At 54.8% G+C, this 227898-nt stretch carries 226 protein-coding genes, 5 tRNA genes, 2 pseudogenes and 1 riboswitch (1 of these 234 only partly in view); of the genes and pseudogenes, 119 read left to right on the top strand and 114 right to left on the bottom strand.

Features of this window, described 5'->3' with window-relative positions:
• Both Yoon_RS05750 and Yoon_RS05755 read right to left on the bottom strand, forming a co-directional pair.
• A partial coding sequence (locus Yoon_RS05750) for a TRAP transporter fused permease subunit (RefSeq protein ID WP_238111001.1) occupies positions 1–1765 on the bottom strand: 1765 nt, incomplete at its 3' end.
• A 55-nt stretch (positions 1766–1820) separates the two neighbouring features.
• Positions 1821–2822 carry a TAXI family TRAP transporter solute-binding subunit gene (locus tag Yoon_RS05755; protein ID WP_238111002.1) on the bottom strand — a complete coding sequence of 334 codons (1002 nt, stop codon included), beginning with the start codon at positions 2820–2822 and terminating at the stop codon, positions 1821–1823.
• A 277-nt stretch (positions 2823–3099) separates the two neighbouring features.
• On the opposite strand from Yoon_RS05755, the gene Yoon_RS05760 reads away from it, so the two are divergent.
• Both Yoon_RS05760 and Yoon_RS05765 read left to right on the top strand, forming a co-directional pair.
• A complete protein-coding gene (locus Yoon_RS05760) occupies positions 3100–3423 on the top strand; it encodes a 2Fe-2S iron-sulfur cluster-binding protein (protein WP_238111003.1) in 324 nt (107 codons plus the stop codon).
• Complete coding sequence (locus Yoon_RS05765) at positions 3423–4115, top strand: VCBS repeat-containing protein (RefSeq protein ID WP_238111004.1); 693 nt, start codon at positions 3423–3425, stop codon at positions 4113–4115. Before Yoon_RS05760 ends, Yoon_RS05765 begins: the two co-directional genes overlap by 1 nt.
• On the opposite strand, the gene cobS is transcribed toward Yoon_RS05765, so the two are convergent.
• Entirely contained in the window at positions 4112–4864 is a 753-nt protein-coding gene (gene cobS, locus Yoon_RS05770) for an adenosylcobinamide-GDP ribazoletransferase (protein ID WP_238111005.1), read from the bottom strand. The two genes, Yoon_RS05765 and cobS, sit on opposite strands and share 4 nt — an antisense overlap.
• Before the next feature lie 77 nt (positions 4865–4941).
• Between cobS and cobT the strand changes: the two genes are divergently transcribed.
• On the top strand, positions 4942–5952 hold the full coding sequence (gene cobT, locus Yoon_RS05775; RefSeq protein ID WP_238111007.1) for a nicotinate-nucleotide--dimethylbenzimidazole phosphoribosyltransferase: 1011 nt from the start codon (positions 4942–4944) through the stop codon (positions 5950–5952).
• Here the strand turns inward: cobT and Yoon_RS05780 are convergent.
• Complete coding sequence (locus Yoon_RS05780) at positions 5949–7832, bottom strand: monovalent cation:proton antiporter-2 (CPA2) family protein (RefSeq protein WP_238111009.1); 1884 nt, start codon at positions 7830–7832, stop codon at positions 5949–5951. The genes cobT and Yoon_RS05780 overlap by 4 nt on opposite strands.
• A gap of 186 nt (positions 7833–8018) precedes the next feature.
• Between Yoon_RS05780 and Yoon_RS05785 the strand changes: the two genes are divergently transcribed.
• Positions 8019–9626 carry a tetratricopeptide repeat-containing sulfotransferase family protein gene (locus tag Yoon_RS05785; protein WP_238111011.1) on the top strand — a complete coding sequence of 536 codons (1608 nt, stop codon included), beginning with the start codon at positions 8019–8021 and terminating at the stop codon, positions 9624–9626.
• On the opposite strand, the gene Yoon_RS05790 is transcribed toward Yoon_RS05785, so the two are convergent.
• Both Yoon_RS05790 and Yoon_RS05795 read right to left on the bottom strand, forming a co-directional pair.
• Positions 9623–12241 carry a hypothetical protein gene (locus Yoon_RS05790; RefSeq protein ID WP_238111012.1) on the bottom strand — a complete coding sequence of 873 codons (2619 nt, stop codon included), beginning with the start codon at positions 12239–12241 and terminating at the stop codon, positions 9623–9625. The genes Yoon_RS05785 and Yoon_RS05790 overlap by 4 nt on opposite strands.
• 109 nt (positions 12242–12350) lie before the next feature.
• Positions 12351–13643 carry an O-acetylhomoserine aminocarboxypropyltransferase/cysteine synthase family protein gene (locus tag Yoon_RS05795; protein WP_238111019.1) on the bottom strand — a complete coding sequence of 431 codons (1293 nt, stop codon included), beginning with the start codon at positions 13641–13643 and terminating at the stop codon, positions 12351–12353.
• 86 nt (positions 13644–13729) lie between these two features.
• On the opposite strand from Yoon_RS05795, the gene Yoon_RS05800 reads away from it, so the two are divergent.
• Positions 13730–14146, top strand: coding sequence for a VOC family protein (locus Yoon_RS05800; protein WP_238111021.1), 417 nt, complete (start codon positions 13730–13732; stop codon positions 14144–14146).
• A gap of 116 nt (positions 14147–14262) precedes the next feature.
• Here the strand turns inward: Yoon_RS05800 and Yoon_RS05805 are convergent, their stop codons facing one another.
• From Yoon_RS05805 to lipB, 5 genes are all read right to left on the bottom strand, one after another.
• Positions 14263–14877, bottom strand: a complete 615-nt coding sequence (locus Yoon_RS05805) for a ferric reductase-like transmembrane domain-containing protein (protein WP_238111024.1) — start codon at positions 14875–14877, stop codon at positions 14263–14265.
• 5 nt (positions 14878–14882) lie between these two features.
• Positions 14883–15347, bottom strand: coding sequence for a twin-arginine translocation pathway signal (locus Yoon_RS05810; protein WP_238111722.1), 465 nt, complete (start codon positions 15345–15347; stop codon positions 14883–14885).
• 465 nt (positions 15348–15812) lie between these two features.
• Positions 15813–16814, bottom strand: coding sequence for a hypothetical protein (locus Yoon_RS05815; protein ID WP_238111025.1), 1002 nt, complete (start codon positions 16812–16814; stop codon positions 15813–15815).
• Between the two features lie 113 nt (positions 16815–16927).
• Positions 16928–18868 (bottom strand): TonB-dependent receptor, encoded by a 1941-nt coding sequence (locus tag Yoon_RS05820; protein ID WP_238111028.1) that lies wholly within the window; start codon positions 18866–18868, stop codon positions 16928–16930.
• 138 nt (positions 18869–19006) lie between these two features.
• Positions 19007–19678: a lipoyl(octanoyl) transferase LipB gene (lipB, locus tag Yoon_RS05825; RefSeq protein WP_370642148.1), complete on the bottom strand. Its 672-nt coding sequence runs from the start codon at positions 19676–19678 to the stop codon at positions 19007–19009.
• Positions 19679–19790: 112 nt separating this feature from the next.
• On the opposite strand from lipB, the gene Yoon_RS05830 reads away from it, so the two are divergent.
• The 3 genes from Yoon_RS05830 (at position 19791) to Yoon_RS05840 (ending at position 20821) form a co-directional block, all read left to right on the top strand.
• Positions 19791–19877 (top strand) — tRNA-Leu (locus Yoon_RS05830).
• Positions 19878–19969: 92 nt separating this feature from the next.
• Positions 19970–20311, top strand: coding sequence for a hypothetical protein (locus Yoon_RS05835; RefSeq protein ID WP_238111032.1), 342 nt, complete (start codon positions 19970–19972; stop codon positions 20309–20311).
• A gap of 315 nt (positions 20312–20626) precedes the next feature.
• Positions 20627–20821, top strand: coding sequence for a hypothetical protein (locus tag Yoon_RS05840; RefSeq protein WP_238111034.1), 195 nt, complete (start codon positions 20627–20629; stop codon positions 20819–20821).
• Between the two features lie 539 nt (positions 20822–21360).
• On the opposite strand, the gene Yoon_RS05845 is transcribed toward Yoon_RS05840, so the two are convergent.
• The 6 genes from Yoon_RS05845 to Yoon_RS05870 all read right to left on the bottom strand — a co-directional run bounded on the left by Yoon_RS05845 (position 21361) and on the right by Yoon_RS05870 (position 29308).
• Complete coding sequence (locus tag Yoon_RS05845; RefSeq protein ID WP_238111036.1) at positions 21361–21570, bottom strand: hypothetical protein; 210 nt, start codon at positions 21568–21570, stop codon at positions 21361–21363.
• A gap of 698 nt (positions 21571–22268) precedes the next feature.
• Entirely contained in the window at positions 22269–23906 is a 1638-nt protein-coding gene (locus Yoon_RS05850; protein WP_238111038.1) for an ABC transporter ATP-binding protein, read from the bottom strand.
• Positions 23896–24717, bottom strand: a complete 822-nt coding sequence (locus tag Yoon_RS05855) for an ABC transporter permease (protein WP_238111723.1) — start codon at positions 24715–24717, stop codon at positions 23896–23898. Before Yoon_RS05855 ends, Yoon_RS05850 begins: the two co-directional genes overlap by 11 nt.
• Positions 24718–24732: 15 nt before the next feature.
• A complete protein-coding gene (locus Yoon_RS05860; RefSeq protein WP_238111039.1) occupies positions 24733–25689 on the bottom strand; it encodes an ABC transporter permease in 957 nt (318 codons plus the stop codon).
• 1 nt (position 25690) lies between these two features.
• On the bottom strand, positions 25691–27274 hold the full coding sequence (locus tag Yoon_RS05865; RefSeq protein ID WP_238111041.1) for an ABC transporter substrate-binding protein: 1584 nt from the start codon (positions 27272–27274) through the stop codon (positions 25691–25693).
• A gap of 30 nt (positions 27275–27304) precedes the next feature.
• The gene (locus Yoon_RS05870; RefSeq protein ID WP_238111048.1) at positions 27305–29308 is read right to left on the bottom strand and encodes a CocE/NonD family hydrolase; all 2004 of its coding nucleotides are present in this window, start codon (positions 29306–29308) and stop codon (positions 27305–27307) included.
• A gap of 98 nt (positions 29309–29406) precedes the next feature.
• Here Yoon_RS05870 and Yoon_RS05875 point away from each other — a divergent pair, with 98 nt between their 5' ends.
• Positions 29407–30261, top strand: a complete 855-nt coding sequence (locus tag Yoon_RS05875) for a helix-turn-helix transcriptional regulator (RefSeq protein WP_238111049.1) — start codon at positions 29407–29409, stop codon at positions 30259–30261.
• Here the strand turns inward: Yoon_RS05875 and Yoon_RS05880 are convergent.
• Together Yoon_RS05880 and Yoon_RS05885 are read right to left on the bottom strand one after the other, a co-directional pair.
• A complete protein-coding gene (locus Yoon_RS05880; RefSeq protein ID WP_238111050.1) occupies positions 30233–30451 on the bottom strand; it encodes a hypothetical protein in 219 nt (72 codons plus the stop codon). The genes Yoon_RS05875 and Yoon_RS05880 overlap by 29 nt on opposite strands.
• Positions 30452–30547: 96 nt before the next feature.
• Positions 30548–30631 (bottom strand) — tRNA-Tyr (locus Yoon_RS05885).
• 132 nt (positions 30632–30763) lie between these two features.
• On the opposite strand from Yoon_RS05885, the gene rlmB reads away from it, so the two are divergent.
• From rlmB to Yoon_RS05900, 3 genes are all read left to right on the top strand, one after another.
• The gene (gene rlmB / locus Yoon_RS05890) at positions 30764–31540 is read left to right on the top strand and encodes a 23S rRNA (guanosine(2251)-2'-O)-methyltransferase RlmB (RefSeq protein WP_238111053.1); all 777 of its coding nucleotides are present in this window, start codon (positions 30764–30766) and stop codon (positions 31538–31540) included.
• Between the two features lie 8 nt (positions 31541–31548).
• Complete coding sequence (locus Yoon_RS05895; protein ID WP_238111054.1) at positions 31549–31857, top strand: hypothetical protein; 309 nt, start codon at positions 31549–31551, stop codon at positions 31855–31857.
• Positions 31858–32020: 163 nt separating this feature from the next.
• Complete coding sequence (locus Yoon_RS05900; RefSeq protein ID WP_238111056.1) at positions 32021–32440, top strand: CoA-binding protein; 420 nt, start codon at positions 32021–32023, stop codon at positions 32438–32440.
• On the opposite strand, the gene Yoon_RS05905 is transcribed toward Yoon_RS05900, so the two are convergent.
• Positions 32437–32742 carry a phosphoribosyl-ATP diphosphatase gene (locus tag Yoon_RS05905; protein WP_238111058.1) on the bottom strand — a complete coding sequence of 102 codons (306 nt, stop codon included), beginning with the start codon at positions 32740–32742 and terminating at the stop codon, positions 32437–32439. The genes Yoon_RS05900 and Yoon_RS05905 overlap by 4 nt on opposite strands.
• Positions 32739–33497 carry an imidazole glycerol phosphate synthase subunit HisF gene (gene hisF, locus Yoon_RS05910; RefSeq protein ID WP_238111061.1) on the bottom strand — a complete coding sequence of 253 codons (759 nt, stop codon included), beginning with the start codon at positions 33495–33497 and terminating at the stop codon, positions 32739–32741. The genes Yoon_RS05905 and hisF overlap by 4 nt, the downstream gene beginning before the upstream one ends.
• Positions 33498–33599: 102 nt before the next feature.
• Here hisF and Yoon_RS05915 point away from each other — a divergent pair, with 102 nt between their 5' ends.
• Positions 33600–34043, top strand: a complete 444-nt coding sequence (locus Yoon_RS05915) for a DUF302 domain-containing protein (RefSeq protein WP_238111065.1) — start codon at positions 33600–33602, stop codon at positions 34041–34043.
• A gap of 8 nt (positions 34044–34051) precedes the next feature.
• On the opposite strand, the gene Yoon_RS05920 is transcribed toward Yoon_RS05915, so the two are convergent.
• The 3 genes from Yoon_RS05920 to Yoon_RS05930 form a co-directional block, all read right to left on the bottom strand.
• Positions 34052–34510, bottom strand: coding sequence for a DUF2867 domain-containing protein (locus Yoon_RS05920; RefSeq protein WP_238111067.1), 459 nt, complete (start codon positions 34508–34510; stop codon positions 34052–34054).
• Positions 34511–34585: 75 nt separating this feature from the next.
• Complete coding sequence (gene hisA, locus Yoon_RS05925; RefSeq protein WP_238111069.1) at positions 34586–35305, bottom strand: 1-(5-phosphoribosyl)-5-[(5-phosphoribosylamino)methylideneamino]imidazole-4-carboxamide isomerase; 720 nt, start codon at positions 35303–35305, stop codon at positions 34586–34588.
• Positions 35306–35558: 253 nt separating this feature from the next.
• Positions 35559–36428 (bottom strand): LysR family transcriptional regulator, encoded by an 870-nt coding sequence (locus Yoon_RS05930; protein ID WP_238111070.1) that lies wholly within the window; start codon positions 36426–36428, stop codon positions 35559–35561.
• A 156-nt stretch (positions 36429–36584) separates the two neighbouring features.
• On the opposite strand from Yoon_RS05930, the gene Yoon_RS05935 reads away from it, so the two are divergent.
• The 3 genes from Yoon_RS05935 to Yoon_RS05945 all read left to right on the top strand — a co-directional run bounded on the left by Yoon_RS05935 (position 36585) and on the right by Yoon_RS05945 (position 38198).
• A complete protein-coding gene (locus tag Yoon_RS05935; protein ID WP_238111072.1) occupies positions 36585–36953 on the top strand; it encodes a group 1 truncated hemoglobin in 369 nt (122 codons plus the stop codon).
• Positions 36954–37025: 72 nt separating this feature from the next.
• The gene (locus Yoon_RS05940; RefSeq protein ID WP_238111073.1) at positions 37026–37538 is read left to right on the top strand and encodes a GFA family protein; all 513 of its coding nucleotides are present in this window, start codon (positions 37026–37028) and stop codon (positions 37536–37538) included.
• 270 nt (positions 37539–37808) lie between these two features.
• The gene (locus tag Yoon_RS05945) at positions 37809–38198 is read left to right on the top strand and encodes a DUF2147 domain-containing protein (RefSeq protein WP_238111074.1); all 390 of its coding nucleotides are present in this window, start codon (positions 37809–37811) and stop codon (positions 38196–38198) included.
• 89 nt (positions 38199–38287) lie between these two features.
• Here the strand turns inward: Yoon_RS05945 and Yoon_RS05950 are convergent, their stop codons facing one another.
• The 4 genes from Yoon_RS05950 to Yoon_RS05965 form a co-directional block, all read right to left on the bottom strand.
• On the bottom strand, positions 38288–39151 hold the full coding sequence (locus Yoon_RS05950; RefSeq protein ID WP_238111076.1) for a hypothetical protein: 864 nt from the start codon (positions 39149–39151) through the stop codon (positions 38288–38290).
• Positions 39152–39197: 46 nt separating this feature from the next.
• Positions 39198–39671, bottom strand: coding sequence for a lytic transglycosylase domain-containing protein (locus Yoon_RS05955; protein WP_238111077.1), 474 nt, complete (start codon positions 39669–39671; stop codon positions 39198–39200).
• Positions 39672–39687: 16 nt separating this feature from the next.
• Positions 39688–40326, bottom strand: coding sequence for an imidazole glycerol phosphate synthase subunit HisH (gene hisH, locus Yoon_RS05960; RefSeq protein WP_238111080.1), 639 nt, complete (start codon positions 40324–40326; stop codon positions 39688–39690).
• Positions 40327–40391: 65 nt separating this feature from the next.
• Positions 40392–40988, bottom strand: a complete 597-nt coding sequence (locus Yoon_RS05965; RefSeq protein ID WP_238111081.1) for a TetR/AcrR family transcriptional regulator — start codon at positions 40986–40988, stop codon at positions 40392–40394.
• A gap of 78 nt (positions 40989–41066) precedes the next feature.
• Here Yoon_RS05965 and Yoon_RS05970 point away from each other — a divergent pair, with 78 nt between their 5' ends.
• A complete protein-coding gene (locus tag Yoon_RS05970; protein ID WP_238111082.1) occupies positions 41067–41687 on the top strand; it encodes a DUF2306 domain-containing protein in 621 nt (206 codons plus the stop codon).
• A gap of 3 nt (positions 41688–41690) precedes the next feature.
• On the opposite strand, the gene hisB is transcribed toward Yoon_RS05970, so the two are convergent.
• Complete coding sequence (gene hisB / locus Yoon_RS05975) at positions 41691–42278, bottom strand: imidazoleglycerol-phosphate dehydratase HisB (RefSeq protein ID WP_238111083.1); 588 nt, start codon at positions 42276–42278, stop codon at positions 41691–41693.
• 148 nt (positions 42279–42426) lie between these two features.
• Between hisB and Yoon_RS05980 the strand changes: the two genes are divergently transcribed.
• Entirely contained in the window at positions 42427–43107 is a 681-nt protein-coding gene (locus Yoon_RS05980) for an imidazoleglycerol-phosphate dehydratase (protein WP_238111085.1), read from the top strand.
• A 69-nt stretch (positions 43108–43176) separates the two neighbouring features.
• On the opposite strand, the gene Yoon_RS05985 is transcribed toward Yoon_RS05980, so the two are convergent.
• From Yoon_RS05985 to Yoon_RS05995, 3 genes are all read right to left on the bottom strand, one after another.
• Positions 43177–43251, bottom strand: a tRNA-Gly gene (locus Yoon_RS05985).
• 137 nt (positions 43252–43388) lie between these two features.
• Positions 43389–43463 (bottom strand) — tRNA-Gly (locus tag Yoon_RS05990).
• 100 nt (positions 43464–43563) lie between these two features.
• The gene (locus Yoon_RS05995) at positions 43564–44022 is read right to left on the bottom strand and encodes an Lrp/AsnC family transcriptional regulator (protein ID WP_238111086.1); all 459 of its coding nucleotides are present in this window, start codon (positions 44020–44022) and stop codon (positions 43564–43566) included.
• 115 nt (positions 44023–44137) lie between these two features.
• Here Yoon_RS05995 and doeA point away from each other — a divergent pair, with 115 nt between their 5' ends.
• The 3 genes from doeA to Yoon_RS06010 are packed head-to-tail and all read left to right on the top strand — an operon-like array spanning position 44138 to position 47700.
• The gene (gene doeA, locus Yoon_RS06000; RefSeq protein ID WP_238111087.1) at positions 44138–45313 is read left to right on the top strand and encodes an ectoine hydrolase DoeA; all 1176 of its coding nucleotides are present in this window, start codon (positions 44138–44140) and stop codon (positions 45311–45313) included.
• A 3-nt stretch (positions 45314–45316) separates the two neighbouring features.
• Positions 45317–46336, top strand: coding sequence for a N(2)-acetyl-L-2,4-diaminobutanoate deacetylase DoeB (gene doeB, locus Yoon_RS06005; protein WP_238111089.1), 1020 nt, complete (start codon positions 45317–45319; stop codon positions 46334–46336).
• Positions 46330–47700 (top strand): aspartate aminotransferase family protein, encoded by a 1371-nt coding sequence (locus tag Yoon_RS06010; RefSeq protein WP_238111090.1) that lies wholly within the window; start codon positions 46330–46332, stop codon positions 47698–47700. Before doeB ends, Yoon_RS06010 begins: the two co-directional genes overlap by 7 nt.
• On the opposite strand, the gene Yoon_RS06015 is transcribed toward Yoon_RS06010, so the two are convergent.
• From Yoon_RS06015 to Yoon_RS06030, 4 genes are all read right to left on the bottom strand, one after another.
• On the bottom strand, positions 47681–48079 hold the full coding sequence (locus Yoon_RS06015; RefSeq protein ID WP_238111091.1) for a VOC family protein: 399 nt from the start codon (positions 48077–48079) through the stop codon (positions 47681–47683). The genes Yoon_RS06010 and Yoon_RS06015 overlap by 20 nt on opposite strands.
• 12 nt (positions 48080–48091) lie before the next feature.
• Positions 48092–48592, bottom strand: coding sequence for a hypothetical protein (locus Yoon_RS06020; protein ID WP_238111092.1), 501 nt, complete (start codon positions 48590–48592; stop codon positions 48092–48094).
• The gene (locus tag Yoon_RS06025) at positions 48585–52028 is read right to left on the bottom strand and encodes a pyruvate carboxylase (RefSeq protein ID WP_238111093.1); all 3444 of its coding nucleotides are present in this window, start codon (positions 52026–52028) and stop codon (positions 48585–48587) included. Before Yoon_RS06025 ends, Yoon_RS06020 begins: the two co-directional genes overlap by 8 nt.
• 79 nt (positions 52029–52107) lie before the next feature.
• Entirely contained in the window at positions 52108–53238 is a 1131-nt protein-coding gene (locus Yoon_RS06030; RefSeq protein ID WP_238111095.1) for an alpha-hydroxy acid oxidase, read from the bottom strand.
• A gap of 173 nt (positions 53239–53411) precedes the next feature.
• On the opposite strand from Yoon_RS06030, the gene Yoon_RS06035 reads away from it, so the two are divergent.
• The gene (locus Yoon_RS06035) at positions 53412–55817 is read left to right on the top strand and encodes an ATP-dependent helicase (RefSeq protein WP_238111097.1); all 2406 of its coding nucleotides are present in this window, start codon (positions 53412–53414) and stop codon (positions 55815–55817) included.
• Here Yoon_RS06035 and Yoon_RS06040 read toward each other — a convergent pair.
• Positions 55814–56413, bottom strand: coding sequence for a LysE family translocator (locus tag Yoon_RS06040; protein ID WP_238111100.1), 600 nt, complete (start codon positions 56411–56413; stop codon positions 55814–55816). The genes Yoon_RS06035 and Yoon_RS06040 overlap by 4 nt on opposite strands.
• Positions 56414–56488: 75 nt before the next feature.
• On the opposite strand from Yoon_RS06040, the gene Yoon_RS06045 reads away from it, so the two are divergent.
• Entirely contained in the window at positions 56489–56938 is a 450-nt protein-coding gene (locus Yoon_RS06045; protein ID WP_238111101.1) for an Lrp/AsnC family transcriptional regulator, read from the top strand.
• 330 nt (positions 56939–57268) lie between these two features.
• On the opposite strand, the gene Yoon_RS06050 is transcribed toward Yoon_RS06045, so the two are convergent.
• Complete coding sequence (locus tag Yoon_RS06050; RefSeq protein WP_238111102.1) at positions 57269–57484, bottom strand: DUF1127 domain-containing protein; 216 nt, start codon at positions 57482–57484, stop codon at positions 57269–57271.
• 255 nt (positions 57485–57739) lie between these two features.
• Between Yoon_RS06050 and Yoon_RS06055 the strand changes: the two genes are divergently transcribed.
• The 9 genes from Yoon_RS06055 (at position 57740) to mraY (ending at position 67482) form a co-directional block, all read left to right on the top strand.
• The gene (locus Yoon_RS06055; RefSeq protein WP_238111103.1) at positions 57740–58813 is read left to right on the top strand and encodes an Mrp/NBP35 family ATP-binding protein; all 1074 of its coding nucleotides are present in this window, start codon (positions 57740–57742) and stop codon (positions 58811–58813) included.
• The gene (locus tag Yoon_RS06060) at positions 58810–59295 is read left to right on the top strand and encodes a GNAT family N-acetyltransferase (protein WP_238111105.1); all 486 of its coding nucleotides are present in this window, start codon (positions 58810–58812) and stop codon (positions 59293–59295) included. The genes Yoon_RS06055 and Yoon_RS06060 overlap by 4 nt, the downstream gene beginning before the upstream one ends.
• A 615-nt stretch (positions 59296–59910) precedes the next feature.
• Positions 59911–60405: a division/cell wall cluster transcriptional repressor MraZ gene (locus tag Yoon_RS06065; protein ID WP_370642126.1), complete on the top strand. Its 495-nt coding sequence runs from the start codon at positions 59911–59913 to the stop codon at positions 60403–60405.
• 9 nt (positions 60406–60414) lie between these two features.
• Entirely contained in the window at positions 60415–61395 is a 981-nt protein-coding gene (gene rsmH / locus Yoon_RS06070; protein ID WP_238111109.1) for a 16S rRNA (cytosine(1402)-N(4))-methyltransferase RsmH, read from the top strand.
• A complete protein-coding gene (locus Yoon_RS06075; RefSeq protein ID WP_113777166.1) occupies positions 61396–61755 on the top strand; it encodes a cell division protein FtsL in 360 nt (119 codons plus the stop codon).
• Entirely contained in the window at positions 61752–63536 is a 1785-nt protein-coding gene (locus Yoon_RS06080) for a penicillin-binding protein 2 (protein ID WP_238111111.1), read from the top strand. The genes Yoon_RS06075 and Yoon_RS06080 overlap by 4 nt, the downstream gene beginning before the upstream one ends.
• A 12-nt stretch (positions 63537–63548) precedes the next feature.
• Positions 63549–65033: a UDP-N-acetylmuramoyl-L-alanyl-D-glutamate--2,6-diaminopimelate ligase gene (locus Yoon_RS06085; RefSeq protein WP_238111113.1), complete on the top strand. Its 1485-nt coding sequence runs from the start codon at positions 63549–63551 to the stop codon at positions 65031–65033.
• On the top strand, positions 65030–66391 hold the full coding sequence (locus tag Yoon_RS06090; protein ID WP_238111115.1) for a UDP-N-acetylmuramoyl-tripeptide--D-alanyl-D-alanine ligase: 1362 nt from the start codon (positions 65030–65032) through the stop codon (positions 66389–66391). The genes Yoon_RS06085 and Yoon_RS06090 overlap by 4 nt, the downstream gene beginning before the upstream one ends.
• A gap of 8 nt (positions 66392–66399) precedes the next feature.
• Complete coding sequence (gene mraY / locus Yoon_RS06095; RefSeq protein WP_238111117.1) at positions 66400–67482, top strand: phospho-N-acetylmuramoyl-pentapeptide-transferase; 1083 nt, start codon at positions 66400–66402, stop codon at positions 67480–67482.
• A gap of 170 nt (positions 67483–67652) precedes the next feature.
• Here the strand turns inward: mraY and Yoon_RS06100 are convergent, their stop codons facing one another.
• Positions 67653–68402 carry a GNAT family N-acetyltransferase gene (locus Yoon_RS06100; protein ID WP_238111119.1) on the bottom strand — a complete coding sequence of 250 codons (750 nt, stop codon included), beginning with the start codon at positions 68400–68402 and terminating at the stop codon, positions 67653–67655.
• A gap of 147 nt (positions 68403–68549) precedes the next feature.
• A complete protein-coding gene (locus Yoon_RS06105) occupies positions 68550–69059 on the bottom strand; it encodes a MarR family winged helix-turn-helix transcriptional regulator (RefSeq protein ID WP_238111123.1) in 510 nt (169 codons plus the stop codon).
• Between the two features lie 97 nt (positions 69060–69156).
• Between Yoon_RS06105 and Yoon_RS06110 the strand changes: the two genes are divergently transcribed.
• Entirely contained in the window at positions 69157–70314 is a 1158-nt protein-coding gene (locus Yoon_RS06110; RefSeq protein ID WP_238111124.1) for a YHYH protein, read from the top strand.
• Positions 70315–70583: 269 nt separating this feature from the next.
• On the opposite strand, the gene Yoon_RS06115 is transcribed toward Yoon_RS06110, so the two are convergent.
• The 3 genes from Yoon_RS06115 to Yoon_RS06125 all read right to left on the bottom strand — a co-directional run bounded on the left by Yoon_RS06115 (position 70584) and on the right by Yoon_RS06125 (position 73720).
• A complete protein-coding gene (locus tag Yoon_RS06115; RefSeq protein ID WP_238111125.1) occupies positions 70584–72401 on the bottom strand; it encodes a M3 family oligoendopeptidase in 1818 nt (605 codons plus the stop codon).
• 72 nt (positions 72402–72473) lie between these two features.
• On the bottom strand, positions 72474–73427 hold the full coding sequence (locus tag Yoon_RS06120; RefSeq protein ID WP_238111127.1) for an alpha/beta hydrolase: 954 nt from the start codon (positions 73425–73427) through the stop codon (positions 72474–72476).
• 2 nt (positions 73428–73429) lie between these two features.
• Positions 73430–73720, bottom strand: a complete 291-nt coding sequence (locus Yoon_RS06125) for an SCP2 sterol-binding domain-containing protein (RefSeq protein ID WP_238111128.1) — start codon at positions 73718–73720, stop codon at positions 73430–73432.
• 74 nt (positions 73721–73794) lie between these two features.
• Here Yoon_RS06125 and Yoon_RS06130 point away from each other — a divergent pair, with 74 nt between their 5' ends.
• From Yoon_RS06130 to Yoon_RS06160, 7 genes are all read left to right on the top strand, one after another.
• The gene (locus tag Yoon_RS06130) at positions 73795–74355 is read left to right on the top strand and encodes a hypothetical protein (protein ID WP_238111129.1); all 561 of its coding nucleotides are present in this window, start codon (positions 73795–73797) and stop codon (positions 74353–74355) included.
• Positions 74356–74382: 27 nt separating this feature from the next.
• The gene (locus tag Yoon_RS06135; RefSeq protein WP_238111130.1) at positions 74383–77106 is read left to right on the top strand and encodes a helicase-related protein; all 2724 of its coding nucleotides are present in this window, start codon (positions 74383–74385) and stop codon (positions 77104–77106) included.
• Positions 77103–77492 (top strand): RNA-binding S4 domain-containing protein, encoded by a 390-nt coding sequence (locus tag Yoon_RS06140; RefSeq protein WP_238111131.1) that lies wholly within the window; start codon positions 77103–77105, stop codon positions 77490–77492. Before Yoon_RS06135 ends, Yoon_RS06140 begins: the two co-directional genes overlap by 4 nt.
• A 49-nt stretch (positions 77493–77541) precedes the next feature.
• A complete protein-coding gene (gene fdxA / locus Yoon_RS06145) occupies positions 77542–77877 on the top strand; it encodes a ferredoxin FdxA (RefSeq protein WP_113777155.1) in 336 nt (111 codons plus the stop codon).
• Between the two features lie 212 nt (positions 77878–78089).
• Positions 78090–78596 carry a CarD family transcriptional regulator gene (locus Yoon_RS06150; RefSeq protein ID WP_113777154.1) on the top strand — a complete coding sequence of 169 codons (507 nt, stop codon included), beginning with the start codon at positions 78090–78092 and terminating at the stop codon, positions 78594–78596.
• Positions 78597–78779: 183 nt separating this feature from the next.
• Positions 78780–79406 (top strand): outer membrane protein, encoded by a 627-nt coding sequence (locus Yoon_RS06155; RefSeq protein ID WP_238111134.1) that lies wholly within the window; start codon positions 78780–78782, stop codon positions 79404–79406.
• 185 nt (positions 79407–79591) lie between these two features.
• On the top strand, positions 79592–80218 hold the full coding sequence (locus Yoon_RS06160; RefSeq protein ID WP_238111136.1) for an outer membrane protein: 627 nt from the start codon (positions 79592–79594) through the stop codon (positions 80216–80218).
• A 41-nt stretch (positions 80219–80259) separates the two neighbouring features.
• Here the strand turns inward: Yoon_RS06160 and Yoon_RS06165 are convergent, their stop codons facing one another.
• On the bottom strand, positions 80260–80955 hold the full coding sequence (locus Yoon_RS06165; RefSeq protein WP_238111138.1) for a hypothetical protein: 696 nt from the start codon (positions 80953–80955) through the stop codon (positions 80260–80262).
• A gap of 38 nt (positions 80956–80993) precedes the next feature.
• The gene (gene purD, locus Yoon_RS06170; protein WP_238111140.1) at positions 80994–82256 is read right to left on the bottom strand and encodes a phosphoribosylamine--glycine ligase; all 1263 of its coding nucleotides are present in this window, start codon (positions 82254–82256) and stop codon (positions 80994–80996) included.
• A gap of 134 nt (positions 82257–82390) precedes the next feature.
• Between purD and Yoon_RS06175 the strand changes: the two genes are divergently transcribed.
• Both Yoon_RS06175 and xseA read left to right on the top strand, forming a co-directional pair.
• Entirely contained in the window at positions 82391–82981 is a 591-nt protein-coding gene (locus Yoon_RS06175; protein ID WP_238111141.1) for a hypothetical protein, read from the top strand.
• Entirely contained in the window at positions 82981–84390 is a 1410-nt protein-coding gene (gene xseA / locus Yoon_RS06180) for an exodeoxyribonuclease VII large subunit (protein ID WP_238111143.1), read from the top strand. Before Yoon_RS06175 ends, xseA begins: the two co-directional genes overlap by 1 nt.
• Positions 84391–84776: 386 nt before the next feature.
• Here the strand turns inward: xseA and Yoon_RS06185 are convergent, their stop codons facing one another.
• Both Yoon_RS06185 and Yoon_RS06190 read right to left on the bottom strand, forming a co-directional pair.
• A complete protein-coding gene (locus Yoon_RS06185; RefSeq protein ID WP_238111145.1) occupies positions 84777–85166 on the bottom strand; it encodes a hypothetical protein in 390 nt (129 codons plus the stop codon).
• Entirely contained in the window at positions 85159–86148 is a 990-nt protein-coding gene (locus Yoon_RS06190) for an alkane 1-monooxygenase (RefSeq protein WP_238111146.1), read from the bottom strand. Before Yoon_RS06190 ends, Yoon_RS06185 begins: the two co-directional genes overlap by 8 nt.
• Before the next feature lie 149 nt (positions 86149–86297).
• Between Yoon_RS06190 and Yoon_RS06195 the strand changes: the two genes are divergently transcribed.
• The 5 genes from Yoon_RS06195 to Yoon_RS06215 all read left to right on the top strand — a co-directional run bounded on the left by Yoon_RS06195 (position 86298) and on the right by Yoon_RS06215 (position 91466).
• Complete coding sequence (locus tag Yoon_RS06195) at positions 86298–87983, top strand: NAD(P)H-dependent oxidoreductase subunit E (RefSeq protein ID WP_238111148.1); 1686 nt, start codon at positions 86298–86300, stop codon at positions 87981–87983.
• A 66-nt stretch (positions 87984–88049) separates the two neighbouring features.
• Positions 88050–89105, top strand: coding sequence for a signal recognition particle-docking protein FtsY (gene ftsY, locus Yoon_RS06200; protein WP_238111151.1), 1056 nt, complete (start codon positions 88050–88052; stop codon positions 89103–89105).
• On the top strand, positions 89102–89935 hold the full coding sequence (locus tag Yoon_RS06205; protein WP_238111152.1) for a hypothetical protein: 834 nt from the start codon (positions 89102–89104) through the stop codon (positions 89933–89935). Before ftsY ends, Yoon_RS06205 begins: the two co-directional genes overlap by 4 nt.
• The gene (locus Yoon_RS06210) at positions 89932–90843 is read left to right on the top strand and encodes a DMT family transporter (protein ID WP_238111154.1); all 912 of its coding nucleotides are present in this window, start codon (positions 89932–89934) and stop codon (positions 90841–90843) included. Before Yoon_RS06205 ends, Yoon_RS06210 begins: the two co-directional genes overlap by 4 nt.
• Positions 90844–90854: 11 nt before the next feature.
• The gene (locus tag Yoon_RS06215; RefSeq protein ID WP_238111157.1) at positions 90855–91466 is read left to right on the top strand and encodes an inner membrane-spanning protein YciB; all 612 of its coding nucleotides are present in this window, start codon (positions 90855–90857) and stop codon (positions 91464–91466) included.
• Here Yoon_RS06215 and Yoon_RS06220 read toward each other — a convergent pair.
• On the bottom strand, positions 91463–91786 hold the full coding sequence (locus Yoon_RS06220; RefSeq protein WP_238111161.1) for a PilZ domain-containing protein: 324 nt from the start codon (positions 91784–91786) through the stop codon (positions 91463–91465). The two genes, Yoon_RS06215 and Yoon_RS06220, sit on opposite strands and share 4 nt — an antisense overlap.
• A 46-nt stretch (positions 91787–91832) precedes the next feature.
• Positions 91833–92690 (bottom strand): alpha/beta fold hydrolase, encoded by an 858-nt coding sequence (locus Yoon_RS06225; protein WP_238111162.1) that lies wholly within the window; start codon positions 92688–92690, stop codon positions 91833–91835.
• Positions 92691–92822: 132 nt separating this feature from the next.
• Positions 92823–92900, top strand: a riboswitch (SAM riboswitch).
• A 56-nt stretch (positions 92901–92956) separates the two neighbouring features.
• On the opposite strand from Yoon_RS06225, the gene metZ reads away from it, so the two are divergent.
• Both metZ and folE2 read left to right on the top strand, forming a co-directional pair.
• Complete coding sequence (metZ, locus tag Yoon_RS06230) at positions 92957–94132, top strand: O-succinylhomoserine sulfhydrylase (RefSeq protein WP_238111724.1); 1176 nt, start codon at positions 92957–92959, stop codon at positions 94130–94132.
• Between the two features lie 263 nt (positions 94133–94395).
• Positions 94396–95499, top strand: a complete 1104-nt coding sequence (gene folE2, locus Yoon_RS06235; RefSeq protein ID WP_238111725.1) for a GTP cyclohydrolase FolE2 — start codon at positions 94396–94398, stop codon at positions 95497–95499.
• Positions 95500–96119: 620 nt separating this feature from the next.
• Here the strand turns inward: folE2 and Yoon_RS06240 are convergent.
• Both Yoon_RS06240 and Yoon_RS06245 read right to left on the bottom strand, forming a co-directional pair.
• Positions 96120–96575, bottom strand: a complete 456-nt coding sequence (locus tag Yoon_RS06240) for an SRPBCC domain-containing protein (RefSeq protein WP_238111163.1) — start codon at positions 96573–96575, stop codon at positions 96120–96122.
• Entirely contained in the window at positions 96576–96887 is a 312-nt protein-coding gene (locus Yoon_RS06245) for a helix-turn-helix transcriptional regulator (RefSeq protein ID WP_238111165.1), read from the bottom strand.
• Positions 96888–97019: 132 nt separating this feature from the next.
• Here Yoon_RS06245 and Yoon_RS06250 point away from each other — a divergent pair, with 132 nt between their 5' ends.
• The 5 genes from Yoon_RS06250 (at position 97020) to Yoon_RS06270 (ending at position 100318) form a co-directional block, all read left to right on the top strand.
• Positions 97020–97640 (top strand): ATP-dependent Clp protease proteolytic subunit, encoded by a 621-nt coding sequence (locus Yoon_RS06250; RefSeq protein ID WP_238111167.1) that lies wholly within the window; start codon positions 97020–97022, stop codon positions 97638–97640.
• A gap of 124 nt (positions 97641–97764) precedes the next feature.
• Complete coding sequence (gene clpX, locus Yoon_RS06255; protein WP_113777138.1) at positions 97765–99033, top strand: ATP-dependent Clp protease ATP-binding subunit ClpX; 1269 nt, start codon at positions 97765–97767, stop codon at positions 99031–99033.
• 4 nt (positions 99034–99037) lie between these two features.
• Entirely contained in the window at positions 99038–99418 is a 381-nt protein-coding gene (locus tag Yoon_RS06260; RefSeq protein WP_238111172.1) for a Rid family hydrolase, read from the top strand.
• Positions 99419–99469: 51 nt separating this feature from the next.
• Positions 99470–99853, top strand: coding sequence for an NADH:ubiquinone oxidoreductase subunit NDUFA12 (locus tag Yoon_RS06265; protein WP_238111175.1), 384 nt, complete (start codon positions 99470–99472; stop codon positions 99851–99853).
• Between the two features lie 12 nt (positions 99854–99865).
• On the top strand, positions 99866–100318 hold the full coding sequence (locus tag Yoon_RS06270; protein WP_238111177.1) for a DUF2155 domain-containing protein: 453 nt from the start codon (positions 99866–99868) through the stop codon (positions 100316–100318).
• On the opposite strand, the gene aat is transcribed toward Yoon_RS06270, so the two are convergent.
• The 9 genes from aat to Yoon_RS06315 form a co-directional block, all read right to left on the bottom strand.
• Positions 100282–100920 (bottom strand): leucyl/phenylalanyl-tRNA--protein transferase, encoded by a 639-nt coding sequence (gene aat, locus Yoon_RS06275; protein WP_238111179.1) that lies wholly within the window; start codon positions 100918–100920, stop codon positions 100282–100284. The genes Yoon_RS06270 and aat overlap by 37 nt on opposite strands.
• A 48-nt stretch (positions 100921–100968) precedes the next feature.
• On the bottom strand, positions 100969–102318 hold the full coding sequence (gene accC / locus Yoon_RS06280) for an acetyl-CoA carboxylase biotin carboxylase subunit (RefSeq protein ID WP_238111181.1): 1350 nt from the start codon (positions 102316–102318) through the stop codon (positions 100969–100971).
• Positions 102319–102327: 9 nt separating this feature from the next.
• Positions 102328–102822 carry an acetyl-CoA carboxylase biotin carboxyl carrier protein gene (gene accB / locus Yoon_RS06285; RefSeq protein WP_238111182.1) on the bottom strand — a complete coding sequence of 165 codons (495 nt, stop codon included), beginning with the start codon at positions 102820–102822 and terminating at the stop codon, positions 102328–102330.
• 119 nt (positions 102823–102941) lie between these two features.
• Entirely contained in the window at positions 102942–103301 is a 360-nt protein-coding gene (locus Yoon_RS06290; protein ID WP_238111183.1) for a hypothetical protein, read from the bottom strand.
• Positions 103302–103421: 120 nt separating this feature from the next.
• A complete protein-coding gene (locus Yoon_RS06295) occupies positions 103422–104171 on the bottom strand; it encodes an ABC transporter ATP-binding protein (protein WP_238111184.1) in 750 nt (249 codons plus the stop codon).
• A 78-nt stretch (positions 104172–104249) separates the two neighbouring features.
• Entirely contained in the window at positions 104250–105008 is a 759-nt protein-coding gene (locus tag Yoon_RS06300) for an ABC transporter ATP-binding protein (RefSeq protein ID WP_238111185.1), read from the bottom strand.
• Positions 105009–105020: 12 nt separating this feature from the next.
• Complete coding sequence (locus Yoon_RS06305; protein WP_238111186.1) at positions 105021–106220, bottom strand: branched-chain amino acid ABC transporter permease; 1200 nt, start codon at positions 106218–106220, stop codon at positions 105021–105023.
• Between the two features lie 4 nt (positions 106221–106224).
• Complete coding sequence (locus Yoon_RS06310; RefSeq protein ID WP_238111187.1) at positions 106225–107256, bottom strand: branched-chain amino acid ABC transporter permease; 1032 nt, start codon at positions 107254–107256, stop codon at positions 106225–106227.
• Between the two features lie 126 nt (positions 107257–107382).
• Complete coding sequence (locus Yoon_RS06315) at positions 107383–108729, bottom strand: substrate-binding protein (protein WP_238111188.1); 1347 nt, start codon at positions 108727–108729, stop codon at positions 107383–107385.
• A gap of 221 nt (positions 108730–108950) precedes the next feature.
• On the opposite strand from Yoon_RS06315, the gene Yoon_RS06320 reads away from it, so the two are divergent.
• From Yoon_RS06320 to Yoon_RS06340, 5 genes are all read left to right on the top strand, one after another.
• Positions 108951–110255 carry an XRE family transcriptional regulator gene (locus Yoon_RS06320; RefSeq protein WP_238111195.1) on the top strand — a complete coding sequence of 435 codons (1305 nt, stop codon included), beginning with the start codon at positions 108951–108953 and terminating at the stop codon, positions 110253–110255.
• 81 nt (positions 110256–110336) lie between these two features.
• Positions 110337–110705: a response regulator transcription factor gene (locus Yoon_RS06325; RefSeq protein WP_238111196.1), complete on the top strand. Its 369-nt coding sequence runs from the start codon at positions 110337–110339 to the stop codon at positions 110703–110705.
• Positions 110702–110971, top strand: coding sequence for a hypothetical protein (locus Yoon_RS06330; protein WP_238111197.1), 270 nt, complete (start codon positions 110702–110704; stop codon positions 110969–110971). Before Yoon_RS06325 ends, Yoon_RS06330 begins: the two co-directional genes overlap by 4 nt.
• A gap of 8 nt (positions 110972–110979) precedes the next feature.
• On the top strand, positions 110980–113646 hold the full coding sequence (locus Yoon_RS06335; protein ID WP_238111199.1) for an ATP-binding protein: 2667 nt from the start codon (positions 110980–110982) through the stop codon (positions 113644–113646).
• Between the two features lie 73 nt (positions 113647–113719).
• A complete protein-coding gene (locus Yoon_RS06340) occupies positions 113720–114784 on the top strand; it encodes a FliM/FliN family flagellar motor C-terminal domain-containing protein (protein ID WP_238111200.1) in 1065 nt (354 codons plus the stop codon).
• On the opposite strand, the gene Yoon_RS06345 is transcribed toward Yoon_RS06340, so the two are convergent.
• The 3 genes from Yoon_RS06345 to Yoon_RS06355 are packed head-to-tail and all read right to left on the bottom strand — an operon-like array spanning position 114781 to position 116073.
• On the bottom strand, positions 114781–115206 hold the full coding sequence (locus tag Yoon_RS06345; protein ID WP_238111201.1) for a TIGR01244 family sulfur transferase: 426 nt from the start codon (positions 115204–115206) through the stop codon (positions 114781–114783). The two genes, Yoon_RS06340 and Yoon_RS06345, sit on opposite strands and share 4 nt — an antisense overlap.
• A gap of 10 nt (positions 115207–115216) precedes the next feature.
• A complete protein-coding gene (locus Yoon_RS06350) occupies positions 115217–115648 on the bottom strand; it encodes a DUF6691 family protein (RefSeq protein WP_238111204.1) in 432 nt (143 codons plus the stop codon).
• Positions 115648–116073, bottom strand: coding sequence for a YeeE/YedE family protein (locus tag Yoon_RS06355; RefSeq protein WP_238111205.1), 426 nt, complete (start codon positions 116071–116073; stop codon positions 115648–115650). The genes Yoon_RS06350 and Yoon_RS06355 overlap by 1 nt, the downstream gene beginning before the upstream one ends.
• Before the next feature lie 188 nt (positions 116074–116261).
• Between Yoon_RS06355 and Yoon_RS06360 the strand changes: the two genes are divergently transcribed.
• Positions 116262–116576: a helix-turn-helix transcriptional regulator gene (locus Yoon_RS06360; protein ID WP_238111207.1), complete on the top strand. Its 315-nt coding sequence runs from the start codon at positions 116262–116264 to the stop codon at positions 116574–116576.
• Here the strand turns inward: Yoon_RS06360 and Yoon_RS06365 are convergent.
• Positions 116573–116788 (bottom strand): hypothetical protein, encoded by a 216-nt coding sequence (locus tag Yoon_RS06365; RefSeq protein ID WP_238111208.1) that lies wholly within the window; start codon positions 116786–116788, stop codon positions 116573–116575. The two genes, Yoon_RS06360 and Yoon_RS06365, sit on opposite strands and share 4 nt — an antisense overlap.
• Positions 116789–116899: 111 nt before the next feature.
• Between Yoon_RS06365 and Yoon_RS06370 the strand changes: the two genes are divergently transcribed.
• Complete coding sequence (locus tag Yoon_RS06370; protein WP_238111209.1) at positions 116900–117157, top strand: DUF2312 domain-containing protein; 258 nt, start codon at positions 116900–116902, stop codon at positions 117155–117157.
• 3 nt (positions 117158–117160) lie between these two features.
• On the opposite strand, the gene Yoon_RS06375 is transcribed toward Yoon_RS06370, so the two are convergent.
• Positions 117161–118042, bottom strand: a complete 882-nt coding sequence (locus tag Yoon_RS06375) for a hypothetical protein (protein WP_238111210.1) — start codon at positions 118040–118042, stop codon at positions 117161–117163.
• 80 nt (positions 118043–118122) lie between these two features.
• On the opposite strand from Yoon_RS06375, the gene Yoon_RS06380 reads away from it, so the two are divergent.
• The 4 genes from Yoon_RS06380 (at position 118123) to Yoon_RS06395 (ending at position 121006) form a co-directional block, all read left to right on the top strand.
• The gene (locus Yoon_RS06380; RefSeq protein WP_238111211.1) at positions 118123–119778 is read left to right on the top strand and encodes an iron ABC transporter permease; all 1656 of its coding nucleotides are present in this window, start codon (positions 118123–118125) and stop codon (positions 119776–119778) included.
• Positions 119779–119891: 113 nt separating this feature from the next.
• Positions 119892–119967 (top strand) — tRNA-Thr (locus Yoon_RS06385).
• A 318-nt stretch (positions 119968–120285) separates the two neighbouring features.
• The gene (locus tag Yoon_RS06390) at positions 120286–120561 is read left to right on the top strand and encodes a hypothetical protein (RefSeq protein WP_238111212.1); all 276 of its coding nucleotides are present in this window, start codon (positions 120286–120288) and stop codon (positions 120559–120561) included.
• On the top strand, positions 120551–121006 hold the full coding sequence (locus tag Yoon_RS06395) for a hypothetical protein (RefSeq protein WP_238111213.1): 456 nt from the start codon (positions 120551–120553) through the stop codon (positions 121004–121006). Before Yoon_RS06390 ends, Yoon_RS06395 begins: the two co-directional genes overlap by 11 nt.
• Here the strand turns inward: Yoon_RS06395 and Yoon_RS06400 are convergent.
• Complete coding sequence (locus Yoon_RS06400; RefSeq protein ID WP_238111215.1) at positions 120983–121303, bottom strand: hypothetical protein; 321 nt, start codon at positions 121301–121303, stop codon at positions 120983–120985. The two genes, Yoon_RS06395 and Yoon_RS06400, sit on opposite strands and share 24 nt — an antisense overlap.
• Positions 121304–121862: 559 nt before the next feature.
• On the opposite strand from Yoon_RS06400, the gene Yoon_RS06405 reads away from it, so the two are divergent.
• Both Yoon_RS06405 and Yoon_RS06410 read left to right on the top strand, forming a co-directional pair.
• Positions 121863–122222: a helix-turn-helix domain-containing protein gene (locus Yoon_RS06405; protein WP_238111217.1), complete on the top strand. Its 360-nt coding sequence runs from the start codon at positions 121863–121865 to the stop codon at positions 122220–122222.
• On the top strand, positions 122179–123498 hold the full coding sequence (locus tag Yoon_RS06410; RefSeq protein WP_238111218.1) for an AAA family ATPase: 1320 nt from the start codon (positions 122179–122181) through the stop codon (positions 123496–123498). The genes Yoon_RS06405 and Yoon_RS06410 overlap by 44 nt, the downstream gene beginning before the upstream one ends.
• Here Yoon_RS06410 and Yoon_RS06415 read toward each other — a convergent pair.
• A complete protein-coding gene (locus Yoon_RS06415; protein ID WP_238111219.1) occupies positions 123470–123991 on the bottom strand; it encodes a hypothetical protein in 522 nt (173 codons plus the stop codon). The two genes, Yoon_RS06410 and Yoon_RS06415, sit on opposite strands and share 29 nt — an antisense overlap.
• A 372-nt stretch (positions 123992–124363) precedes the next feature.
• Between Yoon_RS06415 and Yoon_RS06420 the strand changes: the two genes are divergently transcribed.
• From Yoon_RS06420 to Yoon_RS18000, 3 genes are read left to right on the top strand one after another with little or no spacing between them, the layout of a single operon-like run.
• The gene (locus Yoon_RS06420) at positions 124364–125575 is read left to right on the top strand and encodes a hypothetical protein (protein ID WP_238111220.1); all 1212 of its coding nucleotides are present in this window, start codon (positions 124364–124366) and stop codon (positions 125573–125575) included.
• Complete coding sequence (locus Yoon_RS06425; protein WP_238111221.1) at positions 125572–126018, top strand: hypothetical protein; 447 nt, start codon at positions 125572–125574, stop codon at positions 126016–126018. Before Yoon_RS06420 ends, Yoon_RS06425 begins: the two co-directional genes overlap by 4 nt.
• Positions 126015–127868, top strand: coding sequence for a DUF3732 domain-containing protein (locus Yoon_RS18000; protein ID WP_238111224.1), 1854 nt, complete (start codon positions 126015–126017; stop codon positions 127866–127868). The genes Yoon_RS06425 and Yoon_RS18000 overlap by 4 nt, the downstream gene beginning before the upstream one ends.
• A 258-nt stretch (positions 127869–128126) precedes the next feature.
• Here Yoon_RS18000 and Yoon_RS06435 read toward each other — a convergent pair whose 3' ends face one another.
• Both Yoon_RS06435 and Yoon_RS06440 read right to left on the bottom strand, forming a co-directional pair.
• Complete coding sequence (locus Yoon_RS06435; protein WP_238111226.1) at positions 128127–128867, bottom strand: outer membrane protein; 741 nt, start codon at positions 128865–128867, stop codon at positions 128127–128129.
• Positions 128868–129070: 203 nt separating this feature from the next.
• Positions 129071–129361 (bottom strand): annotated as a pseudogene (locus tag Yoon_RS06440) (transposase domain-containing protein); the annotation flags it as partial.
• A gap of 48 nt (positions 129362–129409) precedes the next feature.
• Here Yoon_RS06440 and Yoon_RS06445 point away from each other — a divergent pair.
• The 6 genes from Yoon_RS06445 to Yoon_RS06470 all read left to right on the top strand — a co-directional run bounded on the left by Yoon_RS06445 (position 129410) and on the right by Yoon_RS06470 (position 134797).
• Positions 129410–129658 carry a hypothetical protein gene (locus Yoon_RS06445; protein WP_238111228.1) on the top strand — a complete coding sequence of 83 codons (249 nt, stop codon included), beginning with the start codon at positions 129410–129412 and terminating at the stop codon, positions 129656–129658.
• A 240-nt stretch (positions 129659–129898) separates the two neighbouring features.
• Positions 129899–130366 carry a hypothetical protein gene (locus Yoon_RS06450; RefSeq protein WP_238111231.1) on the top strand — a complete coding sequence of 156 codons (468 nt, stop codon included), beginning with the start codon at positions 129899–129901 and terminating at the stop codon, positions 130364–130366.
• A gap of 92 nt (positions 130367–130458) precedes the next feature.
• Positions 130459–131376, top strand: coding sequence for an Lpg1974 family pore-forming outer membrane protein (locus Yoon_RS06455; protein ID WP_238111232.1), 918 nt, complete (start codon positions 130459–130461; stop codon positions 131374–131376).
• A 73-nt stretch (positions 131377–131449) separates the two neighbouring features.
• The gene (locus Yoon_RS06460) at positions 131450–132751 is read left to right on the top strand and encodes a cytochrome P450 (protein WP_238111233.1); all 1302 of its coding nucleotides are present in this window, start codon (positions 131450–131452) and stop codon (positions 132749–132751) included.
• Between the two features lie 17 nt (positions 132752–132768).
• Entirely contained in the window at positions 132769–133947 is a 1179-nt protein-coding gene (locus Yoon_RS06465) for a glycosyltransferase (RefSeq protein ID WP_238111234.1), read from the top strand.
• Positions 133928–134797: an alpha/beta fold hydrolase gene (locus Yoon_RS06470; protein WP_238111237.1), complete on the top strand. Its 870-nt coding sequence runs from the start codon at positions 133928–133930 to the stop codon at positions 134795–134797. The genes Yoon_RS06465 and Yoon_RS06470 overlap by 20 nt, the downstream gene beginning before the upstream one ends.
• Before the next feature lie 641 nt (positions 134798–135438).
• On the opposite strand, the gene uxuA is transcribed toward Yoon_RS06470, so the two are convergent.
• The 5 genes from uxuA to Yoon_RS06495 all read right to left on the bottom strand — a co-directional run bounded on the left by uxuA (position 135439) and on the right by Yoon_RS06495 (position 141080).
• Positions 135439–136638, bottom strand: coding sequence for a mannonate dehydratase (gene uxuA / locus Yoon_RS06475; protein ID WP_238111238.1), 1200 nt, complete (start codon positions 136636–136638; stop codon positions 135439–135441).
• Complete coding sequence (locus Yoon_RS06480; RefSeq protein ID WP_238111240.1) at positions 136635–137735, bottom strand: ABC transporter ATP-binding protein; 1101 nt, start codon at positions 137733–137735, stop codon at positions 136635–136637. The genes uxuA and Yoon_RS06480 overlap by 4 nt, the downstream gene beginning before the upstream one ends.
• The gene (locus tag Yoon_RS06485; RefSeq protein WP_238111241.1) at positions 137735–138796 is read right to left on the bottom strand and encodes a carbohydrate ABC transporter permease; all 1062 of its coding nucleotides are present in this window, start codon (positions 138794–138796) and stop codon (positions 137735–137737) included. The genes Yoon_RS06480 and Yoon_RS06485 overlap by 1 nt, the downstream gene beginning before the upstream one ends.
• Positions 138789–139733, bottom strand: coding sequence for a carbohydrate ABC transporter permease (locus tag Yoon_RS06490; protein ID WP_238111243.1), 945 nt, complete (start codon positions 139731–139733; stop codon positions 138789–138791). Before Yoon_RS06490 ends, Yoon_RS06485 begins: the two co-directional genes overlap by 8 nt.
• An 84-nt stretch (positions 139734–139817) precedes the next feature.
• A complete protein-coding gene (locus Yoon_RS06495) occupies positions 139818–141080 on the bottom strand; it encodes an ABC transporter substrate-binding protein (protein WP_238111246.1) in 1263 nt (420 codons plus the stop codon).
• Between the two features lie 313 nt (positions 141081–141393).
• On the opposite strand from Yoon_RS06495, the gene Yoon_RS06500 reads away from it, so the two are divergent.
• From Yoon_RS06500 to Yoon_RS06510, 3 genes are read left to right on the top strand one after another with little or no spacing between them, the layout of a single operon-like run.
• Positions 141394–142122 (top strand): GntR family transcriptional regulator, encoded by a 729-nt coding sequence (locus Yoon_RS06500; protein WP_238111248.1) that lies wholly within the window; start codon positions 141394–141396, stop codon positions 142120–142122.
• Positions 142123–142131: 9 nt separating this feature from the next.
• Positions 142132–143517, top strand: coding sequence for a glucuronate isomerase (uxaC, locus tag Yoon_RS06505; RefSeq protein WP_238111251.1), 1386 nt, complete (start codon positions 142132–142134; stop codon positions 143515–143517).
• Positions 143518–143520: 3 nt separating this feature from the next.
• Complete coding sequence (locus tag Yoon_RS06510; RefSeq protein WP_238111253.1) at positions 143521–144813, top strand: mannitol dehydrogenase family protein; 1293 nt, start codon at positions 143521–143523, stop codon at positions 144811–144813.
• Here Yoon_RS06510 and Yoon_RS06515 read toward each other — a convergent pair.
• A complete protein-coding gene (locus tag Yoon_RS06515) occupies positions 144802–145719 on the bottom strand; it encodes an alpha/beta hydrolase (RefSeq protein ID WP_238111254.1) in 918 nt (305 codons plus the stop codon). The genes Yoon_RS06510 and Yoon_RS06515 overlap by 12 nt on opposite strands.
• Positions 145720–145844: 125 nt before the next feature.
• Between Yoon_RS06515 and Yoon_RS06520 the strand changes: the two genes are divergently transcribed.
• A complete protein-coding gene (locus Yoon_RS06520; RefSeq protein WP_238111257.1) occupies positions 145845–148214 on the top strand; it encodes a TIM-barrel domain-containing protein in 2370 nt (789 codons plus the stop codon).
• Between the two features lie 39 nt (positions 148215–148253).
• On the opposite strand, the gene Yoon_RS06525 is transcribed toward Yoon_RS06520, so the two are convergent.
• Positions 148254–149543 carry an MFS transporter gene (locus Yoon_RS06525; RefSeq protein ID WP_370642149.1) on the bottom strand — a complete coding sequence of 430 codons (1290 nt, stop codon included), beginning with the start codon at positions 149541–149543 and terminating at the stop codon, positions 148254–148256.
• A 427-nt stretch (positions 149544–149970) separates the two neighbouring features.
• Here Yoon_RS06525 and Yoon_RS06530 point away from each other — a divergent pair, with 427 nt between their 5' ends.
• A complete protein-coding gene (locus Yoon_RS06530) occupies positions 149971–150168 on the top strand; it encodes a hypothetical protein (protein ID WP_238111261.1) in 198 nt (65 codons plus the stop codon).
• On the opposite strand, the gene Yoon_RS06535 is transcribed toward Yoon_RS06530, so the two are convergent.
• The gene (locus Yoon_RS06535; RefSeq protein WP_238111262.1) at positions 150165–150767 is read right to left on the bottom strand and encodes a glutathione S-transferase family protein; all 603 of its coding nucleotides are present in this window, start codon (positions 150765–150767) and stop codon (positions 150165–150167) included. The genes Yoon_RS06530 and Yoon_RS06535 overlap by 4 nt on opposite strands.
• 7 nt (positions 150768–150774) lie before the next feature.
• Positions 150775–151570, bottom strand: a pseudogene (locus tag Yoon_RS18005) (3-keto-5-aminohexanoate cleavage protein).
• A 50-nt stretch (positions 151571–151620) separates the two neighbouring features.
• Here Yoon_RS18005 and Yoon_RS06550 point away from each other — a divergent pair.
• From Yoon_RS06550 to Yoon_RS06595, 10 genes are all read left to right on the top strand, one after another.
• A complete protein-coding gene (locus tag Yoon_RS06550) occupies positions 151621–152679 on the top strand; it encodes a hypothetical protein (protein ID WP_238111269.1) in 1059 nt (352 codons plus the stop codon).
• Positions 152680–152787: 108 nt separating this feature from the next.
• On the top strand, positions 152788–153762 hold the full coding sequence (locus Yoon_RS06555) for an NAD-dependent epimerase/dehydratase family protein (protein WP_238111270.1): 975 nt from the start codon (positions 152788–152790) through the stop codon (positions 153760–153762).
• Positions 153755–154879, top strand: a complete 1125-nt coding sequence (locus tag Yoon_RS06560) for a hypothetical protein (RefSeq protein ID WP_238111272.1) — start codon at positions 153755–153757, stop codon at positions 154877–154879. The genes Yoon_RS06555 and Yoon_RS06560 overlap by 8 nt, the downstream gene beginning before the upstream one ends.
• 160 nt (positions 154880–155039) lie before the next feature.
• Positions 155040–155411 carry a PqqD family peptide modification chaperone gene (locus Yoon_RS06565; protein WP_238111275.1) on the top strand — a complete coding sequence of 124 codons (372 nt, stop codon included), beginning with the start codon at positions 155040–155042 and terminating at the stop codon, positions 155409–155411.
• A 7-nt stretch (positions 155412–155418) separates the two neighbouring features.
• Entirely contained in the window at positions 155419–156480 is a 1062-nt protein-coding gene (locus Yoon_RS06570; RefSeq protein ID WP_238111276.1) for a hypothetical protein, read from the top strand.
• Entirely contained in the window at positions 156477–157229 is a 753-nt protein-coding gene (locus Yoon_RS06575; RefSeq protein ID WP_238111279.1) for a glycosyltransferase family A protein, read from the top strand. The genes Yoon_RS06570 and Yoon_RS06575 overlap by 4 nt, the downstream gene beginning before the upstream one ends.
• Entirely contained in the window at positions 157226–157894 is a 669-nt protein-coding gene (locus tag Yoon_RS06580) for a glycosyltransferase family A protein (protein ID WP_238111281.1), read from the top strand. The genes Yoon_RS06575 and Yoon_RS06580 overlap by 4 nt, the downstream gene beginning before the upstream one ends.
• Positions 157891–159351 (top strand): nucleotidyltransferase family protein, encoded by a 1461-nt coding sequence (locus tag Yoon_RS06585; RefSeq protein ID WP_238111284.1) that lies wholly within the window; start codon positions 157891–157893, stop codon positions 159349–159351. The genes Yoon_RS06580 and Yoon_RS06585 overlap by 4 nt, the downstream gene beginning before the upstream one ends.
• Positions 159352–159681: 330 nt before the next feature.
• Positions 159682–161742: a hypothetical protein gene (locus tag Yoon_RS06590; RefSeq protein WP_238111286.1), complete on the top strand. Its 2061-nt coding sequence runs from the start codon at positions 159682–159684 to the stop codon at positions 161740–161742.
• Between the two features lie 136 nt (positions 161743–161878).
• The gene (locus Yoon_RS06595; protein ID WP_238111288.1) at positions 161879–163039 is read left to right on the top strand and encodes a rhamnan synthesis F family protein; all 1161 of its coding nucleotides are present in this window, start codon (positions 161879–161881) and stop codon (positions 163037–163039) included.
• Here the strand turns inward: Yoon_RS06595 and rfbA are convergent.
• The 4 genes from rfbA to rfbC are packed head-to-tail and all read right to left on the bottom strand — an operon-like array spanning position 163036 to position 166377.
• Positions 163036–163905, bottom strand: coding sequence for a glucose-1-phosphate thymidylyltransferase RfbA (gene rfbA / locus Yoon_RS06600; RefSeq protein WP_238111289.1), 870 nt, complete (start codon positions 163903–163905; stop codon positions 163036–163038). The two genes, Yoon_RS06595 and rfbA, sit on opposite strands and share 4 nt — an antisense overlap.
• A complete protein-coding gene (gene rfbD, locus Yoon_RS06605) occupies positions 163902–164768 on the bottom strand; it encodes a dTDP-4-dehydrorhamnose reductase (protein WP_238111291.1) in 867 nt (288 codons plus the stop codon). The genes rfbA and rfbD overlap by 4 nt, the downstream gene beginning before the upstream one ends.
• The gene (gene rfbB, locus Yoon_RS06610; protein WP_238111292.1) at positions 164765–165814 is read right to left on the bottom strand and encodes a dTDP-glucose 4,6-dehydratase; all 1050 of its coding nucleotides are present in this window, start codon (positions 165812–165814) and stop codon (positions 164765–164767) included. The genes rfbD and rfbB overlap by 4 nt, the downstream gene beginning before the upstream one ends.
• Positions 165811–166377, bottom strand: a complete 567-nt coding sequence (rfbC, locus tag Yoon_RS06615) for a dTDP-4-dehydrorhamnose 3,5-epimerase (RefSeq protein ID WP_238111294.1) — start codon at positions 166375–166377, stop codon at positions 165811–165813. Before rfbC ends, rfbB begins: the two co-directional genes overlap by 4 nt.
• Positions 166378–166588: 211 nt before the next feature.
• Between rfbC and Yoon_RS06620 the strand changes: the two genes are divergently transcribed.
• Complete coding sequence (locus tag Yoon_RS06620) at positions 166589–167860, top strand: rhamnan synthesis F family protein (protein WP_238111296.1); 1272 nt, start codon at positions 166589–166591, stop codon at positions 167858–167860.
• Positions 167861–167867: 7 nt separating this feature from the next.
• On the opposite strand, the gene Yoon_RS06625 is transcribed toward Yoon_RS06620, so the two are convergent.
• A complete protein-coding gene (locus Yoon_RS06625) occupies positions 167868–169001 on the bottom strand; it encodes a hypothetical protein (RefSeq protein ID WP_238111298.1) in 1134 nt (377 codons plus the stop codon).
• A 234-nt stretch (positions 169002–169235) separates the two neighbouring features.
• On the opposite strand from Yoon_RS06625, the gene Yoon_RS06630 reads away from it, so the two are divergent.
• The 3 genes from Yoon_RS06630 (at position 169236) to pbpC (ending at position 177345) form a co-directional block, all read left to right on the top strand.
• Positions 169236–169901 carry an SOS response-associated peptidase gene (locus Yoon_RS06630; RefSeq protein WP_238111299.1) on the top strand — a complete coding sequence of 222 codons (666 nt, stop codon included), beginning with the start codon at positions 169236–169238 and terminating at the stop codon, positions 169899–169901.
• An 83-nt stretch (positions 169902–169984) separates the two neighbouring features.
• Entirely contained in the window at positions 169985–175327 is a 5343-nt protein-coding gene (locus Yoon_RS06635; protein WP_238111300.1) for an MG2 domain-containing protein, read from the top strand.
• A complete protein-coding gene (gene pbpC / locus Yoon_RS06640) occupies positions 175327–177345 on the top strand; it encodes a penicillin-binding protein 1C (protein WP_238111306.1) in 2019 nt (672 codons plus the stop codon). The genes Yoon_RS06635 and pbpC overlap by 1 nt, the downstream gene beginning before the upstream one ends.
• Here pbpC and Yoon_RS06645 read toward each other — a convergent pair.
• Together Yoon_RS06645 and Yoon_RS06650 are read right to left on the bottom strand one after the other, a co-directional pair.
• Complete coding sequence (locus Yoon_RS06645; protein ID WP_238111308.1) at positions 177342–178298, bottom strand: glycosyltransferase family 2 protein; 957 nt, start codon at positions 178296–178298, stop codon at positions 177342–177344. The two genes, pbpC and Yoon_RS06645, sit on opposite strands and share 4 nt — an antisense overlap.
• Entirely contained in the window at positions 178295–178843 is a 549-nt protein-coding gene (locus tag Yoon_RS06650) for a pseudouridine synthase (protein ID WP_238111310.1), read from the bottom strand. The genes Yoon_RS06645 and Yoon_RS06650 overlap by 4 nt, the downstream gene beginning before the upstream one ends.
• Positions 178844–179031: 188 nt before the next feature.
• Between Yoon_RS06650 and Yoon_RS06655 the strand changes: the two genes are divergently transcribed.
• Both Yoon_RS06655 and Yoon_RS06660 read left to right on the top strand, forming a co-directional pair.
• Positions 179032–180309 (top strand): DUF3422 family protein, encoded by a 1278-nt coding sequence (locus tag Yoon_RS06655; protein WP_238111312.1) that lies wholly within the window; start codon positions 179032–179034, stop codon positions 180307–180309.
• Positions 180310–180369: 60 nt separating this feature from the next.
• Positions 180370–181677 (top strand): cytochrome-c peroxidase, encoded by a 1308-nt coding sequence (locus Yoon_RS06660; RefSeq protein WP_238111313.1) that lies wholly within the window; start codon positions 180370–180372, stop codon positions 181675–181677.
• Here Yoon_RS06660 and Yoon_RS06665 read toward each other — a convergent pair.
• Entirely contained in the window at positions 181674–182915 is a 1242-nt protein-coding gene (locus tag Yoon_RS06665; RefSeq protein WP_238111314.1) for an ROK family protein, read from the bottom strand. The genes Yoon_RS06660 and Yoon_RS06665 overlap by 4 nt on opposite strands.
• 193 nt (positions 182916–183108) lie before the next feature.
• Here Yoon_RS06665 and xylB point away from each other — a divergent pair, with 193 nt between their 5' ends.
• The 8 genes from xylB to Yoon_RS06705 all read left to right on the top strand — a co-directional run bounded on the left by xylB (position 183109) and on the right by Yoon_RS06705 (position 192119).
• Positions 183109–184548, top strand: coding sequence for a xylulokinase (gene xylB, locus Yoon_RS06670; protein WP_238111316.1), 1440 nt, complete (start codon positions 183109–183111; stop codon positions 184546–184548).
• Entirely contained in the window at positions 184545–185846 is a 1302-nt protein-coding gene (gene xylA / locus Yoon_RS06675; protein ID WP_238111318.1) for a xylose isomerase, read from the top strand. The genes xylB and xylA overlap by 4 nt, the downstream gene beginning before the upstream one ends.
• A 73-nt stretch (positions 185847–185919) precedes the next feature.
• Positions 185920–186873 (top strand): hypothetical protein, encoded by a 954-nt coding sequence (locus tag Yoon_RS06680; protein ID WP_238111320.1) that lies wholly within the window; start codon positions 185920–185922, stop codon positions 186871–186873.
• Entirely contained in the window at positions 186870–188084 is a 1215-nt protein-coding gene (locus Yoon_RS06685; RefSeq protein WP_238111323.1) for a hypothetical protein, read from the top strand. Before Yoon_RS06680 ends, Yoon_RS06685 begins: the two co-directional genes overlap by 4 nt.
• Positions 188081–189268 (top strand): glycerate kinase, encoded by a 1188-nt coding sequence (locus tag Yoon_RS06690; protein WP_238111325.1) that lies wholly within the window; start codon positions 188081–188083, stop codon positions 189266–189268. The genes Yoon_RS06685 and Yoon_RS06690 overlap by 4 nt, the downstream gene beginning before the upstream one ends.
• 30 nt (positions 189269–189298) lie before the next feature.
• Positions 189299–190204 carry an endonuclease/exonuclease/phosphatase family protein gene (locus Yoon_RS06695; RefSeq protein ID WP_238111329.1) on the top strand — a complete coding sequence of 302 codons (906 nt, stop codon included), beginning with the start codon at positions 189299–189301 and terminating at the stop codon, positions 190202–190204.
• A 98-nt stretch (positions 190205–190302) separates the two neighbouring features.
• Positions 190303–191298 (top strand): tRNA dihydrouridine(20/20a) synthase DusA, encoded by a 996-nt coding sequence (dusA, locus tag Yoon_RS06700; RefSeq protein WP_238111330.1) that lies wholly within the window; start codon positions 190303–190305, stop codon positions 191296–191298.
• Between the two features lie 2 nt (positions 191299–191300).
• A complete protein-coding gene (locus Yoon_RS06705) occupies positions 191301–192119 on the top strand; it encodes a sulfite exporter TauE/SafE family protein (RefSeq protein WP_238111331.1) in 819 nt (272 codons plus the stop codon).
• A gap of 2 nt (positions 192120–192121) precedes the next feature.
• Here the strand turns inward: Yoon_RS06705 and Yoon_RS06710 are convergent, their stop codons facing one another.
• Genes Yoon_RS06710 through Yoon_RS06720 form a run of 3 tightly spaced genes read right to left on the bottom strand, consistent with a single transcriptional unit; the run spans position 192122 to position 194958 of the window.
• On the bottom strand, positions 192122–193150 hold the full coding sequence (locus tag Yoon_RS06710) for a hypothetical protein (RefSeq protein WP_238111332.1): 1029 nt from the start codon (positions 193148–193150) through the stop codon (positions 192122–192124).
• Between the two features lie 55 nt (positions 193151–193205).
• Positions 193206–193877, bottom strand: a complete 672-nt coding sequence (locus tag Yoon_RS06715; protein WP_238111333.1) for a YafY family protein — start codon at positions 193875–193877, stop codon at positions 193206–193208.
• A 4-nt stretch (positions 193878–193881) separates the two neighbouring features.
• Positions 193882–194958: a hypothetical protein gene (locus tag Yoon_RS06720; RefSeq protein ID WP_238111335.1), complete on the bottom strand. Its 1077-nt coding sequence runs from the start codon at positions 194956–194958 to the stop codon at positions 193882–193884.
• Positions 194959–195227: 269 nt separating this feature from the next.
• Between Yoon_RS06720 and Yoon_RS06725 the strand changes: the two genes are divergently transcribed.
• From Yoon_RS06725 to Yoon_RS06740, 4 genes are read left to right on the top strand one after another with little or no spacing between them, the layout of a single operon-like run.
• A complete protein-coding gene (locus Yoon_RS06725; protein ID WP_238111336.1) occupies positions 195228–195440 on the top strand; it encodes a twin-arginine translocase TatA/TatE family subunit in 213 nt (70 codons plus the stop codon).
• 23 nt (positions 195441–195463) lie between these two features.
• On the top strand, positions 195464–195889 hold the full coding sequence (gene tatB, locus Yoon_RS06730; protein ID WP_238111337.1) for a Sec-independent protein translocase protein TatB: 426 nt from the start codon (positions 195464–195466) through the stop codon (positions 195887–195889).
• The gene (gene tatC / locus Yoon_RS06735; RefSeq protein ID WP_238111338.1) at positions 195886–196761 is read left to right on the top strand and encodes a twin-arginine translocase subunit TatC; all 876 of its coding nucleotides are present in this window, start codon (positions 195886–195888) and stop codon (positions 196759–196761) included. The genes tatB and tatC overlap by 4 nt, the downstream gene beginning before the upstream one ends.
• A gap of 37 nt (positions 196762–196798) precedes the next feature.
• Complete coding sequence (locus Yoon_RS06740; protein WP_255698741.1) at positions 196799–197596, top strand: ATP-binding protein; 798 nt, start codon at positions 196799–196801, stop codon at positions 197594–197596.
• Positions 197597–197632: 36 nt separating this feature from the next.
• On the opposite strand, the gene Yoon_RS06745 is transcribed toward Yoon_RS06740, so the two are convergent.
• From Yoon_RS06745 to surE, 3 genes are read right to left on the bottom strand one after another with little or no spacing between them, the layout of a single operon-like run.
• Positions 197633–198793 carry a M23 family metallopeptidase gene (locus tag Yoon_RS06745; RefSeq protein WP_238111340.1) on the bottom strand — a complete coding sequence of 387 codons (1161 nt, stop codon included), beginning with the start codon at positions 198791–198793 and terminating at the stop codon, positions 197633–197635.
• 59 nt (positions 198794–198852) lie between these two features.
• Positions 198853–199494 (bottom strand): protein-L-isoaspartate(D-aspartate) O-methyltransferase, encoded by a 642-nt coding sequence (locus Yoon_RS06750; RefSeq protein ID WP_238111341.1) that lies wholly within the window; start codon positions 199492–199494, stop codon positions 198853–198855.
• Positions 199491–200276 (bottom strand): 5'/3'-nucleotidase SurE, encoded by a 786-nt coding sequence (gene surE, locus Yoon_RS06755; RefSeq protein WP_238111342.1) that lies wholly within the window; start codon positions 200274–200276, stop codon positions 199491–199493. Before surE ends, Yoon_RS06750 begins: the two co-directional genes overlap by 4 nt.
• A 147-nt stretch (positions 200277–200423) precedes the next feature.
• On the opposite strand from surE, the gene Yoon_RS06760 reads away from it, so the two are divergent.
• Positions 200424–200888 (top strand): hypothetical protein, encoded by a 465-nt coding sequence (locus Yoon_RS06760; protein WP_238111344.1) that lies wholly within the window; start codon positions 200424–200426, stop codon positions 200886–200888.
• Between the two features lie 58 nt (positions 200889–200946).
• On the opposite strand, the gene Yoon_RS06765 is transcribed toward Yoon_RS06760, so the two are convergent.
• The 12 genes from Yoon_RS06765 to pyrC form a co-directional block, all read right to left on the bottom strand.
• Positions 200947–201588: an SDR family oxidoreductase gene (locus Yoon_RS06765; protein ID WP_238111346.1), complete on the bottom strand. Its 642-nt coding sequence runs from the start codon at positions 201586–201588 to the stop codon at positions 200947–200949.
• Positions 201589–201626: 38 nt separating this feature from the next.
• Complete coding sequence (locus Yoon_RS06770; protein WP_238111347.1) at positions 201627–201887, bottom strand: pilus assembly protein PilP; 261 nt, start codon at positions 201885–201887, stop codon at positions 201627–201629.
• Between the two features lie 105 nt (positions 201888–201992).
• Positions 201993–202397, bottom strand: a complete 405-nt coding sequence (gene arsC, locus Yoon_RS06775; RefSeq protein WP_238111348.1) for an arsenate reductase (glutaredoxin) — start codon at positions 202395–202397, stop codon at positions 201993–201995.
• A gap of 3 nt (positions 202398–202400) precedes the next feature.
• On the bottom strand, positions 202401–203864 hold the full coding sequence (purF, locus tag Yoon_RS06780; protein WP_113776085.1) for an amidophosphoribosyltransferase: 1464 nt from the start codon (positions 203862–203864) through the stop codon (positions 202401–202403).
• 206 nt (positions 203865–204070) lie between these two features.
• Positions 204071–204634, bottom strand: a complete 564-nt coding sequence (locus tag Yoon_RS06785) for a CvpA family protein (RefSeq protein ID WP_238111349.1) — start codon at positions 204632–204634, stop codon at positions 204071–204073.
• A 21-nt stretch (positions 204635–204655) separates the two neighbouring features.
• Positions 204656–206020 (bottom strand): DNA repair protein RadA, encoded by a 1365-nt coding sequence (gene radA / locus Yoon_RS06790; RefSeq protein WP_238111350.1) that lies wholly within the window; start codon positions 206018–206020, stop codon positions 204656–204658.
• A gap of 78 nt (positions 206021–206098) precedes the next feature.
• Positions 206099–206779: an aquaporin Z gene (gene aqpZ, locus Yoon_RS06795; protein ID WP_238111351.1), complete on the bottom strand. Its 681-nt coding sequence runs from the start codon at positions 206777–206779 to the stop codon at positions 206099–206101.
• 76 nt (positions 206780–206855) lie between these two features.
• Positions 206856–207296 carry a paraquat-inducible protein A gene (locus tag Yoon_RS06800; RefSeq protein ID WP_238111352.1) on the bottom strand — a complete coding sequence of 147 codons (441 nt, stop codon included), beginning with the start codon at positions 207294–207296 and terminating at the stop codon, positions 206856–206858.
• Positions 207297–208334 (bottom strand): alanine racemase, encoded by a 1038-nt coding sequence (gene alr / locus Yoon_RS06805; RefSeq protein ID WP_238111355.1) that lies wholly within the window; start codon positions 208332–208334, stop codon positions 207297–207299.
• Positions 208335–208897: 563 nt separating this feature from the next.
• Positions 208898–210385, bottom strand: coding sequence for a replicative DNA helicase (locus tag Yoon_RS06810; protein WP_238111356.1), 1488 nt, complete (start codon positions 210383–210385; stop codon positions 208898–208900).
• A gap of 190 nt (positions 210386–210575) precedes the next feature.
• Complete coding sequence (locus Yoon_RS06815) at positions 210576–211244, bottom strand: orotate phosphoribosyltransferase (RefSeq protein ID WP_238111357.1); 669 nt, start codon at positions 211242–211244, stop codon at positions 210576–210578.
• A 57-nt stretch (positions 211245–211301) separates the two neighbouring features.
• Positions 211302–212354: a dihydroorotase gene (gene pyrC, locus Yoon_RS06820; protein ID WP_238111358.1), complete on the bottom strand. Its 1053-nt coding sequence runs from the start codon at positions 212352–212354 to the stop codon at positions 211302–211304.
• 118 nt (positions 212355–212472) lie between these two features.
• Between pyrC and Yoon_RS06825 the strand changes: the two genes are divergently transcribed.
• Together Yoon_RS06825 and Yoon_RS06830 are read left to right on the top strand one after the other, a co-directional pair.
• Positions 212473–212757: a hypothetical protein gene (locus Yoon_RS06825; protein ID WP_238111359.1), complete on the top strand. Its 285-nt coding sequence runs from the start codon at positions 212473–212475 to the stop codon at positions 212755–212757.
• Positions 212758–212861: 104 nt separating this feature from the next.
• Positions 212862–213083, top strand: a complete 222-nt coding sequence (locus Yoon_RS06830; RefSeq protein ID WP_238111360.1) for a DUF1127 domain-containing protein — start codon at positions 212862–212864, stop codon at positions 213081–213083.
• On the opposite strand, the gene Yoon_RS06835 is transcribed toward Yoon_RS06830, so the two are convergent.
• The gene (locus Yoon_RS06835; protein ID WP_238111361.1) at positions 213080–214009 is read right to left on the bottom strand and encodes a phosphoadenosine phosphosulfate reductase; all 930 of its coding nucleotides are present in this window, start codon (positions 214007–214009) and stop codon (positions 213080–213082) included. The two genes, Yoon_RS06830 and Yoon_RS06835, sit on opposite strands and share 4 nt — an antisense overlap.
• Before the next feature lie 260 nt (positions 214010–214269).
• On the opposite strand from Yoon_RS06835, the gene Yoon_RS06840 reads away from it, so the two are divergent.
• From Yoon_RS06840 to Yoon_RS06855, 4 genes are all read left to right on the top strand, one after another.
• Positions 214270–214740 (top strand): DUF1203 domain-containing protein, encoded by a 471-nt coding sequence (locus Yoon_RS06840; protein ID WP_238111362.1) that lies wholly within the window; start codon positions 214270–214272, stop codon positions 214738–214740.
• Positions 214737–215711 (top strand): XdhC family protein, encoded by a 975-nt coding sequence (locus Yoon_RS06845; protein ID WP_238111364.1) that lies wholly within the window; start codon positions 214737–214739, stop codon positions 215709–215711. The genes Yoon_RS06840 and Yoon_RS06845 overlap by 4 nt, the downstream gene beginning before the upstream one ends.
• 66 nt (positions 215712–215777) lie before the next feature.
• Positions 215778–216263, top strand: a complete 486-nt coding sequence (locus Yoon_RS06850; protein WP_238111365.1) for a (2Fe-2S)-binding protein — start codon at positions 215778–215780, stop codon at positions 216261–216263.
• Between the two features lie 9 nt (positions 216264–216272).
• On the top strand, positions 216273–217058 hold the full coding sequence (locus Yoon_RS06855) for a xanthine dehydrogenase family protein subunit M (protein WP_238111366.1): 786 nt from the start codon (positions 216273–216275) through the stop codon (positions 217056–217058).
• Here Yoon_RS06855 and Yoon_RS06860 read toward each other — a convergent pair.
• Together Yoon_RS06860 and infC are read right to left on the bottom strand one after the other, a co-directional pair.
• Positions 217055–218026: a hypothetical protein gene (locus Yoon_RS06860; RefSeq protein WP_238111367.1), complete on the bottom strand. Its 972-nt coding sequence runs from the start codon at positions 218024–218026 to the stop codon at positions 217055–217057. The two genes, Yoon_RS06855 and Yoon_RS06860, sit on opposite strands and share 4 nt — an antisense overlap.
• Positions 218027–218136: 110 nt before the next feature.
• On the bottom strand, positions 218137–218682 hold the full coding sequence (gene infC, locus Yoon_RS06865) for a translation initiation factor IF-3 (RefSeq protein WP_113776069.1): 546 nt from the start codon (positions 218680–218682) through the stop codon (positions 218137–218139).
• A 190-nt stretch (positions 218683–218872) separates the two neighbouring features.
• Between infC and Yoon_RS06870 the strand changes: the two genes are divergently transcribed.
• Positions 218873–219634: a hypothetical protein gene (locus Yoon_RS06870; protein WP_238111368.1), complete on the top strand. Its 762-nt coding sequence runs from the start codon at positions 218873–218875 to the stop codon at positions 219632–219634.
• Positions 219635–219708: 74 nt separating this feature from the next.
• Here Yoon_RS06870 and Yoon_RS06875 read toward each other — a convergent pair whose 3' ends face one another.
• The 6 genes from Yoon_RS06875 to cysG all read right to left on the bottom strand — a co-directional run bounded on the left by Yoon_RS06875 (position 219709) and on the right by cysG (position 225103).
• Complete coding sequence (locus Yoon_RS06875; protein WP_238111369.1) at positions 219709–220557, bottom strand: ferredoxin--NADP reductase; 849 nt, start codon at positions 220555–220557, stop codon at positions 219709–219711.
• A gap of 69 nt (positions 220558–220626) precedes the next feature.
• Positions 220627–221034, bottom strand: coding sequence for a DUF934 domain-containing protein (locus tag Yoon_RS06880; RefSeq protein WP_238111370.1), 408 nt, complete (start codon positions 221032–221034; stop codon positions 220627–220629).
• Complete coding sequence (locus Yoon_RS06885) at positions 221031–221750, bottom strand: phosphoadenylyl-sulfate reductase (RefSeq protein WP_238111372.1); 720 nt, start codon at positions 221748–221750, stop codon at positions 221031–221033. Before Yoon_RS06885 ends, Yoon_RS06880 begins: the two co-directional genes overlap by 4 nt.
• Positions 221740–223410, bottom strand: coding sequence for a nitrite/sulfite reductase (locus Yoon_RS06890; protein ID WP_238111374.1), 1671 nt, complete (start codon positions 223408–223410; stop codon positions 221740–221742). The genes Yoon_RS06885 and Yoon_RS06890 overlap by 11 nt, the downstream gene beginning before the upstream one ends.
• 2 nt (positions 223411–223412) lie before the next feature.
• Positions 223413–223712 (bottom strand): DUF2849 domain-containing protein, encoded by a 300-nt coding sequence (locus Yoon_RS06895; protein ID WP_238111375.1) that lies wholly within the window; start codon positions 223710–223712, stop codon positions 223413–223415.
• A complete protein-coding gene (gene cysG / locus Yoon_RS06900) occupies positions 223712–225103 on the bottom strand; it encodes a siroheme synthase CysG (RefSeq protein ID WP_238111376.1) in 1392 nt (463 codons plus the stop codon). The genes Yoon_RS06895 and cysG overlap by 1 nt, the downstream gene beginning before the upstream one ends.
• A 135-nt stretch (positions 225104–225238) precedes the next feature.
• On the opposite strand from cysG, the gene Yoon_RS06905 reads away from it, so the two are divergent.
• Positions 225239–225700 carry an Lrp/AsnC family transcriptional regulator gene (locus tag Yoon_RS06905; RefSeq protein ID WP_238111377.1) on the top strand — a complete coding sequence of 154 codons (462 nt, stop codon included), beginning with the start codon at positions 225239–225241 and terminating at the stop codon, positions 225698–225700.
• A gap of 45 nt (positions 225701–225745) precedes the next feature.
• On the opposite strand, the gene Yoon_RS06910 is transcribed toward Yoon_RS06905, so the two are convergent.
• On the bottom strand, positions 225746–226852 hold the full coding sequence (locus tag Yoon_RS06910; protein WP_238111378.1) for a TauD/TfdA family dioxygenase: 1107 nt from the start codon (positions 226850–226852) through the stop codon (positions 225746–225748).
• A 280-nt stretch (positions 226853–227132) separates the two neighbouring features.
• Here Yoon_RS06910 and Yoon_RS06915 point away from each other — a divergent pair, with 280 nt between their 5' ends.
• Positions 227133–227898, top strand: partial view of an outer membrane protein gene (locus Yoon_RS06915; RefSeq protein ID WP_238111379.1) — the 5' end (the start) only. Its footprint extends 1082 nt past the window's final position; only the first 766 of its 1848 coding nucleotides appear in the window; its start codon is at positions 227133–227135; its stop codon lies off the right edge, out of view.

The raw sequence follows: 227898 nt of genomic DNA on the forward strand, positions 1-227898 counted from the left end.
CTGGCGCCTTTGCGATGGCCGCAGCGGTAAATGCCGCAAGCGCCACAGGTGGCGTAACATTACTGTCTTGCGAGAGCCAAAAGATGATCATATGCGCGGACAAAAGCGCGGCTACGGCCACCTCTTGTGGCACAACCAAATCGCGCAGCGGGGCTGCGACCTCAAGCGGGAGGGTCTTGATGATTGCGCTGGCCTCAGCACTGGTAAGTGGTCCGGCAAGCACTGATGGATCAGGTATGCCAAACATCAAAATTGCGTTTGCGGCGTCCCCCATTGTGCCTGCGGCCAGCGCTTCGATCACAAAACGGTCGCTGATCATCCCGGCCAACGCGGGCGCCGACAGCGTGGCAAGCACGATATAAGCCGCGGTCACTGGCAGCCCCATGCCTAGCACGAGGCTCGCGATGGCCACCAAAACGATGGCGATCAACAGGTTCCCACCGGCCCAATTAGAAATCATTAGGCTGAAGGTATTGCCGATCCCTGCGGTGGCAATCACGTTTACAACCAGACCCACCGCGCAAAGCAGAACGGCCGTCATGATCATGCCTTTTGTGCCCATGATCATGGCTTCTGCTACGGCTTTTGGCCCCATCCGGTTTTCAGTGAGCCAGCTTGAGCCGATGACAGCCAAAATACCAAAAACAGCAGCATAGGCAGGGGTGAACCCCGCGACCAACATGCCGATCAAACCGCCAATCGGGATGACAAAGCTCGCGCCACCTTTCTTGAAGGCTGTTCCCAGCGTTTCGCCGTCGTTTTCCATCGGCTTAAGGCCCAAACGGCGTGCCTCAATCCGCACAAAGAATGTGACAGAGAGAAAATACAAAAGCGCCGGAAGTGCCGCCGCTGCGACGATGGTTTCATAGGGGATTTGCGTAAAGCTGGCCATCACAAAGGCACCGGCCCCCATGATCGGGGGCATCAACTGGCCCCCGGTGGATGATGCGGCTTCGACGCCGCCTGCGAATTTGGATGGAAAGCCCGCCTTTTTCATCAGCGGAATGGTGATGACCCCGGTTGATGCCGTATTCGCCACAGCGGACCCTGAAATCGTACCGGTCAGCCCCGAGGCGATGACCGCTACAATGCCGGGTCCACCCACAAGGCGACCTGCAATGGCCCGCGCGATATTGATCACGAAGTCACCCGCGCCTGACCGCAAAAGGAACGCGCCAAAGATGATAAATAGGAAAACATAGGTCGATGAAATACGTGCAATCGTGCCGAACATCGCGTCATCGCCATAGATGGAACGAAACGCGATGGATTCCCATGACAGACCGGGGAATGAAAACACACCGCCGATATATTTGCCCCAAAACCCAACGTAGGTCAGCGCGATAATAATTAGGATCGGGATTACCCAACCGGTCAACCGCCGGGTCAATTCAATCGCGCCGATCACACATAGGCCGGCTGCGACCCAGTCCAAGGTCACAAATTTCACGCCACGATCATAAACGCCTTGTTCGGCGTAGGGCAGGTAGATTGCAGAGGCCGCGATTAGCAGACCAAAGCAAAGGTCGAACGTAAATAACCCCTTGCTGCGCGTTTTGCCCGCCAACATCGGGTGAAGCACAGCCGCGAGAAACGCAAACCCGGCAAAGTGATAGGCATTGCGCTGTGTCTCAGAGATGATCGGATCAAAGGCCACATAGATGTGGCCAAAAGCGATCAAGAAACACAGGACGGAGAGCGCGATATTGGGCGTGCCAGTAAAGGCGCGCTGCGCCAGACCCTCGGCGGGGCGTTCATCGGACATGGGATTTCCTTAGGTACAATAATGGCCCGCCGTTTCCAGCGGGCCAAAAGAGAGTTTACTCTGCGATCAGGCGATCAGGGATTTCGACCCCAACCTCTTGGTAGTACCGCACGGCGCCAGCGTGCAGCGGCACGGGCAGACCGGCGATGGCTGATTCGATTGCCATCACTTTGGTTGCAGGGTGAATTGCCTGCAGGAAGGGCAGGTTTTCATAGATCGCTTTGGTGATCTGATAGACGTTTTCTTCTGGCAGATCAGCATGTGTTGCCAAGAAGTTAGGCTGTGCGATTGTGTTCACGTCTGCTTCTTGCCCCGGGTAAGTGCCGGCTGGAATCAGATAAGGTGTCCACAATGCGCGGCCCGCGTCAGCGGCAGCCAATTCTTCTTCTGTGAATGACAGCATGGTGACGCTGTCACCCGCGGCGGCCATCAACTGGCTGACAGCACCTGTTGGCACACCAGCGGGCGTCCCGATACCCTTGACTTGGCCGTTTTGCAGGGCTTCTGCCGATGGGCCGTAGCCGCCATAGACCAATTCATATTCGGTCGTGATATCGACGCCCAGACCTGACAAAAGTGCCGCGTTTGATCCGATTGTACCAGAGTTCTGACGGCCAAGCGCCATGGCTTCGCCAGTCAATGCAACCATATCGGACATTGTGCCGGTGTTTACGGCGTCTGACGCGATGACAAATTGTTCTACGTTTTGCCACAGCATGGTGACCGAACGCAGGTGCTCTTGTGGGCCTGCTTCTTCAAGAGGGCCTGTGCCGGATGCAGCGTAATATCCATAAAGGCCCTGAAGAATCGCGAACTGCGCTTCGCCTTCACGGATCAAACGGACGTTTTCGCCAGAGCCAGCAGAGCTGATCGCGGACATGCCGATTTTTTCGCTTGGCTCAAGTTTAACTTTGACCAATGTCGAAAGCGCAACGCCAACAGGGTAGTAGGTTCCCCCGGTTGAAGCGGTTGCAAGAATATAACTGGCCTCTTCGGCCTGAACTGATGATGCGGTAAAAACAAAACCTGCCGCAACTGCGGCTTTAAACAATGACATGATGTTCTCTCCCAGATTATGTGTCGCGGCCAACTGCGGACCGCGTCCTCCGCTAAGAAACTATGTCGCCACGACGGGGGCAAGTTGTTTATACCAAATTCATAAATTCTTAGTGATCGTAATGGCTTCATGTTAGATTTAGATGCGGAGTGTGCGGGAAACCGCACGCGCCAGATGATCATGTTTTAGGTATCGGGCCTTTGATTTGCGCTGGCACCACAACACGAGCTGAATTACAATGGCCTAAAGTTCGGAAATGCACGAAGGACGACGCAAAATGACAAAAATTACCTATGTGGAATATGGCGGCAAAGAGCACATCGTAGATGTGGCAAACGGGCTGAGCGTTATGGAAGGCGCACGCGATAATGGCATTCCCGGCATAGAGGCTGACTGCGGCGGGGCCTGCGCCTGCTCAACTTGTCACGTTTATGTGGATGATGCGTGGGTCGAGAAATTGCCGGCCAAGGATGGCATGGAAGAAGACATGCTTGATTTCGCCTATGAACCAGACCCCGTAAAATCACGTCTGACCTGCCAGATTAAGGTGACCGACGCATTAGACGGCCTGCGCGTCCAAATGCCAGAAAAGCAAATCTGATGCGGTTTTGTGCGGTTGCCTTGGCGCTTTGGCCTGTTTGCACAAATGCGCAATCGATCACTGCGGCTGAATTCACGGACCCGACAACCCGCTATGCCCATGGAATTTTGGGCGATGCGGTTGAGTGGGGCGGTCTGCAGTTTACGGCAGATGGCGCGACCTACCAAATTACTCTGCCAGAGACCCATGTCTTTGAAGATATCGCACCGCGTTTGTGGGATATGACGGGTGATGGGGTACCTGAAATCGTTGTGATCGAAACGGAAATCGCGCGTGGTGCCGCGCTCGCGATTTATGGGGCGAACGGTAAAATTGCGCAGACGCCGTATATTGGCCGCACGCACCGCTGGCTTGCGCCGATTGGTGCAACGGATTTGGATGGTGATGGCGCGATAGAGGTCGCTTATATCGACCGCCCACATCTGGCAAGAACGTTGCGCATTTGGCGGTTCGAAGATGGCGGATTGACCCATGTGCATGACCTGCCGGGCCTGACCAATCACCGCATTGGCGAGGATAACATCGCTGGTGGCTTGCGCGATTGTGGACAGGGCCCAGAAATGATCACGGCTAACGCCAATTGGACCCGTATCATCGCCACGACCTATGTGGGCGGGCGCAGCCAATCGCACGATATCGGACCGCATGTTGACCGCAGCTCTTTTGCCAGTGCCTTGGCCTGCGAATCTTAGGTCAGTATCACCAAAAGCAGTGTAATTTCGGTGATCTGTTGGGTTGCCCCTAGAATATCGCCAGTTTGCCCGCCGATCTTGGCGCGGGCGATGAGCCCGCAAGCCAGTACAACAAAAGGTGCTACGACTATCATCGCGAATTGCCCCAACACTGCGGCAATCAGCGCCGCAATGGCGACGGCGGCCCATGCGGTCGCAGCAGTCGGGCGGCCGACGCTTTTGCTGAGCCCGGCGTCGCGCGCATTCTTCATTGCGGCCATCAGTATAACCATCCCACCACGACTAAGCACCGCAATGGCCATCAGCCCAGCCCAGTAGATATCAAGCGCGATCATAGCGCTCAGCCCCAGCCAGCGGATCAATAAGGAAAGCGCCAGTGCGAGCACACCATAGGTTCCGATATGGCTGTCTTTCATGATCTCAAGCCTGCGCGCGCGATCCCAACCACCCCAAAGCCCGTCGGCACTATCTGCTAATCCGTCCTCGTGCATGGCGCCGGTGATGATAATATTCACGCCGATTACCAGCGCGGCCACCATCCCAATTGGCAGACCAATCCAAGTGAAAACCGAGACCGCAGCGGCCAGAATAATACCGATCAATGCGCCTGCCAGCGGATAGGCCCATGCCGCCGCAGCGCCGCGTGCGACGGCGCGCGTTTGTGACATAGGGACCGGCAGCCGGGTCAAAAGACCAATGGCGGCAGGCAAATCCGCAAATTCAATCAATTTTTGGTCGCGATTGTTCATTCAGATGCCCTTTTGTCGTCTTTTCATTGGCGGTACGTGCGTTAGATAAGGGCGACAGTTCACATATCGAGGTTCCGATGCAAGCGCCCTTCACCACACTTTCCGAATTTCGCGACATTTTGGGCAAGGCCCCGCAGGCAGATGCTGCGGCGACATCCGCAGCCCATGACCGCAATGGGCAATTGACCAAACCGCCGGGGGCGCTGGGACGGCTAGAGGATTTGGCGATTTGGTATGCGGGTTGGCGCGGTAACCCTAAGCCACAGATAGACGCGCCGCAGGTGATTATCTTTGCAGGCAATCATGGCGTTTGCGCACAAGGGGTCTCGGCGTTTCCGTCCGAAGTCACCGCGCAGATGGTGGCGAACTTTGAACACGGGGGTGCCGCGATCAACCAGCTTTCTAAGGCGTTTGGCGCCAGCATGCAGGTTCACGCGCTGTCATTGGACATACCCACGGCTGATTTCACCCAAAGCCCGGCAATGACTGAGGCCGAAGTCGTCACCGCCCTGCAAATCGGCTGGATGGCGGTTGACCCAGCCAGCGATCTTTTGGTGACGGGTGAGATGGGCATCGGCAATACAACATCAGCGGCGGCGGTTGCTGCGGCTGTGTTGGGCGGCGCAGCTGCTGATTGGACAGGGCGCGGCACCGGTGTTGATGATGCAGGTCTTGCCCGTAAAACTGAGGTCGTTGTCAAAGCGCTTGCCTTGCATAATATGGAGACTCCTCTCGATGCATTGCGCTGTGTCGGTGGTCGCGAATTGGCCGCGATGGCGGGTGCAATCGCAGCCGCGCGCCATCACCGTATCCCTGTTATTCTTGACGGATTCATTTGCTGTGCCGCAGCAGCGGTATTGGCAAAAACATGTGACGGCGCACTTGATCACGCGGTCGCAGGGCACCAAAGCGCCGAAGGCGCTCATGCGGATTTGTTGCGCGCACTTGGAAAAACACCTTTGCTGAACCTTGGCTTGCGCCTTGGCGAAGGGTCAGGGGCTGCGTTGGCCATTGGCGTGTTGAAAGGTGCAATTGCCTGCCATTCCGGCATGGTCACATTCGCCGAAGCCGGTGTAAGCGGCGGCTAGTCTTCTTTGTTCTCTTTGTTTTCGTTGTTCTGTTGGCGCGTGGCCAAAGCAGTCTCAAGGCCAGCGTTCAGCTCGCGCGAACGGGCCACGTATTCAGGCAGGTCTGCGACCGGCACGCCGGGTTTCCAGAGGCTCGCAAGTTCACGCATTGTGGTGCGGTCGTGGTGGTAGAAGGTCTGCTCAGCCTCTGCCGCCTCAAATTCGCTGAGCCCAAGGTTTTCAAGCGCGTAGCGCCCTGCGCGCAGTGAGCTGTCAAACATTTCGCGCACGATATCATTCGCCCCCGCATCATAAAGTTCGTACACATGCACGCGGTCGCGTGCACGTGCTACGATATGTAGATCGGGCCGTGCTTTGCGGGCGTAGGCGACCAATTTGGTTGCCGAAGCTTTGTTATCGATGGCAACGACTAGCACGCGGGCTTGATCAAACCCGGCAGCGCTGAGCAAATCGGGGCGGGTCGGATCACCAAAGAACCCGCGAAACCCAAATTTGCGCATCATTTGCACGGTTTGCAGATTGCTGTCGATCACCACAGTCTTGAAGCCTGCGCTTTGCACCAAACGGTTCACAATTTGGCCAAACCGCCCGATCCCGGCAATGATCACGGCGCCTTGTTCGTCGACCTCATCATGTTGCGGGTCGTCGGGGTCGGTCATCGTGCGGCTAAGCAGATCATAGACGATGAACAACAGCGGTGTGATCAGCATCGACAGTGCAATCACCAGCAGCAACTGCCCGGCCAACCCATCAGACATCACCCCTTGCTGCGATGAAAATGAGACGAGCACAAAACCAAATTCACCTGCTTGCGCGAGCCCTAGGGTAAACAGCCATTGGTCTTTGCCCTTCAGTTTGAACAAGCGTCCAAGCCCGTAAAGGATGATCCCTTTAATCGCCATCACTCCAAGGGTCAGCGTCAGAATATACATCGGTTCTGCAAAAAAGAGACTAAAGTTGATCCCAGCCCCGACGGTGATGAAAAACAGACCCAAGAGCAGCCCTTTGAACGGTTCAAGGTCGCTTTCCAACTCGTGCCGGAATTCAGAGTTGGCGAGCACCACACCTGCCAAGAACGTCCCCAAAGCAGGCGATAACCCAACCATCCCCATCAACACCGCGATGGAGACGACCAACAGCAAAGCCAAAGCCGTGTACATTTCGCGCAACCGCGCATGGTGAATATAGCGAAACACGGGGCGCGTCAGGAAAACCCCGGCCAGAATAATCGCAGCAACAGCGCCAATGGTCACCAATGTCACGCCCCAACCGGGAAGCCCTTCGACAAGGCTGATCGCGCCATGGCTATCATGTGCATCGTCGGTCACGATATGCATGGATCCATCCGGCGCAAACGTCATGACTGCGGGCGCAGCCAGCAACGGCAAAAGCGCCAACATAGGGATCACGGCGATATCTTGGGTCAAAAGCACTGAAAATGTTGACCGCCCGCCGCCCGTTTGCATCAGCTTCTTCTCGGTTAGCGTTTGCAAGACGATCGCGGTTGATGACAGTGCAAAGACCATCCCAATCGCAAGCGAGGTAGCCCAATCATAACCAAGCGCCATGCTTACGCCCATCACGGCCAGCATTGTCAAAACAACCTGCAACCCGCCCAATCCGATCAGCCGTTTACGCATATCCCATAGGGTGCGCGGTTCTAATTCTAACCCGATCAAAAACAGCATCATCACGACGCCAAACTCGGCAAAATGCTGGATATCTTGCGATTCAGTCCCGACCAACCCGGTCACCGGGCCAATCACGATCCCCGCAAGCAAATAGCCGAGGACTGATCCCAGTCCCAGCCGCGCGGCAAGTGGCACCGCAATGACGGCGGCACCTAAGTAGATCGTGGCCTGAAGAAGAAAGCTTTCCATGCATTCAGATATGGCGATACGCGTTAGAATGCGCAACGCGAGATGTCGTTACGTAGAAAATTTTGGGGGATGCAGGGGGGATATCGGCGCTAAAATACGCAGCTGACGTTGGTTTCTTTCGCGCGCCGCGATAGTATGCGGTAAGGCCGTCGCGCACGTCGCAAGGCAAAGGCGAAAGGGTGTGTTTTGAAACAGACAAATCAGCTGCCCTTGGGCCGTGACATGCAGATTAAATCCCTATTGTCGCGCGGGATGAATGCGCAGCGTGCAGGGGATCGTTTGGGGGCTGAGCAGGCCTATAAGTCAGTCTTGCAGCGCAATCCAAAACAACCAGATGCGCTGAACCTTATGGGATTGCTTGCACTTGAAGGCGGCAACACCGCTGCGGCTACGAAATGTTTGCGCAATGCGGTGAAATACGCGCCGCGCCAGCCAATGTATTTGCTAAACCTCGCCAATGCGCAGCTTTTGGATAGCAAGCTAGAACTGGCAAGATCAAGCATTCAAAAATCGATCCGCTTGCAGTCTGATATTGCGAAGCCTTGGGTTGTTCTGGGGCGGATCGAATTGGCTTTGGGGCAGCAGCATCGCGCGCTAGATGCATTTGAAAAGGCGCTCCGGCTTGAACCCGAAAGCATCGTTTTGGCGATGGAACGGGCGGATGTGCTTGTCGCATTAGGCCGCATGGATGAGGCCGCAAAGGTATACCGAACAGCTATTGCCGCTGATGTGCGCAAAGTGGTAGCGATGATCAGCCTAGGTTACACATCGGTATTTGCCCCAGATGATCCGATCCCCGCGCAGATGGTGGCGCTTTTAGAGACAGAGGATTTGCCGCCCAAGGCGCGACGCGCGTTGCGCTATGCTACGGGTAAGGCCTTGGTTGACCAAAAGAAATATGACGCAGGGTTTGCACAGTTTCTTGCGAGTAAACAAGAAGATGCTGAACGTTTTCCGCTGGATCAACATTTGGCGGTATTTGAGAACATAAAAGAAAAGTTCAGCGCAGCGTTTATCCAATCCATGCGTGGGCTTGGTCATCCGACGTCTCGGCCTGTGTTCATTGTTGGCATGCCACGTTCGGGCACGACATTGGTCGAACAAATCTTGGCCAGCCATGGGCAAATTGCCGGGGCGGGGGAATTGCCGGACATACGTATCTTGGCACGAGAGCTTGGGTTTAGCGATGAAGATACAGATCAGTTTTATCGCAATCTAGCGTCCCTATCTGAAAAGCAGATACGCAAATTGTCGGCGCGGTACCTTGCGACACTGAAACGACATAGCCGTGATGCGGTCTATGTCGTTGACAAGATGCCCCATAACTTCGAACTGCTGGGGTTCATCGCAATTCTTTTTCCAAACGCGAAAATCATTCACTGCAAACGCGACCCGATGGATACTTGCGTGTCGTGCTTTACCCAACTGTTTACCGATGAACACGGGTATAATCAGGATTTGACCACGTTGGGACGCTACTACCAGGCTTACGACGATTTGATGGCGCATTGGCGCGCGGTGCTACCCGGACGCATTTACGATTGCCACTACGAGAAGATCATCGAAGATCAAGCCGCAGCATCACGCGCTCTGATCGACCGGATCGGGGTGCCGTGGGACGATGCCTGTCTGACGTTCCACACAACCGAACGATTGGTCCACACCCCGTCGCGGTGGCAAGTGCGCCAGCCAATTTACAAAACCTCGCTGCGACGCTGGCAAAAATTTGCAGATCATTTGCAGCCATTGCAGGTTGCCTTGGGGCCGCTTGCGTCGGATGACATTGCCAACTAGTCGCCGGGCACTTCGAGCACGACAGTGCGGCCACGTTTTACGTAGTTTAGCGCCCCATCCCCGATCGCGGTGACTTGACCGCCATCAAGATCACTACCCACTTCGACATGTACGTAACGCCCATTGCCGAGCCGGACGAGCGCACGTGGCGCATTGGGGCGTCCGTAAATCCCAATAAGGTTTAAATCACGCAACCGGATTGCATCCTCTTGTGTTGCGGCCACGGCCACGCCGCCGGGCACGGGGGCGTAGTTTTGTGGCGCAACTGTTGCCGCAGCTGCCGGTGCTGCGGCGGGCGCTGGCTGTGCGGCCTGGCGTTCGCGTGCGGCGGCAACGACGGTTGCGAAATTGCGTGGGCGGGCGGTTGGACGTAGCGATGTGCCCACGGCTTGCGGGGTCATTTCGATGAAGGGCTGGTTGCCGTCATCAGCAATGATCCCCTCCAGGATAGCCGTGATATCAGGTGTGCTTGGGTCAGCGATTGGGGCCGGCGGTACCAAACCATCGGGGCGTGTGCGTGGACGGGCGGTTCCCTCTGGCGGCGCAAAGGCCGCGAAATTTGTCGGCTCAGATTGCAGCCCATCGAGCCCAACCGCACCTGCCGTGGCCGTGCTGTCGTCTGCTTCTTCTGACTGTGTTGCAATGTCGTCGGGCCGCGTTGGTGGTACGATCTCAGGGCTGCCTAAGATGACGACGACACCCTCAGGCACATCTGACAGCACAGCCATGCGCGCCAATTGGTCTTCGGTCAGCTCTGGGCGTTCCCGCAGCGTGAGATCCGGAAGCCCGGCATAAACAATGGCCCCTTCTGGGGTCACGGTACCTTCGGTGGTTGGGACGATGCGGCCGTTTTCATCAATGTTAAAAACAACATCGGCGGCGGGCGGGTTTGCAGGCGCAAGGAAACTGAGCTCCGGCGCCAAGCTATCACCACTGAGCCCTTCTGGCTGGGCCGGACGCGCACCAGCGGTGATGAGCGCGGGCAGGGTGACCGCAACCTCTTGCGGGACGCGGGGGGTGTCAAACAGGCGCGGGGCGCGTTGCCAGACACCTGTTGCTTCATATGCGGCCTGCGCTTCGGCGGGGCTAAGCACTTGACCGCGCGGTTCGGCTGCTGCGAGCGGTACGCGCGGCGTTTCTTGCTGTGCAGATGCGGTATCAAGCTGCGGCGGGATGCCGATGCTGGCCGCAACGACTTTGGCAGGCGCGTCAGGGATGGCAGGGGCAGCGGGTGCGGCGGGGACAGCAACCGACGCCGGGCCCGTCGCGGGTGGCGCCATACGTAAGATATTGATCACGGGTACAACGGGCGCGACATCTGCGGTTGCCACAGGCTCAATTACGTTGGGGGCTTCTTCGACTGTGGTCTCGGTGGTGATGGTTACCGTTTGCGGGTCAATAGGCGCATCAGGCGCAGTCCCGCCCGATTGGGACCACGCAAAGACCGCAGCAGCTGCGACGCTCGCGGCCAGTCCAAGCGCCACAATCGGCGTTTTCTTACGGGTTTGCGGTTGTGGGGTGGATTGCGGTTTTGTTGCGGTCAGCGAAGCCGCGGCGGGTGCCGCGGATATCGTTGGTGCGATTGCCGTCAGAACAGGTTTTGTCGCGACCTTGGCCACAGGGTGAAATTCCGCGATGATCAAGTCCATGCCGCTGATGTCAGCGTAAACCGGATTTTGTGCGACGACAGGACGAGTATCCGCGGCAGGTGCGACCGTTTCTTCGAGGGCCTTGTCTTCGGGCGCGTCTTCGACAACGACCTCAGGGGCGCGCGGCGGGTGGTATTCTGGCGTAATGCGGTCCACCCAAAGAATCGTTTCGGGTGGTTCGCAGGCAACAGCAACGTCTACGACCGGGGGGGCAGGCGGTGCTGCGACTGGCGATGCGTATTCGGGAAGAATGCGGTCGATCCAGACAGTGACCGGATCGGGAACCACGGGGGCATCGGCGGTTTCTATGGTCGGAGAGGCAGGTTCTACATTAGCTTGGCGCACTGGTTCCGGCGGCAGATCAAGAGCTGTTTCAGCCTCTGCGATCTCTTCGGGCAGCGTGTCCATGATTAATAGGCGCGATTTCACACGCGTCCCCACCTTCATCACGGGCAATTGGTCGCGTTCTACGGTGACGTCAGGCCCAAGAATTTGCGCAGCTTCAGATGTCGCGCCAAAGAAAACTTCTTTTTGGAAGGTGAACGGTTCCGGCACGGCAACAAAGGCAACCGGGTTAAATCGATGCGCACTGGCAAAGGTTTGGGCCTCTTGCAGCGTATCACGAGCAACAGCAGCGATATGGGTGCGCCCGCCAGAACGTTCATAATCGATCACCAGTTCATTGAGATCATAAGGCGTCGCCCCGTCCAACGCGGCGTGAATATCGTCTAAATTGGTTTGCGTGCTATCAAGCGCCAGATATTTGATCTGATCCATCGGGATGATCAGCTTTGTTGCCAAGCCTTCGGGCGCAATTTTAAGCGCCTTTGCCCGTAATTCCGCCAATGTTTTATCAAGGTCACTATCGTCGACAGGAACGGTTCCCACCCGATTCCAGCCGCGTTTTGCGCGGTGCAAGAGCTCGATTCCCTCGAACGATAGCGATAGGGCGAAGTTTGTGGTCATTGGCCGGGTCTAGCATGTTGATGTTGGCGGCAAAATGCGTTTTGCCTTGCCGCCAAACACTATAGCAACAACCCGCCCACGCCAAGGGCGCGGACGGGTTTGTGATAGGTTAGCTTGTCGCTTTTGTGAGCGCCTGATCAAGATCGGCAATCAGGTCTTTGGCGTCCTCGATCCCGATGGACAGCCGCACGATGCTTGGCCCTGCGCCTGCCGCTTCTTGCTGTTCGAGGGTGAGCTGACGGTGCGTGGTGCTGGCCGAATGGATAATCAAGCTGCGTGTGTCACCTAAGTTCGCCACATGGCTAAAGATTTCAAGGCTATCAACCAGTTTCACACAGGCATCATAGCCGCCTTTGACAGCGATGGTGAACAGGGCGCCGGCACCTTTGGGGCAGATTTTTGGGACCAAATCCGCATAGGGGGATCCGGGCAGGCCAGCATATGTCACATAGTCAACGCGCGGGTCATCATCGAGCCATTGCGCCAATTTTTGTGCATTTTCTACATGGCGGTCCATTCGTAAGGACAGCGTCTCAATCCCCATCAATGTGTAGTGCGCAGCTTGCGGGTTCATGGTCATACCCAGATCACGCAGCCCAATCGCGATTGAGTGGAAAGTAAAGGCCATTGGCCCCAAAGCTTCTGCAAAGGTGAGCCCGTGATAGGCGGGTTCGGGTTGGCTGAGAGATGGGAATTTATCATTCGCCGTCCAGTCAAATTTGCCTGAATCCACAACGCAGCCGCCTGTCACAGTGCCGTTGCCGGTCAGGTATTTTGTGGTCGAATGCACGACCAATGTTGCGCCATGCGCGATGGGGTTGCACAGATAGGGGGTGGCCGTGGTGTTATCCACGATCAGCGGTATGCCAGCCGCATCCGTGATCGCTGAAATCGCGTCAAGGTCGCTGATATGGCCACCGGGGTTGGCGATTGCTTCGCAAAAGACGGCGCGCGTGTCATCGTCAATCGCCGCAGCAACAGCGTCATGATCATCAAAATCGACAAATTTCGCGGACCAACCAAAGCGTTTGATCGTCTGGCTGAACTGGGTGATCGTCCCGCCGTAAAGACGGCTAGAGGCGACAACATTGCGCCCCGGTCCCATCAACGGAAACAGCGCCATGATTTGGGCCGCGTGACCGGATGAGCAGCAAACAGCGCCTGCGCCACCTTCGAGTGCTGCAATACGTGTTTGCAACGCGGCCACCGTGGGGTTGGTCAGACGAGAATAGATATAGCCGACTTCTTCGAGGTTAAACAGTTTCGCCGCATGATCAGCATCACGAAACACATAGGCGGTTGTCTGGTAGATCGGCACCTGACGCGCGCCTGTTGCTGGATCAGGCTCTGCGCCTGCGTGGATTTGAAGCGTGTCGAACCCCAGTTTTGGACCGTCAGTCATGTCTCTCTCCCTTTGATAACGCGCTGCGTTTTGTGTAGGCAGACATTAACCGCCCAGCGGGGCGCGTCAATCACAGGAGCCACCAGATGCCAGTTCCCTTTCATTTTGCATTTCATGTCACTGATCTTGATGTGGCGCGGGATTTTTATACCGGTGCGCTCGGCGCGGTTGAGGGGCGGTCGGCCCCAACTTGGGTTGATTTCGATTTTTTCGGACATCAACTGAGCCTGCATCTCGGAGAGCCATTCCCAAACGCGCCGACTGGTAAAGTCGGGGACCACATGGTGCCGATGCCGCATTTCGGTGTGGTGCTGCCGCTTGAGGACTGGAATGCGCTGGCCGCACGGCTCGAGGCGCGCAAAACAGATTTCATCATCGCACCATCCGTGCGGTTCCAAGGCAAACCCGGCGAGCAATGGACGATGTTTTTCCTGGACCCATCCGGCAACCCGATTGAGGTCAAAGGGTTCGCAAGAGAAAGCGGCGTGTTCGCGCACGGGTGAGGGCTTGGCCAAATGTCTTTTTATATGGCGACTTGTAGGGGAACAAAGTTATCGCGCGACGCTTTTCCCTGAGTGTCCACTAAGGTTTGCATGCTGTTTTGGGTGACATAGTCAGCTCATCGCCGTTTTGCGTTCACCCAGCATTGTAAATAGGCAATAGCCATCAGCGTGGCCATGCCGACAGACGCGCAGAGCACGGCTTTGGATACTATTTCCATTGTCCCTTCGATCAGCATCGCGTGCGAGATGCTTCCGCTGACAACCACGACGGCAAAGGCTGTGTGCGCCTGACGCCAGACGCGCCGTCGGAAACGGTTACGCAATATAACCGTGCACGTCGCCGCAAAGACGCCCCACATCGCAACGACACCCCAGATAGCAAACCACGTTGGGGACCGAAAAAGAAGGGCATCAATGACATCAGGGGGGCTGGTGATCCATAACGCCGCGACATGCACCACAACTGCCGCAGTCAAACCACCGCCAAGCCAGCGGTGGATGCGACGGCTACGATACGGCGAAATTCCAGGCAATTTTTGTGCAGCAAGCAGTGGCTGCAACAGCAAAAGCGCGAGGGCAAGAATGCCCGCGAACCCGGCAGCAATGTAAACCGGCCCACGCCATTGAAGTTGCGGGCTCATCGCAGCAAAGGTAATCGGCACAATCAATACGCCCACCAAGAGCAGCCAGACAAGTGTGTTGCGTGAAACCGTGGAGTTAGAAATCCACATAGGGATCAGACCGGTTGCAGCACGAAGTTTGCAGTAAGGCTCGTATCAGCTGAACTTGCCATGACGGGACGCAAAAAAACGGTTTCAAATTCATCACCGTCATATGCAAGGTGCGCATGTGCCTGCCCAAAAGCAGGTACAATCTGTGGCATTTCAAGACGAAAAACCCCATTCGCATCGGTCAATGTTGCGCCGTGACTGTTGGGATCACGTTCATGCCCTTCGGTCGTATGGGCCCAGACTTGGATGCGCTGACCAGCAAGGGGGGCGCCGTCGCCTGCACGTCGCACGGTGCCGCGCATCCAAAAGCCACCACCACCGATGCGCTCAACGATAGGTGCTCCGGGGCGGTAATTATTTGAGCCGCCCCGCATCGTCGGTGTCGCATCAAATGCTTGTGCATTTGCAGGACTGATCACGCCCGACGCAGCGGTTGCCGCAGCAATGGTCAGCAATGATCGGCGCGTCATAAAGTTTTTTTGCACGTTAACACTCCTTTTGGATCACAGGTTACGTCAAATATGTGTTGAACAGCCGCTCCGTTCTCAAGCCGGTGTTGCCATAGCTTCGTCTATCGTGGCGCACTGTCGTTAAGAAAACCGTGGTGAGCGGCTTCGCCAATATCGACCTCAGCGATGATATCAGTAACTTTGTGGGTACAGCCTAGTAGGCTATGTTTCCAGTAACAATTTAGTGCTGATCGACGCCCCTATTGTACCTATTGGAATGGTTAGCACAGGACCTGATTGCGCTTCTGAGAAGTCCTTCCACGTTAAAGCCGACATTGGCGCAAGCTAAAGCATCATGCACTTCGGGCTCATCGCTGACCTTAGCTGCACGCCACCGCGGAATACCAAATATGTGGTGGTAAAAGTATAAAACAGCCAAAGCCGAAACGCAGTTGGTTGTATCGGGGACGAGGTAATTGGACGTAGTCAGCGCATCCAAAACCCTGCGGACTTAATTTTGTTGCGCAGCGCTTTTTCATGGCGGGGCAGGTTGTTTTGGTCGAACATGGCGCGCACCTTTTGGCCGCGTCCTTGAAAGATCATGCGTTTGAACGGGTCGTATTGTTTCAGCACTTTTTTGATTTTATTCGGTGCCGCGACGGTTTCGAGCGCTTTGATCGCCGCGTCGCTTTCGCGGGCATAAAACAACGGCAGCACCCGGTAGTGGCAGCTTAAGTCGCCATCAAGCCCATCCAGCGCTGGGCCGGGCCGCCCGCCGCCAAAGGAATGGATCACCAGTGGCAGCACGATTTGATCCAGCCAAGGGTCGAGCGGTTGGATGACCAGCTCTGCCGGGGGATCGTCGCGTACGGATAGGGCAAATTTCGTAAACCGTTCCCCAAAGGAAACCGGATCGGCACCGTAAAACCAGCCTGCGTTGAAATAAAGATAGCGTTCCCAGAATTCATCTGGTTGCGACAGATCCAGACTGCTTTCAAAATCTAAATCAAACCGATCATAAAGCGATTTCCAGATGGCGGTGTAGCCCGGCCAATAGAGCTCTTCTACGGGCCAGGTTCCGGTGCGTTTCATGGACGCGGACGGACGCGCAAAATCAAAGGGCAGGGTGGTCATGTCGCCCGTGATGATCGTGTCGCTGTCAAAAAAGACGAAAGGTTCGCCAGCAGGCAAAGCGGCCAAGCATTCGATCTTATTGCCGTGCGGGTAGCTGCTGCCGAAATGCTGGGATTCAAATGGTTGGATCACGGCACCCATCGCAATAAGCGCGTCTTTGACGTCGCCCGGCATCCGCGGATCATTGTCCCAGCGCGGGCCGGGCTGCGGTTCCGCGACGATCAGCTTGCCAGCGAATGTGGGTGAGAAATGGCGCAAGGATGCCGTAAATAACAGGGCTTCATAAGCGAGCCGCCCAGATTGTCCGATAATCACGATGTTAAACTGCGCGTCACTGTCGTGATGGGGGGCCATGGGTGATTTGCTTTCCGGTCTGTACTGGTCAGCTATCTACACCTTTCGCCCTGAGCGAAGCAACTATCGCGCAAACGCTGTGCGGCCCCGTTGTGATACGGGACCGCGTTGTTTTAGAATTTGAGTGACGCTGTTAGGCTAATCGTGCGACCCGGTTCTGTCAGCGCGACTACCCGTGTGGACAGATCTAGGCCATCGGAACTGCGCGATGCATATGTGGCATCAAACAGGTTTTGAACGTCAAAGCGCACTGTGAGATTATCCATCGCAGCCGGGTTATAGCTGGCATAGACATTCACGACCTCATAGGCTGGCAGCTCTTCGACGGTGTCTTTGTTGACAAGTGCAATTTGCGCTGTGCCCCCGAGTGTTAATGCATCCGTCACATCATATGCAGCTTCCAACCCGAAAATATGCCCGACAGGTCGACCTAAGTAATAGGCGGTGGTTGCGATGGTCTCATCGTCGACCTCAACATCAGCATAGGTGTAGTTCAACGTGGCAAAGCCCCAGCCTGCTTGGTAGCTGACAGACCCGTTGAACCCGCGTGATGTGAGATCGTTTGTTGCGCCACGGTCCCCAGAAGAAGGCAATACCGCGTTGATATCGCTGATTTCGGTGTTGAACACGGCCGCTTTTGCAGCCCATGGGCCGTTCTCGTAGCGCACCCCAATGCGAGCCGCATTTGCGCGTGACGCAGTCAGCCCGTCATATGTCCAATCTGTCCCATAGTTAACAAGCGCAGCTTCGCCGAGCTCGTACCCGCCCCAACTTGAGGCGACCCCGGCATTCAGCGTCCAGTTGCCGTTGACGACATAATCAACCGATCCGTTGACGCTTGCACCATCGTCTTCGAAGGTTGACCCGTCCGCTGCGTCAAAGGATGCGAAATCGTAGCGCATACCGTAAGACGCAGACAGGCGATTGGTAAAGTCTTGGCGTGCTTGAACAAACAATCCGACATTTGACAATTCTTCGCTGCCGCTCGAGGTGCGTGGATCGACGGTGTTGTCATAGCCTTCGGCTGTTTCGTGAAAAAAGTCGAACCCGGCGGTGATGGTTCCGTTGTTCACTTGGAATTCGTTTTTCGCAACACCGCTCAGGCTCGTGTTGACGCCATAAAGCGAGCCAACATCCATAGCTTGCTCGTTATAGCTCAATTGGAGGTAGGGTGAAAACACTCCTGACGGGCTCTCGTCTTCATATGTCAGCGTATAGGATGTGCGTTGCGACAGGGCTTCGTAAAGTTCAGAATCGCGGCCAATGACCTCGGCGAAATCGGGGCGGATGAACCCACTTTGTGACGCGCGCAAACCGTCGTCGGTGGTTTCTGACGCAGAGAAGCTCAGGCGTTTTCCGTCTTCAGTCGTATAGGCGAGCTTTGCCATAAAGTCAGTCAAGTCGGCACCTGTCCCAAGGATGGTGTCGCCATCGCCGTCTTCATAATCGTCGCCACTGGCACGTGTTCCGCTGACAAGATATTCAAATCCGCCTTGCTGACCAAAAAGCGTCAGCGTGTTACGGAACCCCAGCCCATTGTCACCGTAGGTTAGGGTGTTCATGCCGCCAAATGGATCATCACCCTCCAATAGGTCGCGCGCGTCTTTGGTCGTATAGTTGATTGAACCTGCAAGGGCGTTGGGGCCTTGGTCGGCGGGCGCAAGACCTGCGCTGACCTCGACCGATTGCAGCAGGGCAGGGTCAATAAGCACGTTGCCTGTATGGTGGAACGCGGATTTGTTTTGTCGCGCGCCATCGATGGTGATGGAAAGCAGGCTTTCTTCGATCCCGTTGACGAACACCTTTTGGGCAATGGCCGCGCCGCCGCTGGCTGTAACTGACGATTCACCGGCAAAGACGTCGGCAATCGTTGCCGCATTGCGGTCTGTGATTTCTTCTGCCGTAATCTGGTCGTTCCCGAGCGTCGCTTGGGCTTCAAGCGATTCAATGCGAAGCGTGTCCAAATTGGTAATGGTGGCGTCTTGCGCATAGCTGACAGAGGCAGCCGTGCACATCAGGAGAGAAAGCGCTGTGCGCCGTGGTGCGATGGTCATTTTGTAATCCTTGGCAAGTATTAGTTGCTTGCTAAGGTCACGTGACGCATTTGGCTTGCTGATGCGTCGGTGCATCTGCCCGCGCGTCCGCATTGTAAAGTGGTCGCAGCCCCAAAAGGCGACGATGTGGCACAACAGCTACATGACTGATTCAAACGTTTGGCGCAGTGCGACATCCAGATCGTTCATCGTCACGGGTAAGCCAAGATCAACAAGACTTGTGACCCCGTGATCCCTGATCCCGCAGGGGACGATGCCGCCAAAGTGGGTCAGGTCTGGATCGACATTAATCGACATGCCGTGAAATGACACCCACCTGCGTAGCCGAATACCGAGGGCTGCGATTTTCTCTTCGCGCATCGTGCCGTCGATATTGCGTGGTTTTTCAGGGCGCTCGACCCAGACACCGACCCGGCCTTCGCGGATTTCGCCCTTGACGTTGAACGTGTCCAGCGTCGCGATTACCCAGTTTTCAAGGTCTTTGACAAATTGGCGCACATCGCGCCCACGCTTTGTTACGTCCAGCATCACATAGACTACACGCTGCCCTGGACCATGATAGGTGTATTCGCCGCCACGCCGAGCTTCAAACACAGGAAACCGATTTGGATCAATAAGATCGGCAGCTTTCGCCGACGTACCCGCCGTATAAAGCGGCGGGTGCTCTAACAGCCAAATACATTCATCGGCCTCACCGCGCGCAATAGCACCCACCCGATTTTCCATGAAATCCAGCGCCGCTTCATAGTCGGTTAGCCCGTCAGATATGATCCACTCAACCATCGTGTCTTGTCTCCTGTCCTGCCTGATATGGCGGTCACAGCGGAAAATGTCACCCCCGGTTTCGGATGGCAGCGGAATGTGACGTTTTGCACTTGGCAAGCGGGGAACGCTGCACTAGAAGCGCCCCAGCTAATGACTTGCGGTCGTGGCGGAATTGGTAGACGCGCAGCGTTGAGGTCGCTGTGAGGTAACACTCGTGGGGGTTCGAGTCCCCCCGACCGCACCAGAACCGCCTCTTGAAGGTGTTGTTTTTCAAGCATATCATCACATTAGAGCCCCTCCTGAGACACAAATTGGGACACATTGGGGACACTTCGCATGGTTTTAGTGATGAAGCTCAAATACGTTGATACTCTTTCAGGGGACCGCAAGCGGTTCCGTAGACGATACCCGAAAGCCGTCGCTGAGGTGCTTGGGGAGTCTGTTTTTCAGGTGGCGATGAAGGCCCGTGGCGGTGCCGATCTGTTCACCGAGCATGCAAAACTTCTTTCTGAATATGAGAAGATAGTGGCGAAGGCCAAACGCAAGGCTTCTCAAGGGGGGCAACTCACACCGATTGAACATTGGCGAGAAGCTGTTGCTGAGGCCGAGGCTTTGGTTAGAGGTATCAGCGGCGTAAGAGTGAAGACGAAGCGCGTCAGGTGCTTGCTGATGAGCTGATACATCGTGGTGCTGACCCTGTTCTTTATCGCGCTGTGGTCGAGCCTGAAGCGGATGAACCAGCGGTTACAATGCTGGATGCGAAGGAGATGTACCGTAAGGAACGCATGGGCGGGGCAACTGGACGCAACCAACTAAACCGTTTGGAGCGTGTTTGCAGGCGTATTGAGGGTTCGCTGGGAGCGCTTAACAAGATCGCTTTGGTGGACTTGAAGCGAGAACAAGCAAGGAAACTCAGAGATGATATGCTAGAAGGATGGCGCACCCCTAACGCCCGTTGAGATTTTGCGTATCCTAAAAGGACAAGGCGCGTTTTTGCGGGCAGAGCATGAAGCCCGGCGGGTTCTTAATCATGAGCTAGTGCATTGGATTGCCTTTGCCCACCACAAGCCCGGCAGCATTCCTGAATATAAGGCGCATGGCACTGATGCAAAGCCAGCCACAGGAGAAGCCGCGCAGGCCCGCGCACGCGGCGCAATGATCGCCTGGGCAATGCAGAATGGGGCATGATGTTGGAGGCGGAGGGATGCAAGTGTAGCGAATGGCTGTAAAGAGCCCATTTTGCATAGTTTCTGGAGTGCAGCGAATGTCGAGACTATAAATTTGGTAAATTCTCACTAAGATGACGGTGTCATCCGTTTCCAGTGCGATTTTTCTGGGCTCAACGGATGCGAAGTTTGGCAGTTCGTATGGGCCACCTCAGGATTCATCTCGCCCCCTTAGTCGTCGACATGCGTTCCTTCAATCGTGAAATTGCCTGTGTCGCCTCAGAGTGAAAATGTCGTGTTCGATCCGAATAGGGGTTCTCGGGACTCATTTCCAAAGCCGCCTTGAACTTATTAGCCGCTGCGAGATGATCTGAATTGTCTGCTGCGGGCTCTGCTTCGCTAAGTAGGATAGAGAACTTTTCTTGGGTCTCTTCTGCATCAACTAGAACCTACTCAAATTCGGCGTCTGAAAATGATGGCTCCTTTAAAAATGGTATGTACGTGTAAACTGGGCTATCGCACTTAGGTTTTTCTGAAATCTCAGCAATCAATCGGCCCAGTTCAGTCCTCGCTCGTTTTCCCGTCCCAGCTGTCACGGCAGTGCTCAATATGCTGTGTGAGCCGATCTGTCTCGTTCTCACGGCAAACAAGATCTATCGCATCTGACACGCACTGCTTTGCCAAACGGGGCATCCCATTCTTTTGGAACCATTCCTGTGCTGCGGCAGATTCCGTGTTGCGGATTGCGCGCACTTTGAAGCTGTTTTCCATCAATGTTGCTCCTGGGATCGGCTTGTTTAGAAGACCAACCTGAGAACGCATCATAAGAGAGGACACCGTGCCAAGCGGGATGCCAGCGTAAGAACGCGGCGACGTTCGACGTATTCTCTCATAAGCCGTGATCACTGATGCGTTGTTCGTCTCAATAATCCGATCCAGCTAGCTATCCAATTGCTTGTCCGTCTGGTCGATCTCACGCTTGAGATCATCTCTTTTGGCATTTGCATGTGCAAGTGGCTGGTTCCGTGCGTCCTTGAGCATCTGTGTGACGAGTGCCACGATGCTCTTTGACGGGTCGGTGAAGCGCTGCAAAGGCCTCATTACTGCCCTTGCCTGAAGTTCGTTCTAACGACCACAATGCGGGACAGCCCAGAATTGTGCACCTGCAGCTATTACTGATGCAGCATTTCTTCGCATGCGCGGCACTTGTTTCGTCGCATCGCAGCCTAGGTCTCGGGCGCTGCCGTTCAGCACATAGATTGTCTCTAAACTGGAGCCGCCCTTTCGCTGTTTTGTAGCACAAAAAACAGAGTGCAGGAGGGACTGGCCATTTGTAATCACGTTTCAGCGGCGGTTTACCGAAAATACTATTGCTTTCAGTCTTAAACCCCGTTTTTGCAAGCATCTTGCGCAAACATATTACTTTTGGGATCAACCTATAGCGTCGCTGTACCCGCTCTCATGTGCTATCAGTTTCCGGCGCTCTCTATTTTGCGGGTTGAGATGACATTTTCCAACCAACCTAGTTTCATCTCGGGCACCGAAGACAGCAACAGATCCGTGTAGTCGTCAAAGGGTGGTGTCAGAACTTCGGATTTTGGACCGTAGCGTGCGAGTTTGCCAAGGTGCATGACCGCAATGGAGTCCGCGATGGCTTTGACCGTCGCAAGGTCATGTGTGATGAAGAAATAAGCGACGTTTTCGCGGGCTTGCAAGTCGAGCAAAAGCTTCAAAATGCCATCCGCCACTAAGGGGTCCAATGCGCTGGTCACCTCGTCACAGATGATCACTTTGGGCTGAGCAGCAAGCGCGCGGGCAATGCAGACCCGCTGCTTTTGCCCGCCGGACAACTCAGCCGGGTAGCGATCTGCCATTTCTGCGGGCAGTTCGATCTTTTCCAATAGCTCAGCAATCTTGTCTTTCAGCGCCTTACCTTTGATGCCGAAATAGAATTCTATCGGCCTTCCGATAATGGTACCGACCGATTGGCGCGGGTTCATCGCTGTATCGGCCATCTGATAGATCATTTGAATGTCGCGTAGATCATCCAATGGTCGGGCGTCTTGTGATTGCGTGAGCGGCCGACCTTCGAAAGTGATCTGACCAGATTGAGGAGGCAATAGGCCGGTCAAGACCCTTGCCAACGTAGATTTTCCCGATCCGCTTTCGCCCACGACCGCAAGCGTTTGTCCGGCGTAGATATCGACAGAGACATCATTCAGGACGATGTGGTTTTTGCTGTATCCGGCTACGATGTTTTCCATCCGAATGATCGGTTCGGCCGTCGCTTTCTGTTCCTCATGTTGAATCGACCGCACAGAGATGAGCGACCGGGTGTAGTCTTCTTGAGGGGCTTCGATGATCTGCTTGGTCGCGCCATGCTCGACCTTCTTACCGTTGCGCAGCACCATGATCTCGTCAGCCACTTGTGCCACGACGGCAAGGTCATGAGTGATGTACAGTGCCGCGACCCCTGTGAGACGGATGGCGTTCTTGATCGCTGCCAAGACGTCTATCTGGGTGGTCACATCAAGGGCCGTGGTCGGTTCGTCAAAGACGATTAAGTCAGGTTGCGGGCATAGTGCCATAGCCGTCATGACGCGCTGCAACTGTCCGCCTGAAACCTGATGCGGATACCGGGATCCGATGTTTTCAGGGTCCGGCAGGCTAAGTGCTGCAAAAAGCTCTTTTGCGCGCGCTTCGGCTTCAGGCCGTGTTGCCAACCCGTGCTCCAACGTGGCCTCAATGACTTGATCGATGAGCCGATGCGCAGGATTAAACCCAGCAGCAGCGGATTGTGAAACATAACAAACCTCATGGCCACGCATGCCGTTCAAACCTGCGCGATTTAAAGTCAGAATATCACGACCATTGATGTAGACCTCACCGCCGGTGATCTCGATGCCACCGCGGCCGTAAGCCAGTGAAGACAAGCCGATTGTCGATTTTCCAGCGCCCGATTCACCGATCAGACCAAGGACTTTGCCCTTCTCCAACGTTGTTGAAACGCCATGGACAATGGTGATGTCACGTTTGGGTTTGCCAGGTTCACGGACCGTCACTCCGATTTTCAGGTCACGGATATCTAGGAAGGTCTCAGTTGCCACCCCGGCCTCCTTTCAGGTCAGTTGCTCGGTTCAAAATCCAATCCGCGATCAAATTGACGGATATCGCGAGCACCGCAATCGCGCCCGCTGGGATCAAAGCAGCGGGGATGCCAAAAATGATGCCATCCTTATTTTCTTTTACCATGCCGCCCCAATCAGCCTCGGGTGGTTGAATACCCAGACCAAGGAAGGACAGCGCCGACAAGAACAATACCATGAAGATAAACCTCAGGCCGAGTTCGGCGATCAAAGTCGACATTGCATTGGGCAATATTTCACGCGTGATGATCCACATGCGCCCTTCACCGCGCAGTTTTGCGGCTTCGACGAAATCCATCACATTCACATCGACGGCAACTGCGCGTGCCAAACGAAACACGCGCGTCGCGTCCAATATGCCCATGACAAGGATCAAGGTCAGGATGCTTGCTGGCAGGACTGACAACACGACCAACGCGAAAATCAACGTTGGAATCGACATCAGTAAATCAACGCTGCGCGACAGGGCTTGATCGGTCCACCCCCCTGCGACTGCTGCGGTCATGCCCAGCATCGCCCCCAAGGTAAATGAAACGATGGTGGCGAGCGCCGCAATCGTCAGCGTGGTCCGCGCACCGTAGATCATGCGCGAAAGTAGGTCTCGCCCAAGGTTATCGGTGCCAAGCCAGTGATCCGATGACATCGGGTCCCAAACGCCGCCGACAATATCAGCCATGCCATATGGGGCGATGAGAGGGGCAAAAACTGCTGCAAACGCAAAAAGGCTGGTCGAGATGATACCGATCCATGCACTTATGGGAATTGTTCTCAGGTCCATCACGCTCTCCTATTTGGGATGCCGCAAGCGCGGGTTGGACAAAACGGATACCACATCGGCAATCAAATTCAGCCCGATGTAAATCGCTGCAAAGATGATCCCGCAGGCCTGCACCACAGGTACATCGCGTTTTGAGACATGGTCGACCAAATATTGGCCCATGCCAGGATAGACGAAAATTACCTCAACCACGACGACGCCAACGATGAGGTATGCCATGTTCAACATCACGACATTGACGACAGGCGAGATTGCGTTGGGCAGTGCATGTTTGCGAATGATTTTGAACGTGCTCAATCCCTTTAACTCAGCCGTCTCAATATAAGCGGATTGCATCACGTTCAAAATCGCAGCGCGCGTCATTCGCATCATATGTGCAAGGACAACCAAAGTCAGCGTCAGCGCAGGTAAAACGACGGCCATCAGGCGGTCACCAAAAGCCATGCCTTCATAGACGGTGGCGACAGTTGGGAACCATCCCAGTTTGACGCCAAAGACGAGGATAAGGAGATAGCCAATGAAAAATTCTGGCAATGAAATAGAGGCCAAAGTGGTCGCTGATATCAGCTTGTCGGGCCAGCGATCCTTGAACCGCACAGCCAGCAGTCCAAGCAAAATTGCGATTGGAACCGAGATCACAGCGGCTACGGCGGCCAGAAACAGCGTATTGCCAAGGCGTTGTGCGACGGCGGATGAAATGTCGGTTCCACTGGTCAAGGCCGTGCCTAGGTCGCCTGTCGCGATGCCGCCCAACCAGCTGAAATAGCGCGTCACGGCGGGTTCGCTCAGGCCGAGTTCAGCGCGCAAATTGGCAAGGCTTTCAGGTGTCGCGGACTGGCCAAGAATGGACTGCGCGACGTCACCCGGCAAAATCTCGGTACCAGCAAAGATCAGGGCCGAGACTGCCAAAAGAAGCAGAAACCCCAGCGCGATGCGCTGGGAAATCAATTTCAATGCGAGGCCCATATCAGCCTGCTACCCACATTTTCATGGGAGCATAGAAGTTCATCAGATCGAAGCCTTTGCTTGGCCCCCAACCTGCAACCTTGTCAGATGTCGCATCAATGAAGTTGTTAAACATCGGACAGATCAAGCCGCCTTCTTCGCTAACAATGGTGCCCATATCAGCATACATCCCCGTGCGCTTGGCCGTGTCTAGTTCGCCGCGTGCAGCGATCAAAAGCTGGTCAAACTGTTCGTTGAAGAACCGTGTGTCATTCCAGTCGGCGGTGGACAGGTAGGCTGTGGAATACATCGCATCTTGCGTTGCACGGCCGCCCCAATAGCTGGTGCAGAAGGGCTGCTTGTTCCAGACCTCAGACCAGTAGCCATCACTTGGTTCACGGCTGATATCAAGCGTGATCCCAGCTGCTGCTGCACTTTGCTGGAACAGTTGCGCCGCATCTGGCGCGCCGGGGAACGAGTTGTCAGATGTGCGTAGCAAGACGCTGCCTTCGTGCCCGGAGGCATTGAAGTGAAATGCAGCTTTGTCGGGATCATAGCTGCGCTGTTCCATCTCGGAGAAAAGCGGATAGCTTGTGTTGATCGGCGTGTCATTCCCGATGGAGCCGTTTCCAAAGAGGATCTTATCAACCATCTCCTCTCGGTTCATCGCGTATTTCAACGCCAAGCGCAGGTCTTTGTTGTCAAACGGTGCCGTGTTGGCGTGCATGATAAAGACGTAGTGCCCCGCGCTAGGCACAGAATGCACAGTGACGCCATTCATACGTGCAACAAGCGATGCGACTTTTGGCGGAATGCGGCTACACATATCAACCTGACCAGATTGCAGCGCCGCAACGCGGGCGGTGTCGTCGTTAATCACGGTTATCTCAATCGTGCTGGCATGGCCCAGATCAGGGTTCCAGTAATCAGGGTTCTTCTCAGCCACAAAACGCACGCCGGGCTCTGCACTGACGATTGTATAAGGGCCTGTACCAATTGCGGCGGCAGGATCTTCTTTGCCACCACCGGGTTGGATCATCAGGTGATAGTCGGTCAGCAAGTAGGGAAGGTCGGCGTTGGGACCATCTAGCTCGATGATGAACGCATTTCCATCAGTGCGCATCGCGCTGATGCTGCCCAGAAGACCCAATGCGCCGGAGGAAGAATCCTCGCCGGCATGGCGCTCAATTGTGGCCATAACATCATCGGCCGTTAGAGTCTTTCCGTTCGAGAAAGTTACTCCATCGCGGATCTGGAAAGTCCAAGTTTTCGCATCTGCAGAAGCCTCAAATGCAGTAGCCAGTTTCATTTCTAAGCCACCCTCGGCATCCAGCTCTACCAACGGTTCACCCCAAAGCCGGTTGACTTGCGTCGCCGTAGAGTTTGCTGCCAATGCTGGATCAAGACTGTCCGTCGAGGCTCCACCATCGATGGCGACCTTGATCGTGCCGCCCTTGATCGCCCCTTGCGCCATAACTGCACTGCCCAACAAGCTACTTGCCGTCGCAGCAGTGAGACCCAATGCGCCAGCACGGCCCATAAAGCTGCGGCGATCCAAACGATGCTTTGCGACCTGTTTGCTTAAATATTTCAGTTCATCATTCATTTTTGATACCTCTTATCTGTCAGTCTTGGTTCATTGGTTGTTGCTTGGATCACGACACACACGGTCGTGAAATTCACGTTCAAAGACACAGTGTTCTCCCTCTCGCGCGGTTAGGTGCGCGGTCACGTAATACGCTTCCGCATCGCAGTGCATTTCCATCGAAACACGGGTCGAGACCGCGAAATCTCCGCGTGCCATCGACCGGTCCCAGTCGATTTTGACCCTAGCAGTCGTGACGTCATCATGATCAACAATCCAGACCTCTTGGACCACACTTGCGACACGAAGGCCGTGTTCAATAAATTCAACCTCGCCATGATCGCCGAAGATCGTCAGGCGATCTTGGCCACCATCTGTTTCCCAAAGCTTCCGTTCCTCGCCATCCTTGACCGTCTTTGTGATGGCTTCCACGGGAGCTGGGCCAACAGGTGGCGTCCACGAAAGCCCCTCACTGCTTTGTAAGGTCGGGAGGTGTAGGTTACCTGCGGAAATCGACAGCGTGACGTCCCCGCGTTCGGGCCAAATGAAGGGCCAATAAGACGGAGAAATTGCCAACCGCAGCCGATGGCCTTCAGGGACCACATAGGCAGCCTGATCCAACTGAAGGGTTATGTCATAGACCTGTTCTGGCTCCAGAGCGCTACTGGTTTCAAACCCATCACGGTAACGTAAGTTCAACAGTCCAAAAGTAATAAGCGTCGAGGCTCCATCGGGGGCCACATCACACAACCGAACGACCATTTGCCCGAAGGTCTGGTTTGCCGAAATTGACAATCGCGCCTCAGTCGCCCCAAGTATCGTCATAGATTTCGAGAGCGAGTCAGTTTCAAAACAAGCTGACAGCGCATCATCGTTTCGTTGATCTTCAGGCAGTTCTCCCGGGCCAAAGCCGAACGGGAAATACTCACCAAATGCGCGGCCACAGGTTGATCGCGTCTCAACAGAGGTCGGCGAGGTCATGGTATCCTTACCCAGCGACCCATCACCCAACTGATAGGTTTTCGTCGCAATCTGCGGAGCAGGCCATTCAGGCAATCCGATCCACTTCCCCGGCCGCTCTTCATAACTGCCTTGCGGCGCGATACCGTCCATCACATAGACGCGACAATCGGGGTCCGCCTCGACGCCGTTGGGCACCCCTTTTAACCAGTGATCCCACCAGCGCAGTGCCTCGTTCACGAAATCCATACGTGGTTCAGGAGCGGCTATATGCGGGTATTTGTGGTTCCACGGCCCTATTATCGCTTTGACGGGCCCAGAAGTATCTCCCTCCAATAATTTGGTCGGCGTATTCCGATAACCGTCATGCCATCCTGCGATACTCAACACCGGCGCTTCAATCTGGGTGAAGTCTTCACAAACGGAGCCATGCTTCCAGTAATCATCCCGCGCCGCATGGGTTAGCCAATCGCTGATAAGGAAAGGTGTGTTTTCCAGCCGCTCAAGCCAAGTGTCACGCCAGCTTTCGCCGACAAGCTTGGGGTCCGGCGGCATGGAGAACCATGACATTGCGGTTGCAGCCCACCCGATATTCTCAGTCAGCTGACAGCCGCCTTTGTAGTGAATGTCATCGGCGTAGCGGTCGACGCTAGAGCAGAGCGTAATAACGGCTTTCAACGCGTCCGGGCGTCGTGCGGCAACCTGCAAGCCATTAAAGCCGCCCCATGAAATCCCCATGATGCCAACCGCGCCAGAGCACCATGGCTGTGCGGCGATCCACGCGATTGTATCCTCAACATCGCAAAGCTCTTGTTCGGAATATTCATCATCAAACAGTCCCTCAGACTCGCCCGCACCGCGTAAATCAACGCGCAGGCACACATAATCATGTTGCGCGAATTGCGCATGTGTCGTGGCATCCCTTGCTGCGGTTCCATCACGCTTACGGTATGGCAATATTTCTAAAATAGCGGGGAGAGGTGTCGCTGCGACGCCGCGCGGCATCCAGACGCGCGCAGACAAAGTGACCCCATCGCGGGTCTCGATCCGCATGTCGTCAAACACGTCGATGTAATTTGTGGTGTCGTGTGTCATTTGTCCCCGTTCTTGAACTCTGCGGGATTCGAAGATCTATTGCCATAGAGCGAAATTAAGTTACTTTAAGCCAATTTAAGCATGAGAGTACAATTGACATGCCATCCCTCCAAGACCGGACGAACATTCCCATAAATCTGCGGTTTTTGTGCCAACACCGTAAATCAGCGTCGGCTGTTGCCCGCGCCGTCAATGTAAACCGACAACAGTTTGAAAAATACCTGTCAGGTAGGTCTTTTCCGTCAGGCAATGTTCGACATCGTTTGGCAATGCATTTCAAAATCCCCATTGATGCGCTTACCGATGACCCCATCGCACTAAACTTAAGCTTTCGCGACACCATAGGCGAGGCTGTCGCCACGACGCATCAACTGCCACATAACAGTGTCGATGAACTCAGTGTTTTAAGAAAATACCTTGGAGCCTACCAAACGTTCTTCTTAACCCCGGCGTGGCCAGACCGCATTCACGTGGGTCTGGTGTTCGTAAGCGAAGCCGATCAGAGAATAAACACTGTCTTTTTCAACCGCGCGCGCGACCCTGAAACGCAGGCGTTGCATCGCTCGCGTTTGGACGGGACCATTATCCTGCGAGGCGAGCGTCTGTTTTTGATGGAGAAAACCAGAGGGACCGAGGACCGATTTTCCGAAACCATCTTGTTTCCGTCCCACAGACATAGCGGAAAATACCTGACAGGCATGTCATTCGGCGTCACATGGCGCCCGCACCGAATGCCTTTTGCCAGCCGAACCATCTGGCGACGGATGAGTGCATCCGACAGCGTCCGCGCCGGCATTTCAAATTGCGGAATTTACCATCCAACAGCGCGGCCCATTGATCCAATTGTCAAAAACTTTTTTTCCTCCGATTTACGTGCCTACACGATGACCCAGCCGCTTGGAAGTACGGCAAAAGATACCCTCTCTAATCTCGCTGCATTTCGGGGTCCTTGATTTCCCGAAGCAAGACGTCGTGCTCGTTGCGAAGTTCCTTAAGTTTTTCGAAGGCTATTTCGAAGTCAGAACCAAGGGGCGCACGCCACTTCTTTCGCCCAACCGCCCGCTGAAATTCGAGCGGCACTTTGCGCTGATAGAAGTATCTGCCGTGCTCAACGAGCATGAATTTTGGTTTGGTTTGGGTCATGTCGGTACCGAAAATGTGGGTTTGGGTACCGAAATTTGGCACTCATAGCGCTGACTTTAGCGTAAAAACGCATAAAAATCAACGCTATGGAGTGAATGGTGGGCGACCCTGGAATCGAACCAGGCGTGAGTCGCCTCGAGGGAGTTACAGTCCCCTGCCACACCTTGCGGCCTGTCGCCCACTGTGGGGCTGATTACCTGTGGCCCTATGCCCCGTCAACCGCAAAAGTGACGGATTTTGCGACAAGTCTTCACAGAGTTCACTTTGTCGGGTATCGCCCCTTTGAAACAAGTCAGAATTAGGAAAACCGAGATGAAAAAGCCAAAGTGGGTGATTGCGAAAGAGCAGGGCAAGCGCGCTGCCGCAAATGAAACCGTTTGGCTTTTTGGCCTGCATGCTGTGCGCGATGCGCTCGAGAATCCCAAGCGCGTAAAGCTGCGGCTCGTGGTGACGCGCAATGCGCTCGAGCGGCTCGGCGAAGCCGTCGGCAAGAGCGGGATGGAGCCCGAGATTTCGGATCCCCGCAAATTCGCAGCCCCACTGGATCCGCAGTCGGTGCACCAAGGGGCCGCACTCGAGGTGAAAGCGCTTGATTGGGGATCGCTTGAGGATATCGCGCTTGGCGATGGGCCACAGCCGCCGCGTATTGTTCTTTTGGACCGTGTAACTGACCCACATAACGTTGGTGCTATTTTGCGGTCCGCCGAAGTATTTGGGGCGCGCGCCGTCATCGCCATGCAGCGCCATGCGGCCCCAGAAACGGGTGCCTTGGCCAAGACCGCAAGCGGCGCACTCGAACGTCAGCCCTATTTACGGGTCCGCAATTTGGCCGATGCAATCACGGCCTTGCAGGGCATGGGATATCTTGTGCTGGGGTTGGATGGCGAAGCTGAAACGACCGTTGAAGCGGCGGTCGCGGGTAAACGGGACCGCGCTGTTGCGCTGGTAATGGGGGCCGAAGGTCCTGGTTTACGCGAAAAGACGCGCGAAACATGCGATCAGTTGGTGCGTATTGATGCGGCAGCGGAATTTGGTTCGTTGAACGTGTCGAATGCTGCGGCTGTCGCGCTATATGCGGCGAAAGCCTAGGTCGGAAGATGCCGGCAAATAAGATCGCGACCTGCTGCTATTGTGGCACCCGTGCAGTATTGCGCCTGCGAGGCAAGCATCGGCATGAACTCAGTTGTGCAAACTGCGGCGCGCCGTTGCGTGCGTTAAAGAACTTGCCGCGAGAGCAGGTCAGCGCAGCAGCGCCGTCGCCTGCACGCCCTGACAAGCGTGTCACGACCGATAAACGCCGGAAGAAACCCAAAAAAGCGATGCCGTTCAGACGCAAGATGTTTGCAAAGATGTGCGATGAGCTAGAGGATGTGATTGAGGACGCCTTTGAGGAGTTATTTGATTAAGGCCTGTGATCACGTTTTGCTGATCTGCCCTTTTTGATGCTGATTTGGGGCATATGTTGATAGGTGAAGGCGCGCAATGGAACAGGCGTGCCCCTTATCACTGTCCCTCGTTCCAAACTTTGCGCCCGGTTTTTCCGGGCGCTTTTTTCGAGAGAGAGAAATAATGGACTATCCTGACGATTTTATCCACGCGGTGCTCACACGTACGAAAGTAATCGCTTTGGTGGGGGCCTCTGCAAACGCTGCACGCCCAAGTCACCGTGTGGGTGAGTTTCTTTTGACCAATGGCTACCGGGTGATCGGTGTGAACCCCGGCCTTGCCGGACAAAAGCTGTTTGGCGAAACGGTCTATGCCGATCTGGCGTCTATTCCGGACGAAGTTGATATGGTTGATATCTTTCGCAACAGAGACGCGGTGCCCGGTATTGTGGATGCTGCGCTTGCCCGTTGGCCTGATCTGCAAACAATCTGGATGCAGCTTGAAATCACCCATGACGCGGCGGCTCAAAAGGCACAGGCGCGCGGTGTTGATGTGATCCAAGATCGCTGCCCAAAGATTGAAATCGCGCGGCTTGGCCTTTAACGGGCCGCTTTTTCGGCGATCCCAGAGGTGCCTTGCCGGCGCGCTAATTCCGCGACCACATCGTCAAGGCTGACATCATTCGCAGCAAGCATCACCAGCAGGTGAAAGATGACATCTGCGGCTTCTGATGTCAGCTTTTCTTTGTCGCCTTTGATGGCTTCGATAATGGCTTCGATTGCTTCTTCGCCAAATTTCTCGGCGCACTTTTCAGGGCCTTTCGCAAAAAGTTTCGCGGTCCAGCTGGTTTCCGGGTCCGCACCTTTGCGCGATGCGATCAGCGTGTAAAGATCATCTAATGTCATGGGCGTACCGGAATTCCCGCTGCGGCCATATGGGCTTTGGCTTCGGCGATTGTATAGGTACCAAAGTGAAAGATAGACGCTGCGAGCACAGCGCTGGCCCCGCCCATCGTCACGCCTTCAACAAGGTGATTTAGCGTGCCAACCCCGCCAGAGGCGATAACAGGCACATCCACAGCATCGGAAATCGCGCGGGTCAGTGGCAGGTTAAAGCCCGCTTTGGTCCCGTCGCGGTCCATCGAGGTAAGCAGGATTTCACCCGCACCTTTTTCGACGACAGTGCGTGCGAATTCAACGGCATCAATGCCAGTAGGTTTGCGGCCACCGTGGGTAAAGATTTCCCATTTCCCGGGGGCTACGGTTTTGGCATCAATCGCCACGACAATACATTGGCTGCCGAAGCGCATCGCGGCCTCGGCCACAACATTAGGGTCAGCCACAGCGGCAGAGTTAAAACTGACCTTATCCGCCCCTGCGAGCAGCAGATCACGCACGTCATGATGCGTGCGCACCCCGCCGCCAATCGTTAACGGCATAAAACATTGTTCCGCCGTGCGCGTGGCCAGGTCAAACATGGTTCCGCGGTTTTCATGGGTGGCTTTGATGTCAAGAAACACCAATTCATCCGCGCCCGCGGCATTATAGGCAATCGCCTGTTCGACAGGGTCGCCCGCATCAATCAGGTCAACAAAATTCACGCCTTTCACAGTACGCCCTTCGGCGACATCAAGGCAGGGGATGATCCGTGTTTTCAACATGCTGTGATCATTAGGTGGAATTTGCAGAAATGAAAAGAGCGACGTGTTAGCAACCAAAAGCGTAGGTCGTATGATCAGCAACCACCATTTGGGAGAAGATAAATGATAAAAATACTTGCCACAGCCCTGATCGGGCTTTCCACATCTGCAATGGCCGAGGATATGATGAAAGCGTCACCGCTCACTGTCGCTGAAACAATTGATGCGCTTGAAGCCGCCGTGAACGGTGCTGGCGCGACCGTGTTTGCGCGGGTCGACCATGCTGCGGGTGCCGAATCCGTTGGCAAGTCATTGCCTGACGCGGAATTGTTGATTTTTGGAAACCCGGCTTTGGGCACGCTTGCAATGGAACAAGACATTCGCGCAGGCGCGGTTTTGCCATTGCGTGTTTTGGCATACGCGGACGCTGACGGCGTGACGCAATTGCAGTGGACCCCCGCAGAAGATCTGTTTGCAGGGCTAGATATTCCCGCCGATGCAGAGGTGATTACCCGCGTGAACGGCGCGCTGAATATGCTGACAAGCAAGGCCGTGAGCGGCGAATAAACTTATGACTATGCGCCGGTTGCAGCGGCTATCCGGCGCATAGCCCCGCGCACGATCAGAATGTGAAACGGCATCACGACAGCGAGATAAATCCGCCCCATTAGGTTGTTGCGATGCACCCACGTGGCCATGTGGATCATTCCATCTTTGCGCAAAATCGCGATGCGAAAGTTCAGATGATGATCGTCGGTGCCAATGATCATTTCATCAGCTGTATCGACATGTATCGGAAAGATTGCACCGCTGCCAACCGGGCTCGTTTCGGTCTTCAATCCCAAAGGTTTGACGATTATGTTCCGCAACCTCAGCAACGCTCCAGCCCAGCCGGGCATCGATAGGCCGATACGGGCGGCTTCTTGGGGTGTAAGCGCGGATTGTACCGCGTAGCCGTCGATAAAATCTTCGGGCAGTACAAGCGCCCAGAGCTGTGACGATTTTGGAAGTGTTGTTTTTACGATCGTTGACATGATCCGGGTCCCCTGCGTGGATAGGGAGATCCAATAGGATATTACCCGAATATAAAAGTGCCGAGATGCCGCAGGTTAGTCCGCAAGTGCTGCCAATGCGTCAGCCAAATCGAGCGCCCCGTCATAAAGCGCACGCCCCGAAATCGCCCCTGAAATCACGCCAGTCGCCTTCAAAGCCGTCAAATCGGCCATCGAAGATACGCCCCCGGACGCGATCACCGGGATGTTCACCGCGCGCGCAAGATCGGCGGTTGCGTCAATATTTGGCCCTTTCATCGCGCCATCGCGCATGATGTCAGTATAGATAATCGCGGCAATGCCTGCGTCCTCGAATGATTTGGCGAGATCGGTCACCATCACATCGGTTTCTTCGGCCCAGCCCCGCGTGGCGACGCGCCCCTTGCGCGCGTCAAGCCCAACAGCGACCTGACCGGGGAATGCTTTGGCCGCTTCACGTACCAAATCAGGGTTTTCAACCGCGACGGTCCCAAGAATGACCCGTGCGAGGCCCTTGTCCAACCAACGCTCAATCGTGGCCATGTCGCGGATACCGCCGCCCAATTGGGCAGGCACAGGGCAGGCTTTGAGGATCGCTTCAACCGGGGCGGCGTTCACAGGTTCACCCGCAAATGCACCGTTCAGATCGACCAAATGCAACCATTCGCACCCTGCCTCAACAAAGGCACGCGCCTGTGCCGCCGGATCATCATTGAACACCGTGGTCTGGTCCATATCCCCATGCACAAGCCGCACGGCGTTCCCATCTTTGAGGTCAATAGCAGGATAGAGGATCATCACAGCGGCCTTTCATATCTATTGGCGCGTTTATGCATGGCGGTTGGGGAAATGCAACGTGGGTGCGGGATGAACGGTCCAACAAAATGCCTCCAAACACGAAATGCGGCCCTTGGCGCGAGAGGTAGCGAAGGGAATAAGAGCACCCAAACTCTCCGTTGCTGCACTTTGATTGAATGGACCCATCAGAGAAGAGGCCGAACTATGCGTGCGAAAATCACTGACTTTTTTGTCGATTTGTGGCGTTCGTGATTTACTGGCTACCCTCAAAGATCGGCGCAATCTGCTTGATCTCTTTCCTTATGTGTTCACAAAACAAGGATACCCGCTTGGTGTCACGCAGATCTCGATGGTAGAGACACCACAGACCAAGATCGTGTTTCTTTTCAGGTGCGCGAAACCGGGTGAGGGCCGGATCGCTATCCCCCATGAAGCAGGGCAAATAACCAACGCCTAGCCCCTCGCGCAGAGCCGCGGCAGTGACCGATGTTTCGTCAACGCAAAACGCATGATCTGCTGCTGGGTAGGCGTCTTTTGTCCAGTTTCTGTGGTAGTCGCAGCAATCAACACCGATCCACCGTTCGACCGCCTTCCCTTGCCTCACCTCTTCGCAATATCTAATCGATCCGTAAACCGCAGAGGAAACAGTGGCGAGCCGCGTCCCGATCAGCGTTTCTGCGGGCGCATTGGTTTGGCGAAGGGCGATGTCTGCGTCTCTTTCCGAGAGGCGCACTGAATCATTTGTGACGTCTACCCGAAGGATAATCTTTGGATGGGCTTCGCTGAATCGGGCAAAAATGGGCATGAGGAGAGAAGACGCCATATTTGCGATTGCCGAGACCTTAAGTTCGCCGGAGGCTACATCGCTTTGACCCGCACTTGCTGTTTCAAATGCCAGCAACTCTTGCTCCATCCTGAGAGCCGATGCGCGCAGGTCTTTTCCCGTCCCTGTCAGGACATACCCATGCGCGCTGCGTTCAACTAATGGCGCAGCAAGATTACTTTCCATCGCATGAATGCGCCGCGAGATGGTCGAGTGTTGCACTCCCAATCGCTTGGCTGCGGCCCCAAAAGAACCTTCCCGTGCAAACGCGAGAAATATGCGCGCGTCATCCCAATTCATTGCGCACTCTCCTCGTGCATTCCTGCAAATCGCATTTTCAAACTTCGCGAGTTTTCAAAACACTGGGTGAATGCTTGGCTGATCGCAACAAAAAAGGTTTTTCGTCGTGCTTGGGCCCTCGAAAGCCCGACACTATTTTAAAAAAGGGGGGTTGAGATGACCGTTTCACTATACGACAGGCTTGGCGGCTATGATGCACTTGCGATGTTTGCAACACAGGTTGTTGAAAGAGCGCAGAAGCACGATGAACTGGCGCGGTTTTGGCTCAACCGAAATGAGGATACAAATGCCCGCGACCTGCAATCACTCATTGATTTTCTCGTCAACTCCACCGGCGGGCAGATGTATTACCGGGGGCGCGACATGGCGCTTGCACACAAGGGCATGGGAATCACATCGAACGATTGGAAGTGCTTTATCGGTATTGTCGTCGGCGTTGCGGGTGAAATGGGTGTCGGCGAAGCCGAAGGCAGTGAGGTCATGAGATTTTTGGATACTTTGAAAGATGATATCGTTTCTGCATAGTTCCTGAGATTTGGCCCTTTTGAGGCCAGTCCCCCATTTAACGTTCGACCAGATTTAAGAAGGAACAATGACATGACTGAAACAATCGGACCGTTCGTAGGTGGCTGTGCGTGTGGCCATGTGCGCTATGAAATGGCGTCTGAGCCGATGATCGTTCACGGGTGTCATTGCCGCTGGTGCCAACGCGAAAGCGGCGCATCTTTTGCTGTCAACGCGTTGATTGAGTCCGACCGCGTTACGGTGACGAAGGGCGAAGTTTCCGAGATCATGACGCCATCGCAAAGCGGTCTTGGCCAAAGGTTTGCACGGTGCCCAAGTTGCCATGTGACCCTCTGGACGAACTATCTCAGCATGCGCGGTGGTTTGGGAGAGGTCGTGCGGTTTGTCCGTGTGGGCACGCTTGATAACCCGGATCCTTTTTCGCCGGACGTCCATATTTTCACATCGACGAAGCAGCCGTGGGTCATTCTGCCTCCTGATGTGCCCGCCTTTGAAGAATATTTCACGATCAGGGACATTTGGTCGCCGGAAAGCCTTACCCGGCGGGCGATCTTGCACAAGATAACGGGCACGACCGCTCCATGAAGTAACGAACGATCGCTCAGAATAGCAAAAGCAGACGTTAGCAGTTGAAATTCGAACGGCCGTAAAGTCCCGCACTATTGGCCTTCCTTGGGGCCGCCGCAGTGTTCGGACTGGGGCAGTATGACATAGTGCGACCCGTTGGCCCAAATCACAAGAACCGACGTACCACATCAAACACACCCGACGTTTCACGCCAAGCAACCTAACGTCACGCTTGATCGGAAACATAGATCAAAGGCATGGTTTGGGCAGTTCTAGGGAGGAATGAACATGAAAACTCGGATTATCGCGATCTTCGCGGCGATGACATTTGGCGCGCAGGCACATGCCCAAGATGCGGCCTTTGGGACTTGGCAGACAGAGGTTGACGACGGCACGTTTGCCTATGTCACAGTTGCCCCATGCGGCGAGACGATTTGCGGCACGCTTGCGCGCACATTTAACAGCGAAGGCGAATATCAGTCAGAAAACATCGGTCGGCAAATCGTGACCAATATGGTGCCGCAAGGCGGCGGCGAATATGAGGGCCAAGTCTGGCGCCCTTCAAACAACAAAACCTATATCGGTAAAATGGAAGTTTCAGGCGATGCGCTGCGTTTGCGCGGTTGTGTGGCTGGCGGGTTGATCTGTGCCAGCCAAAATTGGGTGCGCGTTCAGTAGCATGTTGTCTACTCTTAGGCCCTTGCGTTGCGCAGGGGCCTTTCCCATATGAGTGAACACCTAAAGCGTTCCTGTTGTGGTGATCTGATTTAGGCGCGGTGTCCGATTATTTTGGCGCGCATGACGCTATAAACGAGCCCAATTTCAAGCAGCTTGATCACAGGGTGCGACAGGTAAAAGTTCTTTGGTTGGTCAAAGAAGGATGTGTTTGGCGCGGGCCAATATGAATTTAAGTCAAAGATACGCGCAAAGCTGTAGGACGATACAAACGAGATAACCACAAGCCACAACGCGGTATTTGATCTTAGCCAAAGTGCGAGTGCAATTGCGACAGGCATCGCGAGGTTTCTGATGTCAGACATAAGAAACCGCACCGGATCATCCCTTCGGGCTGCCAGCGGGTGCAAGAGGTCGAAAACCAACTCGCTTATCGGATTGAGCGCCAAGATCGTGAACCAGATGGTGATCAGCCAATAGAGCGCGGTCATCCAGATTTCGCGGGGTGATTGTGAATTCTCTACCGTGCTGGCTGGACGAAAAACACCTTGTATACGTGCGTGGATGAGTTCGAGGCTGGATAGTACCGCAAGTGCCACCCAAGCCAGCTGTACCCACCCCGGGGCGATCCAGCGAACTCCCCCGTAATAGCTTCCCTTCAGAACGAAAAGGTCTTGCGTACTACCATGAAATATAACGGGCGCCACAACACCTGCCGCCATCACACAAAAAAGCGGAAGGGTGGTGTAGCGATGGTTGTGGAAGGCCCACAATAGCCCTGCGGCAAGACCGGAAAGCAACAAACCGGCGATGAAAGTCTGCGTAGATGGGATGCCAGCACCCCAAAAACCGTATTCAAGTATGACTTGTGCTTGTCGCCAAACAGCCAAAAGCGCAAGAATTCCAACCCATAGAGAAAGAACGTATGTTGCGCCCCAAAACGGATTATATTTCATCTTTTGTTTGTCCGTTCGTATCTGTTGCGCGGCAATGACGGTGAATTTAGCCTTCCCGCAGGCCCGTTTCGACCAGCATACCACGATCGCGCGCTTCGTAATAGTAGCCGCGCGCGTACCAGCTGACAGCTGTGGCTTCATCGCCGTAAGACAGCAGCCAAGCCCCGCGCAGGTATTTGCCTGCGTACATCAAGTTGGTTTCCGCATCTAGCAGGCTTTCGGGTGATCCCTGGTGCCCCATCGTGCGTGCGGTTTGCGGCAGGATTTGCATCAGCCCGTAATAGGGCCCATTGCGGGCGGCGGGGTTATGGGTGCTTTCACGGACGATCACACGGTGGAGCAATGTGACCGGAATATCGTGGATGTCGGCGTATTTGTTGATCAGGGCGCGCAGTTCAGGGGTTTCATTCGGGTAAAGTGGAATGTCACGCGCTGTTTGCTCCGTGTCCCGACGGTTCCGGCGCCCGCAGCCCGCCAATGTGCTGGCGGTTGCGATGATCATTGTGCGGCGTGTCAGCATCACTGTCTCCAATCGGTTATGGCGCCCAGGTTAGGAAGTTTCCGATCATACGCAAACCCGCCTCTTGGCTTTTTTCAGGGTGGAATTGCATCCCGATCACATTGTCTTTTCCAATAATCGCAGTGACATCGCCCCCGTAATCCACATGGGCCAGCCGCTCAGCGGGGTTTGTCACCTGCATTGCATAGGAATGCACAAAATAGGCGTGATCACCTGTCGCGATCCCGTCAAGTACTGGGTGCGGGGTATCGATCACCAGATCGTTCCAGCCCATATGCGGTACCTTTAGTGTTGGATCAGTCGGCGTGATTTTGCGAATGTCACCCGCGATCCAGTCAAAGCCGGGGGTTTCTTCATATTCGTGCCCTGTGCTGGCCATGAGCTGCATTCCCACGCAAATCCCCAGAAAGGGACGCGCTTTGACGGTGACTGCTTCGATGACCGCCTCGGCCAATGCAGAGCGCGCAAACAGCTCTTCGCGGCAATGTGGGAATGCCCCGTCGCCGGGCAGCACGATGCGGTCCGCACGCGCCACCACATCAGGATCCGAGGTCACGATGATTTTGCCGCCATCGACCTCGCGGGCCATGCGTTCAAACGCCTTTTCCGCTGAATGCAGATTGCCGCTGTCATAGTCTATCAATGCGGTCAGCATGGCCGGTCCTTTTTGTACCAATCTTTGCCTGCGTGAGTAGGGGCTTTTACGTGTATTGCCAAGACTTAGCGCGTCACCATCCGGTCAAAGGCTGCCATCACCTGCTCAAAGGCTTGTTGTTGCGGCAGTGCGTGCAGTTCGCGCAGAAAGTTACCAGAGAGATACAGCGTCGCATAACCGTGGATCAGTGACCAAACCTGCGCCTCAAGGATTGGCGCGGGCAGGTCATCGCGTACAAAAGGGGCGCAAGCCTGACGCAAAACTTCGTAGGCAAGATCATCATCCAATTCGACCGATACTTTGCGGTGCTCGTGTTTTTCAAAGCCAAACATCAGTCGAAACAGGGCGGGCTGAGCCGCGGCAAAATCAAGATAACCGCGACAAATACCTTTCAGCTGCGCAAGATCATCTGCGGCACCCGCTGACGCAGCAAGCATCGCATCGCGAAACAGCGAAAGGCCATGATGTGCGATTGCCCCCTTTAACCCAACCAGCCCGTCGAAATGATGGGCGGGGGCCGCGTGCGAGACACCAGCGCGCGCCGCGCATTTGCGCAGGGTCAGCCCTTGCAATCCGTCGGATTGCAGAATGTCGATCCCCGCCTGAATGAGCGCCGCACGCAAGGCGCCATGGTGGTGTGGTTTTGTCGGGGAATGGTCCATGGGGATTATTTGCACTTGCAATTTGACGCTGTCAAGTTATGTGATATTGACAGTGTCAAGTTTGGTATAGGAAGTGATATGCCCAATTTCATTACGAAGGCCGGGGTCGGCTTGTTCGGGTTCTTTTGTTTGGCGGTGGGGCTCGTGTCGGCACGCCTGCTCTGGCCAGGTGTTGCCAGTGGTATGCCGCATATTGCTTATCACTATGACGCGCGGGCGATCGCGCTGTTCGGGCATATTGGGTTCGCGGTGGTGGCACTTATGCTGATGCCGTTTCAATTCAACGCACGACTGCGTGGCGCACGCCCTAAGTTGCACCGTTATATGGGGCGCAGCTATGTTGTCGCCTGCGTGATTGGAGGGATCAGCGGGCTTAGGTTGGCGATTGGCACTGAGGCGGGGCCTGTCGCGATGTTTGGGTTTGGGCTGTTGGCCGTAATCTGGGTTTACGCAACCCTACAGGCATATCAGACAGCCCGCGCGCGCGATATTGTGCGCCATCGCCAATGGATGATCAGATCTGGCGCGCTGACGTTCGCGGCTGTGACGCTGCGATTATACCTTGGGGTTGGGTTTGCGACCGGTGCCGATTTCGCAGAGTTTTACCCGATGGTCGCTTGGGCCTGTTGGGTGCCCAACCTGATCATCGCCGAATGGTGGTTGTTGGGCGATACCGCACGCAACCGCGCGGTATCTTGAACTTTACAGCGCGCCCTTGGTCGATGGGATCGCGTCGGTTTTGCGCGGGTCGGTTTCCGCGGCTTCGCGCAGGGCGCGGGCGACGGCTTTGAACGCTGCCTCGGCGATGTGGTGGGCGTTAAACCCGTGCAGTTTGTCGATGTGCAGGGTGATCCCGCCGTGCGTAGACAACGCCTGAAAGAATTCGCGCACCAGTTCGGTGTCAAACGTGCCAATCTTGCCAAAGGGCAGATCAAGATTACAGATCAGATAGGGGCGGGCAGACAGATCAAGCGCGCATCGCACCTGTGCATCATCCATCGCGAGGTGGCAGCTGCCATACCGGTTTATGCCGCGTTTGTCGCCCAACGCATCCGAGAGCGCTTGGCCCAACGCGATCCCCACATCCTCGACGGTGTGGTGATCATCGATGTGCAGATCGCCGGACGCGCGGATCGTCATATCAATCAAAGCATGGCGCGACAGTTGGTCCAGCATATGGTCAAAAAAGCCAACGCCGGTCTGATTGTCATAGACCCCGGTCCCATCAAGATTCACCGTGACCGAAATATCCGTTTCGGCGGTTTTGCGTGTGATTGTGGCTGTCCGCATGCTGCGCGTCCTTTTGTGGTGGTGCATGTTCTATAGGGGCAACTGGGGCAGGGGCCAAGCCTGAGACAGAAATCTTACGGGTTTTCAGCAAAATTTAAGGAATCGAATCCTAGAGTGGGTGCAATCATTCATTTATCAGGAGAATCCGATGAAGGCCTTAATCTTACGCAGCAACGCTGATGCCGCTGTCGCCACCGCCCGTGTATTGATCGAAAAAGGATTTCAAGTTCTTTGTGTTGAAAGCCATAAAGTTGCCTATGCGTTGGTACGGCTTGATACGATTGATCTCTTGGTCATGGATGAAACCATTAATGGCCAACTGACCCACTCGCTGGCTCTCTCGGGTGAACGACGCAATCCTTACATCAGCACAATTCTACTGACGGAGCGGATCGGGTCGCAGACAGATGATCTTTATGACCTTATTCCTTGCCTGCATGCATTGGTTGGGCAGCGCACGCCCGCAGCTTTGCTTGGACAACTGGCCGTCGCATCGGTCAGCAATAAAGACGCTATCGCTGCGCGTGTCGCACATAATGAAATGCAAGATGCAGCCGAAGAAGCACCCGTGGATCTCACTTGGGACGGGTTTGATGTGAACGAGCCACCGATTGCCGCGGCCGCAATTGATCGCGTCGCAGACTACGAAGTTGACGATGTTGCGGTCATTGCACCGGCTTTGGATGATTTCGATGATGAAGTCGTAAACATGCTGGAAGATATGCCAAAATTTGGTCCCGTCTATCCGCTTAAGCGTACGCCAGCACATATCGCAAAGGTCAGCATTATTGGTGAAGGTGGCCCAGCTGTCGCGACCAGCCTGCAATAGCGCATTGCGTCAAAGTTTCCAGAACGACGAAAGGCCACCCAATCGGGTGGCCTTTTGCGTCTGACTAACTGGAGCGGGCGAAGAGATTCGAACTCTCGACCCTAACCTTGGCAAGGTTATGCTCTACCCCTGAGCTACGCCCGCATCCGTTAGTGAGCAGTGATTTACAAACAGTTTACGCGCGGCGCAAGGGTTGAATGCAGAAAAGTTTTACAGAATGCGTAAAGGGGCAGGGGGTAATAACAAACAAGGCCCCTCGTCGCCGAGAGGCCTTGTTTTGTTGGAGCGGGCGAAGAGATTCGAACTCTCGACCCTAACCTTGGCAAGGTTATGCTCTACCCCTGAGCTACGCCCGCACTCCGTTCGTGGGCGTGATCTATAAAGCAATTCACCAAGGCGCAAGGGAAAAAGGCAATGCGCGTCGAATTTTTGACGAATTGGCGCGGCGTCGCTTGGTTAATCAAGCGGCAGTTCAAACGAAGCTTTGATCCTGTCCATGACAACAGTGGTCTTAAAGCCCTTAATGTCCGTGTTGTTGTAAAGAAAATCGCGGGTGAAGGATTCGTAGTCTTCCATATCTTTCGCGGTTACGATCAAAACAAAGTCGGTTTCGCCGGTGACGTAGTATGCGCTTTGCACGGTGGCGCACGCGCGTACGGATTTTTTGAAACGGTCAATGATATCAGAACGCTCACGCTCAAGTTCGACCGAGACGAGCATTGTCAGCGGGCGTCCTGTCGCGGCGGTCGAGACAACCGCAATATCGTTTTCGATTACTTTTTGGTCGCGCATCCGGTTCAAACGCCGCTGCACCGACGTGGGCGAGAGGCCAACCCGCTCTGACAACTCTGCGCTGGTGAGTTGGTTATCACGCTGCACATGATGCAGAATTTTTTTATCGATGGCGTCAATCATGGCGTATTTCTTAATCAATTTCAAAATGATGCGCGAATTCTGCGTCCTTATCTAAAAATTGCAGAAAAAATGCAGGTCATAAAGCTAAAATTGCGTATCGAATCTGGAGATTTCTATGAATACTTTGCCCTTTGGTGCGGATGAATATGCCACACGATTGCACAAGGTGCGTTGCGAAATGGCAGCGCGTGGGATGGACGCGCTATTTGTGACGGATCCATCCAACATGGCGTGGCTGACTGGGTATGATGGTTGGTCGTTTTATGTGCATCAAGGTGTTCTACTGCTGCTTGAGGGCGATCCGATTTGGTGGGGGCGCGCAATGGATGCGGCAGGGGCCCTGCGCACAACCTACCTTAAGGCCGATGATATCATCGGATACGACGATACATATGTGCAAAACCCTGACAAACATCCGATGTCTGCGCTTGCGCAGGTGATGGTTGCGCGCGGCCTGTCTGGCGGCCGGATCGGTGTCGAAATGGACAATTACTATTTCACAGCGGCTGCTTATCACGCGCTGCACGCGGGATTGGGGCAGGGGGGTTTGGTCGATGCGACTGCGCTGGTGAACTGGCAACGCGCTGTGAAATCAGAAACTGAGCTCAGCTATATGCGCGCGGCGGCGCGAATTGTCGAAAAGATGCACGCGGTGATCCGGGAGAAGGCTGAGCCGGGGATGCGTAAAAATGATTTGATCGCAGATATTTACCACACTGCCATCACCGGTGTGGATGACTATTGGGGCGATTATCCGGCGATTGTGCCAATGGCCCCATCAGGCGCGGATGCGACCGCCCCGCATCTGACGTGGGATAACAGCCCTTTGAAAACAGGCGAAAGCACGTTTTTTGAGATTTCAGGCACCTACCGTCGCTACCATTGCCCGCAGTCGCGGACGCTATTCTTGGGCAAAGTGCCGCAGAAATATTTAGATGCCCAAGCCGCCGTGCAAGAGGCTACCGCTGTCGGGCTTGAGGCGGCGCGTCCGGGCGCATTGTGCGAGGATGTGGCAAATGCGTTTAACAGCCGCCTCAAAAAGCTTGGCTATGAAAAAGACAGCCGCTGCGGCTATGCAATCGGCTTGTCTTATCCCCCAGATTGGGGAGAGCGCACGATGTCGTTCCGTGCTGGCGATAAAACGGTTCTTGAAGCCGGGATGACCTTTCATTTTATGCCTGCGCTTTGGCTCGATGATGGCGGTTTGGAAACCACAGAATCGATTTTAATCACGGCTGGCGGGGCAGAATGCCTGTGTGCGACGCCAAGCGAACTTGTGGTCAAAGGGTAATTTATGCGCGACAATCCAATTACCCCGACCGTCGATCTTGACGCTGATGGTGTCCAACACGGGTTTCTTCGTCTGCCTTATAGCCGCAATGAAAGCGCGTGGGGCTCTATCCAAATCCCGGTGAGCGTGATTAAAAACGGTGCCGGACCCTGCGCGCTTTTGACGGGCGGCAATCACGGTGATGAATACGAAGGGCCGATTGCCTTGTTGGGCTTGGCGCAAACGTTACGTGCCGAAGACGTGACGGGGACGGTGATCATTGTCCCCTTCATGAATCACCCCGCATTTTTGGCAGGGACACGCGTGTCGCCCGTTGACGATGTGAACCTCAATCGCGCATTTCCGGGTGCGCCCGATGGCACACCAACGGCCAAGATCGCGGATTATTTCCAACGCACGCTGTTACCGATGGCGGATATTGTGTTGGATTTCCATTCGGGCGGCAAGACGCTGAACTTCTTGCCTTTTGCAGCGTCACATATCTTGGACGATGCCGAACAAATGGCCCGCTGCCGTGCTGCGCGCGATGCGTTTAACGCGCCGTTTAGCGTTGAAATGCGCGAGATTGACGGGTTGGGTATGTATGACGACGCGGCCGAAACACTGGGCAAAACATTTGTGACCACAGAATTGGGCGGCGGAGGGACTGCGACCCCTGAAACGGTTGGCATCGCGCGGAAAGGGATCCGTAACGTGCTGATCCACGCAGGTATTTTGCAAGGCGACATGGATCTTTCACCATCGCGTATTCTTACGCAGCCCAGCGATGACTGCTTTCATTTTGCGGATACGGGCGGGCTGATCGAATTTAACGCGACGCTTGGCGAAACGGTGTCCAAGCACGATGACATCGCGCATATTTGGCCCGCGCATTATACCGGGCATCCACCACGCACGATCAAGGCACAGATGGATGGCATCCTGACCGCGCGCCACCACCCCGGACTGGTATTGCCCGGCGATTGCATCGCGGTGCTGGCCATTGAAACAACGACTGACCTCACAAAGGAAGACCAATGTTAAAGAACGATCCGCTCGAGCAGTGGGACCGCGAGAATTTCTTTCATCCTTCGACCCATTTGGCCATGCATGCACGTGGTGAAACGCCTACGCGTGTCATCACCGGGGCGAAGGGTGTGCATATCCAAGACCGTGACGGCAATCAGCTGTTGGATGCATTCGCCGGGCTTTACTGTGTGAATGTGGGCTATGGGCATCCCGAAATCGCCGATGCGATTGCCAAACAAGCGCAAGAATTGGCCTATTATCATTCCTATGTTGGCCACGGTACCGAGGCGTCTATCACGCTGTCCAAAATGATCATGGACCGCGCGCCGGATCATATGTCGAAGGTTTATTTTGGCCAATCCGGGTCTGATGCGAATGAAACCAACATCAAATTAATCTGGTATTACAACAACATCCTTGGGCGGCCTGAGAAAAAGAAGATCATTTCGCGCTGGCGTGGTTATCATGGTTCTGGCCTGATGACTGGCTCTTTGACGGGGTTAGAGCTGTTTCACAAAAAGTTCGATTTGCCGCTGGCGCAGGTGATCCACACGGATGCGCCTTATTACTTTCGCCGCGAAGATCAAAGCATGTCCGAAGAACAGTTTTCAGCCCATTGTGCCGCGCAGCTTGAGGCGCAAATTTTGCGTGAAGGTGCAGATACGATTGCCGCCTTTATCGGGGAACCCGTCTTGGGCACCGGTGGGATCGTACCGCCGCCCGCAGGCTATTGGGCAGCTATTCAGGCGGTGTTGGACAAATATGACATCTTGCTGGTCGCGGACGAAGTCGTGACAGGCTTTGGCCGTTTAGGCACGATGTTCGGCTCTGATCATTATGGGCTAAAGCCTGATTTGATCACCATCGCTAAGGGACTGACATCAGCCTACGCGCCGCTGTCGGGGTCGATTGTGTCTGACAAAATGTGGAAAGTGCTGGAACAAGGCACCGATGAAAACGGTCCGATTGGTCACGGTTGGACCTATTCGGCGCATCCGATTTGCGCGGCCGCTGGGGTTGCGAATCTCAAGCTGCTTGATGATTTGGATTTGGTTACAAATGCGGGCCGCATGGGGGCCTATTTGAACAGCGCCATGCAAGACGCATTATCAGGCCATGCCAATCTAGGCGAGGTGCGCGGCGAAGGTCTGCTTTGCGCGGTGGAACTGGTCAAGGATCAACATAGCAAGCAAGGCTTTGATGCGGCTGATAAAATCTGTCCGCAAATCGCGGCGGCAATGTTAGAGCAGGGCGTAATCGCACGCGCGATGCCGCAAGGTGACATCATCGGGTTTGCACCACCGTTTTGCATTACAGAGGCCGAGATCGACAAGGTTGTTGATGCCACGAAAAAAGCGATTACGCAGGTTCTGGGTTAAACTGAATCAAATCCCAGCGATTGCCAAAGGGATCACAAAATACAGCCACGCGGCCATAGGGTTCGTCGCGTGGTTGTTCTTCGAAGTGCACTGAATTGGCCAGCATCGCCGCATGGTCACGATCAAAATCATCGGTTTGCAGGAACAGCCAAACGCGCCCGCCGCCTTGATTGCCGATGGCCGCAACTTGTTGGTCGCCAACCGCACGTGCAAGCAAGAACGCCGTGTCGGCCCCGGTTGGCGCGACCCGTACCCAGCGTTTTCCGTCGCCTAGGTCAGTGTCTTCCAATAGATCGAAGCCCATTTTTCCGACGTAGAACGCGATTGCACGCTCATAGTCTGGCACGAGCAGCGAAAGTAAGGCCAGCTTTTGCGCCATGTCAGGTGTCCCTTATTCCCATCCCGGCGGAAGCAAGGTTTCGCTAAGTTTGACGCCCAAAGCTTGCGCGACACTGGGGGTCTCTCTTATCCGAAAGTTACCGAAATGCAGCGCTGTTTCCGGTGCGGTGTAGTTCCAGTCAATGATCATTGTCGGTTCGACGGTGACCCGATCAAAGAAAAACACGGGATAATCTCGGTTTGTCGGCTGAATTTCGGCAGTGACTTCACCTGCGGGTGAAAGCTGAAATTTTTTGACCAAATAGTCTGCAAGGCATGGCGCCGCTCCGCCGCGATCAACTGAAATCAATATTGATGCTTCCAACCCGGTATGCACTTGGCCATCATCAGAAAACGCGTTGCGCAGGACAACTTGCCAACTATCACGGACGGCATCAGGGTTTACGATCCTTTGTGCTGTCTCAGGGCAGATATCAGTGGCCGCGTGTGCCGCCGGGGCCGTCATAATGACCGCCCCAAGCGATAGCCCAAGCACAAGCTTGCGCTTACTCAAACTCCACCAACAAATCTTTGGCGTCGATCTGGCTGCCGGGCTGCACGTTGACCGCTTTGATCACCGCGTCGCGTTCCGCGTGGATACCTGTTTCCATCTTCATTGCTTCGATGGTCAGTAGCAGGTCGCCTTCTTTGACTTCGTTGCCTGCAACGGCAGCAACAGTCGCCACAACACCCGGCATTGGCGCGCCAATGTGGTTCGCGTTGCCTGATTCGGCTTTGGGCCGTGTGACCTTATCAGCGGCGGCCAGACGGTTCATCACGCGGATAGCGCGGGGCTGACCGTTGAGTTCAAAGAACACTTTGACTTCGCCGTCTTCGCTCATCTCGGACACGGCCTGCATCCGAATTTCAAGTGTCTTGCCAGGATCGATTTCCGCTGCGATTTCTTCGCCGGGCTGCATGCCATAGAAGAATGTGCGCGTCGGTAGGGTGCGGACAGGCCCATAGATTTCGTGGCGCGTCGTGTAATCGGTAAAGACCTTTGGATACATCAGGTAGCCGTTCAGATCTTCGTCGTCGATGATTACATCTTCAAAAGTGGCCTGCAGCTCAGCCTTTGTCGCGGCAAGATCAACAGGTGGTAGCGATTTGCCCGGACGATCAGTGAAGGGTGTTTCACCCTTGAGCACCTTTTCTTGGATCGCTTTTGGCCAGCCACCGGGCGGCTGACCAAGGCTGCCGCGCATCATGTCAACGACGCTGTCAGGGAAGACCACATCGGTGTTGGGGTCTTCGACTTGGGCGCGCGTCAGGTTTTGGCTGACCATCATCAAGGCCATATCACCCACAACTTTGGACGATGGGGTGACTTTGACAATATCACCAAACATTTGGTTCACATCAGCATAGGTCTGTGCGACCTCGTGCCAGCGCTCTTCTAGGCCAAGACTGCGTGCTTGTGCCTTGAGGTTGGTGAACTGGCCGCCGGGCATTTCGTGCAAATATACCTCTGAGGCCGGGGCCTGAAGACCTGATTCAAATGCGGTGTAATGTCCGCGTACCTGTTCAAAGTAGTTGCTGATTTCGCGGATGGAGCCGATATCAAGACCGGTGTCACGCGCGTCGCCGCGCAAGGCTTCGACGATTGAACCCAAAGTTGGTTGCGATGTGTTGCCGGAAAACGAATCCATCGCGGCGTCAACACAGTCAACGCCCGCAGCCGTAGCCGCCAGTATCGTCGCGATTGACGCACCAGATGTGTCATGCGTGTGGAAGTGGATTGGCAGTCCAACCTCTTCTTTAAGCGCTGCAATCAGGGTTTTTGCAGCGGCTGGTTTCATCAACCCCGCCATGTCTTTTAAGCCAAGAACATGTGCGCCAGCCGCTTCGAGTTCGCGGGCCATGCCAACATAGTATTTCAGGTCGTATTTCGCACGGTCCGGGTCACGCACATCGCCTGTGTAGCAAATTGTGCCTTCGATCACTTTGCCGGCCTTGCCGACGGCGTCCATCGCGACGCGCATGTTTTCAACCCAGTTCAGGCTGTCAAAGACGCGGAACACATCGACACCGGATGTGGCGGCTTGGGCGACAAAGCTTTGCACCACGTTGTCAGGGTAATTCGTGTACCCGACACCGTTAGACGCGCGTAAAAGCATTTGCGTCATGATGTTCGGCATCACCGCGCGGATGTCGCGCAAACGCTGCCAAGGGCATTCTTGCAAGAACCGGTAGGCCACATCAAATGTCGCGCCACCCCAGCATTCAACACTGAATAGCTGGTTCATATTGGCGGCATAGGCGGGGGCTGCGTTGATCATATCAATCGAACGCATCCGCGTCGCCAGCAAGGATTGGTGCCCGTCACGCATAGTCGTGTCGGTGATCAGCAATTGCTTTTGGTCACGCATCCAATCGGCGACCGCTTCGGGGCCGAAATCGTCAAGGATGTTGCGTGTTCCGGGGGTTACATCTGTCGTTGGTTTTACGGGGGGCTTCGGCGGTTTTACGTCAGCCGCAGGGCGTGGGCGCCCGGCCGTTTCAGGATGCCCGTTCACGGTGATATCCGCGATATAGGTCAGAATTTTCGTGGCCCGGTCACGCCGTTTGCTAAAGTTGAACAGATCCGGCGTCTCATCAATGAATTTCGTGTGGTATTCATTGCTGAGGAAAGTTGGGTGCTTGAGCAGGTTTTCAACAAACGCAATGTTCGTGGATACGCCGCGAATACGGAATTCGCGAAGGGCACGGTCCATGCGGGCAATCGCCATTTCAGGGGTGGGCGCGCGCGCGGTCACTTTGGTCAGTAGGCTGTCATAGTAGCGGGTGATCACAGCGCCAGAATAGGCTGTCCCGCCGTCAAGCCGGATGCCCGGGCCTGTCGCCGAACGGTACATCTGAATACGGCCGTAATCGGGGATAAAGTTGTTTTGCGGGTCTTCGGTCGTGACCCGGCACTGCAATGCGTGACCATCCAATTTGACGTCGTATTGCGACGCGCAACCTGTGGCCTCGACCAGTGATTTGCCTTCAGCGACAAGGATTTGCGCACGCACAATATCGATGCCGGTGACTTCTTCGGTGACGGTGTGCTCGACCTGCACGCGTGGATTCACTTCGATAAAGTAGAATTCGCCGTTATCCATATCCATCAAGAATTCAACGGTGCCGGCGCATTCGTAGTTCACATGCTGACAGATCTTTTTGCCCAAATTACAAAGCTGTTCGCGCTGCGTGCCGGACAAATACGGCGCAGGGGCGCGTTCGACCACTTTTTGGTTGCGGCGCTGCACCGAACAATCGCGTTCCCACAGGTGATAAATTTGACCGTGGCTGTCGCCCATGATCTGCACTTCGACGTGGCGGGCCTTGATGATCATCTTTTCAAGATAACCTTCGCCGTTGCCAAATGCGGCCTCTGCTTCGCGCCGACCTTCACGCACTTTTTCTTCAAGCTCGCCTTCGTTCATAATCGGGCGCATTCCGCGACCACCGCCGCCCCATGACGCCTTGAGCATCAGCGGGTAACCGACCTTTGCGGCTTGTTTCTTGATCTTGTCCATATCATCGCCCAGCACTTCGGTGGCGGGGATGACGGGAACACCAGCTTCAATTGCGACATTGCGCGCGCTGGCTTTATCGCCGAGCTGGCGCATCGTGGCTGCTTTGGGGCCAATGAATGTGATGCCGTTATTGGTGCAGGCGTCTACGAAATCGGGGTTTTCCGACAAAAGCCCATAGCCGGGGTGGATTGCGTCTGCGCCAGCCATTTTGGCGACGCGGATGATTTCGTCGATGGAAAGATAGGCAGCGACCGGGCCCATGCCTTCGCCGATGCGGTAGGCCTCATCGGCCTTGAAACGGTGGAGACCAAGTTTATCTTCTTCGGCATAGACCGCGACGGTCTTTTTGCCCATTTCATTTGCAGCCCGCATGATACGGATCGCGATTTCACCGCGGTTTGCAATTAAAATCTTGTTAAACTCGACCATTTCTCTTCCCTTCGCAGTTGCAGCATTGTCGGATGCTGGTGCAGAATTGTCCAGCCCGCATGTGCGCAATCGCCGCAGCCTATAGCGCGGTCTGGCGTACTTCGGCAAGGCTGCGCGCACCAATTTGGCCCATGTTGCTGATCATGTCTTGACGCAAGATGTCCAATACATGGGCGGCACCCGCTTCGCCAAGCGCAGCCAAACCGTAGTGAAACGCACGTCCAAGCATGACGAAATCAGCGCCCAAGGCGATGGCGCGCAGCACATCCAGCCCGCCTTCAACACCGCTATCAAAGATCAACGGCAGGGTGGTCGCCGCGCGAATGCCGGGCAGCAGATCAATGGTCGCAGCGCAACCATCAAACTGGCGCCCAGCATGGTTGCTGACCCAGAGCGCATCAACACCTTCGTCCGAAAGCCTTGCTGCGTCATCTGGGTTTGTGACACCTTTGACGATCAAATCCCCGTCCCAATGATCGCGCAACCAGGTCAAATAGTCCCAATCAGGCGAAGTGCGCAGAAGATAGCCAATATGCTGGGTCGAGGGCAGGGCGGTTTTGATATTTGAATAACTTTCCATCAACCGCAGCCGGGGCATGCCCGTTTTGCGGATGCCGTTCAGCCAGGCAGGACATTGCGCCGCCTGCCATGCAAGCCGTGGTGTCAGCTTGGGCGGATTGGTCATGCCGCCACGGGTTTGCCGTTCGCGACGCGAGGCAACAGGCACGTCAACTGTAAGCACAAGCGTATGAAAACCCGATGCTTTTGCGCGATTAAGGATGTCTTTGCGAATTTCAGGATCGCGCGGGGGGTACAGCTGAAACCAACCTTGATCACCGGCATGGGGTCCGACGTCTTCGGGCAGTTGGCTGGCCACAGTCGATAGCGTGTAGGGGATCTGCGCGGCAGCGGCGGTGCGCGCAAGCATCTGTTCCGCGCCCGGCCACACCAGCCCAGACATGCCCACGGGGGCAATACCAATCGGCAACGGATAGCTGCGCCCCAAAAAATCAGTACTTAGGTCCGGGTCAAATTCGCCGTGCAAAATCGACGGTTTAAGCAACACCTGATTAAGCGCCGTGCGGTTGCGTAGTTTGGTCGCCTCGACCCCGGTGGCGCTGTCCAAATATTCCCATACAAAATGCGGAATACGTTTGCGCGCGCGTGTCTTGAGGTCTGAAATCGCGGGGTATTTTGTGTGTAAGTCCATACGAATAGGCTACCGTAGCTTTCGGCGACTTGAAAGACGGTTTCGCGCGTTGTGCTGCAGCTACAGTTACATCGCGTCGTGCCATCCCCTCAATGTGCCGGATGATACGAATTGATCGGAACATTATAAGAACAAGGCTTTTCCTGCGTGACATTTCCCGATATGAAAACACAATGAATGATTTTTCCGAAGAAGACGCCTTTGAGGCCGCTGCAGTTCCGCTCAGCCAGCGTGCAATGGCGCGGCCTGCGATGCCTGATTTTGACCTCTCAGGGCTGAACCCCGCGCAGCGCGAAGCCGTTGAAACGGTGGACGGGCCAGTGTTGATGCTGGCCGGGGCGGGCACCGGAAAAACCAAGGCGCTGACGACGCGGATTGCATATTTGCTTGCGACAGGAAGTGCGCAGCCACACGAAATATTGGCGGTGACTTTCACCAACAAAGCCGCGCGCGAGATGAAATTGCGGATCGGGGCACTGATCGGCGACGCCCAAGAGGGGATGCGCTGGCTTGGCACTTTCCATTCGGTCTGCGTCAAACAGTTGCGCCGTCACGCGGAATTGGTCGGGCTGAAATCTGGGTTTGCGATCCTCGACACTGACGATCAAATTCGTTTGATGAAACAGCTGATCGAGGCTGCGGGAATTGACACCAAACGCTGGCCACCACGTATGTTGGCAGGCATTATCGACGCGTGGAAAAACAAGGCTTGGACGCCAGACAAGGTTCCGACCAGCGATAGCGCTGCGTTTGATCACCAAGGTGTGCCGCTATACCGTGCCTATCAAAAGCGTCTGCTTGAACTGAATGCCGTCGATTTTGGCGACATCTTGTTGCATATGGTCACGATTTTTCAGACCCACCCGGATATTTTGCAGAAATATCAACGCTGGTTCCGCTACATCTTGGTGGACGAATACCAAGATACCAATGTGGCCCAATACCTCTGGCTGCGGCTTTTGGCGCAGGGGCATAAGAATATTTGCTGCGTGGGCGATGATGACCAGTCGATCTATGGCTGGCGTGGGGCTGAGGTCGGCAATATCTTGCGGTTCGAAACTGATTTTCCGGGCGCGCATGTTGTGCGGCTCGAGGAAAACTACCGCTCTACCCCGCATATTTTGGCGGCTGCTTCTGGCGTGATTGCTGGGAATAAGGATCGTCTTGGCAAGACGCTTTTCACATCACGGACCGATGGCGAAAAGGTTCGTTTGACCGGATATTGGGACGGCGACGAAGAGGCGCGCTGTATCGGCGAAGAGATTGAGGCGATGCAGCGTGGCACGCGTGGGAATGCACCAGTTGGCCTTGATGGCATGGCGATCCTTGTGCGTGCCTCGCATCAAATGCGCGCGTTTGAGGATCGGTTCTTGTCAATCGGCTTGCCGTACCGCGTGATCGGTGGCCCGCGGTTTTATGAGCGGATGGAGATCAGGGATGCGATGGCTTATTTCCGGCTTGCCGTTAGCCATGATGATGATCTTGCATTTGAACGGGTCGTGAATACGCCCAAACGGGGGCTTGGTGAAAAGGCCGTGCAGACAATCCAACGTACCGCCCGCGAGAATAGCGTATCGCTGGTCGAAGGGGCGCGGATCGTTTGTCAAAATCGACTGTTGGGCGGTAAGGGGTTGAAAGAACTATCGAAATTTGTCGCAGACTTAGACCGTTGGCGAGACATCGTTTATGCGACAAGCATGCCACCAATTGATGACGATGCTGTTTTGGACGACGGGTTCATCGCGGTCACCCCCGCCTATGACCACATCGCATTGGCCGAGATGATTTTGGACGAAAGCGGCTATACGGGCTATTGGCAAAACGACAAAACGCCCGAAGCGCCGGGGCGGCTTGAAAACCTGAAGGAACTGGTCAAAGCGCTAGAGAATTTCGACAACCTGCAAGGGTTCTTGGAACACGTCAGCTTGATCATGGAAAATGAAACCGAAGAGCAGGGCGAGAAGGTCAGCATCATGACGTTGCACGCGGCTAAGGGGCTTGAATTTCCTGTTGTTTTCTTACCCGGTTGGGAAGAGGGGTTGTTCCCGTCGCAACGGTCGATGGATGAAAGCGGGCTGAAGGGATTAGAGGAAGAACGCCGGCTTGCCTATGTGGGTATCACACGGGCCGAAGAAATTTGCGCGATCTCATTTGCGTCGAACCGACGGGTTTACGGCCAATGGCAATCGCAATTGCCGTCGCGCTTTGTCGATGAATTGCCCCCCAAACATGTCGACGTGTTGACCCCATCGGGGCTGAACAGCGGGGTGGGTATGGTTGGCTCTGATTTGCATGAAAAAGCCCATTCTGCGGATGTGTATAATTCACCGGGTTGGAAACGGTTGCAGGCGCGGGGGCAAAAACCGAACGCGCTGCGTGCGCAAAGCGTCACGATTGATGCGACCGCCGAAAGCGCCTTTACCCAAGGGGACCGGGTGTTTCATCAAAAGTTCGGCTATGGCCATGTTGACGGGATTGACGGCGATAAGCTGGTCATCGCCTTCGACAAAGCGGGTACAAAACATGTTGTGGCGCGGTTTATCGTCAGCGCTGATGCGGCTGATGATGTGCCATTCTAGTGCGAAAGAATCGGATAGAGCGACGCGACGAGTAACAGCGCCATGGTCACATTGAAAATCCGTAGCCGTCGTGCGCTGCCTAGCCAGCGTCGGACCTGTACGCCAGTCCAAGCCCAAATTGACACGGACGGCAGGTTCACTGCCGCAAAAACACAAGCAACAATCACAGTGCCATAAAGCACCCCGTTATCCTGCGGCGCATAGCCGCTGATCGCGGTAATCGCCATCGACCAAGCTTTGGGGTTCACCCATTGAAACGCCGCTGCTTGTAAAAAAGTAAAGGGTTTGCCTCCGGCGGCCTTTTCATCTGGCGGGGCCGCATTTGCGATTTTCCATGCCAGCCATAGCATATAGGCGACGCTTAACACCTTAAGAACCGTGTTTAGCGCTGGAAAACGGTCGAAAAGCTGCAAAAGAACCAGCCCTACGACCAAAACCATAAAGGCGTGCCCCAATGATATCCCAAACATATGCGGCAATGTTCGGCGCAGCCCATAGTTTGCGCCCGATGCCATCAACATCAGGTTATTGGGGCCGGGGGTGACGGATGTCACAAAAGCAAAGCCAATCAGCGCTGTCAGTATGTCTATTTCCATAGCGCAATGATATAGCGCTACTTAAGCAATGAAATTTCTTTTTGTATGTTTATTCGTAGGTATGGGCAATAATTGATGGAATTGGACGATACTAACCGCAATATATTGCGTGCTCTTTCTGGCGATGGTCGGATCAGTAATTTGCAGCTTGCCGATCAGGTGGGGCTATCGCCTTCTGCTTGTTTGCGGCGCGTACAAGACTTGGAACGCCGAGGGGTCATTCAGGGTTACCGCGCGCGGCTGGATCCGGCGCAAACCGGGCGCGCCTATGTTGTATATGTTGCTGTCGGATTGGCCGAACATACGAAAGCCGCGCAAGAGGGGTTTGAGCGGGCGATGGCACGTGCCGATCAAGTGGCCGAATGTCACAATGTTGCGGGGGCGTTTGAATATATGCTGCGTGTCGAAGTTGCTGACCTGCGGGCCTACAAGGCGTTTCATACCGATATTTTGGGTACTGTTCCGCATGTGCGCGCGATCACGAGCTATATGGTGATGGGCTCGCCCAAAGATACACGCGCATAAGGCGCGGCCGATCGCCTTTGGACATAAAAAAACGGCCATGCCCGGGAGGAGGTGGGCATGACCGTCTCTATGATCAGCGCCTGCCTGCTCTGGGAGGAGAAGAGCGAGGCGCTTCCTCGCAGGTGTTGCTCGGGAGGAGGTGAGCGCGACCTGCGGTATGATCGGTTCCGCCGGGAGGAGGTGGCGGTTCCGAAACTGGTGTAAAGTGGCGACATCCGGGAGGAGGTGAATGTCGCCACCTTAAATGAGACCCAAACTCTGGGAGGAGGTAGAGAATGGGTCTTACAGATCTGCCTTTTCAGGGAGGAAGCGGCAGACCCGATCCGTAAATTAGTTACCGTATGCTGCTTCGAGAGCGATACGTTTGATTTCAGAGCGGCTGATGGCCAAGTCGGCCAGCTCGCGGTTTGAAAGCGCTTGCAGTTCGTTCACTGTAGATGTGTAAACTTTGTAAGCGGTGAATTTTTGCGCGATGTCGCTGCGGAATGCGTTGAAACGTGCACCAAATGATGCGCCTGCGAACTGTGTTTGTACTTGATAAGCCATGATTTCGTCTCGTCTGTCTTGTTTACGTCTTTGCGACCCATGCCGCTTTGTTGTCCTCTTTATGAAGGATTATGCTGCAGCTGCACAATGGTTGATTGGGCAATGCTGTCATGCAGAAAATGCATAAGTATTGCTGACCTAGCGTCATTTTTCTGTCACATGTGCAGGGTGCTGCTCGCCTGGGCTTGTGGTTTGCTTAAAACGTGCCAGAAGTTGTCTATAAAGTGGACGGTTTGAAAAAAAACGGGGTCAAACATGGCGATTACGCATGATGAAATTTTAGGCGAATTGGCGCGACTGGTTTTGCCGGATGGTGAAAACCTTGTGTCACGCGACATGATCCGCGCACTAAACGTCGAATCGGGCGATGTGCGTTTTGTGATCGAAGCCAAAACGCCAGAGGATGCTGCTAAGATGGAGCCGATCCGCAAGGCGGCAGAAGAATTGGTGCGCGCGCTGGATGGGGTGCAGTCTGCCTCAGTCATCTTAACCGCACATGGCCCAGCCCCCAAGGCGCCAGAGGCCCCTTCGCTCAAGGTTGGTCGCCACCCAACCCCGCAGGCGGGCCCTGCGTCCGTGCCGGGTGTGAACCGCATTCTTGCGATTGGGTCGGGGAAGGGGGGCGTTGGCAAATCAACCGTATCATCGAACCTTGCGGTCGCCTTGGCCCGTGAGGGACGCCGCGTCGGCCTGTTGGATGCGGATATCTATGGCCCCAGCCAGCCACGTATGATGGGCGTAAATAAGCGCCCCGCCAGTCCCGATGGTAAAACCATCATTCCTTTGCAGGCGCACGGCGTCACCGTCATGTCGATTGGCCTGATGGTTGACCCTGATAAGGCGGTCGTCTGGCGCGGGCCGATGTTGATGGGGGCCTTGCAGCAAATGCTGGGTCAGGTCGAATGGGGCGAATTGGATGTTTTGATTATCGATCTGCCACCCGGCACTGGCGATGTGCAGCTCACGCTGTGCCAGAAAACCAACCTGACGGGGGCCGTTGTTGTCTCGACACCGCAGGATGTCGCCTTGATCGATGCGCGTAAAGCGATCGACATGTTTAACACGTTGAAGACACCTGTTCTGGGCCTGATCGAAAACATGTCGACCTTTCATTGCCCGAGTTGCGGTCACGAATCGCATATCTTTGGGCATGGTGGTGTGGCTGCCGAAGCGGATAAGATGGGTGTGCCGTTGCTGGGTGCGCTGCCCATCGATCTAGATACGCGGCTTGCGGGTGATGAGGGCACCCCAATTGCCGCAGGTGATACGCCAATGGCGGACGCCTACCGGACATTGGCACGCCGCTTTATTGAGGGCGGCATGGCATGATCACATTACGTCGCGCAACCTGCGATGATTGGGGCGCGATCTGGCCGTTGCTGCGCGATGTGTTTCGCGCGGGCGCGACCTATGCGGTTGATCCGCATATCACCGAAGATGCTGCGCGTAGCTATTGGATGGGGGCGGCGGCAACCTATGTCGCTGAAACCGCCGAGGGTATTGTTGGCACCTACTATATAAAGACGAACCAGCCCGGCGGCGGCGCGCATATCTGTAATTGCGGATATATTGTCGGCGAAGCCGCGCGCGGGCAGGGGCTTGCCCGTAAGATGTGTGCGCATAGCCAAGATGCGGCCCGTGATATGGGGTACACGGCGATGCAATTTAACTTTGTGCTCGACAGCAATACATACGCGCTCAAACTTTGGCGCGATATGGGGTTTGCGACCCTCGGGACAATTCCAGATGCATTTGCGCATCCCGATAAGGGCATGGTCGCAGCCCACATCATGTACAAGTCGCTGATCTAGCCATCGGCGCTGTGGCCGGGGTGTCACAGGTAAGCGGCCATTATCTGGAACCTCTGGGAATGTCTGGAATCGAACTCAGATTCGGTTCAGATATAGTAAGGTTCGGCCAAAACTGTCCTGTACTGGGCCATTTTTGAAGAAAACTCAAAAAAAATTATAGAATTTTTTACCGGATACCATTTTGTGCGGCACTACCATATGTGGTGCCCTGTTTTACGCATTCCGCTACAATTTCTGAAGTTTTGGCGCATACTTCGCCTGCGTTGAGATCTGCAATAGGCGGATATCCCCACGGAGTACCATGAATTCCCAAAAAACTATTGATCGGATCGCAATGACCTGTCAAAACAAGTGTACGGAAACGGCGAACACATAATTAATCGGGGCAAAAGAACCCCAACCGGCACAAGCAGGTTTCATACAGGCTTCGTCTTTTTCGAAAACAGATCCGGCGCGTGAGCGAGCAGACATCCCCCAGGTGGCACGCGCAGTCGGACTTTTCCCCCAACGAGGGGAGGACGGCGGATCGCGCAGTGGCAGTTGCACGATCCGCCGTTTCTACATCCAAGGCCGCATGTCGCGGCGCGCGTAGCAGGTTAAGAGGACCAAGGGACAGTGGGTCTAAGTTTCACAGGCGAACACACCCAAAAGGTGGACAGTAAGGGACGCATGTCGATCCCCGCTGATTTTCGTCGTGTGCTTGAATCTGGCGATCCAGAATGGACCACAGGCCTGTTCCCGCGCATGTACCTTTTGTACGGCGATCACCTGAAAAATCAGTTGCACGGCTATACCGTCGCCGAATTCACAGCCCTTGTGGATCAGATCAATGCGTTACCACGCGGATCCGCTAAGAAGAAAAAACTGTCACGTCTGATCATTGGGCAATCCATTAAGTTGGACGTTGATAAAGACGGCCGCACAGTTATGCCGATCAAACAGCGTCAAAAGCTGGGCCTGACAGATGGCGAATTAAAGTTCAGCGGTCTTGGCGATCACTTTGAGATTTGGAAAGCCGAAACATACGCAGCCGAAATTGCGGATGATATGACCGATTGGCTTGATGCGCAGGGCGACGATTTTGATCCGCTGAGCTTGCTTGATGAATAGGGGTGCATGATGTCTGATCCCGCGAACGGCAAGCCACACATCCCTGTCCTTATTCGACCGCTCATCGCAGCGGTTTCGCCCGTTTCTGGCGTCTGGCTAGACGGCACATTTGGGGCGGGGGGGTATACCCGCGAATTGCTGGCCGCTGGTGCAGGTCAGGTGATCGGTGTGGATCGCGACCCGCTTGCGTTTGAAATGGCTGCTGACTGGGCGGGCGCTTACGGCGACCGGATTAAGATGCAATTGGGCACGTTTTCTAAGCTGGACGAATATGCATCGGACCTTGACGGTGTTGTGCTGGACCTTGGGGTTAGCTCGATGCAGCTTGATTTGGCCGAACGTGGATTCTCGTTCATGCGTGACGGCCCGCTTGATATGCGCATGTCGCAAGATGGGCCTTCAGCGGCTGATCTGTGCAACACAGCGGACGAAGTTGAACTTGCTGATATCATTTACCTTTACGGCGAAGAACGCGCATCGCGCCGCATTGCGCGCGCGATTGTTGCGGCGCGCCCGCTGACAACGACATTGGAACTGACCAAAGTTGTCGAAGGATGCTTGCCGCGCGCAAAGCCAAATCAATCGCACCCTGCGACCCGCACGTTTCAAGCGCTGCGGATTGCCGTGAACAACGAATACGGCGAATTGGCCGAAGGGTTGATGGCAGCGGAACGCGCGTTGAAACCCGGTGGTCAGTTGGCTGTCGTGACCTTTCATTCTGTCGAAGACCGCATGGTCAAGCGGTTCTTGCAGGCGCGGTCCGGCAATACGGCCAACGCCAATCGCTATGCGCCCGAAACCGCACAGATCACGCCTGCGTTTCGGATTGAAAAGCGCAAGGCGATCGGCCCTGATGCACAAGAGCTGGAAGAAAACCCAAGGTCGCGGTCAGCCAAATTACGCGTGGCGATCCGCACGGATGCGCCAGCGCAAGATATCGATCCGGCTGATTTGGGCATGCCGATGAAAAAGCAAAGAGGGGGGCGGTAGATGCGCGGATTCCTTTTTATTATGGCGGCTTTCGCGGTGATGGGGCTGGCGTTTTGGGCTTATCAGGAAAACTATAAAACGCAGGCCACCATGCGCGAAACCCGTGACCTACACGCGCAGATTGGGGCCGCGCATGAACGCTTGGGCATGTTGCGTGCGGAATGGGCTTATCTGAACCGCCCAGACCGGCTTGCGGATTTGGCCGAGCTGAATTTTGACCGCTTGGGTCTACTGCCCATCATGCCAGAGGCCTTTGGCCGCGTCGATCAGATCATCTATCCGCTGCCGCCCATCGCGCCGATCACGAATTCGGTGACGCTTTCAAGTGGTGCCTTTGTGCCAGAGGATGACGCGCTATGACCCGTACGCCGCTGCGCCCACTAGCACGGATCCTTAAAGCCCGCGCATCTGGTGAAAACCCTGACGCGATTGAGGCCGAGATTCGCGCCAAGCGTCACGCGGAAATGCACGATAGAGCCCGTCAACGCGCTGAGGGGCGGCTGTTGGTGCTGGGGCTCGCGTTTTTTTGTGCCTTTGTGACTATCGGCGCACGGATGGGAACGCTTGCCTCCTCTGTTCCGATGGAGCCGCGTGCGGCCACTGTCGGCAACCCGATTATTGGGCAACGTTCTGATATCGTGGATCGCAACGGGCGGATGCTGGCGACAAACCTTGCGACCCATTCGCTTTATGCGCATCCGCGCGATATGATTGATCCCGAACATGCCGCCACTGGGCTTGCCGCAATTTTCCCGGAACTTGACGCGGATGAATTGCTAGAGGATTTCACAGGCGAGCGGCGTTTTTTGTGGATCAGACGCCAGATCAGCCCTGAACAGATGCAAGCCGTGCATGACATCGGCAGCCCCGGCCTGCTCTTTGGGCCGCGTGAAATGCGTCTTTACCCCAATGGGCCAATTGCGGCGCATATCTTGGGCGGGGCCAGCTATGGGCGTGAAGGCGTGGCTAGTGCCGAGGTTATCGGGGTTGCAGGTGTAGAACGACAGTTCGACGGGTTCTTACGTGATCCCGCGAACGAAGGCGCGCCGTTGGAATTGTCGATTGATCTGACGGTGCAAGCCGCCTCTGAAGAGGTGCTTGCGGGCGGCATGTCGATCATGAGCGCAAAGGGCGCGACCTCTATCTTGATGGATGTCCACACGGGCGAGATTATTTCGATGGTGTCGCTGCCTGACTTCGACCCCAACAACCGCCCGCGTGTGCTGACCACGGGCGATCAATCTGACAGCCCACTGTTTAACCGCGCGGTGCAGGGTGTCTACGAATTGGGGTCAACGTTTAAGATTTTTGCAGTCGCGCAGGCGATGGAGTTGGGGCTGGTCAACGCGAATACGATGATCGACACGCAAGGGCCGCTCACGTGGGGGCGGTTCCGAATCCGTGATTTTCACGACTATGGGCCAGAACTGTCGACCACGGACGTCATCGTTGAATCCTCGAACGTCGGGACCGCCCGTATTGCCATGCAAATCGGTGCAGATCGTCAGCGCGCATTCCTAAATACGCTGGGTTTCTTGCAGCCAACGCCAGTCGAGATGGTCGAAGCCCCGACAGGCAAGCCATTGTTGCCGGCCAATTGGTCAGAGCTTTCTGCGATGACGATTTCTTATGGGCACGGGCTGTCAACTTCGCCGCTGCATTTGGCGACGGCCTATGCGTCCATTGCAAACGGCGGGTTGCGGGTCGAACCAACATTGCTGCGGGTCGACAACCCACAGCCGGGCCCACGTGTTATGTCGGATGCTGTCGCGCAAACGGCTGTCCATATGCTGCGCCAAGTTGTTGTACGCGGTACCGCGTCGTTCGGTGAGGTCGCAGGCTATGAGGTCGCGGGGAAAACCGGTACCGCTGATAAAGCGCGCGAAAACGGCGGCGGCTATTACGATGACAAGGTTATCGCGACCTTTGCATCCGTGTTCCCTGCAAGCGATCCGCAATATGTATTGATTGTGACCTTGGACGAGCCGACAATCTACACATTGGGCGAAGACCGCCGCACCGCAGGGTGGACTGCTGTGCCGGTTGCTGCTGAAATGATCCGCCGTGTCGCACCGCTTTTGGGCCTGCGCCCGCACGTGGACAGCGCACAGCCTGTCGGTGTAACACTCACCTCAAATTAATCGAGGCAAACAATGAAAACACTGGCGGAACTGGGGCTGACGGCGCAAGGCGGTCGCGAGGCCCAGATCAAAGGGCTGACCGTGGACAGCCGCAACGTATCCCCCGGTGATCTTTTTGCGGCTTTGCCCGGCGCCACTGTGCATGGTGGCAATTTCATCGCCAAAGCAGTGGATATGGGCGCCGCCGCGGTTCTGACTGATGCCAAAGGCGCACAGATTGCCGCAGACGTGCTGGCTGATGCGGGCATTGCTGTTATCGTCGCACAAGACCCACGCCAAGCGCTGGCGCAAACCGCATCACTTTGGTTTGGCGCGCACCCGCAAACGGTTGTTGCCGTCACCGGGACCAACGGCAAAACGTCCGTTTCGACATTCTGCCGTCAAATCTGGGAGGAAATGGACCTTGCAGGCGTGAATATCGGGACCACTGGCGTCGAAGGGGCTTGGACCCATCCGCTGCGCCATACCACGCCAGAACCGATCACCTTGCACCGTGTTATGGCGCAGGCGACGCAAAATGGCGTGACCCATGTCGCGATGGAGGCTTCCAGCCACGGGTTGGACCAGCGCCGTCTTGATGGCGTGGTCTTAGCGGCAGCCGGGTTCACAAACTTCACCCAAGACCACCTAGACTATCACGAAACCTTTGATGCGTATTTTGACGCGAAAATGGGTCTGTTTACCCGCGTTTTGGCCGATGATGGTGTGGCGGTGGTTAATCTTGATGACCCAAAAGGCATGCTGGTTGCGCAGATTTGCGCGGAGCGTGGCCAGGAAGTAATTGGTGTCGGACGCAATGATGCCGCGCGTTTGCGGCTGATGGGGCAACGCTTTGACGCGACAGGCCAAGATGTTTTGTTTGAATGGCAAGGCAAGCCACATCATTTGCGGCTTGCGCTGATCGGTGGGTTTCAGGCGGATAATGTGTTGCTGGCTGCAGGGCTGGTCATTGCGGCGGGTGCGGAACCTCAGGACGTGTTTGATGCGCTTGCGCATCTGGGCACCGTACATGGGCGGATGGAGCTTGCCGCGACCCGCGAAAATGGGGCTGCCGTGTTTGTGGATTACGCCCATACGCCGGACGCTGTGAAAACTGCGCTGACCGCGATGCGCCCCCATGTAATGGGGCGGATTATCGCGATTGTCGGCGCTGGCGGGGACCGGGATACGGGCAAGCGACCGTTGATGGGGGCTGCGGCGGCGCAGCACGCGGATATCGTGATCGTTTCTGACGATAACCCCCGCTCCGAAGATCCGGCCGCGATCCGTGCCGCTGTATTGGGAGGGGCCGTTGCCGAGGATGGGGCTGAGGTATCCGAAGTCGGTGACCGGGCCGAGGCGATTTTACGTGCTGTTGATATGCTGCGCCCCGGCGACGCGCTACTTATTGCGGGCAAGGGGCATGAAACGGGTCAGACCATTGGTGATACGGTGCTGCCATTTGATGATGTCGAACAGGCAAGCATGGCGGTCGCCGTATTGGATGGCCGGATATGACAGCGCTTTGGACCGGTGAAGATGTGGTCGCGGCGATTGGCAGCCAAGGGCCAGATGGTTGGGATGCGTGTGGCGTAAGTACTGATGCTGATACCGCCAAACCGGGGGATCTGTTTGTCGCGCTGAACGGTGCGGTCAAAACAGCCTTTGCAAACGGGGCAGTTGCGGCAATTGTCAGCGCCATCGATAAAGACATTACCCAGCCGCAGCTTTTGGTCGCTGATCCGCGCGCCGCGCTTGCTGATCTGGCCCGCGCCGCCCGGTTTCGCAGCCGCGCGAAAATTGTGGCTGTTAGCGGATCTGCCGGCAAAACTGCGACGGTTGGGATGTTGCACGAGATGTTGGCCGGACAGGGGCGCTGTCATGCGCCGCTTGCGCTAGGGCACAATGTACCACTTGCCCTTGCAACATTGCCGCAAGATGCGGATTTTGCAGTATTCAAAATCGCTGATGATCAGTCAGAAATTATCGAAAAATTTCCGCGGTCAATACAACCGCATGTGGCGCTGTTCACAAGCGCGGACATATCTCCTGCTGGAACGGAGGCGATTGCTGCCGGGCTCGGGGAGGACGGTGTAGCGATATGTTATGCAGGTGACTTATCCACTGAAAAACTGCCTGCCAGTATGGGGCAAACGCAGGTGATCAGTTTTGGGTCTCCAGGGAATGATTGGACATTGCGGCAGGTTCGGCTTGGGGCGGATGTCACGGTTGTGATGGCTAGGGGCATGGGGCAGGATTACCTGTTTAAACTGGGCGTGCCGGGGCGGCAATTCGCGCTTTATGCGCTTGGGGCTTTGGCTGCGGTGACTGCCATTGGCGCCGATCCGGTGACTGCCACGCTTGATCTTGCGCGATGGTCGCCGCCCGCCGGGCGCGGCAGTATCGAACACATCGTGCTTGATCCGGCCCGCGACGGCGAAACGTTACGCCTTATCAACGACGCGGCCAATGCGAACCCAGCGACGATGGACACCGCGTTTGAAGTCATCGCGACAAGCACGCCCAGCGACAACGTCGGACGCAATGTCAAAGGGCGGCGCGTCGCGATTTTAGGTGATATGGGCGGGGTCAATACGCAAGCTGCAGTGTTACACCACGATTTGGCGGCAAATGGGCATTTACAAAAACTCGACCAAGTTCACTGCATTGGTCCACAGATCTACCCGCTTTGGCGTGCGTTGCCGCAGCATCAACGCGGTCAATGGGCGCAAACGGCGTCTGACCTTGCCCCGCAAGTGTCAAAGCTGGTGGATGCGGGCGATGTTGTCTTGGTAAAAGGCACGGCGAGTAGTAAAACGACGCTGGTCGTTGACGCCATCCGCAAACTCGGGCATCGCCGCCCGCAAGAAGAATAGGATATTTTATGCTTTATTGGCTTACGTCACTTTCAGATGGCGGCGATTTTTTTAACTTGTTCCGCTACATCACATTCCGCGCAGGCGGCGCGCTGATGACGGCCTTGCTGTTTGGGTTCATCTTTGGGCCGCCGCTGATCAATGTGTTGCGGCGCAAACAGGGCAAAGGCCAACCGATCCGTGACGACGGCCCAGAAGGGCATTTTGTCAAGGCAGGCACGCCAACCATGGGCGGGCTACTCATTGTGGGGGCGTTGACCTTTTCGACCCTGCTATGGGCGCGGCTGGATAATCCGTTTGTCTGGATGGTGCTTTTTGTAACCCTGTCGTTTGCGGCGATTGGGTTCGCGGATGACTATGCCAAAGTGTCCAAGCAAAACACGGCTGGTGTTTCAGGCAAGGTGCGGATTTTACTTGGTATTCTTATCGCAGCTATCGCGGGTTACTGGGCGGCGGCCTATCACCCCGACGATTTGACCAATCAGCTTGCTTTACCCGTCTTTAAAGACACGTTGATCAATTTGGGTATTCTGTTTGTGCCATTTTGCGTGATCGTGATCGTCGGGGCGGCGAATGCAGTGAACCTGACTGATGGGCTAGATGGGCTTGCGATTATGCCAGTGATGATCGCCGCGGCGACATTTGGAATCATCGCCTATGCGGTGGGCCGGACTGATTTCACCGAATATCTTGACGTACACTACGTGCCACAAACCGGTGAAATCCTCGTGTTTTCTGCGGGGCTGATCGGGGGCGGGTTAGGGTTCTTGTGGTATAATGCGCCGCCGGCTGCCGTGTTTATGGGCGACACTGGCTCACTGGCCTTGGGCGGTGCACTTGGCGCGATTGCGGTTGCGACAAAACACGAGATCGTGCTGGCCATCGTTGGTGGGTTGTTCGTCGCCGAAGCGCTGAGCGTGATTATCCAAGTGCTATATTTCAAGCGCACCGGAAAACGCGTGTTCCTGATGGCTCCGATCCATCACCACTACGAGAAAAAAGGCTGGGCCGAGCCACAAATCGTGATCCGCTTCTGGATCATCTCGCTTATCCTCGCGATGATCGGACTGGCAACGCTGAAGGTGCGGTAACAGAAACGGAGATGACGGTCAGATGGTGTTGACCTTCATCTTATTCGATCGCGCAGAACCCAAAGGCGGGCAGAGCCGACCTTCGAGCAATGCGCAGCGAACGGCTGCATTGAGCCCATATTTCCGAATGCTGCACGGTGCACGAATGTCAGCTTCAGATGGCGCAGGCGTCATACGGCGAATGAAATCAGTTGATGCTCTGAAACAAAGCCAGCCTTCTCAAGGGTCGCCTTCGACGCCGTGTTGTTGGCCCCACATCCGCAAATCGGACGTAAACCAGATTGCTCAGCTTTATTGGCGATTTCGCTGACAATGTGTGTGCCCAATCCTCTGCGACGAAGGTTTGGGGCGACCATCATGCCAATATCCACCGCATTGCTATCTTCAATGAAGCGGTTGGACACCCCACAACCAACGATCTCTCCGTCTACTCTGACTGTCCAAAGCTTATCCTTGCTGGCTAAAGCCGCGATCTCACCTTGGCTTTCAAAGAAGTCTTCATTGATCTCCCAAAGTGGTTCGACATCGGTTGGTATTGCAGCGCTTATCTCGGCGTTATTGAACGTTATATGAGTGCCGGATTCTCGATTTCTGAACAGAAACCCTCCCACAGAACCCTGCCATCCAAGCTTATGACAAGATTGCACAAAGGCACGATCAAAAGACTTGACCAGCGCCGTTGAGAAGCCGTGTTGGTCATGTAGAGAACGCAATAGCCTCGTTGAGTTTTCAGGTTTAGGACTGAAGTACTCGACCAAGCTAGTTCCATTTATGACGCCATACGAGCCATCGTCATTTGTCCAAAATCCCCCCAAACTAACCATTTCTTCTAAGAAGAATTCCTGGGGTTCTTCGAGAGACTTGAGGTATTGCTGCCGTAGCTGCGGTGATGGATCGGGTGAATGCGTGAATCCTGACATGTGTGCGGTTTTAGCCGACGGGGCATCACAGCAACAACAACAATTGGTGCAACCGCAGCGGATTCACACTTTGTCCCCCTAGGCGGACCTCGATGCATCGCGCAGCTAATGTCCGCAGTGAGCCCAGTAATGCAGTTGCTGCTTTATTTACAAATTTCCGCTTCGATGAAGGTGAGCGACCCGCGTGATCTGGCGTTTCGGCGACGGATTGGGATTCACCATTGGGGCCCTTCCACCTAAAGCATCTCGCAAGTTGCCGCTTTGCGCAAAGAGCTGATCAGCGTTCTCGGCGCCGATTGCATCAACAACGATCTGGTCAACCTCTTGCCAGATCGCGACAACCTCATCCAGAAGTTGCTCTCCTTTTTCGGTCAGCGATAAGATGGCGGTGCGCTTGTCTTTTGGGTCTCTGCGTAGCTGTATATAGCCATTGTTTATCAGTCGCTTGGTCATCTGGCTCATGCTGGCTGGGGTGATGTTGAACTCGGATGACAGCTGCCGTTGGGATGCCTCTCCTATACGCCCCAGCGCATGAATAAAACGCGCTTGGCCAGCGTGAAGGCCAAGCGGCTTTAGCAACACGCGCAAACGGTCCTCCAAAAGATGTGTACTGTGCATGAGCAAATGAAATCTTGCCCCTTGTTTTACAATCTGCATAAAGTTAGGACCCTAATTAGTTTGATTGGCATCCTTGTACCCACAACTTCCTTGCTGATGCAATCAATCAGGTGTGACTAAAAAAGGAGACTTGAAAATGTCTACAACCCCAGAACCACACAAGCGGGCGACATCCAACCGCTGCATCTTAATACTGAGCGCACTCAGCGGTTTGATGTTTGCAAGCAGCGCGTACGCACATGCCGATGAGCATTCTGTGCACGAGAATGCATTGGTGAGCCCCAGTGAGATCGTCGATTGCACGCTCGAAAACGGCGATGCTGCGAAATGCGCAAGCTACGTTGTGAAATACCTGCCCGATGACCTTGAGATCGGTCCGTTTTGTCCTGCGACCTTGGACGATGCGGGGGGCATTTGGCATTGGGACGGCGACGAAGCCGGGCTCTACCGGATCGATGGTGGTTTTCTGCGGATGCTAGACGCACAAGGGTACACATTCTTCAACGAAGATGGTGACGTCTATTCCTTTGACATCCGTACCGAAGGCCCGACAGAGACCAACGAATGCATCCAGGCCACCGTCGATCCTGAGGTCGAGATGACGGTCCTCATTCCTGCGAACCCCGTCATGGCAGATGAACCGACTAAGCTTGGCACCGTCGCGAAAGTCGGGATCGGGCTGGATGGCGTTCCGATCTTTGCCGATGCTCCCTCGGTGCTGGATACCGGACATATGCCCGCGCTTGACACCTGTGGTGGCCATGTCGACCCCGGCGGTTGGTATCACTGGCATGCAACGGCCACGGATCTGAACGCGGTCTATGAAAACGAAGGTGTCGATGCAGAGTGCGTGAATGTCGAGCAAGACCAGACAGCGCAGTTTGGGTATGCCTTCGACGGGTTTGCGATGTATGGCACATTGAACCACGATGGTTCGGTTCCCGACGATCTTGATGAATGTGGCGGCCATATCGGCCTGACCGAAGAAGGTGGAGAACCTGTCTATCATTACCATTCAGGTGCAACCTTCCCCAATCTGCCAACCTGTCTGGTCGGGGTGTTTGCGGATGACAACTTCGCGACCAACGCAGCTGGTGGTATTGGATCCGCCAACGTTGGCGGCGGCGCCCCCGACTTTGACGCGATTGCCGAAACGTTGGGAGTGGATGCCGACCTGCTAAGGCAAACCATGGAAGACGCCGGCGGACGGGACGCGGACCTGAACGCGGTTGCGGATCTGCTTGGTATCTCCGTTGACGACTTGCAGTCAGCGCTTCCGGGGCCCAATCGATAGGCAGCCAGTGTACATCGACATCCGTCTACCAAACCCTCCTCGGTCTGGTGGACGGCACCAATCTTTGGACACCTACAATATGCGGCCAACGGTAAGAAGGCCAAAGCAGGCATGCAAAGTAAATTGAGCCCGGCCCAACTTAGCCGAGCAGGTCATTGAACTTATAGGTGCGAATGACCGCTTTTGCCGCGTAGCAAGCGTTGTATCAATTAATAACGAACACCTGATTTTGATTAGAGCGGCGCAGTTTCCTGCGCCGCTCTAATCTCTTAGTCTTCCATCGCTTCTAGCTCGTCGATGAAGCCTTCGATCATCGATAGGCCTTTGTCCCAGAACTTCGGATCTGAGGCGTCAAGGCCGAAGGGGGCCAGCAGGTCTTTGTGGTGTTTGGACCCTCCTGCGCGCAGCATGTCGAAATATTTGGTTTGAAAGTCCGGATCGCCTTCGGCGTAGACCGCGTAAAGCGCGTTCACCAGACCGTCGCCGAACGCATAGGCGTAGACGTAGAAAGGGGAATGCACGAAATGCGGGATGTAGGACCAGAAGGTCTCATAGCCAGGTGCAAAGTCGAATACCTCGCCCAGCGATTCCGCCTGCACCGACATCCACAGCGCGTTGATGTCATCTGGCGTCAGTTCGCCTTCGGCGCGGGCCGCATGCAGTTTACATTCAAAATCATAAAACGCGATCTGGCGCACGACCGTGTTGATCATGTCCTCGACCTTACCTGCGAGCAGGACTTTGCGCTCTTCTTTGGTTTTGGCCCCATCCAGCAGTTTTTGGAACGTCAGCATCTCACCAAAGACAGAGGCCGTTTCGGCCAATGTTAGCGGGGTCGATGACAGCAGCTCACCCTGTTCAGCGGCAAGCACCTGATGCACGCCGTGGCCCAATTCATGTGCCAATGTCATCACGTCGCGTGGTTTGCCCAGATAGTTGAGCATCACATAAGGGTGCACGGGTGTCACGGTCGGGTGCGCAAATGCGCCGGGGGCTTTGCCGGGTTTGACGGCGGCGTCAATCCAGCCTTTGTCAAAGAACGGCTCTGCGATTTCGGCCATTTTGGGGTCAAAATCGGCGTAGGCGGTCATGACGGTCTCGCGGGCTTCGTCCCAATCGACGGTGCGCGTCGTTTCCATCGGCAGGGGCGCGTTGCGGTCCCAGGTCTGCATCCGCTCTAGCCCAAGCCATTTTGCCTTAAGCGCATAGTAGCGGTGCGACAAGCGTGGGTAGGCGGCAACAACGGCGTTTCGCAGGGCCTCGACCACTTCGGGTTCTACGTGGTTCGACAGGTGCCGCCCGGCCTGTGGGCTTGGCATTTTGCGCCAGCGGTCTTCGATCTCTTTTTCTTTGGCAAGCGTGTTGTGGACGCGCGCAAAGGTCTTGATGTTGTCTTGGAACACGGCGGCCAGCGCATGGGTTGCGGCCTCGCGCTTGGTACGGTCCTGCTCGGTCAAAAGGTTTAGCGTGGCCTCAAGGTTGAGGGTTTCGCCGTCCACGTCAAATTCAAGCCCGGCCATGGTTTCATCAAACAGACGGTTCCATGCTGCGGCGCCAACGGTAGATTGATCGTGCAAGAATTGCTCCAGCTCGTCTGACAATTGGTGCGGTTTCATTGCACGCATGCGGTCAAAGACTGGTTTATAGCGTGCCAGATCAGCGTTGGCAGCCAAGAGCCCTGTCAGATGGTCATCGTCCAGACGGTTGAATTCCAACCCGTAAAACACCAAAGGCGTGGTCGCGTTGGTGATTTTATCTTGGCAATCGGCCAAAAATTTCGCGCGGTCGCTATCTGTGGTGATCTGGTAATACCGCAGCCCGGCAAAGGACATGATCCGCCCGGCAATCACATCAATTTGTTCATAGCGCTGCACGGCTTTCAGCAGCCCTGCTGCGTCAAGCGTCGCAAGCTTGCCTGCGTAATCCGCCGCAAATGCTGCACATTCTGTATCCAACCACGCCAAATCTCGGGTCAATTCGGGGGCGTCTGGGCTGGCGTAAAGATCGGTCAAATCCCATTCAGGCAGGTCGCCAAAACCTTGGCCGCCTTGGGCGTTCGCATCAAATACGGGGGTGGGGATGTTCATGTTATACCTCATTGTTTGGGCATAACATAGGTGCGCAAAGGGGCAGTTGAAAGCCCCCCGCGCGGGACTTGTCTAGGCGATGACTTTGGCGTTTGATGCCGCTTCGAAATGGGCCGCGGCTGCGTCAAACATCTCTGTCTGTACTGCGCTGTCCATCAGCATCTCGTGCTGACCGCCTGCGATCAGGCGCAATTCGCCTTTTGGCCAGCGCGCCATGCGTGCGCGAATACGGGTTGGATCAACGATAGCCTCATTACTGCCCAGAAATGTCAGACAGGGAATGTTTCGTGGCGATGGCTGTTGATTGAGACGATGCATTTCACGCAATGACGTGTTCAGCCAGCGCAGCGACGGCCCACCAAGCGCAAGGTCAGGATAGCTGCGCAGTTGATCGCCCAATGTTTCAAACATTGCCCGATCATTGGTCAGCGCGTTGCCTTCAAATGCCGCGCGCAGCACGTAGGGTTGTTCAAACTGGCCCGGCGCCAGTGTTTCGTCAAACCCGAGCTGACGGCTCACCGCTGAAAGCCCCCAAGCAATCGGCCGCAGCGCGACAGACATCTGAATGCCCCACATCGGCGCAGAGAACATCGCGGCCTGCACATCAAGCCCTTCATTCAAGGCGCGCAACCCAATGCAACCGCCCATCGAATGGCCGATCAAGAAATAGGGTTTGGGCAGGTTTTGCGCTTTTGCATAGGCAATGACCGCCGCGACATCATACTGAAAGTCGCGAAAACTGCCAACATGGCCAATTGCGCGGTTCGGCGTCATCCGGTCCGAAATGCCTTGCCCGCGCCAATCGACAACAACAGAGGCAAAGCCACGATCATGCAGCGCCTTGGCGGTTACGCCGTATTTTTCAATAAATTCCGTGCGCCCCGGAAAGATAAGCACCGTTCCTTGCGCATTTGATTTGTTCCAATGGCCCACGCGAATGCGCAGCCCATCAGAAGTTTTCAGCCAATGGGCGGCACCACCTGCGGGTCCATGTGCAATGTCGTCAAAAAGCGGTGCCGTTTCCATGTTTATCCTAATACGCTCGCGAGCTTCATTGCTTGGCCCATGTCGCCGTCAACCGACAGCTTGCCGGTCATAAAGGCGGTTGTTGGGTTCAGCTCTCCCTCGAGGATCGCTTTAAATGTTTCGGTGTCGGCGGTCAGTGACACGTCTGCATCGTCTTCACTTGCACGTGCTCCGCCTGCATCAATGATGATGCCGCCTTCGCCTTCGATCACAAACTTCGCAGTGCCATCAAAGTCTGCGCCGTCCATTTTTGCGTTCAGGGCAGCTACGGCCTCGGTCACAACATCGCTCATATTTTTTCGTCCTTCTTGGTTGATGTGGCGGCCGACCTCTGGTGTTGGCCGCGTTCTGCGTTACATTGGTCTTTATGGTTACGCTGACACATCGCATCAAACGTATCGTTACGGCACTTTCTTTGGCAGTCGGGTTTTCCTTACCTGCGCTGGCCCAAGAAACGACGCTGGACGAATTATATCAAGACCTGCTCGCCGCAGATGCAGGCGCATATGCAGCGATTGAGGATGAAATATTCGCGACCTGGGACAAAAGCCGCTCACCAGCGATGGATTTGCTTTTGCAGCGGGGGGCAGATGCGCTTTTGGATGGTAATCCGCAGGCGGCACTAGAGCATTATACCGCGCTGATCGATCATGCGCCGCATTTTGCAGGTGGCTATTTTGGACGTGCATCTGCCTATTATATATTGGGACTTACCGGGCCTGCGTTGAACGATATTGCGCGGGTTTTGCAAATCGATCCGCGCCAATTCCGCGCAATTGATGGATTGGCCGTGATTATGGAGGATCTTCAGCGCCCCGAGGATGCGTTAGAGCTATATCAGATGATTCTTGCGATCAATCCGCAGTCGGTTCCGGCCATGGATGCGGTCGCACGCTTGCAGTTGCAACTTGAAGGTGAGGCGCTGTAAGGCGCCCAGCACGATTTAAGGACCCTCATGACAAGCGCGCGCATCACGGCTGTTTTAGGCCCAACGAATACCGGCAAAACGCATTATGCGATCCAGCGGATGTTATCGCACCGCACGGGCATCATTGGTTTGCCGCTGCGTCTGCTTGCGCGCGAGGTTTATGACCGGATTGTCGCGGTGCGCGGCCCCGGTGTTGTCGCGCTGATTACGGGCGAAGAGCGAATCGTTCCGCCACGTGCTGCTTATTGGGTCTGCACCGTAGAAGCGATGCCCGAGGGCATGGGGGCCGATTTTCTGGCCATCGATGAAATTCAGCTTTGCGCCGCCCCCGAACGCGGCCATGTGTTTACCGACCGATTGCTGCATGCACGGGGCTTGCATGAAACCTTGTTTTTAGGTGCCGATACAATGCGCGGCGCGATTGCTGCGATGGTGCCAGAGGCGCAATTTATGTACCGCGATCGCATGTCACAGTTGACCTACACGGGTTCGAAAAAGATAAGTCGTATGCCTGCACGCGCTGCAATCGTCGGGTTTTCTGTTGAAAATGTCTATGCAATTGCCGAATTGCTCCGCCGCACCAAAGGAGGGGCGGCGGTCGTGATGGGCGCGCTGAGCCCGCGCACACGCAATGCGCAGGTCGAAATGTACCAAAATGGCGATGTTGATTATCTTGTGGCGACAGATGCCATCGGGATGGGGCTGAACCTTGATATTTCGCACGTCGCGTTTTCGTCGCTGATCAAATTTGACGGGCACCGGATGCGGCATCTGCAGCCGCAAGAGTTGGCGCAGATTGCGGGCCGGGCAGGGCGGCATATTGAAAACGGCACCTTTGGGGTCACAGGCGAAGCCCCGCCGTTAGACGAAGAAGTCGCCGAAGCCATCACCGAACACCAATTTGCCCCAGTAAATAAATTACACTGGCGGAACAGCCGGTTACAGTTCGGATCGGTCAAGCGATTGATCGCGACGCTTGAAGAACGCACCGATGATCGGTGGTTGACCCGCGTGCGCGAAAGCGATGATCTTAAGGCGCTCAAAGCGCTCAGCGGTGATACCGAAGTCGCGGCACGTGCTAGCGATGGCCCATCGGTCAAACTGCTATGGGAAGTCTGTCGCGTGCCTGATTTCAGGGGCATTTCCGCAGGCGAACACGCCAGTCTTTTGACCCATATCTATAATGATCTGCACCAGCTTGGGCATGTGTCCGCCAATTGGTTTGGTCTGCAAGTGCGCCGCATTGACCGCGTGGACGGTGACATTGATACCCTATCGAAACGGCTGGCTTACATCCGTACTTGGACCTATGTTGCGCAGCGCAACGGTTGGTTGCGTGACGAAAACCATTGGCGTGACGAGACGCGCGCTGTAGAAGACCGACTATCAGACGCGCTGCATGGCGCGCTCACACAAAGATTTGTGGACCGGCGGACAAGCATTTTGCTTCGGCGGCTCAAACAGAAGGAGAGCCTTTTGGCTGACGTAAACGACAAAGGTGAAGTAACCGTAGAAGGCGAATTCGTCGGACGGTTAGAAGGTTTCCAGTTCCGTATGGACAAGGCCGGAAGCCCCGATGAGGCCAAGACATTGCGTCAGGCATCTGTGCAGGCGCTGGTGCCGCAGTTCCATCTGCTGGCAGATCGGTTTTACAACGCGCCGGATCCTGAGATTGATTTCACCGAACAAGGTGGGTTGATGTGGGGCGATCAGGCCGTTGGGAAATTGGTTGCCGGGTCTGATCCGTTTAAGCCGGGTGTGGCAGCCTTTGTTGATGATGAAGCTGGCGAAGATGTGGCCGCAAAGGTGCAGCGCCGCTTGCAGCATTTCATTGACCGCAAGATCGCGGCTGGCTTCGAAGGCCTGCTTGCGCTGAAAAACGATGAGACTCTGACTGGTGCGGCAAAAGGGTTCGCCTACCGGATGGCCGAAGGGTTCGGCATTATACCGCGTGGCGAAGTTGCCGACGAAGTCAAAGCATTGGATCAGGACGCGCGCGGCGCGTTGCGCAAACACGGTGTGCGTTTTGGTCAGTTCACGATCTTTCAGCCGCTTTTGCTGAAACCCGCCGCAACCCGTTTGCGTTTGGTGTTGTGGTCACTGTCCAAGGGCCTTCAGGAATTCCCCGAAGCCCCACCACCGGGCCTGGTCACCGTGCCTGCGGCAAAAGACGCGGTGCCGGGGTTCTATGCGATGTCGGGTTACCGCGCAGCCGGTGAGCGCGCAATTCGCATCGATATGCTTGAACGGCTGGCAGATATGTTGCGCGACAAAGACAGCCGCGGTGGTTTCGAAGCCAATCCCGATATGTTGTCGATCACGGGGATGACGCTTGAACAATTTGCGGATTTGATGGCCGGGCTTGGCTATAAGGCTGAAAAAAGTGAGCGCGAAAAAGTAAAGGCGACGCCGGTTGCCACCGATGACGCGCCAAATGCCGAAGCCGCGCCGACACATGCAGAGCCCCCAGAGGTAGAGCCTGTTGCCGATGCAGAAGCGGCCCCTGCCGAAGAAGCAGCGCCTGAAATGGAAGTGTTCTATACCTTCACTTGGGGTGGCCGTGCCGCACGGGCTGCGCGCCCGCAAGGTGATCGGCCGCGGGGCAAACCAAAAGGGAAGCCAAAGGGCAAAGGCAAACCGCAAGGCGGTGGCAACAAGCCACAAACATTTGCGGCCAAGCCCAAGCGCGAAAAGCAGATTGATCCCGATAACCCGTTTGCCGCCGCATTGGCTGGGTTCAAAAAGGATTGACCGAAGCGCCCCGGCAAACGATCCGGCTGGATAAATGGCTCTGGCAGGCGCGGTTTTTCAAATCGCGCAGCCTTGCTGCCGGGGTGGTCACATCTGGCAAGGTGCGCATCGACGGAACCCCCGTAAGCAAGCCCGCGCGTGGCGTTGGGGCAGGGGATGTGCTGACCTTCACACAAGCGGATGCCACGAAGGTTGTGCGAATCCTTGACCTAGGAACGCGTCGGGGGCCCGCACCCGAAGCGCAGGCATTATACGATGATATGTCGCCCGCCGTAGAACGCCGTCCCTATAATCCGGGCGGCGACAGAAAAGGTCGCCCAACAAAGAAGCAACGCAGGGATATGATGACGCATCGTGCTACCGATACATCTTTCGACCTTGAATGACCGCGCAGTCTATTCTAGCAAGACCTTTGTTAGATAATCGGATGCCACTATGACCTACATCGTCAACGACAATTGTATCGCCTGCAAATACACAGACTGTGTCGAAGTCTGCCCCGTAGATTGTTTCTACGAGGGTGAAAATATGTTGGTGATTCACCCTGACGAATGCATCGACTGTGGGGTCTGCGAACCCGAATGCCCGGCTGACGCGATCCGGCCCGACACAGAGCCGGACATGGAAAAATGGGTTGAACTGAACCGCAAATATGCAGAACTGTGGCCAGTGATTATCACCAAGAAAGATCCGCTGCCGGAAGCCGATGATATGGACGGCAAATCTGGCAAGCTTGAGCTGCTGTCCGAAGCCCCGGGCGAGGGTGGCTGATTCGGCGCGATTGCGCCGCGACGGCCCTGTTTTTAAAAGCGAAATATATGCTGCATTGCGGCGCTTTTAGAGTTGGCGTTTTTGTGATATAGTGGGCTCAATGATAAGAACACGTTGATCCAAAGTGAAACAGGCAATGCCCGACGGTGACCTTTGTCGCCGCCGGATTTTTTGTCGTCTATAGGTTTTTGGGTCGTCTTGAAAGGACAACCATGAGTAAGAAGAAAAGCGAATTTAGCCCAGAGCAATTTGTTGTTTATCCGGCGCACGGCGTTGGCAAAATTGTGTCTGTCGAAACCCAAGAAGTTGCGGGTTTTGAGCTAGAGATGTTTGTAATTGCGTTTGAAAAAGACAAAATGACACTGCGCGTACCAACGCATAAAGCCACTGACGTTGGTATGCGTGCGCTCGCGACACCTGATGTCGTGGCCCAAGCGATCAAGACGCTAAAAGGCAAAGCTAAAGTCAAAAAGGCAATGTGGTCCCGCCGCGCGCAAGAATATGAGCAAAAGATCAACTCAGGCGATTTGATCGCGATTGCAGAGGTTGTGCGCGACTTGCACCGCCAAGACGACCAACGCGAGCAAAGCTATTCCGAGCGCCAGCTTTATGAAGCTGCACTTGAACGTCTGACACGCGAATTTGCGGTTGTAGCAGGTAGTGAAGAATCTGTTGCCGGTGACGAAATCACATCTGTCTTGGTTGGCCGCGCGGCCTAAGCAAACCCCGCTTCAAGATATTTTAAGCCGCACCCACATAACGGGCGCGGCTTTTTTCTTTGTTATGAGGTGCTTGTGATTGCCGGCAACAGTGCGCCTATCTTCGCGTCATAGACCTTGATTGCGAAACAATTTCCGTGTCAGAGTCCGCATATCACCAACATTTTATTATGGAGATACGATATGAAGATTTTTATACCAGTAATATTAGCAGGTTCCTTTGTTGCGCAGAGCGCCTTTGCAGGTGGGCTATCCGACCCAATTATTCCAGTTGTCCCTCCAGCACCGCCCATGGTTGTGCCCCTTGATTGGTATGCGGGTGTGCAGGCTGGGAATCTAACAGGGGATTTGGCGAATGAGTTTGTGACAACAAACACGCCTAGTTTTGATATAGACGGCCCGATTTACGGGGTGCATGCCGGCGTGCAACGCGCGTTTGGCGGCATGATGCTTGGTGCTGAAATTGACTATAATACCTCTGGCAGCGATCTTGCCGACGATGAAGAATTTGTCGAATCTGAGCTGTCCACATTGGCGCATCTTAAGCTGCGTGCAGGCGCAAACATTGGCAATGCATTTGTTTATGGCACCGCTGGCTTGGCCTATGCAGATATGAGCATTACCGCCTTTGGCCTGACCACCGAAATGACTGATACAGCTCCGTTTTACGGTATTGGGGCTGATATGATGGTGTCTGATACCATCTCAATCGGCGCTGAGTATTTGATCCATAGCTTTGAAGATATGGATGACACCGGGTATGATGTTGAGTTCAACACAGCGATGGTGCGCGCCTCCTATCACTTCTAGGCTGCGCTTAATCTTTTGAATGCCAATGCCACGCCTTTTACCGGGCGTGGCTTTTCTTTGTTTTTGATCATTTTAGCCAGACCGGCGACAGTACGCCTATCTGAATCCAATAATTGTTGAGCGTGAAACAATATTTGTGCAAAATGAGAGTCATAACGCTATTATACAACCTGAGGGGATTCGGAATGAATGTTTTCAAGACTGTATTATTGACGAGTTGTATTGTTGCAGCCCAGGTTTCTGCCGGTGGGCTCTCTGACCCGGTTATCCCGGTGCCACCGCCGCTTCCACCGGTAGCTGTGCCGCTTGATTGGTATGCTGGTGTACAGGTGGGCGTTGTGTCTGGGGATGTTACACCTGACCTACAGACGACGGTACTACCAGAAACGGATTTCGAAGGCCCGATCTACGGGGTGCATGCGGGGGTGCAGCGTGACTTCGGGTCGATGCGGCTGGGTGCTGAAATCGACTACAACACCACGTCAGTTGATCTGGAGGATAGCGGCACCGACGTCGTGATCGAGATGGACACCTTGGCCCATCTAAAGCTGCGCGCGGGTACAATGGCGGGCAATGTGTTCATCTATGGGACTGCCGGTATCGCCTATGCAGAGGTGTATATCGAGCCCATTGGCCCGCCTTATGATTTGGCGGATACAGCACCATTTTACGGTGTTGGCGCGGATATGATGGTCACCCAACGCATCTCGGTTGGGGGTGAATTTTTGGTGCATAGCTTTGAAGATATGGACGACAGCGGGATTGACGTCGATTTCAACACGGCAATGTTGCGTGCATCGTTCCACTTTTAACGTTCACGCATTGGCCTTGGAGGCCGGTGTCCGTATGACATTTAGACGATAGGTGCTGCAACAAGTCCGGGTGTGACTTGCCGATCTTGGTGAACATAAGACACGAATTGAGACGTGTGACTGTTTAGAATGTCTATGGCGGTCTGGCGATCAGCAACGTTTTCGTATTTGCGGTTACCGGAATGAATATAGCGAATTTCGGCTTGCATAGCTTCAAAGTAGTCACACCAAACGGCGTAGCGGTCCGCGATGGGACAGGCGTCAAATATCTGTAGCTTGTTGACCGTATCGTAGCCCTTTCTCGGCCCTTTGCGACCTAGATCGTCGCTTGCGCTGACCCGCGTTGATATGCGTTCCCTAAGCGTGTCAGAGGTCAGAACCAGAATATCGACGCTGGTGATTTTCGTAGCAAACAGCCCTTTGGCCACAAGCGGATGGTGGTTCACATTGGGTGCATAGTTTGGGTCAGCTGCTTGCGTGTCATTGGCGATATCAAGATGAAACAGGTCGCGGGTCTGCAATGCTTTGCGTTCTTTGGTGCGAAACATAGCCTCGTAGACCGGGGTCATTCCATAAAAATGACCCGGATTTGTTATCAGGTGGCGCATATATTCGGATTTGCCGGCGCTGCTAAAGCCACATACGACGTGGATACCTGTGCACTTGTGGCGGTTTGACAGTCCAGCTGGCGCGAAGAGCGCGCGGGCTTTTGTAGCCGTTTTTATTAACTTGATCATCACACATTACACTTGTTAAAAATACGCCAGCAGAGGGGCTAAAGAGCGCGCCAGCCGATATCTGACCGATAAAATCCTTTATCCCAGTCGATTGATTGCGCCATTGCATAGGCGTTTTTATGGGCTTCGGCTAAGGTCGCACCACGTGCTGTGATGTTCAAGACCCGCCCGCCGATCGCGGTGATTTTCCCATCTTTTTCGGCAGTGCCCGCGTGAAACACCATGTTGAAACTATCTTCGGGCAGCGTCTCCAGCCCTTTGATCACGGTGCCTTTTTCATATGACCCCGGATACCCTTTGGCGGCCATAACTACTGACAATGCATGATCATCGGCCCAGTTTACCGCAACCTCAGAAAGCCGCTCTTGTGCGCAAGCTTCCAATAGGTCAAGGATTTGCCCGCCAAGCCGCATCATCAGGCATTGGCATTCAGGATCACCAAAACGCACGTTGTATTCGACCAACCGCGGCTGCCCGTCTTTGATCATCAGCCCCACAAACAACACGCCCTGAAACGGTGTGCCGCGTTTGGCCATTTCGTCCATCGTGGGCTGAATGATTTCATCGAGCGCTTTTTGGGTAACGACGTCGGTCATCACCGGGGCAGGAGAATAGGCGCCCATCCCGCCAGTGTTCGGGCCTGTGTCACCATCAAAGGCGCGCTTGTGATCTTGGGCCGTGCCGACAGGCAAAATCGTCTTGCCATCACAAAGCACAAAGAAGGACGCTTCTTCGCCTTCCATGAATTCTTCGATCACCACCTCAGCGCCAGCTTCGCCAAAGCTGCCGTCAAACATATCGTCGATAGCGGCGAGCGCTTCGTCTTCTGTCATCGCTACGATCACGCCTTTGCCCGCGGCCAGACCATCGGCCTTGACCACGATTGGGGCACCTTGGGCGCGGATATAGGCGCGGGCAGCGTCACCGTCTGTGAAATGCGCATAGGCTGCGGTGGGCGCGCCCGCTGCATCGCAAATGGCTTTGGTGAATGATTTTGACGCTTCAAGCTGCGCAGCCGCTTTGCTGGGGCCAAAGACCAAAATTCCGGCGGTGCGTAGGCGATCTGCGACACCCGCAGCAAGCGGGGCTTCGGGGCCGACGATAACAAAGCTGATCGCGTTTTCTTCGGCAAATGTCGCAACGGCACCGCCATCAAGGATGTTGATATCGGCGCATTCTGCGATTTGGGCGATCCCGGCGTTGCCCGGTGCCACGATTAGGCGGTCACATTTCGGATTCTGTTTTACAGCCCATGCCAAACTATGTTCGCGCCCGCCGCTACCCAAGATCAGAATATTCATTTGCTGCCCCATATGCCATGTTTGAGCTGGTTTTAGGGCTGCATGCGACCGATCACAAGTGCGCAGCGATTTGGGCTTGGCCTTTTGCGTTGATCCGCGTTATTTTTGACCGCAAGGCGTACGAAAGGCGACACATGAACAGGGAAAAACGTGATCGCAAGCTTTGGCATCGGCTTGAGGGCTATAGTTTTCATGAGCGCCCTTTGACGCGGTCCCTCATTGAACAGCTGCGCGACGCCACCGGCTATGATGTCGATGTGTGTTACACCGTGATCGAGGAATATCGGCGTTTTATGTATTTGATCGGATCAACGGGCGAAGATCTGACGCCTTCGCCAATTGTTGATCAAGTCTGGCAGCTGCATATCGCGGATGAAAAGGCGTATTTTCGTGATTTCTGTCCACGGATCATCGGCCGCACGATCCACCGCGCCGAAGACCTCCCGCCGCTTGCAGATGATCCGGCGTATGAGCACACGCTTGACTATTATGCCCAAGAATTCGGCCGCGCGCAGGTGCAATATTGGCCAGATCCCGACGATGGAATGATGCGGTTTTCGCAGTTCTTGATGTGGGTGATTGGGTTTGCGGCCTTTGCTTTGGCGATGATATTTTCATCCTATGTGTTTGCGTTTTTTGGCGCGATGGTCATATCAATCAGTGGGTTTTTACAATGGAAGTATTCGTCGCTACCTGTACAATTACCAACCTCCAAGGATGACTGATGGATCTGTTTGACGATGGACCGGCGGATAATACACCTGAATTTTCGGTATCCGAACTTTCGGGTGCCGTTAAAAAGGCAATTGAGGGCGGGTTTTCGCATGTGCGGGTGCGCGGCGAGGTGGGTCGCGTGTCGCGCCCCGGTTCGGGGCATATTTATCTTGATCTCAAAGATGATCGGTCGGTGCTTTCAGGGGTTATCTGGAAAGGCCGCGCGCAGGGCTTGGCACATCGCCCTGAAGAGGGCATGGAAGTTGTCGCCACTGGTAAGCTGACCACTTTTCCCGGCCAGTCCAAATACCAGATGATCATCGAAGACATCGCGCCAGCGGGCGCGGGTGCGCTGATGGCAATGCTCGAAAAACGCAAAGCAGCCTTGGCCGCTGAGGGTTTGTTTGCCCCTGAACGCAAACAAACCTTGCCTTATTTGCCGGGTATTATCGGGGTGATCACGTCGCCGTCCGGCGCGGTTATTCGCGATATTTTGCACCGTTTGCGCGACCGGTTTCCACGCAAAGTACTTGTCTGGCCTGTAGCTGTGCAGGGGCAGCGCTGCGCACCTGATGTCGCCGCTGCGATTGCCGGGTTTAATCAGTTGACCCCGGGAGGTGCCTTGCCACGCCCGGAATTGCTGATTGTGGCGCGCGGCGGTGGATCGCTCGAAGACCTTTGGGGCTTTAACGAAGAAATCGTCGCGCGTGCGGCGGCGGCGTCCGACATTCCGTTGATTTCGGCAGTTGGCCATGAAACCGACACGACGCTGATTGATTTTGTCTCAGATATGCGCGCGCCAACCCCAACAGCCGCAGCAGAGTTAGCGGTGCCCGTGCGGATAGAGCTGTTAGCATGGGCCGATCAACAAGCCGCGCGGTTGAACCGAGCGCTGACCACTGGCGTTTCGCAACGCCAACAGCGCGTCCGCGATTTGGGGCGCGCGCTGCCGCGCAAAGACAGTTTGCTGAATGTGCCGACGCAACGGTTGGACCATCTTGGTGACAGATTGCCTGCCGCGCTCAAAACAGCGGCATCCAAGAAACGTCTGCAATTGTCCGAGGCGTCGCTTCGCCCGGCAATTTTGAGCCGCCGCATCGCCGAAGATCGCCGGCGCCTGTCAACGCTTTGCGCACGGCTTACACCTGTGTTGCTCGAAGATCGGATCACGCGGCAATCCGAACGGCTTGCTATAACGATGACGCGCCTGTCAGACCGCGCAACGCGCCAGCAGACAGAACGTACCGCACGTCTGGCAACGCTAGTCCGGATGCATGAAACATTGGGCTATAAGGCAACCTTGGCGCGGGGCTACGCGGTAGTGCATGGCACGGATGGGCTTGTCACGCGCGCGGCTGATGCCAAAGGCCCCCTAGACATTGAATTCACCGATGGCCGCGTCAGCACCATCGCAAAGTAGACGTGCCCGCATGAGGGCGTTATGGGCGATGGTCCAATCCATCAGGTAGCGCGCCGGTGTTTGGACTTGTTCAGCGAAAGTGTTGGCCATGCGGTTCATCCGCGCGGTCCGTGATCAACCCTTTGGCATCTAATGCCAGCTACCTACGGCTACCTTTGTGATTGTTATCATGGTGAAGGTCGCTGTGTAATGGGCCAATATTGCGTATGTTTTTAATAAGCTTATTGGCTAAGTGTTGTGCTGTGGTGATCGAGACAGCGATCGGCCAACATGGCTGATGTTTGATTGCAGCAGCTGCGCCCGCGCGCTTCACTTTCAAGACGGTTGCGATTTTGCTTTGATCGACAAGAATCGCATCACGCAGGTCATGACCTGAGGCGCGGGCATCATGACGATAGATCGTTGCAGATCAACGGATCATCGCGGCCTTCCATTTCGCGGATCACCGTAAACGGCGCGCGCGTTGTATATACCCCGCGCATCCCAGCGGGTTCATCATAGACCGTCCAGCATTTTGGTTCAGGGTCGTGGTCATAACGAAAACAGATATCGCCTTTGCTTTCATACCAGACACCATGCTGGCAAATGCCTGCTGCCGACGACCACATCACCCGGCGCCCTGACAGATAGCGCTCGATCCCCGTGCTGCCATCATGGATGTAAAGATAGGTGATCGTCCGCCCTGTGACATGTTCGTCAAAGCGGGCAGCATCCATGGTGCTTTGTGCCTGTGCGGCACTGCCAAAAACGCAGCACAAAAGAAATAGTCTAAGCATTTGCATATCTTTCAACCAACGGGTCCATCATACGCCGCCAAAGCGGGGGCACCAAGGCAATTGCACCCATAATGGGCAGAGGTTTGGGCAGCATGGGGGCGTCCGTTGGCACGGCTAGTGCGGGGAAATGACGTGAGGGGTGTGCGTGGTGGTCCGAATGATGTGTCGCATTTAGCATCATCGCAGAGGTGAACCAACGCGGGCTGTTCCAACTGTGCTGCGGTCCGACCGGTTCAGGCTTGCCAATGTCTTGGTTGGCACGCATCAACCCGTAGTGCTGCACGTAGTCCGACATCAGAAGTTGCATCTGCGCATAGGCGCAAAGCCCGACATAAAGCAGCAGAGCTTTGGGGCTGATCACGAGCGCGAGTATCATAAACCCAAACGCGCCAAGGACATAGGTGACGTAAGGATTGCGCCATGCGGGCCGCGGGCGGGCCGCTTCGGCCTTGTAACCCATCATGAATGACCCGACCCATGCGCGCCGCGCAAAGCGGTAGAAATCTTCGCCAAGGCGTGATGTGTTCGGATCATCCATCGTCGCCACATGGCGGTGATGCACCAAGACATGCGCCGAGGTATGATGCCCAAAGAGCATAGAGATATAGACCCACATGCCCAAATGATGCAGGGCGCGGCTGCCGCGGTGGATCAGCTCGTGTGCATTCGCGTTACTGATTTGCCCCATGAACAGGCCGGTTGCCAAAAACAGCCCGATATTTTCGAACGTGCTATGCTGGCCATTTGCAAGGACAAGAACAGTCGCTACCAAAAGCAGAAAATGCAGCCCGGCAAGGGCAATAGAAAGCCCCGTGCCCGCCGGAAATTCGCTGGCGACCCGTTCAGATTTTACCGTGGCATCAACTAACCGCGCAAATCCGGTCAGGTAGATCAGGGCGATGAGTATCCAGGAACCACCGAAACTCAGCGCGATCCCAATAAGCGCGCCAGGAAGCAAAGAAATGATCGTGAATTGGCGCATTTGCGGGGTCATTTTCAATCGGTAGCACGCAGAGTGAATTGCGTCACGCCGAAAACTATTGGCTCCGAAATTGTCCGCGAAATGTCGCTTTTGCATGGTCGTTGGCGCGACTGCCGGATATGGTCGCGACATCTATCAGGGGCAGTGACATGACGCAGACCACGCAAAGCGGCGTTTGGAAATCGGGTAATGGCAAGGGACGTCATACCCCCAAGGGCCGGCAGTTGGATGATCTGGCTTGGGCGCAAGTACAAGACCTGCTTGGCGATCAACCGCGTCGCCGTGATCTCCTGATCGAATTTTTGCATCTGATCCAAGATGCCTATGGCCACTTATCTGCCGCGCATATGCGTGCCTTGGCCGAAGATCTGCGGATAGCGCAGGCCGAAGTCTATGAGGTCGCCAGTTTTTACGCGCATTTTGATTTGGTCAAAGAAGGTGAGGTTCCTCCGCCCGCGCTGACTATTCGCGTTTGCGATAGCCTATCGTGTGAATTGGCCGGCGCGCAGCAATTGCAAGCGGCCCTGACCGATGGGATGGATCCCGCGCAAGTGCGTGTGGTGCGTGCGCCCTGCATGGGGCGCTGCGATACGGCGCCTGTGTTGGAAATCGGTCACCATCATATTGATCACGCCACCGTCGCTAAGGTGGCCCAAGCAATCAAGGATGATAATACCCACGCCCACATGCCCGTGTACGAAACCTACGCCGATTATGTGTCTGCGGGGGGATATAACACGCTGAAAACATTGCGCGCGGATGGGAACTGGGAGGACGTGCAAGAAAAGGTGCTAACCTCTGGCCTGCGTGGGTTGGGTGGTGCTGGTTTCCCGTCGGGCAAAAAATGGGGCTTTGTACGCGCCAACCCCGGACCACGTTATTTGGCCGTGAACGGTGACGAGGGCGAACCGGGGACGCTCAAAGACCGGTATCATTTGGAACGGACACCGCATCTGATGCTTGAGGGGATGCTAATCGCCGCATGGGCCGTCGAAGCTGAGACCTGTTTTATCTATATGCGCGATGAGTATCCGGCGGTGCTTAAAATTCTACGCCGTGAGATTGCGGCGCTGGAACAAGCTGGCATCGTGGAACCTGGTTATATCGATCTGCGCCGTGGCGCGGGGGCCTATATTTGCGGCGAAGAAAGCGCGATGATCGAAAGCATCGAAGGCAAACGCGGCATTCCACGCCACCGTCCCCCATTTGTGGCGCAGGTTGGCATCTTTGGGCGGCCAACGCTGGTACACAATATTGAAACTTTGCATTGGGTGGCACGTATCTGCCGCGACGGGCCGCAGGTGCTCAACAAAGTTTCAAAGAATGGGCGCACTGGGCTGCGATCCTATTCTGTGTCTGGCCGTGTGGTGTCGCCGGGGGTACATCTTTTGCCTGCCGGATCAACGATCACTGATGTGATCGAAGCCGCAGGGGGGATGATCGAAGGGCACGTGTTCAAAGCCTACCAACCGGGCGGGCCGTCATCGGGTCTTTTGCCAGCGTCCTTAAATGACGTACCGCTTGATTTTGATACCTTACAGCCGCACGGAACGTTCATTGGATCAGCCGCAGTTGTTGTATTGTCAGACCAAGATAGCGCACGCGATGCAGCGCTAAACATGCTCCGGTTCTTTGAGGATGAAAGCTGCGGTCAATGTACTCCCTGCCGGGCGGGCTGCGAAAAGGCGGTCAAATTGATGCAGGCGGACCAGTGGGATCAGACATTGCTAGCTGAGCTTTGCACGACAATGGCGGATGCGTCTATCTGCGGTCTGGGGCAGGCTGCCCCAAATCCGATCAAACTGGTAATGCAGCATTTTAGCGACGAAATCTGACCGGGTCTTTTCAATTAGCCGCCAAGCGATTAGGTCATAACAATAGGTTACCAAAGGCGCGGGCGTATGTCGTTCTTCAAAAAGCTCAAAAACCGACTGACGGGTTCATCGTCAAAGATTGACGAGGGCTTAGATGCCATCGTGAGCGAGGGCAGTGAAGCCAGCATTACCCAGTCACCAGAGCCGACAATAAATGCGCCAGTCACGCCCCCTGCCGAGCCAACCGCCCAAGAGCCTAAAAAGTCTGGTATATTGGGCCGTATGTTCGGGGGCGAAGAAACCGTTGCTCGGCGTACGCTTGATGATGACATGCTCGAACAACTCGAAGAGCTGTTGATCACAGCGGATATGGGTGTTGATACCGCCCTGCGGGTCACGGCGAACATGGCCGAGGGGCGGTTGGGTAAGAAGCTATCCGTGCCAGAGATCAAGCAATTGATGGTGGATGAGATTACCCGCATTATGGACCCCGTCGCGCGCCCGATGCCGCTTTACGCCAAAAAACCGCAGGTCGTGCTGGTTGTTGGGGTGAATGGCGCGGGGAAAACCACGACCATCGGGAAACTCGCCAGCCAGTTTCAGGCGGCGGGTAAAAAGGTTGTGATCGCGGCAGGGGATACGTTTCGGGCTGCGGCTGTTGAACAGCTGCAAGTTTGGGGTGACCGCGCAGGCGTGCCTGTGCTGACAGCGCCCGAAGGGTCCGATCCGGCAAGCCTTGCCTTTGACGCCATGACACAAGCCGAAGCCGATGGCGCGGATTTGTTGATGATCGACACGGCTGGACGTTTGCAAAACCGCGCTGACCTGATGGAAGAACTGGCTAAAATCGTGCGGGTCATCCGTAAAAAAGACCCCGACGCGCCGCATAATACGCTTTTGGTATTGGATGCGACGACGGGGCAAAACGCCGTACAACAGGTCAAAGTCTTTCAACAATTGGCGGATGTGTCGGGGCTGGTCATGACCAAACTCGATGGCACCGCCAAAGGCGGGGTGCTGGTTGCATTGGCGGATCAATTTGGCCTGCCTATTCACGCGATTGGCGTGGGCGAACAAATCGACGATCTTGCGCCATTTGATCCGCAAGAATTCTCAGCAGCTTTGGTAGGTACCGAACTATGAAATATCTGATTGCAGCAGTTTGCTTAACCGCATCGCCCGCATTTGCATATGACCGCATGACGACGCAGGCCTGCCAAGATAGCTGGAATATGTTTGTTGGCGCAATGGCCCCATTCGAGGTGAACGGCGAAGCCCCATTACCAAGTGATGTGCGCGTTGGGCCGGGCGGCTGGTGTACGATTGATACATCTGACGACGGTTGGGACAGCACCGATGTGTCTAGGGTCGGGTTTCAGATTGAGGGCGCCGACGCATATCTAGATGGCTCAGGTATCCCCGCAGCAATCGCGATGCGGTTCGAAGGTTTGATACTAGGCGCGCGGCGCTATAATGCCGAAGCCCATGTGCGCCATTTGCCGGAAGCGGGCATGCTGGTGGTTGAAGACGTGACACTGCGCCATGAGGACGGCAGCGGCATTTCCGTCAGCTATGTGTTGCAAGGCGCGTATTTCAGCGATGTTGCGGGCATGCAGACAAGCCTTGCGGGGCTGCGTATGACCGAACTGCACGGGCAGGCCGCAATCAACCAATTCCTATTGGATGATCTTGATGTCGACCTATCCGAAGTGAACCGCGTGAGCATGGGCGAGGCTTTGCGTGATGTATCGCGGTTTCAGGTCGATACGGCGACCCGGCAGGCGTTTTTGCGGATGGTTTCGGACCGCGAAGGGGAACTTCTGGTAGATATCACATCTGAACGCGGGTTTGGCTGGATACAGGCCGTTGTGCCTTTCTTAGACATTTCAGGGGATGCTGACCTCGCGTCGGCGCTGGGCATTGCAATGTCAGGTGTGTCGATCGCGCTCGAATGGAAACAGGGCGACATTTGAACCCTTTATCCGAATGGTTGGTCGCGATCGCTGGCACGCCTGAGGGCGCACGGTTAGCTACCATTCTCGCCTTGGTGTCAGCGCTCGCTCATGCGGTGTTTGGCGCGTTGCAAAAGGGGCGGTTTGACCCGTGGCTAACACGCGGCGCGATTGACGGCTGGTTGGCGGTTCTTTCTGCGCCGGTTGCGTTTTTCCTTGTGCCACTGCCCAATATGAAAACGGCGATTATCCTTGTGGGCGCGGTGATTGTTCATTTCGCCTATAAGGTTACGATGGCCAAAGCCTATCAAAAGGCGGCCTATACAGTGGTCTACCCGGTCGTGCGCGGCACGGGGCCGTTGGTTACAGTTTTTGCCGCGTCATTGTTTTTTGGCGAACATTTTAACGCAGTGCAATGGGTGGGTGTCGCGTGCCTGTCGGGCGGTATTCTATTGCTTGCATTGCGCAACCTGTCAGAAGAAACCATCGATTTGGCTGCGCTGAAATCAGGGCTGGCTTGGGCGGTGTTATGTGGGGTTTTGGTGGCCGTTTACACCACCTATGATGCCTACGGTATTCGCCAGTCACCTGATCCGTTTACGTTTTTAGCATGGTTCTTTCTGGTCACATCGCTGGATATGCCCGTGCTTGCCCTGTTGCGGTACCGCGCGATGACGGACCGCATTGATATAGGGCCATTGATGTGGCGCGGGTTTGCGGGGGCGGTGATTGCTTGGATCAGTTTTGGCGGGGTGATGATGGCGACGCGGCTTGATAAAGTCGGCGAGGCCGCCGTCTTGCGCGAAACATCAACGGTTTTCGCGGCCCTTATCGGATGGTTTATCTTGGGTGAAAAAGTCGGGCCGCGCCGCTTGTTTTTGATGGCACTGGTTGCACTGGGCGCCGTGATCGTAGAAGTGGGAGCCTAAGGGAGACACCAATGGCCGAAAAACAGATCAACCCAATCTTAAAGCAAGTTCTTGAACTAGGGCCGACGCTTGCGTTTTTTTTGATCTACGTGAAGATCAAGGACGAGACCTATCTTTTTGGTGGGACCGAATATTCTGGCTTTATCGTGGCCGCGTTGGTGTTCATTCCGATACTTTTGGTCGCGATGGCCCTTCTTTGGCACCAAACTGGCAAGCTGAGCCGGATGCAGGTATTTACGGCCTTTATGGTCATCTTCTTTGGCGGGTTGACCGCTTATTTCAATGATGAACGTTTCTTTAAGATGAAGACGACCATTGTTTACGGGTTTATGGCTGGGATTTTGGGTGTCGGGTTGCTGCGTGGCCAAAGTTATTTGCAATATGTCATGGAAGAATTTCTGCCGATGGAACGCGAAGGTTGGATGATTTTTACCAAGCGCGTGACAGGCATGTTCATCGCGCTGGCCGTCGCAAACGAAGTCATTTGGCGCACCCAATCCACTGATCTTTGGGTAAAACTGGAAACATTTGCCTTCCCCGTCGCGCTATTTTTGTTCATTTGGGTGCAGATCATCGGGCTACAAAAGTACCTGATTGTTGAACCCGAAGACGCGCAAGACTAGCGCATTTCAACAAAGCCGACAGCGCTGCGGTGCGCACCAACCCGCCCATCGCGGCGATAGCGCATCGTGTCCACGATATCGTCGTGCAGCCTTGGGCGAAAGATGATCCCGATCTGGTCGCTTGCGGCCCAGACAACGATGGCATTCACCGGGCGACCCAGCACGCTAAACGATACCTTGCTGCCGCGGTGCATCGGCCGCACACGTTCGATCCGCGCGCCGTCATTGTTTACGTCCGCGATCCGACCTTGCACGACGCCGACGGGCGTGCGCATTTCCACGGGAAATTCTGTGCGGTAGCGATGGGCGCGATGTTGCATTGGGGCACCTAAGACAGGGAGGTTGTCTTAATCTAGCCCATTGTAATTAAGGAATCGTTGCCTCGCCCAAGTGGCGGCGCGCCAGTCTTTGCGGCTTCGCGTCAATGAGCGCTTGCAAGTAAGGCAGGGGCGTCGCATGTGGGCGCTGCAAAAGTGCTTGGTAGACGGCGCAGACGTCGTGACGTAGGTAGCCCGACCAATGGCAAATACGCACGTTGGGGCGCGTCATTTCAAAACCGGCGGTTTCCAGTCCTGTCAATGTCGCATCGTGGTCGATGACCATATCGAGCAAATTTTGGTAACGTAGCCGCCCGAAAGACATGGTGCGCCCCCAGTGCGGCAGCGCGAGCCAGAGCAACAGATCGTACAGAAAATTCGCCTTTGAGCGTACATTGACGATTTCGGCGGTTTGGCCTGCTGGGGTCTGTTGGGATTTGCGTAGTTCGCACTCGAAGGCTGCGGGTGTAATCAAGATCACCCGCCCAACATCGCCCTTGTTCAGGTGTTCGAGCGCACAAAGTGCCACGCGCGCGCCCAGCGAGTGGGCGACGATATGGATTGGCCGTGTCGGCGCAAGCTGTCTGATCTGGCGGATCAGCACGCCTAGGTCGTTTGCGGCACGCGCGGCATTGCGATGCGCACGCCATATAGATCCGCGCGCGCGCCACGCAAATCCGATTGCCAGTGTCCCTTCACGACATAGGCCAAGCTGACGGGGCAAAGACGTTGTACGTTTGCCGGTTGGCTGGGGGGCAAAGGAGAAGAGCTGGCGGTGAGGGTCAGCTTCCGGCAGATCGGGGTCGTACTTGTAGCCATGCAGCATAATCACGACGGGGCCATCTGTTGATAGGCGATCAAGTGCGGATTTGACCGCAATGTCAGTTGGTCGTTGATCCTGTGTCACTGCGAAATGCATTCGACCCAAACCCAAATGTTACATAGGCCCAGCTTTGCTGTATAATTTTTACAGCTATATGACGGCGCGAATACGATTGTGTAACGATCCGCTTCTTGACCTGTGCGGGTGCGGGGCCTATGCAGTCGCTGTGGCGATTTGTTACCGGATTGCGGGCCACGTTAAATATTCTGCTAAAAGGGGATTGCGGGTTTATGCCCCCGATACCTTTGCCGGTGTCGGGGTTTTTTAATGCGCATATGCGCGAGGATATGATGATGACGACTTGGAGCAAACGGACCAAAGCAGTACATGCGGGCACACGGCGCAGCCAATACGGTGAAGTCAGCGAAGCCATTTTCATGACCCAAGGCTTTGTTTATGACACTGCAGAAGATGCCGAAGCGCGCTTTGTCGCCTTGGGCGATGACGAATTTATTTATGCGCGCTATGGCAATCCGACGGTTGCGATGTTCGAAGAGCGGATCGCGGCGCTTGAAGGGGCCGAAGACGCCTTTGCGACCGCCTCCGGTATGGCGGCTGTGAATGGCGCGCTCATGTCGATGCTGCGCGCAGGCGACCATGTGGTGTCTGCCAAGGCACTGTTCGGGTCATGCCTTTATATTCTTGAAGAAATTTTGACACGCTACGGGGTAGAGGTCACATTTGTTGACGGCTGCGATTTGGCCGCTTGGGAAAGCGCGATCCGCCCGGATACAAAGGCTGTGTTCTTCGAAAGCGTATCCAACCCCACGCTCGAAGTCGTTGATATCAAAGCCGTCGCCGGGCTGGCCCATGCCGTTGGTGCCAAAGTCGTTATCGATAACGTCTTTGCGACGCCGGTATTCTCTGACGCGATTGCGCAAGGCGCCGATGTGGTGGTCTATTCGGCGACCAAGCACATCGACGGGCAGGGGCGTGCCTTGGGTGGCGTGATCCTCAGCACCAAAGAATTCATTCGCGGCACGCTTGAACCCTACATGAAGCATACAGGCGGCTCCATGTCGCCCTTTACGGCGTGGCTGATGGTTAAGGGGCTGGAAACCTTGGAACTGCGTGTGCGTGCACAAGCGGATGCGGCACTAAAGATCGCAACCGCGCTTGAGGCTGACGGCAATCTGACCAATGTGATCTACCCCGGTTTGGCCAGTCACGCACAAAACGCGCTGGCGCAGGCGCAAATGGGGTCCGGCAGCACGGTGCTGTCCATTGACGCAGGCAGCAAAGACGCGGCTTTTGCGCTGCTTAATAAGCTTGAGATATTCACGATCTCGAACAACCTTGGCGACGCCAAATCAATCAGCACCCATCCGGCGACCACGACGCATCAGCGGCTATCCGATGAGGTCAAAGCCGATCTGGGCATCACTCCGGGCCTGATCCGGCTAAGCATCGGGCTTGAAGATGCAGATGATCTGTTGGGGGATTTGCGCGCCGCGATTGCAGGCTGACCAGAGGCCGCAGACTAGGACAGGGGGCGCGCCGACCGCTGCGCCCCTTTGCCTGCATTCGGCGCAAACTGCGCTAAGGCGAAGTGCTGCTGTTGTCACACGAATGCTGTGTTATGGTCGGTGCTGAACACGCGATATGCGAATAGGGCGAACCCATGACTGATCCGAATTTAGATGTGCTGCGTATCTTTCAAGAGATGGTCAACAAGAGTGGGGGCGCACCGGCACTTCCCGGCGCGACATCCGCACAAGGAGAGTCTGAAATGAATGTACACCTGCCTGATATGGCTGAGATGCCAACCCGCCACGAGGCCGAAGCGGCATTGGCAGTGTTGCGCCGCTGGGCTGCGGACGTGACCGCCGAAGAGGTTGCTACGCTTGATCCGCTGGTGTCGCGTCTGATCCCGGGGCAAGAGGTGTCAAACTACCCGGCCCTTGCGCGCGCCTACCCGGATGCGTTTGAGGTGGATGAAAGCTACCGTGCGACAATGCCCGATTTGCAAAACGGCCCATCGAGCCTGATCAAAGGGGCCAAGCAGCAAATCCAACATGTTGGAATTTCGAATTTTCGCTTGCCGATCCGGTTCCAAGTCCGCGACGGTGGTGATCTGACGTTGGAAACGTCAGTCACAGGGACCGTATCGCTAGACGCGGAAAAGAAGGGTATCAATATGTCCCGGATCATGCGTACTTTCTATAAACACGCCCAAGAGACCTTTAGCTTTGAGGTGATAGAACGCGCGTTAGACGCCTATAAAGCTGATCTGGATAGTTTTGACGCACGTATCCAAATGCGTTTTTCCTTTCCAATGCAGGTAGAAAGCCTGCGGTCTGGGCTGTCAGGCTATCAATATTACGACATTGCGCTTGAATTGGTGGAAACCGGTGGGGTGCGTAAAAAGATCATGCATCTCGATTATGTCTATTCGTCGACTTGTCCGTGTTCGCTTGAATTGTCCGAACATGCACGCCAGTTCCGGGGACAGTTGGCCACGCCGCATTCGCAGCGATCCGTGGCGCGGATTTCGGTGTTGCTCGCGCCTGAAAGCGATTGTCTTTGGTTCGAGGACCTGATCGAGGCGGCGCGCGCCGCCGTCCCGACAGAGACACAAGTGATGGTCAAGCGCGAGGACGAACAAGCCTTTGCCGAACTCAACGCCGCCAATCCGATATTTGTCGAAGATGCGGTGCGCCTGTTTACCGAAAGTATGCAAGCGGACGCGCGGATTACAGATTTCCGGGTAATCGCCAGCCACCAAGAAAGCCTGCACAGCCATGACGCGGTATCCGTGCTGACCGAAGGCGAAACATTTGCCAGCGAAAGCCTTGACCCGAAACTGTTCGGCACGTTGTTTCATGTGGGGTGATCGTTCGGGCTTCTATCGTAATGTTGTGCCCTTTCCTTACTTTGGTAGGCCACGCACAGTTTGGAAATGGGCGGCAACGATTGGGTCGATAGAATTTAGGTTTGTTAGGTGATGATTCCCAATAGAGAGCAATTGACCCAGCAAAAACGTTTGGTGCGTAGTCTTGCATTTCTTGGTCTTCTTCTTGCAGGCGTGATAATTTTGCCAAATGTGGTGATACGGCAAACCGAAACGGTAACGATCTTGTCCAATGATGTGGCGCGATCATGCAGATCTGATCGGAGGTTTCTGGGGCCAAGGCGTCATAGGTCGAGCGGGCCGTCGGCAGGGTCTTCATGGCTCTACTATTGCGGCCTCGTTGTTTCTGATCACGGCAGTTTTGAATTGCCTGAGACTACTTGGATTCCTTGGGTCGGCCCCAATAGGGAAGAGCTGTATGACCTCCTAACAGCCGGTTGCCAGTACCGTATAGTAGTTTCAGGCCCGGGAACGGCGCTGAAACCCGGTGGCGGGCTATCGACCCAAAACCGTGTCCTGCGAAGCGCTGTTCCTGTTGGTGAGTGCAGCTAATTCTGGTTTAAAGGTGGCGTTCCACACTTATTTAGCGAAGAAGGCACCGCTCATGCGATCACTTTCACCGCCCCACAAAAACACCCCAGTACCATATCCCAACCCGTCACATAGCTGGTGCTGACCGCATCGGCGAGCGGGCCGAGGATGTCGAAGCCGCCGTGGCTGAGGTCGACTTGGGTGCCGTCATTGGTGCTTTTGAAGTTGACAGAGACCACTGTCGCTTCGGCTTCGGTTTTGCCCGGGTGCCACGTGAACGACAGATACGCGCCGGGATCATAGGCGATGATTTCGCCCCAGATGCAGGTTTCGCCGGTCTGTTTGGTTTCAATAATCCTGCCGCCTTTGTGCGGTTCAATCTCGATTTGACGCGGGGTTTTGCCGTCGCTGGCGGATACGGAATGGGTCCCACCGGGCCACCAGCTGTCGATTCCATCGGTGAAAAGGGCAAAGGCTTCACCGGGGTTCAATGGCACATTGACGATTTTGTGGATTGGATCGTTCATTTATTGTCCTTTTGCTTTTTCGTGGGCCGCGCGGGCAAAAGCGCTGAGCGCATCATCCCACAAGCTATCCAGATATTTGCGCAATGCGTCGACGCCGTCAGGGGCGATCGCATAAAGCCTGCGGTTTCCCGATGGCGTGACCGTCAAGAGCCCCGCATCTGATAGTACACGCAGATGTTGGCTGACAGCAGGGCGGCTAATCTCCATGCCGTTTGCGATGGCACCGACAGCCAATGGGCCCGCGCGCAGGCGGTCGATAATGACACGGCGGGTGGGGTCGGCGAGGGCGGTGATTGCATGTTGGTAGGTCATGACTTACGGTAAGTCATTGCTTACGATTCGTCAAACGTTTCGTGCAACCCTTGAAGCCCCTGTCGCGTGTCACTAAGACTCTGTCAGGACTTTTGAATTAGGACAGAGCTGTCCAAGAGTGAGGCACTACATATGCAAGACCCCGTCGAGACCTACATGAACCTTGTCCCAATGGTCGTTGAACAGACCGCCCGGGGTGAACGCGCCTATGATATTTTTTCGCGCCTGCTGAAAGAACGGATCATTTTTGTGAATGGCCCCGTGCATGACGGCATGAGCCAGTTGATCGTGGCGCAGCTGTTGCACCTTGAATCGGAAAACCCGAAAAAAGAAATCAGCATGTATATCAACAGCCCCGGTGGCGTTGTGACATCCGGCCTGTCGATTTATGATACGATGCAATACATCAAACCCAAGGTTAGCACGCTGGTGATCGGGCAGGCGGCGTCAATGGGATCGCTTTTGCTGACGGCCGGGTATCAGGGCATGCGATTCTCTTTGCCCAATAGCCGTGTGATGGTTCACCAGCCATCAGGCGGGTACCAAGGCCAAGCAACGGACATCATGATCCACGCGGCTGAAACCCAAAAGCTGAAAACACGGTTGAACGAAATCTACGTCAAACACACCGGAAACACGCTGAAAAAAGTCGAAGCTGGCCTTGAGCGCGACAACTTTATGTCGCCTGAAGAGGCGAAAGATTGGGGCTTGATTGATGAAATCGTCGAGAACCGCGAAAAAGCTGAAGATTAAGCACAATGCAAACGTGACCCATTCCGGGACATTTTGACATTGTGGACCTTGCCGGGCTGCCCTAAACTTGCGATAGGGCAGCCCGACTTTATGTTTGACGGGCCAATAGGCCAAGGGGTTTGAGATGGCGACAACGACCGGAAACGACAGCAAAAACACGCTTTACTGTAGCTTCTGTGGCAAAAGCCAACATGAGGTGCGCAAGCTGATTGCGGGCCCAACAGTATTCATCTGCGATGAATGTGTTGAATTATGTATGGATATTATCCGCGAGGAAACCAAAACCGCAGGGCTTAAGGCTGGCGATGGTGTTCCAACCCCAACTGAGATTTGTACGGTTCTGGATGATTATGTCATCGGCCAAATGCATGCCAAGCGCGTGCTGTCGGTGGCGGTGCATAACCACTACAAGCGCCTGAACCACGCTGATAAATCCGATATTGAGCTGGCGAAATCCAACATCATGCTGATCGGCCCAACGGGCTGTGGTAAGACGTTGCTAGCACAGACTTTGGCGCGGATTTTGGATGTGCCGTTTACCATGGCAGATGCCACCACATTGACCGAAGCAGGTTATGTCGGTGAAGACGTTGAAAACATTATCCTAAAGCTGCTGCAGGCCTCTGAATATAACGTGGAACGTGCGCAGCGCGGCATCGTTTATATTGACGAAGTTGATAAGATTACCCGCAAGTCTGACAACCCATCGATCACCCGTGATGTTTCGGGTGAGGGGGTGCAGCAGGCGCTTTTGAAAATCATGGAAGGCACAGTTGCCTCTGTCCCACCACAAGGGGGGCGGAAGCACCCGCAGCAGGAATTCCTTCAGGTTGACACGACCAACATCCTGTTCATCTGTGGCGGCGCGTTTGCCGGGCTCGACAAGATCATCGCGCAGCGCGGTAAAGGCACCAGCATGGGCTTTGGTGCGGATGTGCAAGACGTTGATGTGCGCGGTGTCGGCGAGGTGTTCCAAGATCTCGAACCCGAAGATTTGTTGAAATTTGGTCTGATTCCTGAATTTGTGGGCCGTTTGCCTGTGATCGCGACGCTGACCGATCTCGACGCGGACGCGCTGATCATCATTCTGACTCAGCCTAAGAACGCATTGGTCAAACAATACCAGCGCCTGTTTGAACTTGAAGACACCAAGCTGACGTTTACGGATGACGCGCTTTCCGCGATTGCAGCGCGCGCTATTGAACGCAAAACAGGTGCCCGTGGTCTGCGGTCGATCATGGAAGACATCTTGCTTGATACGATGTTTGATTTGCCCGGCATGGACACTGTGACCGAGGTTGTCGTGAACGAAGAGGCGGTCACATCCGATGTGGCCCCGCTGATGATCCACGACGAGGGCAAGAAAGCCAAAGAAACAGCATCGGCCAGCTAGTTAGATGAAACGGATCAGATCGGGCGGCATTTTCGAAGATAAAGTCGGATATTGCCGCGCGGTTGTCGCCGATGGGTGGGTGCATGTGGCAGGCACCGTGGCTCCCGGCGATGATGTAGCACCTGACATTGTCGCGCAATGCCGTGCAGCACTTGCTGTGATCGAAGACGCGCTGACGACCGCTGGAGCAAGTTTCGCCGACGCTGTGCGTGTGACTTATATGGTCCCGAAACCCGATGAGTTTTCGGCCTGTTGGCCGGTTCTGGCGCAGACATTTGGCGCCAATCCGCCCGCAGCCACGATGATTTCATGCGCGCTTGTCGATCCGAAATACAAGATTGAGATTGAGCTGACCGCATATCGCGCGGCGCTCAAAGCAGACTAGACCTTTCCGCCAAAATCAGGCATGGAAGGGTAACGCAAACGGAGACGTGACATGAGCCTGGGTCATAATATCAAACGCATCTTTACCTGGTGGGACGGTCAGTCTTTTGGCACGCAGATTTGGTCCAATCGCAATGGCACCAAAGTCGGCGAAGACGCGCAGGGCAATATCTTTTATCGCAACGCTGACGATAGCCGCCGTTGGGTGATCTATAACGGCGAAAACGAAGCATCGCGCGTAGCCCCAGAATGGCACGGCTGGCTGCACCACACATGGGACGACGCCCCAACCGAGGTGGAGATCGTGCATAAGCCATGGGAACAGCCGCATCAGGAAAACCTGACAGGCACCGCTGCGGCCTATGCGCCCGCAGGGTCTATCCGCAAAGCGGCCCCCGCGGATCGCAGCGATTACGAGGCGTGGACGCCAGAATAGGGCGTTTGCATCATGTGGAAGCTCCTTTCATTTACATTGTTGGCGGCGTTGTCGACGCCAGCGGCTGTGCTTGCGCAGGATGATGGGCTCGACCTTTCTGGTCTCTTGCAGGACGAAGACGCGGAGGCTGAAACACTTGCACCCGTGCAAACTCAAAACAGTGAGGTCGCAGTCACGGCCAGCGCGGGCGTTGTCCGCGTGTTGGACAAACTGACAGGCGACCATGTCGATCTGACATTACAATCAGGGGAAACGGGGGGCCTTGGGTTCTTGCAGGTCACCCTCAACGAATGCCGCTACCCTGTAGAAAACCCTGCGGGGGATGCATTTATCAGTCTCGAAATCCGCTACCGTACAGATGCGGAACCAGTGTTTTTGGGGTGGATGATTGCCTCTTCGCCTGCGCTGAACGCAATGGACCACCAGCGTTACGACGTCTGGGCGTTACGCTGTATCACGTCCTGAGCGGGTGGAACTTTATCAAATGAACTAAACGACGCCGGATGTGTCAGCGCATTGGCAAGCTGCGCATGATACGCTGCGCGGGTGATCTCTACCGCGCCAAGGCTGGCAAGATGTTCGGTGATGAACTGGGTGTCGCACAGCGTGAACCCACCCGTGCGCAACCGGTCAACCAAATAGGCAAGTGCAACTTTGGACGCATCTGTGGCATGGCTGAACATGCTTTCCCCAAAAAAAGCAGCGCCAAGTGCGACGCCATACGCTCCGCCAACAAGCACGCTATCTTGCCAGACCTCGACCGAATGCGCATGGCCTTGTGCGTGCAGGGTCGTATAAAGATCAAAGATCGTATCGTTGATCCATGTCTCGTCACGGTCGGCGCAGCCTTGGACCACTTCGGTAAATGCAGTGTCAAAACTGACTTCAAAAGTGCCCCGGCGCAGCGTTTTCGCAAGGCTGCGTGAGATCCGAAACCCATCAAGTGGTAGCACCCCCCGCATTTTGGGGTCGACCCAAAACAGCGCCGGATCATCCCGGCTTTCGGACATGGGAAACACGCCTTGGGCATAGGCCGATAGCAATAATTCTGCGGATAACTCTTGCATCAGTCTACCACGAAAAACGCGGCCCGCATTGCAGACCGCGTTTTCAATCTAGCCGTTAAGGTTTTCTTCGAGCCAATGCTCGAGCCAGTGAATGTTATATTCTCCGGTCTGCACCGCCTCTTCGGCCAATAGCGCATGGAACAGGGGCACTGTTGTGTCCACCCCATCGACAATCAGTTCGCCCAAGGCACGGGCAAGCCGCGCCAAAGCTTCGGGGCGATCGCGGCCATGCACGATCAATTTGCCGATCAAACTGTCGTAATAGGGCGGAATACGGTAGCCGTCATAAAGCGCGCTATCCATCCGCACACCCAGCCCACCGGGGGCATGGTATTGCGTGATCGTGCCGGGGCATGGCGCAAAGTTCGGAAGTTTTTCCGCGTTGATCCGCACCTCAATAGAGTGACCATTGATGTCCAAATCATCTTGGGTGAAGGACATCGGCAGGCCAGACGCCACTTGAAGTTGCTCACGGACGAGATCGACGCCAAAGATGGCCTCTGTCACCGGGTGTTCGACCTGCAAACGCGTGTTCATCTCTATGAAATAGAACTCATCGTTCTCAAAAAGAAATTCGATGGTCCCCGCGCCGATATAGTTGATCTTGGCGACAGCATCGGCACAGACTTTACCGATTTTGGCACGTAGCTCTGGGGTGATGCAGGGGCCGGGGGCTTCTTCGAGCACCTTTTGGTGGCGCCGTTGCAAAGAACAATCACGTTCGCCCAAATGCACCGCGTTGCCTTTGCCATCACCAAAGACTTGGATTTCAATATGGCGCGGTGTGGTCAGATATTTTTCAATATAGACTTCATCGTTGCCAAAGGCAGCTTTGCCCTCAGCACGCGCTGAATGAAATGCCTGCTCCATGTCAGCGGCTGTTTGCGCCACTTTCATGCCGCGCCCGCCGCCACCGGCTGTGGCCTTGATGATGACCGGATAGCCGATTTCAGCGCCGATGCGCTGCGCGTCTTCCAGCGTAGGCACACCGCCATCAGAACCGGGCACGCAAGGAACGCCAAGCGCCTTCATCGTGTCCTTAGCGGTGATTTTATCACCCATGGTGCGGATGTGTTCGGCTGTCGGGCCAATAAAGGTCAACCCGTGATCTTCGAGCGCCTGCACAAAGGCGGCATTTTCTGACAGGAACCCATAGCCGGGATGGATCGCTTGCGCCCCCGTGATTTCACAGGCGGAAATGATCGCCGGGAACGACAGGTAACTTTGTGCCGATGATGGGGGGCCGATGCAGATGGCTTCATCCGCCATGCGCACATGCATTGCGTCGGAATCGGCTGTGGAATGCACCGCGACGGATTTCACGCCCATTTCGCGGCACGCGCGCACGACGCGCAGTGCAATTTCACCGCGGTTGGCAATAAGGATTTTGTCGAACATGGGCGGCCCCTATTCGATTATCACAAGAGGGGCGCCAAATTCGACGGCGCCGCCGTCTTCGACCAAGATACGTTTGATCGTGCCAGAGCGTGGCGCGGGGATGTGGTTCATTGTTTTCATCGCTTCGATGATGAGCAATGTATCGCCTTCGTTGACTGTTGCGCCGACGGCGGCAAACGGGGCGGCTCCGGGCTCAGCGGCCATGTAGACGGTCCCAACCATAGGCGATGTCACTGCGCCGGGGTGGCTTGCTGGATCAGCTGAAGGTTCTGGTGCTGAAACGGCGGCTGGGGCAACGGTTGTAGCTGCGGCCAGTGCTGGTGCGGGCGCTGCGACTGCGGCCTGCACAACTGTTTGGGTCTGGCGGCTGACGCGCACATTCAAACTATCGTTTTCACCATAATCGCGTTTAACCTGCAATTCGGTCAAATCGTTTTCGCGTAATAGCTCTGCAAGAGCCTGAATAAAGCTGACATCGCTGTCGTGAGAGGTTTGTTTGCTCATCGTTTCCTCGGCCGTTGCCCTTAATTCGCTGGGTTTTGCGACGTTACGTCACAATGCGTAAGGGTTCTTATAGGGCAAGCCAGCCGGGGGGGGAAGCGTAGCAATTTGAAAATGCTATGTTACGCGATTTTTGATGCCTCTGGCGCGTTCGCTGCCTCCTCCTGTACCGCAAAGTCGCGCGCGGCAGTTTCAGGTGCGGGTTTGGTCGGCGCGTCGTCGTCATCATAGGGCAGCATCGGCACGCCATACGGGCGCAACACCCGTTCCGGCTCTTGCAGGGTGGATTCTTTTTCAGAAAAACCGGTGCCTGCTAACTTGGCGTTCACGATTGGTGCGATAAACGGTTTCTGAGAGAGCGTGGTTGCCGACCGTTCAAGCGCGGCTATTGTCGGAACCTTTGTATCGACGGGCTGCGGGATTGGCGTGACAGGGGCGACTGTCGCGACAGTTTTTGGGGTATTGAGTGGGGTAATGTCCATAGCAGTGACCTCGCATTTGCCAAAACGGCTTGCGCATAGAATCGCGCCTGGAGATTACCAAAGACTTAACAAAGGCACGTCAGATGCTTGAAAACTGGTTCAAACATCTGACGAATTTTCTTAGATTGCGAGGTATTGTGCCCGCAATTCGTCGTTCTCAAGAACTTCTTCGGCAGAGCCGTCGAACACAACGGTACCCGTGTCCAAGATCACCGCGCGGTCCGCGAGCTTCAGCGCGGCGACAGCGTTTTGTTCAACAATCACGGTTGTGATGCCCTGATCACGAATGATGCCCAACGTCTTGGCAATTTCTTGCACGATGACGGGGGCCAGACCCTCGTATGGCTCGTCAAGTAACAACACCTTAATGTCGCGGGCAAGCGCACGCGCGATTGCCAGCATTTGCTGTTCACCACCAGAAAGCGTCACGCCTTCTTGCTTGCGGCGTTCGCCGAGGCGCGGGAACAATTCGTAAATGCGTTCCAGTGACCAACCCTTTGGCGGTGCAATTTGTGCAAGCTGCAGGTTTTCTTCCACGGTCAGGCCAGGGATGATACGCCGATCCTCGGGAACCAATGCGATCCCTTCTGCGGCGGCTTGGTGGCTTTTCATTTCGTGCAGTGGCTTATGATCAAGCCAGATTTCGCCGTGGGTGAGGGCAGGATCATCAAGCCGCGCGATGGTGCGCAGCGTTGATGTCTTGCCAGCGCCGTTACGCCCCAGCAGCGCGAGGATTTCACCCTCATGGATGTTGAAGCTAACGTTTTGCACGATGTAACTTTCACCGTAGTAAGCTTCGATTTCCCAAACGCTGAGGAATGCTGGGTGCGTCGCGGCGTTGTTCGCATTTTTATTGAAAGGTTTATTCATGGTATTCTCCGGGGTGCCAAGCTTTTAAGAAAAGCCGGTGGCCAATTCCGCTAACGAAATTGGCCGCTGGATGAAGGATTAGACCTGCGCTTCGCCAAGATAGGCTTCGCGCACTTTTGGGTGGCCTTTGATGTTTTCCGGGATGTCTTCGACAAGGGGGGTGCCCTGCGCCAAAACAGTGATCCGTTCGGCCAAAGAGAACACAACGTTCATATCGTGTTCAATAATGGCCATGGTGATTCCACGTTTGGTCCTGATTTCTTTGAGCAAGGCGATCGTGTTCTCTGTATCGGCCCGCGCCATCCCCGCTGTTGGTTCATCAAGAAGCAACAGTTTGGGGTCTTGGACCAGACACATCGCCATTTCCAGGCGCCGTTTGTCACCACGCGACAGGCTTGATGTCACCATGTCGCGTTTTTCCAACATGTTCACATCGGCCAACATTTCTTCGGCTTGGGCACGAATGCCTTTTTCCGCAAAAATGCTTTCCACCGCATGCATCCGAAATGCACCATCACGTTTGGCAAAACAGGGGATCATTACGTTTTCGAACACGGTTAGATCGGTGAAGATTTCGGGTGTTTGGAACACCCGGCTAATCCCCATCTGGTTAATCTCATGCGGCTTACGCCCCAAGACCGATTGCCCGTCAAACATCACTGAACCGCTATCGGGGATCAGTTTGCCAACCAAGACGTTCAGCAGCGTGGATTTGCCCGCGCCGTTTGGCCCGATGATCGCGTGCACCGTGTTTTCTTCAACGCTTAGGTTCACGTCACCGAGCGCTTGCAGGCCACCAAACCGTTTGTTGATGCCTTTGACTTCAAGGATTCCCATATCCGTTTCTCCTTATTCGGCAGGTTTGGTGGCGCCGGGATTGGCGTCATCGGTTTTCTTGCGGCGCAAAGCAGCGGCGATTTTCTGTCCACCTTGGACAAGCCCACCAGGCAAGAAGATCACAACAAGCATGAACACGATCCCAAGGGTCAGGTGCCAGCCTTTGCCCACGAATGGGTAAATGATGGTGACCACAAAGTTTTCGAGCCCATCTGGCAAGAAACCGAACCATTCGTGCAGCACTTGGCTGTTGATCTTTGAGAAGATGTTTTCAAAGTATTTGATCATCCCTGCGCCAAGAACAGGCCCAATCAACGTGCCTGCACCGCCAAGGATCGTCATCAACACTACCTCACCAGACGCGGTCCACTGCATCCGTTCAGCACCAGCCAGCGGATCCATAGAGGCCATCAGCCCACCCGCAAGACCAGCATACATGCCAGAGATAACAAACGCCGCAAGTGTATAGGGACGCGCGTTCAGACCGGTATAGCTCATCCGGGTTTGGTTCGACTTAATCGCACGTAGCATCAGCCCAAACGGTGACCGGAAGATCCGGATCGCCATGTAGAAAGACAACACGAGGATCAAAGCGGCCAGATAGTAGCCAACGTTGAATGTGAATGCCCAGGCACCGACCGTCATCTCGTAGGATGCGCGCATTTCAAGCCCGAACAGGGCAGGGACCGGGATGTTCCCGCTGGCCGTTTGTGCAGCCCCTAAAATCCGTGGATCATCAAGCGCCAGTTGCAGACCCGTTTCACCACCGGTGATTGGTGTCAGAACCGAATAGGCTAACGCAAATGACATCTGCGCAAAGGCCAACGTCAGGATCGAGAAGTAGATCCCAGAACGACGCAGCGAGATATACCCGATGACCAGCGAGAACAGACCCGCGATGATGACGCTAAGGACGATCGCTGGAAGTACGTTCATGCTGAGCAGCTTGAACATCCAGACCGCAGAGTATGAACCCACACCCAAGAAAGCAGCGTGCCCAAATGAGAGGTATCCGGTCAAGCCGAACAGGATGTTAAACCCGATCGCAAAGATACCAAAGATCACAAAACGTTGCATCAGATCAGGGTAGCCTGCGTTAAACTGGGCCATCTCTGACCCCGCAGGAAACGGGTTCAGGATGATGGGTGCAAATAGTGTCAGGCCAATGACAATAAGAAGCAGCCGAAAGTCTTTCTTTTCGAGACCAAGCATTGGCTTATTCCTCCATCACGCCTTTGCGACCCATCAGGCCACGCGGACGTGTTAATAGAATGATAATTGCGACCAGGTAGATGATAACCTGGTTGATTCCTGGCAGGTTGCTAACCGCCCAAGCAGTTGAGGCGAAGCTTTCGAGAATACCCAAAAGGAACCCAGCTGCGACCGCACCGGGGAGTGACCCCATGCCGCCAACAACAACAACCACAAAGCTTAGCACCAGAAAGTCCATGCCCATATGGTAGTTTGGTGGGTTGATCGGGACGTACATAACGCCCGCGAGGCCTGCAACGGCAGCCGCTATACCAAACATGATGGTAAACCGCTTATCAATGTCGATACCCAGCAGCCCAACTGTTTCACGGTCGGCCATGCCCGCACGAACAACCATCCCGAAGGTGGTGAACCGTAAAAAGGCAAAGACGGCGCCGATGATCACAAGTGAGAAGAAGAAGTAAACGAGACGCCAGTATGGGTAGATGATGGCGTTTGCGTCAAATCCAAGCAACACCCCGAAGTCATAGCTGCCTTTAAAGGCGCTTGGTGCAGGGGTTGGGATTGGGTTCGCACCGTAGTAATATTTGACGACCTCTTGGATCACGATGGCAAGGCCAAAGGTCACAAGGATCTGATCCGCATGTGGGCGCTTATAGAAGTGCTTAATCAGCCCGCGTTCCATGATGAAACCGATACCGATCATCACGGGGATCGCAAAGATGATCGACAGCGGCACCGCCCAGTCGATAATCGCATCGCCTGTGGCGACACCGAACCAATCATGGACATAGGGGACATCGACTTGCAGGGGGTTCCCCAAAAAGTCGGTCCGTGTCTCATCCACAACTTTGTGGCTGAGGCTTAAGAATTTGCTAAGAGTTACGGCACAGAATGAGCCGAGCATGAAGAGCGCGCCATGCGCGAAGTTGACAACGCCAAGCGTCCCAAAAATAAGCGTGAGCCCAAGCGCAATAAGCGCGTAAGCTGACCCTTTATCGAGCCCGTTAAGGATTTGCAGTATGAACTGGTCCATGAGGTGACCTCTGATCGGTTAAATGTTGGCGGGATACCAAAAGACATACCGCTGCCCGTGGGGCGCAGTTTCCTGTCGATGTGACAGGCCACCACGTGATGTGGTGACCTGAAATTTTTTGGTGGTTTACGCGCCTGGGTTACAAGTACCCAATGCGCCGCCTTGGAACTGCGGGTGGTTCGGGTCATATGTGACCTGATCCGCAGGGGTGACTTCAACGATTTCAAGCAAATCGAATTCGTTTTCAGGGTTTTCTTTACCCTTCACAACCAGCACGTCTTTGAAGCACTGGTGGTCGTCGCCACGATAAAGTGTCTTACCGTTGCCCAAACCATCGAATTCATAGTCTTCGAGAGCTTCTGCAACCGCACATGGGTTGAACGAGCCAGCCCGTGTAACCGCATCCGCATAAAGCAGCGTTTGCACGTAAGTTGTGTGCGCAGCCTGCGATGGTGGGAAGCCGTATTTTGTGCCGAATGACTGAACGAATGCTTTAGAGCCTTCGTCTTGCAGCGACCAGTGCCAGTTGGTTGAACCAAAGATGCCTTTAACGTTAGCACCCGCACCACGCGCCATGAGGCGAGAGTACAGTGGAACAACGATTTCAAAGTCCTGGCCGTTGGCTTGTGCTTCACGCAGACCAAACTGAACAGCGTTGGTCAAAGAGTTCACCATGTTTCCGCCGTAGTGGTTCAGAACCAGAACGTCGGCACCAGAGTTCAGAACTGGCGCGATATAAGATGAGAAGTCAGTCTGTGTCAGCGGTGTTTTCACAGCGTTCACAGTTTCCCAACCGATTGCTTCCGTTGAAGAGCGGATCGCTTCTTCAGTCGTGTAGCCCCAGTTATAGTCAGCTGTCAGGTGGTATGCCTTACGGTCATTGCCGTAGTTCGCAGCCAAAACAGGCGCAAGTGCCGCACCGGTCATGTAAGAGTTAAAGAAGTGACGGAAACCATTGGCCCGCTTATCTTTACCTGTTGTGTCGTTCGAGTGGGTCAGACCCGCCATGAAGATCACACCAGCTTCTTGGCAAAGCGCTTGTACAGCAACAGCCACACCAGATGATGATCCACCGGTGATCATGATCGCGCCGTCTTTTTCGATCATCGAACGGGCAGATGCACGCGCAGCGTCAGACTTTGTCTGAGTATCACCAGTCACATACTTTACTTCGCGGCCCAGAATGCCTGTACCGTCCAGAACTTGTGATGAGAATGTTGGCAGCATGCCGCCATCACCGCCGCCGTTCAGGTGCTCAACAGCAAGCTCATACGCGCGCAGTTCGTCTGCGCCCTCGTCTGCGTATGGGCCTGTTTGTGGCACGTTGAAGCCAAGGACGACTTCGCTGTCGCCTGGCGCGTTTGTAAAGCCAGCATGTGAATCCGCGCGTAGATACGTCGGAAGCGCAAGACCAGCACCGGCAATTGCACCGGTTTTCAGCACGCCGCGACGCGAGAAATTCGATTTTGACATTAGTTTCCTCCCTAAAGGTTTTGTGCTGCTTGGTCCGCGAGGGACCTTACAGCTTGTACGTGTACGTACCCTCCCATTGTTGGGGGTGGGCGGTGTTCAAGCAACAAACCATTGGGACGACTTGCTTAATTTGTAAAATTCTGTACAAATTTTTTTGCGAGAGTGTAAACCCGTTATCCTGCAGGTGCAGAAAGCAATTGAAAGCATTAAGGTAATTCCCCATGCCCACCCAACGACTGACCGGAGCCCGCATCCGCGAAAAGCGGCTTGAACAAGGTCTGCGCCAAGCCTCCGTAGCCGAAGCCGTTGGGATTTCTCCCTCTTATCTGAACCTGATTGAACACAATCGCCGCAGAATCGGCGGTAAGCTTTTAACGGATATTGCCCGTCTTTTGGGCGTTGATGCATCATTGTTGACAGATGGGGCCGACCGGAACTTACTGGACCAGATGCGCAGCGCAGCTGCCACATTTGAAACCGAAGCCGAGATCGCACGCACCGATGAGTTTGCGGCCCGCTTTCCGGGGTGGAGCGCTTTGATCGTAGCCCAAGCCCGCCGGATCGCCACACTTGACGAACATATGGCTGCACTCACGGATCGGATTGCCCATGATCCGCAGCTCGCCAATTCTCTACACGAAGTGATTTCGGCGGTGACGTCGATCCGGTCATCGGCGTCGATCTTGGTGACCCAAGAGGAGCTAGACGCAGATTGGCAGCGCCGATTTCACGAAAATATACATAAGGATAGTTTGCGTTTGGCCACAAGCAGCGAGGCTTTGGTGGCCTATCTTGAAACTCCTGAAACAGAGCTCGATATCGCGCAATCGCCTTTTGAACAGGTCGAAAGCGCCTTAGCGCGGACGGGGTATCATCTCTCTGCTCTTGAGGCTGGGACGGCCGATACAACAGAGGTTGCCCGTAACACGGGGCTGATTGGCCCGGCGGGACAGATATTTGTCGATTACGCTGCGCAATATATGGCGGATGCGCGGGCTTTGCCTTTAACCGTTTTTAGCGATGCGTGCCGCGCACTTGATTACGATCCAGCACAGCTGGCCCGAAAATTCAGCGTCGATTTTGCCGTGGTTCTGCGCAGGTTATCGACCCTGCCTGCTGACGGGGGGCATCCTGCGATGGGGCTTGCGATTGCAGATGTCTCCGGCGCGCTGACCTTTCTCAAGTCGGTGCCGGGGTTTAATTATTCACGCCGCAACGGGGCTTGCCCGCTATGGCCGATTTTTGGTGCACTGAGCCGACCCACGCAGCCGGTTCGCGCCGAAGTATCGTTGCCTGATGCCGCACAAACACGCTTTATGTGCTATGCGATTGCGATGCCCCAAGGCGCGCAGCAATTTGATGTCACACCTGTCTTGCAAAGTACGATGCTTGTGGTCGCCGACCCGCCCGAAAGCAGAGCAGATGCAATCGCGGTCGGTGGTTCTTGTCGGATTTGCCCGCGTCCTGATTGTGCTAGCCGCCGTGAACCTGCGATAATTGGTATCAATACCGCAGCGGGGCTTTGACTTCGCCCCATAATCCCCCGATACTCGGTACTAGGGAGGCTGCCTTTTCGGGGGGAGTAAGACAATTGGGGAGTTGATGAGATGGGCAAACGTGTCCTTCTGATCGAGGATGAGCCGAATATTCTTGAGGCGATCAGTTTTATTTTGTCCCGCGACGGCTGGACAGTGCACACCCATGAAGATGGGGAAACGGCAATGCAAAAGGTCATCGGGTTTCCGCCCGATATGATCATTCTTGATGTGATGCTGCCGGGACGCAGCGGATTCGATATCTTGCGTGAACTCCGCGAGACCGAAACCACAAAAGACATCCCCATCATGATGTTGACCGCACGTGGACAAGAAAAGGACCGCGACTTGGCAATGCGCCTTGGTGCCAATCATTTCATGACCAAACCGTTTTCAAACGCAGATGTGCGCGACAATGTACGCAGTTTGATTGACGCATGAGCAACGGCCTAAAGTCCAAGATATTTCTTGAACAAGCGGGTTACCGTCAACGGCGATTGCGCGATGCGCTGCGGTTTTGGCCTATATTTGGCTGTATTTTGTTGGTCATACCATTGTTATGGGCGTCTGAGCCAGCCGATCATGCGCTCGACACGAATGCGCTGATCTATATCTTTGGTGTGTGGGTCCTATTGATTGCAGTAACCGCTATCATGGCGCGCAGGCTGCGCGTCGACGATGCACCCGATCCTGACTTCAAACCCTGAGCGCGCAGATGCTAGGGGTTAATACCGTCATCGCAATCTCACTGTGCTATGTGGCAATCTTGTTTATGGTTGCCTTCTTGGCTGAACGGCGGGCAACGCGGGGAAATGCGACTTGGCTGCATTCGCCGCTGATCTACACGCTTTCGCTCAGTATTTATTGTACGGCTTGGACCTTTTATGGCGCGGTCGGCTATGCGGCGCGGTCCGGTCTGGAATTCGTGACGATCTATCTTGGACCAACGCTGATGATGATTGGCTGGTGGTGGATTTTGCGCAAGCTCGTCCGTATTGGGCGCGCTCAGCGGATCACGTCCATTGCGGACCTTGTGTCGTCGCGCTTTGGGAAATCAACCAGTCTCGGGGTGATTGTCACCGTCATTTCTGTCGTTGCGGCAACGCCTTACATCGCACTTCAACTGCAATCTGTGACCCTGTCATTTGCGGTATTTGCACAGTCAGACGGGCAACTTTGGCAAGATGCTGATTTAAATGCGACAGCGATGTGGGTGGCCGTAGGTCTGTTTGTATTCACCGTGATCTTTGGCACGCGAAACCTTGATGCCAACGAACGCCACCATGGGATTGTCATGGCAATCGCGGTAGAAGCGGTGGTGAAACTGATCGCGCTGTTGGCAGTCGGGGTCTTTGTTGTTTGGGGGGTCGCGGGCGGCCCAGCTGAAATGATGACGCGGATTGATAACTCTGACGTAGTTCTTTGGGATCAAAATGGGGGGCGTTGGGTCAGCCTGTTATTTTTGTCGGGCGCGGCGCTATTGTGTTTGCCGCGCATGTTCCAGGTCTTGGTGGTTGAAAACGCAGACGAACGACATCTTGCCATCGCAAGCTGGGCCTTTCCGACCTACCTGCTGTTAATGAGCCTGTTCGTCGTCCCTATCGCAGTAGTTGGATTGGACCTTCTGCCCGCAGGTAGCAACCCCGATCTTTTCGTGCTGACGGTGCCCCTGCAAGAGGGCAAGCAAGGGCTTGCAATGCTGTCATTTCTGGGTGGGTTTTCGTCCGCGACCTCGATGGTGATGGTCGCCACAATTGCGCTCGCAACGATGGTGTCCAACCACATCGTTGTGCCGATGTGGCTTTCGATGCGCCCTAGCCAACAGGCGGTGATGTCGGGTGATATACGTCATGTTATCTTGCTCGCGCGGCGGCTGTCGATCGCAGGTGTGCTGTTCTTGGGGTTGGTCTATTATCGCGTGTCGGGTGGCGGCACGGCGCTTGCCGCAATCGGTTTGGTTTCCTTCTCGGGGGCAGTACAAATCCTGCCTGCCATGCTGGGCGGCGTATTTTGGCGTGGGGCCAGTCGGTTGGGGGCCGCGGCAGGGCTTTTGACAGGGCTCGCTTTCTGGCTATGGACGCTGTTTTTGCCGAGTTTCGGTGCTGAATCCCTCATCGGCCAAACAGTGATGGAGCAGGGGCCATACGGGCTGTCTTGGTTGCGTCCGCAGGCCATGTTTGGGATCGTGGGGCTCGACCCGCTTGTGCATGGGTTGCTCTGGTCGATGCTGTTGAATGCGGGAATGTTTATCCTTGTGTCGCTGGTGACATTTCCAACCCCGCTTGAACGCTTGCAAGGCGCGCAATTCGTGAATGTCTTTGAACATTCGGCAGCTGCGCCCGCATGGACCACCGCTGCCGCCGGTGCCGAAGACCTGCTGATTATGGCGCAGCGTATTATGGGCAGCGAACAGGCGCAGGCGATCTTTGAGCGCGAAGCCGCGCGGCAAGGGAAAAACGGGTTTCTGCCAGAGGTGACCCCCAATTTCGTCGAGCTGCTCGAGAGAGAGCTTGCGGGGAGCGTCGGCGCGGCGACCGCCCATGCGATGGTGGGCCAACTCATCGGTGGTAGCGGCGTATCTGTCGAAGATCTGATTGCCGTCGCCGACGAAGCCGCTCAGATTTTGGAGTATTCCAACCGGCTTGAAGCCAAATCATCAGAGCAAGAACAGACCGCGCGCGCGTTACGCGACGCCAACGATAAATTGACGGCACTTTCCATCCAAAAGGACGCGTTTCTAAGCCAGATTAGCCATGAATTGCGCACCCCTATGACGTCGATCCGGTCATTCTCTGATATTTTGCGTGATGGTGATATCCCACTGTCCGATCAGAAACGATATTCCGGGATTATCCATGATGAGGCGATCCGTTTGACGGGGCTGCTGGATGATCTGCTTGACCTTTCGGTGCTTGAGAACGGGCAAGTCATGCTGCACGTGAATACCGGCAATTTAGGCGTGCTCATCGAACGTGCGATCGGCGCGGCAAGTGGGCTGGAAGATACGCTTGAAATAGTCTGCGCACCGGAACTGGCCCAAATGACGGTGACCACGGATCTTGACCGTTTGGTGCAGGTCTTCATTAACCTGATCGCAAATGCGCGCAAATACTGTGATGCAGAGCACCAGCGGCTGAAGATATCTGTGTTGGTGCGAGAGGGTACGTATTTGATCGATTTTGTCGACAATGGCAGCGGGATTGCGATTGAAAATCAACAGCTTATCTTTGAAAAATTCTCTCGAGTTGCAGATGGATCAAAGGCCGGCGGGGCCGGGCTGGGACTTGCGATTTGTCGGGAAATTATGCGCCGTTTGGGCGGCGATATCACCTACTTGCCCGGGCAATATGGCACTGCATTTCGGGTGACACTGCCCAAGTAAAAACCTGCAGCGTGTTAGGGTTACCGTAACCAATGGTTGGTTAATCTGGCACCGGGTATTCTGTGGCAGGCGTATGACTGAAAGCACACATTCATCGATTTTGCGCCGCATGGCGGGGCAAAATGAACAAGCAAAGGGCAACAGCCCCGTCACATCGTCGCGCGCGGTGCGATTGGCGCTGACCAAGGCCGCGAATGACACGGTCGGATTGGTGCTGACGATTGGTGGGGTCGCGGATCAAATCTTGCCGCTTGATGAAATGTTGGCTGATCTGGAAGATGGGCTGCTGCTTATCGGGTTGACACGTGACGGTCAGCTGGTTGGCCTGGCTGCGCTTGATATGGAATTGCGTGCGGCCGTGGTTGAAATGCAAACGATGGGGCGGCTCAGCGCACAAAAGCCGGAAAACCGCGCGCCAACCGGCACTGATAAAATCATGTGTGACCCTGTGTTGGCAGCGTTTCTTGCGGCGTTGCCGCAGGCGTTGGCGGGGACATCTTTTGGTGGTTGGGTGGATGATATCCAACTGGATGATCAGATTGATAGCAAACGTTGGGCGGGGCTGAACCTGCGCGACTGTCCCTACCGTGTCGTGCGCATGACGACCGATCTAGGTGTCGCGGAACGCAAGGCGGATATTGTCATCGCGCTGCCCGTCATTACCGTCACCCAAGAACCAGAGCTTACGCCGCCTGCTTGCGTCAATTGGTCCACGACGTTTCAGGCCAGTGTTAACGCCGCACCAGCACGTCTGGAGGCGCATTTGCATCGGTTTCAGATGCCTATAGGTGCTGCGCAGTCACTGACCGTCGGGCAGATTGTGCCTTTGCCGGGGTGCACAGTGAACTCAGTGCGTTTGCTTGCACCCGATGGAAAGACGATTGCGCAAGCGAAGCTAGGCCAAGTCGGCGGGATGCGTGCATTGCGGATCGAAGAGGAAATGATGCCAGAGTTAGCAGAGCTTGACGGGGCGCCGATGGCCCCTCCGCCAGCCTTAGGCATGGGGGATCTGATGGATGCAGCACCGGAAGATATTGCAGAGGAACCGGTGCCGCCCATGTCAGATGATACGCCAGACCTCGATTTGGATTTCCCGATGGCCCCAGCCGAAGGGTTTCCAGCGCTCGAGGATAATTAGCCAGCGGCGAGCGTGTTCAGCTGCGCGCGCATCCCGGCCAAATCATAGCCAGCGGCAGCGGTGGCGGCGATGATATCATCGGTCGCCATTGTCGCTGCTTGACCCAATGACCAAACGATTGACGACCGGGTGCCAGAGGCGCAATAGGCCAGCGTCGGTCCCGCAGAGGCTGTCATTGCTGCATTTTGGCTTTCGACCATTTCCATGTTCAACCCTTGATGGGTAACCGGATTGACAACAAACGTCAGCCCGGCCGCAAGGGCCGCGGCTTCGATTGCGTTTGCCTGATGGCTGGGCGGCACTTCGGCATCGGGGCGGTTGCAGATGATGGTCGTGAACCCGGCCGCCGCAATGGCCGGGATGTCCGCGACATCAATTTGTGGCGAAACCGCGTAGGTCGGGCTGATCTGTCTAATATCCATAGAGTGCCTTTTAGCTTGCCGTTGCCATTTGGTCCAGACGTGTCCGCACGCGCGGCGCGATCAGCATGCCCAGCAGCATCGCGGCCATGAACGTTAGCCCACCGATTCCACCATAGCTGAGCGATGCAACGGCGGGCCCGGGGCACAGACCTGCTAACCCCCAGCCAGCGCCAAACAACGTTGACCCGATCACCAAATTGCGACCGATCTTTGGGTCGGGTGGGGATGGAAAGCTTTCGGCGAAAACGGGTTTGCGCGTTTTTGTGAGCTGCCATGCGATCGCCATTGGCACAATCGCACCACCCATCACAAAGGCCAGCGTCGGATCCCAAGCGCCAAAAATATCAAGCCATCCCTGCACCTTATTGGTGTTCGTCATGCCCGAGATCAGCAATCCAACCCCAAAGGTCGCGCCGACAATGAATGAAACCAAAACCCGCATTAGATAACCCCCAAGACATGTTTAAAGATCACAACGCTAAGCCCGCCCGCGCCGATATAAAAACCGGTCGCGACGATCCCGCGCAGCGATAACCGCGAAATTCCGCAAACTCCGTGGCCAGATGTGCAGCCATTCGCCAGCCGCGTCCCAACGCCGACTAGCAGACCAGCGGCGATAAGCACGACAAGGTTGCCCGTTACATTGGTCTGTGCACCGCCCATCAAAAGCGCGACGATGCCCGGCACAATGAACAACCCGGCCACCATGGCTGCGCGTTCTTGCCAGTCGCTTTTGCCGCTACCGTCAACAAGCCCCCCTATGATTCCCGAGGCCCCCATAATCCGCGCGTTAAACAAAAGAAAAATGGCGCCTGCAATCCCAATGATTGCGCCCCCAATCAGCCCATAAATCCAGTCGATATGCATGTCGTCTTCCTGTCAGGTTAGCCCTAATCGCACTGAACATTGGTTGATCGCGGCTTGATTTTCGCACGCCAACGACAAATATGTCTTTACATTAGGGGGTATTCAAATTCTCTACTGCGATCAATATATCGGCTTTCCAAAGCATTTCAATATTGGAATGTTAAAAAAATTATGGTAGTACTGATCACATGACTGAAGCGATTGAAATGATTGTAGATCAAATGGACGCAGCTGCAGCAGATGCGGCCGATTTGCTCAAGGCGCTCTCAAACCCGGGGCGTTTACGTATTCTTTGCGCACTGGTTCCGGGCGAACAAAGTGTCGGCGCGCTCGAAGAACAATTGGGCGCAAGCCAATCCTATGTGTCCGGGCAACTATTGCGTTTGCGCGGTGAGGGGCTTGTTGCTTGTGAACGTGACGGGCGCAGCATGCGCTACCGTCTGGCTGATCCGCGTGTACGACCGATTCTGGAACGTGTGTACGAGGTCTTCTGCCCGATCTAGCCGAGCATAACCCCGACGACGACAGCCATTAGCCCAATCATCGAGACAAACATCGCACCTAAATTGATCGGCAGAATTTTTGAAACGCGGGCGCGCAGGTCTTCGTCGGACAGGTTCGCGCGTTTTGCTTTGGTCACGGCGACGATGCTGTAAACAATCCCAACAAGCCCAATGACAGATAAGACCGCCCCGATCCAAACAACGATTTCCATGACCTGCCTCCTTGCATTTCTGCCCGACTAACGCGCGCAGCTATGCCATGCAAGGGTTGCAGCGGTGCGGGGCAGGGGCTAGGACATGAAAAACCTTTCAGGAGAGCAGACATGAACGATCAAGTCACAGAGTCAGTGTCCAATGTCGCAGGCGACGAGTTGCGCCAATTTATCGAGCGTTATGAACGCCTTGAGGCAGAAAAGAAGGACATCGCCGAAGCCCAAAAAGAAGTCATGGCAGAGGCCAAAGGGCGCGGGTATGACACCAAGGTGTTGCGCAAGATTGTCGCGATCCGCAAACGCGACGCAAATGACATCGCCGAAGAAGAAGCCGTGATGGATATGTATATGTCGGCGATGGGTATGTAGGCTTTAGGTGAATGGCAAAACCAGTGTGACACCCTCCATCGCGGAAATTTCCGTGATATCGGCCTCATAGGTTTCTGTCATTGCCTGTACGAGCCCGGCATCAAGTTCTGGCAGGTCGATTTCGGCGTCATCCGCGCCAGGGATTGCATGGGCTTCCCAACAATCCGCGATCATGTTTTGGCGCGCAATTTCTGAGGCACCGGGGTTCGCGTTTAACTGATCGCGCAGTTCGTTAAACCCTTCGCGTTGCATCAGCCCATCGAGCGCATCCAAGCCGCCCAATATCGGCGCGGTGGCGGGGATACCCGTATACCGCCGGATCAGCTGGGGCCAGAGCAGCGGTGTATCTTCTTCGCACCAGACGGTGAGCTGTGCGTCGGGCGCACCGGCCTGTATGCGCCGCAAGACATCAGCCCAGCGGATGTCTGCGGGGTGGGTTATGCCCAGGATTGACGCAAATGTTGTCGCCTTGGGCCGCCGCAGCAGGTCTTGCAAAAAAGTAGCTGGATGCCGGATCGCGAAAAACAGGCTAAGATCATCACCGGGAAAAAGACTGCGCAGGGCCCGTACCTTTGGCTCTGCCTGCGGATAAAACGCACCGTGCTCGAAAACCCGGTTGGGCACGCAGATGAAATTGCCATTGGCCAATAGTAGGCGGCGCGCGCGATCATCTTCGACGATACTGTCAAGCAGCACGTCACGGGTGCCGGGCGCTGATTGCGCGCCGTCAAGCCCTTGAATTGTTGTGCGAATTAGGCTGCGGTATTTCCCCGGACCGGGCGCGGCAATACTGTTTTTCACCAATACATCCGCATTCCGCAGGGTCGATTTCAGCAACCGATCCTCATCGATGCCATGCGCGCCGATGTGATGTGCAATTTGCATGGGCTCACCCTTTTGGTCTGACTGCGGGTATCATAGGGGGATTTCTGGACAGTTAAACTGCTTTCGGATAGTGCAAATTTATGTCCGATCAAATACGTCAACTACCTCTCGTACAGCCCAAGCGCCTGCGCGTATCGCCATGGTCAATTGGCGCGGTTTTCATCGCTGTGATGGTGCTGATCCCGATTGTCGCGGTGATCTGGTTCGCCGTGACCCCGACCGAAAATATCTGGCCCCATTTGTTGCGCACGACGTTGCCACGCTACCTGACAAACACGGCGGTGCTGATGTTTGCTGTCGGGGCGCTCACGGCGATGATCGGCACCGGGGCGGCGTGGATGGTCGTGATGTATAAATTTCCGGGGCGGCGGGTTTTGCAATGGGCATTGTTAATGCCACTGGCCGTCCCTGCCTATGTCGGAGCCTATGCGCTGGTCGATTTTTTGGAATACGCGGGCCCCGTTCAAACCGCACTGCGCGAGGTCATGGGTTGGCAAACTGCCCATGACTATTGGTTCCCCGGCATTCGGACACGCGGGGCTGCCATCTTGGTGCTGAGCATGGCGCTGTACCCATATGTCTATCTGCTGGCGCGGGCTGCATTTCGCGAACAATCTGGCGCGGCCTACGAGGTTGCCCAAGCGCTTGGGGCAGGGGCCTTTGGGCGGTTCTACCGGGTTGGCCTTCCGCTGGCGCGGCCCGCAATTGCGGCCGGGGTTGCCGTGGTGATGATGGAAACAGTGAATGACTTTGGCACGGTTGACTATTTCGCGGTGCAAACGCTGACCACCGGCATTTTTTCGGTCTGGTTGCAGGGCGGAAACCTTGGCGGGGCCGCGCAGCTGGCGACCTGCGTTTTGGTGCTGATCATTATTCTGGTGACGCTTGAAAAAATGAGCCGGCGTAAAAGCAAATTTTTTGGCTCGACACGTGGGCAACGCCCCGTCACTGCGGTGGCGCTGCATGGTTGGCGCGCTTGGGCGGTGACTTTATGTTGTCTGATCCCCGTCATTGGCGGTTTTATCTTGCCTGTCGGTGTGTTGATGACCCATGCGTTTGATGCTGGGCAATGGGTCGCTCCGGGTCTGCGCCGTGCCCTGTTCCATACGATTACCGTCGGCGGGATTGCCGCCGTTTTGACCGTATTAGGCGGGGTGTTTATGGTCTACGGCGTGCGCTTGTCGCACAAGCGCTTGCCTGCGCTGTTGATGCCGGTCACGGCGATTGGTTATGCGGCACCTGGGGCGGTCTTGGGGCTTGGCATTCTCGTACCTTTGGCGAAATTTGATAATGTTGTCGCAGATACATTTGTCCGTTTGGGGTTTGGCGATCCAGGGCTGATCTTTACCGGGTCTGCGGCGGCACTCGTGCTGGCTTATGTCGTGCGATTCTTTGCGATTGGGCAGGGCACGGCAGACGCCGCATTGGGGCGCGTATCGCCCAGCCTGCCAATGGCAGCGCGCTCGCTTGGGCGGGGCGCAGGCGGGACGTTGAAGGCCGTGCATCTGCCACTGGTCAAAGCCTCCATCGGATCGGCGCTGCTATTGGTCTTTGTGGATTGCGTCAAAGAGCTGCCCGCGACCCTGCTTTTGCGCCCGTTTAGCTATGAAACATTGGCCACCCGCGTGCACGCCAAAGCTTCGCTCGAAAATATTTCCCAAGCCGCGCCCGCGGCGCTGATGATTACTTTGGTGGGGCTGGCAGCCGTTGCATTACTGGCGCGGACAAACCGGTAACAGGGTTGTAAAATTTTTTCTGCAAATGAGGCAAAAACCCCATTGCATTGCCAAGTTTCTCCCTGCTATATGCCGCTCAGTCGATGAGACGACGCAGGAAACTGCACACCAGTGCCCCTATAGCTCAGCTGGTAGAGCAACTGATTTGTAATCAGTAGGTCCGCGGTTCGAGTCCGTGTGGGGGCACCATTTCAATCACATAATCCGCTGTTTTAAAGGACTTTTTCCGAAAGCAGCACGTTCTGTTGGGCCATCTATTGGGCCAGTTGAATTGATTGTCTTCTGGTTTATCCGTGAGGCAGCGTATGCCAAAAAAATACTCGACCGTAGCTGCCCAGATTCGAGACTCGTCAGTTTGGATGTGCTATGTTGTGGAACATCAGGCACCGTTTCTGGCTGCTTGTTTCAAACGCGTATTTGTGGCGGGGCTACAGATCGAAACGGCGGGGCCGTAGGAGCGTTCTTATCCTTTCAATTTGACGAGGGCCGCCGTAGGCGGTGATCCCTATGAACAAGCCTGATGTAAATCAGTTCACAATCTCTATTTCGGATATCTCAACAGCGCCTAGCGGCGTTAGCCGCACTACCCTTTGGCGGTTATTTCGTGGTCAGGAAATGGCACATGCCCGCTTCTTAGGCATCAAACACTTCGCTGTGTCAGATGTAATTTCCCGACTCCGGCAGCGCCGCAATCACAACCCAAAAATCGAAATCATCCTCTTCCATATCGACAAACAGCGGCGTCACGACCGCCAACGCAAGGCACAACCCAATGGCATTTGAATACAGCAACAAGGCAATCGAAACGGAAAAGTTTTGGGATGCATTGACTTCCAAGGAGCGCGAACGCCTGACTTCATGCAAGATTTCTCTGGAAATGGCCGTACGGCAAAAATTCCCAAAACTCGCAGATATCACAATCGCCAACCTTGTAGAGTTCGCCGCCCAAAACCCGGTTGTTTCAACTTACGTTATCACAGGCGACACCAGCGAAATTGACCCCGCAAACCGCAAGTCCCTGTATGCGCTTGCTGAACAATTGGTTGCTGGTGATGAAATTGCCACTCGGAATCTTGCGTGGGCGAACAAAGCTTTGAAAGAGAAGTTGGAGCGTGATTTCATGGATCAGTTGACGCCCAGTGAAAAGATGCGCCTTGGCCGCAACACCAAAGAACTCGCCCGCTTGCAAGAAGCCTATGTTGAGTCAGAATTGGACAAGCAAGCCTGATGATCCCCGGAGGCAGCCCAGCACGCCCGCAGCGGCGTGAACGCTACTGCGCAGCCCGTGCATGTGGCTAATCGCACCAGTCCCACCACTTATCACACCGCCAATAGCTGCGCGCCCCAAAGTGCCACTACGGCGCGTATCGGTCACTGCATGCCCATCTTCTTTGATTTCAGCGCTGAGGAATGCCGAAAATGGGAGTTCCTTAGTCCTGCCATCGCCAGTGGCAATCATCGCGGTTCTGTCTTGCGGGTGCATCATCAAAACAAGCCCTTGCGCCTCGCAAAGACGGCATCCCATGATATTTTCTCGACTTTGACTTTACACGCGTTTCAAGTTCCGTAGCTCGGCGCTCCGTTTGCCCAGCTTTCATCATGGAAACGACAACTGTGGCCACAATTATTCCGACGGTGATCCAAAAGCCTAGCTTGATCATTTCCCAAAGCCACATTGGCTATCTCCATTCACGATTGGCCTAATAAGATACTGCTCTATCACGTTGATTTAGATGCACAAAAACAAGTGCTGGATGTTCAAATCGTGCACATATGTTGTCGAGGCATATTCCGCACGCTTCCCAACTTTTCCGCAAATACTCCGCGCTTGAACAAGTGCGGCCTGTTTGTCTGACGCCAGATTTGAAGAAGTTCTAATCTTTACGCTGTGCCCGTTGAAATCCACAGTCGCTGGCGGAGTGCACGCAGCAAGAGAAACAACTATTGATGCCAAGGCGGCGACTTTATGGGCTATCTGCATTTGATCAATTACCTAAATTCTTGATATGCAGGAACAATATGTTCCCATAAGGCTACATATAGTACGTGGCGAATTGTGTGTCTATGAGGAACAGAATGTTCCTATGGATGAATTTGCAGAGAACCTAAAAAAACGGGCAAAACAGCTTGGAATTTCAAACGCCGAAGCCGCAAGGCGGTCAGGTTTGGAAGAGCGGCGCTATGCGCACTACGTATCTAACAGGCGGGAACCAGACCTAGGAACACTGGTCAAAATCGCAGTTGCGCTGCGTACGACGCCAAATGTGTTGCTTGGGGTTACTGATCCAGTCGTCGATGACCCGAAGAAGGCAATTTTGCTCGAAAGGTTGTCAAGCGCGGCTGCTGCTATGTCTCTGGAAGAGTTCAAAATTTTCGTTATTCAAGCCGAGGCAATCGCTGATGAGAGCCTTAAAAACTCTGGTGAAAGCGAAGCTGCCAAATAGGTTTATTTACCGCGACACGGTCACACGCCTAGGTTATTGTGCAGCCAAACAAACACATTCAGGTTGCAACATTATGAGTAATGGTCTTGATCCAAATTTATTAACACTTTCTGGTCACTCCCAAACCCCTATAGGCATTGTTGACGCGTTAAAGGGGCAGTCCGGTAGCAGATATTTCAAATGCGCATTTCAGGTGAACCCTTACCAGTATTGTCTTGACCACTCTAAGAACTGTGGTTGCGACAATGAAGCGGACTACAATGAGAAGATGGCGCAAGCCTGCAAGGCGAACGGAATTGAAGTTGTTGGGGTTACGGACCATTTTCGCGTCAGCGAAAGTCAAAGCTTGGCAGACAAGCTGACCGAGTACGGGATTACAGTCTTTCTTGGTTTTGAAGCCAATTCATATGAAGGCGTGCATTTACTCTGCCTATTCCCTCCCGACACTTCTCAAACCGATCTGACGCAGGCAATTGGAGCATGCGGCATCGACGACCCGTCTGACACATCGCCTATTTCGAACAAGCACTTTCTGGACCTTGTTAAGATCATTGATGAAAAAGGGGGGCTTTCAATAGCGGCCCATGTAACACAAAAAAGTGGATTGCTTACGACCCTAAAAGGAAAGCCGCGAGCCAAAGCTTGGAAGTCCGATTTGCTCAATGTAGCCGCAATTCCGGAAACGGTGGCCGGTATGCCGAATGAGCTTCAAAAAATTGCGACGAACAAGGATCAAGCTCATAAACGGAATAGACCGATAGCATTGATAAATGCCTGCGATGTAAGCAGTCCTGATGACTTTGCCAAAAATGGCGCATCCACACTGTTGAGAATGTCCGATGTGACTCTTGAGGGCTTGAAGCAGTGTTTCTTGGACCATGAAAGCCGAATACGTCTGAATTCTGATCCAGAAGTGACCGACCACGCACGGCTGGTAGCAATCTCGTGGGAAGGTGGGCTTCTTGGTGACCAAAAGCTTCACCTTAATGCAGGTTTGAATGTTCTGGTTGGTGGACGCGGTGCGGGAAAATCCACGATCATTGAAAGCATCAGATACGCTTTTGATATGGAACCACGTGGCAAGGACGCGAAGAGCGGTCATAATTCCATGATCAAGGCACTCATGGGTTCAAAATCCGCCATCTCTGTTTTGATACACACGCCAACACCTTCGCCACAATACTATTTGATCGAAAGGGCGCATGCACACCCGATATCAAGGATATCGGCCAAACTGCAATTCTGCATTATATCGACGTGTTGTTCTCTGCCTTAAATTTATAGACCAATGGCAAAATCTGCTCATTGGCGTCTTTCAGCTCCGCCCATTCCTTCGCGCCAACCGTTTGCAACTGGTCCCAATGGCCAAGTTTTGCATGCGCGATATCTGCAAAAAATACCTCAGGATCACCTAGATCATCGATGAAACTTGTGGCCTCGGCTGATCTTGCCATCTCAACCGCATCGAAATAGGCAGGCAAAATCACCTCTTTTGCAAACTCCTGAATACGCTTAGGATCAGGCAGATCATCAACGTTTAGCGACGTGCCAATGGACCACATATCGTCGACATGCCCAAGTAGCTGAAATATTCGCGTCGCCGCCTTGGGATGGGTTTCGCTATGATTGGGGTTGTCCGCGTCAATCTTCTCAATCAACACCATCACAGAAGCGATGCTGGCAATCGTGACGCGCAATTCGGCCCAATCAACGTCATCCATGTTGCCGAGCATTTCTTCCAAAGCCTCATGATCGGCCTGCAACTCCAAACACCGCTCCACTTTGTCCCAAAGATCACGCGGCAGGTCAGGTTCTCGAACCTGAGACTTGCCTGACTTCGAAATCAGATTGAACGTCGGAACACCTTCGAGGATTGAGAAATGGCCTAGCTCGATATGGGCGCGTTCGTGAAGGGTTAGCGAACCGCGCTGGCGCCGCGTTCTGAATACACGTCATGAAATCCGACTGGTACCTACGGGGATCACAGCGCATAATGCCAAGCGCACAGAAATGACCAATATCCACTTGAGGGCCACCTAAAGATTGAATTCAAGTGTATGCACTCGCGCTTTAGGTTTGCCCGACTTGACGATTTGTGCAAGGGTCTCAGGTAGTTTTTAACTTGCAGAAATTGACTACAGATGTCTACCACTCAACACGTTGATAAGACTAGCGCCGAAGACAAGTCTATTGGATTTGATTTCCAGTATTATTATTTTCTCAATAGGTTGCTTCAACTAAAGAAGGGCGAGACACTTGGACTTGAGGTGATGGATGATGTGCATTGCGATCTATCCAATGATCGTCAAATTCTAGTCCAACTCAAGTTCACGACCCAAACTAAAAAAGATGGTGATGCGAAGAATCTAACCTCTCTTGACAAGGATTTTTGGAAAACAACTTCAAATTGGGTCGAGGTGATAACAGATAAAAATGCTGGTAGAAAAGGCGAGGCAGAACAGCTTAAGTTCGCACAAAAGTCCGATTTCCTCCTATGCAGCAACAAATCCGATAATTCTGGAAATGTGGTTCTAAGCAGCATACGTGCGTTTCAAAAAAATGAGTGTACCCATAATGAACTCCAAACATCGCTGAATGATCTTAAGGGCGCAACAAAGGACAAAGACGTTATCAACTACATCAAAAACGTTTTGGCTTTGAGCAAAGAGGTTTCCAAGGCATTCTTCACCAACATCGCTTTTGACTTAGGGTGCTCAACCATAATTGAGGACTGTAAAGAAAATATATTAGGTTTCATGGTTCCAAGCGATCGCGTTGACGACGTCTTCCATTCATTGGACTCACAGCTAAGGGCTGATAATTTTGATCTCGTAGCATCAAAGCAAAAAATCATTATTAGCTACGATGACTTTTTGAAGAAGTATCAGGTCCATTTCGATAAAGCCAGAAACGGAAAATTGGTCGTCCGAACAAATTTCTCTGAACCAAAAGAAATTGGAGAGCAGCTATTCATAAAACAGCTGATTGAGATTGGAGATGTGTCGGTGGGAGATACCGACTTCATTTTGAAGATGCTCTACAATCAACTTTTGGCAAAAACTAATTTGCACGAATGGGTTAACGAAGGAGTTGTCTCGAGCATCGATGCTGATGATCTTGAAGAAAATGCTCTGGCAACTTGGGAAAATATCCACCGCAAAAAGTTCAGACACTTAGGCGATGGAGATGACATCAATCAATTGGCACAGTGTGTTCTGGACGAAATCAGGAGTGAGAAACTGTCAATAGCAGATCAAGAAATGAACATCCGCTTTAGCAACGGTGAATACTATGACCTGTGCGAAGATAAAAAAATCGGTTGGCGAAATGACTGGAAGGAAAAATATACGTGAATCCAAACAGTCTATTCAACAACATTGCGATTGAAGCGCTTAGCTTAGCTTTTGTTTTGGAGCAGGCAGAGCAATTATCTATGTCTAAGGTGCTACTCATTTCGCCTATTATTTCCCACGAAAAACTCCTCGGTCATTTAGCTAGAAGTTCCACGAGTATCCTAAGTTTTGAAAAATATTTCATTGAGCACTTATCCAATTTCTCCAACTTTAATCGACGTTTTTATTCAGAGATTGTTACATCTGTTAACGCAATCCAATTGTTGTGGAAACTAGACATCGTTGCGTTGGAGAACGGGAATTTGCAACTTCTAACCCCTATCAACTACGACAAGAAGATGGGTAAGCGGGCTGAAAAAATCTATAAGGCGGCCCCCAATATTTCGGCGCTGATAGATGAAAAAATTGAAACACTCTACTTGAACCTAAGGATTGAACTGTGAACTTCCATTTTACGAATATTTGCATCTGGCTCGAAAATGGGAAACGCAGAACACTCGAATTCCTTCCCAATAAAGTCAACGTTATCACTGGAGATAGCTTGACTGGTAAAACCGCAGTTCTCGATATCGTTGACTACTGTTTTTTTGCGAGTAAGCACTCAATATCTGAGGCTGATATCAACGAGCATGCAGCGTGGTATGGAATAACTTTCACGATAAATGGAAAGAGCTACACAATCGCAAGGCAGGCACCTGATAAAAACGCTGTGTCAGGTGATTATTTCTTTTCTTCAATTGGCGAAATCCCAGATAAATTTCCAGTGGTTAACAATACAGAGGCCGCGCTAAAACGCACACTCTCCGCTGAGTTTCAGATCGATCAGGACACTAAAATCTCCTACGGCGGGAAAATGTTGAAGGCAGGATCAAAGATTTCCCTTCGTTACTTCCTTCTTTTCAACACGATATCAGGCGACATAATTGAGCACACCACTAACTTTTTTGATAAGCAAAACGAGTCAAGATACCGAGAGGCACTTCCTCGAACCTTCGATCTCGCGGTTGGAATTGATACTGTTTCAAACATTCTCAAGCGAGAAAAAAGAACGGACTTAGAAAAGCAACTCAAAAAACTCGAGAGAGAAAGCGACACAAAGTCAAAAAAACAAGAGCTATTTTTGAAGCAAGCTTCGGAATTAGAACGCAAAGCAAGAGAGTTTGGTCTAGTCGAAGATGACGTAAGCTCAGAAGATAGCATGGCGCTTCTCAAAGAAATGGTCGAGAGCATCTCTCCAAAAGTGAAGGAAGTGCAGGCCGGCAGGCATGGAGAAATTTCGTCTGAGATCAGTAAAATTTCATTGAAAATTGGTGGTCTCAAGAGGTTTTCTAGCGAGTATTCCAGATACAAGAATTCGCTACGTGCCACAGACGATAGCCTCAAGGCCGTTGAATTCATTTCTGACAAGCACACGTCTCTTGTTCAAACGTCAATTTTTTCTGAAATCCTTGATGCGTTGAAAATGGATCAAGCTGCGATCAAAAATGCAGTTAAGGTGAAGAACCCCATCGACAGTAATATTTCTGATTTGATAAAAAATTTGGAACACGAAAAACGTCAGTTGCAGCAAGAACTCTCACATCTCCCAGAAAATACAAAACCAGCGGCGAACGAAAATGAGAAATTCTTTTTCTTGGGAGAGATTAAAGCCAAGCTAGATTTGTATGCACCGCAGCCTGATCAGGACGGCGCTACATCAAATGACAAGCAAGATGATCTACAAAGCCAAATTGATACACTGGATGTGATGTCTGTGGAAGAACGAAAGAGCATTTTCGTCTCCACCATGAATGACATCACTCATTCATATCTTCAAGCATCAGCAGCTGCTCTGGGCAAATATGCCAAGTATAAAACGTACTTTGATTATAGAGAGAAGCGCCTATACCTGAAGAGGTCGACATCCCTCTCAACCGAGAATATTGGGGGCAGTTCAAATGATATGTTCTTGCATTTGTTTTTCTTTTTAGGACTTCACAGAATTATACAATCAAACGATGTTCCACACGTTGCACCCTTCCTGATTATCGACCAGTTCAGCCGCCCCTATTGGGGAGATAAAAACGACAAAAAAGATGAGATAGACAGCCCCGATGTTGCCAAGGTCAAGATCGCGCTCGACCTTCTGAACGAATTCATCAATGAGTCGATTGAAGACGAAAAATCGTTCCAAATGATAGTGCTCGAGCACATTCCAGAAACATACTGGGAGGGGAAAGAAAACATTCATTTGGTAGATAGCTTCACCGATGGAAATGCGCTTGTTCCTCACCCAGAACAACCAAATGAGTAATTTTATGTTGGATTGCGATGTGGCATGTCTCTGATCAGTGACCACATCTCTAAACACTGGATAAAGCTGAGCGGATTGGTTGCTATTGGACCGACGAGGAAACGTAAGCGTTTGGTGAACCCGCTCTGCCTGAACGTTTTGGGATGATCTAAGTGTCCACCATTGATAGTGGACACTTAGGCGAGCATTTGGACCTTTGGAGGTTGTCGGATGGTTTGGCGCGCATGAACGCGCACCAAACTGCTTTCGTTCCGCGGTTTAGAAACCGTAGCGCACGCCAATTGCAATTTCGTGGCTATCCAGCGGGCTGAATATTTGCTCAACATCTCCTAAGCCGTCATTATACCCGTCGAACTCGGTTTCTGTTACATACAAATACGTGTAATCTGCGAATACGCGCATACCGTTGGCCAATTCACGCTCCGCACCAAGGCGCAACTGCGCTGCAGGCGCTGTGAAGGAACCCTCGATCAACTGAAAGCCCGGAGGCAAACCATCTGGTCCGCGCCTAAAATCGACGTCAACACTTGCCATGCCAAGCCCACCGCCCACGTAAAGATCGAAAGTGGATGTTGGTAGATCAATATCATACAAGCCGTTAAGCATGAACGTTGTTGTCGCTGCTTCGCCATCGCTATCCAATAAAAAACCAGCAGAAACTCTTTCAAACTCGTCTCCAATCGCAAGTCTCCGGTAAGACACTTCAACTTCGACCCGAAACAGCTCGGATATGTTATAACCTGCACCTAGACGCACAAGGGCGGACGGATCAAAAGTACCCTCAACATCGAAAGAACCTAAATAACCTTCAAAATTACCACCAACAGACGAACCAATTGCACCTGTAAAATAGTAATCTGATCCGGCTGCAGCCATTGGTGCCATCGGCTCTGGCTCGACGATTTCATTGCTTAGGCCGCCAGCGAAAGCAGGCGCGCTACTGATCAGCAAAGCTGCACAAGCGGCAATGCTCACTTTTGTTGGTGTGAACTGAGTCATTATCAACCTTCATTAATAATAGGCTATTAGGTAAAGAAATATACCTCATTTTTGACCGAGAATAGCAAGATATGTTGAGTGAACCTTGGCTTGCAGTTCTTTTTTTGCAACACCTTCCGCCTTCCTTGAGCGGAATGACAGAATTTGACGATTTATAGTGCCCGTCCGGTAAAGGCGCTCTAGCGTGACGTTTACTGCCGCTGTTATGCTGCTTGAGCGGCATAACGCCAGGGTGTCAGCTCGTCGAGGCGTGTGATTTTGTGGTCAGCAATTTGGGCGAGGACCCATGTTAGCCACGCCTGCGGATCGACGTTGTTGAGCTTGGCGGTTTCGATCAGGGTGTAGGCTATTGCCGCGGCTTTACCTCCGCCTTCGGAGCCCACGAAGAGATAATTTTTCCTGCCCAAGGCTACACAACGAATTGATCGTTCCGCACAATTATTGTCGAGTTCCAGAAAGCCGTTTTCCAGATATCCGCGCATTTTCTTCATGCGGCCATTGCCATGCGCACCCCCCCTACATCTTGAACTGGAGTTTTCTCAATGTCTGCATCGGTCATCGGCGCGCTGCGCGTTAATTTGGGGTTGGACAGCGCGCAGTTTGAGCGCGGTGCGAAGCGTCTGGATCCGATCATGGTGTCCGATGACGCAGCAGGCTTCTGTGAGATCGAAGAACCGCGACGGTTCACGCAAGAAGAGCTCGACTGGCGCGCGGCCAACGCGCCCTGGAACCTGCGGCGGGATTTTAAGACAAACATCAGCTGGGACCGGGAATGCGAGAGGGAAGGGTGATGGGGCTGTTCGGATTTGGGCGGCAACCAGACTTTCGCTGCTGTAAGGGTTGAACTTTCAAACATTCATAAAGCAGACACTGGAGCAACGTTTTGCTGGCTCACTATATGAAACACAAGCATACCGGTATTTACGGCTGTGTTATGGCTGCCGCAAAACACAAATGAATGACACCTTGATCAATTTCTTAGTGCTGCATACTAATCACAGCCATTCACACAATGGCGATCGGATAATTGCATGACATCCCCCCCAAAAAACGACAGCGGCGGTAGTGTCGTTTCTCTTTCATCGACCTATGAAGCGTACGGAATGGTCATGGATTTTCTGGCCGAGTCAGATGTGTTTGGCAATTTTGAACTGTCGTCGATTGCCGGCGTCATCCGCACACAATTGCGGGACGGACACAACTTGGCCGGGTTGCGCGACAATACTGTCGTTGGCTATGTGGGTTGGCTGCACACCACGGTTGAGACGGGGACCGAATGGATGGACGGGCGCGCTGTTCTCAAACCGTTATACGACGAAAATATTGATGCCGCTGCACTTACGGTTTTTGCGACGTCGGATACAGCTATGACACCCCGGCTTATTCGCGGTGCGCGCGAGCTTAACAAAGGCAAACGTGTATTTTTCAAACGTGGATATGACGGTGTCGTTCGACCTGGGCGCAAGAATACAGTGTTAAATATTGGAAGTGCGAATTAGACGCACATTTTCCCAAACAATACAATTTTGTACTTACGTAAGGGCAGCACTCAGTATAGGCTGATTTCAGCTCAGTATAAAGGTTAACGGTTATGAATAATAAACTAATGATGACGTCTGCATCGACTGTCGCCCTCATAGCAGGCGGCGCGCAGCAAGGTTTGGCACAAGACGGTGCTTTTCCTGCGGGCTATACGCTGAACGTGCAAGGCGCTTACGGGTCACTCAATAATCCATACGTCGATAAATATTCAGGCGCGCCCGATGAATTCGAAGAAAAGATCGGCGACTCCAATTCTGACGCAGGATATCTTGCAAGCCTATCTCTCGGGCGCCAGTTGGCACCGGGTAAAGACATGTCATTTGGGCTTACACTCGGGGGCGTTCCGGATAATGATATTACAGTAACTGACGGGTCAGATACCTTCGTACGGTCAAATGATTTTAGCTTCGCGGCTTTGGATTTTGAAATGGGTCGCTCATTGCCCATGCAAGGTGCAGACGTCCGGCTGTTTTATGGAGCGCGCGCACTCTACAGTAACTCTGAGCAAGAAAAATTGGGCCGTGAAGACGTTAGCGGTGGTTATGAAGCATCGTATAAGACCGAGAGTGAGTATCTCGGGGTCGGCCCGCGTGTTGGCATTGGGTTTGCAACGAACCCAACGCCGCTTGGTGCAACGGGTCAGATTGGCTTTTCCGGGGAACTCGGTGCCTCGGTGCTGTTCGGTGAGCGGAAAGATACTTTTTCCTACGAGGCTAGCGAGAGCGGCTTTAGCAGCGGCTTTAGCAGTGGATTTACGGAAAGCAAAACTGCGGCAAGTTTGGACGCACAACTTGGTGTGGATTACTATTTCTCCCCGGCTACAAAAGTTTCAGTGGGCTATCAACTGCAGCAACTTTGGAATATCGACGTCACCTCAGATGAAGATGGTGAATCTGATTTGGGGTATGAAGACACAAGTCCACGTTTGATCCACGGTGCTTTTGTCGGGTTTACAACAACGTTTTGACCACGTTGATCTGACGTTTTGAAACGTTCAAATGCGCCCTTTTGATAGGGCGCATTTTTTCACAGGAATAGACTTGATAGAACTGATCCGTACTAAAGGCACACCACTGCTAGAGACATGGCTGCAAAGCCCGTGTAACGTGCTGTATTATCTGGCCAAGAACAGACCGGGCAAGAACCTCGATATCGAAATCGGGGGCGCAACCTTCCACCTTGTTCAAGACGCGGATACGGCACGTGAGATCCTGCGCAACCGAACCGAAATATATTGCAAGTACTTCGGCAGTTACTCCCGGCTTTTTGGTGAAAGTCGGCTCACGGTCAACGGCGATAAATGGCGAAAGCTTCGTGGGTATTCGCAATCCTACATCACCGAAACAGATGCCAATGCAGTGCTTAAAGCTACAAAACATTTTTTCCGTGAGGCCTGCGACAATTTACTAACCCAAAGCAATGGCGTTGAATATGCCGTTGATGAGGCACTTGATTTCGCGGCCGCTGCGACCGTCAGTAAAATGGTTTTAGGATTTCCAATCGAAGATTGGGGGCCCGAGGCAATTAGTGATATTCGCAAAATCTTGCGGCTGGCCTCGTGGGAAAACTTTCCACAGCCGACGCGTTCCGGAGTCGACGAAGCGTTCCTTACACTTGATGCGGAAGATGCGAAACTAGATCTTCAAGCACGTTTCGCGAAACTTTTAACTGAACGGGATAAAAGCAATAGCCGCGGCTTAGTGAATGACTTGGCCAAGGCCGACCCCGCCGATGTTGATATCTTCGGTGAATTGGCGACATTACTCTTTGCTGGTTTTGATACGACAGCCAGCTCTTTGGCATGGTCAATGTTTCTATTAGCCAAGGACCCAGCCCTTCAATCCAAACTGCGTGCATCTGTGCGCGGCATGTCCACGGACGAAGGGTTGGAGGCCGCTGATGTTTTGGCACTGCAGGACCTGAACGCATTCTTTCTCGAAGCGATGCGGATATTCCCACCCATTCCAGTGCTCAGCAGGACCCTCGCCGAAAATGATCAAATTGGTGATTGGGCATTGGTTAAGGGTCGGCGGGTTTTGATCTCGATTATTGGTGTCCAGCAAGACAGTTCCGTATTTCCGAACCCATTGGACGTGCGACTTGAACGGCATCCAAAGGGGAGTTTAGCAAAGGAAACCGCTGGCAATTTCGTCCCCTTTGGCGATGGAAAACGGGTTTGCCCCGGCGCGCGGTTTGCCAATCTTGAGGCACTTGTCGCCCTTGTTGTTATACTTGATACGATGCAGCTTGAACCCGTGCCTGACCAATCTCTCAAGCTGCGGTGGGACGCGAGCATGCGCCAGGTCGACGGAACCAAGATCATCATGACCCCGCTGCGGTAAAGCCAAGAGGACCTAATTTGCGCATTCTCTTTACCTCTTTGTCTTGCTTGATCGATCCCAGCAGCGGCGCCGCGATCTCTGTGCGCACTATTTTGCGTGCACTCGCTGATCGTGGGCACGACGTTATGTCGGTGTCAGGGGCATGTTTTGACAAAGCACAGAAACCATCTGTGGTCGAGATGTTGAAATGGAGCGGTTTCCAAAAAGACGCAGACAGCCTATTTTGGCGATATCAAGACGGTCCTGTCACCCATCTCGCACGGCCCTTTAGATCACATCGCGCGGCTGATGCGACCCTCGAGATGATCAACGACCTGACCGAAACATGCAGCAATGTAATCGGTTCATTCTTACCTGATACTATTATCTCTTACGGTTCTACGCCCTATGAAAAAAGCATTCGTAGGCTGGCACAAGAAAAGAAAATAGGAAGCGTTTTTTATCTTGCCAACCCCGGCTACAAGTCGCGTGAAACGTTTAGAGATGCAGACCTAGTTTTCACCGACTCTATCGCAACGCATGATCTCTACAAAGACCGGCTAAACCTCGACAGTACGGTTATCGGGAAATTCATCGCACAGCTGGATGCGGCCCGCCCCTCAAAATCGGCGCGTCACGTAACATTCATCAACCCGTCTTTCCACAAAGGCGTTACACTCTTTTATCGCATTGCAGAAATGATGAATGCGACGCTCCCTTCAATGAAGTTTCTTGTCGTTGAAAGTCGCAGCAATCTAACCGACGTCGAAGACCAAACAGGGCTTCCGTTCTCACAGATGCGCAATATCCGCAGGATCGGTTTGCAAACTGATATGACGGATGTGTTTTCGCGTACGTGTGTTCTACTAATGCCGTCTGTTTGGCACGAAAGTGGTGGACGAACGGCGATTGAGGCACTTTCACTTGGCATTCCTGTGGTGAGCGCAAATCACGGAGGGCTGCCCGAACACTTGGGCGACGGGGCGTTGCGGTTTGATGTGCCAAACGTAATGCGAGAGAATCCGCAGCTTATTCCGCCGCCCAGCGTCGCTTTGCCGTGGGTTAGCGCGCTTGCACAATTATGGACCGATCACGACTATTGGGTAGAACGCAGTCACGCTGCAAGCCAGCAATGGACCCAACATGAACCGTCCGAACGCATCAAAATGATTGAAACAGACTTGCTAGACATGACAAATGCCAAACGCTCAGCTTGAATACTACGCCGAACCTTTGATGGTCGAAATTAGTGGCAACTACAGCTACTTAAACGTCTCGGTTGTCGCGCCCCCAAAGCCCACGAAAGCAATCTTTCTCTTCCATGATTTAGCAGGGCGTGCTGACGATTTTATACCACTGGCCCCGCATTTGGCGCATTTGGGCTATCGTGTCGTCATGATAGATTTTCCCGGGCGCGGCAAAAGCGCGTGGTTGAACGATGCTGACTATACGCTGCGTATGTATGTCGACGTATTTTTGTCATTGATCAAAGCTCATGGACTGCAGCAAAATGCTGCCCTTGGCCAAGGTTGGGGAGCAATGATGACGCTTTTGTTCGAAAGCGTCATCGGGCAACCTTTTCAGCAGATGTATTTGTGTGACCTCCCGATGCAGTGGTCATATGGTTCAGACAACACCTCAAAACTGTGGGCCAAGCTAACGGCAGTTCACGCCGACACGGCCGAGAATTTTAACATCCAAGCGGACAAGATCCTGCCTCCAGATCTCGTAGGTCGGAGTGATTTTCTTTCACTTGCTGGTGAACGGATGAGATTAATTGATGGCAAATACGGCCTTTCCTTGGACCCTGCAATCTTCGAAAACATTCAAAAAACAAACGAAAAAGTTTACGATTTAGCCTCTGCTCTTAAAAAATGCCGTTCACCAATTTGGTTACTACAAGGTACGCACTCGGCTATGACACTGAATGAAGGGCGGCATACCTTCGATCCGACCAAAATTCGCCAAACCGAAATCTTACGAGGCAGCAACGCCTCGTGGCAACGAGAATATCTACTTCTTTTAGCCTTGGGTGTGGTTGTGATTGGCATGCAAGATGGTCTCTAAGGACTAAGAAAAATCAGCTTTTTATGTTGCGGTCCTTAATGATCACGACAAATGGCTGGTTTGAAGACGCTGCGCCGCAGCTGCTAATGAGCGATTCAATGTCCGCAATGGGCCGTTATGACCCAATCAAATCGCTCCAAGACAGCTTGTATTTCGCGAGATATTTACGTAGTCGATCAGCATCGTTGCGACTTGCCCGCTCTTCACGAGATACCGCGAACAGCTTTCGCCCCGCTTCACTGATTGATTGTGATGCTTGGCAGGTCCGAATAACCTGTGCCAGTTGACTGATATCAAAAGGATCCAACCGTCGATCTACAAAATCGGCGACAAGCTTGGTGTCCAAATTGCTTTCGGCTGCGCGCCAACGACCTTGCAAAGTCGCGATCTCTTCCTCAACTTGAGGTCTTGTGATACGGCCGCGCGGCGCAAGGGTGCAAACGCCATATGATCAAGTCGCTGCATAATTATGGAGCTAAATGGTGGCGGGGCAACCGCCTCTTCTCCATATTCAATCGCTACAACGTCTGCGGGGAACGGGACATAAGCTGCGTTTGAAAACCATCAGCGGGCGCCATTTGTTTCTTGGCACCCTCAAGGATGCTACGTGAGACCGCCGCTCGTGCAACAGGGTTGCGTGGCTATGTCTCTAACGCAGCCATGATACCTCTAAGTTCTGCCAGCCCACGCATCCGCCCGATCAACGGGTAGCCGGGCATCATCGGACGATCCAGGTCCCCCAAGAGAGCCTGACCGTGGTCGGGTCGCATCGGAATTTCTGCGTCTGCGCGACCCGCGGCGCGTCGCCGCGCCTCTTCTGCAAGAAGCGCATCGAGTGTCGCCACCATATCCGTGTCGCCTGCGAGATGCTCGGATTCGTGGAAACTGACCCGTTTGCCGTCGAAGGGGCCGGCACGGTGGGTGTTGCGCAGATGGGCGAAATGAATGCGCGGGCCCAGACGGGCGATAAATTCGACCGGGTTGAACCCATCAGCTACGCCAAGCGAACCTGTGCAAAACGTGGCGCCGCTCGCGGGCAGATTTACCGCATCAAGGATTGTAGCATAATCGTCAGTGGTCGACATGACGCGCGGCAGGCCAAGCAGGGGAAACGGCGGGTCGTCAGGGTGACAACAAAGCCTTACACCCAGTTCTTGGGCCAGCGGTGCGACTTCGGACAGGAAATCTATTAGGTTTTGCCGCAGCAGTGCAGGTGACATCTTGGAATAGGTACCAAGGTTTACGCGCACGTCATCCAACGTCCAACGGTCGTTAGACCCCGGTAACCCCGCAACGATATTAGACGCCAAGGCCGCTTTAGCGCCGTCGCTCATCTGCGATAACCGTTCCATAGCCGCGTCTTGGATCGCAGCAGAATGCTCCCCGGCAGCTTCTTTGCGCTGCAAAATGTGCAGGTCGAAAATGGCGAAGTCGATCAGATCAAAGGCCATTGCTGTGCCGCCATTGGGCATGCGAGCGGCCAAATCAGTCCGTGTCCAATCAAGGATTGGCATAAAGTTGTAGCAGATCACCTTCTGGCCTGCCGCCGCGAGATTGCGAAGGCTCGTACGCCACGCATCGATGTGCGCGACGCAGTCTTCACTTTGGATCTTGATCGCTTCTGAGACTGGCAAGCTTTCTACAACATCCCACGTCAACCCGCTTGGCGCGTCGGGCGGCCCCTCAATCTCACGCTGGCGCTTGGCGATCTCTTCTGGCGTCCACACTGAACCCGTCGGAACATGGTGCAGCGCTGATACGATACCTACGGCGCCGGTTTGGCGAATTTCGTCGATCGTTATTTCGTCCGAAGGGCCGAACCAGCGCCACGTCTGCCTCATGTTTGGTCCCGAAGGGTCAGGGTTGTTTCGGTGTCGAAGAGATGCACAGCCTCGGCTGCAAAGTTCAGAGGTACCTGCTCACCTTCACGAACCACTGTTTGGCCGGGATTGTGGACGGTCAAACGCGTGCCATCGCTGAGCGCACCGTACAGGTAGCTGTCAGAGCCGAGTTGTTCGACTGCGCGGACTTCGAGGTGAAGTGCGCCGTCCGCTGCCGGTTGAAGTTCATTGGGGCGAATACCAAGGGTCACGGACTGGCCGGCCTGCTGGCCGAAACCACTGTCTGGCAAGCGCACTTGTTCGCCGGTTTCAAGGGTCAGCAGCGTCCGATCAGACGTGTCTACCTTGCCCTTAAGGAAGTTCATCTTAGGTGATCCGATGAAACCTGCAACGAACAGGTTGTGCGGGTTGTTGAACAACTCAAGCGGCGCGCCAAATTGCTCTAGCTCACCAAGACGCAGCACCGCGATCTTATCGGCCATTGTCATGGCTTCGACTTGATCGTGCGTGACGTAGATCATCGTGTTGCCCAGACGTTTGTGCAGGGCTGAAATTTCCCCGCGCATGTCGACGCGCAATTCAGCGTCAAGGTTCGACAGCGGCTCATCAAACAAGAAAACACGAGGTTCACGCACCACAGCGCGGCCAATGGCGACACGTTGGCGTTGACCGCCTGACAAATCTTTGGGGCGTCGTCCCAACAGTTGATCAATTTGAAGCATCGCAGAGACGGCGTTGATCTTTTCTTTAATCTCGGCTCGTGGCGTGTTGATATTTTCCAATCCGAAGCTGAGGTTTTGTTCTACGGTCATATGCGGATAGAGCGCATAGGATTGAAACACCATCGCAAGGCCTCGGTCGGCGGCGGGGATGTCGTTGACAACCTCATCCCCAATCACGATATCACCGCCCGAAATTGGCTCAAGCCCCGAGATCATCCGCAACAGGGTGGATTTGCCGCAACCCGACGGCCCGACAAACACGCAAAATTCGCCATGCTTGATATCGAGATTGATACCTTTAATCACCTCGACGTCGCCGTAAGATTTGCGCGCATTTTTAAGCTGCACACCCACGCTTGGTAAGTTCAGGTCCATTATTTGCCTCCCGTCGAAGCGATGCCAGTGGCAATGTATTTCTGTAAAAACATGAAGACCGCAGCGATAGGCAACAACGTCAACACAGTCATCGCCAAAAGAGAGGCCCAGTCGGTTTGCAGCTCGCCCTGGAAGGAATTCAGCGCCAGTTGCAGGGTGAAGTTTTCTGTCCGTGTCAGCACGATCAACGGCCAGAGGAAGTCATTCCAACGCCACATAATGGCGAGGATCGCCAGCACAGCGATCGCAGGTGCCGAAAGCGGCACGATGATGCGCCAGAAGATTTTCCATTCGGAGGCTTTGTCCATCCGCGCGGCGTCCAAAATCTCATCCGGGATGGTGATCATGTATTGCCGCAGAAGGAACACGCCCGTGGGCGTTGCCGCACCGGGAATGATCACCCCCCAAAGCGAGTTAAACATGCCCAGTTCGGTCACGATCAGGAACAGCGGCACCAGCACCACCGTTTGCGGGATCATCAATGTGCCAATGACCAGTAGCAGTACCGTGGTTCGGCCCCGAAATTCGTATTTCGACAAGGCGAAAGCAGCCATCGAGTTGACCAGCAGCATCAAAAGCGTCGCCGTGACGGTGATGAATGTGGAGTTCCATAAGAAACGAAGGAAATTGAATCGCTCAAACAACTGCGTGTAGTTTTCAGTCGCGAATGACACGGACTCTATCGCCTGCAAATCAACAGCGGGTAGACGGACGCGCGTGTCCGGGTCATCCAGACGCACAACCTCTGCGCGGCCTGCGGCGCGGCGGGTTTGTGCGACGGTCTCTCCGGCCAATTCGGATTCTGATGCCTCGGAAACAGTGAAGACGATCAGCGGATCGTCAAATCCATCAAGTTCCACGGTTTCCTGCGCGTAGGGCAGGAAACGCGGCGGGAACCGGTCCAATTCATTCTGTGTCTTGAAGCTGGAAAGGACAAGCCAGATTACCGGACCAAACATCAGGAAGATGCCAACCGCCAGATAGGTGTAGGACACCCAGTCGGTCCAATGTAGGCGGCCTTTGCCGCGTGTTGCGGTCAGAAAGGAGATGACTTTAGCCATTTGCGTTCTTCCTGTTTGCCCAGAGTTGCACCAGTGTCAGAAGGATAAGCACCAAGGCCACCAGAAGCGATGCAGCCGCGGCGAGACCGAACAGGCGTGGTGCCCCGGCAAAGCCTTCTTCGTAGATGTATTGAATGATGAATGTCGTCGCCGTGCCCGGACCACCGCCCGTAAAGGCGTAGATTTCGTCGAAGGTTTGGACGCCCTTAATGAGCGCCAACACCAGAACGACCAGCATGGTCGGCGCCAAAAGCGGCAGTGTGATGCGTCGGAAAGTCCGCCAAGGCGACGCACGGTCCATCGTCGCCGCGTCGTAGACGTCGCGGGGGATCGCTTGCAATCCAGCCAACAAGATCAAGGTGTAAAACCCCATATGGGCCCAGACTGAGATAAAGACCGACCATCCGAACGCCCATTGAGCATCCACCAGCCAATTGAAACCGCCGATTCCTGTCCAGTCGAGGAAGGCGTTAAGTACCCCCTCGCGCTGTAAAATCCACTTCCAGATCAGGGCGACAACAACAGGGGACAGCAGGACGGGAAAGAAAAACACAGAGCGGAAAAAACCGCGGGCACGAATTTCGCCGTTCAGGATCACCGCCGTCAGCAGCGAAAAGGCGACCATCATGCCGACCTGCAAGGTGACGAACCAACTGGTGTTCCACACAGCGCGCCAGAATTTGTCCTCGCGGCAAGAATTCGGATCAAGGTAGTTCGAGCAATCGATCAAGGTGGCGAAGTTGCGCGGCCCTACATAAGGGCGGTCAGCCAGTAGCACGTTGTCGCCGCCTGTCGTTGCATAGACCACGTTCAGGATGACCGGAAGGAACGCGAACAGACCGAACAGGAGCAAATTTGGGAATAAGAAGACCCATGCGAGTTTGTTGATCCCCAGCATCCGCTGAAGCGCAAGCATCGGGATTTCGATCACGCGCATGATCGGAGAGATAACTTGTAACATGAGGCCCCCCCACAGGTGTTAGACCCCCCGCGCCAAACCAGCGCGAGGGGCTTGAGTGGTTTACTGGGTTTCGGCCAATGCCGCTTCCAGATCAGATGCCGCGCGTTCCATCGCGTCAGCGACCGAAAGCTCTCCAACAATCGCTTGGCTCAGACGCTCAACCGTGATGCCGAACATGGCGCGGTTGCCAGCATAGCCCTGATACGCGAATGCGATTGGGGAGACGTCAGGCAGAGCGCCCGCAAAACCGTTTAGCGCGGCTTGCGCTGCTGGGCTAGCGTCTTGGAATTCAACGCCAGCAGAGGCAACACCAAGGTGTGCAGGAAGGTTTTTGGTACGTGCGGCAGCTTCGGCGTAGTTTTCCTCGGCAGCAAGGAAATCGATGATTGCAGCAACGATTTCAGGATGCTCAGTTCCTTCAAAACCAACAATCCCTGCACCGCCCGGCATGCCGGAACATGCGCCAGCTGGACCACAAGGTGAGCCTACGACCTGCCAGTCAAAGAAATCGCCAACCTGTTCGTCCATGCGGCCAACCTGCCAAGAACCGGAATAGTAGAAAGCTACCTCGCCATTGATAAATTCCTGTGCGGCATCCGCATAGGTGGATCCACCTTGGCTGGCCCAGACGTCGCGCGCCATTGTGCCATCTTCGTTCCAGCCGACAAAGGCTTCTGCAAAGGCTTCGAAGCCATCAAAGGACCCTACGCCGTCTGCATCAAAGTAGGCTGCGCCATAGGAAATCGCCGGACCCGCAACACGGTGACCGGAGCGATCCATCGCCATTGGGAAATCCGCGTCAGTCGCTTCAACAACGGCCTTGGATGCAGCCGCCCAGTCATCCCAAGTTGCGCCGGCACCCGGCATGTCCACGCCTGCTTGTTCAAACAGTGTCGCATTCACGAATGGGCCAGTGATGGTCAGCTGAGAGTGCATGCCGTAGATGCCCTGACGGTCACCAACGCGGTACCAGTTCAGCGTTTCGCCAAACGAGTCTTCCCAATAGGTCGCATCAACATGTGGCGTCAGATCAAGATAATACTCGTTCAGACCACCCAGATCGGTGACCTTGGCAAGATCAGGGCCAGTGCCCGCTGCCAGCTGCACCGGCAGGTTTTCCAGAATCGCCTGATAAGGCACGATGTCAACAATGACATCGACACCGTCATTTTCGGCCTCAAATCGGCTCAGCAGATCGTCGTAGACCTCGCATTCGTTGCCATCTGAATAGCACTGAAAGCGAATTTCTTGGGCTGAAACGGCCGAGGCCGTCATACCTAGACCTGCCAGAATGGCGGTGGTTTTCAAAAGGGTCTTTTTCACTTGACTAACTCCTCCTAAGTTAAGCGATATCGTTCTTCGTTCAGGTATCATAACGGTGACCGCGTCGATAGAAACTTGCAATGATTTTAGGCTAGTTTCTGGATGCACCCGACGCAAAAAACGTAAGCAGCCGACGCAGTTCCGCGTCAAGCTAGATTGCGATTTATGGTGCGCACCACCTATCTTCGCTAACGCCTCCCCCGCAGCTGTTCAGGAACTTTGCATGCCGGTATACTGGTTGTCAAGTTACCGGAATACCGGTATACAACACATCAGGCACGACCCGTGAACCCATAGAGTGAAAGAGTAATTCGTGAACCGACACTCGAACGGCATTGAATCAACAGGCGATGATGTCCCAGCGTTGGACTTGTCGCGACCGGTGAACGATCAAATCGCCGCAGCGCTCAAGGATGCTATATTCTCAATGCGGCTCACTCCGGGCCAAATGATCTCTGAAACGGAGATTGGTCAGGTTTTCGGGGCCAGTCGGACGCCCGTGCGCGAAGCCTTCGCGATGCTGCGAGAAGAGAACCTGATTATTACGCGGCCCAGCCGCGGCACGTTCGTAACGAAGCTTTCGGTGCACCAGATCACAAGTGCGCAGTTCTTGCGTGAGTCGATAGAAGTGGCTGTGGTTGAAAACCTATGCGAGGGCGGTCTTTCCAAGGCCGCACAAGCAGAGCTTTTTGACAATCTTGAAAAGCAACGCCGCGCTGTTGAAGAAGGTGACAAGGCGACGTTCCAAGTCCTCGATGACCAATTTCATCTCGCCCTCGCCAAGGCGACTGGGCTTGGCAGAATACAGCGTGCATTGGTCCGCGAAAAGACAGTGCTTGATCGGTTGAGAGTCTTTTCACTCGACAAAATAGACAACATGGCCAGCCTTTATAAAGAACATGATCAAATCCTAAGAGCGGTGCAGGCGCGGCACGCAGAAGACGCCACGCGACAGTTGCGCGAACACCTTCGATTGGTACTGGGTACGCTGTCAGACACCGTGTCAGCGAACAGCGCGTTCTTTGATCTCGAAGAAACTTGAAAGAGCACCATGATCGGTACCCGTACTTCTGAGCTACCACCTGTAGCGATGTCCATTTACGAGGGCATACGCGATCTCCCAATCGTTTCGCCCCACGGGCATTGCGACCCTGCCTGGTGGGCCGATGACGCCAGGTTTCCCGATCCAGCGGCTCTTTTGATACAGCCCGATCACTACGTCTTCCGGATGCTGTATTCGCAAGGCGTTTCGCTTGGTGATCTTGGCATCGGACCCGACGGTCGTGGTCGTGACTCGCGTGATGTATTTGGCCTGTTCATGCAACACTGGGATCTGTTCCTCGGAACCCCCAGCCGGCAGTGGCTAGAATATACGTTTCATCATACCTTGGAGATTGAAGCCCCTCTTAGCCCCGAAACCGCAGACGCAATCTACGACCAGATCGAGGCAAAGCTGGTTAGCCCCGATTTCCGCCCACGCGCGCTGTTTGATCGGTTCGACATTTCGCTGCTGGCGACGACCGATCCGGCGACATCGGCTCTTTCCGAACACGCGGCAATTGCGGCGTCTGGTTGGTCGGGGCGGATCGTGCCGACATTCCGTCCTGACGACCTGCTCAATCCTCAGCGATCGGGTTACAGCGTAGCGCTTTTTGAATTGGCCGAGATGACGGGGCGTGACACGGGCAATTATCAAGAATTTCTTGCCGCACTGCGTGACCGCCGTGCGGCATTTCGTAATGCGGGCGCGACGGCGACGGACCACGACGTGCCCGAGCTAGTTACCTGCTGGCTCGACCGCGACCAGATCGCCGCGCTGCATCAGGGCGCCGTTGCGGGCACATTGAGCCAAGACGAAGCGCGTGCCTATTATGGCCACATGCTGGTCGAGATGGCGCAAATGTCAGCGGATGATGGCCTTGTCATGCAAATCCACGCGGGTAGTCGCCGTAATACGAACCAAGCGCTGTTTGACGCAGTCGGCCCAGATATGGGTGCCGATATCCCGGGCGCAATCAACTGGGTCGGCGGCATGGCCGCCTTGCTAAACCGGGTTGGCAATGATCCGCGTTTCCGCGTGCTCGTGTTCACTCTGGATGAAAGCACATATGCACGCGAACTCGCACCGATGGCCGGACATTGGCCATGCCTGCGGATCGGGCCGCCGTGGTGGTTCCACGATAGCTTGAACGGCATCCGGCGCTATTTCGACAACGTGGTCGAAACGGCGGGGTACTATAACCTTGCAGGATTCAACGATGACACGCGCGCCTTCCTGTCGATCCCCGCGCGCCATGATTTATGGCGGCGCGGTGTCGCGTTGCACCTTGCCGATCAGATTGAGCGTGGTTTCTTCAACCAGAGCGAAGCAACAGGTCTTGGCCAATGGCTGGCCCATGACGCTGCGGTGGACTCTTACAGATTGGAAAGCAATTAGATCATGCCACGTATGGTTCACCTCGGGGTTGGCAATTTTCATAGGGCCCATCAGGCTTGGTATACGTCACAGGCCGAAGGCGACTGGCGGATCACGGGTATCGTCATGCGCAATGAGGCGCTGTTTGATGCGCTGCGAGACGGGTGCGAATATAGCCTTGGCATCCGCGGGATTGACGGGCTGCGCGTCGAACAGATTGCGGTCCACGACAAGGTCCTTCTGGCAAGCCACGACAGTGCGGCGGTGGTGAATACCTTTGCTGATCCAGACGTCCAAGTCGTGACCCTCACGATCACCGAAAAAGGGTATTGTCTTGATCCCGCGACAGGGCGGTTGGATATGACGCATCCCGCTATCGCCGCCGACCTTGCGGGGGCGCCGAGTGGCGCCATTGGCTTGCTAGCACACGGTCTTGCGCGGCGTATGGATGCTGGTCTTAGTCCGGTGACCGTGTTGAGTTGCGACAACCTGTCTGGCAACGGCCGAAAGCTCGCCGCAGCGGTTAACGATTTCGCTAGGAGCGCAAACATCGTCATCGATTCTGGCAATCGGTTTCCCGACACCATGGTCGATCGGATCACCCCTGCAACAACCGAGACCCTAAGTGACGAGATCGCCGCCACCGCCGGTCAAACTGCGGTGGCGTCAGTGATGACAGAGGCCTTCACGGAATGGGTCATCGAGGACGATTTCGCCGGGGTGCGACCGGATTGGGAGAGCGTAGGCGCCGAACTGGTGCCCGATGTTGCACCGTTTGAAAAGCGCAAACTCAGGTTACTCAATGCTGCGCATTCGTGGCTGGCCTATGCTGGTCTGCTCGCCGGGCATCGATATGTGCATGAAGCCATGGGTGATCCGATTCTGTTCGCTGGTGTGGAACGGCTTTGGGATGAGGCAGAGGTGACCCTGTCGCCAGCCGTTGCAGACACAGTACCAGCCTACCGCGCTGCCTTGATGGATCGTTTTGCCGTGGCCGAAATGCGCCATGAACTGATCCAGATCGCGGCGGACGGCAGTCTGAAGCTGCGCGAACGTATCGTGCCATTGATGGTAAATGGGGGCGATGGTTCCCAGGCATTGCACGCAATTGCGGCCTGGATCGCCTTCGCACTGCGGGCACATCGCGGTGACATGGCCATTAATGATCCTAACGCCAAACAGATTACCAAGCTGTTTGATGAGGCAAAGGACCTCCGCGATGCCGCAGCCCAAATGGCCGATCTGATTGGCGTGCCCGATGTTTCGCCCGAGGGGCTGGATATGCTCGCTACGACTGTAGCATCGTTAGTCGATTAGCGCGCCCATGAGAAACTCCAACACGGCCGCCCGCATCTCTGTCGTCACTACATGGCCCGACGTGGGCTCAACATGAAACTGCAGCTGCTCGACAGTACTCACAGTTTGATAGGCCCGTTCAAGGTCGACGCGGGCAAGGTCAAAGGCTGCCTTGGGTGTCGACCAATCTTGAAGGCCGACACAAATCTGCAAGGCCCGAGGAGCGGCCAGCCCAGCGATCTGTCCGCTGCGGGCCAGTGGCAAAAGCCCAGGCACTGTCATGTAGATGCCGTGCCTGTCATGTTCTCCGGTCGCAACCAAGCTGGCGAGGTCCGCGAAAGAACACGACGCCGAGGTCGCGCGGATACGAGTGTCCAGTGCTGCAAGCCACCACGCCAGCGTGCTGCCCATAGAAAAACCGAGCGCCCCAATTCGATCAGCGGCAACAGCAGGATGGGCCCCAAGGAAGTCGACCGCAGTCATCAGTTCGGCAAGCATTTGCCCAAACAACGTCTGACCCTGCCACAAATGCGCCTTTGCCCGCGCGGCTTCGGTCGGGTGCTGGCGCGCACCGAATGCAGGCAAATCAAAGCTGAGTGCAGCAATTCCCGCGCGCACCAAATCAGGCGCATAGGGGCCCTGCAGCGCGGGTCGTCCGGCCGTCAGTTCAACGCCACCGATCTGATAATTGTTTCCATGGGCGTGGACGTAAACCAGCGCGGGCACCGGCCTATGGCCCGTTTGGGGGCGCAGGAAGTAGGCCGGGATGTCTTCGCCGGTTCCATTCCCGGCTCGAAAGATCAGATGTTCGATCTGCCAGCCAAGATAATCTTCAACTTCCACGATACGCGGTGCCGCGAAACCCATGTTTCGAGAGTCCAGTCCAAGCCGTTGGATAAGGTGATTGCGCAAAGTGCTGTTTGGCATGTCACTTCGCACGATAGGCCCCCCTTAGATGTGCCGCCAGTGTTGTTTTTTCTCACGGTTTCATTTTCACAGCCACTCACCGATACTCTCCAAAAAGGCACTGAGACCTTGAAAGGATACCTTGTATGAAGACCCTGAAGTCTTGGACACTGGACCGCCAAATGGAAAACGGCGTAGAACTGTTGATCGAAGACCGCCACATATTGCGAGTCGTTGCACTTGAAGATCGGCTGTTTCGCGTGTCTCTCAAAAAGGACGGTGCGTGGCGATTGCCGCGAACGTGGAGCATTGCTCCAGCGACCGACGTTCCTTGGGAGGGACGTAACCGGGATGAGATGTCGGGTTTTGAAAGCCCTGAGGTGACAATTGAAAATGACGATGTGCTGAGTCTGACAACAGGCACGCTCAGGCTCACAATCTCGCACCCGCTGCACCTGTCATGGGCCGCCAATGTCGATGGGGCTTGGCAAGCTTTTGTAGAAGAACGTCCGACAGGGGGCATGCTTCTTGGTCTGCGGGACCATCAACACAGCCATTTCTTACGTCGCTACGCCGATGAACCCGTTCACGGTCTTGGCGAAAAAACCGGGGCGTTAGATCGAAGCGGGCGACATTTTGAGATGCGCAACCTTGATGCCATGGGATACGACTCGGAAACCACCGATCCGCTTTATAAACACATCCCGTTCTCGATGACGAAGACTGCAACTACTGGTGTCTGGTCGATCTTCTACGACAATCTTGCAAGCTGCCGGTTCGACCTTGGTCAAGAACTTGATAATTACCATTTACCCTACCGCGCCTATCGCGCCGAAGATGGCGACCTTGATTACTACCTGCGATGGGCGCCCGAAATGCTTGACCTCGTAAAATCCCAGGTGCGCCTCACGGGGGGAACCTGCTTTCCGCCGCGCTGGTCGCTTGGCTATTCCGGCTCAACGATGTCGTACACGGATGCAGACGATGCGCAGGTGCAACTTGAAGGCTTCGTCGACAAGGTCATGGAACACGACATCCCCTGCGACAGCTTTCAGATGTCGTCGGGCTATACATCAATCGGGACCAAGCGCTACGTGTTCAACTGGAACCAAGAAAAAGTGCCTGAGGTCGAAGGTCTGGTCAAGAAATATAGCGAAGCCAACGTGCACTTGATTGCAAACATCAAGCCATGCCTATTGCACGACCACCCACGGTACCAGGAGGTTACGGCGGCTGGTCTGTTTATCAAAGACAGCGAAACTGACGAACCAGAGCAGTCGATCTTTTGGGATGATACGGGGTCACACCTCGATTTCACCAACCCCGACGCAATTGACTGGTGGAAGGATGGCGTGACGACGCAGTTGCTTGAGAAGGGCATCGAATCCACTTGGAACGACAACAACGAATACGAAATTTGGGACCGTCACGCTCAGTGCACCGGCTTCGGTGATCCTATTGACATCGCATTGATCCGACCCCTGCAATCGGTGTTGATGACCCGCGCGTCCGAGGAAGCACAACGCGCTCATGCGCCAAATAAGCGACCTTATCTTATCTGTCGCTCTGGTGCGCCCGGCATTCAGCGATATGCGCAAACGTGGTCGGGCGACAATCGCACCGAATGGAAGACGCTGCGCTATAATATCCGTACCGGCCTTGGGATGAGCCTGTCTGGCTTGTTCAATGTCGGGCATGATGTGGGCGGCTTTTCTGGTCCAAAGCCCGACCCGGAATTATTCGTGCGCTGGGTCCAAAACGGCATCTTCCATCCACGCTTTACGATCCACTCGTGGAACGACGATCAAAGCGCGAACGAAGCATGGATGTACCCTGAGGTGACCGGTCACATCCGCGATGCCATCAACCTGCGTTATCGACTGTTGCCTTATCTCTACACGTTGCTGCGGCAGGCTGTGCAAGACGACGAACCTATGTTGCGTCCGGTGTTTCTTGACCACCCGAACGATCCGGCGGCTTGGGAGGAGACTGATGATTTCATGTTGGGGCGCGATCTTTTGGTGGCAAATGTCGTCGAACAGGGGGCTAAGACACGCCGTGTTCGTCTGCCAATCAACACGACGGGTTGGTGGGATTTTCACAGTGGCCAGTGGCATGCTCCAGGCGAGGTGGTCGAGAAAGACGTCGACCTCGCATCGATGCCGCTATTTGTCCGAGCAGGCACAGTTCTCCCGCTGTCCGCTGGGGCAGACCGGGCGAATCCCGCCGCCGAAACGGTCCGGGTCTTAGCGCTGTTCCCTGCACCTGAAAACGAGATCGGAAGAGGCGCTCTCTTCGAAGACGACGGTGTAAGTGTTGATGCACCTTACTCGTTCCTGAATTTCTCGTTGGCTGGCAGCAGCGACACTCTTGACCTTGATTGGCAACAAGGGGGAACGACGGCACCGATTCTGGACAGGGCGATTGTCACCTTGCCAAAGGGCGAAAGCCGCTCTCTAACAGTGCGAGGGATGCCCGTTGCACCGGGCAAGGAGTTTATCTCTAGTTTGGTTTAAGCTGATTTCGACGAACGCACTGCAACTCATAAACGTCAGCTATTTGGCTTCCAAGGCCTGTCGTTTGATCAACAGCAAGGCCAGTACCGCCGCGAAGACAAGAAACAAGGCACCAACAATCCATGCGATAGGTGTGGAATATATTTCGGTGACGGCACCGGAAAATACGAGACCGAATGCGGCCCCTAACTGTTGTATCAACGATCTCAGCGACAGCATGGTCGACCGCTGACGGTCCTCGACACAGCGGTGCAGAATGCTGCTGGCAGGTGTCTCACTCACCCCAAGCAGCACAGAATATAGGATGAAAACCGCCACAAAGCTGACGATACCGCCTTGCAACGCCAATGCAATCTGAACGCCAGCTAAACAAGCAAACGTCGCTGCCAGCGTAAGCGCGTGCTGTCGATTGAATAAACGGCTGATGTGCGGGGACAGAGATGCGCCGAAAGCGATGGCGAAAAAATAGGTGGCAGTGACGATACCAATGACAGTGTTTGCGTAACCCGCATCCAACATGGGTTTTGCATGGGTCGGCCAGATCACTTCGACCGGGTTTGTCGCCATCAGAAAGAACGCGAGCGATGCCATTAGGACCGAAAGTGTGGGATGCCTGAGAGCGAGAAGGCCTGCGTCTTTGAGCACCGTTGGAACGTTTGCGAACCCCTGTTTGAGTGCGACGAAATTCACCGGAGGCGGCGTCTCCACAATGGCGAACTTTGTAAAAGCAAACACGCATAGCATCACAGCAAAGCTTGCCGCGTAGGAGACATCATAGATACTAAAACCGAGATCCCTTGCGACCGGGCCCCAAATATCGGGCAGAAGCCCCCCTAGGATTGCGCCAATGGCCAACCCCACGGCATTGGCCCATTGCGCTTTGGCCAATGCGGGCTGCACATCCACATTTGGCGCGGCGGCTTTAAAGGTTTCGACAAACCAAGCATCAAGCGTGCCCGACCGCAGCGCCCGCCCAAAGCCAATGAATGCAAATGAAAGCGCCAGAACGTTGAAATCGGTCGTCGAAAGAAAAAGGGCTAGCGATATCAGGCTCGCCAGGACCGCTGTCAGAAAAACCGGCTTGCGGCCAATGCTATCGGCGAGACCGCCAAACGGGAGCTCCATCGTCATTGTTGTAAGAGAATAGACCCCGAAAAGCAGCGAGATTTGAAAAACGCCCATGCCTCTGTCAGTCAAGGCTAGAGCAACAACGGCCACTGTAAGCCCCATCGCGAACCGGTCGAGAAACTGGTGAATTTGAAACACACGAATGTGCCGTCGCGCTGTCCCATTCAGTGCTGCAAAAGAGAACTCTGTTTCGGCTTCCATGCTTCGCAGCATCAACGTTACTGTCGCTGTGCACAATAGTCGCGATAGTATTCTTGAGCAATGTGGCTGTGAACATCAATAGGTTGCGTGGTCTCACTATGCTTCTCAGGGGCCTAAAACGCTTGCATATTTCTGTAAGCCCAGCAAGCCCAGCGCAATGTCTGATGGCGCAAAGGCGGCTACGCAGTAACGGTCTGGGCGGATCATTCACATGAAGAGACGCCTCAATTGAGGATTTGGAAGTTCCTGTGTTCAGCACCAGCTTGCATAAAGGCAGTCCAGCAAGCTGGGTATCCTTGACGGGTTACGAAAATCCGGACGCCTTAAGGCTGGCTATTTGCAAAGTGCGCCGAACTTCGACTTCATGCTTGGGCAAGTTCGCGCATTAGGGCTTGGATTTCGCCGCGAGGGATTTCGCAGCCACACCATGAGCCTTTCCGCCCTTGTTTGGGCCGGTGATCAAGTGATTGCCTGCCTTACAGTCATTGTAATCGCCTCCGCAATGTCATTTGAGAAAATGCTGAAAGAATACGCGGCTGACTTGAAAGAAACGGCCGCGAAAATCTCTGCTGGCATCGCCGCGCTCCCCGATGATCGGGACGCGCGGGGTCTTCCCGAGACTTAACCAAATAAACGCTGCACCGCAGGCCTTTCCTGCATTCTCGCCAGGAAATCCTGTAGGTTCTCCGGGACGTCAAACCCTTCTTGCGTCGCCCAACGCAGCACATAAAATATCGCTGCATCTGCGATCCCGAATGTTCCGAGCAAATAAAGAGCATCTCCCAACATCCGCGACAACTGGATCAACCCCTTTTCAACTTCGCTGCGCCCGTATGCGCGCAAGTCTTCGGTGCCTTTTGCATCAAGTTGAAATTTTTGCGGCACTTTGACGAGTGTAAACCCGCGCATATGAACGGAGCCTACGATGAAGTCCAACGCCTCTAATGTGCGAGATTGGGATTCAAGTTGTTCCGGCCACACCCCCGCCTGATCAAAGTGGTTCGCCAGCCAGTACGCAATGGTCTGAAACTCGGTCAGAACCGATCCGTCTTCGCGCATCAAGGACGGCACCTTGCCTTTGGGATTGCGCGCCAAGAAAGCAGGATCGCGCTGCCCACCGGTTTTTAAGTCAATAACCTCGACCTCGTATTCAGCGCCAACTTCTTCGAGGAGCAGAAAAATCCCATCCGAACAGCTACCGGGAGAGTGAAAAAGGGTAAGCATAATGACGTCAACTTTCTGATGATTTCTGAAGGTTCAGGTTTTCGCGTGTCTGCGCTGCTGTCAACAGCTCAACGCCCAAGTCCTTTGCCATCCGCGCGGCTTTTGACACCATCGCAGCATTTGAAGGGGCTTTGACACCACGGTTCATGTACGCGGCGTCCTCCATCCCGATCCGCAGATTGCCGCCAGCGATTGCCGATTGGGCAACCATGGGAAAGGCCCATTTGCCGGTCGCAAATCCCGTCCACGTGGCAGCCGTAGGCAACTGACTGCGTGCGTAAAGCAATGTTTCGGGTGATGGGCGAAAGCCATAGTTCACCCCCATAACGATGGAACACAACGGATCAGCGGGCACCACACCTTCGCTAATCAGGTGATGAAGGATTGCAATGTCACCACTGTCAAACAACTCGATCTCTGGGCGCACTCCGACGCTCTGCATCAGTCCCGCCATTTCCGGTTGTCAGGTTAATGATCAAGTCCGAGGATTGCGCGCGAACGTGCTCGACAACTTCGCGATAAAGCTGCGTGTCCATGGACGGCTGTTCGCTTTGAGGATCGCGCACATGAAAATGAACAATCGCAGCGTTTTCATCCTCCGCCGCAAGACAGTCATCTGCGATCTCTTCCGGCGTGATGGGCAGGTTTTCATTCTGCGCACGCGTCGTGAAATTCCCCACGATGGCGCAAGTCAAAAAGGCTGGTCCCATTTGTTGGCTCCTTGAAACTGTCATTAATGGCCAAGGATTGGGTGAAGGGCGCGCGTACGCGTTCCGCGGGGTAGACTTCGCCGTGTGGAACATAGAAGCTGATTAAGGGGGCAGTACAGTTTTAGCGCAATTAAGGATGTCTGGTGAAAAAGGCGGAGGAGCTTCTGCTCCATATAGGGCAAGAAAAGACAGGCACGACATCTCTTCAATGGGCATTGAAGCAGAAGGCACATGTTTTGCGAGAGCGCGGTATTTTATTACCTGACATGCCTCCTGAAACCGGAAATGCTGTGTTGCTTGCGCATTCTCTTTTCGGCCACACTGAAGTTTCGAAGGGGCGTGAAATTTGGCTAAAAATGGACCGCACCGAAATCTTGCGCGCGGCCGACCGCGCTTGGCAAGATATCTTGGAAACGGTCGCCTCTGATACGCCGAAATCAATTCTTATCAGCAGTGAGGTTCTGTTTAGGCCAATGAGCAAGGCCGTGATCACCTCCGCCAATCAACAGATTGATCAAGTCGCCGAAACATCGCGTATCATTGCCTATCTGCGTGCGCCGGACTCCCATTACTTGTCGAATTTGCAGCAAGCGCTTAAGGGACTTTCAACTGCGTCTCAACCATCGCGAACGTCTGCTCGTGATACGCTATTGCCCCTGATAAAGAATTGGAATGGGCCGGTTTCTCTCAATGTATTTGATCGCAAGACATTGAATGGTGGCGATATCATTTCCGACTTTGTGAAAAAGTATTTGCCTGCCCTTGACCCAGCAGAGATCAATCACCGCAACTTCGAAATAAACACGACCCACTCCACCGAGGCCATGGCAATTCTACATGATTTGACAACGCATACTCTCGAATGGCGGTTTGATCCGCGTGCCCTAGCCGTAGAAGTTTTCAAGGCAGACCGGCGGTTAGAACAGCCAACGCCTCCTAAGTTGCGCGATGCGACAAATGCAGCGCTCCTGAATTGGCGGGCACCCGATCTGTTCTGGATGCGAGACACGCAGGGCATAACATTCCCAGGGATTGACTATGGCGCCATTGATGAGAACGATTTTGACGGAGCACATTTGGAATTCGACAGGATTGAAACGATTTGCACGGTCAATCCCGCGCGAAAAGCCGAACTTTTCAGGCGCGCAGCCCGACGCGCAAGGCTTCCCCAAAAGCTACGCCAACTGCTCTACAAATACTGATGCCTCCATCTGTTGGCCGACGAGCAACATTGTCATTTTGGCGCTTTGTTGGCCTAGTAATGTCCCTTGGACCGAAGCGCGCATGGCGAAATGATTGAAAGGCAGACTATGACAAAAACGGCGTTGGTATGTGGTGCAGGCGGCTTCATTGGCAATCATCTGGTGTCTGCATTAAAGGCAGAAGGGCTCCACGTCCGTGGCGTTGACCTGAAGCGCCCGGAATTTGGCGACACGCAAGCAGATGAATTCATGGTTGGAGATTTACGCGATCAAAACTTTGTAGCCGAAGCCGTTGAGGCCAGATTTGACGAGATTTACCAACTTGCTGCGGACATGGGCGGCGCGGGATTTGTGTTCACCGGTGACAATGATGCCGACATCATGCACAATTCCATGTCCATCAACATCAATGTTCTGGATGCCTGCAAGCGATCTGGCAGCAAACGGATTTTTTACTCTTCTTCTGCCTGTATTTACCCAGAAGAGAACCAAATGGATCCCGAAAACCCCAATTGCGAGGAGAGTAGCGCCTATCCTGCAAACCCCGACAGTGACTATGGTTGGGAAAAGCTAATTTCAGAACGACTTTATCAAGCGTTTGCGCGTAACTACGGGATGGAATGCCGCATTGCGCGATATCACAACATCTTTGGGCCACTCGGGACTTGGCATGGTGGTCGTGAAAAGGCGCCGGCCGCTCTTTGCCGCAAGGTAGCTGAAGCCGAAGACGGTGACACAATCGAAATTTGGGGCGATGGCAAACAGACACGGACGTTTCTTTTTGTGGATGAATGTGTCGAAGGGACGCTTAAGCTCATGCGCTCTGATGTCGCGGAACCTGTTAATATCGGGTCAGATGAGCTTATCTCGATCAATGCTTTGGCTGACCTGATAGCCCAGATTGCAGGCAAGACCGTGCAGCTACAAAACATCCCTGGACCCGTCGGTGTGCGTGGGCGCTCATCGGACAATAGACTTATCGCTGACCGACTTGGCTGGTCTCCAAATGCCAAACTCGCGGATGGGCTGCAACAGACCTACGCATGGATCGCCCGACAAGTGGCGGACACGCAGCATGGCTGACTTTAAGCTTGATCTGAACAGGACCTATCTGCTGTGCCGTCCGCGCGGTGGCTTCAACGATGTTATGGTCCAAATCGAGAAATGCCGCTTATACGCTATTAAGTTCAATCGTGTATTGATCATCGACACAACGCGCTCCGGCATGAAACTGCCGTTTCAGGATGTGTTCACAGCCCAAGATAGTTTTGGTTGCGAGGTGTTGGGGTGGACCTCCGAGATGATACCGGCATTTGATGAAGCCACGTCCGTTTACCCATCGGAAATTTGTCACCGCGTGTCTTCTTATGCCACGAATTGGGTGCCGCAACACAAATATTTTGTTGATACTGAGACTGGCCGTGAGCTTAATTTTGACGCGGCGATTGATCACAGCGAGCAAGTAATCGTCTATGAGCAAGCAGGCGGTGGACCCGCGTCCTTCGCGGCGCTGGATCGGTTAAGCTTTGTGCCGAAATTTGCCCGACTGATTACGAACAACTTGCGTCACCTGAACGCAAACTTTGACGCAGTCCACATTCGCCACTCGGACTACAAGACAGATTTCGCGACCTTTTTGACGCGGCTGCGTCCAGTGTTGCGGGGGCGACAGGTGTTAATCTGCTCTGACAGTGCGGATGCCATATCTAGCGCTTCAAAAATTCTGCACCCGACGACAACCTTGCTAAGCGTCACAGAAACCCCGGACCTCGGTGGCGTTCCGTTGCATAGTACAGACGAACTTGATGCGACCGAAGCGCTCGTCGACCTGCTAAGCGATCTGATTGCTTTGTCGTTGTCGCGCAGGCTATTTTTCACATCGCTGTCGGGGGGGCATACGGATGACTTGCGTATTTCTGGGTTCTCATTGCTTGCCTTCATTTTGAACAAGAACCCAGATACGGTAAGGCGGCTCTTAGCTGCTGGTGACCCAGCTGAAATTGATTGGCAGTTTGCGAAGGCAACGCGAGATTCTAGTGTTACCCGCAGGTTCCATTTAATAAACTATTTTCGCTGGAACAGACGTGTAATCACGCAAGCATACAGCCGAAATCGACGGGCCAAACGGCAGAGTGCTCCTCCAGAACAGGTAGGAGCACGTTACGTTGGAAATACATCGAACACCGCGCCAACAAACTAGAGTTTTTTGACACGGGGTTAGGTAACAAAGCCAGTCTTGTCTTTTCGGCTTTTTGTCACCAATATCTTTGGTATTGTGGGCCAAATTGTAGATATTTTTGATTAAGCCATTTGGCTAAGAACTGTCGCCGGCGTACAATCTAAGTAATTGAGGGGGCTTCATGGCTCGTTACAAGTTAGTAGGTCCCGACGTGGTCCACGAAGAATTTGACGGCGAGATTGTCGTGTTGAATCTGCAGACTGGCCAGTATTTTGGGCTCAACGAGGCCGGGGCGGCTTTGTGGATGGCGGTTGAAACAGGTCACGATCCTGTTGAAGTTTCAACAAAGCATGGCGCTGCATTTGCGACACGATTAGTTGCGCTGGGTCTGATTGTTGAAAGCGATGAAGTGGCTCTGCCTGCGCAAGTCCAAGACTTTGCAACCGCTCCACTAATTGAAGTCTATGATGATCTGTCCGATCTCATACTTGCAGACCCCATTCATGATGTTGACGAAGAACGAGGGTGGCCCAAGGTGCCCGAAGACACATAACAATCCAATGAGTGAAGCCGTTCTTCAGACACCTCTTATATCGTTCTGCGAACGGAGTGTTGTCACATCAATTGAGTCCCTTCTTGCGGGGTTTGATGATGCCTTTGCATCTGTCGCATACAAACGATCGCTGAATGTTGCAGGGTCAACATTCCATGTCGGCTCCAACGATCCAGCCTATTTGGATCAAGCAGAACGGGCATTAGCCACGCGCGACGTTCCAAGCGTGAGCCAATGTCGCATAGCTGTGATCAACGCTGATGATCGGCTTTGCCCTACGCTCTTCTGGCCACCCAATCGATTTCGTGAACGTGAAATTGAGGCGGTTCTTTCAACGACGCCCTACCGCATTCATTTTTATGATGATTTGAATTTCTGGCAAGTCTTTGACGTAGACCGTGCCGTCGGAATCCAGTGGATGGCGACGCGCGACGGGTTTCCTGCGTGGGATGCTGGGTCGCCACTGCGCAACTTCGTGCAGTGGCATCTGGGCGCTAACGATACGTCTCTGTTACACGGCGGTACCTTGGCACTGGGCGGTACAGGTGTTTTGCTTGCGGGCAAAGGTGGGGCAGGGAAATCATCAACTGTGCTTGCCGGTATTTTCGCTGAGCTGCAAAGCGTTGGGGATGACTACGTGCTCGTTGATGCTACCAAACGAACGGCCCGCCCTGTTTTCGATACTTTGAAACAAGATGAAGCCGGGTTGCGCCGATTGGGTCAGTGGGGGCAAGCGGCAATCCCGAATAGGGCCAACTGGCAGGGCAAACACCAATTCTATTTGCCGGACGTAACAAGGGGCGTTTTGTCGCCGCAAATCGATCTGAAAGCCATACTATTGCCGCACCTAGCGTTCGGCGACCAAACGAGTGTCACAGAAATTGATGCTAAGTCTGCGTTCATTGCTCTGGCGCCATCGGGGGTCACGCAAATTTACTGTGATCGTCCACGTCTATTTTCCGTCGCAGGTCGGATTGCGCGACAGCTGCCTGCCTATCGTCTAGATTTAGGCACTGATCCGGACGAAATCGTCGCAGTCTTGCGCCAGTTCATAAGGAAAATGCATTGACCATCACCGTGATCATTCCCGTGTTCAATCGTGCAGAACATATCCGTCCCGCGATAGAATCCGTCTTAAGGCAAGACGCTACCCTGCCGCTTGATGTTTTGGTCGTCGATGACGGATCAACCGATGATACGCCGCAAATCCTGTCCGACCTCGCCGCAGAAGATCCGCGCGTCAGAATTGTTCGTCGTGAAAACGGCGGTGTAACCCGCGCGCGCAATACTGGCCTAGAGAATCTGTTACCAGAGACAGCGTTCGTAACGTTCCTAGACTCCGACGATATTATGGCACCCGATCGGTTTACGACCGATCTGCAAATCCTGCTTGATGAGCCTGATGTAGCAATCACCTACGGCGATATGTTGATCACTTTTGAAATTGATCGCGACACTTTCAGCGTACCAACGGATGCGAAGCAAATTGTACTGACCAGTATTCACTTGGCGTGCTGTCTATACAGACGTCCGCTGATCGAAAAAATTGGCAAGTTTGATGAAGGATTAGAAATGGCGGAAGACACTGACTTCATTTTCAGGACCTTCGAGATTGGCGTGAATTTTCGGCAAACGCCGACAATTTGCCACTTCTATCTGCGCCATGAAGGGAATATGTCTTCCAGCTCGAAAGATAACGTATTGTGGTTTAACCGAGCGCTCGTGCGCAGTGTCGTGCGGCGCAGACGCGAACCTTGGCGCCGCCTCGTAAAGCCGGAGTTCAACGTCGAACTTCCACGGGACTTTTGGGCGCAATGAGTTACGCAGTCGTCATTCCGGCCTACAATGCCGAGCGTACCATTGTCGAAACCCTGGATTCGATCTTGGCGCAAACCTGTCAACCATCCGAGATTGTTGTTGTCGATGACGGATCGACTGATAGCACCGTTGAAATTGCCAAAGCCCATCGCGCAGCAACCCGTGTTATCAGCCAAACAAACACTGGGTGTGGCGGGGCAACGACATATGCGATCAGCCTGACAAGCGCCCCTGTCATCGCCGCGTTGGATGCCGACGACATCTGGTTGCCGCAGAAAATGGAACAACAATTGGAGCATCTGGCGGCCCTAGGTCCCAGCGCAATCTCGTTCACGAAGTCGCGCCAGTTTCACCATGATGACAATGATCGCAAGAAGGGTGTCGAACGGGACGCCATCATACGTTCAACGATGGTTCTGCATAGGCCTACATTTGAAAAAGTCGGCCCAATCATTGACCCACCCGGTGGCGCAGGTGACATGGTGGATTGGCTGGCGCGCGCACGCGTGGCTGGCTTCACCCTGAATATTTTGCCCGAGGTGCTAATGTTGCGCCGTATCATCCCGGGCAGCATGACCTACAGCGCTGAGGACGAAAGCCATCGCGGGTACTTGTCCGTTGCACGGGCGGCAATCATGCGCCGCCGTCAGGCTGAACAAAAATGAACAGTTTCCCGTCACGCCGATTTCCTAATTTTGCTTGGGCGTGGCCAGACGGCGGGCGTTTGCAATTGCTGCAAGCCGCCTTAAACCCCGACGAAGATATCGCGCTTCAGGCTTTGTCCACTTGGCTTTCTCAAAATGACCTCGATGATGCTAGCTTTCCTGAACACCGGCTCTTTGCGGCGATCACAACCCGTTTTGGGCGCAAGCTTGAAGGCTTGGCAGAATACCCGCGACTTGTTGGATTGCTTCGCCTGCACTGGACACAATCACGTCTCGCGGTTTCCGCCAATCTGCCACCTGTACGAAAATTCGTAGAGATGGGGCTAAAACCCGTCCTTCTTAAGGGCGCGGCGCGGGTTGCTCTTGATCCTACACAGCAAAAGTCACGCAGTGCGTTCGATCTTGATCTCGTGATGCCAGATGCGGATTTTGAAACCGCAGTGTGTATGTTGCTTGATGATGGCTGGCAATCAACTCGCGGCGAAAGTGCGCTGGGGCTACGGGCCAGGTTGTCCAGTGTTCGCGCGCGCAATTTTAAGAAAGGTCGTTTCGGCGATATCGACCTGCACCGTTGCGCCTATCAAAACATTCAGGCGAACGCGCGGTTTGATGCAGAACTGCTTCGGGACGCGTTACCAGTCACATACTATGATCTGCCTGTATTTGTGCCGTCAGTCGAAGAACGCTTGGTGATGGCGATGGGGCATGGCGCGTGGGACGGTCACCACCACAGCGACTGGTTGGTTGATATCGCTGGCATGCTGAACAGCGAAACAGTTGACTGGGACAAGCTATATGCCATCGCGCGAGGTCGAAATCTGCGCGGGCCAATAGCCATTGCGCTATCTTTCCTCGCAACGGAGATTAACATCCCCTTGCCTGATGACGTACTGCGCCGTTTCGGCGCACATACATCGCGGGCAAGGCTGCGCGATATCCCGTCTTTGATACTGGCGCGTGATACACAAAACCTGTCGGCCTTTCAGACCCGTGTGCGCGCTATTGTTCACGGGGCGTCACGTTTAGGAAGATCGGGCCGAGATGCGAAACGTGACACGCGCCAATTGCGGAGGTTTACGCGTCCCGCGCAGGTCAGCGATCCAAGCCCATCTGTTTTTTCTCACGTGTCTGCCCAACCTCAATCAATCGCGCCCGGAACCTGGACATTGAAAGCAAAACTATTGTTCAAGATGCCGGCTGTACGCAGGCGCATAGAACTTGAAATCAACGGCCCTGACCGCAACCTTGGTCACGTGCAAGTACTGCATCTTCGCAAGTCGGCAGGAACCTTCGTCGCCCAGTTTTCGATAAAACTGGAACTGGAAGAGACGGACTTTCCAATATCCTTAGTGTCTCTGAACAGCAAATACGTCGAAGCTGAACCCGACGCGCCCGAGCGTATCAAATATGATCGACTGCCGTTTGTCCCGCTCCTCTTGGAGCTTAACCAAGGTTAGATTTAGGGCCGTTCTGATCTGAAGGACATGTAAGCATGAAGAACCAGCGGTGCGGAAGAAGCGGATCAGATTAGGAACCTGGGCAATGTGAACCAAAAGCAGGCTAGTTTTTGTTCCGCAGCTTTTAGGGGGGCAAACGAACGGCTCATGTATGAGTTTTTTGATGAAGCAGCGCCAATGTCTTCTTGCCAGTGCAGTTGCATCTCGCGAAGAGACTTAGATGAACCGGATAGTGCCTGAGGGCGGCAGCCGCTTTAGTCTTAAGAGCAGCGGTCAGGCGGGTCCCGTAAAATCGTTGACAAACATTTGCTTCTCTGCGCTGTAGTAGCCATGCTTCACTACTATTGCTTTGCCCATGAACCGATCCGATTTGCGCTAGATCCGCGCGTTGTCGTCGTTGAAATGGGACCGCGCGGTGCGAGCAAGGTTGAAGCGACCAATCAGGTTGTACACGCCTATGATTTGGTTGAGGATCTTGCGAAGGATCATTGCTGGCTAGGTGGTAGTCTTGGCAGTTTTGCCGTGCTGCGCCATCTCGCGCAGGTCGGTGCATCGCCTACAGATCGTGTATGCATTTCGCATTACCGTCGCTTTTTGTCGCCTGAACAACATGGGCAAGATGCGGCATCTGAGCCGGGTATCCGCACGATTTCTACTGCGGATTGTGCGGTGCTAAACCCCTACAGCCTTGCCGAAAGCCATGCTCTCCCAATTCTCACTTCACAGCCTTGGACGGGCGGTTTTGGTGTGGGGCTTTCGGTGCGCGATCAATATGCGCGGGCACATTATCTAGAGGATCTCGACCGCTATATCGCGTTGGCGGTTGAGCTTGGTATTGTTGATCAAGGGAAGGTTGCACAATACCTTGACGCCCCAGTTTTTATTCCCGGCGGCATAGAGTTCAGCATGTGCCCGGTATCAATTTACGTTGATATCATTCAGAAAATCGAAAAATTGAACCGCGCCTATCTTGCGCGCTTTGAGACAGCTCACCGATCTGACTACCAAGATCGGTTTCTCTGCTACTGCAATGAACGGTTGGGCAGTTTCTTTTTGTCTGAGGCTGTGTTGGATTTGGATGCGCCTGAGGGGGATTGTGCGGGTTACATGCATATTGTGACCCCAACGCAAGCGATTGAACCGGGGATTTGGCAACCGCAAAGCGCGGCGCAAAAAACGCAAAGGATACTCACTGGCCGGACCTGTGTGTTGCACGTCGGGATGCCGCAAACAGGCGCGACAAGCCTTCAGTTCGCATTGCAGGACTACGATGACGGGCAGAGCATATCTGCGGGCCATATGATGCCCAATGGCTACCCAGTGAATAACGCGCTGATTGCGGGCGCGTTAGAACAACATGAAATCGATGCCTGTTTGGATTTTGTTGACCGGCTGGGGCAGACTGACCTTGATACGCGCTACCATGGTTGCGCGTGGGCGCTAAACGATCTGCGCCGTGATCTGGGACATCATCCGCATAGGGATGGCATCCGCGACGGGCTTGTTGCTTGGTTATCGGCACATTCGACTCCGCGTGTGCTGTTTTCGGCGCCTGCACTGTTCAATATGCCCTCTGTCATGGGTCAGTTGTCGGCCTGGCTCGGCGCATTGTTTGATGATGTGCAGGTTATAGCATATGTTAGCCCCCCAGAAACACGTTTTGGGTCTGCGCTTGCGGATGCAGTCAGCGCTGTCGAATTTTCACAGTCTCGGTGGCTTTGGAAGCAACCGATTGAGGGGATTTCAATTGGTGGCGATCGCTTTATTGCTGCCTCCAAAGCGCAGTTTGGCCCTGCAAATGTGCGCGTAGTTCCTTACGATCGTGCAACGCTTATCGGGCATGATATCACCCATGATTTTTGCGCGCGTTTTGATTTGGATATTGAAAAAGCGAAAGCGCTGAACGTGCCACATGGTCTCAGTGCCGAAGCGACAGCTATCCTCGCAACCTATGTGGCATACGCGCGCGCCGATCCGCTGCCCGCAAGGAGCTTTGGTAACCGGATGGCATTGCACAAAGTTCTCGAAAGCTTTGGGGAAAAGGTTTTCTTGCTGAATGAGGCAGGCGGAGGTGTTGGCAATGATTATGTGCGCATCACAACGCGACAGGACATTCTCGATTTTGGTGCGGAGCAGATCGAAAGTTTCCGACAGCATTTGGCTTCACAATGGTCGCTGCAACTGCCTAAATCGGTCAACAGCAGCCGGGTGCTCGGTCAATATTTGGATGAATTGATGCGGTCGAAGCTGCGGGCAAAGATTACGCCAGTTTTGCCGCAAGGGTTTGATCCCGATCGGTACATTTGGAAGAATCGAGATGTGGCTTTAGCAGGTATTTCGGCAGAGAAACATTTCCTAAGGCATGGGTACTTTGAGGGGCGTCAGACCTAGACCACTGCGCGCGGGCTGTCTAAAAGCCCAAGTTGTTTTGTTGGGCTTATTTGGCTATTTGAACTGGTAGTACCCCAAATACGCGTGCGGCGCGTGCAGTCTTGGGGCAGGCTAATGATTGTTTTGAGGGTGTGCATTGCCACCAGTTTGGAAATTAAAGCGTGAACTGATCCGGCTTGCGTCACAGACCAGAGACCTGCCGCGTCGGGTTTTGGAATGTCACGCGCGCAAGAAATACGACAGTGTGCGCTGGGACAATATCCGTATTTCTGGCGCATCAGAAGCACAGACGTCAAAGTATTGTATCTTGCTCGTATTCCAGCCGGCGGAGCTGCCCGCATCTTTGATCCGGACATGCGAATTCATGAAAACCAAAGGCTACAATGTCATTGTTGTTGCAAATGGCGGGTTGCGCGTTTCCGCACGCGAACAGGTTTTGACATCGGCTTGGCGGCTCTTGGAGCGTCCCAATTTCGGCTATGATTTTGGGGGCATGCGCGACGCCATCCACTATCTGCAAGAGCAGCAGGTTTCGCCCACAAAACTGGCGCTAATGAATGACAGCATTTGGTTCCCAATGTGGACTGGCAGTGACGTAATTGAACGCTTAGAGTGCTCTGGTTGTGATGTGACAGGGCTACTGCTGCATGTGCCGACGCGCAACGAATACCCAAATCATATGGCGCAATCGCGCCCCTTAAGCAAACGCGCGGAACATATTGAATCCTATCTGACAATGGTGTCCGCCAAAGCATATGATGACCCGGCATTTGCGCAGTTTTGGGCGACGTATGAGCAAACCAATTCCAAGATACTCACGATCAAACGCGGAGAGGTTGGATTTTCGCGCGCTATGGAGAACGCGGGGCTGACAGTTGGGGCTTTGTCGCGTCGGTGGCTGTTTTTGCAAGAAATAAAGACGCGCTCTGATCGCTTTATTGAACAGACCCTGCGCTATGCGGCCTATTCTGACGCCCATTTTGAGCGTGAATCTGTGGCCCTTCTAGCCGCACCGCGTGACGGTACTTGGCGCGACGATGCGTTGGAACATATTGAAGATGTGGTGCGCGCACGTCGGTTTAATGTGTCGTTTTGTTGGGCGACCGAGCAGATATTTCAAACGGCATTTCTGAAAAAGAACATCGACCGGTTGTTCCGTATTGGCCGGATCCGGTTTTTGGAAGGCGTCGATAATGGCGACATACTTTGTGACAATCTGGAAGCGCTTGCCGAGCTTAGAACAATCACAGAAATTGATCGCGTGAAAGTTCCAGAAAACACATGGTCCCCACGCTAGTCGAGGATCGATAGAAGGTGGTTTCCATAGGTGCTTTTACGATATATTTCTGCTTGTTGGCGCAGATCATCGGCGCTGATCCAACCTAGGTGATAGGCAATTTCTTCGGGCGACCCGACCTGTAGCCCCTGTCGTTCAGTCATCGTGCGCACGAAATTTCCTGCATCAAGCAGGCTACTGTGGGTCCCCGTGTCCAGCCAAGCGAAACCGCGTCCCATGTGCTCGACGCCTAGCGCGCCTTCTGCACGATAAAGTTCAAGAAGGTCGGTAATCTCAAGTTCCCCTCTCTGGGAAGGGTTTACCTTTGCGGCCAATTCAGGCGCGCGCCCATCAAGGAAATAAAGGCCTGTTACAGCGTAATTCGATGGCGCCTTTTGGGGTTTTTCTACAATCTCTGTGACATTGCCGTCGGGATCGAAATCCACGACGCCATACCGTTCAGGATCGTTGACGTGATACCCAAAGACAGTCCCTCCGTTATGCCGTTCATTCGCGGTGGCAAGCAGGTCACGCAATCCGTGGCCGAAAAAGATATTGTCGCCAAGTATCATGGCCGACGGGGCACCGGCGAGAAATTCGCTCGCAAGGATATATGCCTGTGCAAGCCCTTCGGGTTCGGGTTGGCTGATCCAAGTGAAGCGTAACCCCCACTGACTGCCGTCGCCCATCAATCTTTGGAATTGTGACTGATCATCAGGCGTTGTGATGATCGCGATTTCACGTATGCCACTGAGCATCAGAACTGAGAGCGGGTAGTAAATCATCGGCTTGTCATAGACCGGCAAAAGTTGTTTTGACGCACCGATGGTTGTTGGCCAAAGACGCGAACCCGTCCCACCAGCTAAGATGATACCCTTGCGTTTCATATCTTTGCCTCGCTTCTTTGCTCGGCAATGATGTCGCTGAGGCTTTTCCGCCAATCCGGCTGGACGATACTAAACGCCTCGGTCAGTGAAGTGCAATCAAGTCGCGAATTTGCGGGGCGTTCTGCAATGGTAGGACAGGCGCTTGATGGAATATCATGGATCGCGCAGTTCAGCCCGCTAGTTTCCATGATTGCGCGCGCGAAACCGGCCCAGCTGACTGCTGGTTTGCCGCAGAAATGATAGGTGCCACCATCATGCCCGTCCACCATCGCGCGTGCTGCCTGAAAGAGCGCAGTGGCGATATCACCTGCAGCAGTTGGGCCACCGATTTGATCGGCGACGACATTGATCGTGTCGCGGTCTTTGCCAAGCCGTTGCATGGTCAGAAAAAAATTCTTCCCGTGATCTGAAAACACCCAGCTTGTGCGCAAAATAAAATGACGCGCGCCGCTTTTTCGAATGGCAATCTCGCCGGCCAATTTCGAACGCCCATATGCGGACAACGGCTTTGCTGCCTGATCTGGTGGAATGGAATGGGTTCCCGCGCCGTCAAAGATATAATCTGTTGAGAGATGTAAGAACGGGATATTTTTTTGCGCGCAAGCCGTGGCCATTGCGCCGGGTGCATCTGCATTGATGACGGTTGCAATTTGTTCTTCGCTTTCGGCTTCATCGACCGCGGTAAAAGCCGCCGCATTGATGACGGCATCTACATCAGCCGCCATAATCGCTGCATTGCAGATCTCGGGAGAGAGTAAATCCGCAGCTTCGCGACCGAGAAAGATGCAGGTCACATCTGATGGGCAATTGCGCGCAAGCGCGGTGGCGACCTGGCCGGTTTTTCCAAGGACCAAAATCTTCATCGCGATACGCCCAACCGCGCGCCAACGCCTTTGCGATTAAGTAGAGGGCGCCACCACTCTTCGTTATCAAGATACCATTGCACTGTTCGCTCTAACCCTTCTTGGAGAGAGACCGATGGCTCCCAGCAAAGTGCCTCGCGCATGCGGGTCGCGTCAATTGCATAGCGCGCATCATGGCCAGGGCGGTCAGCGACATGGGTGATCTGATCAGCGTAAGTGCCTCGGGGGCAGGGGCGTTTCTTATCAAGTATGCCACAGATCATGCGGATCAGATCAATATTGCGCAGTTCATTATTGCCGCCGATATTGTAGCTGCTGCCGATTTTGCCACGTTGCAAGACTTGCAGTAATGCGTCGGCGTGATCTTCGACAAACAGCCAATCGCGGATGTTTTCGCCAGTGCCGTAAACGGGAATATCTTTCCCGGCCAAAGCACTCAAAATTACCACCGGAATTAGCTTTTCCGGGAAATGATAGGGGCCATAATTATTGGAACAGTTCGTCAGGACGATTGGCAGCCCATATGTCGCGTGCCAGGCTCGGACCAAGTGATCTGATGCCGCTTTTGACGCAGCATAGGGAGAGCGCGGATCATAGGCCGTACTTTCGGTGAATTTTTGCCCGGGATCGGCGGAAAGCGATCCAAAAACTTCATCGGTTGAAACATGAAGGAAACGAAAGCTGTCTGGCTTGCCTGACTTGATCCAATAGGATCTGGCGGCCTCTAACAGGTTGAACGTGCCCGTCATATTCGTGTCGATAAAGTCCGCAGGTGCATCTATTGAACGGTCGACGTGGGATTCCGCGGCCAAATGCAAAACGGCTTCTGGCCTGTGTTCGGCAAATATCGGGTCAAGCGCAGCGCGGTTTCGGATGTCCGCGTGTGCAAAGGTGTAGCCGGGCGCATCTTTGACAGACCGCAGGTTTTCGAGACACGCCGCATATGTCAGCGCATCAAGATTGATCACATCATGTCCGCGGCCTATCGCAACTCGCACAACGGCTGACCCAATAAATCCGGCGCCGCCTGTGACCAGCAGCTTCATGTGAATTGCTCATAGGTGAAGGGAGAGCTGAATTCTGAAAACGGTGGTGCGGTGGCATCTTTTTCCGAAAGAATTGGTGCGCCTGAAAGGGACCAGTCAATGCCCATACTGTCCCATCTGACCGATCCATCGCAGTCGGGAGCATAATAATCGCTACACTTGTATTGCACTTCGGTTTGCGGCACGCGGGTCACAAACCCATGCAAGAACCCTTTGGGGATAAACAGCTGTGCGCCGTTTTGCGCGGTCAAATCAATACCTGCCCAAGTACCAAACGTCGGAGACCCTTTGCGGATATCAACGGCGACATCGTAGATCGCCCCTTTGGTACAGCGTACAAGCTTGTCTTGGGCCTGCGGCGTTGATTGGAAGTGCAGCCCGCGCAAAGTGCCGGCGGCTTCGGACCGAGAATGGTTATCTTGCACAAAATCAGCGGAAATTCCGACGGCCTGCAGATCGCGTTTGTTCCATGTTTCTTCAAAGTAGCCCCGCGTATCGCTAAACCGCTTTGGCTGGACCACGATCAGATCGGGAATTGACAGGCGGTGGGCTGGAATGGGCATAAAGAATTCTACTTAACACGGCGTGAATAATCTGGCAGCAACGCAGCCAAAGTAATTCAAAGGGTAGAGGTTGTTGCGCAAAGGTGCAATCAATCAGACTTCCGTTTCGCCGACCCACATCCAAGACCTGGCAATTCGCTCTCGCATAGGCGGCGGTTAAGGTGATACGACATCAAAATAAAATGCTAACACCCTAATCGCGGGCGCATACGTGGATACTAGAGACCAGACAAATCTGCCGTCGCCGGAAGCCAGCCAACCCCAGAGCGAGAGCATCCCGAAGCAATCATTGAAGCAGGTGGTCGGATTTGGTGCGATTTTGGCATGGAATTACGTTGGGTATGTTGTGACCTCCGCGCTGTCGTTTATTGCCCTCCCTCTGTCGGCACGTGCATCGCGCCGTTTCGCGCGCAGCGCTGCCAAGCGCGACCCAAAAATCGCGACTCCCAGAAATATCGCTGCCATCTTATCCTCGCAAAGGTTTCAGCCTGCATTCTGTCTTGGGGCCCATGGGACTGCGATAACGCGCGTCGGCGCGGCGCGGTCTTACCTAAGCCAAATCCATTCAGGCGTTGATCCGCGCAAACCAGAGCCCGGATTTCACCCGCTTCTATTCGCGCAAGACATGGCGCAGGATATTTCAGAGCGCGACGACCCCTATACAAAATTCCTGCAACTTGATTGCCCTGAAGGGGCATGGCAGTTTCCGGTCATCACAGGTGGCAACGCCCAGCCAGTAAAAGGTGGTTTGACCGACCTTAAGGTGGCCTTGCATGTGCATGCCTACTACATTGACCAACTGCCGGATATCCTTGCTCGGCTATCCATCAACCAGCATCAGCCTGACCTATTTGTCAGTACCCGTAGTGAAGCCGATGCAATGCATGCGGGCGAAACCCTTGCCAATTATGCCGGACAGGTCATCGAAATTACGACGTTCCCCAATGTTGGCCGCGATATTGGGCCGATGCTGACGGGATTTGGCCCCCAATTGATCCGCGACTACGACGTGATCGGCCATGTGCATACGAAGAGAAGCTTGTTTTCGAAAAATGATACATGGGTTGCCAACTGGGTTGAACTCGCGTTTTCTAATATGCTTGGTGGTACGCCGGCCGGACCAATGATTGACCGGGTCCTTATGGCAATGGCTGCGGACGCGCAGGTTGGGATGGTCTACCCAGAGGATCCACATATTCCGGGGTGGGGGAAGAATGCGGATGCGGCCAAAGAAATCGCGGCAAAGCTGAACTGCGGGCCATTGCCCGATGCGTTCAATTTCCCTGTAGGCACGATGTTTTGGGCGCGGTCGGGTGCGCTTGGGCCTTTTGTTGAACTGGGGCTTTCATGGTCCGATTACCCGGCCGAGCCAATCGCAAATGATGGCACGATGCTACATGCGCTCGAACGGTTGTTCGGCGCGGTTCCAACGCAAATGGGATGGAAAACGCAGGTGACCCATACGCCCGGTATTTACCGCTAGCCTATTCTCAAGAATATTTGCGCCCTTCGTAGCGGCCATTGCTCAGATAGTGTTTCACAGGGTCGACCCCGGCGGCCTCAACATCTGGGTTTAAGAGAAGGTAGACCAATGGATCAAAGCCTGTTGGTAGCGCCTTGTTCGGCACAAACTTGGGTCTGTTCAGTTCCATCTCCATGGCCTCGCGTATCGTCTCAAAGAGCGGTGTTAAGTCTTCCAGACGATATGTGTCGTCACTTGTTTGGTCATAATCACGCGGATGATTGCGTAGCTGTTCGTCTGCAGGCAGCTTTCCATTTAATGTCGCGATTGCGCCAGATAAGTAGTCAAGCAGAATGCGGTCGACCTCTCTGAAATAGGGGTCTTTGATGGGATCAGTTTGCGCACGAAAGCGTTTAATCAACAGCGCCTTAAGCACCGATGATCCAATGTGTTTGTTTGTTGTGATGATTTGACTGGCTTGGCGATAGGAAACGGATGGGTTGCTAAGGCGATCCTTGGGGTGGACTCGTTGGAATTTTGCCGCATCAATCCCCATTTCACGCAACATCGGGGCGAAGATGTCTTTGCGGTGAACGTCGTAGTTGATGATCCGCACGTCGAAGCCTGTCGTGATGTAGCGCGCGACATTCATGGTAACTCTGTCTGATTGGCCTGAAACGATGAGAGCAATGCGTTCGCTAAGGCTATGGTGCGATTTGCCCGTTTTTACGCGTTGCTTCCATGCAGATATGGCTTGATCATAGGGATCACGCACATAGGCGACCAGAGTGACCCTATTTTCGCGTTCAAGCTTGCGAAGGATGTCTGATGCCTTGTCGAAGTCTAGGTTCGAAATGGCTTCAGAGCTGAAAAGCACTTTGTCGCAATCCGCTTCTGCGAGTCCTTTGCCGATAATTTGCTCAAACCAAACTAGATCAGTGCGGTTGACCCCATTTTGAAAGGTTGGGACACCTTTCCGTTCTATAATGTGCACCATATTTCCAGTGCACACGCCTGAGGAAATGGTCCCTAAGCTCTCTGGAAACGGATAGGAAATGCCTTGATCGGCGAGGGCTTTGGCGTTGATCGTCAGGCATTCTTGCAGAGCTGATGACCCCGTCTTGGGAAGTCCAATATGCAGAAAGATATGTCGTTTTTTCAACGGCGCCCCCAAGTTGATATCGTGCAGGTCACTGGCTTTGCGCCGAATTCCTTAAGCGCGCTTAGTAACTGATAGACTAGTGGCTCGCGTGAAGGCAAACCAGTTCTGTTGGCTGCCACTTTTGAGTTCGTGCACGGGGCATTGCGCTCGGCGAGATTTTATAGGCTGTTTCGTCGTTGAACTCAAGCTGCCAGCCCAGTAGGGTTTTCCTGTCTTGAGGTCGAGGAGAGTGACATGTGTGGGCGCTTCATTGATCCGGCTGTGCGCGGCACTGACCAAGAGCATAGCGAGACGCTTGTTGATCCGTTTCCCAATAACCCCGTCATCGTTCCGCCGCAGGGCCCACGGCGGTATAATGTTGCCCCGACACAGGACATTTTGATCATTGCAAAATCGCCGCTTGTTGCGCTGCGGGCGCGCTGGTGGCTTGTGCCATCATGGCACGACGGCGCGTTAAAGGATTGGAAGGCCACAACATTTAATGCACGTATCGAAGAGGCCGCGCAAAAGCCTAGCTTTCGCGCAGTCTGGCGGCATGGACGGTGCCTGATCCCCGCCGGTGGGTATTACGAGTGGAAAACGACAGAGGGTCGCAAGACGCCGCACGCTGTCTTGTCGCACAGCAATGAGCCGACGCTTTGGTTTGCGGGGTTGGCGTCGCGTTGGCGCGATATGTTAACCTGTACAATGATGACCCGTGTTGCAAATGCAGATACCAAAGATTTGCATCACCGGATGCCCGTGGTCTTGGATCAAGATGAACGTGCCGCGTGGCTCGCAGGAAGCGACGCGGTGGCAGGGTTCGGAGAAACGGCGCGGTTGCGACATTATGCCGTGGCGCGCTTTGACAGCCGCCAAGAGGGGGCCGACTTGATCGCGCCAGCATCAATGCAGCAATAGGGTGCCGAAATTCCAGCGAAGCGCTCTTGTTTGGTGGGGCGTACCGTGCCAACCTTTGATTGTATTTTAAGAAAGGATATTCCATGGCTCGGTCTTTGAAGTCGCTTATTTTTGCGATTGCTACCATTTTTGCAGGCGGCGTCGCAGCCCAAGAGCAGGTCCCGGTGGCGCGGACAATATATGAACGCGGTGTTGATCTTGTCGGAACGGATTTAGCACAAATTTTTGATACAACGGCCGCAGCCTGCGAGGCGGCTTGTTTAAACAATAACGCCTGCACGGCGTTTACGTTCAACCAACGCTCAAACGCGTGTTTCCCAAAGACAAATGTCACCGATTTTTTGCCATTTGAGGGGGCGCTGTCAGCGCGGGTCTATGCGACTGACCCTGCGGTTTTGGCCGGGGCCACTGCGCGCATGGCCGAGCTCAATTTCTTACGGGGCGGCGATTTCGAAGCAGCGGCGAATTTAACCCGCCTGTCGAACCAACCGATCCGCAATGCGACGCAGTCCCAGCGCGCGGCGTGGGATCGGGCCTTGGCAACTGATTTGGCGAACGACTGGATTGCTTTTGGTCGGAACGCGGGTGTTTCAAATAGCCGCGTGACCGGTATGGCTTTGCCGGCCTACGTTAAGGCCTATTTGCGGTCGCTTGATCTGCAAACTCGGCGTGCGGCGGCGATGTCGCTGGCTTATGCGCTTGAAGATGCAGGGCGTGGTCGTCGGATGATTGACGCGTTGCGGCTTGCGCAAGCGTTGCGCTTTGATCGCGAAACCGAAGTGCAGCTGGACGAAGCGATTGGAAAATATGGGTTCCGGGTGGTCGACACCAAGGTTGAAAGTGATAGCGCAACCCCCCGTATTTGCGCCGTTTTTAACGAAGAATTGATAAATGCGGGCACTGATTACACGCCGTTTGTGCAATTGCCACAGACACAATTGGTCGTCACGGTTAGCGATGGGCAGCTTTGCGTTGATGGGGTCGAACACGGTGAACGTTACCGGATTATTCTGCGCAATGGCTTGCCCGCCGCGAGCGGCGAAACGCTGACTTACCCTGTTGAGATCACGCTTTATGTGCGCGACCGCGCGCCGTCTTTGCGGTTTGCCAGCAGCGCCTATGTGTTGCCCCGCATGGGCGATATTGCGATCCCGCTGGAAACTGTAAACATGTCGCAAGTGGATCTGAGCCTGAGCCGGATCGACGACCGTAACTTAATGCGCACGATCCAATCTGGCCTGATGGACCGGAGCGTGTCGCGGTACGGCGGGGATTTGTCGACTGAAATTGGGACAAGCATCTGGTCAGGCACGGCAGATGTGGCCCAAGAATTAAATCGTGATATGCTGACCCGTCTGCCACTTGGGGACGTGTTGATCGACGAACCTGCAGGGCTTTATGCGCTCACCGCTCGTAGCAGTAGCGATAGCGATGAAATCGGCACGACGACACAGTGGTTTGTGCTATCGGATATCGGGGTGGCGACCTATTTGGGCAATGACGGGCTGACGGTCGCTGCGCGTGGTCTTGGCGACGCATTGTCCATCGCTGATGCGCAGGTGACATTGGTGTCGCGCAGCAATGCCGTCTTGGCCGAGGCGCAAACAGGGGCCGATGGTGTTGCACAGTTTGCGGCGGGACTGACCCGCGGCACAGGTGGTAATGCGCCCGCATTGGTGACCGTGGCCTTGGGCGACGATATGACGTTTTTGTCACTGACAGATGCAGCCTTTGATCTGTCTGATCGCGGCGTCGAAGGGCGTGAACCAAGCCAACCGATTGATGTGTTTATGGCCACGGATCGCGGTGCATACCGCGCTGGTGATACGATCCACCTGACGGCCTTGACGCGGGATCAAACCGCACTGGGGCTGGATGGCATTCCGCTCACAGCGGTACTGATCCGCCCGGACGGGGTGGAATACAGCCGCCAGATTTCGACGGATGATCGCGCTGGCGGGCATGTATTTGCGTTGCCCGTGGCGTCGACCGCACCGCGCGGCACTTGGCGGATCAGCGTTCAGGCGGGTGCAGATAACGGGTCATTGGCCCAAACCACCGTATTGGTCGAAGATTTCCTGCCTGAGCGTATCGATTTTGACTTGGCATTGCCGGATGCTATCCGGCTGGGTGATACGCCAAACTTACGTGTCGATGCGCGCTATCTGTTTGGTGCGATCGGGGCTGATTTGGATGTCGAAGGCGAGGCCTTGTTGTACGCCGCCAATAGCCTGGATGGGTTTCCCGGCTACCGCTTTGGTCAGTATGACGCCCGTTTTGACGGTCAGCTGAATTATCTTGATGGCGGCGTGACCAATGGCGAAGGGATTGCAAATCTACCCGTTGCTCTGCCCGATGTTGATGCGTCACAGCCGCTCGAATTGCGGGTCACTGCGCGGGTCAAAGAAGGCTCTGGTCGCCCGGTTGAGCGACAGATTACTGTGCCCGTACTGCCTGATCAGCCGATGATCGGGATCAAACCGCTGTTTGACGGGGTGATCAGTGAAGACAGCACCGCCCCATTTGAGTTGATCGCGCTGAACCCCGATATGACGGGTGCCGATATGCGGGTGCAATGGACCGTCAATAAGGTGCGTACCCGGTACCAATGGTACCGTCTGCATGATCGCTGGCACTGGGAACCCACGACAACCCGGACACGCATTGCCACGGGTGAAGCCACGCTTGGCACCCTGCCAACGCGGGTTGAGGCGAATGTCGAATGGGGCCAGCATGAGATCGTCGTCGAGGCCGTCGGCGGTAGCTACGTCGCGGCATCTGATGAGTTTTACGCAGGTTGGTATGCGCCAGCATCCGCAGATGACACGCCAGATTTGCTTGAAGCCTCGCTTGACGCGCCCGCATATGCAGTGGGTGACACGGCAACGTTCCGTGTGGTGCCGCGTTATGCGGGCCAAGCGGTGGTAACGGTGATGTCGGATCGCTTGATTAGCATGAAAACCGTTCCCGTGACTGAAGGCGAAAACTTGATTACTTTGCCTGTGACCGAAGAATGGGGCGCAGGCGCCTATGTCAGTGCGTCGGTCATTCGACCGATGTCCGTGGCTGAAAACCGCAACCCAAGCCGCGCGCTTGGGCTTGGCTATGCGCAGGTTGATCCCGGCGATAAGGCGTTGCACGTGTCCTTGCAGGCACCCACGACAATGCAGCCGCGCGGACCAATGGATATTGCGGTGCAGGTTGATGGGGTGCGCGCTGGTGAAACAGCATACGTCACCTTGGCCGCCGTTGATTTGGGTATCTTGAATTTGACGGGCTTTGAAACGCCTGATCCGCAAGGTTACTACTTTGGGCAACGTAAGCTAGGTGTTGAAATTCGCGACGTCTATGGCCGTTTGATTGACGGGTTGAACGGCGCGATGGGCAATGTGCGTTCGGGCGGGGACGCTGTCTCCGCTGCCGGCATGCAAAGCCCGCCACCGACCGAGGAACTTGTCACCTACTTCACAGGCCCCGTAACTGTCGATGCGAACGGGCAAGCGCAAGTGCGCTTTGATTTGCCAGCCTTCAACGGCACGATCCGGTTGATGGCAATCGCATGGTCGGACACAGGCGTTGGCCAAGCCGTACAAGACGTGATCGTGCGCGACCCAGTTGTTTTAACCGCCAGCGTGCCGCGTTTCTTGGCACCGGGTGACCAAAGCCGGGTGCTGTTGGAAATCGTCCATGCGGACGGGCCTTCAGGCGACATTGGCTTGCAGATTGCGGCCAATGGGCTTGGGCTTGTCTCTCAAATCCCGTCTTCCTTCTCTTTGGCAGAAGGCGGCAAACAGGTGTTTGAAATTCCCTTCGCGGCCTTTGACGTCGGTAATCATAGTATCGATATCACGCTCACGACGCCTGATGGGCGCGCACTGGTGAAATCGTTGAATGTACCCGTTGTCGTCAACGATCCCGAGGTCAGCCGTATCAGCCGGTTTAGCCTTGGGGCAGGGCGCAGCTTTATCTTTGATGATGATGTCTTTGCGGGGTTGGTGAATGGTACCGGTAAGGCGACGCTTTCGGCTGGGCCGCTTGCGCGGTTTGATGCGCCGGGGCTGCTCAATACGCTTGATCGCTACCCCTATGGTTGCACCGAACAGATCACATCGCGGGCGATGCCGCTGTTGTATCTGGATGGGGTTGCTGCGGCGATGGGGCTTGCAACGCGCGATACGATCCAAGAACGGGTCACGCAAGCGATTGCTGAAGTGACCTCTAATCAATCGGCAAACGGGGCCTTTGGGCTCTGGCGGCCAAGCTCGGGTGATCTGTGGCTTGATGCCTATGTCACTGACTTCCTGACCCGCGCGCGGCTTGCGGGCTATGCGGTGCCCGATGTGGCTTATGGCAACGCGGTCGCGAACCTGCGTAACGCGGTCAACTATTACCCTGACTTTGATGAAGGCGGTACTGATCTGGCCTATGCGCTGTTTGTGCTGGCCCGCGAAGGCGAGGCGGCCGTCGGTGATTTGCGTTATTATGCGGATCAAAAAGCCGATGCGTTTACATCGCCTTTGGCCATCGCGCAGGTTGGGGCTGCCTTGGCACAATATGGTGATCAGCCACGTGCAGATGCGATGTTTGCCCGTGCTGGGCGCGTGTTATTTGCGCGAATCGCTGCCGAAGAGCGCCGTTTGTGGCGCAGTGACTATGGCACCTACCGTCGGGATACGGCGGCCGTCCTCGCACTCGCGGTTGAGGCGGGCAGCAACGCGATTGACCGTGACCAATTGGTGCAGCGCATTGCCACTGATGCCAGCCATGTGTCTACGCAAGAAGCAGCATGGACGTTGCTTGCAGCCAATGCGCTTGTCGATGATTTGCGCACGACAGGTCTGACCATCGATGGGTTGCTACCTGATGGGCCTGTGGTTCAGTTGCGCGATGCGCAAACGGGTGCGGCACCGGTGACGATTACCAATACAGGGGTGCTGCCCACTGAAATCACGGTCACAACCTTTGGGGTGCCAAGCGAGCCTGAACCAGCAGGCGGCAATGGCTATGCGATTGAACGGACCTATTTCACCACCGAAGGGCGCGAGGTCAATCTTGGGGACGTGGCTGTCGGCACGCGGCTGGTGACTGTGTTGACTGTGCGCCCGTTCGGGCGACAAGAGGCCCGGTTGATGGTCAACGACCCGCTTCCCGCCGGGTTCGAGATCGACAATCCAAACCTGCTGTCCGGCGGCGATATTCGTGCGCTTGACTGGATAGAATCGACCTATGCTGAAAACGCTGAATTCCGCAGTGATCGGTTCTTGGCGGCGGTTGATCGGCGCTCGGATGAACCGTTCCGATTGGCTTATATCGTGCGGGCCGTTTCACCGGGCGATTTCTATCACCCAGCGGCCTCGGTTGAGGATATGTACCGCCCGCAAATGCGAGCCCGCACTGATGCTGGAAAAGTCACGATTACCCCGTGATGCGCAGTCTATTTGCCATAGCGATCTGTCTTTGGGTCGCAGCTGCGGCGCGCGACGGGATTGACGATTGGGTTGACGCGACCGTGTTACCTGCGCTTGCGATGGACGTAAGTACCGAAGTGCGCGACCGCAACGGTGATTTGCTGCGCGTCTATACCAACGCGCAGGGACGCTGGCGTCTACCTGTCGATCAGACAGAGGTTGATCCGACCTATCTGCGGATGTTGATTCGGTTCGAGGATAAGCGCTTTGCGGACCACAGCGGCGTTGATTTCATCGCGGCCATGCGCGCCGCCGGGCAAGCTATCTGGCACCGCGAAGTCGTATCTGGTGGGTCGACACTGACAATGCAGGTCGCGCGATTGCTTGAAGACGGCAGCACCGGACGCTGGCAAGGAAAACTGCGCCAAACCCGCGTGGCATGGGCGCTAGAGCGTCATCTGAGCAAGGATGAGATCCTGACGCTTTACCTGAACCACGCGCCCTTTGGTGGCAACATCGAAGGGGTGCGTGCTGCGTCTTACGCCTATTTTGATCGCCCACCACGCAGGTTAACCCCGGCGCAATCGGCACTTTTGATCGCCATTCCGCAATCACCCGAAGCGCGCCGCCCTGACCGCGCACCAGATGCGGCGACTTACGCGCGCGATGCGGTCTTGAACAGGCTGCTTGCCGACGGGTTCCTTGATGCCGCGACATATGAAAGTGCGACACGCCTTGCGGTGCCTGCGACCCGCCATCTGTTGCCCGCATATGCGCCGCATCTTGCAGATCGCGCGTTGGCGGCAAACCCAATCCAAACCCGACACGATCTGACACTGGACCGCCGCTTGCAAATCGCGCTCGAAGATTTGGCTGCAAGCGCAGTTGGCGGGCGCTCTGATGGGGTGCAAATCGCCATCATGGTCGCCGATCACCAAAGCGGGCATATTCTGGCAAGTGTTGGATCGGCCGCCTACAACGCCAATACGCGCGGCGGGTTTATTGATCTCACGCAGGCTGTACGCTCGCCTGGATCGACGCTGAAACCGATGATCTACGGGCTTGGATTCGACCAAGGGTTGATCCACCCCGAAACCCTGATTGCTGACCGTCCAACGGATTTTGACGGCTACAAACCGCAGAATTTTGACGGGCTGTTTCGGGGTGAGTTGCGGGTGCGAACCGCTTTGCAGCATTCACTGAACATCCCTGCTGTCGCGGTGACCCAAGAGCTGGGGCCGCATCATCTGATTGCAGGGTTGCGCCGTGCAGGCACAGCGCCGCAAGTGCCGGGTGGCGCGCCGGGCTTGGCTGTTGCATTGGGTGGGGTGGGGCTGACGTTGCATGATCTTGTCGCGCTTTACGGGGCAATCGGAAACGGAGGCGTGGCCATTGACTTGCGCTCGCACGAAGCACCCACAGCAGGGTTTGTGCCGCAAGTGGTAATGAACCGGGCTGCGGCCTGGCAAATCGGACATGTCCTCGAAGAAGCCCCCCGCCCGCGAGGCGTGCAGGCCACTGGGATCGCGTTTAAGACCGGCACGTCATATGGGCACCGTGATGCTTGGGCGATTGGGTTCGATGGGCAGCATGTGGTGGGTGTATGGATGGGGCGGCCAGATGGCACGCCTGTGCCTGGTGCCTTTGGCGGTGATCTAGCAGCGCCCGTGATGTTTGACGCTTTTGGGCGGATCGCGCTGCAGCCGACACCGCTTGGCCCGCCACCCCATGAAACGCTGCTGCTGTCGACCGCGCAACTGCCACAGCATTTGCAGTTTTTCGGGACGCGGAATGCCGCAATCGCACACGCGCCGCAGATTGCGTTCCCACCTAATGGGGCCGTTTTGGATGCGACGTTTTCGACAGTAAAAGTGCAAGATGGGCGCGCGCCCTATATATGGCTGGTCAACGGTCAACCGGTGGCGCGTACGCACCGCAACCAGGTTGATATTGCCGCACTGGGATTCGGGTTTTCGTCGCTCACTGTGATCGACGCAGACGGGCAATCAGATCAGGCGCAAATTGAAATCCGTTAGGCAGTCCAAACGGCAATCTGTTCTGGCGTTAATGTCGCGTCGCGCAACGTCTTGAACTGCGCAAGCGCGTCAGCCTCAAGCGTCGCGACCCGGCCAGTACCCCGAAAAACATCAATCTGCGCAAGTGTGGCGTCGAGGTGTTGGCGCGCCTGCGGTAATTCAATCGCATTCCGATTGTTGCGATTCCAGAATTTTGAGTTCAAGAAATAGCGCCCATCTGCGCGACCCATCGCATCGCCGCGCAGGTTTTTCATCAAAAACACATCTTGCGACCGTGTGGCATAGTGGTGAATACAGCCGTTTTCCCATGTCATATGCGCGTCTGTAAGCGGGACGTAGCGCGCGCGCTTCGTTTCAAACATCGCGGTTGGTGACATTTCAAACCCTTTTGCATTCGCGACTGTGACGCTTTCATCGACAGGGCTTTTGGGCATGTGGTCCGTTGCGTTACCAAAGCGGCTTGGTCGAAACAGCGATTTGTGCATCGTCGCGCCATAGCGCAAACGCGGGGTCGTATGGGTGAACTGCGCAATCACCGACCCGCCGTTCCAGCGTGTGATCCCCGAGTCCCCAAAGGGCCGCCATGCCAGCGCGATGCAGTCGGCAGGGCCGGCGGCGCTGATCAGATCGCCGACCTTTTTATCGCCCGGATCGACATGCAAGAATTCATCAGAATCGCAGTGGAGAAGATAGTCCACCCCCATAAGCCGGTTGTTCTGGAATACGTTGCGCATCCCCGCGATTTGCGGGGCTTCGCCGGGTTGGATATCATTGCGAATGTGCATGATGCGGGGATCATATGCGGCGATTTCGTCAAGCAGCGTATCTGTGCCATCGGTGCAATCATTGGTCACAACCGCAACCGTATCAAAACCAACAACCAACTGATAGGCCAACCATTCAAGCAAAAAGATGGCTTCATTTCGCATGCAAGCGACAACAGCAGTGTTCATGTTTGTATCTTTCGCGCGTGTCCGTTTTCGAGCCCGTCAAGCGTCCAGTCGCCAACCCGCCAGCGCACCAGTCGGAGGGTCGGGAACCCCATATGGGCGGTCATGCGGCGCACTTGGCGATTGCGCCCTTCGCTGATTGTAATCTCAACCCATGTATCGGGCACGGATTTGCGGAACCGCACGGGCGGGTCACGTTCCCACAATGTCGGCGGATCGATTAACCGCACCTTGGCAGGGCGTGTGGGCCCGTCTTTAAGGGTCACCCCGTCACGGAGCGCTTGCAAATCAGCATCTGTTGGCGCGCCTTCGACCTGCACGAGATAGGTTTTGGTCAGCTTATGTTTCGGGTCGGCGATGCGGGCCTGCAATTTGCCGTCATCCGTCAGCACCAGTAGGCCTTCGCTATCGCGATCAAGCCGCCCAGCGGGGTAGACACCCGGCACATCGATATAGGCCGACAGCGTCGGGCGCGGCGACGGGCTGCGCGCATCTGTGAATTGCGACAAAACCCCAAAAGGTTTGTTGAAAAGGACGACATTTGCCATGGCCCACATTTGCCCCAGATATGCGCGTAGGTCTATGCCGTTCTGACATCGATCCTTTATGTATCGCGTTGCTGACTGGGCGGTATACCGTTGTGTGCATCTAACTGCATGTAAATATTAGGTTTTTTCTTTACGAATGTGTGGCTGCGCGTTAGGCTGGGGCTAGTTGTCGAACAAATGGTAAGCCTATGGCCCCGATAATAGATCATCCCTTACGGCTCGAAATGGCCAATGAATTGCATGCGCGCCCGTTTCCGGTTGTGCAAGCGCCGGGCCGCGCGGCGTTTCTTGCGATGAAGCCGGCGCAAAATGCGGCGGGTCGCGATCGCGCGGCTGATATGGCGCATTTGGCGGCGTTGCTTGACCGTTTTGATGCGCCGCACCCTGCACCGGATGCGACGCATTACTTTGGCCAAATCGGGGCTTATCAGCTGAAATGGGAAAGCCATACGGAATTTGTGACCTTTACGATTTTGGGCGCTGGCGTCGCACAGACGCCTTTTGACGCAACGACGTTTCAGCTTTTTCCTGAGGATTGGTTGCAAGCGGCCCCTGGCACGCGCGTGACATCGGCGTTGATCCGTGTCGAAACGGCTAAAGGCGATGATGAAATCATTGCCGATACCGACGATTGGTTCGCGCCCGAAAGCCTTGCGATCAGTCGGGTGCTGGATGGTGAGCTGGTGATCGCGGGTGATTTTTGCATCGATCCTGCTGGGCATATGCGATTTGCGGTGTTTGCGCAGCCAACGGTGGGAAAGCGGCGCGTTGGGCGGGTTGTGCAGCGATTGTGCGAAATTGAGACCTATAAGGCGATGTCAATGTTAGGCCTTTTGCGTGCACGCAGCCTTGGCCCGCAGATGGGCGCCATTGATGAGAAACTTGCGCAATTGATCGCCGATATGCGGGCGGGAACGCCGGATGCGGCCGCACAGCTTGACGCATTGCTTGATGTTTCGGCAGAACTAGAGAGCATTTCTGCGCAGTCATCGTTTCGCTTTGGCGCGACCCAAGCCTATGAGACCATCGTCAATCAGCGCATTCAAATTCTGCGTGAAGCCCGGTTCGCGGGCAGGCAGACCTTTGGTGAATTCATGATGCGCCGGTATGACCCGGCAATGCGCACGGTCACGTCAACGCAACAGCGGCTGAACGCGATGTCAGATCGTGCATTGCGCGCAGGTAATTTGCTGCGGACACGGGTGGATGTCGATAGATCTGCGCAAAATCAGGCATTGCTGACCAGCATGGATCGGCGTGCAGATTTGCAATTGCGGCTACAGCATACCGTCGAGGGGCTGTCGATTGTTGCGATCAGTTATTATGCTTTGAACCTCGTGCTCTATATGGCGGGGCCTTTGCAATACGGGTTGGGGATAAGCAAAACGACTTTGGCTGCGGTGGCGACGCCGGTTGTTGTGCTGGGCGTTTGGGTCGCGTTGCGCCGTATTCGCAAACATCTGTAATCGCAGGCACTTGCATGATGCGCCCGGCGTGATACCCATTTGCCCCTTGGGGGGAGCCAAATGAAATACGCTATTTTGATCGTCGGTTTTTTTTGTGCGCAGGTTGCGCGGGCACAGGAATTGCCACGCCCAATCACCGCAGCGGACTTTGTCGCGGTCAATATGCAAGAGGCCCGTTTGGGCCAACTTTTGTTCTATGACCCGATTTTGTCAGGCAACCAAGAGGTTGCCTGCGCCACCTGTCATCACCCGGCCTTCGGCACCAGTGATGGGCTGTCATTGGGAATTGGGGATGGTGGGCGCGGGCTGGGGACAGGGCGTGTTGTCGATCCGCAAAACCTGCCCGAACAACGCATCCCGCGCAATGCGCCGGCGCTGTTTAACCTTGGCGCATATGAATTCACGCGCCTGTTCCATGATGGGCGGATTGAAGTCGATGCAACGCGCCCGGGTGGTATTCGTACCCCGTTAGACGCGGATATGGCGGTCGGGTTTGCATCGCTATTGTCGGCGCAAACGATGTTTCCGGTGTTAAGCGGTGATGAGATGGCCGGGCACTATAGCGAAAATGATGTGGCCTCTGCGGTGCGACGCGGGGTGCTGACCGGACAGGGTGGTGCGTGGGATATTATCAGTCGCAGGGTTGCGTATTTGCCCGCATATGCTGACAACTTTATCGCGACCTATGACCATATCGAGAGCGCCGACCAGATCGCGTTTACGGATATTTCAAATGCGATTGCAGTGTTCATGGCCTTTGAGTGGCGCTCTGACACGGCGCCATTTGATACGGTTTTGCGTGGCGATGCCACATTGCCAGAACCTGCCGCTACGGGGATGGCGCTATTTTATGGTGATGCGGGCTGCGTCAGCTGCCATGCGGGTCCTTTTCTGACGGATCACGATTTTCATCCGATGGGCAGCCCGCAGATTGGACCGGGCAAAGCCGCGCGGTTTGAAAGCCACGCGCGCGACGAAGGTCGTTTCCGGGTCACAGGCGATGCGGCGGATCTATATGCGTTCCGGACGCCAAGCCTGCGCAATGTCGCGCTGACAGCTCCGTACGGGCATGCTGGTGCTTATGCCGATTTGCGTGCATTTGTTGAAGCGCATTTGGATCCTTTGTCGGCTTTGGAAACTTATGAACTGGGTCAAGCACGCTTGCCCGCATTTGACGTCGATGATCTGCGCGAAACATCTGACGCCATTGCGCAGGTGGCGCTGCGCGCAGGTCCGCCGATGGATGATATGCAAATTACTGCGATACTGGCGTTTTTGGACACCTTGACTGATCCGGCGGCTTTGACCGGGCGTTTGGGGGTGCCGGACAGCGTGCCAAGCGGACTGGACATACCGAACCCTGACTAGGCCAGGTTTGCAATCGCCTGATCTGTGACTGCTGACAAGGCCAGTGCGGTGGCCCCGCGCGCCCAGACCAAATCCCCCCATGCGTGGGTTTCGACAGTGCAGGGCGCCCGTCCGTCATTCAATGTCAGGCGGTGCATTTCTGACATGACCTCGTCTGCGTACAAATAGTCATATTGCATGCGCTCACCAGAGATGATGATCAATGCAGGATCGAACAGTTGCACGATATTGGCCAAACCGACCGCCAAATAGCGGCCCGCGCGGCGAAAGATTGTTTGTGCCGCTTCATCACCTGACTTCGCTTGGGTAAACAGCGCCTCAAGCAAGGCGTTAGGGCTTTGGCTTTCATGGGGTTGCAGATGCAACGCTGTGGCGGCTTCGCGTGCAAGCGCATAATCGGCGAGATAGGCCTCAAGGCAACCGCGCCGCCCGCAGCGACACAGGGCACCGTCCAGCTGGACCTTGGTATGGCCCAATTCAAGCCCCATGCCGCGCGCACCCCGATACAAGCGGTTGTCGATCACAAGCCCCATACCGACGCCCTGTTCGATGGTGACGACCGCAAAATCAGATTTCGCCCGTCCCGCGCCGAACCAAAGTTCAGCCAAGGTCAGCATATTGGCGTCATTGTCCAAATGGATTGGTAGGCCAAATTTTTCCCGAAATGCAGTCGCAAAATCACAATTGCGCTGTGCCAGCAGCGGGGACCAAGGCACAGTGCCAGCCTGATGGTCAACGATACCCGACAGCCCAATCCCCACGGCGGCCACTGCAGATAGTTGCGTGCCCGCAGCGTCAAGCACGTCATGGATCAGTTTTCCGACCTCGGCCAGCAAATCATCTAGCTGCTTTGGCCCAGCCAGAGTTTCAAGCACAGCTGTCGCGCGGGTGTTTCCCGCAAAATCGGTCAATACGGCTGAATGCACCTTTTCGGACAGCTTTATGCCAATCACTGCGTGTGTTTCGGTAACAACCTCAAGCGCGACGGCGGGGCGGCCGCGACCGGTTTCGCGCGGGATACTTTCTACCTCGCGCAACAGCCCGGCATTGATCATCTCGGCGGTTAAGGCAGTGGCGGAGCCCGCGCTAATGCCAAGGGCTTGTATGACATCGGTGCGTGTTGCCCGCCCGGCTGCGCGGACGTGTTCAAAAATCTCTTGGCGCATCGGCTTCGTCTGCGCAGCGCCAAGCGGTAAAAGCGGTCCGCAGCCTTTTGGGGGTGAGTGATTGTCCAACATACTTTTGCGCCTGAATTATTATTGGCGATATTGAGCGGAAAACGACAATTACCGCAAGTAGGAATCAATATAACTACCGAAATTCCGCATTTTTGTGTACCTTTAATTCGACTGTTGAATTTAATTTGACAAGCACGCCGAGACGGCCCAAAACTTGCGGCCAGAAGCTTGCTGCGATCGGGAGGAGTGCTGCATGTATATTGGATTGGATCTCGGGACATCGGGGCTCAAGGCGGTCTTGATCGATGATGCGCAGGAGATTGTTGCGGAGGCGACAGCGCCGCTCGAGGCTGTGCGCCCAGAGCCGGGCTGGTCAGAGCAGGCGCCAGCCACATGGTTAGATGCAGCAGATGCGGCGGTCCGGGCTTTGTCCGCGCAGGCGTCATTAGGTGCTGTGCGTGCAATCGGGTTGTCGGGACAGATGCATGGGGCGACGTTGCTTGATGCCGCAGACGAGGTTTTGCGCCCCTGTATATTGTGGAATGATACGCGCGCAGCGGCAGAGGCGGCCGAGCTGGACGCAGATCCGCAGTTTCGGGCGCTGACCGGAAATATCGTGTTTCCGGGCTTTACTGCGCCAAAATTGGTATGGGTCGCCCGCCACGAGCCCGATATTTTCGCACGGATCAAACGCGTGCTTTTACCCAAAGATTATTTACGCCTTTGGCTAACAGGAGAGGCCGTGGCTGAAATGTCTGATGCCGCAGGTACCAGTTGGCTTGATGTCGCGCAACGCGACTGGTCCGACGATTTGCTTGCTGCGACCGGGATGACCCGCGATCACATGCCGCGTCTTGTCGAAGGGTCCGAAGTATCAGGCGAATTGCGCACTGAATTATCCAGCCGCTGGGGATTGCCCAAAGGGGTGGTCGTTGCGGGCGGCGGCGGCGACAATGCGGCAAGTGCTGTTGGCGTCGGCGTTGTGAACGCTGGCGATGCGTTCGTGTCGCTAGGGACATCGGGCGTTTTATTTGCGGCATCTGATGCTTATCAACCCGATGCGGCCAGCGCGGTGCACACGTTTTGCCACGCCTTGCCAAATACTTGGCACCAGATGGGGGTCATTTTGGCGGCGGCTGATGCGCTCAATTGGTATGCGAAATCTGTTGGCAAACCTGCGGCAGATATCACCAGCGGGTTGGGATCATTGCAAGCCCCCGGACGGCCGATATTCCTGCCTTACTTAGGTGGTGAACGTACGCCGCACAATGACGCGGCCATTCGTGGCAGTTTCTTACACCTTGATCATACGACGGATCAGCAAGCCATGACGCGCGCGGTGCTTGAAGGCGTGACACATGCGTTTCGCGATAATTATGATGCGCTCACATCGACGGGCACCCAGATCAAACGGTTGATTGCCGTGGGTGGCGGATCGAAATCGGACTATTGGGTGCAGGCGATTGCGACCTCATTGGGGATACCCGTAGAACTGCCCGTTGCGGGTGATTTTGGCGGTGCGTTTGGCGCGGCACGGCTGGGGCTGATGGCCGCAACAGGGGCCGGGGTTGAAATCGCGACACCGCCCCAAATTGACCGCATCATCGAACCTGATCCTAAACTGGTAGACAGCTTTGCCGCTTCCCACGCCCGTTATCGCGCCAGCTATGACGCATTGAAAGGACTAATATGACCGACTTTTTCAAAGATATCCCTGCTATCAAATATGAGGGCCAGAATACAGATAACGACTACGCGTTCCGGCACTATAACCCGGATGAAGTTGTCATGGGCAAACCTATGAAGGATCACCTGCGGTTCGCTGCGGCCTATTGGCATTCATTTGCTTGGCCGGGTGGTGATCCATTTGGGGGGCAAACATTTGACCGTCCTTGGTTCGGCGACACGATGGAGGCGGCCAAGCTGAAGGCCGATGTCGCATTCGAAATGTTCCAAATCCTAAACGTGCCGTATTTTTGTTTCCACGATGCAGACGTGCGCCCCGAAGGCAATAGCTTTGCTGAGAACACAAAGAACCTTGAAGAGATCGTTGATTACTTTGCACAAAAGATGGACGCGACTGGCGTGAAATTGCTTTGGGGCACGGCCAATCTGTTTTCGCACCGCCGCTTTATGTCGGGGGCAGCGACCAACCCAGACCCGGATGTCTTTGCGTTTTCTGCGGCCACGATCAAAACTTGCATGGATGCCACCATGAAACTGGGCGGCGAAAACTATGTGCTGTGGGGTGGGCGTGAAGGCTATGAAACCTTGCTCAACACCGATATGGGCCGTGAACGCCAACAGGCAGGACGCATGTTGCAGATGGTTGTCGATTACAAACATAAGATGGGGTTCAAAGGCGCGATCTTGATCGAACCAAAGCCGCAAGAACCCACCAAACACCAGTATGATTACGATGTCGCGACGGTCTATGGGTTCCTTAAGGAATTCGGCCTTGAGGGCGAAGTGAAGATGAACATCGAACAGGGTCACGCGATCCTTGCAGGGCATTCGTTTGAACATGAATTGGCGGTCGCACGCGAATTGGGGATTTTCGGGTCCATCGACATGAACCGCAATGATTACCAATCTGGCTGGGACACCGACCAATTCCCGAATAATGTGCCCGAAATGGCGCTGGCCTATTACGAGGTCCTGCGCGCGGGCGGGTTTACCACGGGGGGGACAAATTTTGACGCGAAACTGCGCCGTCAGTCGCTGGATGCCGAGGACCTGATCCTTGCACATGTCGGCGGCATGGACGCTTGTGCGGCTGGCCTCAAAGCTGCCGCTGCGATGTTGGAAGATGGAAAGCTAGAGGCCGCTCGCAACGCGCGCTATGCGGCGTGGGACAGTGACACAGGCAAAACCCTGCTGAATAGCGATCTGGATAGCATTGCGGGTTCGGTTCAGGCCAATAACATCAATCCAGAACCCGTTTCAGGTCGCCAAGAGCGGCTTGAAAATCTGGTAAACCGTTACCTGTAAGGCGATAAAAACGGCGCTTGCCCCTTTGGGGCAGGCTGCCTAATCTGTGGGGTATAGCCACAGGTTTTCATGCGTGATCAGCACCTTATTCAAAACTCTTGGACGTCAATACTTGGATGTGACCCTGCGGTCAGGCCCAGAGATGCGCGTGCGCATCATTGAACGCCCCGGTGTTTGGATGGATGAGGCGCAGCTTGCCGCGTTATCAGCAGACTTACGCACTATTGCCGCACGAACCTTGGAAGCAGGCAGCCTGACCTACGGTGTTTTTTCGGGTGATGCGACCCGCATGAAACAGGTGGTGATTACGCTTGTCACCCGCGCGGATGGCACCCCAATTGCCTTTAACGCGCTGGCGATTATGGCGGTTGATATGGAACCCGTCGCGAGCGAGGTGCTGCATCTTGGCCTTGTGATGGTGGACCCGGATGAGCGGTCCAAAAACCTGTCTTGGGTACTATATGGGCTGACGTGTTTTTTGATATTCTTCCGGCGGCAATTTCGACCTGTCTGGATTTCGAACGTTACCCAAGTGCCCGCCGTCGTGGGCATGGTGTCGCAAATGTTTTCGGGTGTCTGGCCGCAGCCGAATGGGAACAGGCGTACTTTGAACCATTTGCTATTGGCGCGCCAAATCATGGCACAGCACCGCGATGTGTTTGGCGTCGGCCCAGAGGCGGGGTTCAATGAAGAAAAATTCATTATCACAGATGCTTATACGGGCGGGTCTGACGATCTAAAGAAAACATGGGATGCCGCCCCCAAACATCGTGATGCGCAGTACAATGATTTTTGTGCGGCCACATTGGATTATGCGCGCGGCGATGATGTGATCCAATTGGGACAAATGGATTTGGCTGCAATGCGGCAATATCTGCGCCGCGAGGTTCCCAAATCCGCTGTGTTTGGACTGCTTTTAGCTGGCGGTCTGGTCGCGCTACGCCGCATTGTTTTGCCCGCCGTGCATTGGGCCGATAGCACCAAACATTGGAAAACGCTGCGGCCACATAATGGTGCGCAAGAATGACCCAACATGCCGCCGATCTGACGCAATTGTGCATGTCGCTTGCTGCCATATTAGGCTTGCTGACGCTGCAGATGGTTTTGCAGCGCCGCGACCGGCGCGATCCGATTAACCGCCGCTTTCTTTTCTGTCTACGGATTACCATGCTGCTGTTTGCTGGCCGGGTGTTGGTCGCGCTGACAGACCTGCAAGTATTTCGCATTTTTGTGCTTTTAGGCGCAGGGTTTATCCCGCTTGCCGCGCTTTTGTTGACCGAAGGTTTATTGCGCCGTCACGCGCCGCCCCGCGTTAAAGCTTTGATCGGCGCCGGTACGGTTGCGTTCGTTTGCAGCGCGTTCTGGTATGGTGAAGGGATCGACCCGCTTAGGCTTTATCTTTTGCTTGGGTTTCAATTGATTGGTTTCTTTACAGCGGGCTGGCTGATTGCGCGACGCGATCGCACCACCTTATCGGCAAGCGAAAACACCACGGTAACACGAATATCCTTGTCGCTTTTGCTGTTTATTCCCTTGGCCGTAAGCGATTTCTTGATGGTGTCGATGGGGTTGCCGATCCAGTTTTCAGCCCTTGGTGTCTTGATCATGTGTTGGTTGGCGATTGGGCTAGGGCGCTCGCAGATCGGGCACCGCGTTGTGATCGTGAACTTTGCGGTTATCGCTCTGGCCTCTGTGTTGGTTGCGCTGTTGATTGGCGAGATTGCCCAGCTGGACCGCGACGGCATGTTGCTCAGCGGGGCGGTTGTGATGACGGCGCTGTTTCTTGTGGTGATTTTGAACGATGCCCGGACATTGCGCTCTGAAGAGCAATCACTGGGGCTCTTGCAATATCTGGCCAATACGCAAACCCATGATCCAATCGTGTTCTTGCGGGATCTGCGCGGGCACCCGTTGGTCGAAGGCGCCGCGATGATCAGCCGTAAAAGTCTTGCGCAATTGCAAGATACGATGCTTGATCAAATATTCGAGGCGGCGCCGGTGCTGCGCCGATCTGATCCCCCAAAGCTGGGGGATTTGGCGGATGATCACATCGCGCATCTTTTTGAACGCTATAGTGCGACCCATATCATCATGGCGTCGGGGGCCCCGCGCGTTTTGATTGCGCTCGCGATGCCATCGCTCAGCGCGTCGCCCATGGCGGAAACTGAATTGCAGGTCGTGCAACGTATGGCCGCGATGATGGCGAAACAAACGGACAAAAAGGGGCAGCGCACATGAATGAATGGCGCCAGCAAGCGGTTGCGATATTTCAAGCAGGGGTTGCTGCAGCAGATCCTTATGCCGCGGTTGCGCGCGCCCTTGATGATGTCGCGCAGCCTGCGCTGATTGTCGCTGTTGGTAAGGCCGCGCGGCGCATGGCCAAGGCCGCATTGGATCAGTTTAGCGACATTCCCTGTCTGGTAGTGACAAACTACGAAAACGCACAGGACCTCGCAGGCGCACAGGTCTTTGCGGCGGGCCATCCCGTTCCGGACCAAAACGGTGCTGACGCGGCGCGGGCCGTGATTGCCGCGTTAGATGCAGTAAAAGGGCCAGTGCTTGCGTTGATCTCAGGTGGGGGGTCAGCACTTTTACCTGCTCCGGCTGCGGGCATTTCACTGGTAGATAAGGCGGCAGTGAACGCGGCCTTACTAGGTGCCGGGCTAGATATCACAGCGATGAACCTTGTACGCCAACAACTGTCTGACTTGAAAGGGGGCGGTTTTTTGCACCACGCGGCCCCGCATTCGGTCACGGCCCTGATCTTGTCTGATGTCATTGGCGATGATTTGGCCACCATTGCAAGCGGGCCGACGGTCGGTCCGATTGGCACCGCAGCACAGGCGGAGGATACGCTGAAATCAGCAGGGATTTGGGACGCCATGCCTGACAGCGTGCGCGCGCATTTGGCCCGCAATGCACCTGCCAAAGATCTGCCCATTGCCCGCAACACCTTGGTTGGCTCAAACGCGCAAAGCGTTGCCGCCATGGCGCAGGCCGCCCCCGGCGCGCATGTGATCGCCACCCCGATTGAAGGCGATGTCGCGGTTGCCGCCCAGATGATTTGCGACAATGTCAAAAAAGGGGTGACTGTCTGGGGCGGCGAAACCACCGTGATGATCAAAGGCACGGGATCGGGCGGGCGCAACCAAGAATTGGCGCTGCGGATTGCACAAGAGGCCACGCGCCGAGGCTGGCAGAACTTCACGTGCCTACAAGGGGGCAGCGACGGGCGCGATGGGCCAACCGATGCCGCTGGCGGGATCGTTGATCAGCACACGCTCGCGAAAATCGACGGGTTGTCACGGTTTCTTGATAACAATGATAGCTATGCTGCCCTTGCGCAGGCAGGTGATTTGTTGATGACTGACGCGACAGGCACAAATGTTGCCGATCTTGGGGTCATGATCTGGTTGGACTAGTACAGCCGCTTTCCAAACGAAGAGGTTCTTGTGAAACGGTTCTTTACCTTTTTGATCGCCGCTTTGCTGATGTTATCGTTGACGGCATGCGTGCAAATCTTGCGCAATTCCGGGTCCGCTATTGCCACGGCACAGCCCGCAAACACCCTGCGGCTTGCCACGCTTAACGCGCATTATATCGTCCTGAGCCGCCCAACCGGGGCTTGGTCAGTCGCTGATTGGGAACGTCGCAAAGCACCATTTGATGCGGCGTTTAAAGATATCGATGCGGATATATTTGCGTTTCAAGAGATGGAAAGCTTTGCCCGTGGGGCGGGCGGCGGCACGAACCTAGCGCTTGATTGGGTGCTTGAACAAAACCCCGATTTTCGCGCGGCGGCTGTGGGCGATTGGGAAGAATTCCCGTCGACGCAACCGATCCTCTATCGGGCGGATCGGTTAACGCCGCGAGACCAAGGCTGGTTCTTTTTCTCGGAGACGCCTGATGTCATCTATGCGCGCACGTTCAATGGGTCTTGGCCAGCGTTTGCGTCATGGGCGTTGTTCGAAACACGCGAGGGGGACCAGGTCCGCGTGGTCAATGTCCATTTTGAATACAAAAGCCGCAGCAACCGCGTTTTATCCGCGGAACTTGTCGCGGACCGCATGGCGCCTTGGATCGCGGCAGGCGAAAATGTTGTTCTGATCGGTGACCTCAATGCACGACACGGCGCACGCACCCAAGACATCTTGGCGGAGGCTGGTGTGACGTTTGTCCCGGTTTCTGGGGCAACCTATCACTTGAACAATGGGGTAAACCTTTTTGGTGCCATCGATCATATCGGGGCAACTGGTGGCATGAGAATCGTAGGGCAACCGGTTGTTGTTAGACAAAAATACCTTAATGAATGGCCGTCTGACCACTACCCGGTTTATGCTGATTTTAGGTTTGAATAGTCGCATTATGCGGGTCTGGTGTTGGCTGGGACAAAATGCTAGTTGCACGCAAGGTTTCAATGATCACAGTGTGAATAATTATGGGTAAGGTCAGTACAATGACAGCGGCAAATCTACGCCGCGCAGGCCGTCTTTCCGTGGCTCCCATGATGGATTGGACGGACCGCCATTGTCGGTATTTGCACCGTCTTATGTCGCAGCAGGCGTTGCTTTACACGGAAATGGTGACCGCGCCTGCCGTGATCCATGGGGATCGTGATCGTCTGCTGGGCTTTGATGCATCAGAGCATCCGGTTGCCGTGCAATTGGGGGGCTCTGACCCCGCGCAATTGGCAGAGGCCGCGCGTATCGCGGCGGATTACGGCTATGATGAGATTAACCTCAATTGTGGGTGCCCGTCGGACCGTGTGCAATCAGGGCGCTTTGGCGCGATCTTGATGGAGGATTCGGCGCTCGTGGCGGCATGTGTTTCCGCAATGATCAAAGCGGTTGATGTGCCTGTTACCGTCAAATGCCGGATTGGTGTCGACGATCAAAATCCAACAGAGATTTTGCCGGATTTCCTTGCGCGCGTATCGGCAGCAGGCGTGGATCATTTTATCGTACATGCCCGCAAGGCTTGGCTACAGGGGCTGAGCCCAAAAGAGAACCGTGATGTCCCGCCGCTGGATTATGATCTGGTGTTGGCGATGAAAGGGTTGTTTCCAGGGTTAAACCTCTCGATCAACGGGGGCATTGGCAGCTTGGATGAGGCGCAGGTACTGCTGGATCAAGGCTTGGACGGTGTGATGATCGGGCGTGCTGCCTACCATACCCCTAGTGACATCTTGCTCACAGCGGATCAGCGCATATTTGGTATGGGCGAGACCCGCACCGCCGCAGAAATCGTACATCTGATGCTGCCCTATATCGAAGCGCATTTGACGGCCGGTGGGCGTTTGGGGCAAGTGACCCGGCATATGTTAGGGCTGTTTCAAGGTCGCCCGGGTGCGCGTGGCTGGCGGCGGTATCTTTCTGAAAACGTGCATGAAAGCGGGGCAGGGCCACAAGTCGTGTTAGACGCGCTTGCGCATGTGACAACGCAGGCGGCATAGATATGGATGACATGACACTTTTGGCGACCATGGGCGCGCTATTGCTTGGCGTCGGTGCCGTGGCTGGGGTTTTGGCTGGGCTGCTTGGCGTGGGCGGTGGGATCGTCTTGGTGCCTGCGTTTTACTACGTCTTCAGCGCGATGGGCTATGAAAGCGCGCAGTTGATGCAACTGTGTTTGGGGACGTCGCTGGCCACCATTATTGTGACCTCGGTGCGGTCAGTATTGGCGCACAATAAAAAGGGCGCAGTGGACTGGGAAATTCTTAAAACATGGGCACCGGGGATCGCGATCGGCGCGTTGATTGGTGTGTCTGTCGCCGCCAATTTACGTTCGACAGCGTTGCAAGGCATCTTTGGGGGCTTGGCGATGGTTGTGGGGCTTTACATGACCTTTGGTCAAAGCCATTGGCGGCTGGGGCCGCAGATGCCGACAGGGGCCACGCGTCTTGCGATGTCGCCCGCGCTAGGGTTTCTATCCGTGCTCATGGGGATTGGTGGCGGATCATTTGGGGTGCCTGTGATGTCACTCTTTAACGTCGCTATTCACCGGGCCGTTGCGACAGCCGCCGGGTTTGGCATTTTGATCGCGGTACCTTCGGTCGTCGGCTTCTTGATGGTCGATCAACAGGTAGCACCCCCGTTTACAATCGGGTCAGTGAATTTTGTCGCATTCTTTTTGATCATCGCGATGACCTTGATCACCGCACCTTGGGGGGCCGCATTGGCACACCGGCTTGATCCGAAACCGCTAAAACGCACGTTTGGCGTTTTCCTGACGCTTGTTGCGCTGAACATGCTGCGCAAAGCTTTGGGCTGGTAGACCTACCAAAGGCTTAGCAGTTGTCGCGCCAATCGCGGCATCCGCGCGCGCGCCAGCGCTTTTTCATACAAGGCGTCCTTGCGGTCGCGGTCAAAGGCGCAGATTTGCCCGCCATCCGTAAAATGAATGACGCTAAGATCCACATCATCACCGTCGACGTCTTTATAGCCTTGTTCGGGAAACCGAATGCCATATTCCTGTCGTAACCAAGCAAGGTCTGGCGCCGCCCAGTTGCGAATTGTACGCGCAGCATTAGCGCGCAGCCGGGCAGGCGTTGCGCCGGGCAGCCGTGCGTCTTCGCGAACAATCTGTGCGACCATCACGGCGGGATCGACGTTGGCGTCAAGACGCCCGTGCTGGCGGTCAATTAGCAGGGCGATCGCCTCGGCTGATATCCGGTGGCGCTGCGGTGGGGGCGGACGGGTCAAAAGCTGCCTGTCGAAATTCGGGACGTGATGCGCGAAAAAATCGTCGACAATATTGCCGTCGGTTAACACGCTCGCAGAAAATAGTGTCAGTGAAACGCCGCCGCTCCAAGCTTGGCCAAGGGGTTCAATACGTTCTTTGATGCGGGTACGTGACGGCGTTACGACATCGCGATTTTGCGCAAGTCGCAACTGCAAGAGCAGCAAGAAATAGGTGTCAGGTGGTCGCAAATAGGCGACAATCTTTTTGCTACGCGCGATATGGTTTGTAACCGCTTCAAAATGTGGGGCACTTTGCGCGGTAAGCTGTTTAAAAAACGCGCGGTTACTGACGATCGTTGTTGTGCTCGGCAAGAGGTTGTTGCGTGATGTTATGCGGTCCCAATGATCGCGCTGTGGTACGCTTTGCGGGTCTATTTTGTCGCCCTCATCGACAAGTTGTGTTTCGTACCCAAGCACGAATCTTTCGCGGTTTTCAGTCGCAAATTTGGGAAAGTAGACCCCATATTCATCAAGAATTTTGCGTGAGGCGGTTAACGTGTTTTGCAGCACGACTGAGTCGGTGTTTCTATGCCCGATATGAATTATGAGTTCATTTGTAGTCATTCGGAACGCCAAAATACTAGGTCACTAACGACTCGTAGTCTGGCGGAATGGCGTGTTAACTTCCAGCAATAACACGCTTGGCGTTAAAATCGGCCAAAGATTTCCCATGCTCGTCAACAAACAGGCTAGGCAAAATGCGTAGTTCACTGATTTGATCAACCCGCAATTCGCTGAAGTCTTTTGTCTTTTCACACCATACAATGCAGGTCCAAAGCCGCCCCCAATAATCGAGCTGTAACGGACGCACCGTGCGTATAACATCGTTAATCGTGATCGATAGCTTTTGGCGCGCGCGGATCGCTTGGCGCATCGCTGGCAGGTGTTGAAACCCGCGCGCGGCATCGGCAAACGGGTAAATCGCAAACCCGTAACCTGTGGGTGCGCGCGACCGATCCTCGGGCATGACGGCGTCTAGTTTGGCCAAAAGCGCCCTTGCTGCGGTCGACAATTGTGCGTCATCGGACTGGCCGACTGCGCTTAACCCCAGGTGCAAGGCTTCAACCTCGGTCATTGTCAGGTTTAGCGGGGGCAGGGTGATCGCTGCGGTAACACGGTAGCCGATGCCGCGTTCGCCCTCGATCGGCACGCCCGAAGCCGCCAATGTCTCCATGTCGCGGTAAATTGTGCGCAGTGACACGCCTACTGCCGCCGAAATATCCGCCGCCTTGTGGAGCGTGCCATCACGCAAGATTTGCACGATCTGCATTAATCGATCTGCGCGTTTCATAGCGTCACCATTTTGCGGCCCAACGGCTAATGGGAAAAGGAAGCTTGGCCTTTAATTGGATCCGTCGCAAGAGTGCTGCCTTGCGGTCGGGGTCAACTGCACAGATTTGTTCGACCCGCTGATACTCTATTATGTCATTGTCTAAATCATCAGGATCAAGCGCATCATAATCAACATCCGGGAATACCACGCCATGCTGGTCGCGCAGCGAGATTAAGTCTGGCGTAAACCAATTGGTGATACTGTGTTGTGCGTTATTCAAAAGCTTGGGTCGTGTGGAGTTGGGTAGGGCTTTGTCGTTACCAATCAAAAGTTTGCGGAGAGGCACCGCCCGCGATTGGATATCAATCCGCCCCGAGCGCAGGTCCATTGCGATCGCCATGGCTTCGGCCGAAATCGACGTGTTCATCGAACCATTTTTGCGTGTCATATGCTGAGGATCGACCTTCGGAAGATACCTTTTGCAAAAATCTGTGACGATATCGGATTGGTGTAAAGTGTCCCGGTGGTAAACGTTTAGCGAAACATTGTCGCCGAGATGTCGCTTGAATTGTGCAACAAGAGCGGAGTTCATATCGCGCGGCATATTCGCAGGCCTTTTCCCGCGTGCGGGCGGTAAAACAACTTTTAGCCCTTCTTGGTGCAAAGACAAGAAAAAGGCTGCCGGGGATCGCAAGTATGCGACAATCTTTGTCTCATCGGCGATGCTTTCAAAGTGCTTGCGTGCGTTGGCAAACGCATCTGGAGGCATAGCGCACATGAATTGTTCTGCACTGATAAGAATTTGGTCGACTTCGCCCGCTCTCGCGCCATTCTGTAGCACCTTCCATGAAGATTTGGCACTTTCAATGGCTTCTTGATGTGAGCAGCCCAGCCATGCCACCCGGTCCCGCTCAAACAGCGAAGTATTGAAAATTTCATACCCTAGCGTAATCGCGTTCCCGCCCTGTGCGCGCGCGCAATCAGGTAACAAGACGCTTTGCTCGCGCAGATAGTCGGCCGAGTCGGCCAATGCATGCTGCAGCATTGTCGTGCCAGTCTTCGGGCTGCCAATGTGCAGTACCAGTTGTTTTGCTTTCATCGGGTCTTTCGCAAGTGTGGCTAAGGTTTGTGCCGACCCTATCGGTAACTAAGGGAGTGGTCGAACTGATTCCTCTCCCTTCAAAAAGAATTGTCAATTTTTTGGCAACTGACAAGTTTATGTCACGAATATCAAAAATCCCTTGCAAAAAAGGGTGTTTGTGCGGGAGGTTTTGGTTGTTTTCGCTTTCCCTGACGTGAAATGCGGCCTATGCCTAGAGAACAGAATGCAAAGCGCACCCTGCAAGTGATGCGCAAGAGGAGACTACCATGCTTAACAATATCGGCCTTCCAGGCCTTCTACTGATCGCTGTCGTCGTTTTGGTCCTGTTTGGCCGCGGCAAAATTTCAAGCCTGATGGGCGAAGTGGGCAAAGGCATTACGGCGTTCAAAAAAGGTGTTGATGACGGCAAGCAAGAAATCGAAGAAAGCATCGAAGCCGCGCGTGACGTGACTCCAGAAGAAGAAAAAGACAAAGCCTAATTCACCCGTAAGGAAGCGCTTATATGTTTGGTTTAGGCTGGAGCGAAATGGTGCTGGTTGGCATCGTGGCCCTGATTGTGATCGGGCCAAAGGACTTACCGGGAATGTTCCGCACCTTGGGGCAATTCACGGGCAAGGCCCGTGGCATGGCACGTGAGTTTTCACGCGCGATGGAGTCCGCCGCCGACGAGGCGGGCATCGGCGAAATTCAAAAAACCGTGCGCGCCGCAGCCAACCCGCAGAAATTTGGTGTGGATAAGATCAAAGAAGCCACGGGCATGACGCAGGCCCCAGAAAAGCCCGCGCTGTCGCCCGAACGCCAAGCCATGAAAGAAAAGATGAGCGACGCAATGGGCAAGGCCGCAACGGAACGTCAAGCCCGCGAAGCTGAGACCGAAGCGGCACCCGAGGCAAAACCAACTGAGACGCCGGAAAGCGATAGCAAATGAGCGCGACAGACGACATCGAAAATAGCGCCGCACCGCTGATCGAACATTTGACCGAACTGCGGTCACGGATGATCAAATCGCTGCTCGCGTTTATCGTGAGCATGGTGATTTGTTTCACAATCTGGAACCCGGTTTTCAACTTTTTGACCTACCCGCTTTGCGACGCGCTTGCGTCACGCGGACAGGCCTGCGATCTGCAGTTCATCGCGCTCGAAGAAGGTTTTTTTGTCGCGATTTCGATCTCGCTGCTGGGCGGGTTGATGTTGTCATTCCCCGTCATCAGTTTCCAGATGTGGCGTTTCGTGGCACCCGGCCTGTACAAGAGCGAGCAGGGGGCATTCTTGCCCTTTTTGGTCGCTTCACCGTTTATGTTCTTTCTGGGCGCGGCCTTTGCCTATTACGTCATTACACCACTGGCCTTCGGGTTTTTCCTTGGCTTTCAACAGCCGGGCGTGCTTGAGGCCGGCGCCGATAGCGCCACGCAAGCTGCCGGTATTTTGTTCCAAGGCTCTGCGAAGGCCTATCTGAACCTGACCATCAAATTTATCGTGGCCTTTGGCCTGTGTTTCCAACTGCCCGTGCTGTTGACCCTTATGGGCAAGGCGGGTTTAGTATCGGCACGCGGTCTGCGTGGCACGCGCAAGTATGCAATGGTTGGCATTCTGATTGTCGCGGCGCTTGCCACCCCGCCCGATGTCATCAGCCAAGTCATTTTGTTTGTCGTGGTTTACGGGCTTTACGAAGTGTCGATCCAATTGGTCGCCCGCGTCGAAAGCAAGCGCGAAGCAAAACTACGTGCCGAAGGGCTGTGGGACGATGAAATCCACGGCGAAGGTCCAGCCGACGCAGATGAGGGCGCCAAAGGTGAGTAAGAAATCACTGAGCCGGATTGCAGCGGCGCTAGAGCGGATGTCTCCACCACCGGCGGAGGCCCCTGACTTTTCAGTCGCCTCCGCTTTCGTTTGGCAACCCGATCCGGATCGCTTAGTGCCTGTGGCAAGGGTCAACCGGGTTCCAGTGGAGTTGCTAGTTGGTGTGAACCGATCACGCGATACGCTGATGACAAATACTGCCCAGTTTGCAGCCGGGATGCCTGCGAATAACGCGCTCCTTTGGGGGGCGCGTGGGATGGGGAAATCGAGCCTTGTGAAGGCCGTCCACGGCGCGTTGCAGGCCGATTACCCGGACCTTAAGGTTGTTGAGGTCCAGCGCGAAGACCTACCCAGCATAGGCCGCTGTCTGAACATGCTGCGCGGCGCGTCCGAGCGCTTTATCATGTTTTGCGACGACCTGTCGTTTGGTCATGATGATGCGCATTACAAATCGCTTAAGGCGGTTTTGGATGGCGGGATCGAAGGGCGGCCTGAGAATGTCGTGCTTTATGCGACCTCTAACCGTCGCCATTTGATGCCGCGTGATATGATTGAAAATGAACGCTCTTCAGCGATTTCGCCGTCTGAAGCGGTTGAAGAAAAAGTTTCGTTGTCAGATCGCTTTGGTCTGTGGCTTGGGTTTCACCCATGTGATCAAGATGATTATCTGGCGATGATCCGGGGCTATTGCGATGCGTATGCTGTCGACATTGACGATGAAACCCTACGAGCAGAGGCCATTGAATGGCAAGCCACACGCGGTAGCCGGTCTGGCCGCGTTGCTTGGCAGTATTTCACTGATCTTGCAGGGCGCCATGGGGTACGCCTAGCGTAAGGTGGATCTTGATCCACCCTACGTTTTTTTGTGCGCTTACGGCAGGTAGTTTGCGGGATCGACGCTTTGCAGCCCACGACGTACTTCGAAGTGCAAGAAGCTAGGATCACCTGGGCGGACCTTGCCGATTGTCTGGCCACGGCTGACGTTATCGCCTTTTTCAACAGTCAAACTATCGAGGTGGGTATAAAGCGTGAGCAAACCATCGCTATGCTTAATTACCACCACCGAGCCGCCACTTGTGTCCGCAGTCACGGCAGCCACATTCCCGGCATCTGCCGCTTTGACGTCGGTACCTGCGGCCGCGCCAATGTCGATGCCTTCATTCCGACCGGCCGCGTATTCGCGGATGATGTTGCCCGGCACTGGCTGGACCATGCGTGCGCTTGACGCAGCAGGGGCAGGGGCCGGTGTCCCCAGGTCTGGCGTTTCTGGCGCGGCGATCGGGGCCGTTGGCGTTGCGTCAGGCAGGGGTGTTTCTGCGCTTGGCGGAATTGGGGTGGCTGTGCCTTCACCGGGGGCTGTGACAGCTTCGACCGGGCGTGTGCCGCCTTGGGGAACAAGCAAATACTGACCTTGGCGAATGGTGAACGCGCTATCAAGCCCGTTCCATTCCGCAATAGCGGTGACCGGCACGTTATAGAGCCGTGAGATTGAATAGGCGGTTTCGCCGCGCACCACTTGGTGGCGGATAGGTTCCGCGCCTGCGGGTGCCGCGGGGGCTGGCGTCGCGGCTGGTGCCGGATCAAGCGGCGTTGCGGTTACGCCACCCGATGCTTCGGCGCGGTCAAGCGCTGTGGTCGCAACGGCGGCGACGTCAAAGGATTGTGTGGCCCCAGTCGCCGCAGATGGTTCGGCAACGCGGCCGGGCAGGGCGATAATTTCATCGCGGCGCAAGATCACGTCAGGTTCGATCCCGTTGTATTCGGCAAGTTCATTCGCATCGAGACCCAACCGGATCGCAATCCCGCGAATGGTGTCATCTTGGCGGGCAACTACCACCTGATAAGTTGGATATGAAATCACGCCCCGATCATCGGGGCGGGGCCGGTTCGGTAGGTTCGCAACAGAGTCTGACGTATCAAACCCGTTGCCGACATCCCGGAAATCTGCGTCAAACCCTTCGCATGCCGCGAGCGCTGCGAGCGCGACACCTGTCATCAAAATGCGTCTTACTGTGCGTTGCCTATTGGCCATGATACCGCTCCTTGTGCCAAGCCGCCCCTTATTGCCGGGGTCGTGCCTTTTTAATATGTTTACTCTTGTCCGAGCCCTTCAAGCAAGGGGACAAAACGGACTGCCCGTAATTCGTCGTAATCATAGCCGGTTTCATGCCGCGTGACGCGGATCAGGCTTTGTACCGCATCAGACTGTCCAACAGGCAAAACCATGATGCCGCCCACGCGCAATTGCGCCAAAAGCGGGCCGGGGGGGTCTTCGGCGGCTGCGGTCAAAAGGATGCGGTCAAAGGGGGCTTGGTCGGGCAACCCGTGGCTGCCGTCGGCAGTCAGACTGGTGATATTGCTGATGCCTTGTTCGTCAAATGTCGCTCGGGCGGCATGCACAAGGCTGCGAAACCGTTCCACCGTGTAGACGCGGCGCGCCAGTTTCGACAAGATCGCCGCCTGATAGCCAGACCCGGTGCCGATCTCGAGCACCTTATCGCGTGCCCCGATATTCAACGCTTGGGTCATCAACCCAACGACCGAAGGCTGGCTGATCGTTTGCCCGCTGGCAATTGGCAGCGGCATGTCCTCATAGGCGCGATCGGCAAAAATCCCTTTGACATAAGCGGCCCGGTCCACCTGTTCCATCGCAGTCAAAACGCGCGCATCCGTGACGCCCTTGCTGCGCAAGGCATAGACAAATTGCATCTTGGTTGGCGCGTCAAACGTCACGAGAATACATCCTCAAGTTCCGCAACCATATCATAATCTGTCAGGTCCGCGCGCATCGGTGTGACTGAGATATAGCCATCTAGGTTCGCTGCGGCATCCGTGCCGGGGGCGGTAGGCGTGTGTTGCGCCCCGCCGCGCACCCAAAGAAATTTGCGGCCCGTGGGGGATGTCTGTGCCTCTGCGGTGAAATTTGTATCCTTGCGAAACCCTTGCGAGGCTGCACGCGTGCCTTTGACATCAGCGGCGGCGACGGGCGGGAAGTTCACGTTATAGAAAAGGCGATAGTTGGCTTGATCCCACAGGTTTGGATCAAGCAAGGTCTTGATGATGCTAGCACCATGGGTTGCCGCAGCTTCGAACGGGTCCGAAAGCTGCGCGTTTTCTGGGCCGAAGTATTGTGATAGCGCAATTGCCGGAATGCCTTGCAAAGCGGCCTCCATCGCGCCGCCTATGGTCCCGGAATAGAGCGTGTTTTCCGCCGCGTTATTGCCCCGGTTCACGCCTGACAAAACCAGATCAGGGCGCGCGTCTTTCATCACATCATAAAGCCCCGCGATGACGCAATCGGCGGGCGATCCTTCAGCGGCAAAGCGGCGCTCTTCAAGCTGCGCGATCATGGTGGGGTGGGTATAGCTGATGCAATGGCCGACGCCCGATTGTTCAAACGCAGGGGCGACGGTCCAAACTTCGCCGTCCTCGCCAGCAATCTCATGGGCAATTTTGGTCAATACCTGCAAGCCCGGCGCGTTGATCCCGTCGTCGTTCGTAATAAGTATGCGCATGCTGCTGTCCTTCATGTCTCAACACGTTCCTAGGCCAGCATTTAGAGGGCGGCAAGCGGTGTGCACCGCTACAATAAGGCGGGTGTTATCCTGTGGCGAAAAGGACTCAGAAATGGGTTGCTATGGGGCAGATAGATTTGACACATCATGCTGACGATCGACGCTGTTCCTATTTTGCTGCAGCGAATGGCAGGAATGAGCCCAAGGAGTCTGCCACAGCCGTCGCATTTGACTTGTCTTCAGCACTCTGAATGGCGAAGCTTTGCCATGACTTTTTTACCTCGAAACAAAGTGAAGATATCAAGCGCCGCAAAGAGGAAAATTCTTGCGGACTTCTATACTTCGCCTGAATCGACCCTAATCACTGTGCTTCTGTACGTGGTCAAGTCCACCTCAAAAGCTTCGGACGGAACGGTTTTATCCGAGAAAAAGGACTTCTTCAGTTGGGGAGCACATTGGAGGTCTGATTTACCTTCAGAAGCAATTTGGGAAGTGGATGGGCGAACCTTCGTCATTCAAGATGGGAGGTGGGAACCAAAACAAAATCTTCTTTTGGATGTTGTCGACGGCCAATTTTACATGAAATTGCGTACAACCAATAACGGCAGCTAAGTCCCGCGTTGCTGACATTGTTCCGAGTTGAAGCACTGGGTGGCTTGCGCCGCACACCTTAATCCAAAATTGCAGGTAACAATCTTGCTGCCTCATCCGCAATGCTTGCCAATGGTGCGCGGTCTTCGCCGGGGTAGAACCTTGCGCGTGTGGCTGTGGGCATGGGGTTTGGTGTCAGGATGTCGATCTTGGGGCCGGTTTTCACTGATTCCGCCTGCCAGCTGCGCGCGAGCGCGATTTGCGCGGCTTTGGTGGCGCCGTAAGAGCCAAAAAATTGATCGCCGCCACGCGGATCGTCAAAAAACACGGCTTTGCCTGCGTCGCCAAGTAACGGCCCTGCATAGGCGATCAGCCGTGCTGTGGCTTCGATGTTGATGGACATTGATTTGGCCAAATCCTTTGGGCCGATATGGCCTGCAGGGGCCAAGGGGGCCGCGTGAATGGCTGTGTGCAGCCACAGGTCCAGCTTGCCCCAACGGTCAAAAATGCCACGGCACAATTGCTGCATGGCCGCATCAACGGTGATGTCCATTGGTGCGAGCGTTGCCTGACCGCCCGCAGCCTGAATGGCGTCGTCCAGCTCTTCGAGCCCACCGACGGTTTTACCGACGGCAATGATGTGATGGGTCGGGGCCAACGCCTTGGCTAGGGCTGCGCCAAGGCCGCGTGACGCGCCGGTGATAAGTGCAATTTTTGTCATAGCAGCGGTTTGGTGCGATTGGTGCGCGACGTCAAGTCCTAGCGACCCGGAACCACCAGCACATGCTGCGTACCAGCACGGTCGGTCAGCACGACTTGGGCCGCGTCAATGGCGGAAATGGTCACGCCAAAGGCGGTTTCGCCCGTGGTGACGCGCGCAATATCACCACGCCGCGAACGGATCAGCGCCGCTGGCGCATCTTGCCCCATCATCACACCAATCACGGCAAGATTTTGAAGGCTCAGCATATCGGGCAGCGTCGCAGAGGCTGCGACATTGGTCGGTGTGTCCGTCGTCATGTTTGAAAACCGCGTCATATAGGGATGATCGCAGCGCTATGCCTGAACGCCAGAGACAAGGAAACCCCTTGTACGTAACGTCATTGTGAGCGGGGTGGCTGCCAGCTAAGGCTGCAAAATGACCTTGCCTGCGCTGTCTGTCACAGCCGTTCTCAGTGGAATTTCCAAGAGAGGCAATAGGTTGGAGAGGGGGCGACAAAGCGCTGTTCCCTTAGGGCTACAAACGAAAGGCCGTTCGACCAGGACCGGATGTGCGACCATCGCATCCAAAATTTGATCGTCTGTCACGCCAGTATCAAGCAGACCCAAGTCGGCGGCAGGGGAGCGTTTGGCGCGCATGGCCTCGGATGGTGTAAAGCCAGCTGCGGCAAAAAGGCCCAGAAGCTGCGCGCGTGTCCAGCCGGTTTCAAGATACTTGACGACAATTGGTTCAGTGCCCGAGGCGCGGATGACAGCCAATGCATTGCGCGAGGCGCTGCAATTGGCGTTGTGGTAGATGACCGTCGTCATGGATTATTCAGCAGCGATCTTATTTGCTTTGAACCCTTTGGTGATCATATCGCTGGGTGGAACAGGGTATTCGCCCGAAAAACACGCGTCGCAATAGGCGGGGCATGCACTGTCGCGCCCGTTTTCTTCGCCAACCGCGCGGTAAAGCCCATCAAGCGAGATGAATTTCAGGCTATCGACCGCAAGGTGCACACGCATTTCTTCGGCACTCATATTGGCAGCTAGTAGCTTGTCGCGCTCTGGCGTGTCGACCCCGTAAAAACAAGGCCAGGCAGTCGGCGGCGACGCGATGCGGAAATGTACCTCGGCCGCGCCAGCATCGAGGATCATCTCTTTGATTTTGCGGCTGGTGGTGCCGCGTACAACGCTGTCGTCCACCAAAATCACGCGCTTCCCTTTGATCAGGGCGCGGTTCACGTTCAGTTTCAGGCGCACACCCATGTTGCGGATGCTCTCGGAGGGCTCAATAAACGTCCGGCCCATATACTGGTTGCGGATGATCCCCATCGCGTAGGGGATACCCGATTGCAAACTATAGCCGATCGCTGCAGGGGTGCCGCTATCGGGAACCGGGCAGACCAGATCGGCATCAACGGGGGATTCTTTGGCCAATTCACGCCCGATGTTTTCGCGGGTTTCATAGACAGAACGCCCACCAAGTGTGGAATCAGGGCGGCTAAAGTACACGTGTTCAAAGATACAGAAGCGTGATTTCGCAGGGCGGAACGGGAAATGGCTTTGCACGCCGTCTTTGGTGATAACAACCATTTCGCCGGGCTCAATTTCGCGGACCAGTTCGGCGCCGATAATATCAAGCGCGCAAGTCTCAGACGAAAGCACCCAGCCATCACCAACCTTGCCAAGAACGAGCGGGCGTACGCCCAGCGGGTCACGACAGCCGATCAGTTTGGTGCGGGTCATGGCGACAATGGAAAACGCGCCTTCGACTTTGCGCAGGGCCTCTTCCATGCGGTCCGGAATCGTACGGCCCATAGAGCGCGCCATCAGGTGAACGATACATTCACTGTCTGACGAGGATTGAAAGATCGAGCCGCGCTCAATCAGTTCTTTGCGCAGGGCCAGTGCGTTGGTGATGTTACCGTTATGCGCAATCGCCGCACCGCCCATCGCAAATTCACCAAAAAACGGCTGCACATCACGGATCGCAGTTTGCTGGCTTTTGTGGCCCGCTGTGGAATAGCGCACATGCCCAATACCGATGGGGCCAGGTAGGCTGGCCATCATATCAGAGGATGTAAAGTTGTCGCGCACCAGACCCATGCGGCGGGCCTGACTAAACCCGGTCTCGAAGTCATGGGTGACGATCCCACCAGCTTCTTGACCGCGGTGCTGTAGCGCGTGCAGACCGAGAGCGACAAAATTGGACGCGTCGGTCACGCCGACAACGCCAAAGACGCCACATTCCTCCCGCAGTTTATCATCGTCAAAAGGATGGGCGGGGGGCATTTGGCTGGACAAGGGGCAGCTCCGAATCCGAAGTGAGGTTTGATTGCCCCTCTCTTAGTCGGTCGCAAGCGCGGTGTCACGAAACGATCATGTTTGTCTGCATCGAAAAACGCTGTCGTGACGAATCCGGCAACACTTCGGGCAGTTCAACGAAAAAAGCCACCGCAGGTTGCGATGGCTTTTTGTTTCTCTCGTCTGTGAGCGCCTTATTCTACTGGCGCACCGCAGGAGCCAACAAGCTGCTGGTACTGTTCTTTGATCCAGCCAAGCGCTTCTTCGGGGTTTTGTTCTTCGATCTTGCCAGTCAGCTGGTCAAATACCTGTGACGCGCGGCTGTCATCAATGACGGCAATCTCTTGCGCGGCGAAAACAGTGTCGTAGACAAAGAATGCGACAGCGACCAAAAGAATCCCGCGTAGCACACCGAAGAAAAATCCAAGTGCCTGATCAACGCCACCAAGCGCAGAGCGTTGAATGACGCTTGAAAACAGCGGTGTGAAAATAGCAAAAACAACAAGTGCGACTGCAAAGACGGCAGCAAAGGCCGCAATGATTGCAAGTTCACAGCTATCGCCGATGAAATCGCCGACCACAGGGATTTGCCGCACCAGCGGCTCCACCTGATCTGCGAAAATAAATGCGACAATCGTCGCGCCGACCCAACCCAAGATCGCCATCGCCTCGCGTACCAGGCCACGGCTATATGCCAGCACGCCTGATAAGAGGATGATAATGGCGACGCCTGCGTCGACAAGTGTGAAGCCTTCCATGGTCCGTCTCCTGCCCTGACGCTACCTGGCGCCAAATACTTCTTCTACAAATCCGGCCAAATCGTCAGCATGACGCATTTGTAAACCGGCCACCGCAGGCTGTTTAGCCTGTTGCGGAACTATTGCTGTTGTAAAACCAAGTTTTTGCGCTTCTTTCAATCTATTTTCCGTCTGCACCACCGGACGCAGGGCACCCGATAGGCTGATTTCCCCGAATATCACGGCCTCGGCAGGCAGGGCTGCGTCTTCGCGCGCGGACACAAGTGCGGCAGCCACCGCAAGATCGGCTGCGGGCTCTGTGATGCGCAAACCCCCTGCTACATTGAGATAAACGTCCAATCCGGCAAAGGGGACACCGCAGCGTGATTCAAGCACCGCAAGGATCATTGCAAGCCGTCCGCCATCCCATCCGACCACAGATCGGCGTGGTTGACTGTGTGGCGAAGGTGCCACAAGTGCTTGGATCTCACACAGCATTGGGCGCGTGCCTTCAAGCCCGGCAAACACCACAGAGCCCGGTGCCGGTTTTCCGCGTTCGGACAAAAACAGCGCCGATGGGTTTTTGACTTCGGCCAGACCTTTGCCGGTCATTTCAAAGACGCCAATCTCGTCAGCCGGGCCAAAGCGGTTTTTGACCGACCGCAAAATGCGGAACTGATGGCCCCGTTCGCCTTCAAAATAAAGCACGGTATCGACCATATGTTCGACAACCCGCGGCCCCGCGATGCTGCCGTCTTTGGTCACATGCCCAACCATCACCACGGCCATTCCATTACGTTTGGCGAATGTGGTTAATTCATGCGCGGACGACCGCACCTGTGATACAGATCCCGGCGCGCTATCGACGTTGTCGGCCCACATGGTCTGAATCGAATCGATAATCGCGAGGTCGGGTTTCTCGGCCTCAAGCGTCGTCAAAATATCGCGCAGGTTTGTTTCAGAGGCGAGCATCACCGGACTTTTTTCAAGCCCCAGACGACGCGCGCGCATTTGCACCTGCGCGTTTGATTCTTCGCCTGAGATATAGATCACCTTAAGCCCGTTGCGTGCGAACCGTGCAGCCGCCTGAAGCAACAATGTGGATTTCCCGATGCCCGGATCGCCGCCAACCAGTAATGCCGAAGCTTTCACCAATCCGCCGCCCAAAACCCGGTCCAATTCGCCGACGCCCGCTTGCGTGCGCGGCGGCTCTTTTTCTTGAGTATCAAGATCCGTAAGCGTGATTGCAGTGCCACGGATCGCGCCCAAAGATTTCCCCTTAGGGCCGCTTGAGAGCGCTTTGCTTTCTGTGATTGTGTTCCATTCTTTGCAGGCGTCGCATTGCCCTGACCATTTGCCAAAGGAGGTGCCGCACGCGGAACAAGTGAAGTTAAGTTCTTTTGCCATGTTCACCTTTTGGCCCATTTTCTGGCGCACGGCAATGGATGTTTGCTTGGCCGCGCATTCCGCGGCCAAGCAATTGGATTAATCTGCGTCAAGCGTACCAGATTTGAACAAAAGCCCTGCAGCCACCGCGCCAATCACCGGTGCGACGAAAAATAGCCAAACCTGCGAAAGCGCATGGGCGCCTGCAAACAAGGCAGGCCCAAACGACCGGGCAGGGTTTACCGAAACGCCCGTGACATTAATGCCAACCAAATGGATCACCACAAGCGCAAGACCAATCGCTAACCCGGCCATGCTGGCTGGTGCGCTTTTGCCGGTTGCGCCCAAGATTACGACCATAAACAGGAACGTTGCAACGACTTCGAACACGAAGGCTGCGGTCATGTTATATTCACCAAGATAACCCGCACCCCAGCCGTTTTGGCCTAGCCCGTTTTCAGCAACGGTGTAATCCGCCTTGCCCGAGGCAATCATCAACAAGACAGCTGCTGCGACGATGCCGCCCGCAAACTGCGCGACGATATAACGGATGGCTTCGGCAATGGTCATACGGCCCGCGGCAACGGCACCCAATGAAACGGCTGGGTTAATGTGGCAGCCCGATACGGGCCCAATCCCATAGGCCATCCCAATAAGCGCGAGCCCAAAAGCAAAACTGATCCCTGTCAGCCCAATATCCGCCCCTGCGATCACGGCGGCTCCGCAGCCAAATAAGACCAGTGTAAATGTCCCAATAAATTCAGCGACTAATTTCTTCATTTTCCATCCCTTTGGTTGTTGTGGCTAAGAGCCTAACACGTTTGGGCATATTTGGGGGGATTTTGTTTGGGTTTGGCTAGGTGTTGTGTTTTGCGGTTAGCGCGGAAATCACGATTGACGCTAAGATGCAGGTGGTAAACAGGTATAGCCCCCATGCGGTCTCAACCTTGCCGATGCCGACACCTTTGACCACGACGACATATAGCGCGACCAAAAACACGTCGGCCATCGCCAGTTTTCCCAACCACGACAGCACAGGCAGCACCTTGCGGCGCATCAGGTTAAAATGGATCAACGCCAGCCCAATGGTTTTGAGGTAGGGCGCAAAAAGCGCAAAGAAGGTCACGAGCAAGGCAAGCGCCACGTCGCTTTCCCACAGCGATTGCATTCCTGTAATGACGCTGATTTCGCTGAGCCCGAAAAGCGGTAAAAGCCCCGCGCGCATGAGCGGCGCAAACCACGCGATTGGGAAAAGCACCAGCAGCGCGAGATTTGCGATCCGCAACCACTTTAACATCTATTTACCATAGGTCCGGCGGTTATAGCGCGCACCAAGCTGGGTCAGGATTTCATAGCCGATTGTACCTGCTTTGGTCGCCAACGTATCAAGTGTTTGCTGCGGGCCGATCAATGTCAGGCGTTCCGGATCTTCGGTCAGATCTGTTACGTCAATCGTGAGCAAATCCATCGACACGCGGCCAATCAACGGGCAGGGGGTGTCATTGTGATAAAGGATCGCTTTATCCGACAGATAGCGCATGATCCCATCCGCATAACCGCCTGAAACCGTTGCCACGCGCGTTGGGCGTTCGGCCTGCCAATTGTTGCCGTATCCAACGACCTCGCCTTCGGCCACATCGCGGATTTGTACGACGGGCAATTCCAGCTCTACTACTGGGGTTGCTTGTTCAAACGGCATCCCGCCATAAAGACCAATGCCGGGGCGGGTCAGATCAAAATGATATTCAGGCCCAAGTAGAATTCCACCCGTGGCCGCCAATGAACGTGGCACTTGAATGCCGTCCGTCAATTGTTTGAAAACACTTAACTGGTGGGGGTTCATCGGGTGGTCGGGCTCATCTGCGCAAGACAGATGGCTCATCACCAGTTTAGGGCCTTGTGACAGGATCAACTCAGCCAGCGCACCCCATTCCTGTGGCTCCATCCCCAGACGGTTCATGCCGGTATCAAGCTGGATACCAAAGGCATGACCGGGCAAGGTTTCGAAATGCTGGGTCATTTGCTCAACGGAATTGAGCATCGGCGTCAGGTTCAATTCGCGGATCAGATCGGTATCGCCGCGCATATGGCCAGAAAACACGGAAATCTCAGGACCGGGACCAAGCGCCTTGCGGAGTGGTACAGCCTCTTCGGCGACAGCAACAAAAAACTTGCGCGCGCCCGCCTTGAACAGGGCCTTCGAGACATTCTCGATCCCGATGCCATATGCATCCGCCTTTACCACCGCAGCGGTTTTGCAGTTGGTCATGCCATCAAGAGCGCGCCAGTTGGCGACGACGGCGTCGAGATCGATTGTCAGGCGTCCAGTACTCATAGCGACCTTTTGGCAGGGGGCAGGCGCGCGGGCAAGAGGTTTAAACAGCGCAGATAGACACAACAGACAGGAACTGTGTTTTTCGCGCCGCGCCCAGGCATTTCGGCGAAACTCTGCCGCTTTACATGCAGGGAGGGTATTTCATAACCTACTCGAAACTGGGCCAATCGGCATGACTAACGATTGTTGCGCAAAAGGGTCTGCGATGAATAGTCTTGCGTTTGTCTGTGAAAGGGAAGCAGGAGAGTAATGATTGCTCTGATACAATATCTATCGTGTTTGTTTCGTAACGAGAGACTGACGACGTTCCAATTTCAACCTCGTTGGAAGGAGGAACTCGTTGTCACCGGCCCGGGTGGCACGCTGGTGTTGGATATGACGATGGGGCATCGGACGGTTTATGTGCCTAGCGAGGTGAACTGGAAAACCTGTGCGCCCAAATGGGCGCGGGAATACTGGCCTGTATTACATGCCGAATTGGATGACTGGTGCAAGAGAACTGGTACAGCGCTTCAAGTAGATGACGATGCCAACTATTACGTCGTTCGCGGGGCGTGCCATCCCTAATACTCTTCAACCGCGCCGCTTTGCCATGGTTTCACCAGATCGCCAAAGCGGGTGAATTCGGCGGTAAAGGCGAGCTCAATCGTGCCAATCGGGCCGTGACGTTGTTTGCCGACGATGACTTCGGCTTTGGCGTGCAAGCTCGACATTTTTTCTTGCCAAGCGGCGATGGCTTCCATGTTGGAATCATCAGGCTTTTCACGCTCAACGTAATATTCGCCACGATAAACAAACATAACCACATCGGCATCTTGCTCAATCGATCCAGATTCACGCAAATCTGATAGCTGCGGGCGTTTATCTTCGCGGCTTTCGACCTGACGCGATAGCTGTGACAGGGCGATCACAGGGATGTTTAATTCCTTCGCAATCGCCTTGAGGCCCATTGAGATTTCACCGATCTCCTGCACCCGGTTTTCCGAGGTGCCGCGCACCAGCTGCAAATAGTCGACGATCAACAGATCAAGCCCATGCGTCCGTTTCAAACGCCGGGCACGCGCGGATAGCTGCGAAATTGGAATCGCGGCAGTGTCGTCGATAAACAGCGGGCAGGATTCGAGGTTCTTGGCTGCGTCCACAAAGCGGCGGAATTCGCCTTCGGTCATGTCACCTTGGCGGATTTTATGCGACGAAATCTCCGACGCTTCGGCCAAAATACGCCCCGCGAGCTGCTCGGCGCTCATCTCGAGTGAAAAGAAGCCGACAACGCCGCCATCTACTGCACCTTCGGACCCATCGGACAGTTTGCCCTTTTGATAAGCTTTGGCGACGTTATAGGCGATATTGGTCGCCAGCGATGTTTTCCCCATCGACGGACGCCCCGCAAGGATCAGAAGGTCAGATTTGTGCAGCCCCCCCAATTTTCCATCCAAATCAATTAGCCCGGTTGAAATCCCGGCCAATCCGCCTTCGCGTTGGTAGGCGGTATTGGCAACGTTCACGGCCTCTGTCACAGCGCGCAAGAATGACTGAAAACCGCTGTCAGAGCTGCCTTGTTCCGCCAGATTATAAAGCGCTTGTTCAGCCTCAACGATTTGTTCTTTGGGCTCTGAATCCACGGCGACACGACCCGCTTTGTCTGAAATATCGCGGCCGACTTTGATCAATTCGCGGCGCACGGAAAAATCATAGATCATCTGCGCATAGTCACGTGCGGCAAAGGCAGAAATCGCAGCCCCTGCGAGACGCGCAAGATAGGCAGGCCCGCCAAGTTCCTTCAGGCCTTCGTCATCCTCAAGAAATGCCTTAAGCGTCACGGGGCTCGCCAATGCGTTTTTGGCAATCCGCGCGGCGGCGGTTTCAAAGATGCGTGCATGCACAGGGTCGTAGAAATGCTGTGGCCCAACAACCGATGCAACCCGGTCAAAAATATCGTTATTGGTCAGGATCGCACCCAAAAGCTGCTGTTCAGCCTCGGTTGAGTGCGGCATCAGCTCTTGCGTGGTTTCTTCGACGCCAGTCGCATTGAATGTTGTAATCTCGTTCATTGTCGACTTTCAGCAATTCATCATGGGGTTCTAACAGGGGCGTGCGTTTGTATATAGCGCAGATTCTGTGGAACGATTGGGATAACTTGGCGTAGGCAGGTGGTGGTACATAGAATCTGCAAAATGTAGTGGCAGTATTCTGAGCTGCCGCTACAAATAGCATGACTTACCCACAGGCTGTGGATAATTTTTATGCAGGTTTCCAACCGGCTGGGTCGCGCAGATAAGCTTCGACCGTATCCAAGGTCGCGGTATCATATGCCCCACGGACTTTGGCTTCTGCCAAGACATCCCACCACGTGCACAGGCTGATCAATTGCACCCCGTGATCACCCAAGGTTTTTTCAACACCGTCGAAAATGCCGTAGTAAAAGATCACGGCTGTCGCGTTGCAGGTTGCCCCTGTGTCGCGGATCGCATCCACAAACGACAGCTTTGAGCCGCCATCGGTGGTCAAATCTTCGACGAGCAACACACGCTGACCTTCGGTCATCACGCCTTCGATCCGGGCGTTACGGCCATAGCCTTTGGGTTTTTTACGCACGTAAGTCATCGGCAGGGCCAAACGTTCCGCGACCAATGCGCTAAACGGGATGCCCGCAGTTTCACCGCCAGCGATGTTATCAAACGTTTCAAACCCGGCCTCGCGCATGATCGTCACAGACAGAAAATCCATCAACGTCGCACGGATACGCGGAAAAGAAATCAGCTTGCGGCAATCAACATAAGTCGGGGCTTGCTTGCCCGAGGCATGGGTAAACGGCTCTGCCGCGTTAAAATCAATCGCACCAATTTCAATCAACATACCAGCTGTTAAACGGGCGATTTCTTCTTTGGAGGGGAATGATGTTGGGGTCATAGCGCGGGCCTTTGGTTTCTTTTTTCCAATAAATACTCCCCACGGAGGGGCGGATGGTCAGGTCTCGACCCGCCAGTGCAGGTCAAATCCGGGATCAAAAACTGTGACAGGGCCGTCATCGGTGGCGATCTGTGTAGGGTACTGTACCGGATCGCCCTTGCGCAGGGTGATCGTTTCTTCGCTGACAGGCAGCCCATAGAACCGAGGGCCGTTTAGCGATGCAAAGGCTTCGAGTTTTTTCAACTGTCCCGCGGCTTCAAAAACCTCGGCCAGGCAAGACAGGGTATTGGTGGCCGAAAATACGCCAGCGCAGCCGCAGGCTTGCAGTTTGTTGGGGTCCGTGTGCGGGGCGCTATCGGTGCCGAGGAAGAACCGCTTGTCGCCAGATACGGCGGCTTGCACCAATGCCACGCGGTGTACTTCGCGTTTGGCGACGGGCAGGCAATAGTAATGCGGCTTGATCCCGCCAACCAACATATGGTTGCGGTTGATAATCAGATGATGGGTCGTGATTGTTGCGGCGAGGTTCTTGGGATTGTCGCGGACATAATTAACGGCGTCTTCTGTTGTGACATGTTCCATCACGACTTTCAGGTCGGGGACCTTTTTGCGCAGGGGTTTAAGCACCTTGTCAATGAACACGGCTTCACGGTCAAAAATATCGATCTCGCTATCCGTGACTTCGCCATGCACACAAAGCGGCATGCCAATTTCTGCCATTGTCTCAAGAACGGGGCGCACTTTTTCAAAGTCACGCACGCCAGATGCAGAATTGGTTGTCGCGCCTGCAGGGTATAGCTTCACTGCTGTCGCGATCCCGTTTTCAAAGGCCGCACGTACGTCAGCAGGGTCTGTCGTTTCCGTCAGATAGAGCGTCATCAACGGCTCAAACACCATATCGGCGGGCAGTGCGGTCATGATCCGGTCGCGGTATGCGCTGGCTTGTGCGGCGGTCACAACCGGGGGCACAAGGTTGGGCATAATGATCGCGCGGCCAAAATGGCGGGCGGTTTCTGGCAGCACGGCGCGCAGCATATTGCCATCGCGCAGGTGCAGGTGCCAATCATCGGGGCGGCGGATCGTGAGGGATGTCAGGTCTTTATCAGGCATGTTGCTGGGTTACACCGTTGTGCGGATCATGGCCAGTGGTGAAGTGATAGCCCTTGCCGTTGGGGGCAGGGATAGGGCTATAAGTTGTTAACTCTTTTAAAAGAAATGGAGAGACCAGATGTTCGGATTTTTAATCGCCGCCGGTTTTGGGTTTGTAACCCCACAAATTGAAACCCTAATCGCGCCACTGCTCAAGGGAATCACACCGCATATTCCCATTGCGGATACGGAAAAGCGGCTGGTTGCATTTATAGCTGCGATGCTGGCCGCGGGGATTGCATCTGCGATCTTTTATAGTGGGACAGCGTTCTGGGTAATGGCGGGCGGCACTTTGGGTTATTTTGCGACGCGTATCATCACTGCCGTCAAAAAGCTCATCGCGGAACGCAAAGCTTCTGAGTAGTGCTATGCTGTGGCTGCAATGCGGCATTGCAGCATTAGCAGTTTTAGGTCAATAAATGTGACGTATATTGGGTGCATAGGAAACGCATCCGATAGGAACATAACATGGCCTTCTTTACTGATACTGCTGCCGCACAATCACAGCCTGGCATTCTTTCCAAAATCGGCTCAGGTTTTGTCGCCGCAATGACCCGCATCATGGACGCTCAAGACCGCAGCCCCGAAGTGCGCCGCCTTGAAGCGCTGAGCGACTCTGAGCTTGCTGAAATGGGCATCAAACGCGACGACATCATTCGCCACGTATTTCGCGACGTTTACGGTCTTTAAGCTGACTTTTTGAACGAAAGCGCTTCGCGCGTTTTCGTAAAATAGGGGTTTTCGCTCCTCTGGATTTTGTATTCACAGATCGTAAGAGCAAGACGCGGGTGACCGTGCCGAAGCAATTTTGTGATCAAGTTTATGGCGTATTTATCGTCATATCGGCGCGCCCGCAAAAGCTGCGTGAACCGTTTTTTGTCCAATACGCCAGACATGGCCAGTTTCAGTATGACGTCACTGATGCCCAAACGGTCAAACGTCTGGTCAAGGTTAGCGCCCATTAAGGGGCAGCGGATCAGTGTCACATGGGGTTTGCGAAACAGCGCCGCATGGCTGGCATCAAGCCGTTGATACGGGTCAAACGCAACAAAGACATCGCGCGCACCATCAATCATGTCCGGGGCATACCCGTAGCGACCGGTGAAATCCATCCGCCGATGTTTTCGATATCTTGTGTCCCATCCGGCGCTTGCCACTTCAAGTGTGGCTTGCGGGCGGAGCGCGACGACAGTCGCCCCGGGGGCTGCGACAGAAAAGGCGGCCGCCGCGTATGCGCCACCGTTGGCACCGTAAAAGACGATGTTTTCAAAATCGTCAAAAAACGCGTCATCGGTCAGTCGATCAAAAAAGTCGTAGACACTTTCGTCGCGAAACCAGCTTTCTTCATAGGCCAGAATCGCCAAATGCGACCATCCGTCGTGGCGCGCATAAGAAAACCCGCGTGGTTCTGACATGGCGTTATTGGCGCGGACATCTGGGACATTCTCAAATGTAACAAGCAAGTTGTTTCCAGCTTCTAGAAATCCGGCGCAATGTCGCGCGCCAAGCTGTTCAAAAAACCCAAAATCTTCACAGATATCGTCGATTTGGCCTAGCCAAGCGTTTTGGCTCGCATTGGTGAGGTGCGTTTCAAACGTGAGTTGCTTGTCGTCCATATTCTGTCCTTCTGCCCAAGGCGGGCATTCATCGTAAACTTGTGCGGTTAAAAATCGCGCGGCACCGCACAAAACTAGCCCCGCAATATGGCAAATTTACGTGGCACCCCACGCATAATTGACCGGGCAAGCGGCAGATACATCTATTTTTGTGACGTTTCGTCACTAGGATGCGCACGTTTCAAAAACCCGCAACATTCGGGTCGCTCGCTATCCCATTGTGAACGAATGTATTTCTGACAATGAAAAAGGAAATGCCAATGACGATTGCTTATCAATCCTACGATGAAAAGACGGTTGCGAACCTGCGTGCAGGTGGTGCTGATGCCTATGGGCACGCGCCCGAGAGGGTGATTTCCGCGGGATCCGGCACGCCTTGTCGCTGTTGCTTGAACAATGTGCCCAAAGGGGCGGAAATGTTGATTTGCGCAGCGCGCCCGTTTCCGAATCTACATCCCTATGCAGAAACGGGTCCGATATTTCTTTGCGCAGATGATTGCACACCGTTCTCGGGCAACATGACGCCTCCAATCTTGCGCAATTCTTCCCAGTTTTTGTTGAAAGGATATTGTGCGGATCACCGTATTATCTATGGCACCGGGCAGATCACCAAAGCTTCGGCAGTTGCACAATATGCCAAAGACTTGTTTGATCGTCCCGAGGTCGCATTTGTTGATATCCGCTCGGCCTCAAACAACTGTTTCTTAACAAGGATCATCCGGGGCATATGACACAGACGATAACTGATTTGCCAAAACTTGCGCTTGCATGGCACCGCGCCGGTCGTGGGGTGGCAATTGCGACGGTCGTACAGACATGGGGATCGGCACCGCGCCCGGTTGGCAGCCAATTGGTGATCGATGCGGACGGCGCGATGGAAGGTTCCGTTTCGGGAGGCTGCGTTGAAGGCGCGGTCATTCTCGAAAGCCAAGAGGCGATCATCGACGGGCAACCCCGGGTGCTGACGTTCGGGGTCAGCGATGATGATGCTTTTGCCGTCGGGCTGGCCTGCGGCGGTGAAATCCGCGTTTTGGTTGAACCTGTCGGTACGGCGCTGCCGATTGATTTGCTTGAGCGTTTGGTCACATTGCGCAACGAATCCGAGCCTGTCGCCTATGTGACAGACCTTGAAACGCCGGGGCCAAGGTTAGTCGGCCTGCCACATTATGCAGATCGGTTCAGGCTTGATCGGTCGGGCATGGAAGAGGACGGGCGGACATTTGTTGCCATCCATAACCCGCCACTGCGTCTGGTGATTGTGGGGGCGGTGCATATCGCGCAGCCGCTTGCCGCAATGGCGCGCAGCTGCGGTTACCAACCGATCGTCGTTGACCCACGCGCGGCTTTTGCCACCGATAAACGGTTCCCAGAAACCACGCTGATTGACGATTGGCCCGACGCCGCTTTGCGTGCATTAAATCTGGATCGGCGCACTGCGGTCGTGACTTTGTCACATGACCCAAAGCTAGACGACCCTGCCTTAATCACCGCGCTTGATAGCGATGCGTTTTATATTGGCAGCCTTGGATCAAAACGGACCCATGCAAAACGCGTGGTGCGGTTGCTTGAAGCCGGCTTTTCAGAGGTGCAAATTGCGCGTATCCATGGGCCTGTCGGGCTTGATCTGGGCGGGCGGCAACCGGCTGAAATTGCGGTCAGTATCATGGCCCAGGTCACCCAAATACTGCGCAAATCTGACTGATTGCTTACCTAGGGCGGCAGGCCTACCATGCCGCATATCGAAGGCAGTTCCGTGACGGAGGAAACGATGACACAAATCTCTATGGTCGTGAATGGCACAGCCATGACCGGCGATGTTGCGGACCAGACATTGCTCGTTGACTTTCTGCGCGATGATTTGCGTCTGACAGGCACCCATGTTGGCTGCGATACATCGCAATGCGGTGCCTGTTTGGTGCATGTGAATGGGCTTGCGGTGAAGTCTTGCACGATGTTCGCGCGCGAAGCACAGGATGCAGAGGTTGCAACTATCGAAGGCCAAGCCATGGCGGATGGCCAATTGAATGCAATCCAGCAGGCTTTCCAGACGCACCACGGGTTGCAATGCGGCTTTTGTACGCCAGGGATGATCATGGCGACGGCTGCTTTGTTGCAAGACAATCCAAAACCGACCGAAGACCAAATTCGCAACTATCTTGAAGGCAATTTTTGTCGCTGCACGGGCTACCACAATATCGTCAGAGCGGTATTTGCGGCCTCTGGCCAAGACGTTTCGCTGATCGCGGCAGAATAGGGGCACAGAATGTATCCATTTGAAATCACATCGCCTTTGACGATCGCCGCCGCAGTTGAGGCGCTTGAAAACGAAGAGGCGCAACCGCTTGCAGGGGGGCAGACGTTGATTCCGACGCTGAAGGCGCGGTTGGCCATGCCCGAAGTGCTGGTCAGCTTGACAGGAATTAAAGAACTGCAATCAATCGCGGTGCGTGATGGGCAGCTTTGTGTTGGTGCGGGCGTAACCCATGCCAATCTGGCCAAGCAAACAGCGCAATATCCGGCACTTGCCGCGCTCGCGGCGGATATCGGTGATCCAGCGGTGCGTAACCGCGGCACAATCGGCGGGTCGCTTGCCAATAATGACCCCGCAGCCTGCTACCCGGCGGCTGCACTCGCGTCCGGCGCGACCATCGTGACCAACGCGCGCACGATTGCGGCGGATGACTATTTCGTCGGGATGTTTGAAACCGCGCTTGATGAGGGCGAAATTATCACCGAAGTCCGCTTTCCGTTGCCACAGGCCGCGCATTACGCGAAATTCGCACAGCCCGCATCGCGCTTTGCGCTTGTGGGTGTCTTTGTCGCGCGGTTTGCAGATGGTGTGCGGGTCGCCGTGACCGGGGCGTCAGAGGAAGGGGTGTTTCGCTGGACCGACGCCGAAGGGGCACTTTCGCAAGCGTTTTCGGCGCAGGCATTAGACGGGCTAACGGTCCCGGCAGAAGATATGATGGATGATATCCACGGCACCCCGGATTACCGCGCGCATCTAGTCGCTGTATTGACGAAACGTGCCGTTGTTGCGGCGGGTTAGTCGGAAAAGTTAAACGTCAACGACGTCGCCGCGCCGTCGATTGTGACATCGCCGAAGCTTTTCAAATCCATCTCATGGTAATGATCTTTCAGCAGATACCCGACCGCGCGCCCGTTGGGGGTGCCTAAAAGGGCGGCAAACGCATCCGTATCGGCCGCATAAGTTTCGGTCACGGCTTCTTCGCGCGAGAAGGACACATTGTCGGGCAGGATATGCTGTACTGTCAAAATCGTACTTGAATTCGATACGGCCATGCGTGTGATCGTACCTAGCGCCCGTTTCTTGGCGGCCTTGCGCGCGCGATGCGTACTAGAAAATTCAAAGAATTTCTTGGGTGTATCGGCGTCTACGGCGGCTCCCCATTGGTTCCAAAAGATTTCAGAGTTGTTTAAGTGTGGGCCTTCGGCGGCGCGGTTTGGGTCGCGGGCGGCATAGTTCGTGGCCGTTTCGATAGAGGCGTTCGCGACATCGTAGCCATTTTGATAAGCGGTCTCGTGGCTGTCGCCGCCCTTTGTACCGATACTGTAGCGATGATCGCCGCGCTGGTCCTGAATCACACGTGTGGTATAACTCTCATCAAATAGTGCGGCGTTATCTTCGCCTGTTGTCGCCGGTGTTTCATCATTCTTGCGTTGCTGGAGCTGCGCCATAAGCGCCTGACCACGCACAAGATTTTCAACATAACAGGCCTGCGTCGCGTTAAATATTGCGTCTGCGGTCCATGTTTCGCGGGGGCCACCAAGACGCGACCGAATGGCCATGCCGACGGGTGAGCCGCTGACGTTATCATAATCTTGCGGCACGGTTTTCACGCGCTGAGCAACGTGATCATCTGCCATTGTCTGCAACGCTGCCAATTGCTGAACCTGTGGCGATTGATTGGCGGCTGGTGCCAATGCATGGGTTTGCACGCGGGGTGCAGGACGTTGCGCGCGCGGCGATTGGGCTTTGGAGGCAGAGCTGAACATGCGCGATTTTAGGCATGGCGCCCACAAGCGATCAAGTGCGCGGACGCACATAAGAAAACGCGCGCCTTTCGCAAAGCACGCGTTTCAATCTAAATGCTGCCAATGCAGTCTTACTTCGGCAATGGGCCGATCAGCATGACCATTTGGCGACCTTCCATCTTAGGAAAGTTCTCAACGCGGCCAGCGTCTTTGGTGTCTTCTGCGACGCGCTCAAGCAGCTTGCGACCCAATTCTTGGTGCGCCATTTCACGGCCCCGAAAACGCAGCGTGATCTTCACCTTGTCGCCATTGTCCAAGAACTTGAAAACGTTCCGCATTTTCACATCGTAGTCGTTGTTATCCGTGTTGGGACGGAATTTCACTTCTTTGATTTCGATGATCTTTTGCTTCTTACGGGCCTCAGCTTCTTTCTTCTGAGTCTCGTATTTGAATTTGCCATAGTCCATGATCTTGCAGACTGGTGGTGTCGCATTTGGCGAGATTTCCACCAGGTCGAGCCCAACATCATCAGCCATCGCCATGGCGCGCTGTGGGGTAACAACGCCCACGTTTTCGCCCTCCGCGCCGATCAGGCGGATTTCGCTTGCGCGAATGCGGTCGTTGATCCGTGGCCCGGTGTCACGTTGTGGAGGGGCGTTATGCGGTCTGCGTGCTATGGTCTTTATCCTTTAATTGTTCCGTCTAGGTGATCTGCAAAGTAAACTGTGACGCTGCGGTCTTCAACCCGCAAAACTGTGCCTATCCCATAGTTTATGGCCTGTTTTTGCTTCACCTTGTGTGTATCATCTGACATATCCGCATTAAGGGCCCCCGAGGTTCGCAAATTTGATCTGAAAGGACATTAAAATGAGAGCGATTGCAATTTTGGTCATCGTGGCCGTACTTGGATTTTTTGGCTATCAATACGCGGCCAATGGCCGTGGACCCGCAGAAGCCGTCGGCGTTTTGACTGGCGCGACCGCACAAGCTGAAGCCGCCGCTGCTGCTGCCGCTGAACTGGAAGAAGCCGCTGCTGCGGAAGCTGAAGCCGCCGCTGCTGCTGCCGCTGAACTGGAAGAAGCCGCTGCTGCTGAAGCCGAAGCCGCTGCTGCTGCTGCCGCTGAACTGGAAGAAGCCGCTGCTGCCGAGGCAGAAGCCGCCGCTGCTGCTGCCGCTGAACTGGAAGAAGCCGCTGCTGAAGAAGCCGAAGCCGCTGCTGCTGCTGCCGCTGAACTGGAAGAAGCCGCTGCTGCTGAAGCCGAAGCTGCCGCTGCTGCTGCCGCTGAACTGGAAGCTGCCGCTGCTGCCGAGGCAGAAGCCGCCGCTGCTGCTGCCGCTGAACTGGAAGCCGCCGCTGCTGCCGAAGCAGAAGCCGCTGAAGCTGAAGCCACCGAGGTTGCAGTAGATGCAGTAGAGGAAGTTGTCGAAGAGGCGATGGAAGAGGCATCCGTTGCTGACCTACTGACAACAGACGGCTTTGATGCGGATAAAGTGATGGAACTGGTTGATGGGTCCGACCTGTCCGTTATCCAAAAGACAACCATCACCACTGCGCTGGACGCCGCTAAGGACAACCCAGAGCTTCTGGAAGCAGCGCTTGACCAGCTTAAGGGCATGTTGGGCATGTAAGCCTAACAGCACCACCAATCAAAAAGGGCCGCGTCATTTCTGACGCGGCCCTTTTTTCATTCTTTGTGAAGGCATTAGCCGACAAAGGCTTTCTCGATGACGAACTCACCTGGCTCAGAATTGGCGCCTTCTTTCAGACCTGCTTTTTCCATCAGCGCTTTGATATCAAGGTTAAATGCAAGCGAGCCACAGACCATCGCGCGGTCCGTGGCGGGATCAAGCGCAGGCACACCGAGATCGGCAAAGAGTTCACCGTTTTCGATCAATGTGGTGATGCGGCCCATCTTGGGGCTCTCTTCCCGTGTCGTGGTTGGGTAGTATTTGATTTTCTTCCAGAACCCGTCGCCGATCACTTCGTTCAGTAACTCGTCTGATTTCAACCCTTCGATCAAATCGCGGCCATAGGTCAGTTCGGCCACTTCGCGGCAGGTATGGGTCATGATGATTTCATCATAATCTTCATAGGTTTGTGGTTCGCGCAACAGGCTGGCAAACGGTGCAAATCCAGTGCCTGTGGCAAAGAAATACATCCGCTTGCCGGGCAATACCGCATCATGCACCAATGTGCCGACAGGTTTGGGTTTCAAAATAATCTGATCGCCGACCTTAAGGTGCTGCAACTTCGATGTCAGCGGGCCGTCTTGGACTTTGATAGAGTAGAACTCCATTTCCTCGTCCCAAGATGGGGAGGCAATGGAATAGGCGCGCAACAACGGGCGTTGTTTGCCTGTTTCTGGGTTGGGATCGCCCATCAACCCGATCATCACGAATTCACCAGACCGAAAACGCAGCGAAGCGGGCCGGGTGGTGCGGAATGAAAACAAAGTATCGGTATAGTGTTTGACGTCCGTCACTGTCTGCGCATCAGGCAAGACGGGCACGGCTTTTGCTGTATTTTCGGTCACGGGTTTTTGCTCGGTCATAATGAATATTGGCGACCCTGATAGGGCCGCCCTCCGGTGTAGTCGTTGATTTGGATCAGGGGAAGGGGCTTAGCCGCGCATCCGAGCCTGATAGTTGTGATTTTGCCAATCCGCACGGAAAAGCCATTGGTCTTCTGGCTGGCGGGTGGCTAGCGCGTCGTCAATTTCAACCTCGTCAAAACCGGACCGGCGCGCCATGGCGTATTGGTCGGCAATAACGTGGCCTTTGGCGCGCAAGCGCCCTTGATATCCTGCACGGCGCAGCATTGCAGCTAAGGTAAAGCCACGACCATCCGCGAAGGATGGAAAATCAATACGGATCATCGGTGCGTTGGTCAACTGTGCCAATGTTTCGGGGGCGGTATCTGATGCAAGATCAATGCAGTAGTCGCCATTGGCCGGGGCATCATCGCGCGCGATAAATCCACCTGTCCAATCGTCAGTAGCAAACCCATTATCTGTTACAATCACGCTCATGCTGCTTTTCCTCCGCGGATCATTTTACCATTTTCAAAATGAATGCCGCATTCTTCTTTTTCAGTGTCACGCCAGCGTCCGGCGCGTGGATCTTCGCCTGCGCTAACCCGGCTGGTGCAAGGCATGCAGCCAATCGATGGGTAGCCTTGGGCAACCAGCGGGTGCCGGGGCAGGTTGTGGTCGTCCATATAGGCCCGAAGGTCTTCGGGACCCCAGTTTGCCAAAGGGTTGATCTTGATCTTGGCCGCGTCTTTTTCAAACAGCGGCAGCGTTGCGCGTTGGCCGTTCTGATAACGCTTGCGCCCGGTAATCCAGCCGTCAAATTCTTTCAACGCTTCCGCCAAAGGACGCGTTTTGCGTAAGTCACAACACGCGTCTGTATCGGCCTGATGCAGCAACCCATCGACATCTTCAATCAGAACCGCGTCACGCGCAGGGGTGATGATACGCACATCTGTCAGGCCAAGTTTTTCCGCGACATCTTTTTGATATTGCAGCGTTTCTGGGAACAGCATTTCGGTGTCCAGAAAAATCACGGTGGTAGCCGGATTGATCTGCGCGATCATGTGCAACAATACAATGCTTTCGGCGCCAAAGGATGACACCATCGCGACCTTGCCCAATTGCACATCGTCCAACGCATGGCGCAGCACTGTTTGTGCGTCACTATCGCGGTGCAGCAGGTTCCGACGTTCGGCGAATTCCTTAAGCGGCATTTGCTTTGTCCTCGGCTGGATAAAGGATCGCCTTAAAGGGTTCCATCCCAAGGCGACGGTAGGCTTGCAAGAAGGTCTCATCCGCGTTTTCGCGCAGGTCAAGATAACCGGTCACAAGCCGTTCAATCGCCGGTACGATGTCATCCGCGCTAAAGCCCGGGCCAGCACGTGTGCCGATAGTTGTGGTTTCGGTGCCGTCACCGCCCAACGTGATTTGGTAGTTTTCCACGCCAGCACGGTCCAAGCCCAAAATCCCAATATGCCCAACATGGTGGTGCCCGCAGGCATTGATGCAGCCTGAGATCTTGATCTTCAGTTCGCCGATTTCATGTTCGATCTTGAGCTCGTCAAACCGGGTCGCGATGTCTTGGGCAATGGGGATCGAACGTGCAGTCGCAAGTGCGCAATAATCCATACCGGGGCAGGCGATGATGTCGCTGACCAAGCCAATGTTGGCTGTCGCCAAATCCGCTTCGCGCAATGCGGCGTAAACCGCTGGCAAATCAGCTTGATGCACATGCGGCAGGATCACGTTTTGCTCGTGGCTGACCCGCAGTTCATTATGCCCGTATTTTTCGGCCAAGTCCGCCATAACGCGCATCTGGTGCGATGTTGCATCGCCAGGGGTTTGCCCATGCTTCTTGATGCTGATCGATACGATCGCATAACCCGGTGCCTTATGTGCCGCGATATTGGTGTCGGACCATGACCGGAATGCGGGATTGGCTAGGCGCGCGGCCTCATAGTTCGCTGATGATTTTGACACATATGCAGGTGGCGCAAATGCGGTCTCGATCTGCTTGAGCAGCTCTTGGTCAAAGCCGCTAAAGCCTTTGCGGATATCTTCGAAACGGGCTTCGACTAGCTCTTGCATCTTCTCAAGGCCATTCTCATGCACGGTGATTTTGATGCGGGCTTTGTATTTATTGTCGCGACGCCCGAGCAGATTGTAGACGCTGACGACGGCCTCGCAATAGGCAAGCAGGTCTTCGCGTGGCAAGAAGGCGCGCAGGACTTTACCGACCATCGGCGTGCGGCCCAGCCCACCACCGACGATAATTTCATAACCCGCTTCGCCCGCTTCATTATGCACCATGCGCACACCGATATCATGCGCACGGGTCACCGCGCGGTCATGTTTGGCACCGCTGACGGCGATTTTGAACTTGCGTGGCAAGAACTGGAATTCTGGATGGTCGGTGGACCACTGACGCAGCAATTCGGCTACTGGGCGTGGGTCTTCGATTTCATCAGCAGCGGCGCCTGCAAAATGATCTGCAGTCACGTTGCGGATCGTGTTGCCCGAGGTTTGCAGCGCGTGCATTTCAACATCTGCCAATGCTTCGAGCATATCAGGCACATCGTCCAATTTTGGCCAATTGTACTGGATGTTTTGGCGCGTGGTGAAATGGCCGTACCCTTTGTCCCAGCGGTCCGCAATATAAGCTAGCTGGCGCATCTGCGTCGGGTTGAGCGTGCCATAAGGCACCGCCACGCGCAGCATATAGGCGTGTAATTGCAGATACAGACCATTCATCAAACGCAAAGGTTTGAATTCATCTTCGGTCAGTGATCCGTCGATCCGGCGTTCAACTTGGCCACGGAATTGCGCAACGCGCTCGCGGACAAAAGCTTCGTCGAAGTCGTTATATGCATACATGATTAAAGCTCTACCTGTTTGCCGTGGGCATAGTTTGAAGGGCCGCGGGTGCGGAATTCTTCACGAAAGTGGGTGGCTTCGGGGCCGTTTGGCCCGTCCTTGGCATCGGCCAAATAGGCGCCTGCGATTTCATCTTGGCGGGCTTGCGCTTCGAGCAGGCGCAGATCAGCGTGGGCTTCGTCGGTGATAAACTCGGCCTCGCTGATGCTTGGGCTCCAGCGGTTGTCGGCGGTGAACCAGACGGCGTCACCTGCGATCAGCGCGTTGGCGGTGATGACTTTGGGGGTAAAAGCACGGGGCATTATGCGAACTCCTTGAGGCTCAGCGATTGGGTTGCGGCATCGCGTGGAGCGAGACCGTAAAACGTGATGGCGGGGCCAGTCAGATTGGCGTTAGACATGGTAGGTTCAAGCGCGCCCAATGTGGTGGCGATGATCCGTTGGTCGGTGCGGCTGACGTTTTCGATGATCGTCACGGGGGTTGCTATGTCCGCGCCATGCATCAACAGGCGACCTTGAATAAAGCGTGCTGATTTCTTGCCCATATAGATGGCAGCGACTTCGCCGGGTGCGGCTAGCGCAGCCCAATCGTGATCTGCATAGCCTTTGGTGTCATGACCGGTGATCAGTCGCACAGCCGAATTGCGGCCGCGTTTTGTCAGGCTTTGACCGATGCTCGCCACGGCAGCCGAGGCCGCCGTGATCCCCGGAATGATGCTATAACTGATATCAGCGGTTTCAAGTGCGGCGATTTCTTCGTCAAGACGGCCAAACACGGTGGGGTCACCTGCCTTAAGGCGTACAACTTGGTGACCGTTTTGCGCATGTTCTACGATCAGCGCATCGATATGGCTTTGGTCCATAGACGGGCCGAAACCTTCTTTGCCCGCATCAATGATGATCGCTTCGCGGCGTGCGAGTTCAAGAATTTCAGATGTGACCAAACGGTCGTGGATGACGACATCGGCTTTATCAATGGCATTGCGCGCTTTCAGCGTTAGCAGTTCTGGATCACCGGGGCCTGCGCCGACAAGGTCAACATGACCCGCAACGTCAGAGGCCATGATTTGCTGGTCTAGCAGCGTTTCTAAGGTTGGAATGATTGCAGCTGCGCCGTTTTCTTCAAGCGCCTTTGGCCCGCTACCAAAATAGAACGACGCCCAAAAGTCACGGCGCTTGCGCCCCAAAGGCAGTACATCTACTGCGTGACGGAAGGTCTTGCCGATGCGGGCGAGGGTGCCAAGTGACTGCGGGAGACGTGTTTCAAGATCCGCTTTGATCGCGCGGGCCAGCACAGGGGCGGCCCCTTCGGTGCCAATGGCGACGGTAACTGGATCACGGTCAACGATAGCAGGGGTGATGAACTGGCTGTCAGCAAGGTTATCGACAATATTGACCAGCGCCCCTTCGGTGGTGGCGATCGCTGCGACACGGGCGTCCTCAGCATCATCTTCGTTCGCGCCATAAAACAGGGCAGCCCCTACGGCGTCACCAGATTGCATTGTGCGGGCGATCAAGCTCAGTTTGCCTTGTGCCGCCCAACGGGTGATCTCGGGGTTGGGGGACGGGGTGATCACGACCAGCTTGGCTTCGGTTTTAAACAAAAGGCGCAGCTTTGCCATAGCCGCATCGCCACCACCCGAAAGGACAATGGTTTGGCCGGCGACGGCAAGGAAGATTGGAAAGTGCTGCATAGCGAACCTCTGATTTGATGGGTTTAATATAGAATATTGTTCTGCTATTTACGCCCCCTACAGGGCAGTTAAGGAAAGTTGTTCCGGTTGCCCGCGAATTTGGACCGCCCGTCCTATGAATGCGGAGAATTAAGAATGTCGGTACGGATTGATGCGACAGATCGGAAAATTTTGGCGGCTTTACAGGCCGACGCAGCGCAGTCATTGGACGAAATCGCTAAGAATGTTGGGTCATCTAAGACCCCCGTTTGGAATCGCATTCGCAAAATGCGTGAGGCGGGGATTATAGGCCAACAAACGGTAATGCTGGATGCCGAAGCGCTGGGGTTTGAGGCTTGTTTCTTTGTCTTGATCCGCACATCCGAGCATGATGCGGACTGGCAGGGGAAGTTCCTCAAGGCGTTGAAATCACGCCCCGAAGTGCAAGAAGCGCACAGGCTGGCGGGCGACATCGATTACATCCTCAAAGTCCGGGTCAAAAACGCCCGTGCCTACGATATTTTCTATCAGGCGCTAATTTCTGAGGTGAAAGTGCATAACGTCACCGCGCTCTTGTCGATGGAAGAGATCAAATCGACAGTGGCGCTGCCGCTTTAGCGGATGCGCCCCTCGGGGTGGTCGAAGGGCGCTAAAGATGTGTCGCTATGTGGCAAGCAATCGCAGACGCGAGGTAAATTCGCCGCGGTCTACGTAGCACCCGTGCAAGTGCCGGAACCCTGTTGAAGGATCAAACGCATCGCGGCCGTGCAGGACTCGGCGATTGTCGAACACCACCATTTCACCAGCCTGTAAGCGCAACGTGAGCCGGTATTTAGGATCGCGTGTCTTGGCCATGAAGGCGCGGTAGGCGCGATAGTAGTCGGCCATGACCTCGGAGGGCATATCAAAGACCCCGGCCAAATGCGCATTGTACCTGATTTCAACTACAGCACCCGCATTGTCCAAGGTGATCACGGGTTCATACACGCGAATATCTGCGGTTTGGTCGCTAAAGCGAAACGGAATAGGCACGTCACAAAGTAGTTGAAAGGCTTCGGGGTCTTCTGACCGCAAATCTTCGGCCATCGCGAACCCATCCGCAAAGATGGAACCGCCGCCCGTTGCCTCATTCGCGAGGCAATGCAGGAATTGATAGCCCGGTGGGACCTCTTGGTTTGGCAAATCTGTATGCAAGGGCAACGCCACAGAAGTATAAGCGAGGTTATTGGGATCGGGTTTATTGACCACCTCAAAAGTGGTGCCAAAGTTCGTTTTGCGCAGAAAACCAATCCGCTTGGCCACATCCGTGCCTGCGCTGGTGCGGTTTTCAAGCTGGTCAATCATTGCGATGCCATAGCGGGCAGTTTCTTGCATCCATGATTGGAGCGATTGATCTTGCGCAAGAATTTCAGCCGCCCCATGACGTGGCAAAGATGATGCGGTCATTTCAGCGCGCCATAACTGCGGTTGTATTGCTGCGGGGTCATGCGCGCGCTGTCCGGGACGATGGTCGTGCAGCAGTTTCACGGGGATGTTGCTGATGTGGCCATCGGCATAGCGCAGGGTGACGTTTCCTTCGCCCAATTGCGCGCCTGACAGGATGGGGGACACATCGAGTGCAAGCAAATCAAGGACCCGCTCGTGGGTTTGCGGATGGAACCCGGACGGACAGTTATCGCGTAGCCAAATTGTCGGGTAGGTCGTGGTGTTCCCGTCGCTCCACGCGACGTAAAGCCCGTCGGCCGCAGCCGAAAGTGATTGTATGGTCATCTAAGTACCTATCTATTTTGAAAAGTTGATTGAACGTGCACAATCAACCGCAGGGCGGGGGCCACCACTCCTGTGTCTTGCCATAGGGCGCGCCTCGCGCACGCCACCCCAGCTCAAAATATGTAAGGTTAGATACCATGGCTGGAAACTAGGACGATCGCCGGGTTTCGGCAAGGCATGGCCTTTCATGTAAAGACTGCAAGTCTTTCGCCACCTACCTTAGGCGAAGGAGCGGGCTAACCGGAGTTTCGCAAACTGCGGCGTCAGTGTCTGCACAAGATTGCAACACGACTGGAATGGCTGGTATGTCGGCGGTCAAATCGGCCTTTCGCAACATTCGGCTACATATGAAGATGTCGACTATGACTGGTATGGGAGCACAATTGACCTACTGTCGCTTGGTGGGTCAGCCGGTGTTAGTCTTGGATACAATACCGTTACACAGAACACGCTGATGGGCGTTCAGGCGGATATCGGTGTTCTGAGCAACTCTGAAGAAACGATCTATGCTTCGGATGTTCAGATGCAAAATGATCTCGATGTGATGGTAAAACTGCAAGGCCGGGTTGGTCATGCTGTTGGCGATACAGTGATTTATACTTCTGCGGGTTTGGCATACGCGAATTTTGAACGTTCATGGACCGAGTATAATGACGTGCCCGACACTTGGCCTGATCTTGGGGATGGCAAAGTTGGGGTCGTCCTTGGCTTTGGGCTTGAACAAGCCATCAATGAACGGCTTTCGGTTAGCGGTGCATTTACCTCTAGCTTGTTCGGCGAAAACACCAGCGTGAACCCCAATGGGTTTCCACTACGGATCAATGATAAGGTGGATGAACTAACATTCGCGGTGAACTACAAACTGGGCGATGTAAGCGCGACCGGCGCTGCGCAGCCGCAAGCCGGGTCACCTGCGAATTTTGCGGGTGCCTATGGCGGTGCGCGCCTCGGCGGGTCTTTTGCTGATATATCGACAAGTGATATCGATTTTTTTATGGGGGGGAGCACTTATGATGTTGGAAATACGGGCGGCCTTGCTGCGCTTT

It is taken from the genome of Yoonia sp. I 8.24, from assembly GCF_022096995.1.
Classification (GTDB): domain Bacteria; phylum Pseudomonadota; class Alphaproteobacteria; order Rhodobacterales; family Rhodobacteraceae; genus Yoonia.

Coding starts and splice junctions, on each gene's coding strand:
- Yoon_RS05755 (WP_238111002.1), bottom strand. CDS start 2,822: ATGTCATTGTTTAAAGCCGCAGTTGCGGCAGGTTTTGTTTTTACCGCA.
- Yoon_RS05760 (WP_238111003.1), top strand. CDS start 3,100: ATGACAAAAATTACCTATGTGGAATATGGCGGCAAAGAGCACATCGTA.
- Yoon_RS05765 (WP_238111004.1), top strand. CDS start 3,423: ATGCGGTTTTGTGCGGTTGCCTTGGCGCTTTGGCCTGTTTGCACAAAT.
- cobS (WP_238111005.1), bottom strand. CDS start 4,864: ATGAACAATCGCGACCAAAAATTGATTGAATTTGCGGATTTGCCTGCC.
- cobT (WP_238111007.1), top strand. CDS start 4,942: ATGCAAGCGCCCTTCACCACACTTTCCGAATTTCGCGACATTTTGGGC.
- Yoon_RS05780 (WP_238111009.1), bottom strand. CDS start 7,832: ATGGAAAGCTTTCTTCTTCAGGCCACGATCTACTTAGGTGCCGCCGTC.
- Yoon_RS05790 (WP_238111012.1), bottom strand. CDS start 12,241: ATGACCACAAACTTCGCCCTATCGCTATCGTTCGAGGGAATCGAGCTC.
- Yoon_RS05795 (WP_238111019.1), bottom strand. CDS start 13,643: ATGACTGACGGTCCAAAACTGGGGTTCGACACGCTTCAAATCCACGCA.
- Yoon_RS05800 (WP_238111021.1), top strand. CDS start 13,730: ATGCCAGTTCCCTTTCATTTTGCATTTCATGTCACTGATCTTGATGTG.
- Yoon_RS05805 (WP_238111024.1), bottom strand. CDS start 14,877: ATGTGGATTTCTAACTCCACGGTTTCACGCAACACACTTGTCTGGCTG.
- Yoon_RS05810 (WP_238111722.1), bottom strand. CDS start 15,347: ATGACGCGCCGATCATTGCTGACCATTGCTGCGGCAACCGCTGCGTCG.
- Yoon_RS05815 (WP_238111025.1), bottom strand. CDS start 16,814: ATGGCCCCCCATCACGACAGTGACGCGCAGTTTAACATCGTGATTATC.
- Yoon_RS05820 (WP_238111028.1), bottom strand. CDS start 18,868: ATGACCATCGCACCACGGCGCACAGCGCTTTCTCTCCTGATGTGCACG.
- Yoon_RS05835 (WP_238111032.1), top strand. CDS start 19,970: ATGGTTTTAGTGATGAAGCTCAAATACGTTGATACTCTTTCAGGGGAC.
- Yoon_RS05845 (WP_238111036.1), bottom strand. CDS start 21,570: ATGGAAAACAGCTTCAAAGTGCGCGCAATCCGCAACACGGAATCTGCC.
- Yoon_RS05860 (WP_238111039.1), bottom strand. CDS start 25,689: ATGGGCCTCGCATTGAAATTGATTTCCCAGCGCATCGCGCTGGGGTTT.
- Yoon_RS05865 (WP_238111041.1), bottom strand. CDS start 27,274: ATGAATGATGAACTGAAATATTTAAGCAAACAGGTCGCAAAGCATCGT.
- Yoon_RS05870 (WP_238111048.1), bottom strand. CDS start 29,308: ATGACACACGACACCACAAATTACATCGACGTGTTTGACGACATGCGG.
- Yoon_RS05875 (WP_238111049.1), top strand. CDS start 29,407: ATGCCATCCCTCCAAGACCGGACGAACATTCCCATAAATCTGCGGTTT.
- Yoon_RS05880 (WP_238111050.1), bottom strand. CDS start 30,451: ATGACCCAAACCAAACCAAAATTCATGCTCGTTGAGCACGGCAGATAC.
- rlmB (WP_238111053.1), top strand. CDS start 30,764: ATGAAAAAGCCAAAGTGGGTGATTGCGAAAGAGCAGGGCAAGCGCGCT.
- Yoon_RS05895 (WP_238111054.1), top strand. CDS start 31,549: ATGCCGGCAAATAAGATCGCGACCTGCTGCTATTGTGGCACCCGTGCA.
- Yoon_RS05900 (WP_238111056.1), top strand. CDS start 32,021: ATGGACTATCCTGACGATTTTATCCACGCGGTGCTCACACGTACGAAA.
- Yoon_RS05905 (WP_238111058.1), bottom strand. CDS start 32,742: ATGACATTAGATGATCTTTACACGCTGATCGCATCGCGCAAAGGTGCG.
- hisF (WP_238111061.1), bottom strand. CDS start 33,497: ATGTTGAAAACACGGATCATCCCCTGCCTTGATGTCGCCGAAGGGCGT.
- Yoon_RS05915 (WP_238111065.1), top strand. CDS start 33,600: ATGATAAAAATACTTGCCACAGCCCTGATCGGGCTTTCCACATCTGCA.
- Yoon_RS05920 (WP_238111067.1), bottom strand. CDS start 34,510: ATGTCAACGATCGTAAAAACAACACTTCCAAAATCGTCACAGCTCTGG.
- hisA (WP_238111069.1), bottom strand. CDS start 35,305: ATGATCCTCTATCCTGCTATTGACCTCAAAGATGGGAACGCCGTGCGG.
- Yoon_RS05930 (WP_238111070.1), bottom strand. CDS start 36,428: ATGAATTGGGATGACGCGCGCATATTTCTCGCGTTTGCACGGGAAGGT.
- Yoon_RS05935 (WP_238111072.1), top strand. CDS start 36,585: ATGACCGTTTCACTATACGACAGGCTTGGCGGCTATGATGCACTTGCG.
- Yoon_RS05940 (WP_238111073.1), top strand. CDS start 37,026: ATGACTGAAACAATCGGACCGTTCGTAGGTGGCTGTGCGTGTGGCCAT.
- Yoon_RS05945 (WP_238111074.1), top strand. CDS start 37,809: ATGAAAACTCGGATTATCGCGATCTTCGCGGCGATGACATTTGGCGCG.
- Yoon_RS05950 (WP_238111076.1), bottom strand. CDS start 39,151: ATGAAATATAATCCGTTTTGGGGCGCAACATACGTTCTTTCTCTATGG.
- Yoon_RS05955 (WP_238111077.1), bottom strand. CDS start 39,671: ATGCTGACACGCCGCACAATGATCATCGCAACCGCCAGCACATTGGCG.
- hisH (WP_238111080.1), bottom strand. CDS start 40,326: ATGCTGACCGCATTGATAGACTATGACAGCGGCAATCTGCATTCAGCG.
- Yoon_RS05965 (WP_238111081.1), bottom strand. CDS start 40,988: ATGGACCATTCCCCGACAAAACCACACCACCATGGCGCCTTGCGTGCG.
- Yoon_RS05970 (WP_238111082.1), top strand. CDS start 41,067: ATGCCCAATTTCATTACGAAGGCCGGGGTCGGCTTGTTCGGGTTCTTT.
- hisB (WP_238111083.1), bottom strand. CDS start 42,278: ATGCGGACAGCCACAATCACACGCAAAACCGCCGAAACGGATATTTCG.
- Yoon_RS05980 (WP_238111085.1), top strand. CDS start 42,427: ATGAAGGCCTTAATCTTACGCAGCAACGCTGATGCCGCTGTCGCCACC.
- Yoon_RS05995 (WP_238111086.1), bottom strand. CDS start 44,022: ATGATTGACGCCATCGATAAAAAAATTCTGCATCATGTGCAGCGTGAT.
- doeA (WP_238111087.1), top strand. CDS start 44,138: ATGAATACTTTGCCCTTTGGTGCGGATGAATATGCCACACGATTGCAC.
- doeB (WP_238111089.1), top strand. CDS start 45,317: ATGCGCGACAATCCAATTACCCCGACCGTCGATCTTGACGCTGATGGT.
- Yoon_RS06010 (WP_238111090.1), top strand. CDS start 46,330: ATGTTAAAGAACGATCCGCTCGAGCAGTGGGACCGCGAGAATTTCTTT.
- Yoon_RS06015 (WP_238111091.1), bottom strand. CDS start 48,079: ATGGCGCAAAAGCTGGCCTTACTTTCGCTGCTCGTGCCAGACTATGAG.
- Yoon_RS06025 (WP_238111093.1), bottom strand. CDS start 52,028: ATGGTCGAGTTTAACAAGATTTTAATTGCAAACCGCGGTGAAATCGCG.
- Yoon_RS06030 (WP_238111095.1), bottom strand. CDS start 53,238: ATGGACTTACACACAAAATACCCCGCGATTTCAGACCTCAAGACACGC.
- Yoon_RS06035 (WP_238111097.1), top strand. CDS start 53,412: ATGAATGATTTTTCCGAAGAAGACGCCTTTGAGGCCGCTGCAGTTCCG.
- Yoon_RS06040 (WP_238111100.1), bottom strand. CDS start 56,413: ATGGAAATAGACATACTGACAGCGCTGATTGGCTTTGCTTTTGTGACA.
- Yoon_RS06045 (WP_238111101.1), top strand. CDS start 56,489: ATGGAATTGGACGATACTAACCGCAATATATTGCGTGCTCTTTCTGGC.
- Yoon_RS06050 (WP_238111102.1), bottom strand. CDS start 57,484: ATGGCTTATCAAGTACAAACACAGTTCGCAGGCGCATCATTTGGTGCA.
- Yoon_RS06055 (WP_238111103.1), top strand. CDS start 57,740: ATGGCGATTACGCATGATGAAATTTTAGGCGAATTGGCGCGACTGGTT.
- Yoon_RS06060 (WP_238111105.1), top strand. CDS start 58,810: ATGATCACATTACGTCGCGCAACCTGCGATGATTGGGGCGCGATCTGG.
- rsmH (WP_238111109.1), top strand. CDS start 60,415: ATGTCTGATCCCGCGAACGGCAAGCCACACATCCCTGTCCTTATTCGA.
- Yoon_RS06075 (WP_113777166.1), top strand. CDS start 61,396: ATGCGCGGATTCCTTTTTATTATGGCGGCTTTCGCGGTGATGGGGCTG.
- Yoon_RS06080 (WP_238111111.1), top strand. CDS start 61,752: ATGACCCGTACGCCGCTGCGCCCACTAGCACGGATCCTTAAAGCCCGC.
- Yoon_RS06085 (WP_238111113.1), top strand. CDS start 63,549: ATGAAAACACTGGCGGAACTGGGGCTGACGGCGCAAGGCGGTCGCGAG.
- Yoon_RS06090 (WP_238111115.1), top strand. CDS start 65,030: ATGACAGCGCTTTGGACCGGTGAAGATGTGGTCGCGGCGATTGGCAGC.
- mraY (WP_238111117.1), top strand. CDS start 66,400: ATGCTTTATTGGCTTACGTCACTTTCAGATGGCGGCGATTTTTTTAAC.
- Yoon_RS06100 (WP_238111119.1), bottom strand. CDS start 68,402: ATGTCAGGATTCACGCATTCACCCGATCCATCACCGCAGCTACGGCAG.
- Yoon_RS06105 (WP_238111123.1), bottom strand. CDS start 69,059: ATGCAGATTGTAAAACAAGGGGCAAGATTTCATTTGCTCATGCACAGT.
- Yoon_RS06110 (WP_238111124.1), top strand. CDS start 69,157: ATGTCTACAACCCCAGAACCACACAAGCGGGCGACATCCAACCGCTGC.
- Yoon_RS06115 (WP_238111125.1), bottom strand. CDS start 72,401: ATGAACATCCCCACCCCCGTATTTGATGCGAACGCCCAAGGCGGCCAA.
- Yoon_RS06120 (WP_238111127.1), bottom strand. CDS start 73,427: ATGGAAACGGCACCGCTTTTTGACGACATTGCACATGGACCCGCAGGT.
- Yoon_RS06125 (WP_238111128.1), bottom strand. CDS start 73,720: ATGAGCGATGTTGTGACCGAGGCCGTAGCTGCCCTGAACGCAAAAATG.
- Yoon_RS06130 (WP_238111129.1), top strand. CDS start 73,795: ATGGTTACGCTGACACATCGCATCAAACGTATCGTTACGGCACTTTCT.
- Yoon_RS06135 (WP_238111130.1), top strand. CDS start 74,383: ATGACAAGCGCGCGCATCACGGCTGTTTTAGGCCCAACGAATACCGGC.
- fdxA (WP_113777155.1), top strand. CDS start 77,542: ATGACCTACATCGTCAACGACAATTGTATCGCCTGCAAATACACAGAC.
- Yoon_RS06150 (WP_113777154.1), top strand. CDS start 78,090: ATGAGTAAGAAGAAAAGCGAATTTAGCCCAGAGCAATTTGTTGTTTAT.
- Yoon_RS06155 (WP_238111134.1), top strand. CDS start 78,780: ATGAAGATTTTTATACCAGTAATATTAGCAGGTTCCTTTGTTGCGCAG.
- Yoon_RS06160 (WP_238111136.1), top strand. CDS start 79,592: ATGAATGTTTTCAAGACTGTATTATTGACGAGTTGTATTGTTGCAGCC.
- Yoon_RS06165 (WP_238111138.1), bottom strand. CDS start 80,955: ATGATCAAGTTAATAAAAACGGCTACAAAAGCCCGCGCGCTCTTCGCG.
- purD (WP_238111140.1), bottom strand. CDS start 82,256: ATGAATATTCTGATCTTGGGTAGCGGCGGGCGCGAACATAGTTTGGCA.
- Yoon_RS06175 (WP_238111141.1), top strand. CDS start 82,391: ATGAACAGGGAAAAACGTGATCGCAAGCTTTGGCATCGGCTTGAGGGC.
- xseA (WP_238111143.1), top strand. CDS start 82,981: ATGGATCTGTTTGACGATGGACCGGCGGATAATACACCTGAATTTTCG.
- Yoon_RS06185 (WP_238111145.1), bottom strand. CDS start 85,166: ATGCTTAGACTATTTCTTTTGTGCTGCGTTTTTGGCAGTGCCGCACAG.
- Yoon_RS06190 (WP_238111146.1), bottom strand. CDS start 86,148: ATGCGCCAATTCACGATCATTTCTTTGCTTCCTGGCGCGCTTATTGGG.
- Yoon_RS06195 (WP_238111148.1), top strand. CDS start 86,298: ATGACGCAGACCACGCAAAGCGGCGTTTGGAAATCGGGTAATGGCAAG.
- ftsY (WP_238111151.1), top strand. CDS start 88,050: ATGTCGTTCTTCAAAAAGCTCAAAAACCGACTGACGGGTTCATCGTCA.
- Yoon_RS06205 (WP_238111152.1), top strand. CDS start 89,102: ATGAAATATCTGATTGCAGCAGTTTGCTTAACCGCATCGCCCGCATTT.
- Yoon_RS06215 (WP_238111157.1), top strand. CDS start 90,855: ATGGCCGAAAAACAGATCAACCCAATCTTAAAGCAAGTTCTTGAACTA.
- Yoon_RS06220 (WP_238111161.1), bottom strand. CDS start 91,786: ATGCAACATCGCGCCCATCGCTACCGCACAGAATTTCCCGTGGAAATG.
- metZ (WP_238111724.1), top strand. CDS start 92,957: ATGATGACGACTTGGAGCAAACGGACCAAAGCAGTACATGCGGGCACA.
- folE2 (WP_238111725.1), top strand. CDS start 94,396: ATGAATGTACACCTGCCTGATATGGCTGAGATGCCAACCCGCCACGAG.
- Yoon_RS06240 (WP_238111163.1), bottom strand. CDS start 96,575: ATGAACGATCCAATCCACAAAATCGTCAATGTGCCATTGAACCCCGGT.
- Yoon_RS06245 (WP_238111165.1), bottom strand. CDS start 96,887: ATGACCTACCAACATGCAATCACCGCCCTCGCCGACCCCACCCGCCGT.
- Yoon_RS06250 (WP_238111167.1), top strand. CDS start 97,020: ATGCAAGACCCCGTCGAGACCTACATGAACCTTGTCCCAATGGTCGTT.
- clpX (WP_113777138.1), top strand. CDS start 97,765: ATGGCGACAACGACCGGAAACGACAGCAAAAACACGCTTTACTGTAGC.
- Yoon_RS06260 (WP_238111172.1), top strand. CDS start 99,038: ATGAAACGGATCAGATCGGGCGGCATTTTCGAAGATAAAGTCGGATAT.
- Yoon_RS06265 (WP_238111175.1), top strand. CDS start 99,470: ATGAGCCTGGGTCATAATATCAAACGCATCTTTACCTGGTGGGACGGT.
- Yoon_RS06270 (WP_238111177.1), top strand. CDS start 99,866: ATGTGGAAGCTCCTTTCATTTACATTGTTGGCGGCGTTGTCGACGCCA.
- aat (WP_238111179.1), bottom strand. CDS start 100,920: ATGCAAGAGTTATCCGCAGAATTATTGCTATCGGCCTATGCCCAAGGC.
- accC (WP_238111181.1), bottom strand. CDS start 102,318: ATGTTCGACAAAATCCTTATTGCCAACCGCGGTGAAATTGCACTGCGC.
- accB (WP_238111182.1), bottom strand. CDS start 102,822: ATGAGCAAACAAACCTCTCACGACAGCGATGTCAGCTTTATTCAGGCT.
- Yoon_RS06290 (WP_238111183.1), bottom strand. CDS start 103,301: ATGGACATTACCCCACTCAATACCCCAAAAACTGTCGCGACAGTCGCC.
- Yoon_RS06295 (WP_238111184.1), bottom strand. CDS start 104,171: ATGAATAAACCTTTCAATAAAAATGCGAACAACGCCGCGACGCACCCA.
- Yoon_RS06300 (WP_238111185.1), bottom strand. CDS start 105,008: ATGGGAATCCTTGAAGTCAAAGGCATCAACAAACGGTTTGGTGGCCTG.
- Yoon_RS06305 (WP_238111186.1), bottom strand. CDS start 106,220: ATGCTTGGTCTCGAAAAGAAAGACTTTCGGCTGCTTCTTATTGTCATT.
- Yoon_RS06310 (WP_238111187.1), bottom strand. CDS start 107,256: ATGGACCAGTTCATACTGCAAATCCTTAACGGGCTCGATAAAGGGTCA.
- Yoon_RS06315 (WP_238111188.1), bottom strand. CDS start 108,729: ATGTCAAAATCGAATTTCTCGCGTCGCGGCGTGCTGAAAACCGGTGCA.
- Yoon_RS06320 (WP_238111195.1), top strand. CDS start 108,951: ATGCCCACCCAACGACTGACCGGAGCCCGCATCCGCGAAAAGCGGCTT.
- Yoon_RS06325 (WP_238111196.1), top strand. CDS start 110,337: ATGGGCAAACGTGTCCTTCTGATCGAGGATGAGCCGAATATTCTTGAG.
- Yoon_RS06330 (WP_238111197.1), top strand. CDS start 110,702: ATGAGCAACGGCCTAAAGTCCAAGATATTTCTTGAACAAGCGGGTTAC.
- Yoon_RS06335 (WP_238111199.1), top strand. CDS start 110,980: ATGCTAGGGGTTAATACCGTCATCGCAATCTCACTGTGCTATGTGGCA.
- Yoon_RS06340 (WP_238111200.1), top strand. CDS start 113,720: ATGACTGAAAGCACACATTCATCGATTTTGCGCCGCATGGCGGGGCAA.
- Yoon_RS06345 (WP_238111201.1), bottom strand. CDS start 115,206: ATGGATATTAGACAGATCAGCCCGACCTACGCGGTTTCGCCACAAATT.
- Yoon_RS06350 (WP_238111204.1), bottom strand. CDS start 115,648: ATGCGGGTTTTGGTTTCATTCATTGTCGGCGCGACCTTTGGGGTTGGA.
- Yoon_RS06355 (WP_238111205.1), bottom strand. CDS start 116,073: ATGCATATCGACTGGATTTATGGGCTGATTGGGGGCGCAATCATTGGG.
- Yoon_RS06360 (WP_238111207.1), top strand. CDS start 116,262: ATGACTGAAGCGATTGAAATGATTGTAGATCAAATGGACGCAGCTGCA.
- Yoon_RS06365 (WP_238111208.1), bottom strand. CDS start 116,788: ATGGAAATCGTTGTTTGGATCGGGGCGGTCTTATCTGTCATTGGGCTT.
- Yoon_RS06370 (WP_238111209.1), top strand. CDS start 116,900: ATGAACGATCAAGTCACAGAGTCAGTGTCCAATGTCGCAGGCGACGAG.
- Yoon_RS06375 (WP_238111210.1), bottom strand. CDS start 118,042: ATGCAAATTGCACATCACATCGGCGCGCATGGCATCGATGAGGATCGG.
- Yoon_RS06380 (WP_238111211.1), top strand. CDS start 118,123: ATGTCCGATCAAATACGTCAACTACCTCTCGTACAGCCCAAGCGCCTG.
- Yoon_RS06390 (WP_238111212.1), top strand. CDS start 120,286: ATGAACAAGCCTGATGTAAATCAGTTCACAATCTCTATTTCGGATATC.
- Yoon_RS06395 (WP_238111213.1), top strand. CDS start 120,551: ATGGCATTTGAATACAGCAACAAGGCAATCGAAACGGAAAAGTTTTGG.
- Yoon_RS06400 (WP_238111215.1), bottom strand. CDS start 121,303: ATGGGATGCCGTCTTTGCGAGGCGCAAGGGCTTGTTTTGATGATGCAC.
- Yoon_RS06405 (WP_238111217.1), top strand. CDS start 121,863: ATGGATGAATTTGCAGAGAACCTAAAAAAACGGGCAAAACAGCTTGGA.
- Yoon_RS06410 (WP_238111218.1), top strand. CDS start 122,179: ATGAGAGCCTTAAAAACTCTGGTGAAAGCGAAGCTGCCAAATAGGTTT.
- Yoon_RS06420 (WP_238111220.1), top strand. CDS start 124,364: ATGTCTACCACTCAACACGTTGATAAGACTAGCGCCGAAGACAAGTCT.
- Yoon_RS06435 (WP_238111226.1), bottom strand. CDS start 128,867: ATGACTCAGTTCACACCAACAAAAGTGAGCATTGCCGCTTGTGCAGCT.
- Yoon_RS06445 (WP_238111228.1), top strand. CDS start 129,410: ATGTCTGCATCGGTCATCGGCGCGCTGCGCGTTAATTTGGGGTTGGAC.
- Yoon_RS06450 (WP_238111231.1), top strand. CDS start 129,899: ATGACATCCCCCCCAAAAAACGACAGCGGCGGTAGTGTCGTTTCTCTT.
- Yoon_RS06455 (WP_238111232.1), top strand. CDS start 130,459: ATGAATAATAAACTAATGATGACGTCTGCATCGACTGTCGCCCTCATA.
- Yoon_RS06470 (WP_238111237.1), top strand. CDS start 133,928: ATGCCAAACGCTCAGCTTGAATACTACGCCGAACCTTTGATGGTCGAA.
- uxuA (WP_238111238.1), bottom strand. CDS start 136,638: ATGAGGCAGACGTGGCGCTGGTTCGGCCCTTCGGACGAAATAACGATC.
- Yoon_RS06480 (WP_238111240.1), bottom strand. CDS start 137,735: ATGGACCTGAACTTACCAAGCGTGGGTGTGCAGCTTAAAAATGCGCGC.
- Yoon_RS06485 (WP_238111241.1), bottom strand. CDS start 138,796: ATGGCTAAAGTCATCTCCTTTCTGACCGCAACACGCGGCAAAGGCCGC.
- Yoon_RS06490 (WP_238111243.1), bottom strand. CDS start 139,733: ATGCGCGTGATCGAAATCCCGATGCTTGCGCTTCAGCGGATGCTGGGG.
- uxaC (WP_238111251.1), top strand. CDS start 142,132: ATGATCGGTACCCGTACTTCTGAGCTACCACCTGTAGCGATGTCCATT.
- Yoon_RS06510 (WP_238111253.1), top strand. CDS start 143,521: ATGCCACGTATGGTTCACCTCGGGGTTGGCAATTTTCATAGGGCCCAT.
- Yoon_RS06515 (WP_238111254.1), bottom strand. CDS start 145,719: ATGCCAAACAGCACTTTGCGCAATCACCTTATCCAACGGCTTGGACTG.
- Yoon_RS06520 (WP_238111257.1), top strand. CDS start 145,845: ATGAAGACCCTGAAGTCTTGGACACTGGACCGCCAAATGGAAAACGGC.
- Yoon_RS06525 (WP_370642149.1), bottom strand. CDS start 149,543: ATGGAAGCCGAAACAGAGTTCTCTTTTGCAGCACTGAATGGGACAGCG.
- Yoon_RS06530 (WP_238111261.1), top strand. CDS start 149,971: ATGAGCCTTTCCGCCCTTGTTTGGGCCGGTGATCAAGTGATTGCCTGC.
- Yoon_RS06535 (WP_238111262.1), bottom strand. CDS start 150,767: ATGCTTACCCTTTTTCACTCTCCCGGTAGCTGTTCGGATGGGATTTTT.
- Yoon_RS06555 (WP_238111270.1), top strand. CDS start 152,788: ATGACAAAAACGGCGTTGGTATGTGGTGCAGGCGGCTTCATTGGCAAT.
- Yoon_RS06560 (WP_238111272.1), top strand. CDS start 153,755: ATGGCTGACTTTAAGCTTGATCTGAACAGGACCTATCTGCTGTGCCGT.
- Yoon_RS06565 (WP_238111275.1), top strand. CDS start 155,040: ATGGCTCGTTACAAGTTAGTAGGTCCCGACGTGGTCCACGAAGAATTT.
- Yoon_RS06570 (WP_238111276.1), top strand. CDS start 155,419: ATGAGTGAAGCCGTTCTTCAGACACCTCTTATATCGTTCTGCGAACGG.
- Yoon_RS06580 (WP_238111281.1), top strand. CDS start 157,226: ATGAGTTACGCAGTCGTCATTCCGGCCTACAATGCCGAGCGTACCATT.
- Yoon_RS06585 (WP_238111284.1), top strand. CDS start 157,891: ATGAACAGTTTCCCGTCACGCCGATTTCCTAATTTTGCTTGGGCGTGG.
- Yoon_RS06590 (WP_238111286.1), top strand. CDS start 159,682: ATGCTTCACTACTATTGCTTTGCCCATGAACCGATCCGATTTGCGCTA.
- rfbA (WP_238111289.1), bottom strand. CDS start 163,905: ATGAAACGCAAGGGTATCATCTTAGCTGGTGGGACGGGTTCGCGTCTT.
- rfbD (WP_238111291.1), bottom strand. CDS start 164,768: ATGAAGATTTTGGTCCTTGGAAAAACCGGCCAGGTCGCCACCGCGCTT.
- rfbB (WP_238111292.1), bottom strand. CDS start 165,814: ATGAAGCTGCTGGTCACAGGCGGCGCCGGATTTATTGGGTCAGCCGTT.
- rfbC (WP_238111294.1), bottom strand. CDS start 166,377: ATGCCCATTCCAGCCCACCGCCTGTCAATTCCCGATCTGATCGTGGTC.
- Yoon_RS06630 (WP_238111299.1), top strand. CDS start 169,236: ATGTGTGGGCGCTTCATTGATCCGGCTGTGCGCGGCACTGACCAAGAG.
- Yoon_RS06635 (WP_238111300.1), top strand. CDS start 169,985: ATGGCTCGGTCTTTGAAGTCGCTTATTTTTGCGATTGCTACCATTTTT.
- pbpC (WP_238111306.1), top strand. CDS start 175,327: ATGCGCAGTCTATTTGCCATAGCGATCTGTCTTTGGGTCGCAGCTGCG.
- Yoon_RS06645 (WP_238111308.1), bottom strand. CDS start 178,298: ATGAACACTGCTGTTGTCGCTTGCATGCGAAATGAAGCCATCTTTTTG.
- Yoon_RS06650 (WP_238111310.1), bottom strand. CDS start 178,843: ATGGCAAATGTCGTCCTTTTCAACAAACCTTTTGGGGTTTTGTCGCAA.
- Yoon_RS06655 (WP_238111312.1), top strand. CDS start 179,032: ATGGCCCCGATAATAGATCATCCCTTACGGCTCGAAATGGCCAATGAA.
- Yoon_RS06660 (WP_238111313.1), top strand. CDS start 180,370: ATGAAATACGCTATTTTGATCGTCGGTTTTTTTTGTGCGCAGGTTGCG.
- Yoon_RS06665 (WP_238111314.1), bottom strand. CDS start 182,915: ATGTTGGACAATCACTCACCCCCAAAAGGCTGCGGACCGCTTTTACCG.
- xylB (WP_238111316.1), top strand. CDS start 183,109: ATGTATATTGGATTGGATCTCGGGACATCGGGGCTCAAGGCGGTCTTG.
- xylA (WP_238111318.1), top strand. CDS start 184,545: ATGACCGACTTTTTCAAAGATATCCCTGCTATCAAATATGAGGGCCAG.
- Yoon_RS06685 (WP_238111323.1), top strand. CDS start 186,870: ATGACCCAACATGCCGCCGATCTGACGCAATTGTGCATGTCGCTTGCT.
- Yoon_RS06690 (WP_238111325.1), top strand. CDS start 188,081: ATGAATGAATGGCGCCAGCAAGCGGTTGCGATATTTCAAGCAGGGGTT.
- dusA (WP_238111330.1), top strand. CDS start 190,303: ATGACAGCGGCAAATCTACGCCGCGCAGGCCGTCTTTCCGTGGCTCCC.
- Yoon_RS06705 (WP_238111331.1), top strand. CDS start 191,301: ATGGATGACATGACACTTTTGGCGACCATGGGCGCGCTATTGCTTGGC.
- Yoon_RS06710 (WP_238111332.1), bottom strand. CDS start 193,150: ATGACTACAAATGAACTCATAATTCATATCGGGCATAGAAACACCGAC.
- Yoon_RS06715 (WP_238111333.1), bottom strand. CDS start 193,877: ATGAAACGCGCAGATCGATTAATGCAGATCGTGCAAATCTTGCGTGAT.
- Yoon_RS06720 (WP_238111335.1), bottom strand. CDS start 194,958: ATGAAAGCAAAACAACTGGTACTGCACATTGGCAGCCCGAAGACTGGC.
- Yoon_RS06725 (WP_238111336.1), top strand. CDS start 195,228: ATGCTTAACAATATCGGCCTTCCAGGCCTTCTACTGATCGCTGTCGTC.
- tatB (WP_238111337.1), top strand. CDS start 195,464: ATGTTTGGTTTAGGCTGGAGCGAAATGGTGCTGGTTGGCATCGTGGCC.
- tatC (WP_238111338.1), top strand. CDS start 195,886: ATGAGCGCGACAGACGACATCGAAAATAGCGCCGCACCGCTGATCGAA.
- Yoon_RS06740 (WP_255698741.1), top strand. CDS start 196,799: ATGTCTCCACCACCGGCGGAGGCCCCTGACTTTTCAGTCGCCTCCGCT.
- Yoon_RS06745 (WP_238111340.1), bottom strand. CDS start 198,793: ATGGCCAATAGGCAACGCACAGTAAGACGCATTTTGATGACAGGTGTC.
- surE (WP_238111342.1), bottom strand. CDS start 200,276: ATGCGCATACTTATTACGAACGACGACGGGATCAACGCGCCGGGCTTG.
- Yoon_RS06760 (WP_238111344.1), top strand. CDS start 200,424: ATGCTGACGATCGACGCTGTTCCTATTTTGCTGCAGCGAATGGCAGGA.
- Yoon_RS06765 (WP_238111346.1), bottom strand. CDS start 201,588: ATGACAAAAATTGCACTTATCACCGGCGCGTCACGCGGCCTTGGCGCA.
- Yoon_RS06770 (WP_238111347.1), bottom strand. CDS start 201,887: ATGACGACGGACACACCGACCAATGTCGCAGCCTCTGCGACGCTGCCC.
- arsC (WP_238111348.1), bottom strand. CDS start 202,397: ATGACGACGGTCATCTACCACAACGCCAATTGCAGCGCCTCGCGCAAT.
- purF (WP_113776085.1), bottom strand. CDS start 203,864: ATGCCCCCCGCCCATCCTTTTGACGATGATAAACTGCGGGAGGAATGT.
- Yoon_RS06785 (WP_238111349.1), bottom strand. CDS start 204,634: ATGGAAGGCTTCACACTTGTCGACGCAGGCGTCGCCATTATCATCCTC.
- radA (WP_238111350.1), bottom strand. CDS start 206,020: ATGGCAAAAGAACTTAACTTCACTTGTTCCGCGTGCGGCACCTCCTTT.
- aqpZ (WP_238111351.1), bottom strand. CDS start 206,779: ATGAAGAAATTAGTCGCTGAATTTATTGGGACATTTACACTGGTCTTA.
- Yoon_RS06800 (WP_238111352.1), bottom strand. CDS start 207,296: ATGTTAAAGTGGTTGCGGATCGCAAATCTCGCGCTGCTGGTGCTTTTC.
- alr (WP_238111355.1), bottom strand. CDS start 208,334: ATGAGTACTGGACGCCTGACAATCGATCTCGACGCCGTCGTCGCCAAC.
- Yoon_RS06810 (WP_238111356.1), bottom strand. CDS start 210,385: ATGAACGAGATTACAACATTCAATGCGACTGGCGTCGAAGAAACCACG.
- Yoon_RS06815 (WP_238111357.1), bottom strand. CDS start 211,244: ATGACCCCAACATCATTCCCCTCCAAAGAAGAAATCGCCCGTTTAACA.
- pyrC (WP_238111358.1), bottom strand. CDS start 212,354: ATGCCTGATAAAGACCTGACATCCCTCACGATCCGCCGCCCCGATGAT.
- Yoon_RS06825 (WP_238111359.1), top strand. CDS start 212,473: ATGTTCGGATTTTTAATCGCCGCCGGTTTTGGGTTTGTAACCCCACAA.
- Yoon_RS06830 (WP_238111360.1), top strand. CDS start 212,862: ATGGCCTTCTTTACTGATACTGCTGCCGCACAATCACAGCCTGGCATT.
- Yoon_RS06835 (WP_238111361.1), bottom strand. CDS start 214,009: ATGGACGACAAGCAACTCACGTTTGAAACGCACCTCACCAATGCGAGC.
- Yoon_RS06840 (WP_238111362.1), top strand. CDS start 214,270: ATGACGATTGCTTATCAATCCTACGATGAAAAGACGGTTGCGAACCTG.
- Yoon_RS06845 (WP_238111364.1), top strand. CDS start 214,737: ATGACACAGACGATAACTGATTTGCCAAAACTTGCGCTTGCATGGCAC.
- Yoon_RS06850 (WP_238111365.1), top strand. CDS start 215,778: ATGACACAAATCTCTATGGTCGTGAATGGCACAGCCATGACCGGCGAT.
- Yoon_RS06855 (WP_238111366.1), top strand. CDS start 216,273: ATGTATCCATTTGAAATCACATCGCCTTTGACGATCGCCGCCGCAGTT.
- Yoon_RS06860 (WP_238111367.1), bottom strand. CDS start 218,026: ATGTTCAGCTCTGCCTCCAAAGCCCAATCGCCGCGCGCGCAACGTCCT.
- Yoon_RS06870 (WP_238111368.1), top strand. CDS start 218,873: ATGAGAGCGATTGCAATTTTGGTCATCGTGGCCGTACTTGGATTTTTT.
- Yoon_RS06875 (WP_238111369.1), bottom strand. CDS start 220,557: ATGACCGAGCAAAAACCCGTGACCGAAAATACAGCAAAAGCCGTGCCC.
- Yoon_RS06880 (WP_238111370.1), bottom strand. CDS start 221,034: ATGAGCGTGATTGTAACAGATAATGGGTTTGCTACTGACGATTGGACA.
- Yoon_RS06885 (WP_238111372.1), bottom strand. CDS start 221,750: ATGCCGCTTAAGGAATTCGCCGAACGTCGGAACCTGCTGCACCGCGAT.
- Yoon_RS06890 (WP_238111374.1), bottom strand. CDS start 223,410: ATGTATGCATATAACGACTTCGACGAAGCTTTTGTCCGCGAGCGCGTT.
- Yoon_RS06895 (WP_238111375.1), bottom strand. CDS start 223,712: ATGCCCCGTGCTTTTACCCCCAAAGTCATCACCGCCAACGCGCTGATC.
- cysG (WP_238111376.1), bottom strand. CDS start 225,103: ATGCAGCACTTTCCAATCTTCCTTGCCGTCGCCGGCCAAACCATTGTC.
- Yoon_RS06905 (WP_238111377.1), top strand. CDS start 225,239: ATGTCGGTACGGATTGATGCGACAGATCGGAAAATTTTGGCGGCTTTA.
- Yoon_RS06910 (WP_238111378.1), bottom strand. CDS start 226,852: ATGACCATACAATCACTTTCGGCTGCGGCCGACGGGCTTTACGTCGCG.